At 72.7% G+C, this 230686-nt stretch carries 161 protein-coding genes, 2 tRNA genes and 66 pseudogenes (2 of these 229 only partly in view); 132 read left to right on the top strand and 97 right to left on the bottom strand.

Annotated features, from left to right (window positions below):
- From UG55_RS04630 to UG55_RS04600, 8 genes and pseudogenes are all read left to right on the top strand, one after another.
- On the top strand, positions 1 to 1358 hold the 3' portion of the coding sequence (locus UG55_RS04630) for a Gfo/Idh/MocA family protein (protein WP_066063289.1). It extends 232 nt beyond the left edge of the window; 1358 of the gene's 1590 nt are visible here — the last part of the coding sequence; its start codon lies off the left edge, out of view; it ends in the stop codon at positions 1356 to 1358.
- Positions 1359 to 1390: 32 nt separating this feature from the next.
- A pseudogene (locus UG55_RS45135) lies at positions 1391 to 1586 on the top strand (helix-turn-helix domain-containing protein); the annotation flags it as partial.
- Position 1587: 1 nt separating this feature from the next.
- Positions 1588 to 1714: Rv2175c family DNA-binding protein (locus UG55_RS32445; RefSeq protein WP_242423763.1), on the top strand; the 127-nt coding region annotated here is incomplete at its 5' end.
- Between the two features lie 123 nt (positions 1715 to 1837).
- Positions 1838 to 2218, top strand: coding sequence for a sulfur carrier protein ThiS (gene thiS, locus UG55_RS04620; RefSeq protein ID WP_083986401.1), 381 nt, complete (start codon positions 1838 to 1840; stop codon positions 2216 to 2218).
- Positions 2199 to 2900: a thiamine phosphate synthase gene (locus UG55_RS04615; RefSeq protein WP_066063282.1), complete on the top strand. Its 702-nt coding sequence runs from the start codon at positions 2199 to 2201 to the stop codon at positions 2898 to 2900. Before thiS ends, UG55_RS04615 begins: the two co-directional genes overlap by 20 nt.
- Positions 2901 to 2918: 18 nt before the next feature.
- Entirely contained in the window at positions 2919 to 3293 is a 375-nt protein-coding gene (locus tag UG55_RS04610; RefSeq protein WP_066063279.1) for a lycopene cyclase domain-containing protein, read from the top strand.
- Complete coding sequence (locus tag UG55_RS04605) at positions 3290 to 3592, top strand: lycopene cyclase domain-containing protein (RefSeq protein ID WP_066063276.1); 303 nt, start codon at positions 3290 to 3292, stop codon at positions 3590 to 3592. Before UG55_RS04610 ends, UG55_RS04605 begins: the two co-directional genes overlap by 4 nt.
- 42 nt (positions 3593 to 3634) lie before the next feature.
- Entirely contained in the window at positions 3635 to 4723 is a 1089-nt protein-coding gene (locus UG55_RS04600; protein ID WP_066063273.1) for a hypothetical protein, read from the top strand.
- A 44-nt stretch (positions 4724 to 4767) separates the two neighbouring features.
- Here the strand turns inward: UG55_RS04600 and UG55_RS29825 are convergent, their stop codons facing one another.
- The 3 genes from UG55_RS29825 to UG55_RS04585 are packed head-to-tail and all read right to left on the bottom strand — an operon-like array spanning position 4768 to position 12429.
- A complete protein-coding gene (locus UG55_RS29825; RefSeq protein WP_083986400.1) occupies positions 4768 to 9837 on the bottom strand; it encodes a hypothetical protein in 5070 nt (1689 codons plus the stop codon).
- A complete protein-coding gene (locus UG55_RS04590) occupies positions 9824 to 10897 on the bottom strand; it encodes a hypothetical protein (protein ID WP_396230799.1) in 1074 nt (357 codons plus the stop codon). The genes UG55_RS29825 and UG55_RS04590 overlap by 14 nt, the downstream gene beginning before the upstream one ends.
- A complete protein-coding gene (locus tag UG55_RS04585) occupies positions 10894 to 12429 on the bottom strand; it encodes a hypothetical protein (RefSeq protein WP_083986417.1) in 1536 nt (511 codons plus the stop codon). Before UG55_RS04585 ends, UG55_RS04590 begins: the two co-directional genes overlap by 4 nt.
- Before the next feature lie 242 nt (positions 12430 to 12671).
- Between UG55_RS04585 and UG55_RS04580 the strand changes: the two genes are divergently transcribed.
- From UG55_RS04580 to UG55_RS32435, 3 genes and pseudogenes are all read left to right on the top strand, one after another.
- Complete coding sequence (locus UG55_RS04580; RefSeq protein WP_066063268.1) at positions 12672 to 13253, top strand: TerD family protein; 582 nt, start codon at positions 12672 to 12674, stop codon at positions 13251 to 13253.
- 535 nt (positions 13254 to 13788) lie between these two features.
- Positions 13789 to 14314 (top strand): annotated as a pseudogene (locus UG55_RS32440) (sulfotransferase family protein); the annotation flags it as partial.
- Position 14315: 1 nt separating this feature from the next.
- On the top strand, positions 14316 to 14541 hold a 226-nt coding region (locus UG55_RS32435; protein ID WP_304440382.1), incomplete at its 5' end, for a sulfotransferase.
- A gap of 167 nt (positions 14542 to 14708) precedes the next feature.
- Here UG55_RS32435 and UG55_RS04570 read toward each other — a convergent pair.
- Positions 14709 to 15011 (bottom strand): type II toxin-antitoxin system RelE/ParE family toxin, encoded by a 303-nt coding sequence (locus tag UG55_RS04570; protein WP_066063262.1) that lies wholly within the window; start codon positions 15009 to 15011, stop codon positions 14709 to 14711.
- Positions 15012 to 15264: 253 nt separating this feature from the next.
- On the opposite strand from UG55_RS04570, the gene UG55_RS04565 reads away from it, so the two are divergent.
- On the top strand, positions 15265 to 15972 hold the full coding sequence (locus UG55_RS04565; protein WP_066063259.1) for an HAD family phosphatase: 708 nt from the start codon (positions 15265 to 15267) through the stop codon (positions 15970 to 15972).
- A gap of 81 nt (positions 15973 to 16053) precedes the next feature.
- The gene (locus UG55_RS04560; RefSeq protein ID WP_066063256.1) at positions 16054 to 16470 is read left to right on the top strand and encodes a CoA-binding protein; all 417 of its coding nucleotides are present in this window, start codon (positions 16054 to 16056) and stop codon (positions 16468 to 16470) included.
- Positions 16471 to 18438: 1968 nt separating this feature from the next.
- On the opposite strand, the pseudogene UG55_RS32430 reads toward UG55_RS04560, so the two are convergent.
- Positions 18439 to 19143, bottom strand: a pseudogene (locus UG55_RS32430) (hypothetical protein); the annotation flags it as partial.
- 89 nt (positions 19144 to 19232) lie between these two features.
- Positions 19233 to 20837 (bottom strand): glycosyltransferase family 2 protein, encoded by a 1605-nt coding sequence (locus UG55_RS04550; protein ID WP_066063253.1) that lies wholly within the window; start codon positions 20835 to 20837, stop codon positions 19233 to 19235.
- A 408-nt stretch (positions 20838 to 21245) separates the two neighbouring features.
- On the opposite strand from UG55_RS04550, the gene UG55_RS04545 reads away from it, so the two are divergent.
- Together UG55_RS04545 and UG55_RS04540 are read left to right on the top strand one after the other, a co-directional pair.
- The gene (locus tag UG55_RS04545) at positions 21246 to 21614 is read left to right on the top strand and encodes a DUF5999 family protein (protein ID WP_066063250.1); all 369 of its coding nucleotides are present in this window, start codon (positions 21246 to 21248) and stop codon (positions 21612 to 21614) included.
- A 226-nt stretch (positions 21615 to 21840) separates the two neighbouring features.
- A complete protein-coding gene (locus UG55_RS04540; RefSeq protein ID WP_066063247.1) occupies positions 21841 to 23334 on the top strand; it encodes a bifunctional phosphatase PAP2/diacylglycerol kinase family protein in 1494 nt (497 codons plus the stop codon).
- Positions 23335 to 23424: 90 nt separating this feature from the next.
- Here UG55_RS04540 and UG55_RS32425 read toward each other — a convergent pair.
- The 6 genes and pseudogenes from UG55_RS32425 to UG55_RS32400 all read right to left on the bottom strand — a co-directional run.
- Positions 23425 to 23705 (bottom strand): annotated as a pseudogene (locus tag UG55_RS32425) (hypothetical protein); the annotation flags it as partial.
- Position 23706: 1 nt separating this feature from the next.
- Positions 23707 to 24261: hypothetical protein (locus tag UG55_RS04535; RefSeq protein WP_242423729.1), on the bottom strand; the 555-nt coding region annotated here is incomplete at its 3' end.
- A gap of 661 nt (positions 24262 to 24922) precedes the next feature.
- A pseudogene (locus UG55_RS32420) lies at positions 24923 to 25734 on the bottom strand (transketolase-like TK C-terminal-containing protein); the annotation flags it as partial.
- Between the two features lie 22 nt (positions 25735 to 25756).
- Positions 25757 to 25985: pseudogene (locus UG55_RS32410) on the bottom strand (hypothetical protein); the annotation flags it as partial.
- A 1-nt stretch (position 25986) separates the two neighbouring features.
- Positions 25987 to 26916 (bottom strand): annotated as a pseudogene (locus tag UG55_RS32405) (pyruvate dehydrogenase (acetyl-transferring), homodimeric type); the annotation flags it as partial.
- Between the two features lies 1 nt (position 26917).
- Positions 26918 to 27736: pseudogene (locus UG55_RS32400) on the bottom strand (pyruvate dehydrogenase (acetyl-transferring), homodimeric type); the annotation flags it as partial.
- A 604-nt stretch (positions 27737 to 28340) separates the two neighbouring features.
- On the opposite strand from UG55_RS32400, the gene UG55_RS04525 reads away from it, so the two are divergent.
- Positions 28341 to 28730, top strand: coding sequence for a secondary thiamine-phosphate synthase enzyme YjbQ (locus tag UG55_RS04525; RefSeq protein ID WP_066063238.1), 390 nt, complete (start codon positions 28341 to 28343; stop codon positions 28728 to 28730).
- Between the two features lie 379 nt (positions 28731 to 29109).
- Positions 29110 to 29547 carry a DUF3052 domain-containing protein gene (locus UG55_RS04520; protein WP_006543704.1) on the top strand — a complete coding sequence of 146 codons (438 nt, stop codon included), beginning with the start codon at positions 29110 to 29112 and terminating at the stop codon, positions 29545 to 29547.
- A 429-nt stretch (positions 29548 to 29976) separates the two neighbouring features.
- Here UG55_RS04520 and UG55_RS04515 read toward each other — a convergent pair whose 3' ends face one another.
- Positions 29977 to 30642 carry a DUF4234 domain-containing protein gene (locus tag UG55_RS04515; RefSeq protein WP_242423727.1) on the bottom strand — a complete coding sequence of 222 codons (666 nt, stop codon included), beginning with the start codon at positions 30640 to 30642 and terminating at the stop codon, positions 29977 to 29979.
- 645 nt (positions 30643 to 31287) lie between these two features.
- On the opposite strand from UG55_RS04515, the gene UG55_RS04510 reads away from it, so the two are divergent.
- The 10 genes and pseudogenes from UG55_RS04510 to UG55_RS04475 all read left to right on the top strand — a co-directional run bounded on the left by UG55_RS04510 (position 31288) and on the right by UG55_RS04475 (position 38814).
- Positions 31288 to 31746, top strand: a complete 459-nt coding sequence (locus tag UG55_RS04510; protein WP_066063236.1) for a peroxiredoxin — start codon at positions 31288 to 31290, stop codon at positions 31744 to 31746.
- A gap of 773 nt (positions 31747 to 32519) precedes the next feature.
- Positions 32520 to 32591, top strand: a tRNA-Val gene (locus UG55_RS04500).
- Between the two features lie 85 nt (positions 32592 to 32676).
- A pseudogene (locus UG55_RS46640) lies at positions 32677 to 32767 on the top strand (hypothetical protein); the annotation flags it as partial.
- Position 32768: 1 nt separating this feature from the next.
- A partial coding sequence (locus tag UG55_RS04495) for a tyrosine-type recombinase/integrase (RefSeq protein WP_255360423.1) occupies positions 32769 to 33603 on the top strand: 835 nt, incomplete at its 5' end.
- 91 nt (positions 33604 to 33694) lie between these two features.
- Entirely contained in the window at positions 33695 to 34135 is a 441-nt protein-coding gene (locus UG55_RS29360) for a hypothetical protein (RefSeq protein WP_199865029.1), read from the top strand.
- Positions 34136 to 35341: 1206 nt separating this feature from the next.
- A pseudogene (locus UG55_RS46635) lies at positions 35342 to 35945 on the top strand (DUF3987 domain-containing protein); the annotation flags it as partial.
- Positions 35946 to 35952: 7 nt separating this feature from the next.
- Positions 35953 to 36318, top strand: a pseudogene (locus tag UG55_RS46630) (hypothetical protein); the annotation flags it as partial.
- Position 36319: 1 nt separating this feature from the next.
- A pseudogene (locus UG55_RS46625) lies at positions 36320 to 36524 on the top strand (hypothetical protein); the annotation flags it as partial.
- Positions 36525 to 37015: 491 nt separating this feature from the next.
- Complete coding sequence (locus UG55_RS46620) at positions 37016 to 37354, top strand: HNH endonuclease signature motif containing protein (protein ID WP_083986397.1); 339 nt, start codon at positions 37016 to 37018, stop codon at positions 37352 to 37354.
- A 968-nt stretch (positions 37355 to 38322) separates the two neighbouring features.
- Positions 38323 to 38814 (top strand): hypothetical protein, encoded by a 492-nt coding sequence (locus tag UG55_RS04475; RefSeq protein ID WP_066063221.1) that lies wholly within the window; start codon positions 38323 to 38325, stop codon positions 38812 to 38814.
- 297 nt (positions 38815 to 39111) lie between these two features.
- Here the strand turns inward: UG55_RS04475 and UG55_RS04470 are convergent, their stop codons facing one another.
- From UG55_RS04470 to UG55_RS04455, 4 genes are all read right to left on the bottom strand, one after another.
- The gene (locus UG55_RS04470) at positions 39112 to 39702 is read right to left on the bottom strand and encodes an excalibur calcium-binding domain-containing protein (protein ID WP_242423726.1); all 591 of its coding nucleotides are present in this window, start codon (positions 39700 to 39702) and stop codon (positions 39112 to 39114) included.
- Positions 39703 to 40209: 507 nt separating this feature from the next.
- Positions 40210 to 40503 carry a hypothetical protein gene (locus UG55_RS04465; protein ID WP_066063215.1) on the bottom strand — a complete coding sequence of 98 codons (294 nt, stop codon included), beginning with the start codon at positions 40501 to 40503 and terminating at the stop codon, positions 40210 to 40212.
- A gap of 476 nt (positions 40504 to 40979) precedes the next feature.
- Complete coding sequence (locus tag UG55_RS04460; RefSeq protein ID WP_066063212.1) at positions 40980 to 41240, bottom strand: hypothetical protein; 261 nt, start codon at positions 41238 to 41240, stop codon at positions 40980 to 40982.
- The gene (locus tag UG55_RS04455) at positions 41237 to 41455 is read right to left on the bottom strand and encodes a hypothetical protein (RefSeq protein WP_066063209.1); all 219 of its coding nucleotides are present in this window, start codon (positions 41453 to 41455) and stop codon (positions 41237 to 41239) included. The genes UG55_RS04460 and UG55_RS04455 overlap by 4 nt, the downstream gene beginning before the upstream one ends.
- A gap of 884 nt (positions 41456 to 42339) precedes the next feature.
- Here UG55_RS04455 and UG55_RS32395 point away from each other — a divergent pair.
- Both UG55_RS32395 and UG55_RS32390 read left to right on the top strand, forming a co-directional pair.
- Positions 42340 to 42517, top strand: a pseudogene (locus tag UG55_RS32395) (DUF6204 family protein); the annotation flags it as partial.
- A 1-nt stretch (position 42518) separates the two neighbouring features.
- Positions 42519 to 42696, top strand: a 178-nt coding sequence (locus tag UG55_RS32390) for a DUF6204 family protein (protein ID WP_242423760.1), incomplete at its 5' end; no start/stop codon positions are given.
- A 519-nt stretch (positions 42697 to 43215) separates the two neighbouring features.
- On the opposite strand, the gene UG55_RS04440 is transcribed toward UG55_RS32390, so the two are convergent.
- The 8 genes and pseudogenes from UG55_RS04440 to UG55_RS04415 form a co-directional block, all read right to left on the bottom strand.
- Positions 43216 to 43713, bottom strand: coding sequence for a hypothetical protein (locus UG55_RS04440; protein WP_066063200.1), 498 nt, complete (start codon positions 43711 to 43713; stop codon positions 43216 to 43218).
- Positions 43714 to 43839: 126 nt separating this feature from the next.
- On the bottom strand, positions 43840 to 44286 hold the full coding sequence (locus UG55_RS04435; RefSeq protein WP_066063198.1) for a hypothetical protein: 447 nt from the start codon (positions 44284 to 44286) through the stop codon (positions 43840 to 43842).
- 182 nt (positions 44287 to 44468) lie between these two features.
- Positions 44469 to 45150: pseudogene (locus UG55_RS32385) on the bottom strand (alpha/beta fold hydrolase); the annotation flags it as partial.
- 1 nt (position 45151) lies between these two features.
- Positions 45152 to 45348, bottom strand: a pseudogene (locus tag UG55_RS32380) (alpha/beta fold hydrolase); the annotation flags it as partial.
- A gap of 1 nt (position 45349) precedes the next feature.
- The coding region (locus tag UG55_RS32375; protein ID WP_242423725.1) for an epoxide hydrolase N-terminal domain-containing protein at positions 45350 to 45611 on the bottom strand (262 nt) is incomplete at its 3' end.
- Between the two features lie 76 nt (positions 45612 to 45687).
- Positions 45688 to 46812 (bottom strand): hypothetical protein, encoded by a 1125-nt coding sequence (locus UG55_RS26865; RefSeq protein WP_066063193.1) that lies wholly within the window; start codon positions 46810 to 46812, stop codon positions 45688 to 45690.
- A 345-nt stretch (positions 46813 to 47157) separates the two neighbouring features.
- The coding region (locus UG55_RS04420; RefSeq protein WP_242423724.1) for a hypothetical protein at positions 47158 to 48003 on the bottom strand (846 nt) is incomplete at its 3' end.
- 35 nt (positions 48004 to 48038) lie between these two features.
- Positions 48039 to 48383, bottom strand: coding sequence for a PadR family transcriptional regulator (locus tag UG55_RS04415; protein WP_066063187.1), 345 nt, complete (start codon positions 48381 to 48383; stop codon positions 48039 to 48041).
- 173 nt (positions 48384 to 48556) lie between these two features.
- Here UG55_RS04415 and UG55_RS04410 point away from each other — a divergent pair, with 173 nt between their 5' ends.
- On the top strand, positions 48557 to 50551 hold the full coding sequence (locus UG55_RS04410) for a RecQ family ATP-dependent DNA helicase (protein ID WP_128422838.1): 1995 nt from the start codon (positions 48557 to 48559) through the stop codon (positions 50549 to 50551).
- Between the two features lie 43 nt (positions 50552 to 50594).
- Here the strand turns inward: UG55_RS04410 and UG55_RS04405 are convergent, their stop codons facing one another.
- The 4 genes and pseudogenes from UG55_RS04405 to UG55_RS32365 all read right to left on the bottom strand — a co-directional run.
- Positions 50595 to 53102 (bottom strand): family 16 glycoside hydrolase, encoded by a 2508-nt coding sequence (locus tag UG55_RS04405; RefSeq protein WP_157901486.1) that lies wholly within the window; start codon positions 53100 to 53102, stop codon positions 50595 to 50597.
- Positions 53103 to 53948: 846 nt separating this feature from the next.
- Positions 53949 to 55259 (bottom strand): MFS transporter (locus UG55_RS04400; protein ID WP_242423723.1); only part of this gene is annotated, 1311 nt, incomplete at its 3' end.
- Between the two features lie 214 nt (positions 55260 to 55473).
- A pseudogene (locus tag UG55_RS32370) lies at positions 55474 to 55774 on the bottom strand (TetR family transcriptional regulator); the annotation flags it as partial.
- A 1-nt stretch (position 55775) separates the two neighbouring features.
- Positions 55776 to 56106, bottom strand: a 331-nt coding sequence (locus UG55_RS32365; protein WP_396230797.1) for a TetR family transcriptional regulator, incomplete at its 3' end; no start/stop codon positions are given.
- 345 nt (positions 56107 to 56451) lie between these two features.
- On the opposite strand from UG55_RS32365, the gene UG55_RS04390 reads away from it, so the two are divergent.
- The 4 genes and pseudogenes from UG55_RS04390 (at position 56452) to UG55_RS29045 (ending at position 58432) form a co-directional block, all read left to right on the top strand.
- A complete protein-coding gene (locus UG55_RS04390) occupies positions 56452 to 56871 on the top strand; it encodes a MazG-like family protein (protein ID WP_066063181.1) in 420 nt (139 codons plus the stop codon).
- 13 nt (positions 56872 to 56884) lie between these two features.
- Positions 56885 to 57433 (top strand): PaaI family thioesterase, encoded by a 549-nt coding sequence (locus UG55_RS04385; RefSeq protein ID WP_066063178.1) that lies wholly within the window; start codon positions 56885 to 56887, stop codon positions 57431 to 57433.
- 121 nt (positions 57434 to 57554) lie between these two features.
- Positions 57555 to 58202, top strand: a pseudogene (locus UG55_RS26860) (serine/threonine-protein kinase); the annotation flags it as partial.
- 77 nt (positions 58203 to 58279) lie between these two features.
- On the top strand, positions 58280 to 58432 hold the full coding sequence (locus UG55_RS29045) for a hypothetical protein (protein WP_157901485.1): 153 nt from the start codon (positions 58280 to 58282) through the stop codon (positions 58430 to 58432).
- A gap of 97 nt (positions 58433 to 58529) precedes the next feature.
- Here the strand turns inward: UG55_RS29045 and UG55_RS32360 are convergent.
- From UG55_RS32360 to UG55_RS32350, 3 pseudogenes are all read right to left on the bottom strand, one after another.
- Positions 58530 to 58929, bottom strand: a pseudogene (locus UG55_RS32360) (O-methyltransferase); the annotation flags it as partial.
- A gap of 1 nt (position 58930) precedes the next feature.
- A pseudogene (locus tag UG55_RS32355) lies at positions 58931 to 59034 on the bottom strand (O-methyltransferase); the annotation flags it as partial.
- 1 nt (position 59035) lies between these two features.
- Positions 59036 to 59234, bottom strand: a pseudogene (locus UG55_RS32350) (O-methyltransferase); the annotation flags it as partial.
- A 187-nt stretch (positions 59235 to 59421) separates the two neighbouring features.
- Here UG55_RS32350 and hisD point away from each other — a divergent pair.
- The 4 genes from hisD to hisH all read left to right on the top strand — a co-directional run bounded on the left by hisD (position 59422) and on the right by hisH (position 63561).
- Positions 59422 to 60717 (top strand): histidinol dehydrogenase, encoded by a 1296-nt coding sequence (gene hisD, locus UG55_RS04370; protein ID WP_199865027.1) that lies wholly within the window; start codon positions 59422 to 59424, stop codon positions 60715 to 60717.
- The gene (locus UG55_RS04365) at positions 60714 to 62225 is read left to right on the top strand and encodes a histidinol-phosphate transaminase (protein ID WP_242423721.1); all 1512 of its coding nucleotides are present in this window, start codon (positions 60714 to 60716) and stop codon (positions 62223 to 62225) included. The genes hisD and UG55_RS04365 overlap by 4 nt, the downstream gene beginning before the upstream one ends.
- A 137-nt stretch (positions 62226 to 62362) precedes the next feature.
- Positions 62363 to 62950, top strand: coding sequence for an imidazoleglycerol-phosphate dehydratase HisB (gene hisB / locus UG55_RS04360; RefSeq protein WP_066063167.1), 588 nt, complete (start codon positions 62363 to 62365; stop codon positions 62948 to 62950).
- A complete protein-coding gene (gene hisH, locus UG55_RS04355) occupies positions 62947 to 63561 on the top strand; it encodes an imidazole glycerol phosphate synthase subunit HisH (RefSeq protein WP_066063164.1) in 615 nt (204 codons plus the stop codon). The genes hisB and hisH overlap by 4 nt, the downstream gene beginning before the upstream one ends.
- A gap of 26 nt (positions 63562 to 63587) precedes the next feature.
- Here the strand turns inward: hisH and UG55_RS04350 are convergent, their stop codons facing one another.
- From UG55_RS04350 to UG55_RS04340, 3 genes are read right to left on the bottom strand one after another with little or no spacing between them, the layout of a single operon-like run.
- Positions 63588 to 64643 (bottom strand): ATP-binding cassette domain-containing protein, encoded by a 1056-nt coding sequence (locus UG55_RS04350; RefSeq protein WP_083986393.1) that lies wholly within the window; start codon positions 64641 to 64643, stop codon positions 63588 to 63590.
- On the bottom strand, positions 64643 to 65479 hold the full coding sequence (locus UG55_RS04345; RefSeq protein ID WP_066063161.1) for an ABC transporter permease: 837 nt from the start codon (positions 65477 to 65479) through the stop codon (positions 64643 to 64645). The genes UG55_RS04350 and UG55_RS04345 overlap by 1 nt, the downstream gene beginning before the upstream one ends.
- Positions 65476 to 66261, bottom strand: a complete 786-nt coding sequence (locus UG55_RS04340; RefSeq protein WP_066063532.1) for an ABC-2 family transporter protein — start codon at positions 66259 to 66261, stop codon at positions 65476 to 65478. Before UG55_RS04340 ends, UG55_RS04345 begins: the two co-directional genes overlap by 4 nt.
- A 326-nt stretch (positions 66262 to 66587) precedes the next feature.
- On the opposite strand from UG55_RS04340, the gene priA reads away from it, so the two are divergent.
- The 31 genes and pseudogenes from priA to meaB all read left to right on the top strand — a co-directional run bounded on the left by priA (position 66588) and on the right by meaB (position 97977).
- The gene (priA, locus tag UG55_RS04335) at positions 66588 to 67358 is read left to right on the top strand and encodes a bifunctional 1-(5-phosphoribosyl)-5-((5-phosphoribosylamino)methylideneamino)imidazole-4-carboxamide isomerase/phosphoribosylanthranilate isomerase PriA (protein WP_066063159.1); all 771 of its coding nucleotides are present in this window, start codon (positions 66588 to 66590) and stop codon (positions 67356 to 67358) included.
- Positions 67355 to 67460, top strand: a pseudogene (locus UG55_RS32345) (HisA/HisF-related TIM barrel protein); the annotation flags it as partial. The gene priA and the pseudogene UG55_RS32345, both read left to right, overlap by 4 nt.
- 1 nt (position 67461) lies before the next feature.
- The coding region (gene hisF, locus UG55_RS04330; RefSeq protein ID WP_242423720.1) for an imidazole glycerol phosphate synthase subunit HisF at positions 67462 to 68119 on the top strand (658 nt) is incomplete at its 5' end.
- A 500-nt stretch (positions 68120 to 68619) separates the two neighbouring features.
- A pseudogene (locus tag UG55_RS04325) lies at positions 68620 to 70673 on the top strand (ABC transporter ATP-binding protein); the annotation flags it as partial.
- 120 nt (positions 70674 to 70793) lie between these two features.
- The gene (locus UG55_RS04320; RefSeq protein ID WP_066063153.1) at positions 70794 to 72593 is read left to right on the top strand and encodes an ABC transporter ATP-binding protein; all 1800 of its coding nucleotides are present in this window, start codon (positions 70794 to 70796) and stop codon (positions 72591 to 72593) included.
- Between the two features lie 80 nt (positions 72594 to 72673).
- A pseudogene (hisI, locus tag UG55_RS04315) lies at positions 72674 to 73041 on the top strand (phosphoribosyl-AMP cyclohydrolase); the annotation flags it as partial.
- A 57-nt stretch (positions 73042 to 73098) separates the two neighbouring features.
- A pseudogene (locus UG55_RS32340) lies at positions 73099 to 73679 on the top strand (anthranilate synthase component I); the annotation flags it as partial.
- 1 nt (position 73680) lies between these two features.
- Positions 73681 to 74044: pseudogene (locus tag UG55_RS32335) on the top strand (chorismate-binding protein); the annotation flags it as partial.
- Position 74045: 1 nt separating this feature from the next.
- A pseudogene (locus UG55_RS32330) lies at positions 74046 to 74211 on the top strand (chorismate-binding protein); the annotation flags it as partial.
- Position 74212: 1 nt separating this feature from the next.
- On the top strand, positions 74213 to 74664 hold a 452-nt coding region (locus UG55_RS32325; protein ID WP_242423718.1), incomplete at its 5' end, for a chorismate-binding protein.
- Between the two features lie 14 nt (positions 74665 to 74678).
- Complete coding sequence (locus UG55_RS04305; protein WP_242423717.1) at positions 74679 to 75314, top strand: Trp biosynthesis-associated membrane protein; 636 nt, start codon at positions 74679 to 74681, stop codon at positions 75312 to 75314.
- Between the two features lie 1064 nt (positions 75315 to 76378).
- Positions 76379 to 77185: an indole-3-glycerol phosphate synthase TrpC gene (gene trpC, locus UG55_RS04295; RefSeq protein ID WP_066063529.1), complete on the top strand. Its 807-nt coding sequence runs from the start codon at positions 76379 to 76381 to the stop codon at positions 77183 to 77185.
- 385 nt (positions 77186 to 77570) lie between these two features.
- On the top strand, positions 77571 to 78809 hold the full coding sequence (gene trpB / locus UG55_RS04290) for a tryptophan synthase subunit beta (RefSeq protein ID WP_242423758.1): 1239 nt from the start codon (positions 77571 to 77573) through the stop codon (positions 78807 to 78809).
- A 27-nt stretch (positions 78810 to 78836) separates the two neighbouring features.
- Positions 78837 to 79736 (top strand): tryptophan synthase subunit alpha, encoded by a 900-nt coding sequence (gene trpA / locus UG55_RS04285; protein ID WP_083986392.1) that lies wholly within the window; start codon positions 78837 to 78839, stop codon positions 79734 to 79736.
- Between the two features lie 133 nt (positions 79737 to 79869).
- A pseudogene (locus UG55_RS04280) lies at positions 79870 to 80401 on the top strand (prolipoprotein diacylglyceryl transferase family protein); the annotation flags it as partial.
- 1 nt (position 80402) lies between these two features.
- On the top strand, positions 80403 to 81066 hold a 664-nt coding region (locus tag UG55_RS32320; RefSeq protein ID WP_242423716.1), incomplete at its 5' end, for a prolipoprotein diacylglyceryl transferase family protein.
- A 422-nt stretch (positions 81067 to 81488) separates the two neighbouring features.
- Positions 81489 to 82331: pseudogene (locus UG55_RS32315) on the top strand (glutamate synthase subunit alpha); the annotation flags it as partial.
- 1 nt (position 82332) lies between these two features.
- A pseudogene (locus tag UG55_RS32310) lies at positions 82333 to 82959 on the top strand (glutamate synthase subunit alpha); the annotation flags it as partial.
- A gap of 1 nt (position 82960) precedes the next feature.
- Positions 82961 to 86111: glutamate synthase large subunit (gene gltB, locus UG55_RS04275; RefSeq protein ID WP_242423715.1), on the top strand; the 3151-nt coding region annotated here is incomplete at its 5' end.
- Positions 86112 to 86324: 213 nt separating this feature from the next.
- Positions 86325 to 87729 (top strand): glutamate synthase subunit beta (locus tag UG55_RS04270; RefSeq protein ID WP_255360422.1); only part of this gene is annotated, 1405 nt, incomplete at its 5' end.
- A 214-nt stretch (positions 87730 to 87943) separates the two neighbouring features.
- Positions 87944 to 88543: an adenylate kinase gene (locus tag UG55_RS04265; RefSeq protein ID WP_066063130.1), complete on the top strand. Its 600-nt coding sequence runs from the start codon at positions 87944 to 87946 to the stop codon at positions 88541 to 88543.
- Between the two features lie 109 nt (positions 88544 to 88652).
- Positions 88653 to 89096: pseudogene (locus tag UG55_RS32305) on the top strand (hypothetical protein); the annotation flags it as partial.
- Between the two features lies 1 nt (position 89097).
- Positions 89098 to 90469: pseudogene (locus UG55_RS32300) on the top strand (hypothetical protein); the annotation flags it as partial.
- A 1-nt stretch (position 90470) separates the two neighbouring features.
- Positions 90471 to 90932, top strand: a pseudogene (locus UG55_RS32295) (hypothetical protein); the annotation flags it as partial.
- A gap of 164 nt (positions 90933 to 91096) precedes the next feature.
- Positions 91097 to 91349, top strand: a pseudogene (locus UG55_RS45920) (tellurite resistance TerB family protein); the annotation flags it as partial.
- Between the two features lies 1 nt (position 91350).
- On the top strand, positions 91351 to 91552 hold a 202-nt coding region (locus UG55_RS32285; protein WP_242423714.1), incomplete at its 5' end, for a tellurite resistance TerB family protein.
- 225 nt (positions 91553 to 91777) lie between these two features.
- A pseudogene (locus tag UG55_RS32280) lies at positions 91778 to 92307 on the top strand (sulfite exporter TauE/SafE family protein); the annotation flags it as partial.
- Between the two features lies 1 nt (position 92308).
- A partial coding sequence (locus tag UG55_RS32275; RefSeq protein ID WP_242423713.1) for a sulfite exporter TauE/SafE family protein occupies positions 92309 to 92668 on the top strand: 360 nt, incomplete at its 5' end.
- Positions 92669 to 92834: 166 nt separating this feature from the next.
- The gene (locus tag UG55_RS04245; protein WP_066063121.1) at positions 92835 to 94754 is read left to right on the top strand and encodes a methylmalonyl-CoA mutase family protein; all 1920 of its coding nucleotides are present in this window, start codon (positions 92835 to 92837) and stop codon (positions 94752 to 94754) included.
- On the top strand, positions 94754 to 96985 hold the full coding sequence (gene scpA / locus UG55_RS04240; RefSeq protein WP_066063118.1) for a methylmalonyl-CoA mutase: 2232 nt from the start codon (positions 94754 to 94756) through the stop codon (positions 96983 to 96985). The genes UG55_RS04245 and scpA overlap by 1 nt, the downstream gene beginning before the upstream one ends.
- Positions 96982 to 97977 carry a methylmalonyl Co-A mutase-associated GTPase MeaB gene (gene meaB / locus UG55_RS04235; protein ID WP_199865035.1) on the top strand — a complete coding sequence of 332 codons (996 nt, stop codon included), beginning with the start codon at positions 96982 to 96984 and terminating at the stop codon, positions 97975 to 97977. Before scpA ends, meaB begins: the two co-directional genes overlap by 4 nt.
- Before the next feature lie 41 nt (positions 97978 to 98018).
- On the opposite strand, the pseudogene UG55_RS04230 reads toward meaB, so the two are convergent.
- Positions 98019 to 98390: pseudogene (locus tag UG55_RS04230) on the bottom strand (3-beta hydroxysteroid dehydrogenase); the annotation flags it as partial.
- Positions 98391 to 98873: 483 nt separating this feature from the next.
- Here UG55_RS04230 and UG55_RS04225 point away from each other — a divergent pair.
- Positions 98874 to 101510: an Hsp70 family protein gene (locus UG55_RS04225; protein WP_066063115.1), complete on the top strand. Its 2637-nt coding sequence runs from the start codon at positions 98874 to 98876 to the stop codon at positions 101508 to 101510.
- Positions 101511 to 101573: 63 nt separating this feature from the next.
- Here UG55_RS04225 and UG55_RS04220 read toward each other — a convergent pair whose 3' ends face one another.
- The gene (locus UG55_RS04220; RefSeq protein WP_066063113.1) at positions 101574 to 104273 is read right to left on the bottom strand and encodes a WD40 repeat domain-containing serine/threonine protein kinase; all 2700 of its coding nucleotides are present in this window, start codon (positions 104271 to 104273) and stop codon (positions 101574 to 101576) included.
- 292 nt (positions 104274 to 104565) lie between these two features.
- Between UG55_RS04220 and UG55_RS04215 the strand changes: the two genes are divergently transcribed.
- Positions 104566 to 105387, top strand: a complete 822-nt coding sequence (locus UG55_RS04215) for an SAM-dependent methyltransferase (RefSeq protein WP_066063108.1) — start codon at positions 104566 to 104568, stop codon at positions 105385 to 105387.
- Between the two features lie 216 nt (positions 105388 to 105603).
- Positions 105604 to 106851 (top strand): ABC transporter substrate-binding protein, encoded by a 1248-nt coding sequence (locus UG55_RS04210; protein WP_066063105.1) that lies wholly within the window; start codon positions 105604 to 105606, stop codon positions 106849 to 106851.
- Between the two features lie 44 nt (positions 106852 to 106895).
- Here the strand turns inward: UG55_RS04210 and UG55_RS04205 are convergent, their stop codons facing one another.
- Positions 106896 to 107942 (bottom strand): hemolysin family protein, encoded by a 1047-nt coding sequence (locus tag UG55_RS04205; RefSeq protein ID WP_066063103.1) that lies wholly within the window; start codon positions 107940 to 107942, stop codon positions 106896 to 106898.
- On the bottom strand, positions 107939 to 109672 hold the full coding sequence (locus tag UG55_RS04200) for a hemolysin family protein (protein ID WP_083986390.1): 1734 nt from the start codon (positions 109670 to 109672) through the stop codon (positions 107939 to 107941). Before UG55_RS04200 ends, UG55_RS04205 begins: the two co-directional genes overlap by 4 nt.
- Positions 109673 to 110238: 566 nt before the next feature.
- On the opposite strand from UG55_RS04200, the gene UG55_RS04195 reads away from it, so the two are divergent.
- Positions 110239 to 111021 carry a DUF4232 domain-containing protein gene (locus UG55_RS04195; protein WP_066063101.1) on the top strand — a complete coding sequence of 261 codons (783 nt, stop codon included), beginning with the start codon at positions 110239 to 110241 and terminating at the stop codon, positions 111019 to 111021.
- Between the two features lie 211 nt (positions 111022 to 111232).
- On the opposite strand, the gene UG55_RS04190 is transcribed toward UG55_RS04195, so the two are convergent.
- The 5 genes from UG55_RS04190 to UG55_RS04170 form a co-directional block, all read right to left on the bottom strand.
- Positions 111233 to 111445, bottom strand: coding sequence for a hypothetical protein (locus tag UG55_RS04190; RefSeq protein WP_066063098.1), 213 nt, complete (start codon positions 111443 to 111445; stop codon positions 111233 to 111235).
- Positions 111446 to 111545: 100 nt separating this feature from the next.
- Positions 111546 to 112271 (bottom strand): sulfite exporter TauE/SafE family protein, encoded by a 726-nt coding sequence (locus UG55_RS04185; RefSeq protein ID WP_396230805.1) that lies wholly within the window; start codon positions 112269 to 112271, stop codon positions 111546 to 111548.
- A gap of 61 nt (positions 112272 to 112332) precedes the next feature.
- A complete protein-coding gene (locus UG55_RS04180; protein WP_066063094.1) occupies positions 112333 to 113457 on the bottom strand; it encodes a CaiB/BaiF CoA-transferase family protein in 1125 nt (374 codons plus the stop codon).
- A 67-nt stretch (positions 113458 to 113524) separates the two neighbouring features.
- A complete protein-coding gene (locus UG55_RS04175) occupies positions 113525 to 114718 on the bottom strand; it encodes an acetyl-CoA C-acyltransferase (RefSeq protein WP_066063092.1) in 1194 nt (397 codons plus the stop codon).
- Between the two features lie 205 nt (positions 114719 to 114923).
- Positions 114924 to 115517 carry a pyridoxamine 5'-phosphate oxidase family protein gene (locus UG55_RS04170; RefSeq protein ID WP_083986388.1) on the bottom strand — a complete coding sequence of 198 codons (594 nt, stop codon included), beginning with the start codon at positions 115515 to 115517 and terminating at the stop codon, positions 114924 to 114926.
- A gap of 61 nt (positions 115518 to 115578) precedes the next feature.
- Between UG55_RS04170 and UG55_RS04165 the strand changes: the two genes are divergently transcribed.
- Positions 115579 to 116556, top strand: a complete 978-nt coding sequence (locus tag UG55_RS04165; protein ID WP_066063088.1) for a YafY family protein — start codon at positions 115579 to 115581, stop codon at positions 116554 to 116556.
- A gap of 151 nt (positions 116557 to 116707) precedes the next feature.
- Here UG55_RS04165 and UG55_RS32270 read toward each other — a convergent pair whose 3' ends face one another.
- Positions 116708 to 117112, bottom strand: coding sequence for a hypothetical protein (locus UG55_RS32270; RefSeq protein ID WP_242423711.1), 405 nt, complete (start codon positions 117110 to 117112; stop codon positions 116708 to 116710).
- Positions 117113 to 117375: 263 nt separating this feature from the next.
- Positions 117376 to 117879 carry an NUDIX domain-containing protein gene (locus UG55_RS04155; protein ID WP_199865026.1) on the bottom strand — a complete coding sequence of 168 codons (504 nt, stop codon included), beginning with the start codon at positions 117877 to 117879 and terminating at the stop codon, positions 117376 to 117378.
- 733 nt (positions 117880 to 118612) lie between these two features.
- Between UG55_RS04155 and UG55_RS04150 the strand changes: the two genes are divergently transcribed.
- The 3 genes from UG55_RS04150 (at position 118613) to UG55_RS04140 (ending at position 123347) form a co-directional block, all read left to right on the top strand.
- Positions 118613 to 120340 (top strand): GAF domain-containing protein, encoded by a 1728-nt coding sequence (locus UG55_RS04150; RefSeq protein WP_083986412.1) that lies wholly within the window; start codon positions 118613 to 118615, stop codon positions 120338 to 120340.
- Between the two features lie 171 nt (positions 120341 to 120511).
- Positions 120512 to 122116, top strand: coding sequence for an AAA family ATPase (locus UG55_RS04145; RefSeq protein WP_066063081.1), 1605 nt, complete (start codon positions 120512 to 120514; stop codon positions 122114 to 122116).
- 184 nt (positions 122117 to 122300) lie between these two features.
- Positions 122301 to 123347 (top strand): Acg family FMN-binding oxidoreductase, encoded by a 1047-nt coding sequence (locus UG55_RS04140; protein ID WP_066063079.1) that lies wholly within the window; start codon positions 122301 to 122303, stop codon positions 123345 to 123347.
- Positions 123348 to 123377: 30 nt separating this feature from the next.
- Here UG55_RS04140 and UG55_RS45915 read toward each other — a convergent pair whose 3' ends face one another.
- The 4 genes from UG55_RS45915 to UG55_RS04120 form a co-directional block, all read right to left on the bottom strand.
- Complete coding sequence (locus UG55_RS45915) at positions 123378 to 124241, bottom strand: hypothetical protein (RefSeq protein WP_066063076.1); 864 nt, start codon at positions 124239 to 124241, stop codon at positions 123378 to 123380.
- A gap of 204 nt (positions 124242 to 124445) precedes the next feature.
- On the bottom strand, positions 124446 to 124853 hold the full coding sequence (locus UG55_RS04130) for a type II toxin-antitoxin system VapC family toxin (RefSeq protein ID WP_066063073.1): 408 nt from the start codon (positions 124851 to 124853) through the stop codon (positions 124446 to 124448).
- On the bottom strand, positions 124850 to 125086 hold the full coding sequence (locus UG55_RS04125) for an AbrB/MazE/SpoVT family DNA-binding domain-containing protein (protein WP_066063071.1): 237 nt from the start codon (positions 125084 to 125086) through the stop codon (positions 124850 to 124852). The genes UG55_RS04130 and UG55_RS04125 overlap by 4 nt, the downstream gene beginning before the upstream one ends.
- A gap of 141 nt (positions 125087 to 125227) precedes the next feature.
- Entirely contained in the window at positions 125228 to 125998 is a 771-nt protein-coding gene (locus UG55_RS04120; RefSeq protein WP_066063520.1) for a pirin-like bicupin family protein, read from the bottom strand.
- Between the two features lie 108 nt (positions 125999 to 126106).
- On the opposite strand from UG55_RS04120, the gene UG55_RS04115 reads away from it, so the two are divergent.
- The gene (locus tag UG55_RS04115; RefSeq protein WP_066063069.1) at positions 126107 to 126580 is read left to right on the top strand and encodes a MarR family winged helix-turn-helix transcriptional regulator; all 474 of its coding nucleotides are present in this window, start codon (positions 126107 to 126109) and stop codon (positions 126578 to 126580) included.
- Positions 126581 to 126603: 23 nt separating this feature from the next.
- Here UG55_RS04115 and UG55_RS04110 read toward each other — a convergent pair.
- From UG55_RS04110 to UG55_RS04065, 11 genes and pseudogenes are all read right to left on the bottom strand, one after another.
- Positions 126604 to 127666, bottom strand: a pseudogene (locus tag UG55_RS04110) (FAD-dependent oxidoreductase); the annotation flags it as partial.
- A gap of 1 nt (position 127667) precedes the next feature.
- Positions 127668 to 127830, bottom strand: a 163-nt coding sequence (locus tag UG55_RS45910; protein ID WP_304440385.1) for an FAD-dependent monooxygenase, incomplete at its 3' end; no start/stop codon positions are given.
- 61 nt (positions 127831 to 127891) lie between these two features.
- Positions 127892 to 128155: a DUF2277 domain-containing protein gene (locus UG55_RS04105; RefSeq protein WP_066063062.1), complete on the bottom strand. Its 264-nt coding sequence runs from the start codon at positions 128153 to 128155 to the stop codon at positions 127892 to 127894.
- Positions 128156 to 128218: 63 nt separating this feature from the next.
- Positions 128219 to 129049 carry a PhzF family phenazine biosynthesis protein gene (locus UG55_RS04100; RefSeq protein ID WP_066063060.1) on the bottom strand — a complete coding sequence of 277 codons (831 nt, stop codon included), beginning with the start codon at positions 129047 to 129049 and terminating at the stop codon, positions 128219 to 128221.
- A 23-nt stretch (positions 129050 to 129072) separates the two neighbouring features.
- Positions 129073 to 129936 carry a prephenate dehydratase gene (locus UG55_RS04095; protein ID WP_066063059.1) on the bottom strand — a complete coding sequence of 288 codons (864 nt, stop codon included), beginning with the start codon at positions 129934 to 129936 and terminating at the stop codon, positions 129073 to 129075.
- A gap of 228 nt (positions 129937 to 130164) precedes the next feature.
- Positions 130165 to 134067 carry a histone-like nucleoid-structuring protein Lsr2 gene (locus tag UG55_RS04090; protein ID WP_066063056.1) on the bottom strand — a complete coding sequence of 1301 codons (3903 nt, stop codon included), beginning with the start codon at positions 134065 to 134067 and terminating at the stop codon, positions 130165 to 130167.
- A complete protein-coding gene (locus UG55_RS04085) occupies positions 134067 to 135299 on the bottom strand; it encodes a DNA repair exonuclease (RefSeq protein ID WP_066063053.1) in 1233 nt (410 codons plus the stop codon). Before UG55_RS04085 ends, UG55_RS04090 begins: the two co-directional genes overlap by 1 nt.
- Positions 135300 to 135552: 253 nt before the next feature.
- The gene (locus UG55_RS04080; RefSeq protein WP_066063049.1) at positions 135553 to 135753 is read right to left on the bottom strand and encodes a hypothetical protein; all 201 of its coding nucleotides are present in this window, start codon (positions 135751 to 135753) and stop codon (positions 135553 to 135555) included.
- A 132-nt stretch (positions 135754 to 135885) separates the two neighbouring features.
- Positions 135886 to 136662, bottom strand: a 777-nt coding sequence (locus tag UG55_RS04075) for an SDR family oxidoreductase (protein ID WP_242423708.1), incomplete at its 3' end; no start/stop codon positions are given.
- Positions 136663 to 136967: 305 nt separating this feature from the next.
- A complete protein-coding gene (locus UG55_RS04070; RefSeq protein ID WP_199865025.1) occupies positions 136968 to 137792 on the bottom strand; it encodes a FadR/GntR family transcriptional regulator in 825 nt (274 codons plus the stop codon).
- A 219-nt stretch (positions 137793 to 138011) separates the two neighbouring features.
- On the bottom strand, positions 138012 to 140789 hold the full coding sequence (locus UG55_RS04065; RefSeq protein ID WP_066063044.1) for an acetate--CoA ligase: 2778 nt from the start codon (positions 140787 to 140789) through the stop codon (positions 138012 to 138014).
- A gap of 100 nt (positions 140790 to 140889) precedes the next feature.
- Here UG55_RS04065 and UG55_RS04060 point away from each other — a divergent pair, with 100 nt between their 5' ends.
- Positions 140890 to 141393 (top strand): MarR family winged helix-turn-helix transcriptional regulator, encoded by a 504-nt coding sequence (locus UG55_RS04060; protein WP_066063041.1) that lies wholly within the window; start codon positions 140890 to 140892, stop codon positions 141391 to 141393.
- 46 nt (positions 141394 to 141439) lie between these two features.
- Here the strand turns inward: UG55_RS04060 and UG55_RS04055 are convergent, their stop codons facing one another.
- From UG55_RS04055 to UG55_RS04045, 6 genes and pseudogenes are all read right to left on the bottom strand, one after another.
- Positions 141440 to 141904 (bottom strand): hypothetical protein, encoded by a 465-nt coding sequence (locus UG55_RS04055; protein WP_066063038.1) that lies wholly within the window; start codon positions 141902 to 141904, stop codon positions 141440 to 141442.
- An 812-nt stretch (positions 141905 to 142716) separates the two neighbouring features.
- Positions 142717 to 142854: pseudogene (locus UG55_RS32250) on the bottom strand (enoyl-CoA hydratase); the annotation flags it as partial.
- Positions 142855 to 142858: 4 nt separating this feature from the next.
- Positions 142859 to 142964, bottom strand: a pseudogene (locus UG55_RS32245) (enoyl-CoA hydratase); the annotation flags it as partial.
- 1 nt (position 142965) lies between these two features.
- Positions 142966 to 143052 (bottom strand): annotated as a pseudogene (locus UG55_RS32240) (enoyl-CoA hydratase); the annotation flags it as partial.
- 1 nt (position 143053) lies between these two features.
- On the bottom strand, positions 143054 to 143544 hold a 491-nt coding region (locus UG55_RS32235; RefSeq protein WP_255360421.1), incomplete at its 3' end, for an enoyl-CoA hydratase/isomerase family protein.
- Positions 143545 to 143768: 224 nt separating this feature from the next.
- Positions 143769 to 144398: a DUF308 domain-containing protein gene (locus UG55_RS04045; protein WP_242423707.1), complete on the bottom strand. Its 630-nt coding sequence runs from the start codon at positions 144396 to 144398 to the stop codon at positions 143769 to 143771.
- A 542-nt stretch (positions 144399 to 144940) separates the two neighbouring features.
- On the opposite strand from UG55_RS04045, the gene UG55_RS04040 reads away from it, so the two are divergent.
- The 3 genes from UG55_RS04040 (at position 144941) to UG55_RS04030 (ending at position 147915) form a co-directional block, all read left to right on the top strand.
- Positions 144941 to 145948 carry an LLM class F420-dependent oxidoreductase gene (locus tag UG55_RS04040; RefSeq protein WP_066063032.1) on the top strand — a complete coding sequence of 336 codons (1008 nt, stop codon included), beginning with the start codon at positions 144941 to 144943 and terminating at the stop codon, positions 145946 to 145948.
- Positions 145949 to 145986: 38 nt separating this feature from the next.
- Positions 145987 to 147024 (top strand): DUF2889 domain-containing protein, encoded by a 1038-nt coding sequence (locus UG55_RS04035; RefSeq protein WP_066063029.1) that lies wholly within the window; start codon positions 145987 to 145989, stop codon positions 147022 to 147024.
- A 57-nt stretch (positions 147025 to 147081) separates the two neighbouring features.
- A complete protein-coding gene (locus UG55_RS04030; protein ID WP_066063027.1) occupies positions 147082 to 147915 on the top strand; it encodes a crotonase/enoyl-CoA hydratase family protein in 834 nt (277 codons plus the stop codon).
- 79 nt (positions 147916 to 147994) lie between these two features.
- Here the strand turns inward: UG55_RS04030 and UG55_RS04025 are convergent, their stop codons facing one another.
- From UG55_RS04025 to UG55_RS04015, 3 genes are read right to left on the bottom strand one after another with little or no spacing between them, the layout of a single operon-like run.
- Positions 147995 to 148735 (bottom strand): DUF427 domain-containing protein, encoded by a 741-nt coding sequence (locus UG55_RS04025; RefSeq protein ID WP_066063024.1) that lies wholly within the window; start codon positions 148733 to 148735, stop codon positions 147995 to 147997.
- Positions 148732 to 150048: a DUF427 domain-containing protein gene (locus UG55_RS04020; RefSeq protein ID WP_066063516.1), complete on the bottom strand. Its 1317-nt coding sequence runs from the start codon at positions 150046 to 150048 to the stop codon at positions 148732 to 148734. Before UG55_RS04020 ends, UG55_RS04025 begins: the two co-directional genes overlap by 4 nt.
- A 10-nt stretch (positions 150049 to 150058) precedes the next feature.
- The gene (locus UG55_RS04015) at positions 150059 to 150928 is read right to left on the bottom strand and encodes an alpha/beta fold hydrolase (RefSeq protein ID WP_066063021.1); all 870 of its coding nucleotides are present in this window, start codon (positions 150926 to 150928) and stop codon (positions 150059 to 150061) included.
- A 428-nt stretch (positions 150929 to 151356) separates the two neighbouring features.
- Here UG55_RS04015 and UG55_RS29355 point away from each other — a divergent pair, with 428 nt between their 5' ends.
- On the top strand, positions 151357 to 151518 hold the full coding sequence (locus UG55_RS29355) for a hypothetical protein (RefSeq protein ID WP_199865024.1): 162 nt from the start codon (positions 151357 to 151359) through the stop codon (positions 151516 to 151518).
- Between the two features lie 57 nt (positions 151519 to 151575).
- On the opposite strand, the gene UG55_RS04005 is transcribed toward UG55_RS29355, so the two are convergent.
- Positions 151576 to 151878 (bottom strand): hypothetical protein, encoded by a 303-nt coding sequence (locus UG55_RS04005; protein ID WP_066063014.1) that lies wholly within the window; start codon positions 151876 to 151878, stop codon positions 151576 to 151578.
- Positions 151879 to 152073: 195 nt separating this feature from the next.
- Entirely contained in the window at positions 152074 to 152511 is a 438-nt protein-coding gene (locus UG55_RS04000; protein WP_066063011.1) for a nitroreductase family deazaflavin-dependent oxidoreductase, read from the bottom strand.
- A gap of 532 nt (positions 152512 to 153043) precedes the next feature.
- Here UG55_RS04000 and UG55_RS03995 point away from each other — a divergent pair.
- A complete protein-coding gene (locus UG55_RS03995; RefSeq protein ID WP_242423706.1) occupies positions 153044 to 154324 on the top strand; it encodes an ABC transporter substrate-binding protein in 1281 nt (426 codons plus the stop codon).
- A gap of 27 nt (positions 154325 to 154351) precedes the next feature.
- Here the strand turns inward: UG55_RS03995 and UG55_RS03990 are convergent, their stop codons facing one another.
- The 4 genes from UG55_RS03990 to UG55_RS03975 form a co-directional block, all read right to left on the bottom strand.
- Positions 154352 to 154807, bottom strand: coding sequence for an NUDIX domain-containing protein (locus UG55_RS03990; RefSeq protein WP_066063008.1), 456 nt, complete (start codon positions 154805 to 154807; stop codon positions 154352 to 154354).
- A gap of 127 nt (positions 154808 to 154934) precedes the next feature.
- Complete coding sequence (locus UG55_RS03985) at positions 154935 to 157430, bottom strand: alpha-amylase family glycosyl hydrolase (protein ID WP_083986386.1); 2496 nt, start codon at positions 157428 to 157430, stop codon at positions 154935 to 154937.
- Positions 157431 to 157514: 84 nt separating this feature from the next.
- Positions 157515 to 158192 (bottom strand): DUF6629 family protein, encoded by a 678-nt coding sequence (locus UG55_RS03980; protein WP_066063005.1) that lies wholly within the window; start codon positions 158190 to 158192, stop codon positions 157515 to 157517.
- Between the two features lie 122 nt (positions 158193 to 158314).
- Positions 158315 to 159844 (bottom strand): kelch repeat-containing protein, encoded by a 1530-nt coding sequence (locus tag UG55_RS03975; RefSeq protein ID WP_066063003.1) that lies wholly within the window; start codon positions 159842 to 159844, stop codon positions 158315 to 158317.
- A gap of 356 nt (positions 159845 to 160200) precedes the next feature.
- Here UG55_RS03975 and UG55_RS03970 point away from each other — a divergent pair, with 356 nt between their 5' ends.
- From UG55_RS03970 to UG55_RS46615, 5 genes and pseudogenes are all read left to right on the top strand, one after another.
- Positions 160201 to 160629 (top strand): nitroreductase/quinone reductase family protein, encoded by a 429-nt coding sequence (locus tag UG55_RS03970; RefSeq protein ID WP_083986385.1) that lies wholly within the window; start codon positions 160201 to 160203, stop codon positions 160627 to 160629.
- An 8-nt stretch (positions 160630 to 160637) separates the two neighbouring features.
- A complete protein-coding gene (locus tag UG55_RS03965) occupies positions 160638 to 161816 on the top strand; it encodes an SDR family NAD(P)-dependent oxidoreductase (RefSeq protein ID WP_242423705.1) in 1179 nt (392 codons plus the stop codon).
- A gap of 36 nt (positions 161817 to 161852) precedes the next feature.
- Positions 161853 to 162935: a GTP-binding protein gene (locus UG55_RS03960; RefSeq protein ID WP_066062998.1), complete on the top strand. Its 1083-nt coding sequence runs from the start codon at positions 161853 to 161855 to the stop codon at positions 162933 to 162935.
- Between the two features lie 116 nt (positions 162936 to 163051).
- Positions 163052 to 164942 (top strand): annotated as a pseudogene (locus tag UG55_RS32230) (protein kinase); the annotation flags it as partial.
- Between the two features lie 851 nt (positions 164943 to 165793).
- Positions 165794 to 169087, top strand: coding sequence for a diguanylate cyclase domain-containing protein (locus UG55_RS46615; protein ID WP_396230804.1), 3294 nt, complete (start codon positions 165794 to 165796; stop codon positions 169085 to 169087).
- 86 nt (positions 169088 to 169173) lie between these two features.
- On the opposite strand, the gene UG55_RS03945 is transcribed toward UG55_RS46615, so the two are convergent.
- Complete coding sequence (locus UG55_RS03945; protein WP_066062989.1) at positions 169174 to 170646, bottom strand: DUF11 domain-containing protein; 1473 nt, start codon at positions 170644 to 170646, stop codon at positions 169174 to 169176.
- A gap of 2483 nt (positions 170647 to 173129) precedes the next feature.
- Between UG55_RS03945 and UG55_RS28180 the strand changes: the two are divergent.
- Positions 173130 to 173306, top strand: a pseudogene (locus tag UG55_RS28180) (DUF2975 domain-containing protein); the annotation flags it as partial.
- Positions 173306 to 173503, top strand: a complete 198-nt coding sequence (locus UG55_RS03930) for a helix-turn-helix transcriptional regulator (RefSeq protein WP_066062983.1) — start codon at positions 173306 to 173308, stop codon at positions 173501 to 173503. The pseudogene UG55_RS28180 and the gene UG55_RS03930, both read left to right, overlap by 1 nt.
- A 342-nt stretch (positions 173504 to 173845) precedes the next feature.
- Here the strand turns inward: UG55_RS03930 and UG55_RS03925 are convergent.
- Positions 173846 to 173921 (bottom strand) — tRNA-Leu (locus tag UG55_RS03925).
- Between the two features lie 185 nt (positions 173922 to 174106).
- Here UG55_RS03925 and UG55_RS03920 point away from each other — a divergent pair.
- The 12 genes and pseudogenes from UG55_RS03920 to UG55_RS32185 all read left to right on the top strand — a co-directional run.
- Entirely contained in the window at positions 174107 to 174706 is a 600-nt protein-coding gene (locus UG55_RS03920; protein ID WP_066062981.1) for an ANTAR domain-containing response regulator, read from the top strand.
- A complete protein-coding gene (locus UG55_RS03915) occupies positions 174703 to 176280 on the top strand; it encodes a branched-chain amino acid ABC transporter substrate-binding protein (RefSeq protein ID WP_083986381.1) in 1578 nt (525 codons plus the stop codon). The genes UG55_RS03920 and UG55_RS03915 overlap by 4 nt, the downstream gene beginning before the upstream one ends.
- Before the next feature lie 219 nt (positions 176281 to 176499).
- Positions 176500 to 176942: pseudogene (locus UG55_RS32225) on the top strand (ABC transporter substrate-binding protein); the annotation flags it as partial.
- 1 nt (position 176943) lies between these two features.
- Positions 176944 to 177337 (top strand): annotated as a pseudogene (locus tag UG55_RS32220) (ABC transporter substrate-binding protein); the annotation flags it as partial.
- Position 177338: 1 nt separating this feature from the next.
- Positions 177339 to 177639 (top strand): annotated as a pseudogene (locus tag UG55_RS32215) (branched-chain amino acid ABC transporter substrate-binding protein); the annotation flags it as partial.
- Positions 177640 to 177759: 120 nt separating this feature from the next.
- Positions 177760 to 178478, top strand: a pseudogene (locus UG55_RS03905) (branched-chain amino acid ABC transporter permease); the annotation flags it as partial.
- Position 178479: 1 nt separating this feature from the next.
- Positions 178480 to 178692: pseudogene (locus tag UG55_RS32210) on the top strand (branched-chain amino acid ABC transporter permease); the annotation flags it as partial.
- A gap of 137 nt (positions 178693 to 178829) precedes the next feature.
- Positions 178830 to 179388 (top strand): annotated as a pseudogene (locus UG55_RS32205) (branched-chain amino acid ABC transporter permease); the annotation flags it as partial.
- A 17-nt stretch (positions 179389 to 179405) separates the two neighbouring features.
- The coding region (locus UG55_RS32195; protein WP_242423703.1) for a branched-chain amino acid ABC transporter permease at positions 179406 to 180227 on the top strand (822 nt) is incomplete at its 5' end.
- Positions 180224 to 181093 carry an ABC transporter ATP-binding protein gene (locus UG55_RS03895; RefSeq protein WP_066062973.1) on the top strand — a complete coding sequence of 290 codons (870 nt, stop codon included), beginning with the start codon at positions 180224 to 180226 and terminating at the stop codon, positions 181091 to 181093. The genes UG55_RS32195 and UG55_RS03895, both read left to right, overlap by 4 nt.
- Positions 181094 to 181134: 41 nt before the next feature.
- Positions 181135 to 181537 (top strand): annotated as a pseudogene (locus tag UG55_RS32190) (ATP-binding cassette domain-containing protein); the annotation flags it as partial.
- 1 nt (position 181538) lies between these two features.
- On the top strand, positions 181539 to 182049 hold a 511-nt coding region (locus UG55_RS32185; RefSeq protein ID WP_242423702.1), incomplete at its 5' end, for an ABC transporter ATP-binding protein.
- A 293-nt stretch (positions 182050 to 182342) separates the two neighbouring features.
- Here the strand turns inward: UG55_RS32185 and UG55_RS03885 are convergent.
- Positions 182343 to 182834, bottom strand: coding sequence for a PaaI family thioesterase (locus UG55_RS03885; RefSeq protein ID WP_066062968.1), 492 nt, complete (start codon positions 182832 to 182834; stop codon positions 182343 to 182345).
- A 66-nt stretch (positions 182835 to 182900) separates the two neighbouring features.
- Here UG55_RS03885 and polA point away from each other — a divergent pair, with 66 nt between their 5' ends.
- Both polA and UG55_RS26845 read left to right on the top strand, forming a co-directional pair.
- Positions 182901 to 185621, top strand: a complete 2721-nt coding sequence (polA, locus tag UG55_RS03880; protein WP_066062967.1) for a DNA polymerase I — start codon at positions 182901 to 182903, stop codon at positions 185619 to 185621.
- 242 nt (positions 185622 to 185863) lie between these two features.
- Complete coding sequence (locus tag UG55_RS26845; protein ID WP_083986380.1) at positions 185864 to 189703, top strand: EAL domain-containing protein; 3840 nt, start codon at positions 185864 to 185866, stop codon at positions 189701 to 189703.
- Positions 189704 to 189727: 24 nt separating this feature from the next.
- Here UG55_RS26845 and UG55_RS32180 read toward each other — a convergent pair.
- The 3 genes and pseudogenes from UG55_RS32180 to UG55_RS03865 all read right to left on the bottom strand — a co-directional run.
- Positions 189728 to 190445, bottom strand: a pseudogene (locus tag UG55_RS32180) (ABC transporter substrate-binding protein); the annotation flags it as partial.
- Position 190446: 1 nt separating this feature from the next.
- On the bottom strand, positions 190447 to 191086 hold a 640-nt coding region (locus UG55_RS32175; protein ID WP_242423701.1), incomplete at its 3' end, for an ABC transporter substrate-binding protein.
- A gap of 271 nt (positions 191087 to 191357) precedes the next feature.
- On the bottom strand, positions 191358 to 192134 hold the full coding sequence (locus UG55_RS03865; protein ID WP_242423700.1) for a hypothetical protein: 777 nt from the start codon (positions 192132 to 192134) through the stop codon (positions 191358 to 191360).
- A gap of 72 nt (positions 192135 to 192206) precedes the next feature.
- Here UG55_RS03865 and coaE point away from each other — a divergent pair, with 72 nt between their 5' ends.
- Together coaE and UG55_RS03855 are read left to right on the top strand one after the other, a co-directional pair.
- Complete coding sequence (coaE, locus tag UG55_RS03860) at positions 192207 to 192806, top strand: dephospho-CoA kinase (RefSeq protein ID WP_066063503.1); 600 nt, start codon at positions 192207 to 192209, stop codon at positions 192804 to 192806.
- A 2-nt stretch (positions 192807 to 192808) separates the two neighbouring features.
- Entirely contained in the window at positions 192809 to 193552 is a 744-nt protein-coding gene (locus UG55_RS03855) for a trans-aconitate 2-methyltransferase (protein WP_066062963.1), read from the top strand.
- Positions 193553 to 193620: 68 nt separating this feature from the next.
- Here UG55_RS03855 and UG55_RS32170 read toward each other — a convergent pair.
- The 3 genes and pseudogenes from UG55_RS32170 to UG55_RS03845 all read right to left on the bottom strand — a co-directional run.
- A pseudogene (locus UG55_RS32170) lies at positions 193621 to 194699 on the bottom strand (helicase-related protein); the annotation flags it as partial.
- A 1-nt stretch (position 194700) separates the two neighbouring features.
- The coding region (locus UG55_RS32165) for a DEAD/DEAH box helicase family protein (protein WP_242423699.1) at positions 194701 to 195747 on the bottom strand (1047 nt) is incomplete at its 3' end.
- A gap of 124 nt (positions 195748 to 195871) precedes the next feature.
- Entirely contained in the window at positions 195872 to 197584 is a 1713-nt protein-coding gene (locus tag UG55_RS03845) for a helix-turn-helix domain-containing protein (RefSeq protein ID WP_128422833.1), read from the bottom strand.
- Between the two features lie 303 nt (positions 197585 to 197887).
- Here UG55_RS03845 and UG55_RS03840 point away from each other — a divergent pair, with 303 nt between their 5' ends.
- The 5 genes and pseudogenes from UG55_RS03840 to UG55_RS32140 form a co-directional block, all read left to right on the top strand.
- Positions 197888 to 199219 (top strand): peptidase M50, encoded by a 1332-nt coding sequence (locus UG55_RS03840; protein WP_066062955.1) that lies wholly within the window; start codon positions 197888 to 197890, stop codon positions 199217 to 199219.
- Positions 199220 to 199383: 164 nt separating this feature from the next.
- Positions 199384 to 199947 (top strand): annotated as a pseudogene (locus UG55_RS32160) (tellurium resistance protein TerC); the annotation flags it as partial.
- A 1-nt stretch (position 199948) separates the two neighbouring features.
- Positions 199949 to 200115 (top strand): annotated as a pseudogene (locus tag UG55_RS32155) (tellurium resistance protein TerC); the annotation flags it as partial.
- Position 200116: 1 nt separating this feature from the next.
- Positions 200117 to 200451, top strand: a pseudogene (locus UG55_RS32150) (tellurium resistance protein TerC); the annotation flags it as partial.
- Positions 200452 to 201031: 580 nt separating this feature from the next.
- On the top strand, positions 201032 to 201660 hold a 629-nt coding region (locus UG55_RS32140; RefSeq protein WP_396230793.1), incomplete at its 5' end, for a glycosyltransferase family 2 protein.
- Between the two features lie 87 nt (positions 201661 to 201747).
- On the opposite strand, the pseudogene UG55_RS32135 reads toward UG55_RS32140, so the two are convergent.
- Together UG55_RS32135 and UG55_RS32130 are read right to left on the bottom strand one after the other, a co-directional pair.
- Positions 201748 to 202119, bottom strand: a pseudogene (locus UG55_RS32135) (MBL fold metallo-hydrolase); the annotation flags it as partial.
- Between the two features lies 1 nt (position 202120).
- Positions 202121 to 202416, bottom strand: a 296-nt coding sequence (locus tag UG55_RS32130) for an MBL fold metallo-hydrolase (RefSeq protein ID WP_242423697.1), incomplete at its 3' end; no start/stop codon positions are given.
- Positions 202417 to 202900: 484 nt separating this feature from the next.
- On the opposite strand from UG55_RS32130, the pseudogene UG55_RS32125 reads away from it, so the two are divergent.
- The 4 pseudogenes from UG55_RS32125 to UG55_RS32110 form a co-directional block, all read left to right on the top strand.
- Positions 202901 to 203428 (top strand): annotated as a pseudogene (locus UG55_RS32125) (excinuclease ABC subunit A); the annotation flags it as partial.
- A gap of 1 nt (position 203429) precedes the next feature.
- Positions 203430 to 204435, top strand: a pseudogene (locus tag UG55_RS32120) (excinuclease ABC subunit A); the annotation flags it as partial.
- A gap of 1 nt (position 204436) precedes the next feature.
- A pseudogene (locus UG55_RS32115) lies at positions 204437 to 204483 on the top strand (hypothetical protein); the annotation flags it as partial.
- A 1-nt stretch (position 204484) separates the two neighbouring features.
- Positions 204485 to 205804 (top strand): annotated as a pseudogene (locus UG55_RS32110) (ATP-binding cassette domain-containing protein); the annotation flags it as partial.
- 132 nt (positions 205805 to 205936) lie between these two features.
- Here UG55_RS32110 and UG55_RS03815 read toward each other — a convergent pair.
- Entirely contained in the window at positions 205937 to 206356 is a 420-nt protein-coding gene (locus UG55_RS03815; protein ID WP_066062934.1) for an SsgA family sporulation/cell division regulator, read from the bottom strand.
- A 554-nt stretch (positions 206357 to 206910) separates the two neighbouring features.
- Between UG55_RS03815 and UG55_RS32105 the strand changes: the two are divergent.
- The 15 genes and pseudogenes from UG55_RS32105 to UG55_RS03755 all read left to right on the top strand — a co-directional run.
- Positions 206911 to 207110, top strand: a pseudogene (locus tag UG55_RS32105) (GIY-YIG nuclease family protein); the annotation flags it as partial.
- Position 207111: 1 nt separating this feature from the next.
- A partial coding sequence (uvrC, locus tag UG55_RS03810) for an excinuclease ABC subunit UvrC (RefSeq protein WP_242423695.1) occupies positions 207112 to 209205 on the top strand: 2094 nt, incomplete at its 5' end.
- Positions 209202 to 209962, top strand: a pseudogene (gene rapZ / locus UG55_RS03805) (RNase adapter RapZ); the annotation flags it as partial. The gene uvrC and the pseudogene rapZ, both read left to right, overlap by 4 nt.
- A 1-nt stretch (position 209963) precedes the next feature.
- Positions 209964 to 210071: pseudogene (locus tag UG55_RS32100) on the top strand (RNase adapter RapZ); the annotation flags it as partial.
- Positions 210068 to 211276 carry a uridine diphosphate-N-acetylglucosamine-binding protein YvcK gene (yvcK, locus tag UG55_RS03800; protein WP_066062921.1) on the top strand — a complete coding sequence of 403 codons (1209 nt, stop codon included), beginning with the start codon at positions 210068 to 210070 and terminating at the stop codon, positions 211274 to 211276. The pseudogene UG55_RS32100 and the gene yvcK, both read left to right, overlap by 4 nt.
- Positions 211264 to 212268 (top strand): DNA-binding protein WhiA, encoded by a 1005-nt coding sequence (whiA, locus tag UG55_RS03795; RefSeq protein ID WP_199865022.1) that lies wholly within the window; start codon positions 211264 to 211266, stop codon positions 212266 to 212268. Before yvcK ends, whiA begins: the two co-directional genes overlap by 13 nt.
- 266 nt (positions 212269 to 212534) lie before the next feature.
- Positions 212535 to 213511 (top strand): type I glyceraldehyde-3-phosphate dehydrogenase (gap, locus tag UG55_RS03790; protein ID WP_242423694.1); only part of this gene is annotated, 977 nt, incomplete at its 5' end.
- 55 nt (positions 213512 to 213566) lie between these two features.
- Complete coding sequence (locus tag UG55_RS03785) at positions 213567 to 214769, top strand: phosphoglycerate kinase (RefSeq protein ID WP_066062916.1); 1203 nt, start codon at positions 213567 to 213569, stop codon at positions 214767 to 214769.
- A 68-nt stretch (positions 214770 to 214837) separates the two neighbouring features.
- Entirely contained in the window at positions 214838 to 215650 is an 813-nt protein-coding gene (tpiA, locus tag UG55_RS03780) for a triose-phosphate isomerase (protein WP_066062913.1), read from the top strand.
- Positions 215651 to 215755: 105 nt separating this feature from the next.
- On the top strand, positions 215756 to 215986 hold the full coding sequence (gene secG / locus UG55_RS03775; protein ID WP_066063499.1) for a preprotein translocase subunit SecG: 231 nt from the start codon (positions 215756 to 215758) through the stop codon (positions 215984 to 215986).
- A 122-nt stretch (positions 215987 to 216108) separates the two neighbouring features.
- Positions 216109 to 217465, top strand: a pseudogene (locus UG55_RS03770) (ABC transporter substrate-binding protein); the annotation flags it as partial.
- 1 nt (position 217466) lies between these two features.
- Positions 217467 to 217782 (top strand): annotated as a pseudogene (locus UG55_RS32095) (ABC transporter substrate-binding protein); the annotation flags it as partial.
- A gap of 264 nt (positions 217783 to 218046) precedes the next feature.
- On the top strand, positions 218047 to 218388 hold the full coding sequence (locus tag UG55_RS03765; RefSeq protein ID WP_020572567.1) for an RNA polymerase-binding protein RbpA: 342 nt from the start codon (positions 218047 to 218049) through the stop codon (positions 218386 to 218388).
- Positions 218389 to 218411: 23 nt separating this feature from the next.
- Positions 218412 to 219893 (top strand): serine/threonine-protein kinase, encoded by a 1482-nt coding sequence (locus tag UG55_RS03760; RefSeq protein WP_066062908.1) that lies wholly within the window; start codon positions 218412 to 218414, stop codon positions 219891 to 219893.
- Between the two features lie 80 nt (positions 219894 to 219973).
- A complete protein-coding gene (locus tag UG55_RS03755; RefSeq protein ID WP_066062905.1) occupies positions 219974 to 220363 on the top strand; it encodes an SHOCT domain-containing protein in 390 nt (129 codons plus the stop codon).
- Positions 220364 to 220437: 74 nt separating this feature from the next.
- Here the strand turns inward: UG55_RS03755 and pgl are convergent, their stop codons facing one another.
- The 5 genes and pseudogenes from pgl to tal all read right to left on the bottom strand — a co-directional run.
- Positions 220438 to 221322 (bottom strand): 6-phosphogluconolactonase, encoded by an 885-nt coding sequence (pgl, locus tag UG55_RS03750; protein ID WP_199865033.1) that lies wholly within the window; start codon positions 221320 to 221322, stop codon positions 220438 to 220440.
- 68 nt (positions 221323 to 221390) lie between these two features.
- Positions 221391 to 222419, bottom strand: a complete 1029-nt coding sequence (locus UG55_RS03745) for a glucose-6-phosphate dehydrogenase assembly protein OpcA (protein ID WP_066062900.1) — start codon at positions 222417 to 222419, stop codon at positions 221391 to 221393.
- Between the two features lie 100 nt (positions 222420 to 222519).
- Positions 222520 to 223783 (bottom strand): annotated as a pseudogene (gene zwf, locus UG55_RS03740) (glucose-6-phosphate dehydrogenase); the annotation flags it as partial.
- 1 nt (position 223784) lies between these two features.
- A pseudogene (locus tag UG55_RS32090) lies at positions 223785 to 224052 on the bottom strand (glucose-6-phosphate dehydrogenase); the annotation flags it as partial.
- Between the two features lie 253 nt (positions 224053 to 224305).
- Positions 224306 to 225377 (bottom strand): transaldolase (gene tal / locus UG55_RS03735; RefSeq protein WP_242423693.1); only part of this gene is annotated, 1072 nt, incomplete at its 3' end.
- Positions 225378 to 226152: 775 nt separating this feature from the next.
- Here tal and UG55_RS03730 point away from each other — a divergent pair.
- Positions 226153 to 227145 (top strand): heme o synthase, encoded by a 993-nt coding sequence (locus tag UG55_RS03730; RefSeq protein ID WP_066062893.1) that lies wholly within the window; start codon positions 226153 to 226155, stop codon positions 227143 to 227145.
- Between the two features lie 56 nt (positions 227146 to 227201).
- On the opposite strand, the pseudogene UG55_RS03725 reads toward UG55_RS03730, so the two are convergent.
- From UG55_RS03725 to UG55_RS03710, 4 genes and pseudogenes are all read right to left on the bottom strand, one after another.
- A pseudogene (locus UG55_RS03725) lies at positions 227202 to 227623 on the bottom strand (LuxR C-terminal-related transcriptional regulator); the annotation flags it as partial.
- A 391-nt stretch (positions 227624 to 228014) separates the two neighbouring features.
- Positions 228015 to 229061: a heme A synthase gene (locus tag UG55_RS03720; RefSeq protein ID WP_083986378.1), complete on the bottom strand. Its 1047-nt coding sequence runs from the start codon at positions 229059 to 229061 to the stop codon at positions 228015 to 228017.
- A gap of 58 nt (positions 229062 to 229119) precedes the next feature.
- Positions 229120 to 229956, bottom strand: coding sequence for an ABC transporter permease (locus UG55_RS03715; RefSeq protein WP_066062887.1), 837 nt, complete (start codon positions 229954 to 229956; stop codon positions 229120 to 229122).
- A protein-coding gene (locus tag UG55_RS03710) for an ABC transporter ATP-binding protein (RefSeq protein WP_066063494.1) crosses the window boundary here: on the bottom strand, positions 229953 to 230686 show its 3' portion. Its footprint extends 382 nt past the window's final position; 734 of the gene's 1116 nt are visible here — the last part of the coding sequence; its start codon lies off the right edge, out of view; its stop codon occupies positions 229953 to 229955. The genes UG55_RS03715 and UG55_RS03710 overlap by 4 nt, the downstream gene beginning before the upstream one ends.

The following is a 230686-nucleotide window of genomic DNA, read 5'->3' as shown; positions in this document are numbered from 1 at the left end:
TCGAGGCGTCGGGTCTCACCCCGGGCCGGGTGACACCCGCCTACGAGCTGCGCCTGCTCGCCGGCCCGGACGGCGCGGGCCTCGCCGCCCGGCTGGGCTCCTTCGCGCCGCGCGACTCGTGGATCATCCCGGACAAGGTGGCCGAGGACGTGGAACGGCTGCTCATGGTCCGGCACGAGATGGGCGAGCATCCGATCTGCACCTGGCGGCCAGCCACCGGCCTCGGCGTGTTCACGCTCGGCAACGGCCAGGACATCGTGGCCGACCCCCGCTACCAGCGGCTGGTCGGGCGGTGGCTGCGGCACGCGCTCGGCGCCTCGGACGCCCCGCCGGTCAAGGTCGGCCTCGTCGGCGCGCCGGACGTCTTCGGCGTCCACATCGCCGCGCTGGGTGCCGTCGAGGGCCTCGACCTGGCCGCGCTCTGCGACGGCGGGATGGCCGCCCCCGGGACGGACGTCGACCGGCTGGCCCGGCGGGTCGACGATCCGGATGACCTGGTCAACGATCCCGAACTCGGGCTGATCGTCGTGGCGACCCCCACCCACACCCACGTCGAGTGGGCCCGTCGCGCGCTGGAGGCCGGCAAACAGGTCGTCGTGCATCCGCCGATCTGCCTGAGCACCCCGGAGCTGGATGAGCTCACCCAGCTCGCCGCGAGCCGGTCGCGGCTGCTCGCCGCCTACCCCGAGGGGCTCGTGGACCCGGCTCACCAGGCGATGCGGGCGGCGGTGCGGCGCGGCGACATCGGCGGGCTGATGTGGGTCGAGGTCTTCGCCGGCGGTCTGCGCCGGCCGGCGGGCACCTGGCACGACGACGAGCGCATCAGCGGCGGCCTGCTGTCCGACCGCGGCACGGCGCTGCTGGAGCAGGTGCTCGACCTCGTCGACGACCAGGTCGAGTGGGTCAGTGCCGCCGGGCACAAGCGGGTGTGGCACCACGTCTCGAACGCCGACCACGCCCGGGTGCTGCTGCGCTTCGCCGGTGGCTGCGAGGCGCAGGTGACGATCTCGGACGTGGCCGCGGGGCTGCGGTCCGGCAGCCAGCTTGTGGGCACGGAGGGCACGCTCCTGCGGTCGGACCGCCCGCGGCTGCCAGCCGGCGCCTCGTCCGTCCCGGCCGACGATCCGCCCTTCCTGCCCGACGGCCAGCCGTTGCTCGTAGCCCACGACGGTCGGCGGACCACGTTGCCGACCGATCCCGCGGATCCCGCCCGGTTCCACCGCGAGCTCGCGGACCATCTGGTCTCCGGCTGGCCGCTCGCGAACCGCCGGGCGGAACGCACCCGCCTGCTGGTCTCGGTGCTGGATGCCGCGCGCAGATCGGCGGCGGCCGGGGGCGCCCAGGTGGCGCCCGCCTGACTACGAGCACCCAGGGGTGTTTACTCTTGACCATGGAATGGCTGACCTTGCCCGATGTGGCCGAGGCACTGGGCGTGCCCGTCACCCGGGTGCGCCAGATGATCCGCGACCACACCTTCGTGGCCAGGCGGTTCGACGGCGTGCTGAAGGTGCCCGCACTGTTCGTCCAGGACGGCCAGGTACTCAAGGGCCTGCCCGGGTTGCTCACCGTGCTCGCTGACGCCGGCTNCAGCGATGACGAGGCGCTCGACTGGCTTCTGCGTGACGATCCGAGCCTGCCGGGGACGCCGCTCACCGCCATGGCTGAGAACCGGGGCAAGGAGGTGCGGCGGCGCGCGCAGGCACTCGCGTTCTGAGGCCACCCCCGGCGGGGTTCCCGCCGTGGGCGGCGGTGGGAGCCGTGGGCCGCGGCGGGCCGTCGTGGGCCGCCGTGTCGGAGTGGCCCAGCCGCAGGCGGCGGCTCCCGTAGGGTCGGTGGTATGTCCGTTCGTCCGACCGGGGTGGGCTCCGACCCCACCCCGGGCTCCCCAGCAGCCGGCGGTGATCCCGCACTGCCCGCGGACCACATCTCCGCCCCCGCTCCACCGGCGCCGGCGCCGGCACCGGCCGGTGCCGCGGGGCTCGCCGGTTCCGCGGGTCCCTCCGGTGCCGCGGGGCTCGCGCGCATCGTGGTCAACGGGCAGCCGCGGGAGGTACCGGCCGGGCTGGCGCTGCCTGATCTGCTCGCCCAGCTCGGTCTGCGACCCGGCTCGGTGGTCGTCGAGCTGCGGGGCACCGCGCTGACCCCCTCCGAAATGCCCGCGGCCCGCCTGGCCGACGGAGACATCCTGGAGATCGTTCGTGCCGTCGCTGGAGGCTGAGCCCGTGCCCGACGCCCGTGCCCGGCGGGTCGCCCGCCTGCTCGACGCCCGGCTGTACCTGTGCACGGCCAGGCGCGACGCCGGCGGCACCACCTTCTACGAGGACGTGCTCGGATCCCCGCAGGCGCCGGGGGTGGATCTCATCCAGCTCCGGGAGAAAGGGCTGGAGTGGCGGGACGAGCTGGCCGGGCTGGCCCGGATGGCGGCGGCGGCCGGGCGGGTCGGTGCGCTGGTCAGCGCCAACGACCGGGCGGACGTCGCCCTGTTCGCCGGGGTCGACATCCTGCATGTCGGGCAGGACGACATCCCGCCTCGACTGGCGCGGCGGCTGCTGGGTCCGGACGTGCTGATCGGGCAGTCCACCCACGACCCCGACCAGCTACAGGCCGCGCTCGCCGACCCGGACGTCGACTACGTGTGTGTCGGGCCGGTCCACGCCACCCCGACCAAGGAGGGCCGCGCACCGGTCGGCCTGGAGCTTCCACGGCTCGCCGCCCGGCTCGCGCCACCGTTCGAGGCCGGCGCCAAGCCCTGGTTCGTCACCGGCGGCGTGGACGGGGAGACCCTGGACGCCATCCTGGAGACCGGTGCCCGGCGGGTCGTGGTGGTGCGCGGGATCACCCAGGCGGCGGATCCGGGAGCCGCGGCGGCCGCACTCGCCGGCCGCCTGCGCGCCGCCTGACCGCCGAGGCGGGCCACGGTGCGCCACCTGAGCTATCTCGCGGTGCTGCTGGCCTGCCTGGCCGCGACGGCGCCGCTGGAGATCCTGCTGCGGACCAGGGTGTACGCCCGGCCGCGCCGGCTCGCGCTGGCGGTCCTGCCGGTCCTGGTTCTCTTCGTCGCCTGGGATCTCCACGCGATCGCGCGCGGCCACTGGGACTTCGACCGGCGCTCCACCACGGGTGTCGTGCTGCCGGGCGGCATTCCGCTGGAGGAGCTCCTCTTCTTCCTGGTGGTGCCGGTGTGCGCGGTGCTCGCGCTGGAGGCGGTGCGCGCGGTGACCGGCTGGCGAGCCGGTGACGAGCCCCCGGCCGGTGACGAGCCGGCGGCCGGGCCGACGAGGCGCCGGCGATGAGCTACACGGCCCTGGCCGCCGCCGGGGTCGTCCTGACGCTGGTGCTCGACCTGTGGATCCTGCGGACCCGGCTGGTCACCCGCAGGGTCTTCTGGACGGCCTACGCGATCATCCTGTTCTTCCAGCTCGTCACGAACGGCGTCCTGACCGGGTTCGACATCGTCCGCTACGACCCGGCTGCCATCGCCGGCCCGCGGATCGCGTTCGCACCCGTCGAGGACCTGCTCTTCGGGTTCGCTCTGGTCACCCAGACACTCGCCTGGTGGGTTTGGTGGGGGGTTCGTCACGGAAACGAGTGAATCCGGCGTCCAGATCCACCTATGGGCCTACGCTCTGACTCAATGGAACAACGGACGGCGGGACTGGACGAGCCGGTGGGGCGCCACCGGTCGCCCTGGGGCGGCTCCAACCGCATCCTCCCGATCCGCTGGGGGCGGGTCATCGCGGCTCTGGTCGCCGTCGCGGTGCTGGTGACGGGGCTCGTCCTGGTGCACGGGTCCGGAACGGGCCGGCCACCGGCGGCCGCCGACCCGGTCGGGGCCGCCACGACCGTCACGCCGGCGGCGGGCGAGGCGGCTGCGGGCGCGCCGACCTCGGCACCGCCGACGGCATCCTCCTCGGCGGCGCCCGCGGCCGGGAGGCCGGCCACCGAGGTGCTCGCCGGGCCGTCGGGGGCGGCCGGCGGCCGCTCCGTTCCACCGGACGCCGGGTCGTCACCGACTGCCGGTGGCCAACCGGCCGCTCCCCGCCCTGCCGGCAGCCCGGGCGCCGGCGGCACGCCCGGGAACCGCCCGACCGGTCCCGCGATCGACCTGAGCAGCAGTGCCGTCGACTTCGGCGAGGCGGAGTCGACCATCAGCGTCGACCTGGTGGGTGTGGGCACGCAGCCCGCGCAGGTCCGGGTGGGCGGCACGCCCGCCTGGTTGAGCGTCGTCCCGCGGGCGGAGGTCGTCGCCCCCGGTGCCCGGGTGCCGCTCGTGGTCACCCTGGACCGCGCAACCGCCCCGCCGGGCCCGGTCACCCTGGCGGTCCCGGTCGCCGCGGTCGGCGGTTCCGGCGGTGGTGATCTGCGGATCACCGCGACCGTCTCGGGCGCACCGGGGCTCACCGCTTCCGCCGCCCCGGCCGAGATCGTCGCCGCCACCTGCGCGGACGGCGCGGGACCCACCCAGTCGACGGTGAGCGCCACCGTCATCGACCCGACCGGGGTCTTCGGCGTGGAGGTGCGGACCCGGGCCGCGGACGGCACGCCGGCAACCGTCCCGCTGGGGCTGGTCACGGCTGACGGTGACCGGTCGACCTGGTCCGGTCCGATCGGTCCCGGGCCGGTGACGGGAACCATGGACTACACCGTGGTGGCGACCGACCTCGACGGGCGGCGATCCGAGGTCGGCGGCTCGATCGAGGTCCGCCCCTGCCCGCGCGGCTGACCCCGGCGGCTGCCGGGTCAGCCGCGCGCTCGACCAGGAGAAGCTCAGTCCACCGGCGCGGTCGTCCCGGCGGCCGTTCGGGCAGCCGCCGCGGGGGCGGTGCGCGGGCGGCGGAACACCCGGGAGGCGGTGATCATCCCGGTGGCGGTTCCGTCCGGCAGCTGCGGCGGGGTCAGTCCCGGGCGCAGCAGCTCGGCCACCCGCAGGTACTTCATGCCGGCCCGCAGGTCGGCATCGTTGCGCAGCCGGATCACCAGCCGGAACGCGCTCAGTGCCGTGGTGTCGAACAGGCCGGTGGTGTAGATCAGCTGCACGCCGAGCCGGTCCGCCACCGCGAGCTGCAGATCCAGCAGGTAGGACGCGCTGGCCCGCCCGATCGGATTGTCGAGGAAGAGCACTCCGGCGTGGCGGGCGCGCAGGCGGCCGCGGTCGTTCGCGCGCAGCGCGGCCATCGTGCAGTACAGGATGATCGCCGCGGTCAGCTGCTGGCCGCCGGAGAACACGTCACCGAGCTGGGAGACCCGCACCCGCTCGGTCCGCAGCACCGCGTCCGGTTTGAGGATCTCCACCCGCACCCCGCCGGGCAGTGCCGCGCGAACGCCGCGCAGCAGCAGCGTCATGCCGTCCCGGCGACCGGTGCCGGCGGCGGGCCCGGCGGAACCGGGGGTTCCCGCGGCCGTGGCGCCCGCGCCGGCCGCCGCGTCCACCACCTCGCCGAGTGCCGTGGTGAGCGCGAGGGGATCGGGTTCGGTGAAGGTGATGCGCAGGAACTCCTGCCCGGACCAGTCGCCGAGCTCGTCGGGGAGGCGGGACAGGCGCTGCGCCGACCGCAGTGTGCCGAGGGAGGCCCGGACCATCCCCTCCAGCCGGGCGACGATCGCGGCCCGGTTGCGGCCGATGTGGGCGAGGTCGTCATCCAGGCTGCGCAGCCTGGGCGCCAGCGCGGCGGCCCAGTCCCCGGCGTTCGCGGCCACCGCGTCCCGACCGGCCCGCACCATCTGCCGGCGGGCCGGCGAGCGCACCGACTCGAACCGGCCGGTGGCGGCCCAGGCGGCCACGGCGTCCGCCGCCACCCGGACCCGGCCGGCCGCCTCGGCGTGCGCGGCGACCCCCTGCCGCCAGGCCGAGCGCAGCTCGCGGGTCATCGTCTCGGCCGCGGCCGCGTCACCCGCGAACGGCACGACACCCGCGGACGGCACGTCACCCGCGGACGGCACGTCACCCGCGGACGGCACGTCACCCGCGGACGGCACGTCACCCGCGACCGACTCGGCGTCCGCGAGCAGATCCGCCAGCGTGCCGGCGACCAGTCGGAACGCGTCGCGCTCGCGCTCATGTTCGGCGGCGTCGCGCCGCTGGCGGTCCAGTGCGTCCTGCGCCTCCCGCACGGCCTCCTGGGCCGCGCCGCGGGCGGCTGACGTCGTCCGCAGCCATTCCAGCGCCTCGTCCAGGTTCGTCGGGCCCTCGTCCGGCCCGAGCGGGGACGCACCGGCGGAACGGACCCTGGCCGCCGTGTGCGCCAGCTCCTGACGGAGTCCGCCGAGCTGCTCGCGCGCGGCGTCCAGCTCCCGGCCGAGCTCACCGGCCGCTCGCCGCGCGGTGGCCGCGGCGGTGGCCCGGGCGGCCGCGTCCCCGCCGCTGGGCCCGGCGAGCAGCACCTCGCACCGGCCGCGGACGGCCGCGGGCAGCCCTTCGACAGCCACCCGCGCGGCCGCCTGCTCCCGGCGGGCGCGATCGAGGTCGCCACGCAGGTCCGCACCGACCTCGACCTGCGCGTAGGCGCGTTCGGCGGCCTCGTAGGCGGCCCGCAGCACGGGGACCTGCACCGGCGGCTCGGCGGCTGCCGCCCGGGGCGGGTCGGTGGGGTCCCGCTCCTGGTCCGGGCACTCGCCGGCGGAGCCGAGACCACTGTCCTGCGCGTTGCCGCCCGCGTTCTCGTCCGCTCCGGGGTGCGGCTCACCGGCCGTGAGCTCACCCGCGCCGACGACCAACGCGGACTCCGCCAACGTCGCCACGGTGTTGCGCGCCGCGTCGTCGGCCCGGCGCAGCGCCTCCTGCGCGGCGAGCCGGGAGGCCGCACAGTCCGCCCGATGCCGTTCGGCCGCGGCCGAACGCTCGGCAGCCGCGGCCTCCAGCCGGGCGATCCGCCCGTCGAGCCCCGCGGACTCGCCGACGACCCGGACCAGATGGTCCAGCGCGGCCGCCCGGGCCGAGCACTCCTGCTCGGCCACCCGCAGCTGTTCGACCTCCGCCACCGCGCGCTCTGCGGTGCTCATCGCCGTGGTGACCTGGGCGCGCGCCGCCGCCAGTGATTGGGCGGCGAGGTCCACCGCGTCCCGGGCGGAGCGGGTCGCGTCCCGTAGCCCGGCCACTCGTCCCGGCGGATTCGCCCGGCGCCAGCCGGCGATGGCCGCCGCCAGCTCACGGTCCCCGCGGGCACGCTCACGCAGCTCGGCGGCCTCGGCGCGCCGCTGCTCGTACCGGTGGCGGATCGAGGCCCGCTCGGCGGCGGCGGCCGCACTGTCATACAGCGCCGGGTTCGGCGGGACGACGAACATCCCGTCGGGGTCCCCGGCAGCCGCGGCCGGATCGAGCAGCCGGGCGGCTCCGACCACGACCGCGCAGTCGGGCAGCAGCCGCGCCCGAGCCAGCGCAGCCCGGGCGAGGTCGAGGTCCCAGCCCGGCGGGATGACCACACCGTCCACAAGCCCGGGCTGTGCCCGCAGCACCCGCTCGCGGGCCTCCTCGTCGACCTGGTGGGCCAGGTGGTGCCAGCCGGAGACGGCCGGGATCCCGGCGCGTTCCAGCGCCGCCACCACGTCACCGACGGCGGCCCGCGCCGGGCGCAGGTCGCCGTGACCGCCACCGCCGCCGCCGCTCCCGCTGGCGCGGTGGCCTTCCTCGTCGCCTTCCTCCTCCGCGTCGCCGCCGCCGAGAGCGTTGAGGACGCGCAGATCGGCCTCGGTGTCGACGGACAGGGCGACCAGGCGTTCCTCGGCCGCCCGGACGGCGGCACCCAGCGCCGCCAGCGCTCCGTCGGCATCGACGTCCAGATCAACCACGCCGGGTGACGGCGCCCTGGCCTCGGAGGACTCGCCCTGGGAGGACTCGGCCGGGGAGGACTCGGTGTGGGAAGCCTCGGTGTGGGAGGAATCGGTCCGCGGAGGTTGGGGGCTGCCCAGCCCGAGCAGGGCGGCGACCCGGCCGTCGGTGGTCAGTGCCCGGGCAGCGGTCAGCGCCCCGCCCAGTTCGGCGGTGAGCCGGGCAAGCTCGGCGTTCGCGGCGTCAAGGGCACGCTCGGCATCCCGCTCGGCGTCCCGGGACTGCCGCAGCCCGGTGGAGCGGGTTGCGGTGGCCAGCGCCTCCTGGACGGCGGTCCGCGCCTCTCGGGCCTTTTCCGTGGCCTCCGCCGCGGCCTGGCCGGGGTCATACGCACTCGATGCCAGCAGCCCGTCGCGGACGGCCTCGGCCAGCAGCCCCGCGGCCCGGTCGCGTTGTGCGCGCAGCCCCGCCGCATCGGCCCGGGCGGTGGCTGCCGCGTCCGAGGCCGTGCGGTCCGCGGCCGCCGCCGACTCGGCGGCGAGATCGTGGGCGGCGGCGGCCGCCCGGGCCCGCGCCTCCTCGGCCCGGGATGCCGCCGCGAGCCGGGTCAGGCCGGCCACCAGGGCACGGGCCGCGGCGTCCCGCTCGGCGAGCACCGGTGCGGAGCGCAACTCGGCGTCGGCCACGAGCCGGGTGAGCCGTTCGGCCTCGTCGGACGCCGCCGCGAGCCGCAGCACATCCTCGGCCGCGCGCCAGGCGTCCAGTTCCTCGGTGCGGTCGGCGTGCCGCGCCACGAGCTCGTCCCGGGTCGCCTCCGCCTCGGCCAGCCGCAGCTCGGCCAGCCGCAGCCGGGCGGCGAGCTCGGCGTCCGCGGCGCGTGACTGGGCGAGCTCGGCCTCCTCGACGGCGGCCCGGGCGCGATCGCCCTCGCCGCCCTGTGCCAGCGTCCCCGCGTCCGCCAGTGCGACCTTCGCACCGACGGAGGCCGCGGCGTCCCGCACCGTCGTGAGCAGTTCCCGCAGCCGGCCGCCCGCCTCGTCCCACGCCCGCACCGTGCGGGTCAGGGGTTCGAGCCGGTCCAGCGCCCCGGCGACGAACTCCCGCTCGGCCTCCAGCACGGCCCGTTCGGCGAGCTTCGCCGCGTAGCCGTCGACGACCTCCGCCACACCGGCCGGGTCCTCCGGCGGTGTCACGGCCCGGAGCAGGAAGTCGACGAACTGTTCGTCGCTGTTGAAGGCGAATGCCTCGGCGGCCTCGCCCTCCCCGGCGTTCATCGCCCGCTGGTAGCGGAACAACTCAGGATCAAGTCCCAGCGCGTCGAGGTGCTCGCTCCAGGCCCCCTGGCTGGTCTCCCAGACGAGGGCGAGGCGGGGATCCGCCGCGTCCGCCTCGGTGAGCCGGGTCCGGAAACCGGCGAAGGTGACCAGCCGTCCGTCCCGAACAACCGGCAGAGTCGTGATGTCGAGCCCCGGCCCGGGCCGGAACGAGTACCAGGCCTCGGCGAGCCTGGACGGGTCTCCGGTGCTCCGGCCGCGCCTCTCGCTGACCTTCCCGGTGACCACGCGCTCGCCGGTGACGGCGTGCTGCCACTCGCAGACCACATGGCCGCAGTCCCTGGACAGCACGAAATTGTCGAGCACCCGTCCGTTGGAGGTGCCGACAACCTGCCGCCGACCCGGCAGCACAACCGAGAAGATCAACTTCATCAGGACGCTCTTGCCGCCCCCGTTCTCCAGGAACAGCACCGACGCGGGGGATGGCCGGAGCGGTCGGCTCGAGCGGTCGGCGCGGTCCGGCCGGGGCGGGTGATCCGGGCCGGAGAGACCGCCGTTGCCGTTGCCGTTGCCGTTGCTCGTGGGTCCGGGCCGGGCGTTGTCGTCCTGCCGCCAGGCTGTGTCCTGAACGTCGCTGTCCGCGCTGTCCGGGGTTGCCCCGCCCCCGAAGAGCCCATCCTGACGGTGACCCGTGACGGGAGCCCCGACCCCGGAGAAGTCGAGCAGGACGTCGCCGAACCGCGCACCCGGCGGCCCGATCGCATGGAGACGAACCTTGGCCAGCTCAAACATCGCCATCACCCCGACCCCCGCCCAGGGCGGAGCCCTCGTCCGACGGGTACTCGCGCGGGTACTCGCGCTCCGTTTCGCCGAGCGCCCGCGGGTGGCCTCCTGGAGTGTCCGTGCCGGGCAGCACGGGGGCGGTGGAGAGAACCCGCACCCCGCCCGAGCCGTCCGCGACGGTGACGACGCCGAGCGCGAGCAGCTCCTCGAGTGCCGCGTCGGCGGCGAGCTCCCGGACCTGGATCTGATAGCGCGCCGTCGTTCGGAAGGTGCCGCCCGCATGCTCGCTGACCGGCACCAGGCATCCGGAGTCGCTGAGGAAGCCCATCGCCCTGGCGACGATGCCCGTGGTCGACCCGGCGAGGCGGCGGGAGTCCCTGGTCGTCCCGGCCGCCGGGCGGCGGGAGTACAGCCGCCAGGCCGCCTCGAGAGTCCGGCCCGCGCCGAGCTCGTCGGCCTCCGCGGCCGGATCCGCGGTGACCCGGCGCTCCAGCAGTCGGCAGGCCTCGCGGACGAAGGCGTCCACGCCCTCGACACTGACCCGCCCGACGTACGAGTCGTCCAGCAGGTCAGCCGGCCGTGGGAACGCGAGGGCCGCGACCGCGAGCTGCGCGATCGCGTGCAGCAGGCGTTCGGCGGAGCGCTGCTCGCCACCGGCGCGCCGCGCGTAGTCACTCATCCGCACCGCGAAGGCGGAGTCCTCGGCTCCGCCGACGACCAGTCCGGCCCGCTCCACCACATCCAGCACGACCAGCCCGAGCCCGGCGGCGGTCGCCTGGGTCAGCGCGGCGAACTCCTGGTCCCGCAGGTACCGCCGGACGAGTTCGGCGTACCGGCTGTCCCGGGCGGGCACCAGTTTCGGTCGCAGCCCGTAGGCGATCAGTCTGCCCGCGTCGAAGGCATCGGCCTGCGGGCGGCGGCTCCCCGGGCCGGAGCGGCCGTCAACATCGCGATCGGCTGCGTCGTCGGCAGCGGGATCGGCAGCGGGATCGGCACGGTCGTCGACGTCACTGTCGGGGGCGGCGGGGTGGTCTCCCGGACCGCGAGCGGAGGGAAGCTGGTCAAGGGTGGTCAAGGCGCAGTCCGGATCAGAGTCGGCAGTGGTTGCGGGGGAGTGGCCTCGTGGTCGGCGGGGCCAGGGGTGCGATCGTCAGCGGGGCTGACGTCGCCATCGTCGCCATCGTCGGCAGGGCCGGGGTGGCGCAGTTGCACCCGGCCGACCAGGAGGTCGGCGCCGCCGAACCAGGGGTCGTCGAGTTCCGTGCCGTCGTCGCAGGCCACGGTTACCAGGGCATCGCCCTGGCGCGCGGCGGCGGAGATCTGCGGGCTCAGGGCGTGTGTGGCGAGCAGCGCCACCAGGTCCGCGGCCTCCGGGCCTGCGGTGGCCCTGGCCCGTCGCAGCAGTTCCGACAGCCGGCGCGGTGATCCGGGTGCGAGCTCCAGCACCGCGCTCGCGCGGGCCCACGCCTCGTCGTCGAACCTCTCGTGATCCCGCAGCGGGACCAGCTCGGCCTCGACGACGACCGGTCCGAGGACCTCCTGCTCGGTCGGCGGGGTCAGCAGGCCGTCGACCAGATCGACAAGACGCAGCGAGCGCGGTGTGCGCACACCGACGGCTCCGGGAAAGAAGGCGTCGGCCGGTGCTGAGGCCACCTTCCCAGGCAGGGTCAGGACCGGCATCAGGATCTGGGTGTAGAGGTCGACTCCGTCTCGCGCCGGGACGTCCGCGAACTGCTGGCGGTCCTGCTCGGCGCGGAAGACCGCCCCCGCCTCCAGCAGCCGTGCCTGGAGCTGTGTGTGCCGGCGTACGCAGTCGGTGACGATGGCGACCAGCTCGGCCGCCTGCCGCTTGTGGTCGGCGTCGTCGGCCGCATCCCGGTAGCGGCGGATGTGGGTGAGGATCGCGTTCTCGTGGCGGTACCGCTGTTCGACGTGGCCGAGCGCCTCGTCGAGCAGCGCCGGCACGGCGCGCAGCCAGTCGACGGCCAGCACGTTGCGCCGGGTCGCGTCGAGCTGGCGGCGAAGCTGCTCCGCGTACTGGACGGTGCGGTACCGCGCGGCCTCCGCCGCCGTTCGGGCGTCGGCCAGCCGACCCCGGCGGATCAGGTTGTCCAGCGTCACCTCCGCCGCGATCTGCGCCGAGGTCACGTCGGTGTCCAGCGCGCCGATCAGCACGGTCACCGCCTCGTCGGTGGCGCGCAGGTACAGCTCACCCCCGCCGTCCGTCAGTTCGACGAGCAGTTTGAAGTCGAACCGCCGCCGCACATAGCGGCCGTCGGCGTGGTAACTGCCGTAGACGACGTCGAAGCCGCGGTCCACGCTGCCGACGTTGATCAGATTGCTGAGAACCCAGCGAGCCACCCGCTCGTGCTCTGAGCGCGGCCGATCGGGCGCCTGCGCGGCGACGAGCGGGAGCAGCCGGCGCAGCACCTGTTCCTGGTCGGCACCACGGTCGAAGTCCATGGCCACGGTGACCAGGTCGATGGCATGCAGCGCGAGCTCGGCCATCGCGTAGACGCCGAAGTCGCCGCCCTCCAGGTAGGACTTGCGCGCGTCGAGATCATGCAGTGGCTGGGTGAGCGCGAGCGCCTTTCGGCGCCGGACCATCCCGCTGTCCGCGAGCCCTGCGGTGCTGGTGGTCACCGATGGGCCCGTCGTCGGGCGGTCGCTGCGGCGGCCGTCCGGGCCGGTAGCTGGCGGATCTCCACTTCTGGCACCCTAGCCGGCGCCGGTCGCCCTCCGTGCGGGCCGGTGTGGTCCTGCCGCGGGCTGGCCGGCTGTCCGCCTGGTCGGGCGGAAGGGACCGGGCTGCCTGCGTGACCTGGGCGGGCCAGGCTAGGCTTTCGTCCATGAACTCGGTGTCACTTTCAAAAGGCGCCAATGTTTCGCTCACCAAGGTCGCGCCGAACCTGACGGCCGTGACCATTGGGCTTGGTTGGCAGGTGCGACAGACGACGGGTGCTCCGTACGACCTCGACGCCTCCGCCATTGTGGTGGGTGACACAGGCCGAGTGCTGTCGGACAGCCACTTCGTCTTCTTCAACAACCTGGTCAGCCCGGACGGGGCCGTCACACACCTGGGCGACAACCTCGTCGGCGGTGGCGGCGGGGACGACGAACAGATCAACGTCGACCTGCGGATCCTGGCTCCCCAGGCATCCAAGGTTGTCTTCGCGGTGTCCATCTATGACGCCGAGGTGCGTCGGCAGACCTTTGGTCAGGTCCGCAACGCCTTCATCCGGGTCGCGGATGCGACGACCGGCGCCGAGGTCGCCCGCTACGACCTCACCGAGGACGCGTCGACCGAGACCGCCATGATCTTCGGTGAGCTGTACCGTTACGGCGCCGAGTGGAAGTTCCGCGCGGTGGGGCAGGGGTACGCGTCCGGTCTGCGTGGCATCGCTCTCGATTTCGGTGTGAACGTGGCCTGACGGCTTCGCCGGCGCAGCTGCCACCGGCTCGGGCGTCCCCCGGGTGAGCGCGCCGGCACGGCGGTGCGCCGCTGCGGGCAGGGTCTCCGCGGGCAGGGTCTCCGCGGGCTGGATGTCCGTGAACGGGATGTCCCCCGCCAGGGTCTCGCCCAGGCCGCCGTTGCCTGCGCGCGAGCGGCGCCGAGGCCGTCGGTCGCGCACCGATGGAGCGGTGGAAGTCGATCGTGGTGTGGCTGGCCCTTCGCCGGCCCCGGCGGTGTTCGTCTCGCGAGGCACGCGCCGGCCGTCTCACCCGGCCCCGCCCGCCGGTCGGATCCGAGGGATCCCGGCAGGGTCGCCGGCCGGGTGAAAAGAACAGGCGCGGGTTCGACGCCCTGACCCCTTCCTGCCTTCTCCTGGCCCCTCCATGATGTCTTGATCCGTGTACTGTTTATTCCGGCCGCAGGCTGGGGTGGGTATCGATCCGTCTGCTGGTCCAGTGTTACCCCGAATTCCAGATTGTCGGCCGGAATTCGGGTAATTGAATGGCTCCTAAATGATTCCCCCCTCCTTCGTTGGTGTGCGTTGGACCAATGGCGGAATCGTCGCTACGGTTGCGCGGGGGTCATTTAAGGAGGAAGTTTTGATCGATATCCTTGGTGTGGGCTTCGGTCGAACCGGAACGCTCTCGCTCCGGGCCGCCCTCGAACGCCTCGGGTATGGCCCGTGTCACCACATGGACGAGGTGCTGTCGCATCGGGAGACGGTCGGTGACTGGATCGACGCCGCCGAGAACGGCACCGCCGACTGGGACGCGCTCTACCGCGGGTACCGGTCGACGGTGGACTGGCCCGGCGCGTTTTTCTGGCAGCAACTTGCCACCAGCTACCCATCCTCTCGGGTGATTCTCACGGTGCGCGACCCCGAGAAGTGGTACGAAAGCGTCGCCAACACGCTGTACAAGGCGGTCTCGACCCGCCCGCCCGGTGTGAACCCGACGATGCCGGTCCTGAAGATGATGGATCTGATTGTGTGGGACGGCGTCTTCAAGGGCAGGTTCGACGACCGGGACCACGCCCTGCNGGTGTTCACCCAACACAACGAGGCCGTGCGCCGGGAGATTTCGGCTGACCGGCTTCTTGTTTTCGACGTGGCCCAGGGGTGGGGCCCGCTGTGTGACTTCCTCGGTGTGCCGGTGCCCGCGGAGGAGTTTCCCCGGCTCAACGATCAGAAGACCTATGCGGACAAGCACCGCGCGCGGCTGGCCGCGGCGATGACGCAGCATGGCCCGCGACCGGCGGGCAGTTGAGGTCACGTCCTGAAATGGCCATCGGGTCACGGCTGCGCAGGGCGCCGGAAGGCGCGCGACTGACCTGCCGGCCCTGACAACAACCGGAGAAGGCGGCGCCGGTAGGCACGGGCCGCGGAGGTCGGGCGTCCTGGACGATCGACTCCGCGCGGACCAACGGTCCACCGTCACCGACTCGGGGGGCCGCCGCTCCGGAAGGGAAGGCGGGAGGGGCTGTTCCGCCGGCCGACGACCATCACCCGGACGGTGCGGGTGTTCGCGTCCACCCGGTAGAGCATCCGCCAGCCTCGCGCCGCCGCCTCGAACATGCCGACCTGCTGCTCGCCGGCCAGCGGTGTGCCCGCCTTGCGGGGGTCGTTGCGCAGCGGGCCGTCCAGGAAACGGCGCACCTCGGCGCCGAGCAACTCCGGCAGCTTCGCCATGTCCCGCTCCGCGGAGGTGGACAGCGTCACCTCGTGCTTGTCACTCACTGCTGGCAGCCGCGGGCGAGCTGGCAGTGGGGGCCGGCGGGGGTGCACCGCCGAACGGAGGCCGACGCGGGGACGCGGCACGCGTTGTGCATCCCTTGATCATATCCCCCGTGCCCGTGCCCGTGCCCGTGCCCGTGCCCGTGCCCGTGCCCGTGCCCGTGCCCATGGCGGGGCGGGGCGGGGCGGCCGGGGCAGGTAGGCGGTTCTCGGGAGACGTGCTGCCTGCGATGCCAGCGCCAGGAAGGATGGGGGAATGGCACTACCCGTACGGTCAGCTCCCGAACCCACCCCCGTCCAGGCCGTGATCTTCGATCTGGACGGTGTGCTGATCGACTCCGAGCAGGTGTGGGACGAGGTACGCCGGGCGTTCGTGGCTGAGCGGCAGGGACGCTGGGAAGTGGACAGCACCGCCCGCATGATGGGGATGTCGACCGCCGAATGGTCCGCCTACCTGGTCGAGCTGGGTGCCGGCGACAGCGCCGAGGAGATCGCGGCCGAGGTGCGGAGCCGGGTCGCGGCTCGCTACGGTGACGCGCCGCCGCTGCTGCCCGGGGCCACGGAGGCGGTGCGGGCGCTTGCGGCTCGCTGGCCGCTCGGCCTGGCGAGTTCCTCGCCCCGCCTGCTCATCGACCTGGTGCTGGAGCGGTCGGGGCTCGCCGCGCGGTTCCGGCAGACCGTCTCCTCCGAGGAGGTGGCTCGAGGCAAGCCGGCGCCCGATGTCTACCTGGAGGCTGTGCGCCGGCTGGGTGTTCCGGTCGCCTCAGCGGTCGCGGTCGAGGACTCCGCCAACGGGCTGCGAGCCGCTGCCGCGGCCGGTCTCGCGGTTGTCGCCGTGCCGAACGAGCACTTCCCCCCGGGCGCGGACGCGCTCGACCTGGCCTCGGCCCGGGTCGCCCGGGTCGCTGACCTGACACCGGACGTCGTACTGGCCGCCCACCGCTCCCGCCCCCGGCGCGGTTGACGACAGGTCCGGCACCGAACGGCGCGCCCAGCCGGCCACCCGCCGGGATTGCCCGGGCGGGCCAGCGGGTTGGAATCCCGTATGACGGAGAACACGGACGCGGTCATCCGCACGGTCCTCACCGACACGGAGGTCTGGGCGGTCGTCGGGCTGTCCGAGAACACCGCGCGCGCGGCCTATGGCGTCGCGGCCTACCTGCGCCGGCACGGCAAGCGGACGGTGCCGGTCCACCCGTCGGCACCGGTGATCGACGGCGAGCAGGGCTACCCGACGCTGAGTGACATCCCGTTCCCGGTGGACGTGGTCGATCTGTTCGTACGGTCCGACCTGGTGGGCCCGGTCATCGACGAGGCGGTGAAGATCGGTGCGGGCGCGGTGTGGACCCAGCTCGGTGTGATCGACGAGGCCGCGCAGTCCCGGGCCCGCGACGCCGGACTGAACGTCGTCGTGGACGCCTGCCCCCGGATCGAGGGCCCGCGACTCCTCGGCTGGCACTGAGGCGGCCGGCCCCCGCCGGTCGGCGCCGTCGGCTGCGGGCGGTCAGCTGTGGGACGGCGACCGTCACCCGCCGGATCCGCCGGCCGGGCCCGGTGGCACTGCTGAGCCGGATGACGCCGGCCCGGGTGGCATCGTGGGCGGATCCCAGGCGGGGTCCACGTTCGACGGGCCCCCGTTTGGCTGGTCGCCGTTCGGCTGGTCGCCGTTCGGTCCGCCCCTGTCCGGGAATGTCCGTCCGGCCGGTTTGGTGGCGGCCACCCGCGCGCTCCGGGATGCCGGGCCCGAGCCCCCCGTGCCGCCCGCTGCCGTCCTGCCGCCGGGCGGCCGGCGGCCTGGCGCGGTGCCACGTTGCGGCGCCCTGCTCGGCGCTGTGCCGCTCGGCGCAGGTCCGGCTGTGGCCGGGCTGCTGGCGATGGCGCCGTCGCGAGCCTGGCCCCCCGGGCCGGCCACCCCGGGCCGGTTGCCGGGCGTCGGCATACGAGCACCCGGGCCGAGGATCACCGGTGGCCGGGCCGGCCTGGGATTCGCCCGGGTCGGCGTCTCACGCGCGCCGGCCTCCCCCTCGGGACGCCGGCGCCGCTCTCTCGCCTCGAAAGTGACACCGGGCGCCCGTTTCGGCAGGGGGGCGGGTGCCGAGGTGGCGGTTTCGTTCCCCAGCACCTCCCGGGGGATCGTCGGCAGGTCAGGATCGGCGGCGCTGAACGCCTCCAGGGAGGTGTCGACAGTCCTGAACGGATCAGCGCCACCGGGGTTACCCGGCCCGCTGGCGGGACCAGTCGGTGCGGCGGTATCCGCCACCTCGGCGGACGGGTCGGGGCTGCCCGGCGAGGTACGCCAGGACGTCCCGGCCGCCGCCCGGCGTTCGCGCCACGCGACCACCAGCAGTTGTCCCTGCCGTGTCGCCAGCGCTGCCGCCGGTGGCAGCAGGAACAACATCGGCAGCATGTAGCGGTAGTCGAAGCAGACGGTGGCGGCCGGCACGATGATCACGGCGGCACCCGCGGCGACGAGGAACAGGCAGTCCAGGCCGGTGCGGCGGCGCTCGGCGGTCAGCTCGTGCCAGCGGGTCCGCCCGTCGCCGCCGCGCAGCCCCGCGGGCACGACCCGGGGCAGGGCCGCCAGGCAGGCCAGCAGGCCCAGGCCCGCTGCGACGGCGAGCGCCGGCCCGGGCGTGAAGCCGCGGGTCTGGTAGGAGCGCAGGTACCCGGCCCAGGGCTCGACGACCGTCCGGGCCGGATGGTCGCTCTCGCCGTGCAGCCCGAGGAGCGGTTCGCCGGTGTGCAGGTAGCGGGGTTCGTCGCTGGTCGGGAACCGCCAGGTGGCATCGGGCCAGTCCTGCGGTCCGACGGTGCGTCCCGGCCGGAAGTAGTGCGCGATGTCCGTGCCCACGGCGCGCAGGTAGTCGGCGGGCTGCTTGATCATCACCTGCCGGGTGAAGTCCTTGAGCAGCTCGTCCCGCTCGTCGGCAGGGACGTCCAGCGTGTTGGCGGGGCTGTTGCGGTCCCAGACGTAGTAGCTCGGGTCGGGGCGTTCGCCGACGGGGTGCGGCGAGCACAGCGAGAGCTGCTCGGGTTTCAGATCGAGCCGGCCGCAGTCGGCGATCGGTGCCACCCGCCCGTACATCCAGGCCGCGTCCCCACCGGTCAGACCGAACTTCCCGTGCGCCGTGCCGAACCAGGAGGCATATGCGATCAGCGGCGCGGCGAGAAAGACGCCGAAGACCACCACCCGCAGCGGGCCGAGGCGCCGCAGCAGGACGTAGCCCAGAGCCAGCAGGCCGATCGCCACGCCGATCGTGCGCACGAGGCCGGACGCGCCCAGCAGCAGGCCGGCGGCCGCGAGTGCCCACACGGACGGGCGGTGCGACCACATGAGAGCGATGACGGCGGTGACGAGCAGGACCGCGAAAAGCGTCTCGGCCATCACGAAGTGCTCGATGACCACCTGGTAGGCGTCGAGCAGCAGCGNGGCCGCGGCGAGCGCGGCGAGCGGCGCGGCGACCCCGCGGTGGACGAGGAACGCGTACAGGGCGATCGCCAGCCCGACCCCCAGCACGTGCTGGACCGTGGGGACGATCCACAGATCGGCGCCGGTTTCCACCAGGACCCGCAGGAAGGCCGGGTAGCCCGCGGGCCGCATCGGGTCGGGTTCTGACAGCCGGGACAGCCGGATGTAGGCATACGAGTCGCCGTTGAACTCGAACGCGGGCCGGTAGCCGATGACCGCGCCGAGGCGCAGCACGACGCCGGTGAGAAGGAGGATTCCGAACACGGAATGTCGCCGCAGGAAGGACGACAATCCGCCTCCGGAGCGGGCGTCGGGCTGCTGCCGCGCTCCGGCCCGGCCCGACTGCCCGGTCGGGTGCGGGCTTGGCGCCGCCCCGGTCCGGGAGGCCCCCGGCTCCGCCGCGCCCCCGTCCGGTGCGCCCCGCTCCGCGGTGCCCGGGTCGGCCGCGCCCGGACGGGTCGTGCTCGGCCTGGATGGCTCTGGGCGGAGCAGGACCGGTTCGAGGTCCCGTTCGGGTCCGGGCTGGCGCGCGCTGGCGAGGCTCACGGGGACGACGTTCGCATGGCCGCCCCGCCGGTCGCCCCGCGCCCCGTAGCCACCGGAAGCCTCCGGGGCGTCGAGTGAGCCGGGGGCCTCGGCCTGTCCTGGTGCCTTCACAGCAACCATGGTCCACGATCGATCCGAGAATTTGTCTGAATGGTCCCCTTTGGGCCCCCGATTGTGTGGGTGGATCACAGTTATCTCGATCCGAGTTGTCAGTACTGCCGGGCGGGAATTCCCGCGTGGGCGCCGGGCGGGCTGGCTGCCGCCGCCGGATCCCGACCCGGATCCGGGCCCCGGCCACCGAGGCCCTCGTCCCGAACCGGCGGGTCTGGCACCGCCGCCGCCCCCGGCCGGGGGGTGTCCGCCGGGCCGCCGGCGGAGGACGGCCCGGCGGCTACCGCCAGCTCACCCGGCTCCGGTGGGGACGTCGCGGCCACCGTGGGGGAGGCCCACCCGGCACGGCCGTGGCCGCCACTCGGCCCGGCGGTCACCAGCCGCAGGAAGAACGAGCCGAAGGCGGTCTGCGCCCCGAGGACCATCAGGGACATCGCCAGCAGGGCTGGTCGCAGCTCGTTGAGTGGACCCATCGAGTTCGCCAGCCACCGGGCGAGAACGACGCCGTCGATCGCGAGGCCGGCCGCGAAGAGGACCCCGCCGGCCGCCAGGCCGCGTTCGAGGGTGAAGTGCCGGTGGATCGACGTCAGCGGCCAGCGGCGGCGCTCATGCCACCCGGCCGCGTGGTTGTGCACGTCGGCGAAGACACCGAGCAGCACAAGTTGCCAGCCGAGGATGGTGAACAACGCGAACAGGACGGAGAAGTGCAGGTCCAGCCGGTGGAATCCGAGGTCGAGGGCACCGGGCAGCAGCGCCAGCTGCCCCACCGTGCCCAGCCCCAGCAGCACGAGCCCCGGCAGCACGAAGAGGTGGCGTGGGGCGAGCAGGAGCATGAACCGCAGGTGGCGCCAGCCGTCGCGGAGCGAGTGGAGCTTGGAGGCGCCGACCCGGGGGTGGTAGGTGATCGGCACCTCCTCCATGCGCAGCTCCGCCCGCCCGGCCGCGATGACCAGCTCGGAGGCCAGCTCCATGCCCTCGCAGCGCAGTCGCATGCGCCGGTACGCGTCCTTGGTGAACGCCCGCATCCCGGAGTGGGCGTCTGAGGAGCGGACGTCGAACAGGCGGTTGAGGATGCCGGTGAGGACCGGATTGCCGACGTACCGGTGCAGCCACGGCATCGCCCCGGGCAGGATCTCCCCGGCGAACCGCGAGCCGAGCACGTAGTCGGCCCGGCCGGCGCGCAGCGGGGCGAGCAGGGCACCGAGATCGGCGAAGTCATAGGTGTCGTCCGCGTCGCCCATGACGAGGAAGCGACCCCTCGCGGCCGCGAATCCCGCGAGGTAGGCGTTGCCGTAGCCACGCCGCGCCTCGGCGACGACGCGCGCACCGGCCGCGGTGGCCACCGTCGCGGACCCGTCGGTCGAACCGTTGTCGACCACCACGACCTCGCCGTCGACGCCGGCCGCCGCGAGGCCCTCGAGTGCCTTGCGGACGCAGACACCGACGGACTCCGCCTCGTTGAGGCAGGGCATGACGACCGACACCTCGGGACCGTCGGCAGAGTCGCGTTCCGGCCTGCCCAGGTCGGCTGCCTGCGTCGCTGGGCCTGCCTGTGTTGCTGGGCCTGTCTGCGTCGCTGGGCCTGCCTGTGTTGCTGGGCCTGTCTGTGTTGCCGGGCCTGTCTCCGCCGCCAGGCCCGGCAGGAGGAACGGGCGGGCCGCTCCGGGTGACGAACCTCCGGTGGTACGCGAGTTGTTCACCATGCGTGACCCCCCACAGGCCTGGAGCAAACGTGGCGCCGGCTGGACCTGCTGGCCCGCCCGTCGAGCGGACCGACCGCGGCGAGCCGGCCGCACCGGGTCACGCGATCGACCGTGGCGGCTGGCGGGAGCAGGAGGCCCTTTCGGCGGAGACGGCGTTCGGCTGGCGTGGCGCTGGACGGCCGCACGGACCAATCCTCGGAGCCCGGGGCGCCCAGCGCTTGGCGTCGGGCTGCAATCTACCGATTTGCAGGCCTGCTGAGCGATCACCGGGAGAGGCGGCCACGCGGAGATACACCCTGGTGCACCAGGGGACCCCAGCGGGACCCGGGTGTGCGTGTACGACGTGACACGCCGGTGGGCGCACAGGCGCCCCCGTGTGACGTGCCTAACGGAGAGGCGTAACCTCTGGTGCTCGTGCACCAAGGAAGTGTTTTCGACCAGGCCTCGGCGACGCCGGCGCCAGCGCCGGACGGTGAACCGTCCGGCGATCCCTCCTCCGCACCCGCCCCGTCTGCTGTCATCGGGCGCCGGTGCCCCCACAATCCGCCGTGCCCCGCCGCGGACAGCGCCGACCACGACGCGGCGGTTGTCACCAGCCGGCACTGCGACCAGGGCTGGAGTCTGCTGTGCAACGGGGTGATCCTCTTCGAGGACACCGGGGAGATCCTCCCCACCGGCCGCACGGTGGAGCCGCGCCGTCCGCTCCCCAGAGCGGGCTGCGTTCCCCGTCCGCCGATGCCGCGCCGCGCGGCGAACGCCGCGCCGACCCCGGTCTGACCCGCCTGGGCTCGTTCGCCCCGGATGAGCCGCTTACCGCGGTTCGTATGGGGCGAACGGGTACGGTTCCGGCGTGACGTCCACGCGGCGAACTCCGCGACCTCGCCCTCGTGACCGGGACCAACGCGGCGGCGGCCCACTCTCCGGGGGCCGCGCTTCGGGGAGTCGTGCGTCCGGGAGGCGTGCGTCCGCGTTCGGCGGCCGTGCCGAACTGGCGCGCCTGCTGGTGCGGCACGACGTCGCGATCGGCCGGCGCCTCCTGCGGACCGGTACGGCGCTCGACCGGGCGCTGTTCTCCTCGATCGCCGGCGCCCGGCCGCTGGTCGACCCGCTGCTGCCGCGGCTGTCGCACGCCGCCGACCACGGGATGCTCTGGTGGGGTGTGGCGGGCGCGCTCGGCGCGACCAAGGGCCGCCGCCGCCCCGCGGCACTGCGCGGTCTGCTGGCACTGGGGGTGGCCAGCGCGGCCGCCAACGGTCCCGCGAAGCTGCTGTTCCGCCGTGACCGCCCACCTACCCACGGCATCCCGCCGCTGCGCCGACTCAGCCGTGATCTGACGACCTTCTCCTTTCCGTCCGGGCACTCGGCATCCGCCGCGGCGTTCGCGACCGGCGTGGCTCTTGACGCGCCGGGCGCCGCGGTGCCCGTCGCGGTACTGGCCTCGGCGGTCGCCTTCTCCCGGGTCTACGTCGGCGCCCACTACCCCGGCGACGTGCTGGCGGGTGTCGCGCTGGGTGTCGGCGCGGGGTTGCTGACCACGAAGGTGATGCCGCGGCGGCCCTGGACGCCGGCCCGCGCCCGCCCCGCATCCGCCTGGGCGCCGGCGCTGCCGGACGGGACCGGCCTCGGCGTGGTGGTCAACGCCCGCGCCGGCGCCGGCCACCACGCGGATCTGGTCGGTGCCCTGCGGGCTCACCTGCCGGGTGCGCGGATCGTCGAGGTCGAGCCGGAGCAGGACCTCGGCGCGGCCATCGACCGCATGGCCCAGCACAGCCGAGTACTCGGCATCGCGGGTGGTGACGGAACGGTGAACACCGCGGCCGCGGCGGCGCTCGCGCGGGGCCTCCCGCTCGCGGTCTTCCCCGCCGGCACCCTGAACCACTTCGCCGCGGACGTCGGCCTGAGCGGGCCAGGAGACACGATCAAAGCGTTGCGGGACGGATCGGCCGTGGCGGTGGATGTCGGCCAGGTGGACGGTACCGGCGCGGCCGGAACCCGGTTCGGCCGGATCTTCCTGAACACGGCCAGTCTCGGCGGCTACCCCGACATGGTCCGTGTCCGGGAGCGTTTCGAGCGCCGCATCGGCAAGTGGCCGGCGATGCTGCTCGCGCTGAGCTGGGTGCTGTGGAACGAGCCACCGTTCGAGGTGGAGGTCGACGGCGAGAACCGCCGGGTGTGGTTGATCTTCGTCGGCAACGGTCGCTACCTGCCCGACGGCTTCGCGCCGACCTACCGGACGCGGCTGGACGAGAGTCTGCTCGACCTGCGGGTCGTCGACGCGTCCGCGCCGCTGGCCCGGCTGAGACTGGTCGGTGCCGTGCTGACCGGACGCCTCGGTCGCTCCCGGGTCTACGAGCAGCGCACGGTGGAGCGGGTGCGGATCTCGTCCAGGCAGTCGGCGCCGTTGCCGTTCGCCAGCGACGGCGAGGTGAGCGAGGGGGTCCGGCGGATCGCGATCACCACCAGCGGCGCCCGCCTGGTCGTCTACCGTCCCGCCTGACGCCTGGCGGTCCGGCCGGCGGCTGGCCGTCCGACGGGCGGTTTGGGGGAGCGGCCGTCCGCGCGCCGCTCCCCGGGAAGCCGGGCGGGATCAGCCGCCCGCCGCGCTCTGCAGCGGGATCAGTGCCCGCAGCGGTGTGGTGAGCGTCTCGAAGGTCTGGGGCTCCAGGAGGTCCTCGACGAGCAGCGCGCAGGCCAGGTCGGCGCACAGTTCCATCACCCGCTCGTCGGACGAGTCGGGCGCGGTGGCGAGGCGGCGGCAGGCCGGGCAGAGCCGCCAGAACCCCTCGGCGGCGCTGCGGCGGACCAACGTCCACACCCGCCGCCGCCCGGTCAGCACGGCGCTGTCGAACGCCCGCTCCATCGCGACCTNGTGGGCGTCGTCGTCCCGGGTCAGCACCGTGGTCAGCAGGCCGTCGAAGACCTCGAGGCTGGCCGGGTCGTGGCAGCGGCGGGCCAGTCTCGGCAGGGTCGCGAGCACCCGTTTCACGTCGGCGGCGGCCGGCCCGAGGTCCGGCTCGTGGGAACGGACCCTCGGGTAGACGGAGCGCCACGGGCGAAGCAGCGCCGTGTACTCGGAGCGGCTCAGGATCGGCTTGGCGTAGGCGCCCGCGAGGGCGTCCCGCATCGCCCGCAGCGCGGTGGCGGTGATCGCCGGATCCAGGGTGACGAAGTCCGCGCCGGTGAGATCGTCCGCATAGATGGCGGAGAGCGCGTCGAAGGCGGCGAGAACCTCGACGATCAGCGGGGACTCGGGCGCGAGTGCCTTGTCGCGCGCGGAGGCGAGCTGCCCGGAGTTCCGCCACAACGCGGCCAGCGAGACCAGCTCGCTGTCGGTCGTGTGCACAAGCTGCGCCAGTATGCCGAGAATCCCGCGGAGGTTCGGGTGCTCCTCCAGCCGGTCGATGCGGCGAGCCCGGAGGATCATGCCTGCCGGCCCGGCTGGCGGGTGGCCGCCTGTTGGGCGGCCGGACCGGTGGTCCTCGGGACACGCGTCACGTGCTCCTCCTCGATCTCGTGGCCAGCGGGCCGCGACGTGCCCCACCTCGGGTCAGGCCGCGCGGTGCGCGGGACGTGGGGGCACCGCACGCCGGCCGGTCACCCGGGCACTGGGGGCCGGGGCCCCGGTGCGACGGGCCAGGCGTCGCGGGGAGCTCCCCGCGGCGGATCGCGGTCCGCCGGCCCGCGCGTGACTGNCGCGCGTGGCCGTTGGCCGTAGATGTCACTCCCGAGACAATAGTGTCGCCGGTGACGATCAGGAACCGATTGACGGTGACTGTTTGTCACGAGGAGCGTTGGGCTGGTGGCATCGGTGGAGCACAGATGCTAACCGGTGCGCGGCTGGAGCACGGTGAACGCGGAGAGTTGCGACTGCGTTTGATTACACTGCGTGGCTTCTGGTGTGACCTGTGTCGTCACGCAGTGTCGTAGGAGGCTCGGCTCGCCACCCCCGGTTCACGGATCCCGGGTTGCCGGGCCGGTGAGCCGGGGGTGTGTGCGAACCGGTGCCGGGCGGTTGCTCCCGGATGTCATCCGGAACGCCCACCCGGCGCCGCCGAGGGCTGCCGGGTGGGCGGTGTTCGGTGCCGTCAGCCGGAGACGGCGGGCTCGTCCGCCTCGACGGCCGCGCCGAGAGTGACCTCACCCACGCCGTCCTTGCGTAGCCCATACCGGCGAATGGCGTCGTCCACGGTGGCCTGCTCGACCTCGCCGGTCCGGGCGAGTGCCTCGAGTGTCGCGACGACCACCGACTCGGCGTCCACGTTGAAGTGACGACGCAGCGCGGCCCGGGTGTCGGAACGGCCGAACCCGTCGGTGCCCAACGAGGTGTAGGGCTGCGGGACCCACCGCGAGATCTGGTCGGGCACCGCACGCATCCAGTCGGACACCGCGACGGCCGGGCCGGGTGCCCCGTCGAGGATCTGAGTGACATATGGCACGGCGGTGGGCTTCTCCGGGTGGAGCAGGTTGTGCCGCTCGCACACGAGCGCCTCCCGGCGAAGCTCGTTCCACGACGTGACCGACCAGACGTCGGCCGCGACGCCGTAGTCGGCGGCCAGCATCTCCTGGGCGGCCAGCGCCCACCGCATGCCGGTTCCGCTGGCGAGGATCTGCGCCCGCGGCGTTGCGGAGCTGCCGGGCGCCTCCGTGGCCCCGTCGCCGCCGGTGAGGTCGTCGGCGGTGCGGAAGCGGTACATCCCGGCGAGCACCTGCGCCGGGTCGAGCCCGGTCGGCTCCGCGGGCTGCGGAACGGGCTCGTTGTAGACGGTCAGGTAGTAGAAGACGCTCTCGTTCCGCTCGCCGTACATCCGGTCCAGTGCGTCCCGGACGATGTGCGAGATCTCGAACGCGAACGCCGGGTCGTAGGAGACGCAGGCCGGGTTGGTGGAGGCCAGCAGCANGGAGTGCCCGTCCTGGTGCTNCAGACCCTCTCCGTTGAGGGTGGTGCGGCCCGCGGTGGCGCCGAGCAGGAAGCCCCGGCCCAGCTGGTCGCCCAGGGCCCACATCTGGTCACCGGTTCGCTGGAACCCGAACATCGAGTAGAAGACATAGACCGGGATCATGTGCTGGCCGTGAGTCGCGTAGGCGGTCGCCGCGGCGATCACCGAGCCCATGGACCCGGCCTCGCTGATGCCCTCGTGCAGCATCTGGNCGCTCTCGGACTCCCGGTAGGACAGCAGCAGCTCGCGGTCGACAGCCTCGTAGCGCTGCCCGTGCGGCGAGTAGATCTTCGCGGTGGGGAACATCGCGTCCATCCCGAACGTGCGCGCCTCGTCCGGGATGACGGGCACGAAGCGGGCGCCCATCTCCTTCGTCTTGATCAGGTCCTTGAGCAACCGGACGAAGGCCATCGTCGTCGCCACCGGCTGCTTGCCCGAACCGCGCCGCAGCTCGTCGAAGATCGACTTGGGCGGCTGCGGGAGCGGGTGGGCGCGCACGACCCGGCGGGGAATCGACCCGCCGAGCGCCGCCCGGCGCTCCCGCATGTACTGGATCTCCTCGGAGTCCGCGCTCGGGCGGTAGTACGGCGGCAGGTGCCCGTCGAGAGCCGAGTCCGGGATCTCCAGGTAGAGCCGGTCGCGCAGCTCCTTCAGCTCCGACTTGGAGAGCTTCTTCATCTGGTGTGTGGCGTTGCGGCCCTCGAAGTCCTTGCCCAGGGTCCAGCCCTTGATCGTGTGGGCGAGGATCACGGTGGGCTGGCCGGTGTGCTCGGTGGCCGCCTTGTAGGCCGCGTAGAGCTTGCGGTAGTCGTGGCCGCCGCGGGAGAGCTTGCGCAGGTCGTCGTCGGAATGGCCGGCGACCATTCGGCGGAGCCTGGCGTCCGCGCCGAAGAAGTGCTCCCGGATGTAGTCTCCTGCCGACGTCGAGTACGTCTGGAACTGGCCGTCGGGCGTCGTGTTCATCCGGTGCACGAGGACGCCGTCGGTGTCCTGGGCGAGCAGCGGGTCCCAGTCACGGCCCCAGACGACCTTGATGACGTTCCAGCCGGCGCCGCGGAACAGCGACTCCAGCTCCTGCATGATCTTCCCGTTGCCGCGCACCGGGCCGTCGAGGCGCTGCAGGTTGCAGTTCACGACGAAGANGAGGTTGTCGAGCTCCTCGCGGGCGGCGACACCGAGTGCGCCGATCGACTCGGGCTCGTCCATCTCGCCGTCACCGAGGAATGCCCACACCTTGCTGCGGGACGTGTCCTTGATCTGGCGGTTCAGCAGGTACCGGTTGAACCGGGCCTGGTAGATGGCGTCGATCGGGCCGAGGCCCATCGAGACCGTCGGAAACTCCCAGAATTCCGGCATCAGGCGCGGGTGTGGGTAGGAGGAAAGCCCACCCGGCTCACCTTCCCGGCGGAACGCGTCCAGCTGCGCCTCGGTGAGGCGGCCCTCCAGGAAAGCGCGCGCGTAGATGCCGGGGGAGGCATGGCCCTGGATGAAGATCTGGTCGCCGGAGTCGCTGCCGGGGGAGGACGTCAGATGGTCCTTGCCGCGGAAGAAGTGGTTGAACCCGACCTCGTAGAGGCTGGCGCTCGACGCATATGTCGCGATATGCCCGCCGACATTGTACTCGGGGCGGTTGGCGCGGCTCACCATGATGGCGGCGTTCCACCGGATGTAGGCGCGGATCCGCCGTTCCACGTGCTCGTTGCCCGGGAACCAGGGCTCCCGCTCGGGCGGGATGGTGTTGATGAAGTCCGTACTGGTCAGGCCTGGTACGCCTACGGCCTTCTCCCGCGCTCGTTCGAGGAGTTTGAGCATGAGGAACCGTGCTCGGCCCCGCCCGGACTCCTCGATGACGGCATCGAGTGACTCGAGCCATTCGCTGGTTTCGGACGGATCGATGTCCGGCAACTGGCTCGGGAGCCCGTCGGTGATCACCGAGAACTTCCGTGTTGTGTCCTGCGCCACGCCCAACTCCTGCTCTCCGTAGCTCCTGTGCCGATGCCCTCTCACTATCGTGCTCCGTCTCGACACGGCCGTCACGCACGCCCTGCCTACCGAGCGGTAACAAAACTGGATCGGCGAGCCCCGATTACACCTGACCGGTCTTGGCCTTATGACCATCTGTCAATGGTCGACGACCGCTTGTGTTGGTTGGTATAGGGAAGGTCGACCATGGTCGCGGGGGCGAAGTGGCGGGCGGATCTCCGGTCGCGCACCCGGTGCGCCGCGCACGGCAGCGGCGCCGGCGGCGGATGGAAGATCGTGCGGGAAGCGCGGGACGGCGTGACAGATCCAACCGGTCGGACCACTGACCGGATCACGTCCTGGCGGTGCGGCCGAACACCCGTCTACCGGGACACTGGAAGTTCCGTGGCTTGCCGTTGGCCCGCCTCGGCCCGCCTCGGCGCGGGGCGGGTAAGGGCGGACGCCTGGCGGCCGCGTGACAGGGCCTGGAGGGCCGTCCTGGGCGGCGGCACGGGGCGTGGGTGCGGGCAGGCGGCCGCGGGGAACGGACAGTACGAAGTGGCCGGCGGGGAGAAGAGGGGCGTTCGCGGTGGAGACGAGAACAATGACGGTGCACACCGGCCGTCAGGAGCGGGTCGTCGACCTCACCGACCGGGCGGCGGAATTCGTCGCCGGCCGGGGTGACGGGCTGCTGTCCGTCTTCGTTCCGCACGCGACGGCCGGGGTGGCGATTCTGGAGCTCGGCTCCGGCAGCGACGAGGACCTGCTCACCGCGCTGGCGGCCCTGCTGCCGGCGGACGACCGCTGGCGGCACGCCCACGGCTCCCGCGGCCACGGCCGCTCACACGTGATGCCCGCCATCGTTCCACCGTCACTGACAGTTCCCGTCCTCGACGGCCGGCTCGCGCTGGGCACCTGGCAGTCCGTCGCGCTCGTCGACCTGAATGTGGACAACCCCGACCGGACTGTCCGGTTCTCCTTCCTCCCAGGCTGACCGCCTCCGGCCACGGCCGGCCCGGCGCCGTCCGCCGCCGGGCCGCCGGGGCGGGAACCATTCCGACCACACGAGACGTCACACATCACATACCCGCAGGTTGGGACGACGGTGACATCTCGTCGGTTCGTTTGCCGCGACGGGTTGACGCGGCGGCCGAAGGGTAGCGAGATTGTGTCAGCGGAGATCGTTGTGGAACGGCCGGCATCCCCCTGCTTGTCCACAACCCCCGGCGTGGCACTTGCGCAGCCACCGGATGGTCCGGTGGACTAGGCCCACGGCGGGTCGCGCGAGCGAATCGTCGCCGACCGGTCCGCCCACGACCGGGGCGCCTCGCCACAGCGGAGCGTCGTGTTACACGAGCAGGAGGTATCGGAGGGTGAGTCCGACCGCGGCGAACGCCGAGGGTCAGCGCCGTGCGGAACGTCTGGGAGTCGCGGCCGGCACATTGGTCCAGTCGCTCAACGAGGACGACGACATCGCCCAGGACCTGCTTGACGCAGTCACCACGGCGAGTGGCACCGAGCTCGTGCCGGAGGACTCCGACGACGTGGTCGACGTCGTCCTCCTGTGGTGGCGTGAGGACGACGGCGATCTCGCCAACGCCCTCATCGACGCGCGCAGGCAGTTGTCCGAGGAGGGCGTGATCTGGCTGCTCACCCCCAAGGCGGGCCGCGAAGGCCACGTGGAGCCCAGCGACGTCCTCGACGCCGTGCCGACAGCGGGCCTCGTCCAGACCAGCACCGTCAGCGTCGCGGCCGAATGGGCCGGGATGCGGCTGGCGGCGCCCAAGTCCCAGCGGGTCCGCCACCGCTGACCAATCCCTGCCCAGGCGTGAGCCGGGTTGGCGGCCACCGCGTCGCCAGCCCTCGCCTGCGGCAGATCCTCCGGGGCGGGCGCAGCCCGGCCGGCGGTGGTTTCAGGCCGCCCGGCTGGGTGTCGTCCGCACCTGGCGACTTGTGCCCGCGGGGAACAGCCGTCCCCGCCTCGTCCCCGGATGAAGTGCGGCGGGCGGCTGCTGGCCGTTCGGGCGGTCGCTGGCGCGCGGCCGGTGGCCTTCGGTGCTTCGGGAAGATCCCGATGCACTGAAGGCCTCGAAGTGCGCTGAATGCCTCGAAGTGCGCTGAAGGCAGGGAAGCAGGCCGCGAAGCGCTCAGGCCGGGAGCCCCCGAAGCGCCGAAGTCCCGGCCGAACGGCTCGGGAGCAACGGCGCTCGGAAGCAACCGCTCAGAATCGAAGCAACCGCTCAGAAGCTCAGCGGGACCTGCTGACCTTCGACCGCTCCCGGGTAGCGACTCCAGATCTTGTTGATCTCGAACTGGAGGTAGAGGGCCCCGCCGCCGACGAGCCACAGCACGAAGGCGAGTCCCGGGCTGAGTTCCGGAAGCCCGGCGGCGCGCTGGGCGTCGCGGGTGCGGGTCCCCAGCCGCCAGGTCGCCACGAACGGCGGAACGATCAGTACCCAGCCGACCAGAAAGGCCAGCACCGACAACGTCGGATTGACCTTGATCCGCGGGTTGTAGCCGGAGAGTTCCTTGTTGGTCTTGTACACCCAGACAAAGCTGTAGATGCCCAGGGTGATGATCGGCAGACCCAGCCACACCGCGAACGGGTTGCGGCGCTTGCCGAGAATTCCGGCGCCGACCGGCGGCGCACCGGCGGGCGGCGGGCCGTACCCCGGCGGGACGGGATAGGTCTGGTTGCCCGGGTACGGCTGCGGCGGGTACGGGTTCGCCCCGTACGCCCCGGGAGCGTTCTGCTGCCCGGGTGCTCCGGGGTGTCCCTGCGCGGCACCGGGGACGGGCCCGTAGGGGCCGCCTGGCCCCTGCGGCGGGCCCCCGGGGCCTCCATGGCTACCTGTTCCCCAGCCGGGCGGGCTGGACGGCGGCATCTGATCGGTCAAGGTGGTCACGACCTCCCTGCTGTCGGTCCCGCGGGCGCCCGATGCGCCACTGTGACACCGGCTGGAAGCGCGTCTCGCGCCAGTAGCCTTCTGTTGTCCGGCGCGATTGTTCATCGTGGCCGTCGACCGGTCAGACTAGGGCACCCGAGTCTCAGAAACCCGTTCCCGCGCCTTTCTGTGGGATCGTTGACCGGAAATGTGCTTTCCGTATCGGGGTCGACACTCCCCGGAATCGGTTGGGTCGCTCGGCCGCCGCTGTTCTGGGCCGCCTGCCCTGGATCCCACCCGGACGGCATCAGCCGAGGTCAAGCCGTACAGGCGGGTACGGGCGGGTGCACGCCGGCGCAGGCGGGTGTACCGCCGGTGCGTGTCGGGTCGACGTGGTCGCGACTGTGGTCTCAGGAGCCGCGGGCGCCCGCGGGCGGCGGTCCGACCACGAACCCGCCCCACCTCGCGCGCCGTAGATCACAGGTGGCGGCGGGCCGGCCGGCGGGGCGCCCGGCCACCCCCCGGATCCGGCACACCGGCAGCGGCCGGACGCCATGGCCGCCGTCGGCGGTGGCATGCTGGCGGAGAGGACTGACAGGTCGCGAAGACCGAGAGGTCGAACAGCCCCCGGTACGCGAAACCAACCGCAATCGAGAGGAACAGCTCGTGACCGTCGACGTCGGAGCCGTCGCCCCCGACTTCTCGTTGAAGGACCAGAACAACGAGGTTGTCACCCTGTCCGACTTCAGGGGCCGCCGTAACGTCGTGCTCCTGTTCTACCCGCTGACCTTCACCGGCGTCTGCCAGGGCGAGCTGTGCTCCGTCCGGGACGACCTGGGCTCCTTCCAGAACGACGACGTGCAGGTACTGGCCATCTCCGTCGACTCCTCCTTCGCCCACAAGGTGTGGGCGGACCAGCAGGGCTACGAGTTCCCCCTGCTCGCGGACTTCTGGCCGCACGGCGAGGTGGCCAAGGCCTACGGCGTCTTCAACGAGGAGAAGGGCATCTCCCTGCGCGGGACCTTCATCATCGACAAGGAGGGCAAGGTGCGCTGGAAGGTCGTGAACAACATTCCGGACGCACGTGACCAGGCCGAGTACCTCAAGGCGCTCGCCGCGCTGTAGTCCCGGGGAGCCGCCGGGCAGGGTTACCCTGCCCTGTCGGGCTCCCACCCAGGGCGGCCTGGCGAGCCGGGAGCCCCCGGGTGGGAGCCCGACATGGCGCGCGGTGTGGTCGACGTGCTCCGCCGGACCGCGAGGGCGGTGAACGATGCCGTGTTTTCGTTGCAGTGCGCGCCAGACTGACCCGGTGCGGGGATCGAGCCCCTGGCACCGGGTGGTGGTCGGCGGCGAGCAGGTCCTGGTCTGCCCGGCGTGCCGCCCCTCCCCGGAATGNAACACCGTCCTCGACCGGTGCGACAGGTGCGCCTCGACCCGGCTGGCGAAGGCGCTCGGCACCGTGTTCTGCCGCGACTGCGGTGCCCGCAATGAGCCCGAGCGGCAAGCGGCGGACCGATCGCCGGATCCGTCGGATGTCCCGAGGAAGTCTCCGGAGCCGCTCCAGGAGCCCCGGTCGGCTCCCCACACCGAGCCCCCGGCCGGAGGCAGGCCAGCGGCCACGGAGAGCGGCACGGAGAGCGGCGCAGGAACCGCCTCCGAGGACCAGCCCCGCGCTGTCCCGCCCACGAGTTCTCCCGACCGGCGAAGCGATCTCGCCGCCGATGTCGACGCGGCCCTCGCCCGCATGTTCGGAAGACCACGTCCGATCTCCTGACCCACAGTCGGCGATCATCGGCTAACGTTGCGACTGGCACGGTCGACCCTCGACATTGGGGGCGCCGTGCGACCGGACGAATGCCACCGGCGTTGCCTCGGGTTGCGTAGGCTGGCACCATCCCGGGCGCGTAGCTCAGCGGGAGAGCGCTCGCCTTACAAGCGAGTGGTCGGGGGTTCGAGTCCCTCCGCGCCCACAACCCCTTCATTTGCAGGCGTTTTCGGGCCCTGTGAGCCGCGACGCACCGACGCACATCGGTGAGACAGCGCACTATTTCGGACATGCCCTCACCCCTCACACCGCCTGCCAGCGTCGCCCCGGCATGGGCCGCGATGATCCGATCATGGCGCCGGACCCTCACCGCAGAGAACANGTCGGCCCGGACGCTGGCGATCTACACCGGCGCTGCTGAGGCTCTCGCCCGACACTGCGCCACCGACGGGCCCGATGACCCTGTCGAACTGGACCGTGCCGCCGTCGCGGAGTTCCTCGCGGTCTACGCGACCGACCATGCCCCGTCCACGGTGAGCATGACCTACCGGGCGTTGCAGCAGTTCTGCCGGTGGATCGCGGACGAAGAGGATCTACCGGCGTCCGCCATGGCGAAGATGAAACCGCCTGCTGTCCCGGACAAGCCGGTACCCGTCCTGACCGATGATCAACTTAAGGCGTTGCTGAGAGGGGCGTCCGGGCGTGATCTTGTCTCCCGACGCGATACGGCGATCATCCGCCTGTTCCTCGACACCGGCTGTCGACGCGCGGAGATCGCAGGTCTCACGCTGGCGGATGTCGACTTCGGGGCCGACGTGATCCACGTGATCGGCAAGGGCAGGCGTTCCCGAGCCGTGCCGTTCGGGGCCAGGACCGGAACCGCGTTGGACCGGTACGTGAGGCTCAGGGGGAAGGACCGGCAGGCCGCCTTGCCGGCCCTGTGGCTGTCGGAGAAGGGCCGTGGTGCCCTCTCTGCGGACGGCATACGGCAGATGCTGTGGCGCCGAGGCGAAGCCGTCGGTATCGAGCGGCTGCACCCTCACCAGTTCCGCCACACCGCCGCGCACACCTGGTTGAACGCGGGGGGTGGTGAATCGGACCTGATGCGCAACATGGGGTGGAAGTCGTCCGCGATGGTCCGCCGGTACGGGGCCTCGGTCGCGGATGAGCGTGCTCGTGAGGCCCATCGTCGTCTGCGCCTCGGGGACCGTCTCTGAGCCCTCAGCTCGACGCTGAGGCCCTGTCCGGTCCGGGTTGGGGTGTTCCTACCGGCAGGCCACATTCATAAATGCAGCCGGTCAGAATTTATTGCGGCGTTTGACGTCTCGGGAAACCGCGCGCTACGGTGCCCATCAATGGTCGCACACCGGTAAAGCCGGTGGTTCTTCATGCCTTGTGAGGCTTATTTTGGCGCGCACTCCCGAGCAACAGAGAATGGCTAAGAAATTGGCCGCGCACGCGATGCACGCGCGCCACGACTCGCGAGAAATCACAGCTCCCGCACGCCGTCGCTCGCCTGCCAGCATCGATTACTGGCGTGACCGGGTAGCGGCCGAAAATCCGGAGCTTCCCGCCGACGAAGTCAATCGGCGTGCCTACCACCGGCACCGTGAGCACATGACGCGACTATCTCTCAGTGCGTCAATCGCTCGCCAGAAGAAGGCCGCTTGGAAGCGTGAGGCAAAAGAAGCCGCAATGAAGGAGCTTCGGAAGGAGCTGGAAAAGAAGGCGAGCGTAGATGCGGCGTAACACGATTTAGTCTGAAAATGGGTTGGCCCCGATTCCGGTTGCGATCGGGAAATCGCGGAATCGGGGCCTTTACCAACACGAAGGACACGTCCTGGGGTTGCTGCCCCGGACCGGGACGCCCATCGGGTCACAAGTGTACCCGTGGCTTGCCTGCCGGTCACGTGCTCCGTCGTGTTGATCAACACGAAACGGGTACAGATCATGGCTTTCCTGCCCCACGACGTGGCCGAACGCGCCGCGTCCAGCTCGACGCCACCCCCTGATGCCGGACCTGAGACGCACCGAAGCACCACACAGCCTCTTGATCGTTTCTCGGGTGTGTACNACCGCCACGGCTTCAAGACCTCCGTGGACCCCAGCAAGCCACAGCAGTACGTCCAGTGCCCCGCCCATGAGGACAAGAACGCCTCCCTGTCCGTCGGGGTCGGCAGGGATGGGCGGCTACTGCTGACGTGCCACGCCGGCTGCACCTATGACCAGGTGGCCGAAGCTGTCGACCTGGACGACACAGACCTGTTCGTCACCTCACGTGGGTTGGGTCGGATCGTCGCCACCTACCCGTACACCGACGAACAGGGCACGGCCCTTTACCTCATCCACCGGTTCGCCCCCAAGACGTTCCGGCCTCAGCAGCCGTCCGGCGAGTGGAACCTTAAGGGCGTCCGGCGGGTCCTTTACCGCCTCTCCGAAGTGATCAACGCTGTCGAGACCGGCGAGACGATCTACTTCGTCGAGGGTGAGAAGGACGCTGACCGTCTCGCACGCCTCGGGAAGGCCGCTACCTGCATCGCGAACGGTGCCAACGCGCCCTGGTTGCCGGAATACACCAATGCCTTGTCCGGGGCCGCAGACGTCAAGATCATTGCGGACAACGACGCCCNCGGGATCGCGTTCGCCGAGAAGGTCAGAGACGCCCTGACCGGCGCTGTCAGCTCAGTGTCAGCGTGGCTTCCCGCGCTCGACACGAAGGGCGTGGACGTCTCCGATCACCTGGACGCCGGATACGGCCTGGACGATCTGAGGCCCTTTCCATCACCCCACGGTCCCGGAAACGCCTCTCAGGAAGGCGCTGGGGCGCCGCAAGCGGGCACCGGGAACGTGGGTGGTGAAAGCAGCCGAGGCGCCGCGGGTGCGGATGAGACCACCCCGGACGCGGCCTCGGGGCCGGCGTCAGCGTCAGCACGTGAGCCTGTAGACGACGCACCGATGGTGAGGCCGCTCCCCGAGTACCCGCTGACCACCATGCTGACCATGGGCGCCCTCGGTGATCTTCTGGCCAAGGGCACCGCGACCGGCCTTCCTCCCGCACTGGTAGGCGGGGCGGCCCTCGGGGTGGCCGCCGTCGCGGCCCGACGGTCCACTATCCAGCCGGTCAGGGACCGGATGACTCAGATCGAACGGTCCTCGGTGTGGGTGCCGTTGCTGGCGCCTCGGTCCGGCGGGAAGTCTCCTGCGCTGAGCATCGCCCGTGCCCCCCTGGAAGCTCTGGAGGACCGGGCCTACGAGGAGTGGAAGCCTCGCCGAGACGAGTGGGAGCAGACCCCACCGAAGCAGCGTCAGGGGCCGCGTCCGGCCCGCGTGCGTCTGACGGTGGACGACGTCACCACCGAGGCGTTCATGCGGATCATGGACACGTCCGACGGCATGATCAGCGCGGTTGTGGATGAACTCCGAACTCTCCTCTCCGGAATGACCCGCTACCGAGGCGGCAAGGATTCCGGGGACTACGCACGTTGGCTGTCGATGTGGGACGGACAGTCGGTGTCGTTCGATCGGGTGAGTGACGGCGTGTCGATCCGAATTTCTCGCCNGGTGGNGTCCATCGTCGGAGGACTACAGCCGAAGTACGTGGGGTTGTTGGGAGAGGATGAAGACGGCTCCCGCGCGCGTTGGCTTCCGCATTATTCGCCGGAAACCGTGACGGCTACCCCGACCGAAATTTCAGATGAATGGAATACGTGGGTTGAAAAGACAGCCACGCGCAAGGAGAACCGCGCTTGGTGGCTGGATGACGCCACGTACAAGACGTACCGCGATGCGCAAGCGCGCTGGAAAGAGCTAGAAAGAGACCCGGAAACTCCGCTTGCCGTTGAGGGTGCGGCATCGAAAGCCGACCGTCAGGTTTTGCGGGTCGCTCTCGTGCTGGCTGAACTCTACTCGCCTGATCAGGGCGGAGGCGCGATNCCGCCGGAATGTCTTGACGGTGCAATCGAGCTGATTGAATACGTGATCGCCGTTTGGGGTGTGCTCGGTGGATCATCCGGGACGTATTCGACGTCAACCGCATCGACAGTCAAGAAGCGCACGGCAGATTCTCTGGCCGATTGGATCGCGTCGAAAGGTGGCAAGGTCACGCGGCGCGCGATTCTGCGTGCTGCTGCATGTGGCANCCGTACGGCCGGTGACCTGAATGAAGTGCTCACCGAATACAAGGCGCTTTACGGGAAAAATACGGTGTGTGACGAGACTCCCGAGCGTGGGGGGACCAAGACTCAGGTGATCTACCACCCTCGGTGCCTCCCCCCGGGCCCCTCTTCGTAGGGAGCTAGAGGCGGTGTCAGCAGTGCTGACACCGACCCTAGACAGTCAGGAAGACAAGATCAGGAAGTAGCGTGATGCCTGTAAATAAAGGTGATCCTTCGTGTCGATCACGTCGGACGGTGTCAGCGAGACCGTGTGCTGACACTGCTGCTGACACCGGACTGCTGACACCGTCGTGCTGACACCCAAAGAGATCCACAGCACGTTTCGTGAGTGTTTGGTCACATCGAAACGAAGGGCCGCGGCTCCCGGTCGTGGTCACCAAGAGTTGCGAATCTTCGGTCTCTCTACCTATCCCACGTGATCGTTATCGGGCATCGGCCCGGAAAAGGAGCGCACATGAACGACTGGCAGAGATTCGCCGCGAAAGTGTCCCGAATTCCTGGCGGTTGCTGGGTTTGGACGGGCACCGTGAACAGCGATGGATACGGAACGTTCCATGTTGACGGTCGAAGAGTGCTCGCTCACCGCTGGGTGTGGGAACAGGCGTACGGCCCGATCCCTGACGGATTCGAGCTGGACCACGTTTGGTCGCGCGGGTGTCGACGTCGCGATTGCGTACGCCTCTCGCACCTTCAGTTGGTCACGCACAGAGAAAACTGTGTCCGAGGCGTGATCCGCCGGAAGCTTCAGAAGGTCCTGCCCGTCGTCCAGAGCTGGACCGAGGAAGCCGCCTGACGGCCGTAGGCAAGATCAATTCAGTTTCAGGGGTCAGGGCCTGGACCCGCCCGACCCATGACTAGCGAGACAGGAGGTTGACCTATGGCGGTCAAGTGCTCCGCCCGACGGACGAACGGCACGCCGTGTCGAGCGTGGGCCGTCCGAGGCGCCTCGGTATGCGTTGCCCACGGTGGCGCGGCAAAACAAGTGAGACGCAAAGCTAAGGAGAGGATCTTGCAGCAGGAGGCGGAAATTGCCTACGCAAAACTACTGGCTACGGCGGATGCGCCTAGAGTGGAGAATCCGCTTGAGGAGTTGGCGAAAGTCGCTGGCGAAATCNTCGCAGTAAAGGACCTGTTCCGTGAGCGTCTCGCCAATCTAGGCGAGAACGCATGGCGGTATCAGGGGCAGGGTGCCGAACAGCTCCGATCTGAAGTCGCCCTGTTTGAACGCGCACTTGACCGAACGGTAACCGTGCTGGGCGTCTTTGCTCGGCTGAACATTGACGAGCGTTTGGCCAGGATTGCCGAAGAGCAGGGGCAGGCGATCTCTACCGTGATGATCCGCATGGCCGCGCGCCTCGGCCTGGACCTGGACGACCCGACGATCCGGGACATGGTCCTTGAGGAGATCGACCGGGCACAGCGGGAGTCCGGCCATGACCGCTGAGAATCCGACCGGCGCCGCGTTCTGGGAGGCGATGAGGCGTCCCGTAACGCCGTCCCGGCACGGTGACCGCTGTTNGGGTGACGAATGGATCGGGTGCTTCATCAAGTCCGACGGTGACGGCGGAACGCTGCTCACGTCGATCATGAAGGGCGTTCCACATACGGATCACATCGTCGGTGTGCCTCCGGAGGCGTTCAGCGTCCCCGGGGACTACCCGACGGAGCCCTGAGGCGCCCCGTACGGCCACGAGAACGGCACCCCGGGGTGAGGGGCCCCGGGGCCTGCCGGCACATCCACGCACACGAGAGGACATCACCGTGAAGGGCATTGCTCTCTTCATCGACACCGACACGTTCCGCCGGGCCGTCCGGGATCTTCGGCAGGCCGAACGCGACCACCCCATGCTCCCCGGAGACCGGTCGGACGCTCTCCGGTTCGTCAATGGCGAATCGCGCCTCACCCCGGTTGAGCTTGCCGAGGCGCACGTTCGCGAGACCTTCGACGCGATGGTCTCCGATCTGGCCGCCCTGCTGGAACGGCGTAGCGTCGCGGCGGCCGATCGCGGGGATAGCCCCGATCCGGTCTACGTCCGCCGGGCCCGGACGCAGGTCACGGATCACGTGCTCGGCACCCACGGGGCGGATATCGCCGAACTGGCTACGTCGACGCGGCAGACGTGGGCCACGAAGAAAGACGGGCCGTTGGCCGATCCGGACAGCATGACTAGCAAGCTGCGTGCGGCGATCAAATCCGCGCGCTGGGAGTCGGAGCACCCGAATCAGGGTCCGGACCCTGCCACGCGGGTCTAACGCGGGTGGGCGCCCTGGACGACAGCGACGACGTCCAGGGCGCCGGACACGCCACCCCTACCCAGGATGGCCTATCCCATGGCCTATGCCAGGATGGCGTGCCATCGGGCCATGGGGCCGTGCCATTGGGAGTTCGTGGCCCATGGGCCATCAAGGCCCGTGGCGTGCCATCTGAGGTTCGTGGCCTGCCATTCGTGGTGTGCCATCNGGTCGCCGGTCATGATGGCTTACGCCACCGGGTGGGCCAGAAGATTTCCGAGGCGCCGTCCGCTCATACCCGAAGCGTGGGCGGATACCTCAGGTGTCGCAGGCGGTCCCGTCTCCGTCACGGTCCAGGCGGCTGCGGTAGCCAGGCTCACCCCTATGGAGCGGAGCCGCCCCCGCCGCACGCACCGCGTCACAGTTCGCGTAGTAGGGGTCGGCCGGCGGGTTGTCGTTCGCGGGCGGTGGATTGTCAGCCGGGGGCAGAGGATCGGCCGGACGCGTCGTTGGTGCGGGTGCGGGTGCGGGCGGGGGCTGACTGTCCGCCACCTGTGGCACAGGCGGAGCCCCGCTCGGAGTCGCCGTGGCCGTCGGGCTGGCCGTCGGCGATACCGACTCACCCTCCTTGACCACGTGCAGCGTGACGGTCGTGCCCTTCGGAACCGCCGATCCCCCGGTGGGGTCCTGCTGGACCACCTGCCAGTTGCTGTCGATGATCTGCATGCGGTCACGGCCAGTGGCGTCTACGGATTTTGCGTCGAGGTCGGGCCCGAGCCGGTCCTTGGCCTCGTTGAGGTCAAGGCCGAGCACATCGGGGACCTGGACCTGACCGGAACCCGCGGTCGGGCTGCTGGCGGCCTCGACGGCCCCGTCAGAAGCCGAGCCACATCCGCCAATCAGGGCCATGACAAGCATGAGAACTCCGACGGCCGCTCCCATGGCGCGGCCTGACCTGTCCCTACCGTTCACGAACGCCCCCCTTTGCGCTGGTCGCACAGGGTACAGGCCGGTCTCCGCGGGCCCGACGCCCTTACCTGTCTCCGTCAGTCTCGGGTGAGACACCCATTCAGGGGCCTTGACTGCCTGTCACGGGTTTGTCTCAGCTTGCGATGATCGGTAGCCTCAGGAAGGCTCCGCCTTCCTGGCCCCCCGCCACGGCGAGTCTCACGCCCCCGGTCCCGCCTCTCTGACCGGGGGCGTTCGCCGTTCCTGCCTCTCACTCGACGTCGTCCACCTGGACGCTCCCGAGGCGACCGTCACGAGACGAACGCCGGGCCCCGCGCTGGACGACTTCACGCTGTCGAGCTGGACGACCGAGGCCGCCTCGGGAGGGTCTACACCCCCCACGTCTTCGGGTGGGGGAGTGAAGAGGGGGAGGGGCTGTCCCCGGTGTCGAGCTGGACGGCCGACGACTTACCGGGCGCCGTGTCGACGGACGAACCACGGCCTTGTGTGGTGTGGGAGCAAGAGCGGTTGCTGTCCCTGGTAGCGACGAATGCCGGCAACGACCGGAACGTAGCCGAGATACTGCACGACCCACACGGACAGCAACAGCGTCAGCAGCATGTACCAGACGAAGAACTTCCAGGCCAGGACCAACAAGCCGATGATTGCTTGCCCGATCGGGTTGGGGCCGCTACGGCGGGACGATCCGCCGAAGGACAGTCCGGGACCGGAAAAGTTGATTCCGCCGAGACCGATGGACATGCGCGGACCGTAGCTACGCACAGACGTTCCCCCGTGTGTCTATGTAACCGTCTAGGACGATCCTAGCGTTTCGGTCCTGACGCACGAGAAGTGAAGATTATCGGGCGTTAGCCGCGTGCCAGGGCGGACGCCACGAATCGTCACAGACGGTGCGCGTCGGCAGGGGAGGTCTCCCGTTGCCGGCACGGATGCCCCTGTGCCATAAGGCTTTCTGGCCTACGCCACGTCGAGCATGGCCTACGCCATCGTGACCCACGGTGGCACCTACCCGGGTTCCTGGCGCACGCCCGGGTGTTATCGCGCCTCGGGGGACCGTGGCCCATGCGCCACGGTCACTCGTCACGGTGGGTGAGCCGTTCCCGGTCACGGTGGGTGAGTCATGGCGTAGGCCGCCTCGGTGGTTCATGGCGTAGGCCAGGAATGCCGAACGCCCCTCACTCTCGCGGGTGAGGGGCGTCCGTGCGCCGGTCGGGAGGTCAGTCCCTGGTGTCCGGGGCCGGTACCCGGTAGATCAGCTCCACTCCGTCCAGCCACGCGGGGGACATGAGGTTTCCGCCGTCATGGTGGGCGTGGGCGTCGGCAAGCTCCGCCCCGACGGGCAGCTTGCGCAGTTCAGCGGCCAGCGTCGCCGGATGGGCGCCCGGTTCCACTGTGATCGTGTAGCGGGTGGCGCCGTCGCTGGCGGTGTACGTCCTGGTCTCGACGTCGGGCCGAGGCGCCGGTTCCGTGGGCCTCATGAGTCACCCCGGGGTGTCTCGGCGTAGAGGTAGCGGAACAGGGCCATCTGAAGTTCCAAGAGGTCAGCGCCGGACGTGATCGCGGGGTAGCCGTGGCTCTCCAGAAGCCGGGCGACGTCGAACGTCAGGCCGAGCGTGAAGCGGGGATCTTCGGCGGGTGGGTCCAGCGGGTAGACGCGCGGGGGCGCCTCGGTGGCTGATTGACTGTGCTGCATGGCGTGAGCCCTCCCGTGGGGTGATCGCCTAGGGCCGTTCGGGTGGTGGTTCACCTGGACGGCCCGACCTGTTCCGGCCGGAAGTTGACCGGGAGGCAAGGCTAACCCGCTATGGGTACGTACGCCTAGCGATGCGGTAGGCGCGACACTGTAGTTATACGCGCGGCTACGTACGCTCACTTAGCGTCACGGACATGAACCCCGACACCGATCTTGTAGACATTTCCGATCTTGCTTCGATGATCGGTGTCTCACGGTCCCGGGCGGACGCCATCTCCCGGACGAAGGGGTTCCCTGACCCCGCGTTCACCAGGCCGCGCATCCGCCTGTGGTGGCGGGCCGAAGTCGAGACGTGGGCCGACCGGCAGCGTCCTGGTTGGCGTGGCGAGTCCTGACGGGCCGACTCCCGAGGCCGCCGCGGCTCGACGTCGGAGACTTCGCCGCGGGCGGGGTCCCGCGGGTCTCCCGAGGCCGAAGGACTCGACGCGCCCGGGGGCGTGATCTATGACTCAGGGTCATAGCTGGATTAGATGATCTCCCTGTGGAGATCGTTTAGTCAGCGCACTACTTCGGCCCCGTCGGGTTAAGCGATCATGCGGAACCCCAGGGACACAAGGGGTTTCGCACATCGGTAGTCCCGGGACTGCTTACAAGCGAGTGGTCGCAGGTTCGATCCCTGCCGCGCCCACGCGCTGGTTCCGCATGCTTGTCGATCCTTCGGATCGCCTGCGGCACAGCCGCAATGCTGGCCGGGGGGTGACCCCCCCGAAACCCCCGACGGGGCGCCTGCGGCGCCTCTGGGGCCGGGAAATCGGGCCGTTTGTAGCAACGGCTGCCAGGGCAGTGGCAGGTCCTGGGCGGAGGCACGGTGGTTTGGTGGGTCGGTGGATCTCCGAAACTTCCGCGTCATCGTGCGTGGCGCCTTCGACGAGCTCACCGAGGACCAGCGGGCCGAGCTTGCCCGCCGGGCTGGGGAGCATGATCCGCTGCGGGCCGCGTTCACGTCCGAAGGCACGCTCACCTATGAGATCGAGGCTCGGTCGTTCTTCGCCTTCCGGTTCCNCATTGCCGCCGATGCCGACGCGCAGGCAGCCGCTGAGCAGGCCGAATCTCGCGCGCGGGCGTGGCTGGACGAGCGCGGGTACCGCCACAAGCACCTGACGTCCAGGGTCGACGAGGTTCCGCCGACTCCGACGGGTGCCCGGGCCCGCCGTGAGCAGCGCCGCGGCCAGCGCGCCTGACGCGCCATCCCGCAAGCTCCAGCGCCTCGTGGCCGGCGTCAGTCCTTGAACCGCATCCTCTCGGCCCTTGTCGGAAACCTGCCGGTCGTGAGAAAAAGGACCGATTCCGCGAGCGCGAACGGAGAAAATCCAGCGGCCAGGCCGGCCCCGGTACACAGGTCGCCGACCCGGCGCCGGGTGCTCTGATCCGCCGCCNGACAGTCGACGATTACGACGCCGTTTTGCCGGTAGGATCTGATTGCATCATGGGCGTCGCTGTATTCCACGATCTCGAAAACGAGGGCTTCTTCGTCCGGGTCGACGTCGTCGCTCATGAATGAGGCCCTTCAGTCAATGGGGCGCTGCCGTCGAGGCGAGGTTCTCGGGGAAGACCTTACCCGGCCGCGGCGAGTCCGCGCGGCTCAGCTGGTCGGCTGCCCGGTGTTCTCCGAAAGGCGGTGGCGTGGGCAGAGGTTGAGAACGTGGGTGCGGGCCGTGGTCGCCCCGCCGTAGGCTGACCGAAGATCGTCCTCGACGAAGCTAGTGGTAGGCATCCCGGCCTGGCCATGACTTGCGGAGCCGTGGAGACGCCGACCTGCGGCGGGGAAACAGTCGGAGGCGGTAGTTGTCGCGGCCGTTGGCCCCGGCGGTACCGAGTGCGCCGAAACCGCGTCCGGAAACGCGCGCCCGGTATCGGGCCGCCGGAATGTGCACCGAGTCGCCGACGCCGCCGACGTATTCGAAGGTGAGGCGACCCTCGGCCGCATCGAGGTCGACCTCCACCTCGTGGTCCCAGGCGGCGGAGTCATCGGGAGGTCGGCTGGCCCAGACCTCGACGAGCATGGGGCTCGCTGAATTGAACTGTCCGGGGGTGACGATAGTCGTGAGGGCGCCACAGGTGCCGACGAACCGACCCGAGTCGATGGCGTCGTGGAGTGCGGCTGTGTAGGGATCGGCGACTTCTTCGGCCGTGTCCAGAGCGTCGCCGTCGTCGAAGGTGGCGCCGAAGACGAAGATCTGGCCGTGGTCCGCGACCACCGTAAGGTTCCGCGATACGAGTGGCTTGATGTCTGACTCCTGCCCGCCGGGTCGCGGCGCTGCGCGAGGCGACCCGGACTGGATGGGTCCGGATCGGGCAGCCAACCTTCTGGAGATCGTCGGCCTTCAGCCTGAAGCGGATCCGGTCTGGCGGAGAGCGGTCCGGTAGTCGAGCGCGTCGAAGTGGAACGGGCCGAGGCCGCCGAGGTCCCAGCTGCGGTGGCCGGTACGGAAGTGGCGCCAGATGACGGTGTTTACGGTGATGTCGACGCGTGCCGTCAACGGCCAGCAGCCGGCATCACCGCAGACGCAGCCCAGCAGGGCGGTATCGCCGTCTCCGAACCAGGTCACGGCCGGCTCACCCAGGAAGTGCCGGCTGGGCCAGCGGACGCCCGGGTCGTGAAGGCCGGCGTAGCTGCCGGCGAGATCGGGCTGGCGGTCGGCCTCGGCGAACGGCAGCTCGACCGCCCGGACGAGTTCTCGGAGGTCGACGCCGTTCACATATGGGCAGACCGCCAGCGCTTTTCCGCTCGGGAGCGGCTCGGTTTCCAGCCGGAACTCCACACTGTCCACTGATCGATGGTATGCGCCGGGCGCGCCGTCAACCCGCCGTCCACCGCGCCGAGAGTCCGGGCCTTGCCCGCCGCGTCCGCCGACTGCCGTTCCGCCGACTGCCGTTCCGCTGACCGCTGTTCCGCCGGTCTCCTGGCCCCTTCCTCCGGCCATGGCCAGGGGACGACTCAGGAACAGGTCTTTCAGACCAGGCTGGCGAAGAACTCCCGCAGGTCCTCGACCACCAGCTCCGGGTCGGTGGTGTAGGAGAAATGGCCACCTCGGTCGAACTCGGTGTACCGGACGATGTTGTTGGCCCGCTCGGCGAAAGCCCGGACCGTCCGGAAGTCCTGGGGGAAGACCGCGACCGCTGTCGGTACCTTGTTGGGCATCTCGCGGTACCCGGCGCCGCTGCGCGCGTCCTCGTAGTAATGCCTGGCACTGGAGGAGCCCGTCCGGGTGAACCAGTAGATGCTCAGGTGCGTCAGGTAGGTGTCGACGTCCAGGTAGTCGGCGTAGTCGCCCCAGCCGGTCCACAGCTCGGCGTTCCACGCCAGCTGGCCGGCGGGCGAGTCGGTCAGCCCGTAACCCAGGGTCTGCGGCCGGCTCTGATGGATCTTCTGGTATCCCGCCTTGCTCTCGAAGTCCGCGCTTGTGCCGGAGAGGCTCTCCCGATCGGCAGCGGACAGCCGGCCCATTTCCGCCGGGTCACCGGACGGGAACGCGAAGATCTGCAGGAGGTGCACGCCGATCAGTCCGTCCGGCGCGAGAATGCCGAGTTCCCGACCGACCAGGGCGCCGGTGTCACCGCCGGCCGCACCCCACCGTTCATACTCCAGCCGGGACATCAGGGAGGCGAATGCCCTCGCCATCCGGGCGCTGTCCNAGCCGGGTTCGGTGGTGGGGCCGGAGAAGCCGTACCCGGGCAGGGACGGTGCCACGATGTGGAACGCCCGGGAGGGGTCGCCGCCGTGCGCACGCGGGTTGGTGAGCGGTTCGATCACTTTCAGGAACTCGAGCACCGAACCCGGCCAACCGTGCAGGAGCAGCAGGGGGACGGCATCCGGCTCGCCCGACCGGACGNGCAGGAAGTGAATGTTCTGCCCGTCGATGGACGTGGTGTACTGCGGGAGCTCATTGAGCCGGGCCTCGTGCGCGCGCCAGTCGTAGGCGGTGCGCCAGCTTTCGGCCAGTCGCTGGACGGCGCCGAGCGGCATGCCGTAGTCGGTGCCGGCGCCGGCAACCTCGTCCGGCCAGCGGGTGGCGGCCAGTCGTGCGGCGAGGTCGTCGAGATCGCTCTGCGGGATATCGATACGGAAGGACTGGACGTCCTGTGATGTTGTCATGTCCCGCACGCTATGAACCATTGCGGACGAATTCGGTCCTCAGTACAGGGAGAGACGTCGTCGGTGCTCCCGGTCGTCAGCCGACCCGGCCGGCTGGCGGCGGGCAGCCGGCCGGTTGCGGATCCGCGAAACCCGTGGCCAGGTATCCACCGTCACCTGGTTCGAGGTTGACCCTTATCTGATACCGCAGGCCGATGTCGCCGGTGGGCTCGGACAGCTCGAACTCCTGCCGCTCGGTCTCGTCCACGCAGCTGTCCACCGCCACCACCCCGGCCTGCTGTGAGACACCTGTCACCAGGAGGTGCAGCGGGCCGCGGTTGGACCGGCCGGGCTTGCCGCGGAGCTGGTCGACGATCCTCGTCAACGCGAGGAAAAAGGATCCGTCGGTCCGGGCGCTCAAGGCGGTGAAGTCCGGGCTGTCGGCTTCCTGGGCTCCGGCGAACGCGGCCCAGAACGCCAGATGGTCCCGAACGACCGGGCTGGTCGGGTCCACGCCCGGCGCGGTCGTCAGGTGCACGGAGCCAGCGACCACCGGTGCGCCGGCCGGCGCCGGAATGTCCGCCGGTTCGGCGAGCTGTGGTGGAGTTCCCGTGCCGTCCCAGTAGGCGAACGCGCGCAGTGCGGACACGAACTGGGGGTCGGTTGGTGCGCTGAACACCTCGGCGCCGCCCCACGAGACCCGCGCGGCGGTCGGACACCCCGCCGCGGCCGGGTTCACCGGGACGGTGCCGACGACCTTCCCGGTGTGCGCCTCGCGCACCGTTATCCGATAGGAGGTACGGAAGAACGGCACGCTTTTCTCGACCCCGAGGTCGAACCGGCAGACGACGTCCGTCGGTGCCCGGTCGGCCCGCTCAGCGCAGGCGACGAGCTGGATCCGCGCCACGGGTGTCAGGAAAGCGTCGTGTTCTTCCTCGCCCAGGCGGTCCAAGGGGTGGAAGACGAGAGTCGGACCGGTCGGATCGTTCCCCTGCCGCTGGCTGAGCACCATCACCGGATGCGGCGCAGGCCCGGCGTAGGGAGGCGCGGCGGCGAGGGCGGTTTCCCCATCGCAGATCTGGCTCAGGTCGGCGCTGGTGACCGGTCCGTCCAACGTGCGGACCCCGCCGCTTCCGCCGGCGCCGTCCTTTCCACCGTTTCCGCAGGCTACGAGGCAGCCGATCGCCGCCATCGTGACCGCCACCGACGCCAGTCGCCGCACGCGCGTCTCTCATCCTGCGGCCGGCGGTTCTGATTGGCCGCGGCAGGTCGAAAAAGGACGTTCCGCACCTTATCGGCGGGCGGTTGTGCCGACCGGCCCGGGTGGGAACTGCGGGCCGCGGCCCGAGTCGCGGACCTATTCGGAGTCGGTGTCATCCAGACCGTCAAACGGCGGATTCGGGGTGTCCAGAGCGCGGGCGGGCGGGTCCGAGATCCTGACGATTCTCAGCCCGGCGGCGTGGAAGAGGTCGACCAAGGCCGCCAGCGTGACGAGTCCGCCGGCAAGCACGAATCCGAAGCCGGCGTAGTTGTCCTCCCACCCCCAACGGCTGTAGCGAAGAGAGTNGGCGATCGGCATCAGCAACCACGTCCCGCCGACGGCGAAGGTCGCGATGACCCAGCCGGGGTGCCGTCGGCTGACCACCGCCGCGATGAGGATCCCGAGGACGACGGCGGCCGGCGTCGCCATTTCGATGGTGTCGAGGAGGCCGGTGGACCCCCGGTAGGCAACCAGCGGACGGTTCCAGCGGGTGGCGAACGGCGAATCGCTCCAGTAGGTCCGCCGGTGCAGCCAGATACTGGCCGCGGTCGCGACCGTGAGGAACAGGCCGAACACCGCCGCCGCGCCGAACAGGTCGCGGCGGCGGACCGCCGTCGGCAGACCGCCCGCGGCCATGACGACCAGCAGACCCAGGACCACGAGCAGGTACATCTGCGGCCGTTCGGCGACCCCCCGAGAGGCGGCCAGCACGGCGACGCACAGGGCGACGCCGGTGAGACCGAGCAGTGTGCGGGTGAGGCGCCGGTAGCCGGCCGCCGCGGCGACGAACGCGAGCACCGGGAACGGGTAGACCACGGCGCCGAGCGTGACGAACGGGCCGAACGCCAGGTTGGGGACTGACGGGTGGGCGGGGAGCGCCGGATACGGCTCCGGCAGCACCTCCGCCACGAGGAACAGGGCCAGCGACAGCATGGCGGCGGAGGCGAGTGCCATGGCGGCGAGGCGGTGCCGCACCTGCGCCGGCACCAGCCCGAGCGACACGTTCAGCCGCGCGGCGAGGCCGTGCGCGATCAGGTCGGCGATGTCGCCGGGGCTCGGCCTGGTGCGGCCGGCGGCATCCGCCATGTCCAGCAGGGTGGCGACGACCTCGTCGCCGTTCTCCTGCCGCCACCTGCGCGGATAGGCCCTCAACAGGCGACGGTAGGCAACCTCGAGCCGCGGGGCCGTCATGCCGGCACCGTCCCGACCCGAGCCCGTGAGCGCAGCCGGCGGTCGGCCTCGGCGGCGTGCGCCCGCAGGCGGTCGGCCTGCGTGGCGAGAACCTCGGCGCCGGCGTCGGTGAGGTCGTAGTAGCGCCGCAGCCGGCCTTCGACCACCTCCTCGCCGCACTGCCGCACCAGCCCCTGGTCGGCGAGCCGGCCGAGGGCGGCGTACAGGGTGCCCGCCCGTAGGGTCACCCGGCCCGCCGAGATGACGCTGACCTCGCGGATCAACGCATACCCGTGCTTGGTGCCGTCGGCGAGCGCCGCGAGCACCAGAAAGGTCGGTTCCCGTATCTCCTCGATACCCACCTCGCCATCATATACAGATGATCTTCATATGGGCGGGCTGGCCGTCGAGCGCTGATCGGCTCCCGTACCTGGACGTCGCGCGCCNGGGCGCCCTGCGGATGAACCCAGCAAAGGTGGGTAAAGCCGGCGTCGATGGGAGAATGCTGGGAGTACGGACGGGAGGCCGGCGCGTGATGACAGGTGACCGGTGGCGGCGTTGGTGGCCACGTCGGTCGCATCGAACCGTCGATCAGACCCCACCGCCACCGCCGCCACCGCCAGTTCATGCGGCGCAGGCCCCGGCGGCAGAGCCGGACCGGGCCGATGGCCAGGGCGACCACGTCGCGGAGCAGGAAGTCGACGGCCTTCTCGACGCCGTCGCGTCGGCCGCGTTCGGGTTCGACCGGCTGCGCCCCGGGCAGCGTGCGGCGATGCGGTCGGTGCTCGCCGGGCGCGACACCCTGTGCGTGCTGCCCACGGGCGCCGGCAAGTCCGCCGTCTACCAGATCCCGGCGTTGTTGGTCGACGGTCCGACGGTGGTCGTCTCCCCGTTGATCGCCCTGCAGCGGGACCAGGTTCGAGGGCTGACCGAGCGGCTCGGCCGAGCCCAGGCCGAAACGGGCTCCGCGCCGGCGGATTCGGGCTCCGCGCCGGCGGATTCGGGCTCCGCGCGGGCGAGTTCGGGTTCCGGCTGGGCGGGGTCGGCTGGTCCGGCGGTGGCGGCGAACTCGCAGAGCGGGGCCCGCGGGTTCGCCGAGGCGTTCGGAGCCATCCGGCACGGCGGAGCCGAGTTCCTGTTCCTCGCGCCTGAGCAGCTCGCCAAACCGGACGTCCGGGCGTTGCTTCGGGATGCCGCGCCGTCGCTGTTCGTCGTGGACGAGGCGCACTGCATCTCGTCCTGGGGGCATGATTTCCGCCCGGACTACCTGCGGCTGGGTGAGGTCGTCGAGGAGCTCGGGCATCCGACCGTGATCGCGTTGACGGCGACCGCGGCGCCGCCGGTGCGCCGGGAGATCGCCGAGCGGCTGCGGATGCGCGCGCCGGCCGAGATCGTGCAGGGGTTCGACCGGCCCAACATCCACCTTGAGGTCCGTACCTTCACCGAGGACGCGGCGAAGCGGGCGGCGCTGGTGGAGTACGTCGCCGCGGAGGTGAAGCCCGGCCTCGTCTACGCGGCGACCCGGCGGGCAACCGAGGAGATCGCCGCCGAGCTCGCGGAGCTGGGCCTCACCGTGCTGCCATACCACGCTGGTCTCGCCGGCGGGCGGCGGCGCGAGACGGAGGCCGCCTTCCTGAGTGGGAACTGCGACGTCGTCGTCGCGACGACCGCGTTCGGGATGGGGATCGACAAGCCCGACGTCCGCTTCGTCGCGCACGCGGATGTGGCCGACTCGCTGGACGCCTACTACCAGGAGATCGGCCGTGCCGGGCGGGACGGTGAGCCGGCCCGGGCCTGTCTGTTCTTCCGCCCGCAGGATCTGGGGCTGCGCCGGTTCTTCGTCGCCGCGGCTCCCGACCCGGTGGAGCTACAGCGGGTCGCCGTGCTGATGGCGCACGCCGGCGGGGCGATCCCGGTCTCCCGGCTCGCTGCCGAGGCGAAGCTGCGTGACTCGGCGCTGATCCGCCTGGTCGACCTGCTCGTGCAGGCGGACGCGCTGACGGTGCGCGACGACGGGGCCGTGCAGGCCCGCCCGGACGCCCCGCCGCCCGAGGTCGCCGCGGCGCGGGCGGGCGAGCGGGCGGCGGCCCGGCGGACGTTCGAGCAGTCGCGGGTCGACATGATCCGCGGCTATGCCGAGACCAGGGGCTGCCGGCGCAGGTTCCTGCTCTCCTACTTCGGCGAGCCGGCCGACCGCTTCGACGGCGTCGGCTGCGGCAACTGCGACACCTGCGACACGCCGGCCCGTCGCGGCGAAGCCCCGGACGCGCAGCGCGCACAGGACGCACAGGACGCGAAAGAGACGCGGGAAGCATCGAAGACGTCCACGACCGGGCCAGCCGAGGTGCCGGCGCGCGACCCGTTCGCGGCTGGCACCCGGGTGCGCCACCAGCGCTGGGGTGAGGGCCAGGTCGTCAGCGCGGACGGCGACCGGTTCACCGTCCTTTTCGACGAGGTCGGCTACCGAACCCTGGCCCTCGAAGCGGTCCTCGAGCGAGGCCTCGTCGTCCCGCTGCCGGCCGCACCCTGAACCGGGCGCGGACCGGCGGCAGACCGGCAGCCACGTACAGGAGTCAGGGTGTGTAGACGTTCGGGACGGGTGGGGTGCTCATCCCGTCGCCGATGGGGAAGCTCGGGTGCGGCGGCTGGTTGTAGGCGGTGTTCTGCCAGGCCAGCGCCACCCGGTACTGCGGGTCGTGGGCCAGCGTGTGGATCCGCGTCGTGGTGGTCGCGGAGGTGCTGTAGATGCGCAGCGCGGAACTGTCCGACGTCCGCCAGACGACCTCCTCGCGCCAGTCCCCGAGAATGTCGCCGGCCAGCGCCGGGGTGGCCTTGGTGCCGTTGTTGGACGCCACTCCCGACCCGGTCAGCAGCCGGGTGTCCGCGCTGGTGCCGTACTTGTCGACGTGCGTACCGTCGAGCAGTTCGCGGAGCGGGTCGCCGTCCCACCAGAGCAGGAAGTTGGTGGAGCCGGGCCTGCGGCCCAGCGCGCCACCGGTGGCGGAGAACAATGTCGGGTCAGCCGAGGACCATGCCTCCGCGCCGGCACTGCCGGCGTAGATGTCACCGGCCACTCCGCGGCCGTTGTCGCAGGCACAGTTGGCCTTCGACCACAGGACCTGGCCGGTGCGGGCGTCGGCCATCCACGAGTCGGGCCCGGAGGTGTTCTCCGAGGGCATGTACACCTCCAGCCCCGCGCGGCCGGTGTTGAAGTCGCCCACGTGCAGCGCGTCGCCGTGGCCGAGGCCGGTCGTCCAGAGCGGGGAGCCGTTGTCGTCGATCGCCATGGCTCCGTAGATGATTTCCTGCCGGCCGTCGGAATCCACGTCGGCGACGGAAAGGCTGTGTGCGCCCTGGCCGGTGTACTGGGATCCCGACACGTTCGAGTCGAAGACCCACCGCTGGGTCAGGCTGCCGTTGCGGAAGTCCCAGGCCGTGACGACGCTGCGGGTGTAATAGCCCCGCGCCATGATCAACGACGGGCGGGTGCCGTCCAGATAGGCGGTTCCGGCCAGGAAACGGTCGACCCGGTTGCCGTAGGAGTCGCCCCAGGACGAGACCGTCCCGCGAGCCGGAACGTAGTTCACCGTGGAAAGCGCCGCTCCGGTCAGCCCGTTGAACATGGTCAGGTACTCGGCGCCGGCGAGAACATAGCCGGCGGAGTTGCGGTGATCCGCCGTGGCGGACCCGATCACCTGACCGGTGCCGGAAACGGTCCCGTCGGCGGTTTTCATGGCGATTTCGGCTCGGCCGTCGCCGGAGTAGTCGTACACCTGGAACTGGGTGTAATGTGCGCCGGCCCGGATGTTGCTGCCGAGGTCGATGCGCCACAGTCGGGTGCCGTTCAGCCGGTAGGCGTCCACGTAGACGTTCCCGGTGTATCCGGACTGCGAGTTGTCCTTGGAGTTGGACGGGTCCCACTTCACGAAGATCTCGTACTGGCCGTCGCCGTCCACGTCGCCCACCGAGGCGTCGTTGGCGGAGTAGGTGTACGCGACGCCGTCAGGCGTCGTTCCCCCGGGCGGGATCTGCAACGGCACGTCCAGATAGCCGGCGGGGAGCTGCAGGGCGCTCTCCGTCGCCGCGTACTCGACACCGCCCAGCACCGGCCGAACCGTGTATGTCGATCCGGCTGCCGCGCCGGAGTCGAAGAAGTTCGTCGCCCCGGTGATGACCGACGGATTCACCTTCGTGCCGCCCCGGTACAGGTTGAACCCGACGCCGGCGGGGTCAGTGCCAAGCAGCCGCCAGGACACGAAGTTGCCGCTGCCTGAGCGGACGGAGACCAGGCCCCGGTTGAGCTTCTCCATCTGTTTCGCGCCCGAGCCCGGTGGGACCGGCGGGAGAGTTGAGGTCGGTGCCGTGGTCGAAGGCGCTGTGGTCGACGGGCCGGCGGTCGTCGGCGGGGTGGGGACGGTGTCGCTCACCAGGACGTCGTCGAAGGTCGCGGTGGCGTGGAAGGTCTGCAGGGAGATCCGGCCGGCGGCGATCGAGCGGTCGTCGCCCGAGCCGACGAGCGCGCCGTCGAGATATCCGCTGATCCTGCTGCCGGCCACGTCGATGCGCAGGGTGTACCAGGTGCCGGTGTTCACGGTTCGCGCGGCGCTGCCGATGACCGTGATCAGGCTGCCGCTGACCGCCTGCAACTGCACCTGATTGGTGTTGAGCAGGGCCAGTCGGTAGAACTCCGTGCTGCCGGCGGTGCGGGCGCCGATGCCCACATACCGTGCCGTTCCGTCGAAGGCGAGGGGCCTGACCCTGGCCTGCAGGCTGTAGTCGGTCCAGCCGGTGGAGCCGGCGAACGCGCGGGCGAGTTCGCTGTTCAGGTTGTTCTGCCGGTACGCGGACGTGCCGTCGTTGAGCACCGACCAGTTGCCGCCGGACTTCGACCAGCCGACGCTGTCGCCGTCGGCGAAGTCGTCGGCGAACAGGGTGGCCGCCTGCACGGACGGCGCGGTGACCAGCAGCAGTGCGGCCAGGGACGAGACGACCGACAGGGCCGTCAGCGCGATCAGTGCCGGTCGGCGCCGTCGCGCCGGGATGTCCCCACGTCCCGGTCGGGCACCACTGCCGTGATACATGTGCTTCCCTTCGGGCACGGCACGGGGCACGGGGGAGTGGGCCCGCGTACTCGGAATGAAGAAGCTGACGAAGCCGCCACCTGGGGGGGCCGACGGGGACGGCTTCGTCAGCTTCAGTTCGGGGGGAGGGAGTACCCGGCCCTAGTACGCCCGGGTGTCGTCTCGGACGCGCGCGGCCGGGCGGGCGGCATCAGGCCGACTGGCGGTCTGGCCGCCCCGGCGCAGGATCTCCAGCTCGCGCTCGACCATCGCCTCGTGCACCCGCTCGTCCTCGCGCGCCCGGCGCGGGCTCCACCGCCCGGTCAGCAGGAAGATGAACGGGAGGAAGATGATCTGACCGGCGACGCAGATCCACCACCAGTTCTGCCACTCGCCCGGGTTGTCCTCCCGCGCCTCCACGACCTCCGCGCCGTGGGCACTCAGAAAGGCGAGGTCGTCCGGCGGGATCGCGGCCTGCGCGCTCTTCAGGATGTCGCCGTACTTCTGCACCAGGGCCAGATCGGCCTTCACCTCGGGTTCGCCGAGCTGGGTGAGCAGCTGGACGGCCGTCGGCTGCGGGACACCCAGCACCGTGACGATGTCGGCGATGGCCGCGCCGACGGCGGTGGGGTCCGGCGGGTCCTTCTGCAGGGCCGCCAAGGTGGCGGGCTGGATGGCCTGCGCGGTCGCGACCTCCTGCGATCGCTCCTGCACCGTCGTGGACACCTCGGCCGCCTCGGCGGGGCTCGCGCCCTGCTGCGCGGCGATCTGGCCGAGTGCCGTGGCGAGTGCGCCGCCGTCCGCGGGGTTGCTGGCCAGGGCGGACGAGGTCCGCGGGTCGATCGCGGAGAGGACGGCGACCTCCCNGGGGTGCGCCGCGACGATGTGCTCGACGCGCGTCCCCTTGTCGACCAGGACGGAGGTCGCGGGGAGCATGAAGGTGAAGAGGATCAGTGCCACGCTGACGACGAGGCGCAGTGTCCAGCCCCAGAGGGCCAGGCCGGTGGCGGTCGCCGCCGGGCTGTGCCGCTCGACGGTCTCGGTGAAGGCGGCCATCCAGGCCACGTAGGCGATGCCGCTGCCCGCCGCGCTCAGCACGAAGTAGAACGCGATCGTGTAGTAGCCGGTGTCGGGATCGGTCGCCGACAGCGCGAAGAGGACGTTCCCCACCACGCTGATGATCATTCCGATGACCATGAACGGTTTGCGCACCCGGAAGTGGTCCGACACCGCGCCGGCGACGACCAGGGCGATCGCGTTCGAGATCCAGTACCAGTTCGCCACCGCGTTCGCGCGTGCCTCGGAGTACCCGTAGACGGTCGCGAAGTAGACGACGGCGAATCCGACGAGGATGTAGTAGAGCAGGAGGAAGGCGCTGATCGCGAAGGCGGAGCCGATGACGTCGAAGCGCAGCACCCGCCGCCACGACTGCCGGGCGTCGGCGTCGGCGTCGATCCCCGCGGCCCGGGCCTCGACCAGGGCCCGGTCGCGCGTGCTGACCATGAGCTGGTCGCGCAGCCCGGGGGAGAGTTCCCGCAGCCCGATCACGGCGATCACGAAGATGACGAGGCCGACCGCACCGCACACGTGGAACTGGAAGCGCCAGTCGGGGTGGGCGTCGAGGGTGTTGCTGGACACGCTGGTCACGGTGAGGCTGCCCAGTACCGGGCCGAGGGTCCAGAAGCCCATGGCCAGGCCTCGGCCGACCTGCGGTGAGAAGTCGCGGACCAGTGCCGGAGTGGCCACCAGCACGATTCCCTCGACGAAGCAGAGCACCGCGTACAGCACGGTGAAGCCGGTCTTGCCCGGTGCGTTCGGCAGGCCCACCAGGGCGATGACCGCCACCGCGAGCACGCCGACCACCACGAGGTTCGCCCGGCCCCAGCGGTCGGCCAGCCCGGCGAAGAGCGACGCGAAGGCGCCGACCGCGTTGCCGATGACGCTGACGAACACGAAGGCGGTGAACGAGAAACGGTAATGCTCGATGATCTGTGTCGCGACCGCGCCCTGGGTGTAGAGCGCGTAGTAGAGGAAGATCGCCACGAAGACCGTGATCGCGAGATAGAGGCTGCGCGGTCCGTTCGCGGGATAGTGCGCGAGCTGGCGCGACCAGAGCCGACTGATGCCCGTGGGAGTCGGCCTCCGGTGACTGGCCGGAGAATCGATCGTCAGGCTCAATTGACTGTCCTCCGCGGTCGTCGGTCCGGGTCGGACGGGACGCACCCTCGGCAGCGACAGGCGGTGCGTTGGCCGGAGGGTGAGTGTGGCGTCCGCCACGGTGACGCACGCTAGGGGACGTCGCGGCAACTAAGCAAGCGATTAGTCAGTCGGGTGCAAGGGTTTGCGCCAGCGGCCTGGTGATCTTGCTTCGAACCCCGCGGCCAGGCGGATTTCAGGGCCCTGGTACGGCCCCGACCATGCGCAGGGAGAGCTCGGCGTACCGGTGACCGATCTGGGCCGGCGTCCAGGAACCGTCCTCCCGGTACCAGCGCCCCACGTCGATGGCGAGCGAGACCAGCGCGGTCGCCGTCATCGCCGGGTCGGGCGCGACGAACACGCCCGCGGCAACCCCGCGCTCGACGATTCCACGGACCACGGCAGAGATCTCCCGCCGGATGGCATGGATCTCGACGAGGTGCTCCGGGCTGAGCGCGGCGATCTCGTAGTTGACCACCCGGGCGGTGGTGTGGTCCNGCGCGTGGGACTCCGCGAACTTCCAGGAGGCGTCACGCAGCTGCTCGACCGGGTCGTCGGAGCTGGCCAGCGCGCTACGCAGGCGCGCCAGCGTCCGCTGGTGCCCGGTCAGGGAGATGAGGTAGAGCAGCTCTTCCTTCGATTTGTGATGGACGTAGAGCGCCGCCGAACTCATACCCGCCGCGGCCGCGATGTCGCGGGTGGTGGTGCCGTGGAATCCCTTCGCCGCGAACGCGCTCAGCGCCGCGGCGAGAAGCCGCGCGCGGGTTGTGTCGGCGCGTGACGCGTCCGTGGTCCGAGCCAAGGCATGTCCGTTCTCGTTCGCGGGCACGACCGGTGCCTGCGCACGGAGCACTGGGGCGGTATGCGGCCGTGGCCGCATCGGGTCGGGGCGGGCCGCCTGATAGACCGCGCTGCGTCGACCGGCGGGCGGCCGGACGCGGTGCGCGGTCCCTGGACCGACTCGCACGTGACGAGGCGGTCTCTCCCTGCTCCTGGTCACAACCTTAGCTCCGCCCGGCTCGGAGGAGGCGGCTTCGGATGTTCGTGATCCGCTCGGACGTCACCGCGCGTTCGCCGCAGTGCCCTCTCGGTGCCTTCGGGGTGCCTTCTCGTGCCTTCGGGGTGCCTTCTCGTGTCCTCGGGGTGTCCTGGCCGGGGCGGTAGTTTCGAGCTGGTGGAAGCCTCACCGAATCCGCCGGCCGCACCGAATCCGCCGGGGTCGCCCGAGCCGGCGCTGCCCGCTGCCGCGATCGCCGCCGCTGTCCGCGCGCTCGATGCCAACGACCGGCGGGTGGGGATCGGCCCGCGGGAAGGGCTGGCGCTGCGGGTGGCCAAGGTGGCCGAGGAGTGCGGGGAGGCGAGCGCGGCGCTGATCGGTCTGCGCGGCCAGAACCCGCGCAAGGGCCGGTCGTCCGAAGAGGAACTGGTGGACGAGCTGCTCGATGTCGCCCTGTCAGCGCTGGTCGCGGCCGCCAGCCTGACCGGGGACTGGGCCGGGCGCTTCACCGCGCACGTGTCGGCCCGGACGGCCCGGCTGACCGCCGCTGTCGATCACGCTGATCGTGATCAGGCCGATTGTCCGCCGGCTCGGTAATAGGCTCCGGAACATGCCACCAATCCAGCCGGAGACCACCGGTGACGGCGCGGAGCAGAATTGGGGCGAGCCGCGCAGGAAAACCATCGCCTGGCACGACCCTGCCGAGACGGCGAAGCTCGGCCTGACCATGTCCGGCCTGGAGTTCCTGCGGGGGATGGCGGCCGGGGTCGTTCCGCCGCCGCCGATCTCCCAGGTGTTCGACTTCCGTCCGGTGTCGGTCGAGGTCGGCGACGTGGTGTTCTCCTGCGAGCCGGACGAGTCCGCGTACAACCCGATCGGCGTCGTCCACGGCGGGGTCGTCTGCACACTGCTCGACACCGTGACGGCCTGTGCGGTGCACACGACCCTCGCCGCGGGAGTGGCCTACACCTCCCTTGAGATCAAGGTGAGTTATGTGCGGCCGGTGCAGGTCGTTCCGGGCCGCGCGAACACGCTGACCGCGCACGGATGGGTTACCCGGCCCGGTCGCCGGGCGGCGTTCGCCGAAGGCGACGTCCGCGATGTCGAGGGTCGTGTGGTGGCCACCGCGAGCAGCACCTGTCTGGTCATGGGGGCGTGACCGGCCCACGGCGGCCTCCGGTCGTTCCCTGACGGATGCCGGCGAAAGTCGGGGCGCTCCGACCGAAACCTCAGTAGTTGGTTTCTGCGAAGTCGGTTACGCACAGCCCCGGAGGGCGACGATGACCAGCTCCCCGTCGGACGCGCGCGACGGCCCGGAACCACCGCCCTGGGAGGCCGTCCTGCTCCCCCGGGAACCGGGGGATCCGCGCGAGATCGGTGGCTACCTCTTACGCGCCCGCATCGGCGCGGGCGGTATGGGCACGGTGTATCTGTCCTACACACCCGGCGGACGTCCCGTGGCGCTCAAGCGGGCGCGCCCCGAATTCGCCGCCGACCGGGAGTTCCGGCGGCGCTTCGCCCGCGAGGTCGCCATCGCCGCCAAGGTGCAGGGAGTATTCACCGCGCCGGTCGTGGACGCGGACGCGGGTGCCGACCCGCCCTGGCTGGCCACGGTCTACGTCGCGGCACCCTCGCTGGCGGTCGCCGTCGCCCGCCACGGCCCGCGGCCCGCCGAGGGCGTGCTGGTGCTCGTAGCCGGTGTGGCCGAGGCGCTGCAGTCCATTCACGGCGCGGGCGTGATACATCGCGACCTCAAACCCGGAAACCTCATTCTGGCCGCGGACGGTCCCCGGGTGATTGACTTCGGAATCTCGCGGGCCGTCGAGGCCACCGCGACCTCGCGAACGCATGCGAAAGCGCTGTTCGGCACACCCGCCTTCATGCCACCCGAGCGGGTGCGCGGTGGCGACCTGGGACCGGCCGGTGAGGGCCGGGAGCAGGCTCGCCAGGTGGGCTGGGCCCCGGCAAGCCGACGGCGCGGGACTGTGTCGAGGCGCTGCGCACGATGCCGGACGACGCGGTCGTCAATCGCGAGGGAATCTGGTTGTGCGTGGTCGCGCGTGAAAGTACGCGGGTGGCGGCGGTGCATGTCGACTCCTACGACGGCAACGCGAGCCAGCTCGCACTCACACTGTGGGACACCCGTTTCCTGGAGTGATCACCCCGGTACCAGGAGTGGAGCGGGCGCGAGACCGGTGCCCCGCCATCGGGCCAGCCGGGGCGCCCCGACTCCGGCCGGGTGGCCCGCGGTCACGTCAGCGGGGCAGCTTGCGGGCGATGGTCAGCCCGTCCGCGACGGGGAGCATGACGACCTGGACCCGCGGGTCGCGGGCGAGCGCCTCGTTGAACCCGCGCACCGCGACGGCGTTGGGGCTGGTGGCCCGCTCGTCCAGCACCTGGCCGGACTGCAGGACGTTGTCCACGACGATCAGTGCGTCGGGCCGCATGCGGGGCAGCAGGAGCTCGAAGTAGGTCGGGTACGACTCCTTGTCGGCGTCGATGAACGCGAGGCCGAAGGTGGGCTCCTCGGGCAGGCTCGCCAGCGTCTCCGCGGCGGGCCCGAGCCGGAGCTCGACCCGGTCGCTCACCCCGGCGCGCTCCCAGTACCTGCGCGCGACGGACGTCCACCGCTCGCTGACGTCGAGGCACAGCAGGNGGCCACCGGGCGGCAGCCCGCGGGCCACGCACAGCGAGGAGTAGCCGGTGAAGGTGCCGATCTCGATGGCCTGGGACGGGGCGAGCGCGGCGGTGAGGATCGTCNGCAGCGAGCCCTGCTCCGCGGGAATCTGCATGACCGACACGTCACCGAGGGCCGCCGTCTCGGCGGCGAGGTCGAGCAGGATGTCGTCGGCCGGGGAACCGTGGGTGACCAGGTACTGGTGCAGCGACGGGGCCAGGAACCCGGACTTGCCGGTGTAGGCCCGCCCGGCGGGGGGCGTGACGTCCGCGCTGGAGCTCACGGGCCAAGGCTATCCGATGTCCCGTCCCCTGGGTTCGGCTCGCGGCCGGCGGAGATCGACACGCGGTGCCGCCATCCTGTCGCCTCTGGTGAAAAGCATGCCGATGGGACTCTTTGCCGTGTCCTGGTGGGTATTCCCGAAGAATTCCACCGCTCGGATCATGGGCCGGGCCGATACTCTCGGAGGCGTGCTCAGAAGGCTCGATCTGCGTTCCGCAACTCCCACCGCCTCGGACGTCCGCCGGTTGTTCCCGCGGGCGGACGTCGACGTCGACGTCGCGATCGAGGCGGTTCGCCCGGTCTGTGACGACGTCCGCGACCGCGGTGACGCCGCCGTCCTGGATGCCGCGGAGCGGTTCGACCGGGTCCGCCCGGCCGCCCTGCGGGTGCCGGCCGACGCCCTCGCGGCCGCGCTGGCGGGGCTTGACCCGGCGGTGCGCGACGCGCTGACCGAGGCGATCCGGCGGGCGCGGCTGGTGCATCGTGCTCAGCTGCGGGAGCCGGTGGCCGTCGAGGTCGCGCCCGGCACCACGGTCACCGAGCGGTGGATCCCGGTGGAGCGGGTCGGGCTGTACGTGCCCGGCGGCCGGGTCGCCTACCCGAGCAGCGTCGTGATGAACGTGGTCCCCGCGCAGGAGGCCGGCGTCGGGTCGCTGGCGGTGGCCTCGCCGCCGCAGGTCGACAACCGCGGGCTGCCGCACCCGGTGGTGCTGGCCGCGTGCGCGCTGCTCGGCGTCGACGAGGTCTACGCCGCCGGCGGCGCACAGGCCGTCGCCATGTTCGCCCACGGCACCGAGAGCTGCCCGCCCGTCGACGTGGTCACCGGCCCCGGGAACGTCTACGTCACCGCGGCGAAGCGCCTGTTGCGCGGAGTGGTCGGGGTCGACGCCGAGGCGGGGCCGACGGAGGTCGCGATCCTCGCCGACAGCTCGGCGCGCGCCGACTTCGTCGCCGCCGACCTCATCGCCCAGGCCGAGCACGATCCGATGGCGGCCTGCCTGCTGGTCACGACCTCGGCGGAGCTGGCGGACGCCGTCGATGTGGAGCTCGACAAGCAGGTCCCCGTCACCCGGCACCGCGACCGGGTGGCCGAGGCGCTGGGCGCGCAGGGCGGGGTGGCGCTCGTCGCGGACATCGACGCCGGGCTGGCCGTCGTGAACGCCTGGGCGGCGGAGCACCTGGAGATCCAGACCGTGGACGCCGCGGGTGTCGCCGCCCGGGTACGCAACGCCGGCGCGGTCTTCGTCGGGCCGTACGCACCCGTCCCGCTCGGTGACTATCTGGCCGGCTCCAACCATGTGCTGCCGACGGGGGGCACGGCACGGCATTCCGGTGGTCTCGCGGTGTCCGCCTTCCAGCGTCAGGTCCATGTCGTCACCTGTGACGCGGACGCACTCGCCGACATCGCTCCCCGCATCGCCGCGCTCGGCGGGGCGGAGGACCTGATCGGGCACGTCGACGCGGTGGAGGTTCGGGCGCGATGACCAACGACATCGACGCGGTGGAGGACGCCGCCGAAGGCGGCGGTACGCCCACGGAAGTGATCAGTGTTCCCATGGAAGTGATCAGCGCCGTCCCGGTCGATCCGGCGACCGCCGCGGATCCGGCCGCTGCTCCGGATCCGGCAGCGGCTCCGGATCCGGCAGCCGTCGCGGCTCCGGCCCCCCTGGGCCCACCGGTGCCGCCGTCGGCGTCGGGCCCCGGCTCCGGTTCCGCCGCCGTTCCCGCCGTTCCCGCCGTTCCCGCCGTCCCCGCCGTTCCCGCCGCCTCCGCCGGTGGCCGGGCCGCGCGCCGCGTCGTCGGGCTGGACGACCTGCCGCTGCGTGACGATCTGCGGGGCCTGTCGCCGTACGGCGCGCCGCAGATCGACGTCCCGGTCCGGCTGAACACGAACGAGAACCCGCACGCGCCGTCGGCCGGGCTCGTCGACGCGCTGGGCAAGGCGGCGACGCTGGCCGCGACCGAGGCCAACCGCTACCCGGACCGCGAGGCCGAGGCGCTGCGCGCCGACCTCGCCTACTACCTGACCCCGGACGCCGGGTTCGGGGTGCACACCGCCCAGGTGTGGGCGGCGAACGGGTCGAACGAGGTCATCCAGCAGTTGTGCCAGGCGTTCGGCGGCCCGGGGCGGCTGGCGGTCGGCTTCGAGCCGTCCTACTCGATGCACCGGCTGATCGCACAGGCCACCGCGACGGGCTGGGCCGGGGAGCAGCGGGCGGCGGACTTCACCCTCGACGCCGAGCGGGTGACCAGCGCGATCCGGCGGCACCGCCCGGCGCTGCTGTTCCTGTGCTCGCCGAACAACCCCACCGCCACCGCGCTGGGCATGGATGTCATCGCCGCCGCCTGCGAGGTCATGGACGAGGTCGGTTCGGGGGTCGTCGTGGTGGACGAGGCCTATGCCGAGTTCCGCCGGGCGGGCGTGCCCAGCGCGCTGACGCTGCTGCCGGAGCAGCCCCGCCTGGTCGTGACCCGGACCATGAGCAAGGCGTTCGCGCTGGCGGGCGCGCGGGTCGGTTACCTCGCCGCGCATCCCGCCGTCGTGGACGCCATGGCGCTCGTCCGCCTGCCGTACCACCTCTCGTCGTTCACCCAGGCGGTGGCGCGCACCGCGCTGGCGCATGCCGACGAGCTGCTCGGCACGGTCGACGCGGTCAAGGCCCAGCGCGACCTGCTCGTGCGATCCCTGCCGGAGCTGGGCTGCGAGGTCGCGCCGAGCGACGCGAACTTCGTGCTGTTCGGGCGGTTCACCGACCAGCGAGCCGTGTGGCAGGGCCTGCTCGACGCCGGTGTGCTCGTCCGGGACCTCGGCCTGGACGGCTGGCTGCGGGTGACGGCGGGGCTGCCCGCCGAGACGGACGCCTTCCTCGGCGCGTTGCGCGCGGTGCTCGCTGCCCGGCCGGCGTTGCTGAACTCCGGGCCGGCTGGTCCGCCGGGGTCCTCGGGTGTACCAGCTCCGAGCGGCGGGCCGCACGATCTGGCTGCCGGCTGAACCGCGCCCACGGCCTCCACACCGCCGACCCCGCCACACCGCCACACCGCCGACCCGCCGCACGGGCCGATCCGCCCGACCCGGCCGCACCGCTGTACGGCCGACACCGAGACGTCCAGAACCCCCAAGGGATACGCATGGCACGCACCGCCCGGATCGAGCGCAAGACCAAGGAGTCGCACGTCCTGATCGAGCTTGACCTCGACGGGACGGGCGCGGCGTCGTCCGAGACCGGCGTCCCCTTCTTCGATCACATGATGGAGCAGCTCGGCAAGCACGGCGGTTTCGACCTGACCGTGCGCACCGAGGGCGACCTGCACATCGACGCGCACCACACCGTCGAGGACACGTCCATCGCCTTCGGCTCGGCGCTGCGGGAGGCGCTCGGCGACAAGGCGGGCATCCGCCGCTTCGGCGACGCCACGGTTCCGCTCGACGAGGCGCTGGTGCAGTCGGCCGTCGACCTTTCCGGCCGGCCCTACTGCGTGCACGTCGAGCCGGAGCTGGTCGGGCTGATCGGCACCTACGACACGACGCTCACCCGCCACGTCTTCGAGTCGATCACCGCCGCGGCGCGGATCGCGCTGCACGTGCGCGTGCTTTCGGGGCGCAACGCGCACCATGTCGTCGAGGCGCAGTTCAAGTCCGTCGCGCGGGCGATGCGGGACGCCGTCGCGCTGGACGCGCGGGTGGCGGGCGTCCCGTCCACGAAGGGCGTGCTGTGAGCGGCGGCCGGCCGAACGTCGTCGTCCTCGACTACGGCTCGGGCAACCTGCGCTCGGCGGAGCGGGCGGTCGCCCGGGTCGGCGCCGAGGTCACCGTGACGGATGATCTTGACGCGGCGCGGGCGGCGGACGGGCTGGTGGTGCCCGGGGTGGGCGCCTACGCGGCCTGCATGGCTGGTCTGGACGCCGTTGGCGGCGGGGCCGTGGTGCACGAGCGGGTCGCGGCGGGGCGCCCGGTACTCGGGATCTGCGTCGGCATGCAGATCCTCTACGAGGTCGGTGACGAGCACGGGGTGCGGACGAAGGGCCTCGGCGTGCTCGCCGGCAGCGTGGACCGGCTGTCGGCGCCGGTGCTGCCGCACATGGGCTGGAACCTGGTCGCCCCGCCGGCCGGTTCGGTGCTGTTCGCGGGGGTCGACGCGGACACGCGTTTCTACTTCGTGCACTCCTACGCCGCCCGGCCGCAGCCGGGCGACACCGTGGCCGAGCACGGCGAGCCGTTCGCCGCCGCGGTCGAGCGGGGTGCGCTGATGGCCACCCAGTTCCACCCGGAGAAGTCCGGGGACGCCGGCGCGCACGTCCTGGAGAACTGGTTGCGCACGCTGAACTGAGCGGCGGCCGTCGGCGCGGAGCATTCTCACCCGCCGGCGGTGACCTCTCCGCCGGTGGTGACGTCTCCGCCGGTGGTGACGTCACCGCCGGCGGGCAGCGGCAGGCGGTCGGTCGTGTACAGGCGCGCGATGATCTGTTCGATCGCCGGTTCACCGACGGTCAGGTCCACCAGGGGATAGCGCGCCGCGATCTCGCTGATCAGTGGCGCGGCGCTCGCTCCGGTCGGGAACTCCAGCCACTGCCGGGCCCCCTCCACCCGCACGACGCGGGCGCCGTCGACGCTCATCTCCGGGAGCGCCTCGGCGAGGTCGACGCGCAGCGTCCGCACGCCGCCGAGGCGGGTCCGCAGCTCCTCCAGATCACCGTCGAAGCCGAGCCGTCCGTGGTCGATGACCATCACCCGGCGGCACAGTTGCTCGACGTCGCTCATGTCATGGGTCGTGAGCAGAACCGTCGTCCCCTGCTCGCGGTTGGTCCGTTCCAGGAAGGACCGGACCGCCGCCTTCGAGACCACGTCGAGCCCGATCGTGGGTTCGTCCAGGTAGACGATCTCGGGGTCGGGCAGGAAGGCCGCGGCGATGCCGCCGCGCATCCGCTGCCCGAGGGAGAGCTGGCGCACCGGCGTGTCGAGGAAGGGCGCCATGGCCAGCAGGTCGATGAACGCGTCGAGGTTCTGGCGGTACCGCCGCGGCGGGATCCGGTAGATCCGGTGGACCAGCTCGAAGCTGTCCCGCAGCGGGAGATCGGGCCACAGCGCCGAGCGCTGGCCGAAGACGACGCCGATGCGCCGGGCGAGCTGCAGCCGCTGTCGGGACGGGTCCAGCCCGGCGACCCGAAGCCGCCCGCCGGAGGGCGTGAGGATGCCGACCAGCATCTTGATGGTGGTGCTCTTCCCCGCTCCGTTGGGACCGAGGTAGCCCACCATCTCCCCGGCGCGCACGGCGAACGACAGGTCCGCGACCGCGTGGATGTCGGATCGTTCGCGCCGCATCCAACCCGTCCGCCGTCGCAGCACGAACGTCCTGCTCACGCCCTGGACATCGATGACGGCGCGGTCACCGGGTACGGCGGACTCGGGCATCAGCCCCCCTCGCTGCGGTAGTGGCGGACGCCCGACCGCCACGCCGCCGCCGCGACGGCGCAGCTGAGCACGGCCATGGCCGGTGACAGGAAGCGGGTGGCTTCCGGCAGGCCGAGCGGGTCGGGCCGGGCGAGGATGAACAGGGCCGGCTGCCAGTTCACGAAGGCGATCGGGAGGACCACCGTCATCAGGAGCGCGGGCCGTCGCCCGAAGACCGTGAGGGGGTACTGCGTGGCCAGCGCCGAGCCCTGGCGGATGGCGGCCACGGCGACACTCGAGTCGGGTGCCACGAACAGCACGGCCGCGACCGCCACCGCGAGACCGAGGGCGATCAGCGTCCCGGAACCGACCATGATCGGCAGCAGCAGGACGCGCACCGGGCTCCAGGACACGTCGAGCGCGGCGAGGCTGACGGCGAGAACGGCGACGGGCTGCACCAGCCGGCCGAGCCGCTGCGGGGAGAAGTCCATCGTGGCCGCCTGCACGAGCACGCTGACGGGGCGGATGAGGACCGGGTCCAGCCGGCCCTCCTTGACGTGCCACCCGAGCAGGTCCAGCGGCCCGACCATCATCTCGGCGAGTGCGAAGGCCAGGGCCGACGTCCCGTAGAGGAACCCGACCTCGGCGAGCGAGAACCCCTTCAGATCGGGCAGGTGGGCGAAGATGATGCTGATGGCGGCCAGATCGATCATCGCCCCCGCCATCTCCACCAGGGTGTACATCAGGAGTGAGACGCGGTACTGGGCCGCGGAGCGGAACGCCGCGTTCACCAGGACCAGGTAGAGGCCGACTTCCTCGCGGAGCAGGCGGAGCCGCTCGCCGGCGCGATGCCTCACCCGCCCTGCACCACGAGGCGACGCAGTCCCGCGTCGGTCAGGGCGCGGCCGGTCAGCAGCAGCGCCGCGGCCCAGAACGCCTGGATGGCGAGCGCGCGGAGCGCCCCGCCCGGGGCGGTGCCGAGGTAGAGATCCATCGGGGTCTGGATGATGGCCCCGAAGGGCAGCAGGCCGGCGATCGTGCCGAGGGCGCCGGGGAAGAGGACGAGCGGCAGCACGGCCCCGGAGAAGAACATCAGGACCAGCGCCGAGACCGCCTGGACGCCGCGCGCGTCGGTCAGCCAGAACGCGCTGAGACCGACGAGGTAACGGATACCGAAGCTCACCAGGAGGGCGAGCCCGAGGCTCACCGCGAACGCCGCGCCCGCGCCCGCGGAGCCGGGGAGCCGCAGGTCGAACAGCAGCGCGCCCACGAGGCCCGCCGGCAGCGCGCGGGTGGCGAGGTAGACCGCCGCCCGGCCGACCTCCAGCCCGAGCCACCAGCGCTGGAAGCCCACCGGCCGGACGAGATCGGTCTCGATGGTGCCGTGACGGATCCGCCACGGCATCTCGATCATGCCGCCGAAGACCGCGAAGGTCGTCACCAGGGACTGCCCGAGCACGGTGAAGGTGACCGCGGCGGTGGCGTCGTAGCCGGCGAGGTCCGGGCGCTGCGCCCAGACCGCGAGGGCGAGGTGCCCCCGCAGCACCGTCAGCACGATGTTCGAGACGATGGATGCCGCGATCGCCGCCCGGTACCGGCACATCCGGCGCGCCGCGGCGGACGTGATCGCGATCCACATCCGCGCGGACGCCAGCGCCCGCTCGGCGGTTCCGGCCCCGGTGGTGCTCCCGGTCCCGGTGGTGCTCCCGGTCCCGGCCCCGGACCCGGCCGTTCGGTCCGGGGGCGGCGTGGCCCCGCCCGGCCGGGGCGCCCGCTGCCCGGCGATCACCAGCACGCCGTCGTCGCCGGGCGGCGACGCGGAGACCGGCGGGGAATCCGCGTGCTCTGGGATCATCACCGCCAACCTAGAACCTCGGTCCGGCGAGCATGGGCGATACATGTCAACCCGTGTGGTCCGTCCAGGTCGGGCCACGCACCGCGAGCCGGGCGCCGTAGGGTGGGCGGGTGACGTTGACGCTGCTACCTGCGGTGGACGTGGCCGACGGCCAGGCCGTCCGCCTGGTCCAGGGCGAGGCCGGGTCCGAGACCTCCTACGGAGACCCCCGTGAGGCGGCGCTGACCTGGCAGCGCGATGGCGCCGAGTGGATCCATCTGGTCGACCTCGACGCGGCGTTCGGCCGCGGGTCCAACCGCGAGCTGATCGCCGAGGTCGTGCGTTCCGTCGACGTCGCCGTGGAGCTCTCCGGGGGCATCCGGGACGACGACTCCCTCGACGCCGCGCTGGCCACCGGGGCCGCCCGGGTGAACATCGGTACCGCGGCGCTGGAGAACCCCGACTGGGTCCGTGCGGCGATCGACCGCGTCGGCGACCGGATCGCGGTGGGCTTGGACGTGCGCGGCACCACACTCGCGGCCCGCGGCTGGACCCGTGAGGGCGGCGAGCTCTACGAGGTGCTGACCCGCCTCGACGCGGACGGCTGCGCCCGCTACGTGCTCACCGACGTCCGCCGGGACGGTACCCTCACCGGCCCCAACGTCGAGCTGCTCCGGGCCGTGACGGCGGTGACGACGCGGCCCGTGGTCGCCAGCGGCGGGGTCTCCAGCCTGGACGACCTGCGCGCGATCGCGGCGGTCCCCGGGGTCGAGGGCGCGATCATCGGGAAGGCGCTCTATGCCGGCGCCTTCACCCTGCCCGAGGCACTCGCCGTGGCGGCCGGGCAGTCCGTCGCCGGGGCCGCCGCGGGGCGGGAGTCCGCGGCGCCGGGCTCGCCGTGAGCGTCGCCGTCCGGGTCATCCCCTGCCTTGACGTCGACGGTGGTCGGGTCGTCAAAGGGGTGAACTTCACCGACCTGCGTGACGCTGGGGACCCGGTGGAAANGGCCCGCCTGTACGACGCCGAGGGCGCGGACGAGCTGACCTTCCTGGACATCACCGCCTCCAGCGGCAACCGGGAGACCACCTACGACATCGTCCGGCGCACTGCCGAGCAGGTGTTCATACCGCTCACCGTCGGCGGTGGGGTGCGGGCGGTCGAGGATGTCGACCGGCTGCTGCGCGCCGGTGCCGACAAGGTCGGCATCAACACCGCCGCCGTGGCCCGGCCGGAACTGGTCCGCGAATGCGCGCTGCGGTTCGGCAACCAGTGCATCGTCCTGTCGGTCGATGCCCGGCGTTCCCGCGAGCCGGGCGGGCCGCTGTTCGAGGTGACCACGCACGGCGGTCGCCGCGGCACCGGCATCGACGCGGTGGCCTGGGCCGCGCGCGCGGCCGAGCTGGGCGCGGGCGAGATCCTGCTGAACTCGATGGACGCCGACGGCACGCAGGACGGCTACGACCTCGAGATGATCAGCCTGGTCCGGGCGGCGGTGGACGTACCGGTGATCGCCAGTGGTGGAGCGGGGCGGCTGGAGCACTTCGCACCCGCCGTCGGTGCCGGCGCCGACGCCGTACTGGCCGCCAGCGTCTTCCACTTCGGCCGGATGCGGATCTCCGAGGTGAAGAAGGAGCTGCGCGACGCCGCCATCCCGGTGCGCTGACCGGGGCCGTCCAGTCCCGTCCCGTCCCGCGACGCGGTGTCGCCTCGCTTCGTCTGCCGCGCCGCACGCGTTGCCGCGCCTGTGCTGTGCGCCTCCGCTGGAGCGTGCCTGCGCCGGTGCACTTGAGCCGCAGCGCAGGCGGGTCGCGGTTCCGCCTCGGCGCGCCCGCGGCCGGTCCGTACGGCTTCCCCGTGGACCCGGGTGGGGAGCACCCCGCGAACGTTGGCGGAACGGCGGCTGTCCGGCGGCGGTCGGGTCGCCGACCGGGTTCTCCCACCCACCTCGGGCGGGCCAGGATGGCGGCGCGACCGGTCCGCCCTGATCCGTCCCGTGGGCGTCTCCGACGGTGTCCCCCGAGGGCCCGTCGGCCCGTCCCAGCCGGACTACCTGGCACTCTGCGACGCTGGCCGGGACTTCCCGTCCGGAATGCCGTGTTGAGGGACGTGTGGCCGGAGCTGGTGAACGGCGGTCGGACAGCGATCGCGAAACGGAGGATTTCGGTGCCCGGTGACCTCGCGCCCAGCGTCGCGTCCAGCACGCGGGAACGGGCGAGCGCCACGACGGCCGTCCGCGCGTCGCCGCCCCGTCCCGCGGCGGGGCCCTCGCCGGCGGCCGGTGGCGCGGCGGCGGTCGGTGGCGCGGCGGCGGGCAGCCCGCCCGGGGTGATCAGACGCGGGCTGGCCGTTCTGGCGATCGCGGTGCGGCAGGAGCCGCGGATCTTCGCTGTGGCCTTCGTCGGAAGCGCGCTCTACGCCCTCGCCACGGTGGGGACCTCGCTGGCGCTCGGTGAGATCACCGAGCGGGTGGTCGTTCCGAGCATCCGGGACGGCCGTGCGGACTGGGGCACCGTCGCCGCCGCCGGCGCGCTCATGGTCGGGATCGGGTTCGCGCGTGCCTGCGGGCTGTTCCTCCGCCGCCTGGTCTCGGGAATGATGCAGTACCGGCTGCAGGCCACCTACCGACGCCGGGTCACCCGCCAGTACCTCCGGCTGCCACTGGCCTGGCATCAGCGGCACTCGACCGGCTCGCTGCTGTCGAACGCGAACGCTGACGTCGAGGCGGCCTGGGCGCCCATCGCCCCGCTGCCCTTCGCGGCGGGCGTGCTGGTGATGCTGGCCGCCGCCCTGGTTCTGCTGATCCTGACCGACCCACTGCTCGCGCTGATCGGCTGTGTGGTCTTCCCGGCCTTCGGCGTGGTCAACATCGTCTACGGCCGCTGGGTGTCGCCGCTGTACGGCCGGGTGCAGCAGCTGCGCGGCGAGGTCAGCGGCGTGGCGCATGAGTCGTTCGACGGGGCGCTCGTCGTCAAGACCCTCGGCCGGGAAGTCGACGAGACCACCCGCTTCGCGGCCAAGGCCCATGAACTTCGCGACGCGATGATCCGCGCCGGCCGGATCCGGGGCATGTTCGACCCGGTCATGGAGGCGCTGCCCAACCTGGGTGTGCTGACAGTGATCGTGGTCGGCGCGGCGCGGATCGACGCCGGCTCGCTCACCGTCGGGGAGCTGGTGCGGGTCGCCTACCTCTTCACCCTGCTCGCCTTCCCGATCAGAGCGATCGGGTGGGTGTTCGGCGAGCTCCCACGGTCGGTCGTCGGCTACGAGCGGGTCTCCGCGGTGCTTGCGGCGAGCGGCGGGCTGGCCCACGGCACCACCGCGTTGACCGGGACCGGTCCCGCCACGCTGCGGGTGTCCGGCGCCGGCTACCGCTACCCGGCGCCGCCCGGCGCGGGCGGGCCCGCGGGCCTGGGTGCCGCCTCAGTCGAACCTCCCCCCGCTGCCGCTGCGACCACTGCGACCACTGCGACGGCCACTGGCGAGGAGGGTCGGCGGGAGGAGCTCCCGGCCCAGCGGGCGCTGTCCGGGGTCACCTTCGAGGTCGCGCCCGGACGGGTCGTGGCGCTGACAGGCCGCACCGGAGCGGGTAAGTCGACCCTGGTGAACCTGCTCGTCCGACTCGTCGATCCGGACGAGGGCACGATCTGGCTCGACGGCGTGGACCTGCCCGACCTGGCCCTGGGCGAGGTGACCGGCGCGGTCGCGCTGGTTCCCCAGCAGACGTTCCTGTTCGACGACACCGTGCGGGCGAACGTCGCATTGGGGCTCGACGTCCCCGACGAGGAGGTCTGGGAGGCGTTGCGCCGCGCCCAGGCGGACCGTTTCGTCAGCGCGCTGCCGGCCGGCCTGGACACTCTCGTCGGAGAGCGGGGAACCACGCTGTCCGGCGGTCAGCGCCAGCGGATCGGCCTCGCCCGCGCGCTGGTACGCCACCCACGGATGCTGGTCCTCGACGACGCGACGTCCAGCGTCGACCCCCGGATCGAGGCTTCCATCCTCGCCGACCTGCGCGCGCGGGCCGGAGCCTCCACCGTCGTGATCGTGGCCTACCGCAGGTCCACGGTCGAGCTCGCGGACGAGGTCGTCTTCCTGGAGAACGGCCAGGTCACGGCGCAGGGGACCCACCGGGAACTGCTCGCTCGCTCACCCGGCTACGCCGCGCTGCTCACCGCCTACGCCGAGGCCGTGGACCCCCCGCCAGCCCCGACTGAGGTTCCNGCCCCGACTGAGGTTCCCGCCCCGGCTGCCCCGGTCGATGTGCCGGCCCCCGTCGGCGTGCCCGCCGCGCCCGAGGTGCCTGTCGATCGGCAGCCGGTGTCCGACCAGGAGGTTGCGCAGTGAGTGGCGGTCGCGCAGGAAGCGACGGTCGCGCAGGAAGCGACGGTCTGTGGGGGACGGCTGCCCGGCTCCGCCGCCTCGTGCCGGAACTGACCGGTGGCCTCCTTGTCACCCTGCTGCTGGCGGTGGTCGCCACGGTGGGCAAGGTCGCGGTTCCAGTGGTCATCCAGCAGTCTCTGGACCGCGGTGTCTGGGACGGGGGCGCCGACATGGGGCTCATCGGGACCTACGCCGGCGTCGCGGCCGCCGTGATTCTGGTCACCGCCGTAGCGGCCTTCCGGATGAACCTCCGGCTCTACCGCGTCTCCGAAAGCGCCCTCGCGACCCTGCGGGTCAGGGCGTTCCGCCATGTGCACGACCTGTCGATGCTGAGCCAGTCCGAGCAGCGGCGTGGCTCGCTGACCTCGCGGGTGACCAGCGACATCGACACGATGTCGCAGTTCCTGCAGTTCGGCGGGGTGATGCTGATCGTCTCGTCCGGACAGATGCTGATCGCCACGATCCTGATGTTCGTCTACTCCTGGCAACTGGCGCTGCTGGTCTACGCGTTCTTCGTCCCGCTGGTCCTGGCCACCCGCCGCTTCCAGCGGCGGCTGGCGCGCCGGTACGGCCTCGTCCGGGAGCGGGTCGGCGAGATGCTCGGCGCGATCGCGGAGTCGGTCGTCGGCGCTCAGGTCCTGCGCGCCTATGGAGCGCAGGGGCGCACGGTCGAGCGCATCGGGACCACGGTGGAGAACTACCGGGTCGCGCAGACCCGCGCGCAGACACTGGTGGCCGGAGTGTTCGCCGGCGTGGAGATCGTGGCCGCGCTGACCACGGCCTCGGTGGTGGTGGTGGGGGTGGCGCTCGGCGTCGACGACTCGCTGACGACCGGTCAGCTGGTGGCCTTCCTTTTCCTGCTGACGCTGTTCGTCATGCCGATCCAGTCCCTGACCGAGGTCCTGAACGAGGGCTCCAACGCCATCGCGGGGCTTCGGCGTGTCCTGGACGTGCTCGACACCCCGACCGACATCCGGGATCCCGGCGAGGGTGGCGGGGGACGCGTGCTGCCGGCCGGGCCGCTGGGCGTCCGGTTCGACCACGTCGAGTTCGCCTATCCCGGCGGACGTCCGGTGCTGCACGATGTGACCCTCGACATCGCGCCGCGGGCCAGGGTGGCCATCGTGGGCGAGACGGGCTCCGGCAAGACCACCATGGCGAAGCTGCTGACGAGGCTCATGGATCCGACGGCGGGCGTGGTGCTGGTAGGCGGCGCGCCGTTGGACGAGGTCCGCTTCGACTCGCTGCGGCGCCGGGTGGTCATGGTGCCGCAGGACGGCTTCCTGTTCGATCTCTCGATCGCCGGCAACGTCCGCTACGGCCGTCCCGAAGCCACCGATGCGCAGATCGTGGCGGCGTTCGAGGTGCTGGGGCTCGGGGACTGGCTGGCCGGCCTGCCCGAGGGCATCGCCACACCGGTGGGGGAGCGCGGTGAACTGCTCTCCGCCGGCGAACGGCAGCTCGTCGCGCTCGCGCGGGCGCAGCTCGCCGACCCCGACCTGCTTGTGCTTGACGAGGCGACCTCCGCGGTGGACCCCGCCACCGAGGTGCGGATCGCCGCGGCCCTGCTCGCGCTGACCCGGGACCGGACCTCGGTCACGATCGCCCACCGGCTCTCGACCGCGGAGGCGGCCGATGACGTGATCGTGGTCGACGCTGGCCGGGTGGTCCAGCGCGGCCCGCACGCCGACCTGGTGGCGGTTCCCGGCGTGTACCGCCGCCTCCACGACTCCTGGGCCGCCGGGGTCGCCGCCGGCTGAGCCTCGACCGTGGGAAGACGGCTTCATCCGCTCCGGGCTGGCCCGCGGTCGAGCCTCGGCCGGCAGGCAGAATAGGTCGGGTGACCGCACGAGCCTCCGATCTCGACCCCGCGATCGCCCGCCGGCTGAAGCGGGACGATGCCGGCCTGTTCCCGGCTGTCGCGCAGCAGCACGACACGGGCGAGGTACTCATGGTCGGTTGGATGGACGATGAGGCCCTGCATCGGACTCTCACGACCGGGCGCGCGACCTACTGGAGCCGCAGCCGCCGCGAGTACTGGGTCAAGGGGGACACCAGCGGCCATGTGCAGTGGGTTCGCTCGGTCGCGCTCGACTGCGACGGCGACACGGTGCTGGTTCGGGTGGACCAGATCGGGCCGGCCTGCCACACCGGGGAGCGCACCTGCTTCACCGGCCGGGATCTCCCGCTCGCCGCGGGCTCGCCCGANGGCTCGCCGACTGTGGACCAGGTGCCCCCCGCGGCGCCGACGATGGGAGCGGCTCGATGACCACCGGTGAGATCACCCCGACCCGGGAGGAGTTCCACGAGCTGGCGGCGCGCCAGCCGGTCGTGGCGGTCTCCCGGCGCCTCCTCGCCGACGGCGAGACACCGGTCGGCGTGTACCGCAAGCTGGCCGGCGGGCCCGGCACGTTTCTCCTTGAGTCCGCCGAGCATGGCGGTGTGTGGTCGCGGTACTCGTTCATCGGCGTACGCGCCGCCGCGACCCTTACCGAGCGTGACGGCGAGGCCGTCTGGGTCGACGGGTCGCCGCCGCCCGGCGTTCCGTCCGGCGGCGACCCGCTCGACGTGCTGCGGGCCGTGGAGCGGCAGCTCTGCTCGCCGCGGCCGGATGGCACGCCGCCGCTGCTCGGGGGGCTCGTGGGGTACCTGTCCTACGACATAGTGCGGCGTATCGAGCGGCTGCCCGCGAACTCCGTCAACGATCTCGGCATCCCCGAGCTGCGGATGCTGCTCACGACCGATCTCGCTGTCCTCGACCACACGGACGGGTCGTGCCAGCTCGTCGCGAACGTCTTCACCGGGGTATCCGGTGGAGACGGTGCCGCCGGTCCGCCTTCGGCGCGNGGCGACACGCCATCCGCCCCGCGGGCCGAGCTGGACGCGGCGTACGACGACGCGGTGCACCGCATCGAGGTGATGACGGCAGACCTCGGCAAGTGGAGCGAACCGACGGTGGCGACGACCACCGGGGCGCACACCGGTGTGCGCGACTTCGTCTCCGCCACGGAGCCCGGGGGCTACCAGGCCGCCATCGAGCGGTCCATCGAGGAGATCCGCGCCGGCGAGTGCTTCCAGATCGTGGTCTCCCAGCGCTTCGAGCGCCCCACGACCGCCGACGCGCTGGACGTCTACCGGGTGCTGCGGGCATCCAACCCCAGCCCCTACATGTACCTGCTCCGGTTCGCCGATCACGACGTGGTCGGATCCTNGCCCGAGGCGCACGTCAAGGTCACGGGCCGCCGCGCGCTGCTGCACCCGATCGCCGGCAGCCGCCCGCGGGGGGAGACGCCGGAGCACGACGCCGAGCTGGCCGCCCAGCTGCTGGCCGATCCGAAGGAAAGATCCGAACACGTCATGCTCGTCGACCTCGTCCGCNACGACCTCGGGCGGGTCTGTGTGCCCGGTTCGGTGCGGGTGGTCGAGTTCGCGGCCGTCGAGCGGTTCTCGCACATCATGCACATCGTCTCCACCGTGATCGGTCAGGTGGCGCCCGAGCGGAGCGCCGTGGATGTGCTCGCCGCGACCTTCCCGGCGGGCACCCTGTCCGGGGCACCGAAGGTCCGTGCCATGGAGATCATCGACGAGCTCGAACCGACCCGTCGTGGCCTCTACGGCGGCGTGGTCGGATATCTCGACTTCGGCGGTGATCTCGATACCGCGATCGCCATCCGTACCGCGATCCTGCGGTCCGGCGTGGCATACGTGCAGGCGGGCGCGGGCATTGTCGCGGACTCCGTCCCGGCGAGCGAGGATCTTGAAAGCCGGACCAAGGCCGCGGCGGTGCTCCGCGCGATCGAGGTGGCGGAGTCGCTCCGCCCGCCGGTATGACGCCGCCCGCCGGTATGACGCCGACCCCCGGCCGGCCGCCACACGGTCCGGCCGCCGCACCGGCCCCGCCGGGAGGCGACCGCACGCGCCGGGAGCGGACGGCGGCCGTGCTGGCCTGTCTCGTCGGTGCCGCGGTCGTCCTCTTCAGCGTCAGTTCCACCTGGGTGTCCGCCCGCGTGCAGTCCGGCTCGGGCCGGGGGGAACAGGTGGCGGCGCCACTGGCGGTGGACTGGTCCGGCGGCTCCCTCGCGCCGGCCGTCACCGCCCTGGCTCTGCTGGGCCTCGCCGGCACAGTCGCGATCATCGCCACCCGACGTCTGGGGAGAACCCTGGTGGGAGTGCTGGTGGCGCTCGCGGGCATCGCGATTCTCCTTACCGCCGGTGGGATCGCCCTCGATCCGATGGGAGCTGTGCGCGGAACGGACGAGGTCCGCGCCGTCGTACCCGCGGGCGAGCCGGCGATCACCGGGCTCTCCCGCACGGCCGGACCGTGGCTTGCCTCGATCGGCGGCCTGGTGCTCGCGGTCACGGGCGCTGCCGTCGTCGCCCGCGCCGGGACCTGGCCGGCCATGTCCGGCCGTTACCAGGCCCGCGTAGCCGCACCCGTTGACGCCTGGGACGCCATCGAGCGGGGCCAGGACCCCACCTGATCACCAGGTACCTCCGCCCTCGCCCGGGGAGTGCGGCGGAGGACCTCCGCCCGGCCCGCCGTCGCGGATCGGTGGCTGCCGGGGGAGTGGGCGCCGCACCCGCTGTTCGCCCAGCGCTCGGAGTGTCAGCCGATTCCTCTCGACATCCGCCTCGAGCAGGCGGATGAGGACATCCATCCGGCAGATGCGCCGGTCGAGCTCCCGGATCTGGGCGAGCAGCACCAGGCGCTCCGTGTGGGTGTCGAGAAAGCTCCCGCCCGGTGGCCGCCGTTGGACGGACGCGGGCACACGGACGGGCACGGGCGGGACGGTGCCCTCGGCGCCCGCTGAGCGGGCCGCTGGCGGGCTCGCGGGGCTGGCAGCCGCGCGGCCGGCCGGCTCCGGGTGTGTGCCGCCGGGCGCGGGCCGCTCCGGCTCGCCGGACGGTCGGATCGATGATCGCGCATTCCGGTCACTCCTCTCGTCGACGTCACCTTCCGGCCCGCCCGGAACNGGTTGGTCACATTGGCCCGCACGGGTGCTCGCGGCCTGTCGCGCGGGCCGTGTGGCCGCGGCCGTCCAGGCCGAAACGGGCCATTCCGCGCTGATCCGGCGGGTCTCGAACCCGACCGGATCTGACCCCGGTGCCGCCTCGACGGGGTCGCCGATCTTCGGCGGCACACTCCGCGTCGCCCCTGCCTGATCCGTCATCACGCCTCCTGGACTCAGCTCGAATCGAACGTGTGTTCGATGATACGGGGCTGTCGCGGACCGTCAAAGGCGCCTGGCTGTGGGCGTGTCGCTCCCGCCGGAGCCGGGTGTCACGGCGTGTTCGGCCGGGTGCGCCCGGTGCCCGTAGCAACAGGGGCACCACTACGCAGCCGGTCGCTTCGGTCACCCGGCGGGGGATCCCTCTGCTTCGTCTGGCCTCGACGTCGATGTCAGGGCGGCACAGGTCCGAATCGTCAATCCAGAAACAACGACAGCCTGTGATCGGACCGCTTCGCGGGTGGGGGCGGCGGGCCGGCGCGCGGTGCCTGCCCTACCATCGGCGGCATGGCCGCGACTGGCGCGAGCGCGGGGCGATGAACGCTCTCGACGAGATCCTCGACGGGGTCAGAGCAGATCTGGCCGAACGCGAGCGGGTGACGTCCCTTGCAGCTCTCAAACAACGAGTGGAACGCGTACCGGATGCCCGGGACGCGCTGGCGGTGCTGCGGGCACCAAGGGTTTCGGTGATCGCGGAGATCAAGCGGCGCTCACCGTCGAAGGGCGCGCTGGCGGCGATCACCGACCCGGCCGGGCTGGCCTCGCTCTACGAGCAGGCCGGCGCGGCGGCGGTGAGCGTCCTCACCGAGCGGCGCCGGTTCGGTGGTTCTCTCGCCGATCTGGACGCCGTCCGGGTCGCCGTGGACATCCCGGTCCTGCGCAAGGACTTCGTGGTCTCGCCCTACCAGGTGCTGGAGGCCCGGGCGCACGGCGCGGACCTGGTCCTGCTGATCGTGGCGGCGCTTGACCAGCCCCGACTGATCGGACTCCTGGAACGCATCGAGTCGCTTGGCATGACAGCCCTGATCGAGGTGCATGACGAGACCGAGATGCTCCGGGCGCTAGACGCGGGCGCCCGGCTGATCGGGATCAATGCCCGGAACCTGCGCACGCTCGAGGTGGACCGGGACACGTTCGCGCGGCTGGCGCCGATGGTTCCCCAGGGAGTCCTGAAGGTCGCCGAGTCCGGGGTGCGGGGTCCCCACGACCTGCTCCAGTACGCCGGCGCGGGGGCCGACGCGGTGCTGGTGGGGGAGGCCGCCGTGACCGGCGGTGACCCCCGGCAGTTCGTCGCCGACCTGGTGACCGCCGGCACCCATCCGGCGACGCGCATCCCGCACTGAGCCGGTCGGCGGGCGCTGAGCCGGTCGGCGGGGTTGCTGATCAGGTCACGGCGGGGCTCAGGAGTGCCGGTTCGAACGGGCTGCGAGGTTCGTCCGCCCGGTGCCCCGGGCCGGTCGGGTGCCGGCCCGGCCCGGGCGGGGTGTGTACGCAGCCTTCGAGCCCGTCGCGCGTCGGGTCGCGCTGTGTCCGGACCGTTTCCTGCCTGCCGGCCGACCGCCGCGAGGCACCTCGGTGGGGGCGGACGCCGGTACAGTCAGGGCCGTGACAGCTCGATCCACCGGATCGCTCGCCGGTTCCCCAGCCCCCACCGACACGGCCAGCCAGGAAGGCCAGGCCGCGGCCGAGCAGTGGTCGTCGGCCCAGGCGGCGGCAGGCTGGCAGGCGGTGCCGGACGCGTCAGGTCACTACGGCCGTTTCGGCGGGCGCTTCGTTCCGGAGGCCCTGTTCGCCGCGCTCGACCAGCTGTCCGCCGCGTACGACGAGGCCCGCCTCGATCCGGCCTTCACCGATGAGCTCGACCGCCTGCTGTCGACCTACGCCGGCCGGCCGACGCCGCTGACCTCCGCGGACCGGTTGACCGAGCGGATCGGCGGAGCGCGCATCCTCCTCAAGCGGGAGGATCTCGCCCACACCGGATCACACAAGATCAACAATGTGCTCGGGCAGTGCCTGCTCACCCGGCGGATGGGTAAGACGCGGGTGATCGCCGAGACCGGCGCGGGCCAGCACGGTGTGGCCACCGCGACCGCCTGTGCCCTGCTGGGGCTGGAGTGCGTCGTCTACATGGGCGAGGAGGACACCCGCCGGCAGGCGCTCAACGTGGCGCGGATGCGCCTGCTCGGCGCGGAGGTGGTCGCGGTCGCCTCCGGCAGCCGCACCCTGAAGGACGCCATCAACGAGGCCATGCGCGACTGGGTGGCCACGGTCGACACGACCCACTACTGCATCGGGTCGGTCATGGGCCCCCATCCGTTCCCGATGATGGTGCGCGACTTCCAGCGGATCATCGGTGTGGAGGCCCGCCAGCAGACGCTGGACCTGCTTGGCCGCCTTCCGGACGCGGTCGTCGCGTGTGTCGGCGGCGGGTCCAACGCGATGGGCGTCTTCCACCGCTTCATCCCGGATGCGCAGGTCGCCCTGATCGGCTGCGAGGCCGGTGGCGACGGAGTGGCCACGGGGCGGCACGCGGCGGCGATAGCCGGCGGCGCGCCGGGAGTCCTGCACGGGATGCGCACCTTCCTGCTTCAGGACGCGGACGGTCAGACCCAGGTCTCCCACTCCATCTCCGCCGGGCTCGACTACCCCGGCATCGGCCCCGAGCACGCCCTGCTGCACGAGACCCGCCGGGCGACCTACCGGGTGGTCGACGACACGGCGGCGATGGAGGCGCTGGCGCTGGTGGCGCGCACGGAGGGCATCCTCGTCGCGATCGAGAGCGCACACGCCTTCGCCGGCGCCTTCGAGGTCGCCCGGGAGCTCGGCCCTGACGGCGTCGTACTGGTCAACTGCTCAGGCCGTGGCGACAAGGACGTCGACACCGCCGCCCGCTGGTTCAACCTGTTGGACGAGGACGCCGAGTCCGCCGGTGGCAGTCCCGCCGCGGGCACCTCGCCGTCCGCCTGACCACCACGACAAGGAAACGGAACCACGGTGCGGAGTCAGTTGGCACAGGACGAGTCGGCCCGCGAGCAGGAGAGTGTCGCGCGAGACGCGGGAACAGAGCGGACCAGCCCGCTGGACGAGGTCTTCGCCAGGGCCCGGGAGGAGGGCCGCGCCGTTCTCGTCGGTTACCTGCCCGCGGGCTTCCCCACGGTGGAACGAGGCATCGCCGCGATGAAGGCCATGGTCGCGGCGGGGGTGGACGTGGTCGAGGTCGGCCTGCCCTACTCGGACCCGACCATGGACGGGCCGGTCATCCAGGAGGCCGCCGAGGCGGCCCTGCGGGGTGGCGTCACGACCCGGGACGTGCTGCGCACCGTGGAGGCCGTCGCGGCTACCGGCGCGCCGACCCTGGTCATGACCTACTGGAATCCGGTGGAGCGGTACGGCCTGCAGGCGTTCGCGGCCGACCTGGGCGCCGCCGGCGGAGCCGGGGCGATCACGCCGGACCTCCCCCCGGAGGAGGCGAATCCCTGGTTGGAAGCCTGCGCGACGCATGGGCTCGACCCGGTCTTCCTGGTTGCGCCGAGCTCGACGCCCGGGCGGCTGCGCCTCGTCACCGAGCACAGCCGCGGCTTCGTCTACGCGGCGTCGACCATGGGCGTGACCGGTGCCCGGGAGGCCGTGGGCGTCAAGGCCGGCGATCTGGTCGCCCGCGTCCGGGAGGTGACCAGCCTGCCGGTCGCGGTCGGGCTGGGCGTGAGCAACGGGGCACAGGCCGCCGAGGTGGCCGGGTTCGCCGACGGGGTCATCGTCGGCTCGGCACTCGTCCGCGCACTCGCCGCGGACGTCGCCGCTGCCGGGGCGGGCGGGACAGCCGACCCGGGCACCGCCGCGGTCGCCCGGCTGGCGGCCGAGCTCGCCGCGGGTGTCCGCTCCGGTGCCTCCTGACGGTGGGCGGGGCAGCCGAGCACCACAGAGCACCGCAGCGCGGGGTCGGGCCCGAAAGGCCGTTTCGAAGAGAACGGGGCGTGAGTGACAAGCACCTGCGAGTCGTCACCACGCAACGGATAGCCTGACGCTCGTGGTGCTCGCCGCTATACCCAGCCCATCCCGAGGGGTCGTGCATCTGGGACCCGTCCCGTTGCGCGCCTATGCTCTGATGATCGTTGTCGGGATCATCGTGGCCGTCGTCCTGACCGCCAGGCGCCTGCGGGCGCGCGGGGTGGATCCGGTGGTCGCCAGCGAGGTCGCGTACTGGGCGGTCCCCTTCGGCATCATCGGCGCGCGGCTGTATCACGTGGTCAGCAGCCCCGCCGCGTATTTCGGTGCGGACGGCGACCTCCTCGCGGTCTTCAAGGTCTGGAACGGCGGCCTGGCGATCTGGGGTGCGGTGGCCGGAGGCGCCCTCGGTGCCTGGATCGCCTGCCGGCGGATGGACGTCCCGTTCGGCCTGTTCGCGGACGCGGCGGCGCCCGGTCTGGCGCTCGCGCAGGCGATCGGCAGGTGGGGCAACTGGTTCAACCAGGAGCTGTACGGGCGGGCGACCGACCTGCCCTGGGCCATCCGGATCGACCCGGCCCACCAGATGATCCCGGGTGTCGCGACATATCACCNCACCTTCCTTTACGAGTTCCTGTGGAACCTGCTGGTCGCGGGTCTGCTCCTGTTGGTGGACAGGCGCTGGCGGCTCGGCCGGGGGCGGCTGTTCTTCCTCTACGTGGCGCTTTACACGATCGGCAGGTTGTGGATCGAGGCGCTGCGGATCGACACAGCGGAGAAGGTCCTCGGGCTCCGGGTCAACATCTGGGTGTCGATCGGGGTCTTCCTGCTCGCACTGCTGGCGCTGGCGCTGGTCCGGCGCCCGGTCGATCCGAACGTCGGTTGGCCCGCTCCGGTGACCGGCGGAAACGACGACGGTGACGCCCGCGGCGCTCGGGGCGACGGAGATTCCGCCGTTGCGGTGGAGGCCGCGGGTGGAGCCGGCGCGTCTTCCGGCGATCAGGCCGTCGACCCCACCACCGCGGGGACCGATGGCCAGACCGATCCGGCCGACCGGGTCACCGAGCCGGCCGGGCCTGGAACGGGTGCGGATGCCGCCTCCGCCGCCGACGGCCCGAAGCGCAGCCTGCTGAAATCCGGCGCGCCGGCATCAGGAACCCCGAGCGCGGGAACGTCGGCCGGGGGAACGTCGGGAGCGGGGGTGCCCGCGGTGGGCGCCGGGACCCCGGAGGTGAACCCGGTGGCTCCCGCGGGGCCGGCCGGTCACGACGGGCGATAGCCGCGGCGTCCCAAGCCGTCGGCGGGGCATCCCGAGTGCGGCGAACGGGAGATCGCGTGCGTCTCACGCCGATTCGCGACAAACTGGGTCCGTACACTGCGGATTGGCAGGAGATCCTCACCCTGCCCGCCCGGTGCGCGCGGCCCTGCCCCTCGGCGGCGCGCTCTGTGACGACGGCGTTACGTTCCCGTAACATGTTTCGGTGCGGAGGGCTTTTACCCCAAGTTCGTTGATCGTCTGCGAAATCTGCCGTCATCTTGCTGTGACCTGACGGACATGAGCGATCACGGCGGATGCGGCTTGCACATGGCACACTCGGTAGAGGCGCGGAGCTGATGAGCAGCCCGTCATGCCGTCGCGCCACCCTCCGGACAGCGTCGTCCGCTCCCATCGGCCCCTGAAGATGGACAGGACACCTCCGGATGTCGACTGCGCAAGGTCTCTACGACCCCACCTTCGAGCACGACGCCTGCGGCGTCGGTTTCGTTGTCGATGTGCATGGCCGACGCAGCCATGAGCTGGTCGACCAGGGGTTGACCGTCCTGCGCAACCTCGATCACCGCGGTGCCTCCGGCAGTGACCCGGACACGGGTGACGGCGCGGGCATCCTCGTGCAGGTGCCGGACGGCTTCTTCCGTGACGTGGTGGAGTTCCCGCTCCCGGCGCCCGGCCGGTACGCCGTCGGCACCCTCTTCCTCTCCCAGATCGCCGGCGAGCGTGACGACGCCGTCCGGACCATCAGTCGGATCGTCCGGCAGGAGGGGCTGCGGATCCTGGGCTGGCGGGAGGTTCCGACCGTCGGGCACCTCGTCGGCCATGCGGCCCGCGAGGTCGAGCCGTGGATGCGGCAGATCTTCCTCACGCTGCCGGGCGTCCCGGTGGTCGCGACCGGCACCGGGGCGGCCGCGGAGGCGGCGACGGACGGGGCCGTGTCGTCCGCCGAAGTCGCGTCGGCTGCCGGAGAGACCGCCGACGACGACGGTTTCGACGTGATGGAGCTGGAGCGTCGCGCGTACTGCGTGCGCAAGCGGGTGCGGCGCGAGACCGGCGTGTACATGCCGTCGCTCTCGGCCCGCACCATCGTCTACAAGGGGATGCTGACGACGCATCAGCTCTCCGCCTACTTCCCGGACCTGGACGACCCGCGCTTCTCCAGCGCGATAGCGCTGGTCCACAGCCGGTTCTCCACCAACACGTTCCCGAGCTGGCCGCTGGCGCATCCGTACCGGCTGATCGCCCACAACGGCGAGATCAACACCGTGCGCNGGAACCGGAACTGGATGCGGGCGCGGGAGGCGTTGCTGGCCAGCGACCTCATCCCGGGTGACCTGTCCCGCCTGTTCCCGATCTGCGAGGACGGCGCCAGCGACTCGGCCAGTTTCGACGAGGTCCTCGAACTGCTGCACATGGGCGGGCGTTCCCTCCCGCACGCGGTGCTGATGATGATTCCGGAGGCGTGGGAGAACCACGAGGAGATGGACCCGGCCCGCCGGGCCTTCTACGAGTTCCACGCCGCGCTCATGGAGCCCTGGGACGGCCCGGCGTCGATCGCGTTCACCGACGGCACGGTCATCGGCGCGGTGCTGGACCGCAACGGCCTGCGCCCGTCCCGCTACTGGGTGACCGACGACGGCCTGGTCGTCATGGCCTCCGAGGTCGGTGTGCTGGACATCCCGCCGCACCGGGTGGTGCGCAAGGGGCGCCTGCAGCCGGGGCGGATGTTCCTCATCGACACCGCCAAGGGCCGGATCGTCAGCGACGACGAGATCAAGTCGGAGCTCGCGCACGCCGCGCCCTACGAGGAGTGGCTGCACGCCGGCGTCATCTCCCTCGATGATCTCCCGGAGCGCGAGCACGTGCTGTACGGGCACTCGTCGGTCATGCGCCGCCAGCNGGTCTTCGGCTACTCCGAGGAGGAGCTGCGGATCATCGTCGGCCCGATGGCCCGTACCGGGCTGGAGCCGATCGGTTCGATGGGCACCGACACGCCGGTCGCCGTGCTCTCCGACCGGCCGCGGCTGCTGTTCGACTACTTCACCCAGCTGTTCGCCCAGGTCACCAACCCGCCGCTGGACGCGATCCGGGAGGAGCTGGTCACCAGTCTCGCGCGGACGCTCGGTCCGGAGGGCAACCTGCTGGCGCCCTCGCCGGCCTCGGCGCGGATGGTGCATCTGCCGTTCCCGGTGATCAGCAACACCCAGCTGGCGCGCATCATCGGCATCAACGACGACGGGGACATGCCCGGTTTCGCGTCGGTGACGGTGCGCGGCCTCTACGACGTGGCCGGCGGTGGTGCGGCGCTGGCGGCCCGGCTGGACGAGATCTGTGCCGGTGTCAGTGAGGCCATCGCCGACGGTGCCCGCATCGTGGTCCTTTCCGATCGCGACTCCGACGAGCGCAAGGCACCGATCCCCTCCCTGCTGCTCACCGCCGCGGTACACCACCATCTGATCCGGGAGAAGACCCGGACGAAGGTCGGCCTCATCGTCGAGTGCGGCGACGCCCGCGAGGTGCACCACATCGCCCTGCTCACCGGGTACGGGGCGGCGGCGGTCAACCCCTACCTGGCCTTCGAGTCGATCGACGACCTGCTCGCCCGCGGTGAGCTCACCGGCATCGGCCGCGAGCAGGCCGAGAAGAACATGATCAAGGCCCTCGGCAAGGGCCTGCTCAAGGTGATGTCCAAGATGGGCATCTCGACGGTGGCCAGCTACACCGGCGCCCAGGTCTTCGAGGCGATCGGGCTTTCCCAGGAGCTGGTCGACCAGTACTTCGTCGGAACCCCGAGCCGGTTGGACGGGGTCGGCATCGACGTCATCGCCGAGGAGGTCGCGGCCCGGCACCGGCGCGCGTACCCGCCGGTGCCGTCCGAGCTGGCGCACCGCAACCTGGAGACCGGCGGCGAGTACCAGTGGCGGCGTGAGGGCGAGATCCACCTGTTCAACCCGGAGACGGTCTTCCTCCTGCAGCACGCCACCCGCAGCCGGCAGTACGACCTGTTCCGCGAGTACACCGGGAAGATCGACGATCTCGCCCGGCAGAACGCCACCCTGCGGGGTCTGTTCGAGCTGCGGCCGACCGGGCGGGGCCCGATCCCGATCGACCAGGTCGAGCCGGTGTCGGAGATCGTGAAGCGGTTCGCGACCGGCGCCATGTCCTACGGCTCGATCAGCGCCGAGGCCCACGAGACGCTGGCCATCGCGATGAACCGCCTCGGTGGCAAGTCGAACACCGGCGAGGGCGGTGAGGACGCCCGCCGGTTCACCCCGGACGAGAACGGTGACCTGCGGCGGTCGGCGGTCAAGCAGGTGGCCAGTGGGCGGTTCGGGGTCACCAGCGAGTACCTGGCGAACGCCGACGACATCCAGATCAAGATGGCGCAGGGCGCGAAGCCGGGTGAGGGCGGCCAGCTTCCCGGGCACAAGGTCTACCCGTGGATCGCGAAGACCCGTCACTCCACCCCCGGAGTCGGCCTGATCTCGCCGCCCCCGCACCACGACATCTACTCGATCGAGGACCTCGCCCAGCTCATCCACGACCTGAAGAACGCCAACCCCAAGGCGCGGGTGCACGTCAAGCTCGTCGCCGAGGTCGGGGTCGGCACCGTGGCCGCCGGTGTCTCCAAGGCGCATGCCGACGTCGTGCTCATCTCCGGCCATGACGGCGGAACCGGCGCGTCCCCGCTGACCTCGCTCAAGCACGCCGGTGCGCCGTGGGAGCTGGGTCTCGCCGAGACGCAGCAGACGCTGCTGCTCAACGGCCTGCGGGATCGCATCGTCGTGCAGGTCGACGGCCAGATGAAGACCGGGCGTGACGTGCTCATCGGCGCGCTGCTCGGCGCCGAGGAGTTCGGTTTCGCCACGGCGCCGCTCGTCGTCGCCGGCTGCGTGATGATGCGGGTCTGCCACCTGGACACCTGCCCGGTCGGGGTGGCGACGCAGAACCCGGAACTGCGCAGGCGGTTCACCGGCCGCCCCGAGTTCGTGGAGGCGTTCTTCACGTTCATCGCCGAGGAGGTGCGCGAGTACCTGGCCTCCCTGGGGCTGCGCAGCATCGCCGAGGCGGTGGGCCGGGTCGACCTGCTCGACACCCGCCCCGCCATCGACCACTGGAAGGCCTCCGGGCTCGACATCACCCCGCTGCTGCACATCCCGGAACGGCCGTTCGGCGGCTCGCTGCACTGCACCGCCAGCCAGGACCACGGGCTGGACAAGGCGCTGGACAACTCGCTGATCCAGCTCTGTGAGGGCGCGATCGAGGACGGCCGGCCGGTCTGGCTGGAGATGCCGATCCGCAACGTCAACCGGACGGTCGGCACGATGCTCGGCTACGAGGTGACGAAGCGGTACGGCGCGGCCGGGCTGCCCGACGACACGATCTCGCTGCGTTTCACCGGTTCCGCCGGGCAGAGCTTCGGCGCCTTCGTTCCCCGCGGGATGACCCTCACGCTGGAAGGCGACGTCAACGACTACGCGGGCAAGGGGCTCTCCGGCGGGCGGATCATCGTCTTCCCGCCCAAGGAGGCACCGCTGCGGGCGGAGGAGAACACCGTCGCCGGCAACGTGCTGCTCTACGGCGCCACCGCCGGCGAGGCATTCTTCCGCGGCATCGTGGGTGAGCGGTTCTGCGTGCGCAACTCCGGCGCCGTCGCCGTGGTCGAGGGAGTCGGCGACCACGGGTGCGAGTACATGACCGGTGGCGTCGTGGTCGTCCTGGGCTCGATCGGGCGCAACTTCGCGGCCGGGATGAGCGGTGGCGTGGCCTACCTCTACAAGCCGGTGCTGCAGCGGATCAACACCGAGATGGTCGATGTCGACCCGCTGGACGACGAGGACCGGGCCGCGCTGCGCGGGGTGATCGAGAAGCACTACCGGGAGACCGGCTCCGCCGTCGCCGCCCGGCTCATCGCCCGGTGGGCCGACGAGCAGGGCCACTTCGTCAAGGTCATGCCGCGGGATTACAAGCGGGTGCTGGCGGCCATGCGGCGCGCCGAGGAGCAGGGACTCCCGGCCGACGAGGAGATCATGGCCTCGGCCCGCGTCTGACGGCGGGCCCGCGTCAGACGCGGGCCCGCGGGGCAGCATCGACACGAACGCAGCATCGACACCGAACCACGACCGACTGATCGGCCGACCACGCAATGCCGGCGTCCGGTGCCACACCGGGGCTCGCGGGGCAGACACGTCACAGCGGCCACATGGAACCGACAGGAGCGGCATGGCTGACCCGACTGGCTTTCTCAAGCATCGCCGGGACCNGCCCACACGCCGGCCGGTGGATGTGCGCCTCACCGACTGGCGTGAGGTGTACGAGCCGTTTCCCGAGCCCGCGCTGCGTGACCAGGCCAGCCGGTGCATGGACTGCGGCATTCCCTTCTGCCACAACGGCTGTCCGCTGGGGAACATCATTCCGGAGTGGAACGATCTCGCCCGGCGGGGGGACTGGACCGAGGCGATCGAACGCCTGCACGCGACGAACAACTTCCCGGAGTTCACCGGGCGGCTGTGCCCGGCGCCGTGCGAGGCGGCCTGCGTGCTCGGCATCTCCGATGACCCGGTGACGATCAAGCAGATCGAGGTCACCATCATCGACCGCGCCATCGCGGACGGTGGGATGGTGCCGGTTCCGCCGTCGACGCGCACCGGGCGGCGGGTCGCGGTCGTCGGCTCCGGCCCGGCGGGCCTGGCCGCGGCCCAGCAGCTCACCCGGGCCGGCCACGAGGTGGTCGTCTACGAGCGCGCGGATCGCGTCGGTGGCCTGCTCCGCTACGGCATCCCCGAGTTCAAGATGGAGAAGCAGGTCCTCGACCGGCGGCTCGCGCAGATGGAGGCCGAGGGAACCTCCTTCGTGACCTCGTGCAACGTCGGCGTCGATGTCACCGCGGAGGAGCTGCGCTCCTCCTACGACGCGGTGATCCTCGCCGGCGGGTCGACGGTGGGCCGCGACCTGCCCGTGCCCGGCCGTGAGCTCAAGGGCATTCACCTGGCGATGGAGTTCCTGGTCCCCGCGAACAAGGTCCAGCAGGGAGACCTGGCGGAGACGACGATCTCCGCCGCCGGGAAGCGGGTCGTGATCATCGGTGGTGGTGACACCGGGGCGGACTGCCTCGGGACCTCGCACCGCCAGGGCGCCGTCTCCGTCCACCAGCTTGAGATCATGCCCCGGCCGCCGGCGGTTCGCCCGCCGGCGAACCCGTGGCCGTCCTTCCCGATCGTCTACCGGGTCTCCAGCGCGCACGAGGAGGGCGGCGAGCGGGTTTTCGCCGTGTCCACCGAGAAGTTCCTCGGCGACGACGAGGGGAACGTGCGGGCGCTGCGCATGCACGAGGTCGAGATGGTCGACGGCCGGCCGCGGAAGATCGAGGGAACCGACACCGAGCTGCCGTGTGACCTGGTGCTGCTGGCCATGGGCTTCGTCGGGCCGGAGCGCGCCGGACTGCTCGAGCAGCTTGGCGTGGAGCTGGACGCGCGCGGCAACGTCGCCCGTGACCAGGGCTGGTCGACCTCGGTTCCCGGCGTGTTCGTGGCCGGCGACATGGGCCGCGGGCAGTCACTGATCGTCTGGGCGATCGCGGAGGGACGCTCGGCCGCGGCGGCCGTCGACCGGTACCTGACCGGGGCGACCGACCTGCCGGCTCCGATCCTCCCCACCCGCAGGCCCTGACGGGTACCCCTGGCCGTCCGCTCGCCGGCCGGTCAGGGCACCCCCGCGCTTCCTGGCGGTCGGCGGGGCGCTGCCCTGCCCGGCGGAGCTCCGGTGGTCAACGGCCAGGCACCGGTTGGGCCGAGGTGAGCTCGCTTCCATCGCATCCGGTGTCGTGCCGCTTTGCCCTTTTCGTGCGGCTGCCGGCCGCCCGGCTGCCGGTAGCGTGCAGGCCATGAGGCTCGTGCTGCTCGGTCCGCCCGGCGCTGGCAAGGGGACCCAGGCGGTGCGCATCAGCGCGCGCCACGGGATCCCCGCGATCTCCACGGGCCAGCTCTTCGACCGCCAGATCTCCGCCGGCACGCCGCTGGGCCGGCGGGCGGAGCGCTACGTCCGGGCCGGTGAGCTGGTACCCGACGAAATCGTGCTGGACATGGTCGCCGAGCGGCTCGCCGAGAGCGCCGACTGCGGGGCGGGCTTCCTGCTGGACGGTTTCCCGCGCACACTCGCCCAGGCCGAGGCACTCGACCGCATGCTCACCGTCTCCTGTGGCCCGCTGGACGCCGTCCTGGATCTCGAGGTCGGCGAGTCCGAAGTCCTGGAGCGGATCAGCCGGCGCGCGCTGTCCGAGGGCCGCCTGGACGACGGCGCCGAGACGGCCCGGCGGCGGCTGAAGGTCTTCGCGGCGGAGACGGCGCCGCTGCGCAGCCACTACGCCGGGCAGGGCCTCCTGCGGACGGTCGACGGATCCGGCCCGCCGGACGGGGTCTGGGCCCGCGTCGAGGAGGTCCTCGCGGCCGTGCCGCGCCCACAGGTGCGGGCCAGCCGGCCCTGAGACGTCTCTCCCGGTGTCTCGCCGGCGGGTAGTGATCTCCAGGCGGAACGTCCGGGATAAGTTGGAAACCGGCAGTGACGGCGTGCGGTGACAGGTCGGGGATGACCGTATGGTTTCTGGGCTCCGTGGACGTGTTCGCAGGCGAGGTGCCGTGCCCACGGTTCCGGAGCCGCGGGCCGCGGGGCCCGGGCCGGGCGGCGAGGGCTCCGCGGCCTCCGTGGCCTCCCCCCGCGGCGACAGCGGGCGGCTCAGGGCCGCGCAGTGGGCGCTCGCGCTGCTGCTGGCCCTCGTCTGGCTGCCGTTCGTCGTGCTCACCACCGCACGCTCGACGGTGCTGAGCGCCGACTTCTACTCGCAGTCGCTCACCGAGGCGAAAGCCTACGACCGGCTCTACACCGAGGTGCTGCCCGACCCGGCGGTGGACTCCCTGCTCTCCGGCCTGCCCGTGGACTCCTCCCTGGTCACGGCGAACCTGCGCACCGTCCTGCCGCCGTCGACCGTGGAGGAGATGACCGACGAGCAGATCCGGCGGATCGTCGACTACCTGCGCGCCNGGCAGGACGACCTGGCCTTCACCGTCGACCTGACCCCGATCTTCGGCAACATCTCCGGCCTGGCCAACCGGTACATCGCCGGCGAGCTCGGCTCGGGCAGCAGCTACGAGGTCGGCTCGGTCACCGAGTTCACCCGCGCGGTCCTGTCCGCCCTCGACGAGATCATGGCTGGGCGGCCACCGGCCGACCTGCCGGTGATGGAACTGTCGGCGCAGGACACCGACCGCGTCGTGGAGACCGTGCTCGCCCGGCTGGCACCGGCCGACCGCGACGCGGTGGCGGGCCCGCTGCGCGCCGACCTGCGTTCGGGGGATGTCGCCGGCGCGCTGGCCCTGGTCGGGCCGCTGCTGTTCCAGGGCGACGAGCAGGCCGTCGACCAGATGCGGGCGCACCTGACCGACGGCGCCGTGCTCGACCTGGGGGTCCGGCTGTCGGACCTGCGTGACGAGCCGGCGATCAGCGCCGTCTCCCGGCTGCACGACGTGGCGGCGGCCCTCGACGGGATGACGGTGGCGCTGCTCGGGCTGGTCGGGCTGATCGGGGTCGCGATCGTGCTGCTGGCCGCCGCGCGGGGCTGTTCCCGGGTGCGCGCGCTGGCCACGGCGGTGATCACGGCGGGGGTCGCGGCCGGCGTGCTCGGAATCGTGTTGCGGATCCTGCTGCCCAATCCGTTGCTGGTACTGGAGAAGCCCGGCGGGCCGCTGCCACCGGGCGCCGGGGCCGTGCTCGCCGACTTCTCCCGGCACGCCTACGGCGACATCGAGGCTGACTACCTGCGGATCGTCGCCTGGACCCTGGCCGTGGGCCTGGTGGTCCTCGGTGCCGCCCTGTTCGCCGCGATGTCGGTGCGGTGGAGCCGGACCGGCCGCCGCCGCCGGCTCGTCGCCGGCATCGCGGTTGCCGTGCCGGTGATGATGACCCTGACCTGGGTCGCGTTCCCCGGCGCCGCGGCCAACGCCCGCGAGCTGTGCAACAGCCAGACCCAGCTCTGCGACCGCAGATACGACGAGGTCACCTACCTCGCCACCCACAACGCAATGGCGACCAGCGAGGAGCGCTTCCTCGGCCCGACGCAGGACCCCTCCCTGGTACACCAGCTCGACCTCGGCGTGCGCGCGCTGCTGATCGACGTGCACCACTGGACCACGCCCGAACAGGTCGACCAGGTCCTCGCGACGCTGCCGCCGTCGACCCGGGCGGCCGTCGAGCCGCTGACCCGCAACGCCAGGTCGGCCCGGCCCGGCCTGTGGCTGTGCCACAACCTGTGCCAGTTGGGCGCGCTGGAGCTGACCGCCGAGCTAGGCAAGGTCGGGGAGTGGATGGCGCGCAACCCCAGCGAGGTCGTCACCCTCATCATCCAGGACGAGGTGCCNGCCGCCGAGATCACCGGCGCGGTGGCCCAGGCGGGCCTGTCGTCGCTCGTCGTCACGCCGCCGGCCGACGGCGACCGGTGGCCCCTGCTGCGCGAGATGGTCGAGAGCGGGCGGCGGCTGGTGGTCTTCACCGAAAGTCAGGACCTGCCCGGGTCCTTTCTCCGTAGCTTCTTCCGCTACGCGTCCGACACTCCCTTCTCCGTCGACGCGGTGGAGAAGCTCGTCGGCTGCCCACGCAACCGGGGACCGGCGGAGTCGTCGCTGCTGCTGCTGAACCACTGGGTGACCGACGCGGCCCCCAGCCGCCGGGCGGCCCTGGCCGTGAACAACGCCGACCTGATCCTCGACCGCGCGCGCGGCTGTGAGGAGGAGCAGGGCCGGCGTCCGACCTTCGTCGCGGTGGATTTCGTCAACATCGGCGACGCCGCGCTGGCGGTCACCCGCCTGAACGGGATCTCATGAGACCAACGCTCTTCGCGGGAACGGCGGGAGCGTTGCCCGCAGTCCGCGCGTTCACCCTCGTGGGACGCTTGACTGGCCAGGGGCGGCGTCGACCCCCCTGGTCTTCCTGACCGCAACGCCGCGATCGCCGGGACACCGGACACGCCACCGGCAAAGGAGCAAAGGTGCCGATCTGGAATCAGCTACGTCAGTCCGCGCAGGGCATGCAGAACCAGCTCAACGCGAAGAAGAACGACCTCAAGAGCGGTGCCTTCCGCGATGCGAGCATGGCGATGTGTGCTCTCGTCGCCGCCGCTGACGGGAGCATCGACCCGGCCGAGCGGCAGCGGGTCGCCTCGTTGATCGTCAGCAATGACGTGCTGTCCAACTTCCCCGCGGACGACCTGCAGCGCCGGTTCAACGACTACCTCGGGAAGCNGCAGGCCGACTTCGACTTCGGCAAGGTCTCGGTGCTCCAGGAGATCGGCAAGGTCAAGAAGAAGCCGACCGAGGCCCGCGCGGTGATCCAGATCGGGATCGTCATCGGTGGCGCCGACGGCAACTTCGACAAGACGGAGCAGGCGATCGTCCGCGAGGCGTGCTTTGCGGTGGGCATCAACCCGGAGGAGTTCGACCTCTGACCGCGGCGGCGATCCGCTGGCTTCCGCCCACCGCCGCCACCCGCTGTCGGGCGGTCGGCCGTCTCGGTCATTTTCGGCCGGAAACGTCGTGACCTGGACCGCAATGCCTGGCATGCGTAGTTGGGGCGGACCAGGGTGAGGCCGGCGGGGCCCTCCCGACGGGTGCCGCGTCGCCGCGGGCTGTGACGAGTCCGGGGCGGCTCGCCACGACCGTACGGAGGACCTGTGGGACCAGCGGACGCGGCTCTCGTCGCCGGGGGTGGCCTGCTGGCAGGGGCGGTCAACGCCATCGCCGGCGGCGGGACCCTGATCGCCTTTCCCGCGCTGCTCGCCACCGGGATGCCGGCGCTCACCGCCAACATCACCTCCTCCGTCGGCCTGGTCACCGGGTACGCCGGGGGTGCGCTCGGTTACCGTCGGGAACTGCGCGGCCAGGCGTACCGGCTGAAGGCCCTCGGCCCCGCGGCGATGCTCGGTGGGCTGGTCGGCGCCGTCGTCCTGCTGCTGACGCCCTCCGACGGCTTCAAGACGGCGGTGCCCTTCCTGGTGCTGGCCGCCTGCCTGCTGTTGGCGGTGCAGTCGAGGCTGGCCGCGCTGGTAGCCCGGCGGCGCGCGGCCTCGGTGGCCACGTCGGCTCCGGGTGCGTCGGTGGTTTCGAAGGCGTCGGACGTTTCGGAGGCGTCGGAGGTTTCGCCGGTAGCGGGAGCGCCGGCCCTCCCGGGCTCGCCGGATTCCGCCGGACCGCCGGATTCCGCNGGCGGGATCACCTGGCCCACGCGGATCGGTGTGTTCGTCGCCGGCGCCTACGGCTCCTACTTCGGGGCCGGTCTCGGCGTGCTCCTGCTGGGAGTGCTGGGCATTCTGCTGGTCGACGAGCTGCAGCGGACGAACGCGCTCAAGACGCTGCTGTCGTTCGGGGTGAACGCGATCGGCGTCGTGGTCTTCCTGGTGACCGCGCAGGTCGCCTGGGCTTTCGCCGGAATCCTGGTGGTGACGTCCGCGTGCGGGGGCGTGCTCGGTGCCCGGGTCGCCCGGCTCCTTCCCGCCCCGGTACTGCGGGGCGCGGTCGTAATCCTGGGCGTCGTCGTCGCCGCGGTACTGCTCATCCGCGGCTGAGGTGCGCGGCTGAGGCCGCTGGCGGTGGTGGCGGTGGCGGTGGCGGCGGCTGAGGAGCCGCGACCGGGTGCCGACAGTCGACGGCAGGCTTCTGACCGGGCCCGACGGGTTGTGACGGGAAGAACATTCCGGGCCCCTGGGGCCTCGGGCCCCTACGATCCGACCCATGACCGTTCCACCGGTGGAGCTGGAGTTGGCCGCCGATTTTCCGGGCGCGACGAGGGACGAGTGGCGGCGCCTCGTCCTGGGCGTCCTGCGCAAGTCCGGGGTCGCGGGTGAGGATGCCGGGCCCGGCGAGGTCGAGGACCTGATCGCGTCCTCGACCTACGAGGGGATCCACATCAGGCCGCTGTACGACGCGGCCGACGGCGCCGGGCTGGCGCCGACGGGCCTGCCGGGACTCGCGCCGTTCGTGCGCGGTGGGCGCCCGCAGGGCGCCAACACCGACGGCTGGGACGTCCGCGCCCTGCACAGCCATCCCGACCCCAAGGTCGGTGCCCAGGCGGCGCTCGCCGACCTGGAGAACGGTGTGACCTCGCTGTGGCTGCGGCTGGGGCCGGCCGGGCTCCCGCTGGACGGGCTGGCCGAGGTGCTGCGCGAGGTCTACCTGGAATTGGCGCCCGTCGCCCTGGACGCCGGCCCGCTCACGGGCGAGGCCGCGGCCGCCTTCCTGGCTCTCGTGGACGAGCGCGGCGTGCCGGCCTCCCAGGTCAGCGGGGTGCTCGGGGCGGACCCGCTCGGCCTCGCGGCCCGGACGGGCGCGGCCCCCGACTTCGCCGGGGTCCGCGCCCTCGCTCCCCGGGTGGCCGCCGAGTACCCGCGGCTGCGCACGCTGGTCGTGGACGCCCGGGCCTACCACGACGCCGGCGGCAGCGACGCGCAGGAGCTCGGCGCGTCGATCGCCACCGGGGTCGCCTACCTGCGCGAGCTGACCGGCGCCGGGATGAGCGTGGCCGACGCGCTCGGCCAGCTGGAGTTCCGCTACGCGGCGACCGCCGACCAGTTCCTCACGATCGCCAAGCTGCGGGCCGCCCGCCGGCTGTGGGCGCGGGTCGCGGAGGTCTGCGGCGCGGCGCCGCAGCTGTGGGCCCAGCGGCAGCACGCGGTCACCTCGTCCGCGATGATGACCCGCCGGGATCCCTGGGTGAACATGCTGCGCACGACCGTCGCCTGCTTCGCGGCCGGCGTCGGCGGCGCGGACGTGGTGACGGTGCTGCCCTTCGATGTCCGGCTGGGACTGCCGGATGACTTCTCCCGCCGGATCGCGCGCAACACGCAGACCCTGCTGCAGGAGGAGTCGAGCCTCATCCGGGTGGTCGACCCGGCGGGTGGCTCCTGGTACGTGGAGTCCCTGACCGACTCCCTCGCCGCGGCGGCATGGGCGGTGTTCACCGAGATCGAGCGGGCCGGCGGTCTCGCCGCGACGCTGGCCGACGGATCGCTGCGGGCCCGGCTCGACGCCACCTGGGCCGCCCGGGCGGACGCGCTCGCGCACCGGCGTGACCCGCTGACCGGGGTGAGCGAGTTCCCGAACCTGACCGAGAAGCTGCCCGAGCGCCCGGCCGCCCCGGCGGAGCCGGCCGCGGGCACCGGAAGCGCCGCGGGCACCGGGACCGGCGCCGGTCTGCCGGTCATCACCTACGACCAGGACTACGAGGAACTGCGCGCCCGGTCGGACACCCACACCGCGTCGACGGGGGCTCGCCCGGCGGTCTTCCTGGCGACGATCGGCAGCGTGGCGGCCTTCACCGCCCGGTCGACCTTCGCCGCGAACCTGTTCCAGGCCGGCGGTCTGGCCACCCCCGACTCGGGGCCGGGCACGGACCCGGCCGCGATCGCCGCGGCCTTCACCGCGTCCGGCGCGAAGGTCGCCTGCCTGTGCTCGGCGGACAAGGTGTACGCCGAGTGGGCGGCCCCGGTGGCCGAGGCACTGCGGGCGGCGGGCGCCGGCACGGTGTGGCTCGCGGGCAAGGCCGGCACCCGGGCGGCGACCGACGCCGCCGCGGGCGTGACCGGGTACGTCTTCGCCGGCTGCAACGCCGTCGAGGTGCTGCGCACGACCCTGGCAGAGGCGGGAGTGGCCTGATGTCTTCGATCCCCGACTTCTCCGAGATCGCGCTGGGTGCGCCGGGCGGCACGGACGCCGGCGAGGCACAGTGGCGGGAGGCGCTGGAGAACGCCACCGGCAAGAACGTCGACGCCCTGACCTGGGACACCCCGGAGGGCATCGCGGTCAAGCCGCTCTACACCGCGGCCGACACCGCCGGCCTGGACTTCCTCGGCACGTATCCCGGTGTCGCGCCGTACCTGCGCGGCCCCTACCCGGCGATGTACGTGACCCAGCCGTGGACGATCCGCCAGTACGCCGGCTTCTCCACCGCGGCCGAGTCGAACGCGTTCTACCGGCGGAACCTGGCGGCGGGCCAGAAGGGCCTGTCGGTCGCCTTCGACCTGCCGACGCACCGCGGGTACGACAGCGACCACCCGCGGGTCACCGGTGACGTGGGTATGGCCGGGGTCGCCATCGACTCCATCTACGACATGCGCCAGCTGTTCGAGGGCATCCCGCTGGACCGCATGAGCGTCTCGATGACCATGAACGGCGCCGTGCTGCCGGTGCTGGCGCTCTACATCGTGGCGGCCGAGGAGCAGGGGGTGGCGCCGGAGCAGCTCGCCGGCACCATCCAGAACGACATCCTCAAAGAGTTCATGGTCCGCAACACCTACATCTACCCGCCGCAGCCGTCGATGCAGATCATTTCGGACATCTTCGCGTACACGTCGCAGCGGATGCCGAAGTTCAACTCGATTTCCATCTCCGGCTACCACATGCAGGAGGCGGGCGCGACCGCCGACCTGGAGCTGGCCTACACGCTCGCCGACGGCGTGGAGTACATCCGGGCCGGTCTGAACGCCGGGCTCGCGATCGACGCGTTCGCGCCACGGCTGTCGTTCTTCTGGGCGATCGGCATGAACTTCTTCATGGAAGTCGCCAAGATGCGTGCCGCCCGGCTGCTGTGGGCCCGGCTGGTCAACCAGTTCGAGCCGAAGAACCCGCGGTCGACGTCGCTGCGCACCCACTCGCAGACCTCCGGCTGGTCGCTGACCGCGCAGGACGTCTTCAACAACGTGGTGCGCACCTGCGTCGAGGCGATGGCGGCGACCCAGGGGCACACCCAGTCGCTGCACACCAACGCCCTCGACGAGGCGCTGGCGCTGCCCACCGACTTCTCCGCCCGCATCGCCCGCAACACCCAGCTGCTGCTGCAGCAGGAGTCCGGCACCACCCGGGTGATCGACCCGTGGGGCGGCAGCTACTACGTCGAACGGCTCACCTACGATCTCGCCCGCAAGGCCTGGGGCCACATCAGCGAGGTCGAGTCCACCGGCGGAATGGCGCAGGCCATCGACGCCGGCATCCCCAAGATGCGCATCGAGGAGGCCGCGGCCCGTACGCAGGCCCGCATCGACGCCGGTCGCCAGCCGCTGGTCGGCGTCAACAAGTACCGGGTGGACGCGGACGAGGCCATCGAGGTTCTCAAGGTCGACAACTCCGCCGTCCGGGTCGGCCAGATCGAGAAGCTGCGCCGGCTGCGCGAGGAGCGGGACGGCGCCGCCGTCGAGGCCGCCCTGCACGCCCTCACCGCCGCGGCGGACGCCGCCCGGGACGGCTCCCGCCCGTCGGACCTGTCGCACAATCTGCTGTCGCTGGCCGTCGACGCCGCCCGGGCCAAGGCCACGGTGGGCGAGATCTCCGACGCGCTGGAGAAGGTGTACGGGCGGCACTCCGGCCAGATCCGTACGATTTCCGGTGTGTACCGGGACGAGGCCGGGCCGGCCGGGAACATCGCCGCCGCCCGCGAGGCGGCCGCTGCCTTCGAGCGGGCCGAGGGCCGCCGCCCGCGCATCCTCGTCGCCAAGATGGGGCAGGACGGGCACGACCGCGGCCAGAAGGTGATCGCCACGGCCTTCGCCGACATCGGCTTCGACGTGGACGTCGGCCCGCTGTTCCAGACGCCGGCCGAGGTGGCTCGGCAGGCCGTCGAGGCGGACGTCCAGATCATCGGCGTCTCCTCGCTGGCGGCCGGGCATCTGACGTTGGTGCCGGCGTTGAAGGAGGAGCTGGCGGCGGCCGGGCGCGAGGACATCCTCGTCGTCGTCGGCGGGGTCATCCCGCCGCAGGACTTCGACGCGCTGCGGGCCGCCGGCGCCGCCGCGATCTTCCCGCCCGGGACGGTCATCGCGGACGCGGCGATCGAGCTGCTGGCGACCCTGTCCGAGCAGCTCGGCCACGACGCTGCCGCGGGGGCGTCCTGACCGTGGTGGCGCGCAGGCCCGTCGACGTCGCCGAGTACGCCGACGGTGTGCTCGCGTCGTCCAGGGTGTGGATCGCACGGGCCGTCACCCTGGTCGAGTCGACCAGGGCCGACCATCGCGAGGCCGCCCAGCGGCTGTTGGTGGCCCTGCTGCCGCACGCCGGCAAGGCACGCCGGGTGGGTATCACCGGCGTGCCCGGCGTGGGCAAGTCGACGTTCATCGACGCGCTCGGCACGATGCTGACCGGCAAGGGCCACCAGGTGGCGGTACTGGCGGTCGACCCGTCGTCCACCCGTACCGGCGGCAGCATCCTCGGGGACAAGACCCGGATGGCGGCGCTGTCGGCCGATCCCGCGGCGTTCATCCGCCCGTCGCCGACCGCGGGCACGCTCGGCGGCGTCGCCAAGGCCACCCGCGAGGCCATGGTGATCATGGAGGCGGCCGGCTACGACGTGGTGCTCGTCGAGACCGTCGGGGTCGGCCAGTCCGAGACCACGGTCGCCGACATGGTGGACACCTTCCTTTTCCTGACCCTGGCCCGCACGGGGGACCAGCTGCAGGGCATCAAGAAGGGCGTCCTGGAACTGGCGGACGTCATCGCGGTCAACAAGGCGGACGGCCCGCACGAGCTGGAGGCCCGCCGGGCCGCCCGGGAGCTGGCCGGCGCGATCCGGTTACTTCAGGGTTCCGCCCGCGAGTGGCAGACCCCGGTGCTGACCTGCAGCGCCGCCGAGAAGACCGGCCTGGACACGGTCTGGGCACAGGTACTCAAACACCAGGACACCCTCGACGCCTCGGGTGAGCTCGCCGAGCACCGCCGCCGCCAGCAGGTCGACTGGATGTGGGCGATGGTCCAGGACCGCGTCCTGTCCCGCCTGCACGACCACCCCGGGGTCCGGGCGGTGACCGCCGACATCGAGCGCCGGGTGCGCGACGGCGCGCTGACTCCCAGCCTCGCCGCCGACGCCATCCTGGAGGCGTTCGACTCGTAGGGCCGGCGGTCATCCGGCCGTCCCCGGCCGTCACCCCGGCGTCAACCGGGCAGCGCGTAGGCGCCGGCGGCGATGTCCGCCAGCAGCGTCGGGCCGGTCGGCGTCCAGCCCAGCAGCTCCCGGGTGCGGGCGCTGGACGCCGCGAGGTCCAGGCCGAAGAAGCCCGCGATCCAGCCGAAGTGGTCCGGGGCGTCCGAGGGCGCGACCGACACCGTGGGCACGCCCAGGTGGTCGCCGATCGCGGCGGCGATGTCGCGGGAGGCGATCCCGCTCTCGGCCACCACATGCAGCCGCGTGCCCGCCGGCGCCTTCTCCAGCGCGAGCCCGACCAGGTGGGCGGCGTCGGCCCGGTGCACGGCCGACCAGCGGGTCGAGCCGTCCCCGATGTAGCCGGCCGCTCCGCGAGGCGCTGCGGGCGCGCGGCGTCGCCGAGCCCGCGGCCAGCCTCGCCGCGCACAGCGCGGTGGCGGTCTTCAAGGTCGCCTGGGCGCGCTGGGCCTCGGCCGAGCGGCCGCCCGACCTCGCGGAATGCATCGCGCAGGCCGCGGCGGAGCTGCGCGCCCTGAAATGAGGTCAGCCGCGTTTCACCGGATGAACCCGGTGTTTCTCCTGGGCCCGCGCCGGACGTGTTCCGGCGGAATGGGCGTTCCGGATGCGCTCGGCCTTCTGTGGGTGTCCGCCTTCTGATATCGATGTCCGCTACCGGATAGGGCGGTCCTGGTCTGGCGGCCTACGATGTGGGCCGCCAGGTCTTTCGTTGTCGTGTGAAGTACCCCGTCGGTAGCCGATGGTCTCGGTGTCGCGGCGTAGGCGCACTGAGCGGGAGCCGGGGGGCCACGCTGCGCCCGTTCGCGGCGGTGACGGCGGAGAACGAGCGAAGACATCCGGAGGATCCAGTGGGCTACCAACTTGGCATCGACGTCGGTTCGGCGACCACGGTTCTCGCGGTCTCCGACGGAGGCTGGCCCGCGGTGATCACCCTGGGTGGCGCGCGGGCGGTGCCGTCCGTTCTCTTCATGCCCCCGGCGGGGGGTGTGCTCGCCGGTCGGTCGGCACTGCGGCGGGCCACCGCCGCTCCCGACCGCGCGGCGCGCGGGTTCCTGCACCGGATCGGCGAGCCCGGCCACATCCTCGTCGGCGGCGCCGCCTACAGCCCGGAGGGTCTGCTCGCCCGGCTGATCGGCCATCTCGTCGAGCAGGTCACCGCGTCCCGGGGGGAGGCGCCGGAACAGATCGTCGTCGCTCATCCGGCGTTCTGGCCCGAGCACCGCCGCGAGGCCTTCGCCAGCGCCGTCAGCCAGCTTTCGGACGTCTCCGCTCCCGTCACGACGTGCGCATCCGCCGACGCGATCGGACGGCTGCTGATCAGCCGCCGCGCCGCGCGCACCGTCGACCTGGTCGGCTTCTACGACTTCGGCGCGGGGCACTTCGACGCGGCGGTGCTGTCCTTCAGCCCGTTCGGGCTCGAGCGGCTCGGCTCGCCGGCCGGCATCAGCCGCACGGGCGGCGAGCACATCGACGAGCTGCTGGTGGACAGGGTGCTGGCACACGCCGGTACCAGCCGTGACCAGCTCGACACCACCGACACGGCGGTGGCGGTCGCCCTCGCCCGGCTGCGTGACGAGTGCGCGCAGGCCAAGGAGTACCTGGCCGAGGAAGAGGAGATCGAGGTCCCGCTCGCGCTCCCCGGTCGGGAGCCGGCCGCGGTCACCCTGCGCCGCGCCGACCTCGACGCGCTGGTCACGCCGGCGGTCGACGACACGGTGCGGGCGTTCCGGCAGGCGCTGCGCAGCGGCCAGGCGGACCCCGCGGACCTCTCCACCGTGCTGCTCTTCGGCGGCACCGCCCGGATGCCGCTGGTCGCGGCACAGATGCGCGCGGCACTGCCCGCGGTCGGCCGCTGGCAGTACGGCTCGGACGAGGACATCGCCGTCGGTGCCGCGCTGATCGCCGCGGGGCTCGCCGAACGCTCCCCGGGTGAGGACGTGACGTCCATCATCCGGCCGCCGGACGTCGCCCCCACCGCATCCGTGCCGCCGTGGGGCGGGCTCTCGCAGCCGGGCTCCTACCCGCCGGGGGGCTCGGTTCCGCCGCTGACCTCCGTGCCGCCGGCCGCGTCGTTCCCGCCGGCCGCGTCGTTCCCGCCGGTCGGTGCCGCCTCGGGGCCGGGGGCGGGGCCGTCCCAGGCGGACCCGGACGCCACCGTGATCGGGAACCCGGGCGCGTCGCCGCGGGACCCGGGCGTCGGCGGGGGCGTCCCGGCGGCCCCGCAGACCGCACCCGACTTCGCCGGGACGTCCACCACCGGCTATGACGCGAGCGCCGCCACGGTTCTCGGCGGCATGGAGGTCGTCGAGCCCAACGCCGGCGGGCCGGGCGGAGGCTACCCGGCCGGCGGTGGTGGCGGTGCCGGTGGTGGCGGAGCGGCGCCGCCCGCGGCTCACCGGGCCGGCGGCGGTGGGCCCGGCCGGCGGGGCTCCCACGGCGGCTCGTCCGGTGGCTGGCCGCGGACGACCATCGCGGCCGCCGTCGCCGCGATCGTCTTCATCGTCGGGGCCGCGGCCCTCGGGCTCGTCGTGACCCGCGGCGGTGACGATGACTCGCCGACCAGCGTCCTGCCGATCGCCGGGGGGCCGACGTCGCCGCCGGCGAGCGTGGCCCCGGCCCCGGAGACCGCCGGGCCGAACATGGTGCTGGTCGCCGGTTCCGCCGAGGTCGCGCCGATCAGCGAGACCGCCTACGCCGGCTTCCGCAAGGTCCAGCCGAACGTGACGGTGAACGTGGCCTCGTCGACCACGGAGGACGGTTTCGCGAAACTGTGCGCCGGCGAGATCGACGTGGCCGGCGCCTCGTTCGAGTTCGATCCCAGCTTCTCGAACAACGCCGGCTGCGCGGACCAGATCGTCGGTTTCGAGGTGGCGCACCACACCCTGCCCATCGTGGTGAACCCACAGAACACCTGGGCCCGCTGCCTGACCCTCGACCAGGTGCGCAAGATCTGGGACGCCGGGTCGAAGATCAACCGTTGGAGCGAGATCGACAGCTCCTTCCCGAACGAGCCGATCGCGTTCGTGGGACCGGCGCGGGACAGCGTGCAGGCCCAGGTCTTCAACACGACCGTGAACGACGCCAGCGACCGGTCCCGCCAGTACCAGGAGACCGATCTCAGCGGGGTGGCGACCGCGGTCTCCGGTGACCGGCTCGCGATGGGCTTCCTGGACTTCCCGACCTTCGAGACGTTCGGTTCCCGGCTGCGCGGCCTGGAGATCGACAACGGCGAGGGGTGTGTCGAGCCGAACGCGGTCACCGCCGGGACGGGCTTCTACCTGCCGCTTTGCAAGCCGGTGTTCGTCTACGCCCGCAAGGACGCGCTGCGCGAGCCCGCCACCGCCGCCTACATGCGCTACTACCTGGAGAACGGCCGGCAGATCGCCTTCGACGCGCACTACGTGCCGCGGGACGGGAACACGATCAAGGAGAACGTCACCCGCGTCGGCGAGCTGACGCAGGGCGTCCCACCGGTGAACGCCTGAGCGCCTGGACGTCTGAGCTCGTGGCCCCGTGACGGGTTGTCTCCCGCCACGGGGCTCCGGCGGTCAGATCCCGCAGGGGTCGGCGTAGGGGAGATCCGGTACGAACCTGCTCCACTCGGCCTGGCTGATCCGCGCCGTCGGGTCCGCGCAGGCGACCGCGGTGAGCCGGTCGGGATCCACCGACCAGACCATGGTCTGGCCGTCCTCGGTGGCGAGCGCGAGCCGCTCGCCGGCCTGATCGACGGCGAGCGACAGCACGGGGCTCCTCAGGTCGCCGATCCGTACCGGCGCCGCCGGGTTGGAGCCGCCCCAGTACTCCACGACGCCCGCCTGGTCACCGCTCACGACCTGCCCGTCGGGCCCGAACGCGACGGTGGTGACGGCGGCCGCGTGCCCGGTCAGTTCGTCAGTGACCCGGCCCTCGGCCGGCGCGGTCACGTCCCAGACCCGCACGGTCCGATCATCCCCGCCGGCGGCCAGACGCTTCCCGTCCTGGCTGAAGGCCACCGTGTTGACCGCGCCCGCCGCGCCGCTGAGCACGGCGGCCCGTACCGGGTTCGCCGGATCGGTGATGTCCCAGAGCTGGATGTCACCGCCGATGCCCGCCATCGCCAGCAGGTCGCCGGCCGGGTTGAGCGCCATGTCCTGGGCCACGGGGGACCGTTGCAGGCGGGGCGGCTCGGGCGCGGACGGGTCGGTCAGCCGCCACAGCGCGAAGGTGCCGTCCTCGGTCGCGGCGGCGAGCAGCGACCCGTCCTCGGACAGGGCCACCTGGACGGGACTGCTCAGGCCGGTCATCTCGGCCAGCGGCCGCGGGTCGGCCGGGTCGGTGACGTCCCACAGCCGCGCCGGGGCCTGGGTGCCGCTGAGCGCCAGGCGGTCGCCGTTGTGGCCGAACATGACGGCCGAGGCCGGGTCCTCCGTCCGCCGCTCGCTGAGCTGCGTCGGCTCGCCGCCGTCGGTCAGCTGGTAAAGCCGTAGGGTGCCGTCGGCCTCGGCCAGGGCGAGGACGGAGCCCGACGGGCTGAACGCGACGTCCCGGCCCGGGCTGCCGGACGCCGGGGGCCGCACCGCGGTGCGCTCGCCGAACGACGCGATCAGGGCGTCGGCGGCGGGACCGACGGGAGCGATCCGGTAGGCGGCGAGGCTGAGGCGCCTGGCCAGGGCCGGGTCGTTGGCGCGGCTGGCGGCGGCGTCGGCGGCGAGCTGGGTCGCGATGGCCTCGCGGTCCGCGGTGGAGGCGGAGTCGTCGTCACCGCCCAGCGTCGCCAGCGGAATGGCGACGGCGGCGGCCAGCAACGCCGCGACGCCCACCACCATGACCGGCCGACCGAGTTTCCGGCGGTTCGTCTCCGCGCCGGTGCCCGCGGGCGCGGGAGCCGCGCCCTGCCCGGCCGCGCCCTGCCCGGCGGCCCGCGCAGCGTCCGCGGCCGCGGGCTGCGGCGCCGACAGGTGCTGCGGTGCGGGGGAGTGCTGCGGTGCGGGGGAGTGCGGTGCGGGGGAGTGCTGAGGTGCGGGGGAGTGCTGAGGTGCGTGCGAGCGGTGCGGAGCCGGGGAGTACGGCGGTGCCGCGGGGTACTGCGGCCCCTGCGAACGGGGCGGCGTGAGCGGCTGCGAAAGGGGCTGGGCCGACCACGGAACGGGTGAGACCGGCGGCTGTGAGGAGCCCGGTTGCGAACTCTGCCCGGGTGGGCCGGGCTGGGGGGCTGCCGTCGGCACCGGCGGCGGTGGGGTGCCCGGCGATATGACGGTGTCCGCCGGGCCCCGGCCGCCGGCCGCGGCGGGCGGAGGTGACCCCGCGCCGGCCCGCCGCCCGGCCCGGGACCATCGTCGGCCCCGGGCCGCGCCGTCGTCCTTCCCGCCCCGGCCGCGGTCGGCCTCGGCGCCCGCGGCCGGGGCGGTCCGCTCCGGGATGGCCACCCCGGCCGTCAGCGCGAGGCGCAGTTCCTCGGCGCTCGGGCGGGTCGCCGGGTCCTTGCGCATCGCGAGCTCGACCAGCTCGCGCAGCTCGCCGGTCACGTCGTTCAGCCGGGGCGACTCGTTCACGATGCGGTAGAGGACCGCCTCGACCCGCCCCGGCCCGAACGGCGGCTGCCCGGTGGCGGCGAAGATCATGATCGCGCCCCAGGCGAAGATGTCGACCGCGGAGGTGATCGGCAGATCGAGAATCTGCTCCGGCGACATGTAGCCGGGTGTGCCGATCGCCTGCTTCACGTTGCGAGAAAGGTCGCTCACGGTGTCGTACTCCCGCGCCAGCCCGAAGTCGATCACCTTCGGGCCGACCGGGGAGAGCAGCACGTTCGCCGGGGTGAGGTCGCGGTGCACGATGCCGGCGGCGTGGATCGCCGACAGCGCGGTCGCCACGCTGACCGCAAGCTGTTCGAGATCGGCCGGGCGCATCGGCCCGCGCGCCGTGACGTGCCGCGACAGCGTCGGGCCCTCGACGAACTCCGTCACCAGGTACGGCTGCGGTCCCTCCGGGTCCGCGTCGAGGACGGCCGCCGTCGTGAACCGGCGGACCCGGCGGGCGCTCTCGGCCTCGCGGGCGAAGCGAGCCCGGAACTCCGGCCGGGATGCCAGCTCCGGGCGGATGACCTTGATCGCGACGGCGGTGCCGTCCGGCGCCTGGCCAAGGAAGACCGCGCCCATCCCGCCCTGGCCGAGCCGGCCGATCACCCGGTAGTTGCCGAGCTGGACGGGATCGTCCGCACGCAGCGGCCGTGCGGAATTACCGGACGCCGGTGATTGCGAATACCCGGTCACGCGGCCCCACTCCTGCGTTCGTCATAACTGCCCTCAGATTACCGAGGTCGACGACCGCGACCTGACTCCACGGTACCGTCGTTCGGCTCATTCTCCTGCTGGTACCGCCTCCGCGGGACGCGGGGTATTGCCGGGCCAGGCCCGGGCGGCGCGGATTCCGGAACCGGTCTGGTCGGCGGCGTGCGCCCATATACCGTGCATCCCGACCGGTCCTCGGTTCCGCCCGGGCTTCCGGTCCGCTCCGTTCGAGTCTCCGCGCGCCTCTCCGCGCGCACCGAATCCGGGAGGTCACGTGCTGCGCCGCGCGGCGAAGTTCGAGGTCAGTCTCACCCCGACGTCGGATTCCCTGCTGGCACCGGTGGCCGAGGAGCCCCGCCAGTGGCTGCTCGACCGCGCGCTCGACGAGTTCGTGGCCGACCTCAGCGCCCTCGACGAGGCGGCGCCGCACATGGTGCCGGGCGCCTCCCGGCCGAAGATCGAGGTCGCGGTCGACGAGGCCACGCCGGCGGTCACCGACGGGACCCTGCTCGTCTCCGGCCAGGAGGTGATGCAGACCTGGGAGCGGCCGCTGATGCGGGCGCTCGCGCGGGCCGTCACCCGTCCCGGGAGCTCGGTGTGCGAGGTGGGCTTCGGCCTCGGCATCTCGGCCGGGTTCGTGCGGGAGCTGGGGCCGGCCAGGCACACGATCATCGAGGCGAACCCGGACGTCGCCGCCGCCGCGCGCGCCTGGGCGGCGGCGGGCGGCGGCGGGCCCGGGGTCGAGATCGTGCCCGGTCGGTGGCAGGACGTTCTGCCCGGCCTCGGCCGCTTCGACGGCATCCTGTTCGACACCTATCCGCTGGACGAGCGGGAGGTCGACGACTACGTGGTGCGGGACGCCACCTTCGCCGAGCATTTCTTCGGGCATGCCGCCGAGCACCTGACCGACGACGGATCGTTCACCTACTACTCGAACGAGATCGACTCGGTCTCCCGCCGGCACCAGCGCGCCCTGCTGCGCCATTTCGAGACGTTCTCGGTGCGCGTGGTGGACGGTCTGCGTCCTCCGGCCGACTGCAGCTACTGGTGGGCGCCGTCCATGGCGGTGATCGTGGCCGCCGGTCCTCGGCGCTGATCCTCGGCGCTGATCCTTCCGCCGGGTCCGTCGGGTTCCGGGTCGCTGGGCTCCGTGTCCGTGATGTTGTACCGTTGCCGGGCCGGTTGCCCCGATCATCCGGAAATGAGCGGAAAGAGCCGTTTTGGAGATGCTCGGGGCGGCGCTGGGTGGGGACCGGTCGGCAGGAGGTTCGTCACCGCTGGCGCTGTGACGCTGGGACGTCAGGAGAAACCGATGAGAACCGGATCGGCCGGTGGTCGGCGGCGGATGGCCGCGGCCGGAGTGGCGCTGGCGACAGTACTGCCGGTCCTGCTGGCCGGATGTTTCGGGGGCTCCACCGATGAGTCGGCACCGTCACCCGGCGCGGCCTGCGCCGCCGAGGCGGGCGTCACCCCCGAGGAGATCCGCTTCGGCGTTCTCTACCCGGACACCGGCTCCGGTTCACAGCTCTCCCGTGCCTTCCGGGCCGGCATCGACGCGCGGCTGGGGGCGGTGAACGCCGCCGGCGGCGTCCACGGGCGGCAGGTCCACTACGACTGGCGGGACGACGAGTCGACGTCGGACGGCTCGCTGCGCGCCGCGCGCCACCTGGTGGACCGCTCCGGAGCCTTCGCCGTCGTCGGAACCAGCGGCATCGGCGCCGAGGCGGCGAGCTATCTCGCGGAGCAGGGCGTCCCGGCCATCGGCCAGGACCTCACCGCGGCCGGCGAGAACACCTTCGGCTACTCCAACATGCTGGGCGGCGACCTCGGCACCTCGGTCTTCGGAGCGTTCGCGCGCTCCCACGGCGCCACCCGGGCGGTCATCCTGCGGGCGGAGGTGATCCCGACCTCGGGGCACATCGGCGAGCGCCTGGCCCGCAGCCTGCGCGCCGGCGCGGTCGAGGTCGTCGACACCGTCGACTGGACGCCCGCCGGCTTCGACCCGGCGGCCGCCGCCGAGCGGGTGCGGGCGGCCGGCGCCGACATGATCACCGGAGTCGTGCCCGTGCAGGCGTTCGCGGACGTGCTCGCCGCGACCCGGGCGGCGGGCGTCCCGGTGAAGGTGGCGATGCAGCCGGTCGGCTACGACCCCGTCCTGCTCGACCGCCGCAAGCCCGGGCTCGCCGGCTCCTTCTTCCTCGTCGACTTCGTGCCCTTCGAGGCGGCGACACCGGCGCACCGGCGCTATCTCGACGCGATGGCCCGGTACGCGCCGCAGATCGAGCGGCCGGAGCAGACGACCGGCCTGGTCGGCTGGATGACGGCGGATCTCTTCCTGCGTGGTCTGACCGAGGCCGGCCAGTGCCCGACCCGCGCGGGCTACATCGCCGCGCTGCGCGAGATCCGGAACTACGACGCGGACGGGCTGCTGCCCGCCCCCGTCGATCTCGCCGCGAAGAACGCGCCGCGCGCCTGCGTGAGCGTGGTCCGGGTCTCGCAGGCGGCGGACGCGTTCCAGGTGCAGATGCCGATGGCGCTGTGCGGGGACACCCTCGGCTGACGTCAGCCCGGCCCGGCCCGGCCTCCGTCTCAGGTCGTGCTGGCTCAGGCGTCGTGCCGGGTCGCCTCGTCCCGGATCTCGCCGACCAGCTCCTCCAGGATGTCCTCCAGGGCCACCAGACCGAGGATGCGGCCGGCGGGGTCGGAGAGCCGGGCCAGGTGCGAACCGGAGCGCTGCATGGTCGCCAGGGCCGTCCGCAGGCTGTCCTCCGCCCCCACCCGGACCAGCGGCCGGATCCACTTGGCGGCCACGGGCGCGGACCGGCGGTCCTCACGGTTCTCCAGGACGTCCTTGAGGTGCAGGTAGCCGACGAGGTCGTCGTCCTCGCCGCGGACGGGGAAACGGGTGTACCCGGTGTCGGCGGCGAGCTGTTCCACCTCCCGAGGTGTGATCGTGGGCGGCACCGTGACCAGCCCCTCCGGGTGCAGCAGCACGCTGCGGGCGGTGCGCTCGTCGAACGACAGCGCGCCGGTGAGCAGGTCGTGCTCGTCCTCCGCCAGCAGGCCCTCGCGGTGCGACTCCTCGATGAGCCCGGCCACCTCGTCCCGGGTGTAGACGTTGGTGACCTCGTCCTTCGGCTGGACCCGCACGGCCCGCAGGGAGAGGTTCGCGATGCGGTTGAGGACGGAGATCACCGGCCTGGCCACCCGCACGACCCCGACCAGCGGCGGCGTGAGCAGCAGGACCGCCCGGTCCGGCAGGGCGAGGGCCAGGTTCTTGGGCACCATCTCGCCGACCACGACATGCAGGTATGTCACCAGCGTGAGCGCGATGGCGAACGCGACCGGGTGCCGCATCGAGGACGGCAGGCCGATCGCCTCGAACGGGCCCACCAGCAGGTGCGCGATGGCGGGTTCGCTCAACGCGCCGAGGCCGAGGGTGCAGACGGTGATCCCGAGCTGTGCTCCGGCCAGCATCAGCGACACGTTCTCCATGGCGCGCAGCGTGACCTTCGCGGCGCGGGAACCGGCGGCCGCTCGCGGCTCGATGGTGTCCCGGCGCGCGGAGATGAGCGCGAACTCGGCGCCGACGAAGTACGCGTTGCAGGCCAGCAGCAGCACGGTCACGGCGAGGGCGACGACGTCGTTCACCGGCCGGCCCCGCGGGCTCCGGCCGACATCGCGGCTCCGCCTCCGCCCGCGGCTCCGCCTCCGCCCGCGGCTCCGCCTCCGCCCGCGGCTCCGCCTCCGCCCGTGGCTCCGCCTCCGCCCGTGGCTCCGCCTCCGCCCGTGGCTCCGCCTCCGCCCGTGGTCCCGTTTCCGCCCGTGGTCCCGTTTCCGCCCGCGGCTCCGCCTCCGCCCGTGGCTCCGCCTCCGCCCGTGGCTCCGCCTCCGCCCGTGGCTCCGCCTCCGCCCGTGGCTCCGCCTCCGCCCGTGGTCCCGTTTCCGCCCGTGGTCCCGTTTCCGCCCGCGGCGTCGGAGCCGGTGCCGGTGGCAGTGGCCGTCCCGTCGGCGGCGGTGCCACCCGCCTCTCCGGTGGCCTCGTCCGGCCCGTCTCCGGTGGCCTCGTCCGGCCCGTGCCCGGAGCCGTCCCGCGAATCGAGGCGGATGCGGTCGACCCGCCGGCCGTCCATCCGCTCCACCTCGTAGTGGATGCCGTCCACCAGAGCCGTGTCACCGGTCTGTGGGATGCGGCCCAGGGCCCGCGCGATCAGGCCGCCCAGCGTCTGGTAGGAGTCGTCGGCCGGCACCGGCAGGCCGGTGACCTCACTGGCCTCCTCGGGACGCAGCAGGCCGGAGAGCAGCCAGCTGCCGTCCCGGCGGCGCAGTGCCCGCGGGCTGACCCGGTCGTGTTCGTCGATGACGTCACCGACGATCTCCTCGATGAGGTCCTCCGCCGTCACCAGGCCGTCCGTCCCGCCGAACTCGTCGACGACGATGGCCATCTGCAGGCCGCCCGAGCGCAGGGTCTCCAACAGCGGATCGAGCGGCATCGACGACGGCACGGTCGCCGCGGGAACCATCACATCCCGCACCGGGGTGGTGTCGCGGAGCTCCTCGGGCACGCTCACCGCGTGCTTGACGTGCACGAGGCCGACCACGTCGTCGCTGCCCTCCCCGGTGACCGGGAAGCGGGCGTGGCCCGTCCGCCGGACGGCGCTGATCACCTCGGCGACGGGTGCGTCGGCCTCGATGGACTGCATGCGCATCCGGGGCGTCATGACGTCCTCGGCGACCCGGTCGCCGAACGTGAGCGAGCGCTGCATGAGCGTCGCGGTCTCCCGCGGCAGTGTGCCGTGCTCGGCTGACCGCCCGAGCAGCGAGAACAGCTCCTGCGGGGAACGGGCGGACGCCAGTTCCTCCCGGGGCTCGATGTTGACCCGCCGCAGCAGCGCGTTCGCCGTCCGGTTCAGCGAGCTGATCACAGGACGGGCGATCCGGGTGAACGCCCGCTGCGGGCGCTGCACGGCCCGCGCCGTCCCCAGCGGCTTCGCGATCGCGAGGTTCTTGGGAACGAGCTCCCCGTAGAGCATCGTGAAGGCGGTCGCGATCACCAGCGCGAGTGCGACGGACACCCCCCGGGCCACACCCCGCGACGCGCCGAGGTCGGTGACCGGGCCTTCGACGAGGGTGGCGATCGCGGGTTCGGCCAGGAAACCGATGGCGAGATTGGTGATGGTGATGCCGAGCTGCGCTCCGGAGAGCTGGGTGGACAGGCTTCGCAGGCCGGTCAGGACACCCGCGGCGGAGCGGTCCCCGCCCTCGGCCGCGCGTTCCACGGTGGGCCGGTCCACCGTCACGAACGCGAACTCCGCGGCGACGAAGACGCCGCAGGCGGCGACGAGGGCGAGACTCAGGAGCAACAGAAGCGCCTCGGTCACTGATCGGCCCCCGCGGGCGCTTCTTCACGCGTGGGCCGGCCGGAACTACATCCGGCATCGTCGGAACTGATCATGATCCCTTCCGTCGGGTGGGACGACTGTCGGGTCCGACTGTCGCCCAGGTGTCTGGCTACCCCCGGTCATGCTGTCTACCCCCGGTCACGCTGGTTCAACGCACGTCGGAGACGGACCGTTTCACGATGGCCTGTGGGAGGTGCGTCGGTCCAGAGGGCGACGGCGTGGCATGGCGCGCTGTACCGCGCCGCGCCCGCGCCCTCGCCGTCGGCCCCGCCGGCCGGGCTCCACCCGTTGTGGCCAGCCCGGTCGGCCCGCGGATCTGGCCCGGAATTCCAGGTGTGGCGTCCACCCGGGCTGGGAAGGTGATCGAGACCGGGCGCGATCAGCGCCCGAGAACGCAGGAACGGAGCCCAGATCGGGGGAGCCGGGAGGGCGTCATGCGTCATTCTCCGCGTGCCCTTGAATTCCCTGTGACCAGCCGTCGGAACAGGCCACCGGAATGGCCGGGCCGGGCGCCCGCGGCGAGGTCCGCGGTTGCCCGGTCCGCCATGCCCGCTGTTTTCGGCGGGCTCGCTGTGTTCGCTGTTCTCGCGGCTTTCGCTGTTCTCGCGGCTTTCGCCGTGCTCGGTGTCGCCGCGGCCGGTGTCCCCGGTGTCGGGCGGGCTGGAGCGGGTGACACCGCGGCGGGTGCGGCGCCCGCCGTCGCTGCCGCCGCCCGACCAGACATCCCCCGGCCGGCTGCTCCTCGAACGGTCACTTTCCGTGAAGGCTCGGCGGCCACTTCTCCGGAAGCCGGCGCGGGCGCGGGTGCCCGGGGCCAGGCTCAGGCCCTCGCCGCGGCGCCGGCCTCGACAGGGCCGACCGCGGTGCCGCTCTGCGCACCGAGTGAGCTGCGCGCGGAGCTCGTGGACGCACAGCACGGTGCGGGCCAGACACACGCCACGCTGGCACTGGTCAACACCGGTGGGCAGGCCTGCGAGGTGGGCGGTCGGCCGGTGGTGTTCCAGGTGGACGAGGCCGGCACCAGGCGTGGGCAGCCGGCCGCGGCCGAGGGGCCGGCCGGCGCGGCGGTGCTGCTCGCGGCCGGTGAGCGGGCCGAGGCGGGGCTCACCGTGAGCGCGGCGGGGCTGTTCCCCGCCTGCGGCGCGGACGGCTCCGCGGTGCCGCCCGCGGGCCTGCGGGTCATCCCGCCCGGCGGCGGTGAGGCGCTCACGGTGGACGGCCTCGCCGCCCTGCTGCCGCTGGACGCCGGGGCAGTTTCCGCCGGGGCCGGCTGCCCGGAGCCGGCGCTGGCCGAGCTGCGGGTCACGGCGCTCTACCCGGCGATCTGAACCCGGCGATCTGACGGCTCAGCCGGTCCGCGCCACCCAGCCCCGGCGCCCGGCCCCGACCCCCAGCCGCCCTGACCGTCCGTTACCAGCCCCGGCCGCCCCTCCCCGGTGGTTCCCGCCGCCGGGGAGCTCGGGCGGCCCCGTCACCGGGAGGCACCGGGCGGGACACCTGTTGATCGGCCCACCGGCTGCCCGTTCCGGCCGCTCGGAACTACCGGGGCGCCAGGCCGAAGGTGTAGAAGATGGCGAGCGGCCAGCCCAGCGTCGCCACCACCGCGGTGAAGAAGTGGCGCAGCGTGGCGTCATCCCAGTCGGTGACATTCCAGTAGTCCTGGCTGATGGTGATGATGAGTCCGATGGCCAGGTAGAGAAGAAATCCGAGGCTGACACTGCCGTACGTCCGAGTCCTGACCCGGGCTACCATCGGTCGCTCCTTCGGTTAAGAGGGGAATATCCGCTGGCTCGGCGAATACCCCGATGCGGCGGTGCTAATCTTCCCGAGGCTCCGGATCGGCCCGGCGAGGTCAGCGGTAGGCGTCGACGGCGAGCGAGGCGGCGAGTCCGAGCGCGGCGGCCGCGACGATCCAGCGCATCAGCCCGGCCGGCAGGACCCGCACGATCCTCGGCCCGAGCGCTCCGCCGGCGAGCAGCCCGGCGGCGAGTGGCGCGGCGGCCTCCCAGGCCACGAAGCCCAGGGCGGTGAACAGCAACGCGGCGACCGCGTTGGAGAAGCCCGAGGCCACGTTCTTCACGGCGTTGACCCTGGCCAGTGGCTCCGGGATCATCACCGCCATGATCGCCAACAGGGCAACCCCCGCGCCGGCGCCGAAGTAGCCGGTGTACACCGCGACACCGAACACCGACAGCGGCAGCGCCGGCCCTCGCCGGGGGGCCGCTCCGCGCGCGGCCACGATCCGCGGCGAGAGCAGCAGGAGCACCGCCGCGCCGGCGATCAGCCACGGCACGACCAGTTCGAAGGCCCGCGCCGGTGTGGTCAGCAGCAGCACCGCCCCCGTCGCCCCGCCGCACAGCGTGGCCAGCCCGAAGCGGGCCACCCGCCCGCCCTGCCCGGCGAGCTCCGGGCGGGAGCCCGCCGCCGCGCCGAGCGCGACGAACAGCAGCGCCGCGGTGTTCGTCGTGTTCGCGGTCCGTGGCTCCAGGCCGACCGCCAGCAGGGCCGGATAGGAGACCAGTGACGCCAGGCCGGCGACCGTGCTGGTGATGCCCGCGAGGATCCCGGCCCCGGCCAGCAGCAGGGCGTCGACCGCGGTCAGTCGGTCACCGGCCCGGCCGGGCGGGGAGGAACACGGGTCACTCCGCCGGTGGTGCGCCTGCCTTCGGCGCGCCGGACCATTCGGCCAGGATCGTGCCCGGGTCGCTGAAGGCGGCGCGACCGGGCAGCGGGGTGTCGCTGCGGGAGAACCGCGGCGCCGGAGCCGCCTGGGTCACGCCGTCGGCGTCGACGACGGCGCCGCGGGTCGACATGTGCGGGTTGTCGGCGACCTCGCCCAGGCTCAGGACGGGCGAGACGCAGGCGTCCGTCTCGGCGAAGTGCGCCGCCCACTCGTCCCGGGTGCGCGTGGCGAAGGCGGCCGTGAACGCCTTCCGCAGTTCCGGCCAGCCGGCCGGGTCGAACTGGCCGGGCAGGCCCGCCTCGTCGAGGCCGAGCCCTTTCAACAGCTGGGCGTAGAACTGCGGCTCCAGCGGTCCGACGGCGACGTGCCGGCCGTCCGCGCAGGTGTAGGTGTCATAGAAGGGGCGGCTGCCGTCCAGCAGGTTGGTGCCGCGCTCGTCGGACCAGGGCCCGAAGCCGTGCCAGTCGCCCATGGCCCGCCAGGCCCACATCATCTGCAGCAGCACGCTGGTGCCGTCCACGATCGCCGCGTCGACCACCTGCCCGGCGCCGGACCGCTCCCGCTCCAGCAGCGCGGAGAGGATCCCCACCAGCAGGAACATCGAGCCGCCGCCGTAGTCGCCGACGAGGTTCAGCGGCACCGGCGGCCGCTCGTCGGCCGGGCCCATGGCGTGCAGCGCGCCGGTGAGCGAGATGTAGTTGATGTCATGCCCGGCGCGGTGGGCGAGCGGGCCGGTCTGGCCCCACCCGGTCATCCGGGCGTAGACCAGCCGGGGGTTGCGGGCCAGGCACTGCTCCGGCCCGAGCCCGAGCCGCTCGGCCACCCCCGGCCGGTATCCCTCGATGAGGACGTCGGCCCGCTCGACGAGATCCAGCGTCTGCGCCAGCCCGTCGGGGCTGCGCAGGTCGACGCGCAGCAGGCGCCGGCCGCGCAGCAGCCAGTCCTCGGGGCCGTCGCCCAGCTCCGGCCGCTGGATCCGGACGACGTCCGCGCCCAGGTCGGCGAGGATCATCGTGCCGTGCGGGCCGGGGCCGATACCTGCGAGCTCGACGACCCGCAGCCCGCTGAGCGGACCGGTCACACTTCCTCCTGGAGGCACCTGGGGCGGACGGTGTCCGTGGCCGGGCCGGCGGTGCCGGCCCGCCGGGTCAGAGACGCTCGATGATCGTGGCGTTGGCCATGCCGCCGCCCTCGCACATCGTCTGCAGACCGTAGCGCCCGCCGGTGGCCTCCAGGTAATTGATCATCGTCGCCATCAGCTTCACCCCGGAGCCGCCCAGCGGGTGGCCGAGCGCGATCGCCCCGCCGCGCGGGTTGAGCTTCGCCGGGTCGGCGCCGAGCTCCTTGGCCCAGAACAGGGGGACGGACGCGAACGCCTCGTTGACCTCGTAGGCGTCGATGTCGTCCAGGCTCAGCCCGGAGCGCTTGAGGATCTTGTGGGTGGCCGGCAGCGGGGCGGTGAGCATGTAGAGCGGGTCGTCACCGGCCAGGGCGAAGGAGTGGAAGCGCGCCCGCGGCCGCAGCCCGAGCTCGGCCGCCTTCGTCTCGCTCATGATCAGCGCGGCGGACGCGCCGTCGCTCAGCGGCGAGGAGTTGCCCGGGGTGATGTGCCACCCGATCTGCGGGAACCGCTGCGCGTACTGCTCGGTGTAGAAGGACGGCTTCAGCCCGGCGAGGCCCTCGGCCGTGGTGGCCGGGCGGACCGTCTCGTCGGTGGTGTGGGTGAAGGTGCTGCCGTCCGGCGCGACGGCCTCGAACGGGATGATCTCGTTGTCGAAGCCGCCCGCCGCGGCGGTCGCCGCCGCGCGCTGATGGGACCGGGCGGAGAACTCGTCGAGCTCCTCGCGGCTGAGCTTCCACTTGGCCGCGATCAGCTCGGCACCCACGCCCTGGTTGGCCAGGCCCTCGGAGTAGCGGGCGCGCATGCCCGGCCCGGACGGGTCCCGGCCCACCGAGGCGAAGCGCATCGGGACGCGGCTCATCGACTCGACGCCGCAGGCGATCGCGACGTCGTAGGCGCCGGCGATGACGCCCTGGGCGGCGAAGTGCATGGCCTGCTGGCTGGAGCCGCACTGCCGGTCGACGGTGGTCCCCGGCACGGACTCCGGGAAGCCGGCGGAGAGCACGGCGTTGCGGGCGATGTTCGCCGTCTGCTCACCCGCCTGGCTGACACACCCGGCGATGACGTCGTCGACCAGGGCCGGGTCGAAGTCGTTGCGGCTGACCAGGGCCTTCAGCGTGGCCGCGAGGAGCTCGACCGGGTGCGTCTCGGACAGCGCACCACCGGGCTTCCCCCGGCCGGACGCAGTGCGGACGATGTCGACGATGACCGCGTTTTCCATGGCACTCCCCAACCGGACGCCGGCATGAACCTTCGCGGCGCCGCGGCACCGCCGTAACCGGGCGTCAGCGCTACGCTCAGCAACGAACGTATGAGGGGCCGCTCGTTACGGTCAACAAATACCAGCGGCGCCCTCTTACGCCCGGGCGCAGGGTTTTTTCGCTTTTTCCGGTGACTCTGCCGGTGTGGGCCCGGCGTGTCCTCTGTCACGGTGTGTTGTGTGTCACTGCTTCTTCGTCCGCCGGGTCGGCGGCGGCGTCGTTGCCGCGGCGCAGCACGCGCAGGCCATGGCCACCGGGGCGCCAGGTCTCGATCACCAGTTCCTCGCCCGCGACCCGGATGCGCACCACCTGGGTGATCTCCACCCGGAACAGGTCGAACGGAACCGGCGGCGAGATCTCCTCCACGAAGTGGCGCCGGATCACCGGATCGTCGACGCACACGGCCCGGCCGGCGACACGTATGTCACCCCCGTCCAGGTCGGTACCCGGCCCGGGATTGGCGTGCAGCGCGAACCGCGGGTCGCGCTGCAGGTCGGCCGACTTGCGCGCGCCGGGCATGCCGCCGAGCCACAGCTCGTCCAGGCAGAAGCTGGTCTCGATACCGCTCACCCGCGGCGAGCCGTCGGCGCGCACCGTCGCCAGGACGTGATGGCGGAAGCTGGCGAAGCGTTCCCGCGCGTACCGGCCGAAGTCGGGCTCGGCGGACTCGAACTCGCGCCAGCTCGCCACCGGCGTTCCCGGCCCGGCCTCCCGGCCGCCTCGCGATCCGCTCGAAGAGGTGCTCGGTGTGCTTGTCATGGCCTCAGCCTCGCCCCGATCCCTGACATCTCCTGTCAGGGATCGGGGCTACTTTCGCCGGGTGCGCTCCAGCCGGCTGATGGCCCTCCTCCTGCACCTGCAGGCCCACGGCGGCGCGACGGCCGCCGATCTCGCCGCCCGCTTCGAGGTCTCGGTACGCACGGTGCGGCGGGACGTCGCCGCGCTGGCCCAGGCCGGCGTGCCCGTCTGGTCCGAACCGGGGCCACGCGGCGGGATCCGGCTGGTCGAAGGCTGGCGCACCCGGCTGGACGGGCTCACCGGTGACGAGGCCTCGGCACTGTTGCTCGCCGGCGCCGGCGGGGAGGCGCTCGCCGGTCTCGGGCTGGACGCGGTCGCGACGGCGGCCCAGCACAAGGTGCTGGCGACCCTGCCACCGGAGCTGCGCGCGCGGGCGGGGCTGGTCCGGGAGCGGTTCCACCTCGACGCACCCGGGTGGTTCGCCGCCGCCGAACCGGTGCCCTGTCTGGAGACCGTCGCCGCGGCGGTGTGGTCGGGGCGCCGGCTCGACCTCCGCTACGGGCGGCCCGGTCGGGCGGTCCGACGACGGGTCGATCCGCTGGGCCTGGTTCTCAAGGCGGGTGTCTGGTACCTGGTGGCCCGCCACGAGGAGGAGCTCCGCAGCTACCGGGTGAGCCGGATCATCGCGGCGAGCGTCGTGCCGGCCCCGGCGGACGGTTTCACCCGGCCCGGCGACTTCCAGCTGGCCAGCTGGTGGGCGGCGGCCAACGAGGAGTTCGCCCGGACCCTGCACCGCTGGCCGGCGCGGCTGGCGCTCTCACCGCTGGGGGTCCGGATCCTCGCCCGGGAACTGGATCCGCTAGCGGTGCGGCGGGCGCTCGCCACCGCCGGTGAGCCGGATGCCGACGGGTGGCGGAAGCTCGAAGTGTGGTTCGAGGACCCGGAGGTGGCCCACTCGCAGCTGTGGGCGCTGGGACCGAACGTCCGCGTGCTCGCCCCGGAATCGCTGCGCAGAGATCTCGCCGACTCGGCCCGGACGACGGCGGCCCTGAACGGGTGAGCCCGGAAAGCCGCCCCCGGGCGGGAGGCCGGCGAGGTTCGGGAGAAGCCGGGGATTTGCCGGCCCGGCCCGCGAATCCGCCGGGGAATCGGCCCGTCCGGGCCGGGGATAGATGGAGATGCCCCCGTGCGGGCTGTTCGCAATCGAGGTGTCAGGCGGTGCGGGGGTACGAAGGCGAGCCCGGTGAGATGCCCGGAGTATCCCCCTGCGCGGAGGTGCCCTCCGAACTCGGAGCATTGCCTCCGGGAAGGCGGCCGGCCCGCCGGCGGTCGGCCTGACGCACAACCGGGGTGGTGGCGATCCGGCGCGGGACGGTGAGCAGGCGGCCCGGTGCCCGCTCGCCCTCGCGGCGCCAGTAGCCGCCGTCGGCCTGCAGACCGGCGTCCCCGGGGGGCAGGCAGTGCCCGCTCTCCCGGTGGGCGTCGAAGCCCTCGCAGCCGACGAAGGTCTCGTGGCAGGTCGGGCAGTGCGCCGCGGTCAGCGCCGTCCAACGCACATCGCAGCGACCGCATCCGATGAGCGTCGGCCGGTCATAGTCGATGTCGCGGCCGGGCAAGAGCCGTCCCCCTTCGTGGTTTGCGGACGAATCCGAGCTCCGGACGGTCGGGCGCCGTCGGGCCAATTGTTTACGCCTGCCCACGGGTCCGGACCACATATGCGGCATCGACCGTAACGATTTTCCGGGCCGGTCCACCATACGGGGGGCCGGATGAGGGAATCCGGCCTCCCCGGCGGCCCAGTGTGGCGCGCGGACTCCCTTCGGCGGCCCCCGGAGCCCGCCCGCTGCGCCGGCGCCCGCCGGCCCGGCTGTTTGCGGGGTCAGTGGGAGCGCAGTGTCTCCAGCGGCGAGAGGCTGCTCGGCGACGGCGGCCGGACGGGGTGCCAACCGGGTTCGGAGTAGGGCTCCGCGCGGCGCCAGGAGGCGAGGACCGCACGGTCGAGTGGCTCCAGCCCCGCGGGCAGGCCGGCCAGCGGCTGCCAGGTGGTCTCGGGCCCCGGCCGGCCCGGACGGGCCCCCGAGAGCGCGGCGTCGCGGTGGAGCGCGAAGTACAGCGACACCCGCTCCTCGCCGCCGAGCCGGTGATGAGCCGTGTGGACCAGGCTGAGCTGAGGTTCGGTGATCTCGGAGCCGACGGCCTCCGCGGCCAGCCGGAGCGCGGTCTCCCGGGCTGGTTCCCCCAGCCGCAGCGCGCCGCCGGGCAGTCGCCAGGCGCCGGCCGGCGGGGTGGCGCAGCCGCCACTGCCACCGCCACCGCCACCGCCGGCGGTCCGTCGGCGCCCGGCCGGAGCGTCGGACGTCGTCAGCAGCACGGTGTCAGTCATGCTGATGATCAGCCGCAGATCGACGGGCAGACACAGCGTTCGCGAGGCGTACAAGGCCGCCTACCCGGGAGCGCCGGACCGGCCCACCGCGGACCGGCCCACCGCGGACCGGCCCACCCCTGGAGCGACCACGGCGAGCCGCCCGACCACCTGCCGGGTCCGAGTCCGCCCGTCGCCCGCCGGTGGGGCGGGGCGCGGCCCGGAGCGCGCCGGCGGCTGGTCAGGGATCAACACTGCCTCCACGGGTGATCAGGCACAGCCACGGCACCAGCCTGCGCACAGATCATCCGGGCCCGGACGTGTTGCTGCAAGGGAAGTGCGCGGATTGACCGCAACGCCCACCGGTGGGGGTGCTGACGGCGCAGCCGGCCCCGGGGGTGCCGGAAGGCCCGATCCGGCCGGTACCTGTGGCACCCGTCTCGCCGGCCGCGGCCGGCTGTGATGACCAGCGCATCCGGCCGCGCACCCGCCTCCCGGCCGGCTGCCGGGGCGGCGTGGCGGTCACGCAGGGCGACGAGGTCGCCCGATGTGGAGGCGGTGGTTCCCCGATGTTCGATAGCGTCTGTGAACCATGGACCCGTGGCCTGAGGGCGCCGGTGCGCAACCCCGCTCTGACGGCGGCACCGGCGGTGGCCTCGGGCCCGGCGCGGCGCCGCGCGGGCCGGTGGAGCCGTCGGAGGTCGGGGGAACCCGACGAGTCCGCGAGCTTCTGGACGGCCGAGAGGACTGGGAGATGATCGACAGCGAGAAGCTCCTGGACGTCCCGGACTCGTTCGGGGAGATCACGCCGCCCGGCCCCGGGCGTCTTGAGCTGGACGAGCTGATGGCACAGCTGGTCGAGCGCGCCCAGGAGGTGATGACCACCCAGGGACGGCTGCGTGGCCTGCTGCGGGCCCATCGCGCGGTGGCGGCCGACCTGAGCCTGGAGGTCGTCCTGCGGCGGATCGCCGAAGCGGCCTGCGAGCTCGTCGACGCCAGCTACGGAGCCCTCGGCGTGATCGCCCGCGACGGGCGGCTGGAGCAGTTCATCCACGTCGGCATGGACGCCGACCTGGTCAGCAGCATCGGTCACCTACCGCGTGGCGACGGTGTGCTCGGCCTGCTGACCGCCGAGCCCCGGCCGGTGCGCCTCGACGACATCTCGGCGCACCGGCACGCGGTCGGCTTCCCGCCCGGCCACCCGCCGATGCGCACCTTCCTCGGGGTTCCGATCAAGGTCCGCAGCGAGGTGTTCGGAAACCTCTACCTGACCGACAAACGCGGTGGGCGGCGCTTCACCGCGCAGGACGAGGAGATGGTCCTGGCGCTGGCCGCCAGTGCCGGGGTCGCGATCGAGAACGCGCGCCTGTTCGGCGCCGCCCAGCGCCGCCAGCAGTGGCTGCAGGCGTCCGCGGACATCATGCGCCACCTGCTGGCGGACGGCTCCGATCCGCTCGACCTGATCGTCGGCCGCGCCCGCGAGGTCGCCGCCGCCGACCTGGCCTGCGTCCTGCTCGCCGACGAGGCCACCGGGGAGCTGCTGGTCGACGCGGCCGACGGGCCCGGCGCGGACGCCCTGGCGGGCCGGGCCGCGGCGGCCGCGGGCACCCTCGCCGGGAGGTCCGTCGCGGCCGGCCGACCGCTGCTCGTGGACGACGCGGCCGCCGAGCCGGGTGGTTCCGGCATCGGCGCGGTCGAGGTCGGCCCCCTCATGGTCATCCCGTTGGTCGGCGCGCAGACCCGGGCGGGCGCCGTGGTGCTCGCCCGCCGGCCGGCCGGCCGGCCGTTCGCGGACAGTGACCTCGACATGGCGGCCACCTTCGCCGGGCACGTCCAGGTGGCCCTGAACCTGGCCACCTCCCGGGCGACCCGGGACCGGCTGCTCGTCCTGGAAGATCGCGACCGCATCGCCCGCGACCTGCATGATCACGTCATGCAGCGGCTCTACGCGGTGGCGCTCGGCCTGCAGGGCATGGCCGCGGCCGAGGAGCGCCCGCAGCCGGCCGGTCGCCTCAGCACCTATGTCGACGACCTCGACGCGACCATCCGGGAGATCCGCTCGACGGTGTTCGAGCTGCGCGGCCGGCGTTCCACCGGCGGCCCGGGGGCCCGCGCCCGGCTGGTCGAGATAGTCGAGGAGATCGGCGAGGCACTCGGCTTCAGCCCGCGGCTGCGCGTCGACGGCCCGCTGGACAGCGTGGTGGAGGGGGTGGTGGTCGACCACCTCCTGGCCGTCGTGCGGGAGAGCCTGTCGAACGTCGTCCGGCACGCGCGCGCCAGCCGGGTCGAGCTGGTGGTGTCGGTCAGCCAGGGATGGCTGCGCGCCGAGGTCACCGATGACGGGGTGGGCCTGGGCGGCACCGGCCGGCGCAGCGGCCTGCACAACCTGCGCAGCCGCGCCGAGGAGCTGGGCGGCACCTTCGACGTCGCCGCCGGTCCGACCGGCGGAACCTGCCTGCGCTGGTCGGTCCCGCTGCCCTGAGCCCGCCCACCGGCCGTCAGGCCGGCCGCGGGCGACCGGTCTCCCGCCGGGACCGACGACTGGGCGGGCCGGTACGAAAGGCCCGCGTACCGGGGTCCCTCGCGGGTCTTCGACCGGGCCCGCGCCCGCCACGATGGTTACCTGGCGGGCAGCGGGGGCTCGGGAGGTGCGATGCCGGTCGAGCAGGTGGCCGCGATGACCGTTCCGGCGGAGGTCTGGGCCCGGCCGGCCGGCGGTGGGCAGGCCGCCGGCGGTGGGCACGTCACGTGCGGTGGGCCGACAGCCGGCGGCGGGCAGGTCGTCGAGACCGACGCCGCGCTGCTGTACCTCTCCGGCGACCGCGTGCTCAAACGGCGCCGGCCGGTGGACCCGGACGATCCGGGGTTCCACGGCCGGCTGTCGCGCCTGGCCGCCTGCCGGGCCGAGGTGCGGCGCAACAGGCCGCTCGCCCCGGGGGTCTACCTGGGCGTGGCGGACGTCGTCGACGACAGCGGCGCCCCGCGCGACCATGCCGTCGTCATGCGGCGCCTGCCCGCCGGCCGGCAGCTCGCGGTCCTGGTCCGGCGGGGCGACCGGCTGGAGGCGCCGCTGCGCGCCATCGCCCGCGCGGTCGCGGCCTTCCACGCGGAACTCGGTCCGTCCAGCCGGTGTGCCGACGGCGGCGGGGACGGTCCGGAGCTGACCGCGCGGCGGTGGGACGCGGTGCTCGCCGCTGCCGAGCCGTTCCGCGGGACGGTGCTGGACACCGAGGTGGTGGGCGAGATCGGCCGGCTCGCCCGGGCGTATCTCGCCGGTCGCGGCGGCCTGCTGGCGACGCGCGCGCGGGACGGCTGGATCCGGGGCGGTCACGGAGCTCTGCGGGCCGAGGGGATCTACTGCCTGGACGACGGCCCGCGCATCCTGGGCCGGCTCGGCGGCGACGGGTGGCACGGCGACGTCCTCGGGGACATCGCGCTGCTCGCGGTGGACCTTGAGCGGCTCGGCGTACCCGAGGACGCCGAAAGCCTCGTGCGCGAATACCGGGCGTGCGTTGCCGGCGGTCATCCGCGCTCCCTGGAGCACCTGCATATCGCCTACCAGGCACTGGTCGACGCGGTCGCCGCGGCCGGCGCCGCGGTGGCGGGCACGGCCGGGCCGGAGTCGGCCCGGCGGGCCGGGGAACAGGCCCGGCGGCTCGCCGACATCTCCTACCGGCGGCTGCGCCGCGCGCGGGTGCGGCTGGTGCTGGTGGGCGGCCTTCCGGGCACCGGCAAGTCGACGCTGGCGGGCCGGCTCGCCGCCGGCGACGACGGCCGGGTGCTGATCCGGTCCGACCTGGTGCGGGCGAAGTTCACCGTGGATGTCCCGGGCAGCGACAACTCCTACGTGTGGCCGCTCGCGTCGGAGACCACCGCGCGGACGTACACGGAGCTGCTGGCCCGGGCGCGCGCCGGCCTGGAACGCGGCGACACCGTGATCATTGACGCCTCCTGGTCCGACGGTAGGCACCGGGCCGCGGCCGCGCGGCTGGCGCGGGACACCTCGTCGGAGCTGATCGAGCTGCGCTGTGTCACCTCGCCCGAGGTGGCCGCGGCGCGACTGGCCCGCCGGGACGCCGCCGAGCGGGGAGTGTCCCCGGGGGAGGGCCTGCGGGCCACCGCCGACACCGCCGGCACCACGTCGGTCGTGCACCGGGCGATGAGCGCGTGGGCCGAGCCCTGGCCGACCGCCAGGGTGATCCAGACGGCGGTTCCCGAGGGGGAGGCGTTCCACGCCGCCGAGCGCTGCATCGTCTGAGTGCGGCATCGTCTGAGTGCCGCATCTGGGCGCCGCGTCCCTCCGGGCACCGCTTCATCCAGGCCGCCGTCTGAGGGGCGACATCCTGGGTACGACGGACCTCGGGCGGGCAGGCGGGGCATGCTCCGGTTGGAGGGTCGACAATGCCAGGGTCGGCGCCAGGGTCGACGGACGGGAGTGGGTCATGGTCGGCACCGCCATGCGTCTGACGGAGGACGACGCCCGCGCGATCGTCGGGCTGGCCGCCCTCGCGCCGTCGATTCACAACACCCAGCCCTGGCGGTGGCAGCTGGACGCCACGGGCCTGCACCTGTTCGCCGACCCCGCCCGGCTGCTGCCGGTCGTCGACCCCGAGGGGCGGCAGCTTCTGCTCAGCTGCGGTGCCACGCTCACCTTCGCGCGCCTTGCCGCGCGGTCGCGGGGTCTCGCCGTGGAGGTGGTGCTCAGCGACCTCGACGAGACCACCTGCCCGCCGCCCGCGGACGAACCGCTCGCCTTGCTCCGGGTGACCGGCCGGCGGCCGGCCGACCCCGCCGAGGCCGACCTGGTCGCCGCGATGTCCAGCCGGCACACCGACCGGCGCCCGTTCATCGCGGGGGAGCGTGGCCGGCTCGGCCCCGATGACGTGACCGCGTTGCGCCGCGCCGCCGAGGCCAGCTCCGCCTGGGCCTGGTTCGTGGACGACACCGACTCCCGGATCGCGACCTCGGTGCTGCTCTCGCGGGCCGACTGGCACGAGTCCCGCGACCCCGCCTACGCGGAGGAGCTGCGGAGCTGGCGCCGCGACTCGTCCGCGGCGGCCGACGGCATTCCCCCCAGCGCGGTCGAGGTCGCTCCCGCGGACCGCCAGTCGGAGTTCGTGCTGCGCGACTTCGCCGTGCCTGGGAACGGCGTGGGGGACGGCGCCGCCGCGGGAGCCGAGGGAGCCGCCAGGCAGGTGGAACGACCGACCGTCGTCGCCATCGGTACCGACGCGGATCGGCCGGTCGACTGGCTGCTCGCCGGTGGGGCGACCGGGCTGGTGATGCTGGCCGCGACGGTACGCGGTCTGGCCGCGTCGCCGCTGGGCCAGGTGATCGACCTCGACGCGAGCCGGGAGCAGCTCCGTTCCGTGATCGGCTCCAGCGGGCACGTCCAGATGCTGCTGCGGCTTGGCCGGCCCGATCCCGCCCTGCCGCCGTTGCCCGCCACACCCCGCCGCGGCGTCGACGAGATCCTGGAGATCACCTGATGTTGGAGATCGCCATCGCCTGACCGGCGGTCAGCGGCGATGCTGGCCGCGGGCCGCCCGCCGGACCAGCCCGCGGGAGACGGGCGCGACGGCCAGCCCGAGCCCCGCGAGAGCCATGCCAAGGGTGGTCGTCCCGGCGAGCAGGGCCCGTTCCGCGGGGGATCTCACCGCCGTGCCGCGCCCACCGGCCGGGCCGGAGCGCACGGCCGCGGTCGGCCCGGCGGTCCGCGCGGCCGCGCTCTCGGCGCCTTTTCCTGGGCCCGCCGTGGGCAGGCCGTTCCCGGCGGGCTGCCTGCCGCCGAGGTCGTTCTCCGGACTGCCCGTCCGGAATCCCAGCACCGGCCGGTAGCCGGCCGGCTCGGATGGGCTGGATTCCCCGGCCTGCGGGGAGCCAGGTAGCCGCGGGTTGGGTGCTGGCCGGGCGTCCGCCGCGCGGGGTGCGGAACCACCGGCCCCACCCCGGCCCCGGGCCGCCGACCCGCTGGGTGCGGGCCCCGCGGGTGCGCCCCGTGCGGCGGGCCCCGCGGCCGGGGAGGGGACGACGGTCGGGGAGGGGACGGCGGGCGTGGCGGGGACGGCGGGCGTGGCGGGGACGGCGGGGACGGCGGGCACCTTCCGCGCGCCGTCCGCGGCCGCGGTATCTGCGGCCTCGCCGGGCAGTCTGATGATCGGGAGGTCGGTGCCGCCGATGCCGAAGAGGCCGGGCTCCGGGGCGGGATCAAGGTCCACGTGAATCTCGATGTCGCCGATGAGGTCCTCGGCCCCGAGCGTGACGACGCCCGTGTCGCCCGGTGCACCCGGCGCGTGTCCGGGGGAGCCGCCGGCCGCGGCCGGCGCGGCCAGCAGCGACGTCATCGCGGAGGCCAGCATCGCGGAGGTCAGGACAGCCCGCACGTTCGCGTCCTTTCGGTGCTCCGCCGCACTGTGTCGGCGGGCCACCGCAGGTCAGGGGCGGCTGGTCGGCCGACTCCGCGCGCACGGAGCCTCGGGAGATGCGACGGCAGTCTGCGGCCCGCCGCGACCGCGGGCAATGCTCCACGCCGCCGGCCCCCGCCGGACGGGCGGATCAGGGACCGGCCCGCCAGGCGTATTGCGGCCTCACCCGACCAGAATCACCCTGACCCCGACCGCGTCGTAGGTTCCGCGCGCGCGTGCGTCCCGCGTCGCGAGGGCCAGGCCGTGTTCTTTGGCCGCGAGCGCCACCAGCCCGTCATATACGGCGCCCCCCGCGATGCCGAGCTGGCTCAGGGTCGTGTGGATCTCCCGGGCGGGTGGGCCGGTCAGCGCCAACGGCGCCGCGAACCTCGCATCGAGCAGGCGCGCGGCGTCCGGCCCCGAAAGCCGGGCCTCGCCCGGCAACCTGGTCAGTACCGAGTAGGTCTCCGCCAGGGCGTGCCCACTCAGTGTGAGTCGCTGTCCGTTCCACCACCGCGTCACGTCCGCGTGCCGTAGATGTGAGCGGACGAGCAGCGGGACGGCGACGCTGGTGTCGACGGCGACGGTCACCTGCGTCCCGCGTCGATGAGGCCGAACAGCACGTCGTCGTCCACAGGTGTGTCGCCGGCTGACACGAGCACGCCGTTCTCCTCGACCAGGCGAGCGGTTCTGCCGGCCGGTACGACCTGCACACCAGCCCCGTAAGCCGAGATATCCACTCTCGTGCCCGGGTGTAGGCCCAGCGCGTCGCGGATGGCCTTGGGCAGCACGATCCGGCCCGCCTGATCCACGACAGCTTCCATGGGAAAACGTTACCATTCCGATCCCAGTCGGAGGCCGCCGAACAGAGCCGGTGGGCCGGCGGGCCGATCGGCGCAACCCGCCGGCCCGCCGTCATCGCCGGGACCGCCGTCATCGCCAGGCCCGGGTGACCTGGTCGGGCATCAGGCGGCCAGGCTGGCGTGCATCTCCCAGACCAGGACCTCGGCCGGCTCCTCGGCGGTCACCCGCTGGCCGCCCGCGCCGGTGAACCGCGCCGCGTCTCCCTCGCCCAGCGGACCGGACCCCTCCAGGGCGACCGCGCCGCGGGCGGTGAACAGGTGCAGGTAGGGCGCGTCGGGCAGCTCGACGCTCTGCCCGGGCGCGAGCCGCGCCACGTGCAGGGCCGCGTACCGGTTGCGGATCCGGATGGCCGACGCCCCGTCATGCCGGTCCATGCCGGAGGCGACGGTGACGAGACCACCCCGGAGCAGCTCGTCGTCGATCTCCAGCTGCTCGTAGCCCGGGTCGAGCCCATGCTCGTCCGGAACAACCCACATCTGGATGAAGTGCACCTCCTCGTCGTGGGGTTCGCCGCCGGCCAGGCGCCAGGCGTCGTTCTTCTCGGAGTGCAGGATGCCCCGCCCGGCGCTCATCCGCTGGGCGAGCCCCGGGTAGATCACACCCGCGTTGCCGGTCGAGTCCTGGTGGACGAGTGACCCCCGCAGGACCCAGGTGACGATCTCCATGTCGGTGTGCGGATGGGTCTCGAAGCCCGTGCCGGGGCGCACGATGTCGTCGTTGTTGACCAGCAGGAGCCCGTGGTGGGTGTTGGCCGGGTCGTAGTGGCGGCCGAACGAGAACGAGTGCTTCGAGTCGAGCCAGCTGATCCGCGTCTTCCCCCGGTCGCTCGCCCGGCGGATGTCGACCTGCGGCCTCGGTGCCACGCCGGTCATCATGACCCCTTCCCATTTACATGACGTGTCATTAAGTTACGTGTGGTGTCAACGAGATTCGAGGGCGGGGCATTCCACCCCCCGGCGGACCAGCGCCCCGCGGGCGACGTGCGCTGGCTGGACTCCCGCGAGCAGCGGGCCTGGCGCCGCTACCTGCTCATGGCCAGCCAGCTCGCCGCGCGGATGGGCCGCGAGCTCACCGCGGACGCGGGGATCTCGCTGGCCGACTACGACGTCCTCGTCCACCTCACCGACGCACCGGGCGGCCGGCTGCGGGCGAGCCGGCTCGCCCAGGAGCTGTCCTGGGAGCAGAGCCGGCTCTCACACCATGTGGCCCGCATGCAGCGGCGTGGCCTGGTCACCCGCGAGGAGTGCGCCGAGGACGGCCGCGGCGCACTCGTCGTCCTGACGGCGGTTGGCCGGGCGGCGATCGAGCGGGCCGCACCCGCGCACGTCACGTTCGTCCGCGAGCACGTGTTCGACGTCCTGACCGGCGACCAGGTCGAGGCACTGGACGCCATCGCCGCCGCGGTCCTGGCGCGCCTGGCCGCCGGTGATCCACCGCCGCCCACCCGCCGGTAGGGGTCGCCACGGGCCGACGGGCGTCATGGCAGCTCGGGCCGGAAACCGACGCCCGTGATGCGGGCGACGGCGCCCTGCGCGGCCGGGAACCGGGCGATCCACCTGATGGCCGCGGGTGCCGCGAGCACTTCGGTCGCGTCCAGGGTGGGGCGGAGGAAGGCGCGCTGCGCCCCTCGCTGCAGCAGCTGGGTGAGGACGGTCGGCGGTAGGCGGCGCCGCTGCACGGCGGCCAGCTGCCGCGCCGTGGGTGTCGCCGCCGACTCCCGGCCGGCCAGCAGCGGACCGGCGAGGATGCGCGCCGCGGCCACCGCGTCCTGGATCGCCAGATTGATCCCGACGCCGCCGATGGGCGACATCGCGTGCGCCGCGTCGCCGAGAACGAGGGCCCCGGGCGCGTGCCAGCGCCGCGCCCGGTCGATCTGCACCGTCAGCAGGCGGACGTCGTCCCAGCTTCCGATCTCGCCGACGCGGTCGGCGAGGGCGGGCGCGACCGTCGCGACGTTCTGGCGCAGCGAGTCGAGCCCGCGGGCCCGGACCGCGTCGTAGCCACCCTTGCGGATCAGGTAGGCGACCTGCCAGTACTCCCCGCGGTCGATCCGGATGAGCAGCTGGCCCGGGCCGGCGGTGCCGCCCAGGCCCGTCCCGTCGTCCGCCCGGCGGGGGAGCCGGAACCAGAGCACGTCCATCGGCGCGCCGAACCGGCGCATCGGCAGGCCGAGCTCGGTGCGGACGACCGAGCCGCGCCCGTCGGCGCCGACGGTCAGCCGGGCACGGACCGTCTCCGGCCCGTACGGCCCCTCGGCCCGGACGCCGACGACCCGGTCGCCGTCGCGGATCAGGCCGGTCACCTCGCGGCCCCGCAGCAGGGTGAAGGCCGGGAGCTCGGCGGCGGCGCGGGCGAGCATCTCCAGCAGGTCCCACTGGGGGACGAAGTACAGATAGGGATGATCGCCGTGCAGCCGGGCGAAGTCGGCGACCTGGAAGGTGCCGTCGGCGAAGGTGAACCGCAGGCTGGTCACCCGCCGTCCCGGCAGCGCCCGGGTGAACTGGCCGAGCCCGATCCGGTCCAGCAGGGTGAGCGTGGACNGGTGCACCGTGTCGCCGCGGAAGTCCCGCAGGAAGTCCTGGTGCTTCTCCAGCACGCAGGTGCGCACACCGGCGCGGGCCAGCAGCAGGCCGAGCATGATCCCGGCCGGGCCGCCGCCCACGACACAGACCTCGACAGTGTGGCCGTGCTCATCCCACGTCATGAGGAGGGCCTACCCCGGGCAGCCGGGAGGTCAGCCGGTCGCGGGCGGCGCGGCGCGGCTGTCAGCGGGCGAGGCGGGCCTGCACCTCAGGCCGGCGCAGTGGCGGCACGGTCGCCGGTGGCGTGCGGCGCGCGGGCAGTTCGGCGAGCAGCCGGCGCACGACCTCGGCGATATCGTCGACCGCGGCCTCGAATGCCTCGGCCGCGGCCGGCGGCGGCTGACGCAGGCCGCTGACCTTGCGGACGAACTGCCGCGCGGCCGCCTCGACCTCCTCCCCGGTCGCCGGCGGCTGGAGTCCACGCAGCTCGGTGATGTTGCGACACATGCCTCCACAGTAGGTCGCCAGGCGAGGCGGGACCGGAGACGGGTGGGCCGGCGAGCCGGTGGCTCAGAGTTCGACGTCGCCGCGGACGCAGGTGACCACGTCGCCGCCCACCCAGACGATCCCGTCACCGCCGAGCGAGAGCCGGACCCGCCCGTCCCGGCCGAGCGCGGTGCCCTGGCGGACGGTGTACGGCGAGCTGACCACGCCGGTGTCGAACAACCAGGTCGCGAGCGAGGCGTTGAGGCTGCCCGTCACCGGGTCCTCGACCGTGGTGATCAACGGGCTGAACGCCCGGACCTCGAAGTCGGCCGGCCCGCCCGCGGGGTGGGGCCCGATGACGCCGACACTGAGGTCGACACCCCCCGGGCGGACGGCCAGCACAGCCTCGGCCGACCCCAGCAGGACGGCAACCCAGCCGGGGCCGTTGTCCACCCACTGGGCGGCGACGATGTCCGTGGGCGCGAGGCGCAGGACCTCGGCGAGATGCAGCAGCAGCTCGGCGTCCGCCGGTTCGTAGCGCAGCAGGGGCGGGGCGGCGAAGGCCAGCCCCGCCTGCTCGCCCCGCCGGACGGTGATCAGCCCGGCGTCACACTCCTGGACGACGCGGTCACTGTCGTGGGGCAGCCCACCGGCGTCCAGCCAGGCGTGGCAGGTCCCCAGGGTCGGATGGCCCGCGAACGGCAGCTCGCCCGTCGGCGTGAAGATCCGGACCCGGTAGTCGGCGACGGGTGTCGTGGGCGGCAGGACGAAGGTCGTCTCGGAAAGGTTCGTCCAGGCCGCGAACCGCCGCATCGTGGCCGCGGAGAGTCCGTCGGCGTCGAGGACGACCGCCAGCGGATTCCCGAGGCAGGGCTGGGCGGTGAAGACGTCGACCTGGCGGAACGCGCGTCGCATGTCCGGGAGTCCTTCGGCGGCCGTCAGGAGCCCTGCGCCGCCGGGCCGTACCGCTCGCGGTACCGACTTGCCCGGTAGACGCCGAGAATCCGGTAGTCGGCGAAGAACCCGAGCTCGGAGAACGCCCGCTCCACCGCCGGATCCTCCGGGCTGCCCTCGATATCGGCGAGGAACTGCGTGGCCACGAACTCGCCGGAGACCATGCAGCTCTCCAGCTTCGTCATGTTGACGCCGTTCGTGGCGAACCCGCCGAGCGCCTTGTAGAGCGCCGCCGGCATGTTACGGACCTTGAAAACAAAGGTGGTGACGATCGGCCCGACCCCGGACGCGGCGCGCAGGCGCTCGTTGGAGAGGATCAGGAACCGGGTCGTGTTGTGTTCCTCGTCCTCCAGATCGGCGCGCAGTACCCGCAGGCCGTACTCCTCGGCCGCCAGCCGGGAGGCGACCGCCGCCCGGGTCACGTCACCCCACTCGGCGACCTCGCGCGCGCTGCCGGCGGTGTCGCCGGCGGGAACCGGGGTGAGCCCCAGCGCGCGGATCGCGTTACGGCACTGGGCGAGGGCCTGCGGGTGGCTGTACACGGACTTGAGGTCGTCCATGGTCGCCCTCGGCAGGCCGAGGAGCTGGTGGCGCACCGGCAGGAAGTACTCGCCGATGATGTGCACCGAGGAGTTCGGCAGCAGGTGGTGGATGTCCGCCACCCGCCCGGCGGTCGAGTTCTCCACCGGGATCATCGCCAGGCCGACCGTTCCGTCCTCCAGCGCGGTGAAGCACTCCTCGAAGGTCTGGAAAGGCACCGCCTCGAAATCGGGGTAGACGTCGCGGCAGGCGATGTGGGAGTTGGCCCCCGGCTCGCCCTGGTATGCGATCTTCTGACGCCCGCTCATCGACGGTTCCTGCCTCCGGTCCATCTCGCCTGGCCGTGCCCTGCCTGGCCGTGCCCTGCCTGGTCGGTCCCCGTGCGCTCCGCCACCGGGAGCCCCGCGTTTGACGGTACCGGCTCGCGGGCGGGGCACCGCCTGGGCAGGCTGTGGCCGGACTGTGGCCGGGCGGTGGCCGGGCCGCCGGGCGGTGGCCGGGCCGGGGGATCTGGCCGGGGGTAGTCGGGGCCGCGGTCAGCCGGCGTGAGCCGCCTCGAAGGCCTCGACGATCTCGCGGGGGATGCGGCCGCGGTCGCCGACGTCGAAGCCGTTCCGCCGGGCCCAGCCGCGGATCCGCCCGGGGTCGCGGCCGGCGGTTCCGTTACCTCCGGTGCCGGGGGACGCGCCGCCCCCGGCGACCACGACCGGGGTGAGCGCGGAGTCACCGGGCTCGGCCGGCGCCGGGATCCCCGCCACGGCCCGGATGTGATCCGGCCGGCGGGTCGCAGCCAGGGCGTTCGCGCCCGGCAGATAGGTGATCGTCACGAGGTTCTCGCCGGCCGCGGTCAGCGTGCTCTCTCCGCCTGTCGTGCTCTCTCCGCCGGGCGGGCACTCGCCGTCGGGCGCGTTCTCCCCGGCCCGCGGGCCGCCGCAGGCCGCCCGGGCCAGGTCGGTCAGGTGCTCGTGATGGGTGAGCAGGATGATCTGCCACTCCGGCGCGAACTCGGCCAGCACGCGCAGCGCGGCCGTCGCCCGCTCGTCGTCGAAGGTCATCAGGACGTCGTCGAGGACGACCGGCAGGGTGGGCTCGCCGCGGTCGGCCCGCTCGCGCTGGAGCTGGGCGATGGCCGCCAGGCGCAGCGCGAGGTACACCTGGTCGCAGGTGCCCTCGGACAGTTCCTTGGGCCCGAGCTCGTGCTCGTCCGAGCGCACGACCCGCAGGGTCCGGGCACCGTCACCGCGGTCGACGGCCCGCAGCGCCACGTACCGGCCCTCGGTGAGGCGTTCGAGGAGCTGCCCCGCGTCGGCGAGCAGCGGGGAGGCATGCCGGCGCTCGTAGGCTGCCAGCTCGTTGCTGAGCGTCTCGTGCTGGATGCGGGCGATGACGTAACGCTCGGCTGTCTCCGCCACCAGCGCCAGCGACTCCTGCGCCCGGGCGTGCAGCTCGCCCGCGCTCGCGCCGCTCTCCAGATCCCGCAGGTGCCGCTCGACCGTTCCGACGGACGTCCAGGCGTCGGAGTGGGCGGTGGCGTGCCGGTCGTGGTCCTCGCGGGCGCGGGCGAGGTCGGCCTGGAGATCGTCGTCGGTGCGCCCGGCCAGCTCGCTGACGAGCACCTCGGTCTCCTCCGCCGGCGCGGTGGCGCGCAGGAGGACCTCGACGGCCGCGAGCTCCGCGGTGACGTGGGCGAGGTCGCGGTGGCGGGCGGCCGCGTCGGCGAGGGTCTGGCCCGGTGCCAGCTCCAGCCCGGCGCGCAGCTCGTCGAGCTGGGCCGCGGCGACGTCGCGCAGCCGGGTCGTCTCCGTGATGCGGCCGGTGAGGCCCGCGATCGCGTGGTCGATCTCGGTGGCCCGGGCCCTGCCCTGGCTGCTGGCCCGGTACCGGGCGCTGAGCTGCTCGACCAGGTCGGCCAATGCCTCGCTCTCCGCGAGTGCGGTGCTCTCCGCCGGTGTCGCGGCGTCGGCGGCCGGGGCCGGCCCGAGCAGACCGTGCCGGCTGGCGAGGGCACTCACCTCCACGGCGAAGGCATGGAAGCGCCCGGCCGCCTCGGCGGCGTCCCGCCCGGCCCGCAGCGCCTGCTCGTGCAGTGCCGTGGCCTCGGTGAGCACGGCCCGGCGCTCGGCCCATCCCCGCGGATCGGTGGCGGACGTCAGCCCGGCCTGGTGGACGAGCTCCCGCCACTCCCGCTCGGCGCCATCCAGCTCGCTGCGCCGCTTGTCCCGGTCACGTTCGGCGTCCTCGACGGCCCGCCCGAGGTGCAGCGCGGCGACCCGCTGCTCCCGCGCCCGATCGTCCTCCTCCAGCACACCGCGAGCGGCCCCGAGCAGACTGTCCGGGTCGGCCTGCCCGGGCGCGGCGCCGACCAGGGCCAGCGCCTCGGCCAGCGCGGTCCGCTGCGCCTGCGCCTGCGCATCCAGCCCCCGCAGCCGCGCCTGTGCCGCGAGCAGCTCCTCGTGGGCGCGGTGCGCCTCCTCGACGGCCTGCTGGACGTCGTCCGCGTCCTCCCGGGCGGGGACGGCGAGGCCGGCCTGCCGCCACAGTGTCTCCCAGGCGGCGCGGGCCTGGTCGGCCGTGCCCGCCGCCGCCGCGGTCGTGGCGAGGGCGGCCTTCACCCGGTCCTGGGCGGTGGCGGCCTCCCGGCGGAGCTGGCCGCGCCGGGCGGCGAGGTCCGCGTGCCGGATGAGCTGGTCGGCGACCTCGTCGGCGCGGGCGATGCCGGCGGCCAGAACCGGGAGCAGCTCCCGGGCCCGCTCGCCCGTCAACCCCGGCGCCGCCGGGCCGGTGGCGGTCGCGGTCACCAGCAGGTTCCACAGCTCCGTGCGGGTGGCGCGGGCCTGCTCCAGCGCCGCCTGGTCCGGCACGTCCCGTTCGTCGGCCTCGGCGAGCCGGCCCTCGGCGAGGTCGAGGTCCCGGGTCGCGCCGACCAGCTCCTCCTCCCGGCGGGCAAGAACCGCCTCCGCGTCCTCCAGGCGCTCGCGGGCCAGCCGGACCTCACCGCGGCCCGGTATCGCCGGCGGCGGGCCGTCCGGGTCGAGGGCGCCGGCCCGGCGTTGGGCCGCCCGCCGCTCCCGCGTCGCCTCCGCCGCCGCCGCGATCGCATCCCTGGCCAGCGCGGTGGCCGACCCGTCGCTGCTGACCGCGTCCACCACCGCCTTGAGCCGGCTGATCGCCAGCGGGTCGGCGCCGGGTGAGAGCTCGGTCGCGTCCTCGTGGCGCCGCCGGGCGGCCGCCAGCGAATCCTCGGCGCGGCGCAGCTCGTCGCGCAGGTCGGTGAGGGCGGCGGCCAGCGCGTCGAGCTGGGCCGCGAGATCCCGCGGCACGTGCAGGTGGTCGAGCAGCCCGGCGGCGTCCCGTCCGTCGTTCGGCCCGACGAGGTCCAGCAGCAGCGTCCGGGCCAGCTCCGACTGCCGCGCCGACTCGGCGGCCAGCTCGCGGGCCCGCCGGTCGTCGTCGAGCCGGGCCACGCAGGCCCGGTCCAGCCGGGTGATCGCGGCGCCGTCGGCGAGCACCGCCTCGTCCACGGTCAGCGTCTCCCGGGCGGCGCGGCGGTCGAGCAGGTCGGCACCCAGCCGGGAGAGCTCGGCCTCGGCGGTCGTGATCTGGCCGGTGTTCGTGTCGAAGACCGCCGCCTGTTCGGCGGTGAGAGCGGTGCCCGCGGCGAGCAGCGCGGCCCGGCGTTCCCGGAGCACCACGAGATCCCGGACGTGCCCGGCGGCCCGCACCCGCTGCTCCAGCCGGTCACGGTGCTGGGCGGCGGCGCGCAGCGTGCCGGCCGTCGTCTCGGCGGCGGCGCGGCGCAGCGCCAGCTCCCGCCGCGCGTCGTCGACGTGGGCCGCCCGGGTCATGGAGGACGCCGCCTGCTCGGCGCGCCGCTCGTAGTCGGCCAGCGCGGTGCGCAGCTTCGACGTCCTGCTGTTGCGATGTGCCTTGTACAGGCCGTCCATCTCGGCGGTGAGGGCTTCGAGTAAGCCCCGGACCGCCCGCCCGCTGCGCGCGGTGAAGACGAGCTCGGCCAGGTCGCCGCTGCCCGCGAAGACGGCGGCGCCGCCCTCGCGGAGCTCGGAGTGGGACAGCCCGAACGCCCGGGACCAGCGGCGGCGCTCCTCGGCACCGCCCGGCCCCCACGGCGGGGTGAACACCGCGCCGTCCGCGACGGTCTGTAGGCCGGTGTTGCGGCGCCGCACCTCGACCCGCCCGGCGTCGGGCCCGCCCGGCCTCCCGGGCAGTTCCAGCTCGGCTGTCAGGCTCAGCGCGCCGAGCCCGAAGTGGAAGCTCTGGCGGGTGCCCCGGAAGGCCCAGAGCAGGTCGGCCAGCGCGTCCAGGGTGGTCGACTTGCCGGCCTCGTTCGCCCCGACCACCAGGGTGAGACCGGGCCCGAACTCGACCCGGCGGTTCTCGAAGGCGCCGTAGCGCTCCAGCCCCAGCGCCCGGATCCGCATCAGCCCTCGCCCTCGGTGAGCCTGGCCAGCAACCCGCTGCCGGCCCGGCCGGCGAGGTCGGCGAGGGTGGCCGGGTCGTTGAGATCGAGCAGGCCGGCGCCGCGCAGCAGCCGCCCGACCTCCCGCTCTAGCGGCCTGATCCAGGGGGCGAGCTGATCGGGGCGAGCGCCGAGGGACTCGCAGGCCGCCCGCACCGAGGCGACCAGCTCCGGGTCGACGCCGCCGGCCGCCGCCGGGTCGGCGACCCGGGAGACCACCTTCTCCAGGCAGACCCGCATGCCGTCGGCGACGCTCCGCAGCTCCTCGCGCAGCCGCTCGGCGTCGGCGAGGTCCGCGGCCGCCCGGGAGGCGCCGGTGAGCACCACCCGGGCGACGACGGGGCGGTCCCCGGCGGACTCCCGGGCCGCCCGCAGCTCGCGCGCCAGCCGTTCCAGGACGTCCTCGACGCTGTCGGCGCCGGTGGTGTCGACCGTGATCATGGCCCAACGGGCCACGTCACATGGCACATGCTCGAGGCGGGGCGGCGCGTCCCGGGTGATCTCGACGACGAGGGCGCCCTTCGGGCCGCCTTCCCGCGGCATGCGCCCCTGCAGGTTCCCGCTGAAGGCGGCGACGTGCTCCCCACCCGCCACCACGCGGTGGGTGTGGACGTGGCCGAGCGCGAAGTAGTCGTACCCGGCCCGGGCGAGATCCGCCGGCGAGCACGGAGCGTAGTTGTCATGCCCCTCGGCGCCGTCCGCCGCGGTGTGCAGCAGCCCGACGTTGACCAGGCCCGGCAGGGCGTCCGGATAGCGCCGCACCAGGTTGTCGTGGACGGCGGCGGTGGCGTAGCTCTGCCCGTGCACGGCCAGGCCCAGATCGGGGTCCTCGTGCGTGCCGGGCTGGTCGGCCCCGAAGACCGTGACGTTCGGCGGGAGCGTGAGCGTCCGGGTGATCTCGCTCTCGGCGTCGTGATTGCCGGAGATCATGAACACCCGGACGCCGCTGTCCCGCAGCCGCCCCATCTGCTCGACGAAGTACCGGCCGGTCGCGTAGTCCCGCCAGGTGCCGTCGTAGATGTCCCCCGCCAGCAGAAGGGCATCCGCCTGCCGGGCGACGGTGAGGTCGACCAGGTTGCTCAGGGCCCGCCGGGTCGCCTGGCGGAGCAGCTGGGCGAGGTCGCTGTCACCGAGCCGGGTCAGCCCGCGCAGCGGGCTGTCGAGGTGGATGTCGGCGGCGTGAACGAGACGCATCTTCCCTCTGGCGTCGGGGCGTCCCCGCGCAGCGGATGATGCGCGGTTCCGGGCGGGTGGCGCGGCCCGCACCGGGGCGCGAGCCGCGGACGGCCCTGCGCCGAGGCGAAGGCCGAACGTCCAGAACCTAGTACCCCAAACGGGCATCTCGAACTGTCCACGCCGAACGGAGGCGTACTGCCGGCGTGTTCAGGTTCGATTGTTGGTACGGCGTCCAACTGGTGTTGTCTCGTTGTGATCGGTTGTGGTCTGGTCAGCGTCCCGAGCGGGAGCTGGAGCGGTTGGAGCCGGAACGCCGGGCCCGGGAGCGGGTGCCCACGTCGACCTGCCGGGCGGGCCCGGCGCCGGTGGCGACGTTCTCCAGATCGGCAGCGATGCTCTGGTTGATCAGGCCGACGGTCCGCTCCCGGTCGCTCGTGTCCAGGCCCTCGAGCAGGCTGTTGATCAGGCTCACGGTTTCCTCCGCTCGGTGGTGTGATCGGGTGGCTCGATCTCCTGCTTCCCGGGTGGATGAGTGTTAAGCATGTGAGTTCCGCGAATCCGCGAATCGCTCGGCCGGCCCCGCCCGCGCGGGTCAGTGCACCGNGGAGAGCCCGCCGTCCAGGTTGATGGCGGTGCCGGTGACGTAGGCGGAACGCGGGGAGAGCAGGAAGGCCGCCAGGTCGGCGAACTCCGCGGCCCGGCCGACCCGCCCCAGCGGGATGCCCGAGTGCGCACCGAGGTCGGCGTAGAGCTCGTCCACCCCCACGCCGAGCTCGGCGGCGCGCCGCTCCCACTGCCGGCTTTCCACCAGGCCGATGAGCACCGCGTTCACCCGGATGCCCGCCGGCCCCAGCTCCTTGGAGAGCGCCTTGGTCAGGGCGAGCCCGGCCGCCCGCGAGACCGAGGTCGGGGTCGTGCCCGCACCCGGCGCCTTCGCGGCGATGGCGAGCGTGTTGACGACGCTGCCGCCGCCCGCGGCGCGCAGGTGCGGCAGCACCAGCCGGGTCAGCCGGACGGCGCTGTGAAGCTTGAGATCGACATCCGCTGCCCACACCTCGTCGGACTGTGTCTCGAACGACCCGGCCGCGCTGCGCCCGGCATTGTTCACCAGCCCGTCGACCCGGCCCCAGCGGCTGACGGCCAGATCCGTGAAACGCTCCAGATCGGCCGGCTGAGTGACGTCGGCCGGCACGGGGAGTACATCGGCCTCGCTGGCGCCGGCCTTGACGAGCTCCTCCGCGAGGTGGTCGAGACCCTCGTGCCGGCGGGCGCAGAACGCCACCCGGGCGCCCTCCGCCGCCAGCGTGCGGACCAGGGCCGCGCCCAGGCCCTCGGAGCCGCCGGTGACCAGCACGACCCTGCCCGCCAGTTCGAAATCCATACGCCCTCCGTCGTCCACGGCCCGACCCGGTCCCGTCTGGTCCGGCTGGCTCGGTCCGATCGCCCTGGAGCCCCGATCGCTCTGGAGCGCCCGAGCACCCCGGAGCCCCCGCACACCCCAGACCCCCGACTTCGCCGGATCGTCCCCGAACCCTCTGACGGGACGAGCTTGGCACGGCGTTCGGGTGGTCGGCCCGCCTGGCGCAGGGCGCGTCCGGCTTCGCCGTCCCGCCGCGCCTCCGTCCCGCCGTGCCTTCGGTCCGGTCGTGCCTTCGGTCCGGTCGTGCCTTCGGTCCGCCCAGCGGCTCAGGCGGCCGGGCTGGTGTCGATGGTGACCCCGGTCGCCCGCTTGGTCACCGGCGCCGCGCCCGCCGCCGCCTCGGTGTCGGTGTCGGTGGGGGCCTGACCGGGGGCGTCGGCATCGGGGTCGGCGGGCTGGGAGGTCAGCGCCTGTAGCTCCGCCAGATGCGCGCGCATCAGGTCGCCGGAGCGCTCCGGGTCGCCGAGTTCCAGCGCCTCGTAGATCTCCTCGTGGCGGCGCGTGCCGCGCTCCCAGAACTCGGCGGTGACGCAGGAGGGCTGGAAACGCCGCCGAAGAACGGCGCGGACCGGCGCGGCGACCAGCCCGAGCAGTGGATTGCCGCAGGCGGCGAGAATCTCGGCGTGAAATCCGCCGCCACCCTCGTACCGTTCGACCGGATCGTCGGTCCGGTGGGCGACAAACACTGCCCGACGAATGGCGGCGAGTTGCTCCGGGCTACGGCGTAATGCGGCGAAGCGGGCGGCCGCAATCTCCAGAACTTCGTTCGCCTCGATCAGCTGCCGCGTGCTGATCACGCCGGCGCCCGACAGCAGCCCGAGGCTCGTCTCCAGGAAGCCGCCGAGGAGCCCGGCGTCCGGTGCCGCGACGAACGTGCCGCCCCGTACGCCCCGCCTCGTCTCGACCAGATGCCGGGAGGACAGCAGCCGCAGCGCCTCCCGGACCGTGCTGCGGCTGACCCCGAACATCGTCGACAGCTCGGCTTCGACGGGCAGCCGCTGGCCGGCGGTCAGGTCACCCCGGACGATCAGGTCCTGCAGCTGTGCCGCAACCTGGACGTAGGCGGGCCGTACCCGCTCCACGCTGAGCATCCCAGTCCACCCGTCTCGCCGCCGCCACCGCGGAATGCCGAAACACGACTCTCCCGAAGAACGGCCGTCACAGTCAACAGGCCGGGAACACGCCCATGTCAATCACGCCGAACACCGGAGCGTTGAACGCCGGAGACCGAAGGCCCGGCGCACACCCGCCCGGTGACCTTGCCGGCGCGCCCCGCCCCGCCCCGTCCGCGGGACGGGGCGGGAAACTCCCTACCCGAAATAGTCGATGCCTGACGCCGTCATGCGGCGGGGTTGGGATTCGGGGTCGGTCTCCGGTGGCAGCAGGCGGACGCCGGCGTGCAGCAGCACCACGCCGGACCGGCCGACGAGTACCGGGTCGAGCCGCACCTCGGCCACGGCGGGTGTCTCCTCGGCGAGCCGGGCGAGTCGGTGCAGCACGTTCTCCAGTGCCGCCAGGTCCGCCGGGGGGCTCCCGCCCTCGCCGACCAGCAGGACGGCTCCGCGGATGCCGCGCACCAGCTCGGCCGCGTCCCGGTCGGTCAGCGGGAGGGCCCGGGCCAGCGGGTCGACGAGCAGGTCCGCCACGGCCCCGCCGAGCCGCAGCGACAGCAGCGGGCCGATCGCCGGATCCTGCGTCATCCGGACCACGGTGGAGACACCGGCCGGGGCCATCGGCTGAATGAGCATGTCGCCGGGCCCGACCGCGTCCCGGATCGTGCGCCAGGCCTCGGCCAGCGCGCCCGGCCCCGTCAGCCCGAGGCGCACCGCCCCGACGTCGAGCCGGCCGCGGAACCGCTCGTCCGCGATCTTGAGGGCGACCGGCCAGCCGATCCGCTCCGCGGCGGCCAGGGCGGCGGGCTCGGAGGCCACCCGTTCGCTCGGCCAGACGGTCAGGCCCACCCCGGCGAGGATCTCCGTGACCAGGTCCGGTTCCAGCCAGCTGCCGTCCACCGCCGCGCCCTCCAGCGCCCGGCGGGTCCGGCCCGGATCGAGGCGGTCGAGGGTGGGGACGGTGCCCTGCTCCCGGTCGCGCCAGGCCGCGTGGTCCGCCGCCCGGGCGATCGCCCACGCCGCCGACTCCGGCGAGGCGAAGGACGGCACCGAGCCCCGTCCCGGCGTGCCGGTTCCGGTCGGCGTGCCGGCTCCGGCCGCTGCGTTGGGATCACGCCCGACGGTCAGCGCGGCCGGGATTCCGTCATGGCCGAGGAACGAGGCGACCACCGGCACCCGGCCCACGGCCGCGACCCCGCGGATGGCTCCGGCCAGCTCGTCGACCGCCGGGTGCGGCGTGACCAGGGCGAGTACGGCGTCGACGTCCCCGGAGCCGGCGACCGTCCGCAGCGCCGCCGCGAACCGCTCCGGGGCGGCCATCGCGCCGAGGTCCACCGGGTTGGCCGGCTCGTGGCCGCCGAGGACGTCCCGCAGCGCGGCGGCGGTGGTGGGGGAGAAGGGCACGACGTCCAGGCCGGCGGTGCGGCAGGCGTCGACCGCCAGGGCGGCCAGCGCGCTGGACGTGCCGACGATGCCGACCCGCCGGCCGGCGGGCAGCGGCTGCGACACCAGCAGCGCGGCCAGGTCGAACAGCTGCCCCAGGGTGCCGACCCGGATCACCCCGGCGCTGGTGAACAGGGCGTCCAGTGCCGGGTCGGCCGAGCTCCCGCCGCTCTTCAGCGCGATGACCGGCTTGCGCCGCCCGAGCCGGCGGGCGATCCGGGCGAACTTGCGGGGGTTGCCGAAGCTCTGCAGGTGCAGCAGGACGACCTCGGTGCGCACGTCCGACTGCCAGAACTGCAGCAGGTCGTTGCCCGAGACGTCCGAGCGGTCGCCGGTCGAGACGAACGTGGACAGCCCGACCCCGCGCCGCGCGGCCTCGGCGAGGAACGTCCCGGCCAGCGCGCCGGACTGGGTGAAGGCGCCGACCCGCCCCGCCGGCGGCTCGCCGGCCGCGAACGTGGCGTGGAGGCGCACCGCCGGGTCGGTGTTGATCACGCCCATCGCGTTCGGCCCGATCAGCCGCATGCCCGACTCGCGGGCCAGCCGGGTCACCTCGGCCAGCCGTTCCCGCCCCTCCGGGCCCGCCTCGGCGAACCCGGCCGACACCACGATCAGCCCGTGGACGTCCTTCTCCGCGCAGGCGCGGACCGCCGCGGCGACGTCCGGGGCCGGCACCGCGATCACCGCGAGGTCGACCACACCGGGGACCTCCCGGACATCGGGGTAGGCGTAGACCGACGCGACCTGGCGGGCCGCGGGGTTGACGGGGTAGGCCGGGCCGTGGAAGTCGCTGGACAGCAACCGGCGGAACACCTCGTGGCCGGCACTGCCCGGCTGCCGGCTGGCGCCGACGACCGCGACCGTCCGCGGGGCCAGCAGCCGCGCGATGCTGCGGGCCTCCGCCCGCTGCTCGAGGGCACGTGACAGGCCACGAGCGTGCGGAGCCCAGGCGGTCGAGAACGTCATCCGGACGACGCCGCCCTCGGTGTGGGGGATGAACCCGGCTGCCTGGAACACCCGCTGCGTCGGGGTGTCGGTCACCGGCAGCTCGGCGACGAGCCGGCCGAGTCCCTGGTCACGGGCGGCGGCCGCCAGGTGTTCCAGCAGTAGCGGTCCCAGGCCCCGCCGCCGGTGCTCCCGAACCACGACGAGGCCGACCCGGGCCTGCCCGTCCCGCTCGTCCCGCTCGTCCCGCTCGTCCCGCCCTTCCCGCCCGTCCCGCCCTTCCCGCTCGTAGCCGGCGGCCCCGACCAGGCGGCCCCGCAGGACGGCCACGACGGTGAGCCGGTGAGCGGGGCCGGGTGCGGGTTCGGGGTTCGCGAGCTGTGTCGCGGGCACCTCGGGCACGGCGCCATCGACCAGGCGGAGGGGCAACTCCGCGGCCTCCGCCGGCGACAGCTCGGCGTAGAGGGAGCGAAGCTGCGCGACATCGGCCGCGACGGCAGGGCGCAGCTGCACCGGCGCACCGTCGGCCAGCACGGCATCGGTCACCTGGTGGGCCGGGTGATCCGGGCCGACCTCCGCGTCCGCCACCGTGTCTCCTCTCGTCCGCCGAAAGGTGCGCAGGGCACGAAAGGAGCGAAAGGCACCGGCAAATCGATGGAAGGCCAACGTGAATCATAGGCTGACACGCATGGATGGCGGCAGGGTGTCCCCGGGTGAGCCGCGTTGGCTCCGGGAGAGCGAACGGACCGCCTGGCGTGGTCTCATCGGCGTCATGACCCGCCTGCCCGCCGCGCTTGACGCGCAGCTCCGCCGGGACGCGGGCCTCAGCCACTTCGAGTACTCGGTACTCGTCGGTCTCTCCGAGGCTCCGAACCGAACCCTCGCGATGGCCCGGCTGGCGGAGTTCACCTGCGGCTCGCTCTCCCGGCTCTCGCACGCCGTCAAGCGCCTGGAGGGCCGGGGCTGGGTGCGCCGCACCCCATGCCCCGCGGACGGGCGGGTCACCAACGCCACGCTCACCGACCTCGGCTTCGAGAAGCTCGCCGCATCCGCCCCGGGTCACGTCGAGACGGTGCGCGATCTCGTGGTGGAGGCGCTCTCCCGCGACCAGCTCGATCAGCTCGGGGCCATCTGCGGTCAGATCCTCGACCGGCTGGACACCGCCCCGCCCTTCGGGCACCAGGAGCCCTGATTCGGTCCGGGCACTGCCCCGGTCTCGCCCCCGCGTCGACCTGGCGCTAGGCGCCGGTTGTCGAGCCCGGGCGCGCGATCATCAGCACGGTGACCACCGTCCACAGCAGGCTGAACAGGCCGGTGCTGATCGCGAGGCCTCTGATGGCGGGCTCCTGCCCGGTGCCGAGCCCGGCGGGTGAGGTGAGCTGCTCCAGCAGCCGCTGCTGGCCGGGGAGCACCGCGACCGCGAGGACGACCGCCGCCACGCCGGTGAGCACGACGGAGACGACCAGCCACGGGTCGCCGAGGACGTTCATGCTCATCGCCGTCGCGATCCCCAGGACCGGCACCGCGAGGCCGATCGCCGCGTAGACGTTGCAGATGCGGTGCAGGGTGGTGACCACACCCGCCGAGCCGGGTTCGCGCAGCGCCGAGCGGACCGCGGGGGCGAACATGCTCGCGGCGATGGTCACCGGGCCTACTGCAATGATCGCGACGAGTACATGGACGCTGAGAAGGAAGATGGTCACGCAAGGCAAGGCTAAATCCCGAACCGCCCGCTCCGGCCGTGACGACCGTGCCCGGCATGGCTGCGGTCCGGCCCGGCCCTCCCGGACATCTGGCCCTTGACCGTCCCGTGCCGGTCGGGTGCCGAGCCGGGCCAGCGCGCAGGGCCAGGCCAGGCCGCTGCGGGTGCCGGGCCGTTGCGGGTGCCGGGCCGGGCCGGGCTTCGGGTGACGCCGAGCGCCTTGGGTGACACGGCTGTCTGATCAGCGGGATATCGCGGCCGTTGGGGCGGCCGCGGGGCCTGGCGGGCGGCGGCTCCGGGCCGGTACCGGGACCGCGCCGTACCGGCTGTTCGACGTCCACGATCCCGCGTGCGGGCGCCTTGGCTGGTGACGATCCCGCCGCGGTGCGGCGACCGGGCCGCCGGCATCCCGCAGGCCGCCGCGGTAACGGGGCTACCTGGGCTTTCAGCGCGCCGGTAGGCCCCGCGGCAGCCGTCGCCCACCCGTGGGGCGTGGTTCCGCGAGGATTCGCCGACAGCGACTGAAGGGCTTTGTGTGTCCTTCGCTCGCAGGGGTTGCGGCCCCTGCGTCACCGTGGTCGTCAAGACGTCTTGGTAGGAGACACAAGAAGCCCTTCAGGCGCGCGATCGGCACTCCCGCGCCCGCGCCCGAAACGCTGACCACCACCGTCAGATCACCGAATGCACCCGCCGAGAACCCGCAGGCGCCTCCGCCGTGCGCCAGCCCGCGCCGTCCGCGCATCCGCTGAGAACCAGCCCGCGCCGTCCGCCCCGCGCCCGCCCAGCGCCCGTCGCCCCGCGTCCCGCGCCCGTTCAGGCGTCCCGCGGGGGAAGCGCGTCGAACACCGCGGACCGCTTCTCCGTGCGGGCAGTCAGCGCCTCGGCCAGACCAGGCCCTTCGAAGGCGATGTCCATCTGCCGCAGCGTGTCAGTGAGCGCGTCGTCCTGGGANCGNTCGAGGTCCTGGTAGACCTGCTTCTTGATGGTCGCCAGCGAGAACGGGGAGCAGTTCTCCACCAGGTCCCGCGCGTAGGCGATCGCGGCCTCCCGGACCGTGCCGTNGGGCACCACCTTGTGCACGAGACCGATCCGGGCGGCTTCCTGGGCGTCGACGGTGCGTCCGGTGAGCAGCAGATCCATCGCGGGCTGNAGGCCGATCACCCGCGGCAGCAGCCACGAGACGCCGTACTCGGCCGCGAGTCCGAGGCGGGAGAACGCGGTCGCGAGCTTCGCCGACTCGGCGGCGATGCGGATGTCGCTGCCCAGCATGTAGGCGAAGCCGATGCCCACCGCGGCGCCGTTGACGCCGACGATCACCGGCTTGCGCAGGCTCAGCGCCAGCGAGGGCAGGTCCTCCCGGGCGGGCACGAACTTCTTGATCGTCTCGGCGCCGCCGCGCAGCACCTCCAGGTCGGCGCCCGAGCAGAAGCCCGGCCCCGCGCCGGTCACGACGATCGCGCGGACCCGCGGGTCGTCATCCGCTCCCCGCAGCGCCTCCGCGTAGGCGAGCGCCATGGTCGCGGTGATCGCGTTGCGCGCCTTCGGGCGGTTGAAGGTGATGACACAGACGCCATCGAGGATCTCGGTCAGGATCTCGCTCTCATCGGCCTCTGTCGTCACGCTCTCCGCCTCCGTCTTCATGTCATCCGCTTCATGTCATCCGCGGGAACCGCCGCGCCCCGCGCGCTCCGCCGGAACCGCGGGAACCACCGCGTCCCACCGCGTCCCGCGCGCCGCGTGCGTCAACAGTCACCCGCAGCCTAGGAGATCGTCCTCCTCCGGTGCCCGGACATGTGACGGAGCGCGGTGGGCGGCGCGCGCGATCACCCGCGGCCCGGGAACAGCGAACCACCCGCGGCCCGGAGTCAGACCCCGCCGCGGGTCAGCGTGGCGGTGTCCCGGCGCCCCGCGGTGGATCGGGCGGCTCCGGCGGCACGTCCCGTGTAGCCACTCAGTGCCTCCAGCCGGGGCTCCTCGCCGCCGACGGACCGCAGGGTCGCGGCGAACTTCGTCAGACCGATCATGAGGGCGGTCAGGGCGACCCACAGGATGGCGAAGGAGTAGGTCGGATGGTGGTGCGCCGCCGCCCAGAAGGCGACACCGAGCGACATGGCCCCGACCGACAGCGGGACCCACCAGGTCCCCTCGTGAACCGCGTGCCGCTGCGAGAACGCCGTGAGCAGAGCGTGGATCCCCACCGCCAGCAGGGCCCATGCCGTGATGCGGGCGACCACGACCAGCGTCGGTCCGGGCCAGGCGAGCGCCACGATTCCCACGGCGACCATCGCCACCGCGAGGGCGGCGTGGGTCGGCTTCCAGTCCCGGCCGGACGCCATCATCGTGACGACCTCGCCCAGGGCGCCGAGCAGCAGCGTGATCCCGAGCAGGATCGCGAGCGACTTGCCGGTCGTCAGCCCGAACATCGGGATGGCCAGGGCGAAGAGGGCCCAGCAGACTCCCAGCGCGAGCAGTACCGGGCCGAGCTTCGCCGCCATGGCGGAACCGCCCGCGCCGTCCTGGCCGCGCTCGCGGCCCTGGACCGCCTGACCCGGGTACCCGCGACCCCGCTGTCCCTGCTGTCCCTGACCGTTGTGGCCCTGACCGTGCTCGTGGGCCGGCGCGGCTTCCGCTCGCCCGCCTGCCGGCACGCCCGGCAACCCGGTCCCGGAGGACGCGGTTCCCGACGGTCCGGTTCCCGGCAGCCCGGTTCCCGACAACCCGCCGCCCGGCTGGCCCCCGGCTGACGCGCCCGGTTGTCGGGCGCTGGTGCGCACACCGCGCCGGTCGTCCTTCGGACCTCCTGTGTTGCCTGATGCAGCCATGAAGTCATCCCTCCCGCGGAGTGGTGGTTGTGCGACTCGTCCTCCCTCTCACCTGCCCTCAGTCCGGGGTTCCGTACCGTACGTAGTGAGATCAATCCCTACGGTTGCGGCAAGGGGTGTCTCGCGCGCTCCCGCGGGGATCGGTTGCCCGTGTCGGCCGACTGCCGCCAACCTGATGACCGGTGGTCAGCCAGCGGCCGCGGCGAGGAGACGGCGTGAAGATCGATTTCCAGTTGTCCGATGACATCACCTCGACCTCGACCGACGCGGTTCAGGTCGAGAAGGAGGGCTACGCCGGCGCCTGGGTCGGAGAGACCCGGCACGACCCCTTCATGCAGTGCCTGCAGGCCTCGAGCGTGACCAGCTCGATCACCGTCGGCACCTCGATCGCGATCGCCTTCGCGCGCACGCCGATGACCCTCGCGAACCTGGGCTACGACCTGGCCCAGTACAGCGAGGGCCGGTTCGTCCTGGGCCTCGGCTCGCAGATCAAGCCGCACATCGAACGGCGCTTCTCCATGCCGTGGTCGCACCCCGCGGCGCGGATGCGCGAGCTCATCCTCGCCATCCGGGCGATCTGGGACTGCTGGCAGAACGGCACGAAACTCGACTTTCGGGGTGACTTCTACACCCACAGCCTCATGACGCCCTTCTTCACCCCGAAGCCGCACGCCTTCGGCCCGCCCCCGATCTACCTCGCCGGCGTGGGGCCGGGGATGACGGAGGCCGCCGGCGAGGTGGCCGACGGATTCTTCGTGCACCCGTTCAGCACGATGCGGTACATCGAGGAGGTGACGATCCCGGCGTTGCTGCGTGGCCGGGCCAAGGCGGGCCACCAGGACCTGGACGGCTTCACCATCTGCGGCCCCTCCTTCGTCACGATCGGCCGTACGGAGGAGGAGATGAGCCGCGCGATCGCGGCGACCAAGAAGCAGATCGCGTTCTACGGCTCGACTCCCGCCTACCGCGCCGTCCTGGAGACGCACGGCTGGGGCGACGTGCAGCCGGAGCTGACCGCGCTGTCCAAGCAGGGCCGCTGGGACGACATGGCTGGCCTGATCACCGACGAGATGATGGCGGAGTTCTCCGTCATCGGATCACCCGAGGAGGTCGGGCGGGGTCTCAACGACCGGATCGGTGGTCTCTACTCCCGCGCGTCGCTCTACGACTCCGGCGGCTCGAACCGCGCGCACTGGCCCGCCGTCATCGACGCGGCGAGCTGACCCGGTCGAGGCGGGCAGGTGGAGGAACCGGTGGGTAGATGAGTGCTCCGCCCGCGAACCTGCCGCTGCACCCGCGGCGCGGCATCCACGACCCGACCGCGGGGAGCCCGGCCCGCCGTCCCGGGTCGGTGCGGCGCACGATCACGATCGACGCACTGCGCCCGGACGGTGCCGGCGGCAGCCTGCGGCTGGTCGGCCGGGGGCGAGACCTGGTCACCGGCGCGGACGCCGCCGCGGAGGTGGCGGCAGAGGCATCCGTCCGGTTCGAGATCGCGCCGGCGGGCCCGCGCGAGGTGCTCGGCGTCGAGAGCGAACCGGCGGTGCCCGCGCTCCGGCCGCTGGTCGGCACGAGCACCGTCACCGGCTTCCGCCGCCGGCTCGTGGAGCTCGCGCCGGATCTGGGCGCCGCACACCCGCTGCTGGAGAGCCTGCTGGACGACGTCCCGGTGAGCTCGCTCGTCTCCGGGTACGCGCTGGGCCGAATGGGGGCCGCCCAGCCGAACGGGCGGTTCATGCTGGCCCTGGCGGACCAGTGCGCCGGCTGGGCGCGGGGCGCGACCATCGTCGAGGCCATCGAGCGGGACGGCCTGCCGCCCACCGTCACCGGGCCGACGGCGCCGTCGGTGCACAACCCGGAGGACCCCCTGGGCTGGCACGAGGCGCCTCCGCTCCCGCCGCACGGCATGCGCCGGCTCCGCCGCCTGGACGTCCTGCCGGGGCCGACCCGGGGCACCTGTGACCTCGACGTCCTGTTCCGGGACAGCTACCAGTCGGACGGCGGGCCGGAGACCGTGATTCACGAGTACACGGTGGCCGCCCGCCTGGACCTCGCCACGATGACCTTCACCGAGATCGCCTCGGTGCCGCGCGTGCTGCCCTGGGTGGAGTGCCCGCTGGCGGCCGCGAGCGCCGCCAGGCTGACCGGGGTCGCCGTCGCCGACGTGCGCGACGTGGTGCGGGAATCGCTGCGGGGAACGAGCACCTGCACCCATCTCAACGACACCCTCCGGTCGCTGGCCGGCGTGCCGGGGCTCGTCGCCGTCATGCCCGGGCCGACTTCCGCGCGGTTGGCGTGACGCCGCCGACCGCAGGAGAGTGGTTCTGGTCGTCCGCACCTTCCNGGGGAGTTCTTCGTGGGTAGCCGAAACTTCGAGACAGACGTGGTCGACAAGGTCGCCTGGCTGGTGTTGTCCAGGCCGGACGAACTCAACACCCTCCGCCAGGACTTCTGGCAGGAGTTCCCGCGGGCCGTCACCGAGCTGGCGGCGGACGGCGGTGTCCGCGCGCTCGTCATCTCGTCGACCGGGCGGCATTTCACCGCCGGTCTGGACCTGGCCGCTTTCGGCAGCGGTGACCTTTTCTCGGACGGTGAGCCGGCGCGGGTGAACCTCGCCCGCCGGCTGCTGGTCCGCAGGATGCAGGACGCGCTCACGGTGCTGGAAAGAATCCGCGTCCCCGTCCTCGCGGCGGTGCAGGGCGGATGTATCGGTGGCGGCGTCGACCTGGTGACCGCCTGCGACATGCGATACGCGACCGCCGACGCGTTCTTCGCGGTTCAGGAGACGAAGGTCGGGCTCGCCGCGGACCTCGGGACGCTACAGCGCCTTCCCAAGATCATTCCGGATGGGGTCGCCCGGGAGCTGGTCTACACCGGCCGCCGGATGCCGGCGCAGCGCGCACTTTCCGTCGGCCTGGTGAACGAGGTCTTCCCGGATCAGGAGGCGATGCTCCGCGGTGTCGGGGAGATCGCCGCGGAGATCGCCGCGAACAGCCCGCTGGCCGTGTGGGGCAGCAAGGAGATGCTGCTGTACGCACGGGACCACAGCGTCTCCGACGGGCTTAACTACCTGGCGACCTGGCAGGCCGGTGCCCTGCAGGCCGGCGACGTCATGGAGTCGATCCAGGCGCGGGTGGAGCGGCGGACCCCGGAGTACCCGGACCTCCCGCCGCTCTCGCCGCCGCAGTAGAACCGCGGTCCGGCGCCGACCGCGCGCTCGGCAGCGCTGCTCGGCAGCGCTGCTCGGCAGCGCTGCTCGGCAGGCCCGGTCAGCCGCTCGACGGCTCCTCGTCGCCGCTGAGGTCACCGCTGAGGCCGCCGTCGAGCGCCCGGGACGGTGCGGGCAGCTCGGCTTCGACGGTGGCGCGGCCCTCGTCGAAGCCGAGCAGGCCGGCGATCTGGCTGCTCTCGGGCAGCGGGTCCTCGTAGGACCAGGCCACGTCCTCGACGACGACCCCGTCGACGACCGCGGTCCAGTAGGAGGCCGTCCCCTTGTAGGGGCAGTAGGTCGTGGTCGGGCTCGGGCGGAGAATTGTCCGGTCGACCTGGTCCGGGTGGACGTACAGCCGCGGTGCCAGCGCGGTCTCGTAGAGGGCCACCGTGTCGGAGGTGTCCACCAGCACCCTGCCGGCGACGCTGACGTGCAGCCGGCGGGTCGAGCGCAGGCAGTCGATCCGGTGGTAGGGGTTGCGCGGATGGCCGAGCATCCGCTCCTCCTCCTCGTACCATTCGTCCACCGCGTCCCACGGGACCCGGACATGCCCCGGCGCGGCCGGCTCGGGCTCACCGCCCGGCAGCCGGACGTCCGCGGCGGGAAACGCGTAGGCCGGTGGCTGCCCCGGTACGTGCACGAGCAGCACCCGCTCGCTGTCGACCACCACCGAACCGCCGGCGCGGGCGCGCACCCGGCGCTGGAACGGTTCGACGTAGGTGACCGGGCTCGGCACGGGGGAGCTGAAGCGGCCGGCCGGGCGGGCGGAATGCGGGCCCCGTCCGGTGGTGAGGCTCACAGGGCGACCCGGTCGTCCGCGGCGTGCGCCCGCTGGGTGAAACCGCGGAGCATGGCGTCCACGGTGAAGGACGCGATCAGCCCGCCGGACTCGTCGCGGACCCGGCATTCCGAATGGGTCATTCCGTCACCGGCGAAGGTCGAATGATGGTGGTAACGCAGCCACCGGTCGGCGCGGACCGTGGAGTGGAAGGAGATGGCGATGGCGTTGATTCCCATCGACAGTGTGCGGTGGGCCTGGCTCTGACCGACACCGGCGTGCGGGCGCAGCGCCGCGGCGATGGAGATGTGCCCGGTGAACTGGGCCAGCAGCCCGGCGTGCAGATGCGGGTCGTCGGGAACCTCGCGGAACCTGACCCAGGTGTCGATGACCGGTGGCCCCACCGGGGCGTCCGGGTCGTCCGTGTACGCCGAGTCGACCATCCTGATGTCCCGGCCGGTGACCGACATGTCGTAGGGCTCGCTGTCGTACGGCCCGGCGGCCGGCTCGGGCGGGGCCGCGTGGCGGACGACGTCCGGTGCGGTGCTGTCGAGGAGCAGGGTGCCGCTCGCGCGCCGCCGCCCGCCCTGCGACACGTGCACCGCCAGGGTGGAGAAGCTGCGGCCGGTGCTGAGCTCCTCGACCTCGAACTCCAGCGGCTCGCGGGCGTCGGCCGCCCGGTAGAAGACCATGTGCGCCGACACGACCCGCCGCTCGGGCGCGTGCCGGCCGGCCGCGACGACCGCCTGCCCGAGCATCTGGCTGCCCTCGACGACCGGCCGCCGGACGTCCGCCAGCGCCGTGCTGACGTAGCGGCGCTCACCGGCGGGCCGGATGTTCATGATGTCGATCAGATCCGCCGCGTCCCCCCAGGTGGGGAACCGCTTGATCGTGATGTCGCGGTCCGCGTCACCGGCGGCGGCGTCGACCACCTCCACGCGGACGCGGTCGTGGTCGAAGGCCACGAGGTCGGTGAGCCAGTCGAGGCCCGGCGCCGGCGAGGTGAAGGCCCACGCGGCGTCCTGGCCGTCGACGGTCTCCTCGCCGGTGGAGCCGTACCAGTGGGAGGCCGCGGCCGGGACCTTTCCCTCCAGCGTCCAGAGCCGGGCCCCGCCCTTCACCGGGCAGTCCACCGTGTTCCCGGCGTCGGTGAGGGCCTCGGCGCGCACGTCCGCGCGGGGGAAGTAGAGCACGGGAACCTGGCCCGCCTCCTGCACCCGCACCGCGGACGTCGAATCGGCCACCAGGGTGTCACCCCACCAGGCCCGGGCCTGATAGCCGCACGGCTGCCGCGTTAAGGCTGGTTCATGTGCCGACGCCGGGTCGGAATTCACGGGCTCCACGTCACAGGAAGCTAACACCGGGCCGGGGCCGGGACGACTGATCGGCCAGCCCCAGCCGGGCGATCCAGTCGAGGACGAGCCCGTTGAACGCCGCCGGGTGCTCCTGGTGCAGCCAGTGGCCGCCGGGGAGGATGTGGACGGCGTCGGCGGGCCCGGTGGCCACGCCCCGTTCCCACTCGGCCCGCCCGGCCTGCCGCTCGGAGTGGACCGCCAGCACCGGGCAGCCGCGCCGACGCAGGTAGTCGGTGCTCTGGCTCCGCCGCCCGAACTGGTCGTCGTCCAGCCACATGCCGGCGAGGGCCGAGCGGGCCACGTCGGTCGGGGTGCCGAGGGCCCGGCGTCGATGCCACGTGGTGAGGTGCCGGGGCGCCTCCGGGCCGGCGAGCGCTTCCAGGTACCGCAGCAGCCGCCGCTCGGAGCCCGGCGCGCCGAGGTCGCCCAGGGTCCGCGCGGTCCGGTCCGCCTCGGCGTCGGTGAGCCCGTAGGCGGGCTCGACGGCGACGACGGCGCGGACGAGGCCGGGCTGCTCGACGGCCAGCGCGCTGGCGACCATCGCGCCCAGGGAGTGCCCGACGGCGATCACGCCGCCGGTGGCGGCCGTGACCCCCACGTGGCGCAGGAGCGCGGCGGCGTCCGCGGCGAGCACCCGCGGTCGGAGCCCCTTCGAGCCGGCCGAGCGCCCGTGCCCCCGCAGGTCCGGCGAGATCACCCGGTGCCGGTCGAGGAAGGCCGGGATCTGCAGGTTCCAGTCGTGCGAGTCGCAGCACCAGCCGTGGATCAGCAGCAGCGGCGGCCCCCCGGCGGCCGGGCCCGGCGCGGGGTCGTCGGTGAAGAACAGCCTTGTCTCGACCCCCAGGTCGAAGTACGGCATGGGCAGTCCCCGCTCCCTGACGACACTCGCTGCCTGAACGACGATCCGTACACGGCCGGCGTTCCCGGGCCAACCCCTGGCGCTGGTTGCGGGGAAAGCGGGCCGCCGGGCGCCGGGCAGCCCAGCCCGGCCCGTGAGCTTGGCCACGTCCGGCTTCGGGTATCCAGGGCGGTGTCGATCGCGTCAGGGCCGGTCAGCGCGGAAGGAAGGTCACCCGGACGGTACCGGCGGTGCTCAGCCGGCCCGGTCGTTGACGGTGCGTGCGGGGGGAGCTGATCTGGACGGATCGCCGACAGCGAGGTCAGCCGGCCGGCTGATAACGGACATGACACCTCAGGTCGGTCCGGATGAGATTCTGGTCCGGCATCATGCCGAGTGGGGAATTTCGGACGCGCCGAGCGCTCCGCGACCCGGAAGATGGTGGGATCATGGCCGCAATTGTGGAGCTGGCGGCGTCGATTGACGGCGTCCCGACCGTGGAGCAGACCGACGCGATGCTGGATGAGCTGCGCCGGTTGCCGCGGGACGCCAAGACGCTCGAGCTGATCGATGGTCTCCTGGAGATCCGAGCACTACTTGGCGCGGTGTGAACCGCACGCGCGCCAAGTAGTTGATCGAATGCTCGGGCTGACCGCCCGACCGGCTGACTACCGGGAGCCGAACGGCTGTCCCAGCTGTCCGCCCGGAACACCCTGACCGGCGCCGAAGCGGTCACCGACGAGGGGGCCCTGGCCCGCGCCGACCCCGGCGAGCTCCTGGAGGCGGTTCTGGACGTACCGCTCGCTGTGGTGCGTCTTGTCCGCGATCCGGGCGACGAGGTCGTTGACGCTGATGGCGGCGTCGAGGTCGGCGGTGCTGACCTGGCCGAACTGGTCAAGAATGCGGTAACGGATCTGCCGCCAGTTCTGCCGCAGCTGCTGCTCGATCTGCTGACGCTGCTGCTGGTCCATTCTGATCTCCTTTTTGATTTCCTGAGCACTCGCCGAAGTAGCTCCGCGGCGGGCGACGCGAACGTTACTTCAGAACGCGCCGGAAAGCTGGACGATCAATGGGTCAGAATGTAACGGTCGGGCTCCGCCGTTGGTCGCAGATATCCGACCGGTCCCGCCTGGAGTTCCTGACCGGATCCCCTCGGACCAACGCGGTCAGTCAACGGGTTCGAGGACGAAGACGGGAATCTCGCGGTTCGTCTTCTTCTGGTATTCCGCGTAGTCGGGCCAGGCGGCGACGGCGCGTTCCCACCAGAACGCCTTCTCCTCCCCGGAGACCTCACGGGAGACCATCTCCTGGCGGACCGGGCCGTCCTGTAGCTCCACCCGGGGATGGGCGACGATGTTGTGGAACCACACCGGGTGGCTGGGGGCGCCACCGAGCGAGGCGACCACGGCGTAGCGGCCCTCGTGCTCGACGCGCATCAGCGGCGTCTTGCGGATCTTGCCCGACTTCGCCCCGACCGTGCTCAGGATGACCACCGGGGCGCCGCGCTGCGTCGTGCCGCGGGTGCCCCCGGAGCTCTCGTACTCCTCGACCTGGGCGCGCACCCATTCGTTCGGGCTTGGTTCGTATTCACCAGTCAACGACATGCATCGAGTCAACACCGCTGGTAGGGAGTGCCTTCCCGTCCGGCACCGCGGGAGTGTCGCGTGTCGCCGGCCGCCCGCTCGGTGCCCGGCCGGTGGCGGTGCGGCGCCGATGGTGACGTGTGTCCCATCTTTGCGGGCCGTGACGGCTCGCGATCATGCTGTGTTCGAGCCCCGACATCCGTGCCCACCGCCGGGACGGGCCCCGCTGGCTGGCGTCAACGCGCCAACGTGGGGCGGCAGTTTTCCGCCCATAGCCCTTCGGGTGTCTTGCGCGTGGTTCGGCTGGTGGGTGAGGCGGGCCGATCTCCGCCGCGGAGTCGACGTCCCATCCGGCCGGTCGGCAGGGCGGGTCTGGCTGACTGGCGTCCAACTTGGAGTCGGTATGTTCGTTCTGCCTGCGGCTATGTCCCTGAGTCCTGGACGGGAGTTCCGTCCGGATCGACCGTCTGCCGAGGCGTTTGTGTGGACCGGGCCTGGCTGTGGGTGCCGTGATCCGCTCTCCTGGCTGTCGAGGACTCTGGAAGGTGGACCTGTGCTGGTGCGGAAGATGCGAGGGCGGACGCGGTCGTCCCGCGCGGCGCTGGTGACGGCGGCGATGACGGCGGCCGTGGCGGCCGTGGCGACAGCCTGCGGCTCCGGGGGGGCCACCAGCGCGGTGGAGGCGACGGCGCAGAGCTGCTCGACGGGCGTCACCGACGACGAGATCACGGTGGGCATCCTGTTCCCGGACACCGGCCTTCTCTCGCCCCAGTTCACCGGCTACCGCTTCGGGATCGAGGCGCGCCTGGCGGCGGCCAACGCCGAGGGCGGCGTCGACGGGCGGAAGATCACCACGGTGTGGCGGGACGACCGGTTCACGGAGCTCGGCAACCTGGAGGCGACGCAGGACCTGCTCCGCGAGGACGTGTTCGCGATCCTGGAGTACACGGCCTTCTCGGAGAGGTCCGCCACGCTGCTGCACGACGAGGGGGTTCCCGTCCTGGGCGTCGCGGACAGCGGGACCTGGGCGGCGAACGACAACATGTTCCCGCTGGCCTACCAGCTCGACGACAACGACGCGACGACCACCCTGGGTGCCTTCATCCGGGCGCAGGGCGGCACCACCGCGGCCATCGTCTCCACGCCGATCACCGCCTCGGCGCGGCTGTACGCCGAGGGGGCGCGCAAGAGCCTGTCGGCCGCCGGAATCCGGATCGTCTACCAGGACGCCAACGCCGAGGCGTACAGCCCCGAGTCCGTCGAGCGGATCATCCGGAGCGGAGCGGACTCGCTGGTCTCGCTGGTCCCGGCCGACTTCTACACGGCGATCCTGGCCGAGGCGTCCAGGGTCGGGCGGCCGTACACGGTCGCCATCTCACCGCTGACCTACGACGCGAACCTGCTCAACACCGAGACCGCCCGGGCGCTGGCCGGCACCTACTCGCCGGTGGGCTTCCAGGTGATCGAGCGGAACCAGGCGGCGCAGCAGGCATACCTGACGGCCATGACCACCTACGCGCCCCAGATGCAGCCCGCGACCCAGCTCAGCTCCATCTACGGCTACATCGCCGCCGACATGTTCCTGCGCGGGCTGCAGACGCAGGACGGCTGCCCGACTCGCGCGGGGTTCATCCAGGGGCTGCGCGGGGTGACCGACTACGACGGCGCCGGGCTGCTCAACCAGAAGATCGACTTCTCGGCCGCCGAGCGGCTGGTGGACGTGTGCACCGACTTCATCCGCGTCGCGCCCGACGGTGACGCCTTCGAGCCCGTCGGCGCGGGCCCGCTGTGCGGGGAGCCGGTGCGCGGCGCCGCGTCGACCGGAGCGGGCTGAGCGGGCTGTGCGGGCCGGCCACGCCCGTCAGCTGCCGAGGGTGAGGGCCGGCCAGGCGGCGCGCAGCGGCGGGAGCAGGGGGAGCGACAGCGCCTGGCTCGCCGAGACCCACGTCCAGTCGGCCGTCTCCCAGTTGGTCGCGGTGGGCTCGAACACGGTCGCCACGTTCAGGACCAGCGTCGTGTAGGCCCAGCTGCCGTGATCGTCGACGTACTCGTGGGCGGGGACGGGCCCGCGGGGGACGTGCGCGGGCAGGGGGCCGAGCTCCTCCTCGGCCTCCCGCAGTGCCCCGTCCAGGGGCGACTCGCCCGGCAGCAGCGCGCCGCCGGGCACCGCCCAGGTACCGCCCTGGTGCGACCGGGGGTGGCGCAGGACGAGCAGGTATCTGGGCTCGCCGAGGTCGGCCGCGCGCAGGAGCACCCCCGCCGCGCCGAGAGCGCCCCAGTGCTGGCAGCCGCGTGAGCAGAGCACAAAGCGTTCCACCGTCCCAGCTTGCTCCCACGGACGGTCGCCGCGGGCGCCGAGCGGGTGATTGCGGCGTCAACGCTGAATGGTGCGCTCCGGCGGGTCAGTGCCGGCGGGTCAGTGCCGGCGGGCCAGTGCCGACTGGTCAGTGCCGGCGGGGCAGGCGTAGCCGACCCAGGCGCCCCGCTCCGGCCGGCGGCCGGGCAGCCGTGCCCTGACCGCGCCGGCGGCGGCGGTACACCCGCACGGCGGCGGTGGGCAGGTCGAGGCGCACGGTCTCCCCGCGCGGCGACACCGCCCGCGCCGGGGGCCGGGCGCGCCCGCCGAAGGGTGCCGCGTCGGTGTCGAGGACCGGCCGCCAGCGCCGGCCGGCCAGCGCCGGATGGGTCAGCACGTATCCCGCGGTGGGCTCGTCGCGCAGGCTGGCGACGACCAGGAACTCCTCGTCGCCGGCCCAGCGCCGGAACGCCAGGACCCGGCCCACGTCATCCGTCGCCACCACCTCGACGCCGCCGGAGCGCAGCGCCGGGCTCCCCAGCCGGAGGCCGACGAGCACCCGGTAGCAGGCGAACAGGCCGGCGCCACGGCCGGCTCGCAGACCGGCGAGATCTTCCTTGGCCTCGGCGAACGTGTCGTGCAGGTAGGGCCGCGCGGCGCCCACCTCGTCGCCCATCAGGAACAGCGGCGTCCCGGGGGAGAGCAGGGTGAGGGCCGCGACGCACCGCAGGCGCGCGAGCGCGTACCAGGCAGTCTCGCCGGCCAGCGGTGCGTGGTCGACGGCGACGAGGATGTTGCGTGCCGAGTGCCGCGAGTTGCCCGCCTCGTCATGGCTCTCGGTGTAGACCACGGCCCGGTCCGCCGCCGCGGTGAGCGCGGTGGCGAACAGGCCCATCGCCAGCGGGCCCGTCTGGTCGCGGCCCGCGGTGTGGAGCAGCCGGGCGTACTCGGGGCCCTCGTCCTTGTCACCGATCAGGTGGTGGTAGAAGTCCACGTACCAGCGCGCGTCGAACCCCAGGCCGCCCTGTTCGGCCGGTCTGGTGACCTCGGCCCAGCCGGAGTGGTCCTCGGCGATCAGCATCACCCCCGGATCCACCAGGCGCAGCGTCTGGCACAGCTCACGCAGGAACTTGCGCCCGGCGATGTTCGCGGCGGCGACCGGGCTCCCGTCGGCGTGCAGGCTGTTGTAGGCGTGGATCGAGGTGGTCTGGTCCACCCGCAGCCCGTCGATGTGGAAGTCGTCGATCAGCGCCACCGCGCTGGCGATGAACAGCGCGCGCACGTTCTCGTCGTGGTAGCGCGGCGCCCAGCCGGAGGAGACGTTGTCGAGATACCCGCCCTCCGGATGCGGATGGTCACTCTCGGTGCCCTCATACCAGTAGTAGCTGTTGCGGCTGGGCACCCGGCTGTCGTACTGCCAGACGGAACGCGCGGCGTTCGGGCTGTAGTGGTTGTAGACGACGTCCATCAGCACGGCGAGGCCGCGCCGGTGACAGGCCCGCACGAACGCGCGCAGCCCCTCGCGCCCGCCGGCGCTCTGTTTGACCGCCAGGAAGTGCGAGCTGCCGTAGCCCCAGGACCGGGTCCCGCTGAACTCGGCCATCGGCAGCAGCTCGACGGCGTTGACACCCAGGTCGGTCAGATAGTCCAGCAGCGCCAGCGCGTCGGCGAACGTGCCGGCGCCGGTGTGCCCGAAGCCCAGCGCGCCCACGTGCAGCTCGTAGATCACGAGATCCTCGACCCGGCGGGGGACGGGCCGCGCCGGGTCGAACTCCTCGGCCCAGAACCGCCCGTCCTCGCGGGTGTCGACGACCATCGAGCAGCTGACCGCGCCGTCGAGGTCCGCCGCCGGGCCGTCGTAGTGCGCGCCGCAGGGGTCCGTGTCGCCGGTGCCGCACTGGCGCACCGAGTAGGGGTCGGAACGCCACGCGACCGAGCCGTCGTCGCGCACCACTCGGTAGGCGTAGCGGCGCCCGACCCAGTCCGCGAAGCCGGGAGCCGCGGCCTCCCACCAGCCGCCGGGGACCGGGCGCATCGGCAGCCGGGTGAGCAGCCCGTCCTCGCCGTGACCGTCGTCGGCGATGTAGCCGCTCGGCCCGGCGAAGGCGACCTCCACAGCCCGCGCGTGCGGCGCCCAGACCCGGAACCGGATCCGTTCCCCGGCGTCGGCGTCGGCGTCCGCATCGCTATCGGCGTCGGCGCTCGGCGCCAGCCGCCGCGCGCCGTTGTGCCGGTGGCTGGAGAGCCGGAACTCCGCCCGCGTCACCGGACCGTCGCCCGGGCGGATCACGACCTGGCGGACCTGTGCGGTGGCCTGCGGGTCGGCGAGCTCACCGGGGATCGCCCACACCTGAGCCCCGTCCGGACGGACCAGCCGGACGCCCCAGTCGGCCGTCCACGGGTGGCTCGCGTCCAGCGTGACCGAGGCCCGGAAGGCGGCGCAGCCGTCGTCGGCCGTGAAGCGCTCCATCGGGGCCACGGACCAGTCCGCGGCGGGGCGGCCGGCCCCGTCCCAGCTCCCGACGAGCAGCGCGTCGTGCGCGATCGGCCGGCCGACCCCGGTGCGGTAGACGAATTCGACGCGAACGGTGCCCGCTGCCTGCGGGGCGTCCTCGTGCTGGTGGGTACGGTGCTCTGTCGTCACCGGGGGTACCCGGCCTGTGCCTGAGCCTGTCCCTGCATGACCGACCAGAATGTCACCTTGAAGGCGGTTTATGGCGCGACGGGGTCACCCATCCGAATAGTTCGGGATCCTCCGGGTCGCTTCCCGCCGGCGCAGGTGCCAGGCGATGGCCACGCTGGTGGCCGCCGCCCAGACACACCACAGCGAGATGACGGCCTCGGTCGAGACCCAGGCCAGCCCGGCGAGGGCCACCAGGTTCGCCGCGCCGAACCGGCGCAGGAACCGCCGGCCGGAAAGCAGGAGCACGCCACAGGTGCTCACCAGGTACAACGCGATCGGGACGGCGCCCGCCCACAGGTCGACGGAGTAGGTGATGTGGTGGCGGTCGGCGCGCGCCCGCACCGGGCCGGCCACCAGCGCCGCCGCCAGCCAGCAGGCACACACCACGCCCGCCGCCAGGGTCACGGCGCCCGCCCGCCGCCGGGCCGGCACCCGTTCCTGCGTGAGCATCATCACCGGGACGTAGATCGGCAGGATCACGAAGGCGAACGCCAGGTAGACGGCGGTCGCGCCGGTACGTACCGCCGAACTCGTGCCGGCGTCGCCGAGATCGCCGCGGACGCCCCACCAGACGAAGGCCTCGACGAGGGTGTGCACGGCGAACAGGGCCGGAAGGGCGGCGAGCGGCCAACTGGCCCGGCCGTGGGCATGGCGCAGGGCGTCGACGCCCACCGCGCCGATCACCGCGGCCGCCACCACATCCGCCTCGGGTGCGAAGCACATCGGCCCACCGGTCCCCTCGCGCGCCGGCGCGCCGCAGCAGGCGTCGGCGCTGTCTCCCCTGGTGTCCAAGGGAAACAGCGCCGACAGATGATCTTATTTCAGGAAGGTCTCAGCCAGTTCGGTCACCCACTCAGGGAGGCGGTGGAATCCAGCGCCGTGCCGGCGCCCGAGGTGCCCCCGACCACGTAGATGTGACCGTCACCGCCGGTGGCGGCGCCGTGGCCGGCCCGGGTCGCCAGCGCACTGCCCGAGCCGGCGGACCACTTGTCGTCGTCCGGCGTGAACACCTGCGTGTCGCCGACGACGTCGCCGCTGCTGTCGCGGCCGCCGATCACGTAGACCCGACCGTCGGGTCCGGTGGCGCCCGCGGCACTGGCGACACCGGTCGGCAGGTCGGCGACCTGCGCCCACGAGCCGGACGCCGCGGAACCCGAGCCGGGGGTGTAGGCGTAGACGTCAGACGACGCGGCCTTGCCGCTGGTGGACTCCAGGCCGCCCGCGGCGAGGATCCGGCCGTCCGGCAGGCCCGTCAGAACGGGGGCCGCGTTGGCCGACGGCGGGGCCGGGGCGGTGGACCAGGACTGGCTGTCCGGGTCGTAGATGGCCAGCGTCGAGGCGTCCAGGACGTAGATCTTTCCGTCGGAGCCGCGGGTCGCGCTCGGGTCGCCCATCGGCTTCGGCAGCGAGGGAGCCGCGGTCCAGCCGCCGCTGGACGGTGTGTACACCTCCACCTTGTCGGTCGCGGCGCCGCTGCCGTTGCCGCCGGTGCGGCCACCGATCGCGTAGATGTGGCCGTCAGTGTCGGTCGCGGCGGCCAGGTGGCTGCGCGCGGTGGGCAGCGCCGGCCCGTCGGACCAGGAGCCGCTCTTCGGGTCGAACACCTGGACGGTGTCCACCGGTGCCCCGGCCGCCCCGGCGCCACCCGCGCCCGGTGAGGCCGTGGTCGGGGAGGCCGTCGGGCTCGCGGGCGTGGTGGTGGTCGTCGTGGTCGGCGTCGAGGTCGGCGTCGAGGTCGTGGTCGACGTCGCCGGCGAAGAAGTAGTCGTTGTCGTGGTGCCGGGGAGGTCGTCACTCGGGTCGGTCGGCGTGCCGCCGTTGTAGGCGGCCGGCGTGAGGGTCACCCCGGGGGTCGTCTCCGAGCCGCCGCCGGGGCTGGTCCCGGGCGGGCTCGTGGTGGGTGTGGTGGCTGGCGAGGTCGTGGTGCCCGGGGCAGTCGTGGTGCCCGGGGCAGTCGTGGGCGTGCCGGTGGTCCCGGCCCCGCCGCCGCCCGCGGCGGTCGTCTCGCCGCCGATGGCGAAGATCCGCCCGTCGCAGCCCGTGGTCGTCGCGAGGTGCGTGCGCCCGGTGGGCAGGTCGGCGACGCTGTCCCAGTTCTTCAGCGGCCCGGCGACCTCCGGAAGCGCGGGGCAGTCGCCGGCTGCGCCGCCGGGCGACGGACTTGCCGTCCCGGTGGGAGAAGGGCTCGCTGTGCCGGTGGGTGATGGGCTCGTGGTGCCGTTGGGTGACGGCGTGCCGGTCTGCGTCGCCGGACTCGTCGGCAGCGCGTCGGCACCGGGCGCGAGCAGCGCCGGGGTGGCCAGGGCCGCGGTCAGTGTGGCGGTCAGGACGAACGCACGGGACGCACAGCGCTGGGATGTTCGTGACCAGCTCATGGGTTCCCCCCTCCGAGGCCCCGAGCGGGACCGGACCATTGGGTGGACGTCGTGTGGGTGGACGTCGTGTGCCGCGCGATCGGTGATCGGTGATCCCTGATCGGCGGCGAACGAGGGCGAATCAGCTCTGGTCGGCCGGGGTTGTCGGCGCGACAGGGGCAGCGGTGAGCACGGAGTGTCTTCCCTATGTTTCGAAGAGTAGTCATCGCTGTGGGTGGCTTCGCCGGATCACCCTCCGCAGGCGTCGACGGCGGGCACGGCCCCGCCGACGGGTACCCCCGGCGCCGTAGGCTGGCTGCGCCGCGGCGGGCGGGCATGGCCCACCAGCGTCGGCGGCCGGGAACGAAAGGCGGCACATGACGGGCGGGCGCGGGTTCAAGGCCCTGAACAGGGCGCACCGGATCCTGATGAGGACGACCCGCGGCCGGCTGGGCTGGCGGGCCGGCGGCATGCCCGTCCTGGAGATCACCACGACCGGGCGCCGCAGCGGGAACCGGCACACGATCATGCTCACCTCGCCGCTGCGCGACGGTGGTGCGATCGTGCTCGTGGCCTCCCGGGGCGGCGACGACCGGCATCCCGACTGGTACCTCAACATCTGCGCCCATCCCGACGTCGACATCCGGGAGAAGGGCGGTTCGTGGCGACCGATGCGGGCCCGCGTCGCCACCCCGGCGGAACGTGAGCGGCTCTGGCCGCGGGTCGTCGCCGACAACCGCTGGTACGAGGGCTACCAGGCGAAGTCGAAGCGGGTCATCCCGCTGGTCCTGGTCGAGCCGCGCTGATGCCGCCCGTGAACGGCGCCGCGGCCGGTGGCGGCGCGAGGGCCGGCACCGGCTGGGGTCTGGCCGACGTGCCCGACCAGAGCGGGCGCACGGCCGTCATCACCGGTGGCAACAGCGGGCTCGGCTTCGAGACGGCGCGGGCCCTCGCCGGGCGGGGCGCCGCGATCGTGCTGGCCTGCCGTGACCTCGCGAAAGCCGGGGAGGCGGCGGCCCGGATCAGGGCCGAGACGCCGGGCGCGGACGTCCAGGTCGAGCTGTTGGACCTGCTCTCCCTCACCTCGGTGCGCACCGCGGCCGAGCGCATTCTGGCGGACCACCCGCGGATCGACCTGCTCATCAACAACGCCGGCGTGATGCTGCCCCCGCCGTGTTCCGGCGCCGGGACACCGGGGCGCACCGACCGGGTCGACGCCGACCGGGCCGTGGATGCCGACCGGGCCGAGCCGGCCGATGGCGTCGAAGGTGTCGAAGGTGTCGAGGCCACGCTGGGGGTCAACCACCTCGGGCACTTCGCGTTCACCGGCCTGCTGCTCGACCGGCTACTGGCCACGCCGCGGTCGCGGATCGTCACCGTGAGCAGCCTGGTTCACCTCGTCGGGCGGATCGACGTCGAGGGGCTGAGCCGGCTGCCCGCCCCGCGCGTGTCCGCGGAAATCGCCCCGGAGGCTGGCCCGGGAAGCGGTCGCGGCGGCCCGCGAAACGGTCGCGCGGGCCAGGGAGGCGGGCGGCTGCCCAGGCCGCGGCTGCACTATCCGCGCTCCAAGCTCGCGAACCTGATGTTCACCTACGAGCTGCAGCGGCGACTGGTCGCCGCCGGCGCCCCGACCAGCGCGCTGGCCGCCCACCCGGGCATCGCCCGGACCGGGCTCACCCGCAACCTCGCCGCCCCGGCGGCGGTGTTCCTGGGCGAGCGCGCCGCGCCGGTGATGTCCTGGCTGGTCCAGAGCCCGCAGATGGGGGCGCTCGCCACGGTGCGGGCCGCTACCGACCCGGCGGCCCTGGGTGGCACCTACTACGGGCCGTCCGGGCTGTTCCGCAGCACCGGGCCGCCGGTCGTCGCCCGCTCCAGCGCCCGTTCGCGTGACAGTGGCCAGCAGCGTCGGCTGTGGGAGGAGTCCGAGCGCCTCACCGGCATCACCTACCGCCTTCCCAGCCGGCCCGACCGGGAGGACGACGCGGTCCGTTGACACGGCCGCACAGCGGAGAGGACGAGGTGGGTTGGGATGGCGGTGCGGGTTCCGGTGATCGCGCTCACCGGGTACCTGGGCGCGGGCAAGACGACCGTGCTCAACAACCTGCTCCGGGCGCCGGGCGCGCGCCTCGGGGTGGTGGTCAACGACTTCGGCGCGATCAACGTCGACGCCGCGCTGGTCAGCGGGCAGGTGGACCAACCGGCCTCGATCGCGGGCGGCTGCCTGTGCTGCCTGCCGGATACCGACGGCCTGGACACCGCGCTGGAGAAGCTGAGCCATCCGCGGCTGCGGCTGGACGCGGTGATCGTGGAGGCCAGCGGCGTGGCCGACCCGCCGGCGCTGGCCAGGCTCATCCGGTTCAGCGGCGTCAACCGGGTGCGCCCCGGTGGTCTCGTCGACGTCGTGGACGCGGCCGCCTACTTCGACACGGTCGATCCGGGCGGCCTGCCGCCGGCCCGGTTCGCGTCCGCCTCCCTGGTTGTGATCAACAAGACCGACCGGGTGCCGGCGGCGACGCGCGCCGAGACGCTGGCACGCATCGCCGCCCGGGTGCGCGAGAGCAATCCGCAGGTGCACATCGTCGACACCACGCTCGGCCGCGTCGACCCACGGCTCGTGTTCGACGCGGCCAGCCCGCACGACCCGGTCGGTGAGCTTCCGCTCGCCGCCCTCGCCCGAGCCGACCAGGAGCACGACCGCGACCACGACCAAGACCACGCCGGCCACGGCACCGCGCCCCATCCACGGGCCGACGCGGTGACCGTGCCCGCCGCGGGGCCGGTCGACCCCGGCCGGCTGGTGGACCTGATCGAGGACCCGCCGGCCGGCGTCTACCGCCTCAAGGGAACGGTGACGGTGAACACCGGACGGAGTCTGCGCGGCCACGTGGTCAACCTGGTCGGGCGGCAGATCCACATCGCGACCAGGTCGGCGGCCGAGGGCCCGAGCGGGCTGGTCGCGATCGGCATGGGTCTCGACCAGTCGGCTGTCCGGTCCCGGCTGGAGGAGGCACTCCAACCCTGCCCGGACCGCCCTGCCCCGGACGGGGTCCGCCGCCTCGCCCGCCACCGCCGCCTGAGCGCCACCGGTTCCCGGCGGTCCGAGAACGGGTGACGGTGGCGTCGATCGATCTCACTCGGGCCCGACGAAGCGGCGGCGCAACGCCATAATGGGGGTGCGGCGGGCAACAGCCCCGGATCCGGGGCCTGGCGGACGAGGCGGGAGCGCTGATGGCGGACGTTCCGCCCCGAGTGGCGCCGCTGGAGGGCACGGACCCGTCCCGGATCGGGCCCTACGCACTCACCGGTCGGCTCGGCACCGGCGGAATGGGCACGGTCTACCTGGGTCGGGCGGGTGACGGGCGACTCGTCGCGGTCAAGGCGATCCGGCGGGAGTTCGCCCAGGACCCGCGGTTCCGAGCACGGTTCCGGCGCGAGGCCGAGGCGGCGCGCCGGGTCGCGCGCTTCTGCACCGCCGAGGTGCTCGACGTCGACACCGACGGGGCCGAGCCCTATCTGGTCACCGAGTTCATCGACGGCCCCACGCTGGCGCACTTCGTCCACGGCAACGGCCCGCTGCCGCCGTCCGAGCTGGAGCGGCTGGCGGTGGCGGTGGCGAGCGCGCTCACGGCGATCCACAGCGCGGGGCTGATACACCGGGATCTGAAACCGGGCAACATTCTGCTGTCCTCCTCCGGCGCCCGAGTGATCGACTTCGGTATCGCCCGTGCGCTGGAGACCCCGTCCGTGCACACAGCCGCGGGGGGTGTCCTGGGCACCCCGGCGTTCATGTCACCCGAGCAGGCGCTGGGCCACCCGCTCACCCCGGCCGCCGACATCTATGCCTGGGGCGGCGTGATCCTCTTCGCCGCGACCGGGCGGATGCCCTACGGGGAGGCCGCCACGCCGGTGATCCTCTTCCGGGCGGTGCACGAAGAACCGGATCTCACCGGTCTGGATCCCCCGCTGCTGGAGCTGGTCCGGCAGGCGATGAGCAAGGATCCGCAGGCCCGGCCCACCGCGGCGGCCCTGCTCCTGCGACTGGCCGAGGGCCCAGGTCCGCCCGGCGGGCCAGCCCGGCCCGCGCTGCCGGGGGAGGCCGGGCAGGAGTCGGACGTCACCGCCAGGGTGGCGCCCCCGGTGCCGGTCGCCGGCACGGTCGTGGGCCCGCCCTCCTGGTCGCGCCGGCTGCCGGTGCGACTGGCCGTGGCGCTCGGTTCGCTGGCGCTGCTGGCCGTCGTGGTCGCCACGACGGTGCTGGTCGGTCCGTTCGACCTGCGTGGGCGGGGCACCGACACCGCCTCCGCGACGGGTACCGGCCCCACCGCCGGCCCCACCGCCGGCCCTACCGGCCCGTCCGCGGCGGTGGTCGAGCCCACCACGCCGGCCGACCACCCGGGCGGCGGCTCGGAGCCCGTGGCGCGCGGCTGGCGGGTCTTCAAGCGGTACACCGGGTCGAGCCCGGTCAACGACAGCCCGATCATCGCCGTGGATCCCGAAGGCAACGAGCGGCAGGTCGGCACGGGTGACAACCCGGCGCTGTCGCCGGCCGCGGACCGCGTCGTCTACGCCGGGGCGGACGGCGAGATCGCCAGCGTCCGTCCGGACGGGTCGGACTTCCTGCGGCTCACCGACGAACCGGACGGGTCGGCGGACAACCCGGTGTTCTCGCCCGACGGCACCTACGTCGCCTACACCCGGAACATCGGCGGCGTTTTCACGGTCAACGCCGACGGCACCGGCCGCCGCCAGCTGGCGGACCTGTCGGACGCCTACGACCTCTCCTGGCCCCGAGCCGGCGAGATCCTGCTCCGGCGCGGCTCCGACCAGGCCGTCCACATCCTGTCGGTGGCCAGCGGCGAGACGCGGCTGGTGGCCCGCTCGCCGGTGCGGGGCGCGGCGGCCGTGGAACCGTCCTGGTCGCCGGACGGAACCAGGATCGCCTTCGGGCTGTCGAGCGGTGGCATCTACCTCGCGAACTCGGACGGCAGCGGGCTGCGGCAGGTGTGTGACACCGGCTGCTGGCATCCGACCTGGTCACCGCAGGGCGCGTTGGTCCTCGTCCGGGACGCCGCCGCGGGCAGCTTCTACGCCACCACCGGAACGGCCTGGGCGATGAACCNCGACGGCACCGGGGAACACCAGCTTGACGAACGCCCGGTCAGCGGCCCGGTCCGCTGGTCCGCCGGCAGGTGACGACCGTCGTCGACCTCGTGGCCTTCCGCCGACCGGAACGTGATTGCCTGTTCGTGGTTGACCACTTTCCGTAGCCAGTTGGAGATCCGGTGAACCCGGGAACCCTCTGGACGTGGCTGTCTCACCNGGACTCTGCGCAGTGGACGTCCCGTGTCCGCCAGGCGGACCGGGGTGACGCCCCGGAGCGATCACGTACCCCCGGTGCGTCCGCTGGGCGTCCACGACCAGAGCCGAGGCGTGCGGCTGCTGGTGCTGGGGGTGGTCTGCCTGCTCGTTCTGCTCGGCGTCGGCATGGCCATGCTCGGGGAGGCCCGGCTGGACGCGGAGGAAAACCGGCGGCTCGCGGACCGGGAGCGCCTGGTGGCCCAGCTCGCCGAAACGTCCAGTGTCGCCGAGAACNCGCAGCTGCTCGCGGACCAGGCGGCCGCCGTTCCCTTCGCGCGCGGTGACTCGGAACGGAACAGGACGCTGCTGGGGGCGTTCACGGACTCGCCGACATTCGTGCCGAACCAGGTCGCCGCGCTGTATGCGCCGGACGGGACGGTCACGGCCAGTCTCTATCCGGCGGAGCCCCTGCCGAGCGTCGCCGATCTGGGCGTGGCCTGGTCGAGCGCGCTGGCAGGCAAAGCGGCCGTGTCGGATCTGTTCGAGGTCGCCGGGCGACTGCTGATTGCCGCGGCGGTGCCGGTCGGCGGGCCGCACCCGTGGGCGGTACTGGTCACCGCGACCGACAACGCGCAGGTCCAGGCATTCGCCAGCGTCTTCCCCGGCAAGGGCATGTTCAAGACCGACCGTGCCGGAGTGGTCGTGAACGCCTGGGATCAGAATCTTGTCGGAACACGGTTCGTCGACCCGGCCGACCTCGCCGAGGTAGGAAATGACACGACCAGGAGATGGCTGACCGGGCGCGCCGACGACCGAACTGTCCAGCTCGCGCATCGCATCGCGAGCACCGGCTACTACATCGGCCTGCAACTGCGCGAATCCGAGCTTTACGCGGATCTGTGGAGCCAGCACCGGCAGCGCAAGCTGACCCTCGCGATGGTGCTCGTCGCCTGTGTCGCCGGTCTGACGACCTTCGGACTGTTCCGCACGCACACCGCGCGGCGCACCCGGAACCGTACCGACGCACTGCTGGCCGGAACGCTGGATCTCATTCTCGTCGTGGACGCCGACCACCGGCTGATCTTCGTCGGCGCGGCCGGCCGTGACCTGCTCGGCCGCCGACCGCAGGCGGACCTCGGCCGGCCGTTGACGGACCTGGTCCACCCCGAGGACGTGCCTCGCCTCCAGGCACTGGTCGACGACCCCGGCCGGCCCCCGGAGCTCGGGGTGCGGTTCCGCACCGGTCCGGCGGACCCGCCGCGGGCAGGTCCGCCGGGCCCCGAATGGATGTGGTTCGACGTCGAGGCCGTGGACCTCACCGCCAATCCCGCCGTGGGCGGGATTCTGGTCACCTGCCATGAGATCGGGGCGCGCAAGGAGCTCGCCGACCGGCTGGCCGACCAGGCCCACAAGGACGTCCTGACCGGCCTGGCCAACCGGGCGGCGGTGACGGCCGCGATCGACGGCGCCCTCTCGGCGGTGGCGGCCACCGACGCGGCGGTCTCCCTGCTGGTCGTCGACCTCGACGGCTTCAAGGCGGTCAACGACACCCACGGTCACCAGGTGGGTGACGACCTGCTCCGGGTCGTCGCCCAGCGTCTCATCGAGGCGGTCCGCACCGGGTGCGACCGGGTCGGCGGGTCGCCGCGCGACGACGTCGTCGGACGCCTGAGCGGGGATGAGTTCACCGTTCTCCTGCACAGCGCCGACCGGGCGGAGGCCGTCCGGACAGCCGCCCGCATCATCGACCTCCTCACCGACCCCGTGATGGTCGATGGTCGTCGGTTGCGGGTGGGCGCCAGCGTCGGCATCAGCACCGCCACGCCCGGCACCGCCGGTCAGCCCGCCGGGGGCATCAGCCCTGAGCAGCTGCTGCGGAAGGCCGACCTGGCCATGTACCGCGCGAAGCGAAGCGGCGGCAACCGCTGGGCAGTCGACGACGAGCCCGCGCCGGCGGATCCGGACGGGGTCGGCCCGGATCCCACCGCATCCGCCGAGGCAGCGGCCGCCGCCCCGGGACCGGCCAGCCAGGACGTGACCCCGGCCGCGGACGTCACCGCCAGCAGGGCCGCAACCGCTGACGGCGCCGGTCAGCGGACCGGGACACGGCGCGGGGCGAAGGCGGCGGCGCCGCCGGTCGGTCGCCGGTTCCGCGGCACCGCCCGGCGTGGCGCGCCCTGGGCCCGAACCTGGGGGCCGCTGCTCCTCGCGGTCGCTCTGCTGACCGTGGTGGCCGGCGTCGCCCTGTGGTTCGAGAAGGCGGCCCAGCGACGCGCCGTGCAGGCCAGGCTGGAGGAGCTCACCGATCTGACGGAAGCGTCGGTGCGGTACAGCGATGCCTCGGACCGGCTCGCGCGCCTGGGCGCCGACCTCTCCGCCGTAGCGTGGACACCGACCTCCTCCGCGGCCAACCAGGCTGTGCTGGGGCAGTTCGCGGCCCTGTCCTCGGGCGTGGTGCTGGCGCTGACCGGCAAGGACGGCCGCGTCATCGACGCGACGCCCCCGGACGCCGCCATCCCGGTACGGGCGGGCGACCCGGCGTTCGCCACCGCGCTGAGCGGGCGGGTCGGTAACGAGCCGGTACGCCTCGTCGACGGTGTCTACTGGAACTACTCACTGTTTCCCGTACTGCGGAACAACGAGCCGTTCGGGGTGTTCGTGCTCGGAACGCGAGCGGACACCTCGCCGGAGCAGCTGGGATACGAGGCACTGGGATCGGTCGGCCTGGGAACCCAGGGCGGGCTGTCGAGTCTCGACATCAATGGCCGGGCCAGGTTCTCCTGGGACCGCGGCCTCATCGGCCAGCGACTCGCCGATCCCGCCGTTCTCGCCGCACTGCCCAGCGCAGGAGTGGTGCGCCTGCCGGCGACAGCGACGTCCGAGCCGGACTCCATCGCGTTCGCCGCCCGTGACCACGCGCTGGTCGACGGCGGGTACGTCCTGCTGGAGCTGCCGACCTCGGTCGCGCTGTCCGGGCTGCGCCCCGACCAGCTGGGCCGGAATCTGCTGCTCCTGGCGGCGGTGGCGGCGACGGTCTTCGCGCTCGCGCTGACGACGCGCCTGCTGGAAAAGGCCGACCGGCGGACGAACGAGCAGCTTTCGGCCCTTCTGCACAACGTCCACGACATCGTGGTCGTGACCGACCGCCGGCAGAAGATCACCTTCGTCAGCTCGGCTGTCACCCGGCTTCTCGGATATGAAACCGAGAGGTTCACGCAGCGGCAGACGGCGATCGTGCATCCCGAGGACACCGCCCGAGTACTTTCCGCGCTGGTCGGCACAGCGCCGGTCGGCACGGCGCCGGTCGACACCGCCACGACGGTGTCCGACGTGCGGCTCCGCGGTGCCGACGGGGTGTACCGGTGGTTCGACCTCCGTGTCTCCGACCAGTCCTCGCATCCGCACATCGGCGGGACCCTGCTGACCGTCCACGACGTGACCGACCGCAGACACCTACAGGAACAACTGGTCCGGCAGGCGCGCTACGACCCGCTGACGAGCCTGCCCAACCGCAGCGCCCTGCTGGAGGCGCTACAGCCCGGGGCGGGCACCACCGGGCTCGTGTTCGTCGACCTGGACCACCTCAAGCAGATCAATGATGCCTTCGGCCACCAGGTGGGTGACGCCGTCCTGAGCACCGTCGCCCGCCGGCTCTCCCGGGCCTGCCGGCCAGGCGACGTCGTCTACCGGCTCGGCGGTGACGAGTTCGTCGTGGTCCTCGGCGAAGTCGACCGAGATCAGGCCACAGCCGTGGCGCACCGCCTCCACGAGGCTGTGGCCGCCCCGTTCAGGCACGACGACGGCCTCGTCGGCCTCAGCGCCACCATCGGCGTCGCCATCGCCGACGATCCCGACCCCGACCCCCAGGACCTGCTGCGGACCGCCGACGACGCGATGTACCGCGCGAAACGAACGGGACGAGGCAGCGTCAGCGTGCGGAGCGTCCCCCCGCGGACGGCACGATGAACCGCCCGGAGCATCCTGTCCCACCGGCGCCGGCTACCTCGCCCTATTTCGCCGACGCCCGCCGGGCACATGCCGACCGCCCTCGGTCAGCCCCCGCTGCTCACCGTGGTGAAGGTGAGCCACGTGAACGCGGCCTCCTGGATGTAGTTGGCGCCGCTGCCGGTTTGGGACGGGACGAAGGTAGCGGTCAGGTTGTAGCCGTCAACGCCGAATTCGCTCCGCTCGAACGTCAGGACCGGCGTGTTCGCGCTCGCGAGGAGGGCGGGGACAAACGGGCACGGATTCTGACTGTGCGTGTCACAGGTCCAGAAGATCGTTCCGGTCGGCGTGGGAGCGGACGGTTCGGTCGCGTGGGCGACCGACGCGATCCAGCTCACGGCACCGGGCGTGCTTATCTCGATGAAGGCTGGGTTGCCCGGGTCCGGGGTGATCGTGACGGCGATCGGCGCCGGTTCGCTGGTCGCGCTCGCCGCGGCCGTGTTGTTGGCCGGGTTCGGGTCGGCCGTGGTCGAGGTGACAGTGGCGTTGACGGCCTGCGCGCCCAGCGCGATGTCACCCGCGAACCCGCTGATCGTCAGGGTTGCGCTGGCGCCGGGGGCGAGACCGCCGACCGTCCAGGTACCGCTCGACTGGGTGTAGGTGGTGGAACCCGACGGGGTCACGACCGGCGACACCAGCCCAGCCGGAACCGCCGCCTTCACCACGACACCCGTCGCCGCGGAGGCGGCGCTGGTGTTCGTCACCGTGGTCGTGAACGAGACGTCCGTGTAGTAGGTCGGGGTGGCCGTGGAGACGGTCTGCGTCACGGCCAGATCCACGCTGGCCGGCGCCGGCTCGCTGACGGTCAGCGTCGCCGTCGCGCTGATCTTCTTGGCGGTGGCGGTGACGATGTGCGCACCCGGCTCGGTGGCCGTGCAGACGGCCCCGGTGCACGTCCCGTCCGGGGTAATCGTGAAGGTGGTACCCGCGGGCGGCGACGGGAGCGCGTTACCGAACGCGTCGAAACCGGCGACGGAGTACTCCTGGCTCCCACCCGGAGCGATCGTGGCCGACGCCGGGCTGACCGCCAGGCCGGCCAGCGGGCCGACCTTGATCCTGATCGTGTCGGCGGCGGCGAACGGGATCGGCGCCCCTCCGCTCGGCGTGAAGGTGGAGGTGAACGCGTAGTCACCCGGCACACTCGGCGCGGTGACGTTCTTGTAGGTGAGCAGCGCCGCTCGCAGCGGGGTGCAGTTGGTGGCGACGGTGACCGAGGTCGAGCCGTCGGCCTGGGCGGTGGTTCCGGTGATCTGGAACCTCGCGCAGGTGGTCGTGGTACTCATGTAGCCGCGCCCCGCGGGCGTGGTGGTCTGAGGCGTCGAGAACCCCGCCGGCACCTTGATGTTGATCGTGCCGGCAACCGCTCCCACCAGCGGGGCGACGTAACCCCAGGCGAACGTGGCGCCCTGGGTCCCCGTCGCGGCTGTCTTCGTGAGAAGCACGAGCGCCCCGGGCCGGGCCGGTGCCGCCGCGTTGGCGACGCCACCGGCCGCCAGCACCGCCGCGGTCGCGACGGCCACGAGCGCGGCCCCCCGTCGGAACCAGCCGAGTAGCCCTACCCGGCGCTTCCCCACATGAAATCTCACTGCCCTGCCCCCCCAGGAATAAGCCGAATCGATCGGCGCCGAATCGTATCGCAGGCCGCTATTCGGAGATTGGCCTTCAAGCAAGGTAACCCTGGAAGGACTACCAGAAGACTCCGCCGGCTCCGCCGGTCGCGTGTGGGCCGCGGTCGGGTTGATGTCCGCTCAGAGGGCGGCTGGGTCTGGTTGCTGACCGGGTCGGTCCGGGTNCGGACCCGGACCTTTGGATTTCGAGTGGGGCCGGTCTGCGCCCCCGCTGGACGGTCGGGCCGGCGCTCGTGCCGTTCTTTGGGCGCCGCCGATTGATGCGGCGGGTGGGTAACCCGCTCGTCGAACAGGCCGCCGCCCGGCCGGCGCGAGGCGTTTCCATTGCTGGAATAGGGAAGCCATTTCTGCTGGGCACGCCTCCGACGGCTCGGATGCCCGGTTTTCGCTGCACCATTACCGGCGCCCAGCGGGGCTACGCACGAGGGGATGGAACCAGCCGGCCCCCAACGCCTCCCAAGAGTCGTCAGCATGCTCTATATAGCGCCGCCCGCGGAAGGCCGGGCGGCCCGGCCGTTCCGCTTCGATGTGGACGGTCTGCGTCGCGTTTCGCGGCCGGTAGTCAGGCGGCGTGCCTCGGCCCGGGGCGCCCTGCAGCGACCATGACGCTGCGGCGGCGCGGCGACAGTGGGAACGCCTACGAGTTCGGCGCGCTTGGACAATGAAGATGTTGGCCGTGCGGCAGGTGTCGGAGGTGACGTATGGATACGTCAGTGGTGGACGCTCTCATCCGGAGCCGGAGCCTGGGAGTTGGCAGCCTTCGGGGGTTGGTGACCGCTGTCGCCGCGATGTCTCCGGATCGTCTGCGGGACGTGGCGGATCGTTCCGATCTGGACTCGGGCACTCGGGCGGATCTTGTCCGTGCCGTCCGGCGGCATGAGGTCGTCCCGATGCTGGAGCGTTGGCCTGCTGACGTGGGGCTCGTCGAGACAGCGGAGGCGGTGCATGGGGCTGAGCCGTCGTTGGTGGTGTACTGCGCCGCTCAGGGCTGGCTGGTCATGGCGCGCGAGATGGCGACCAGGCTGCGGCCCGATGACGTTCGTTCGGTTCCTCACCTGTGGGAGGGCCGGATCGGTGTCCCGATTCCAGAAGACGTTCGCTTGGCTCTGCTCGATGCGCTGATGGTGCCAGGCGAGCGTCGAGCCAAGTTGGCAGAGATGACCCAACGTGAACGAGACAGTGCCTTGAAACGGATCGAGGCGGAAGAGGAGCGTCGCGCGCAGGCGGTCTGGGCTTTGCTCGAACCTGTGCCGCACCTGTGGGCTGGCCTCGCCNGGGACAGCAAGCATGTGAAGATCGTCCAGTCGGTCCTTCTGAAGTATCCGGATGAGCTTTCCGATGAGGTGCTGGTCGCCTGTCTTCCTCGGGTGACCCTCGACGATGTGCGTGCCCGGCTGGACGGTGAGGTGCGGATGTCGGTCGCCGCGAGGCATGTCCGCCGCCGGCCCCGGCTCCGCGTGATAGCGGCGGATGCGATGCGGCAGATCGCAAAAGACGCTGTCGATGAGGGCTGGACGCCGCAGTGCAGGCACCTCGGGCCAGACTGGTCGGGCATCAGGGACCTCGCCACGCTGACGGATGATCCCGTTCTGCTGGCTGCGGCTGCGGCTGCGGTGGCCGCCGCCGAGCCGGCGCGGCCCCCGTCGTCGATCACCCGCTACTACCCCGACGTGCCTGACGAGCACACTCAGCGCAGCGACGCGATCGTGGCGCTGGTAGTCAATCCGGCGACGCCCCGTGTCGATCTTGATTCTCTTCTGTCGACATTGGACGAACAACCGTTGCAGCGGCTGTTGGAACTGGCCGACGAGGACCTCGCGCGGGCATGCCGCGCCCAGCTGGACCGACTCCACGCGCAGACCGCGGCCCGCCGGCCCAGATATATCCCCGTTCCGGGAGACGACGAGTTGGCCGGGAACGCTGACCCGCTGGCGGTACTTCATGATCACGTGCGGTATCTGCGTGGTCCAGCCGCGCAGCGTGACCTCACCTCCGAGGGCTTGCTCCGTAGCCGCTACACCACACCCGAGCTTTTGGAACTCCTTCCCGCCCGTCATGTGCTCGGCTACGCCGATCGGGCCGAACAGATCGCGGCGAGAATCATCGAAGTGTGTGGCGACAAGATCGGCCGATGGGAGGCACTCGCCGTCGCCGCGCAGGCCAACCCGCCACACTCCATGACCTTCAAGGCGTGGCTGGCGCGGCTCGCCGACCCGAGCTGACGGCTCGGCTCGGTGACAGACAACGACGGGACGCCGACAGTCAGCGTCGCCCTACCGGTCAGGGAGGCATTGAGGAGGATGTCGCGTTCCTCGCGGAGCTGTCGGTTCTCCTTCCGGAGACGACTCAACCGTTCTGGCCCGCGTGCTCGGTGTGTCACTGCGCCGGGCCAGCGGGACGACCCGGGCGTCACCGTCATCATGGGCGGGGTCGGCCTGGCCGTCCTGGGGGTCGCGCTCATTGTGCTCGTGCTGCGGATGCTGCTCGCCCAGGCCGTCGCTCGCGATGTCGAGGCGTCGCAGCTGCAGGCCGAGCTGGACGAGGTGATCTGATGCCGATCGCCGTCGACATCGACGTGATGCTGGCCAGGCGGAAGATGTCCGTGGGCGAACTCGCGGACCGTGTGGGGATCACTCCCGCCAACCTGGCGGTCCTCAGGAACGGCCGCGCCAAGGCGGTGCGCTTCGCGACCCTCGCCGCGCTCTGCGAGGTGCTCAACTGCCAGCCGGGCGGCCTGCTGCGCTGGTAGCCCGAGGACTCCGCGGGCGCATGAAGGAATCGCGGATATCGGAAGCCGTGAACCCGGCCATGTGGACGGGTCTGATCGGGAGCGCGGTCATGCCTCCTGCCGCCAGAGCGGTGTGACGTTGGCGTAGGGACAAACCCACGCCCGAACCCACGTCCTGCTCCTCGTCCAGGACCTGCACGTCCGCGTCATCGCCGCCGCCGGCGACTCCTCCGCGAAGTCACCATCGACCCGACCCGCGACTACCAGCCCATCGGCCGACCCCGCGGACCCGCCCCCGAACGCACAACAGCCGAACCCACGAATCGTAGGTTCGGCTGACTCCGATGTCCCGAGACATCGCAATGGTACCCCGGGTGGGATTCGAACCCACACTGTCGGTGGTTTGAGCACCGTCTCTCTGCCGTTGGAGTACCGGGGCCGGCCCGGAGGTCCGCGCCGCGGTATCCGCGGTCGAACCTCTCGTGGACGACTCTAGCCGGGTAGGGTGCGATTCGACCGCCCGACCCGGTCAGATTACGGGGCGGCGGGGCGTAGCCCGCGTCCGCCGCCCGATCGTGACCACGGCGGAACCCAGACAACCGCAGAGCCCGGGAGTTCGACTCGATGAGCCAGCCTTCCTCGACGCCGCGTCGGGTGTTGATCGCTGAGGACGAAGCGTTGATCCGGCTGGACCTTCGGGAGATGCTCCAGGAGGAGGGCTACGAGGTCGTCGGCGAGGCCGGCGACGGCGAGACGGCGGTCGCCCTGGCGGGCAAGCTGCGTCCGGATCTGGTGATCCTCGACGTCAAGATGCCGAAGATGGACGGTATCGACGCGGGAGCGAAGATCGCGAAGGAGCGCATCGCCCCGGTGGTGATCCTCACCGCGTTCAGCCAGCGGGAGCTCGTCGAGCGGGCGCGCGAGGCGGGCGCGATGGCCTACGTGGTCAAGCCGTTCCAGAAGAAGGACCTGCTGCCGACCATCGAGATGGCGATGAGCCGGTTCACCGAGATCGTCAGCCTTGAGGCCGAGGTCGAGGACCTGCAGGGCCGCCTGGAGGCCAGGAAGATCATCGAGCGGGCGAAGGGCGTCCTGCAGACGGAGCACTCGATGACGGAGCCGGACGCGTTCCGCTGGATCCAGCGGACGTCGATGAACCAGCGCCGGACGATGCGCGCGGTCGCCGAGGCCGTGCTGTCAGGTGAGGCGCTGCCGGGCTCGTGACCCGGGACGCGCTCTCCGGGCGGGTCCGCGTCGCGGCGCGAGCCGTGGAGGAGGGCGCGCACCGGTTCCGGGGCTGGGTGCTCCGCTCGGCCCGCACGCCCCGTGGCCGGGGGCTGCTCGCCCTGCTCACGGTGGTGGCCCTCGCGTTCCCGGCGCTGGCCGGGTTCCTGCTGGTGTCCGCGGCGGGTGGCGCGGACGGTGGGGCCGGGCAGCGGGTCGCCACGATCGGCGTGATGGCACCGCTGTCGGGGGCGTCGGCCGATGCCGGGGTGAGCGTGCGCAACGCGGTGACCCTGGCGGTGGAGGAGGCGAACGAGCAGGGCGCCGTCCCCGGCTGGCGGCTGGAGGTCGTGGCGCACGACGACCTGTCCCGGCCGGACGGCGGCGCGGCGGGCGCGGACCTGTTCGCCGGGGACGAGCGGACGCTCGGGGTCGTCGGCCCGGTGAGCTCCAGCGTGGCGATGGTGTCGCTGGAACGGCTCAGCGACGCGGGCGTTCCGGTCATCTCGCCGGCCAACGCGGAGCCGACGCTGACCGAGCGGCCGGACAGTCCCGACGCGCGTCCGTTCCCCACCTATTTTCGGCTGAGCGGTACGGACGCCCAGCTGGCGCGGGCCGCGGCCGACTACGCCGTCCACGCGCTGGGCCGGTCGCGGATCAGTGTCGTCGACGGCGGCCCGGACTACGGCATGATCACGCTCGCCGAGCGGTTCGCCCGCGACGTGCGCGACGAGGGCGCGATCGTCCCCACGGTGCACCGGGTTGACGGCCGGTCGGCCGACGACGAGCAGGTCGAGCGCACGGCGCGGGCGATCCGGGACGAGGCGCCGGACCTGGTCTACCTGGCCACGGGTGCGGCCTTCGCCGGGGAGCTGCGCGCGGAGCTCGCCGACGAGGGTGCGTCTGTGCAGGTGCTCGGCGCGGACGGGCTGCTTGACCACGACTATGTCGAGCGGGCCGGGTCGCTCGCCGACGGCGATGTGATCACCGACCTGTCCGTCCCGTTGTCCCAGCTGTCTTCCGCCGGTGCCTTCGTGGCGGCCTACACGGAGCGGTTCGGCGAGCCGGAGGGCCTCGGCGATCTGCTGCCGGACGGCGGCAGCGGCGGCAGCGGCGAGCCGTCGACCACGGGTGCGGCGTCGACCGAGGCGGTGAACCCGGACGGGGGTGCCACGGAGCGTGACGGCGGGGCCGGTTCCGTCGGTGCCGAGGGCCGCGGCGACGGCACCGCGACGGGCTCGGCCGAGGACGCGGAGCGGGAGCGGGAGATCCAGCGGACGCGCGACGCCCAGCTCGCCGAGCTGCGGGCGGATGCGATCCCGCCGGTGGCGGCCGCCGCCTACGATGCCGCCCGGGCGCTGATCAGGGCTGCCGCGGCCGTGCTGCCAGGGCGGATCGCGGTGAGTGGGGCGGTGCGCGCGGCCGTGGTCCGTGAGGTCGGCGGCGGCGAGTTCGCCGGCGTCACCGGTCAGGTCGCCTTCGACGACCGGGGCGACCTGCGCGGTCCCCGGATCGCTCTGTACTCGGTGGTGGGCGAGCGTTTCGTCCCGTTGCGTAACGAGTCCGCACGCTGACGATCCGGGGTCGGACGTTTCGCGAAGCACTCAAGTGCCACGGGAAGTCGTGACACGCTCACTTTGAGCTTTCATAGCTGGGGAGGAGCGACTAGTTTCCGCTCCGCGGAGCGCGCCCGCGCGCCGGTGGAAGCAGCGGAAGGACGTTGCATGACGGCCACCCCACGGCCCCTTCGAACCACCCCGAGGCGGACTGCGGTGCTGCGTCCGGCCGCCGCCATGGTCGCGGGCCTCGCGCTGGTCGGCGCGGTGCTGGCCGCGTGCGGGAGCGACTCGGACAACGGCGGGAAGAAGGAATACCTCATCGGGTTCCAGGGGCCGCTGTCGGGCGAGAATCAGCAGCTGGGCATCAACGCCTACAACGGTGTGCTGACCGCCGTCGAGCTGGCCAACCAGGACGAATCCCTGCCCTTCACGGTGCGCATCGTCGCCTCCGACGACCAGGGGCTGCCCGAGCAGGGCCCCACCGCCGCCCAGAAACTGATCGACAACCCCGATCTGATGGCCGTCGTCGGTCCGGTGTTCTCCGCGCCGACGAAGTCCAGCGAGCCGCTCTACAGCCAGGCCGGGCTGCTGTCGGTGAGCCCGTCGGCGACCAACCCGACGCTCACCGACCTCGGCTTCAGCAGCTTCTACCGGGTGATCGCCCCGGACACCGTGCANGGCGCCGGCGCCGCCGAGTACCTGGCCAAGGCCGTCAAGGCGAAGCGGGTGTACTCCCTGGACGACCGCAGCGAGTACGGCACGGGCCTGTCGGCCGCCATCGAGCGGGGGCTGGAGCAGGCGAAGGTCCCGTTCACGCATGACGGGATCAACCCGACCAAGGACTACACCTCCCAGGCGACCAAGATCATGGCTGATGGCGCTGACGCCGTCTACTACTCCGGGTACTACGCGGACTTCGCGCTCCTGACCAAGGCGCTGCGGGGCAAGGGGTACGACGGCGTGATCCTCAGCGGGGACGGGTCGAACGACGACCAGTTCATCCGCCAGGCCGGGGCGGCGAACGCCGAAGGCACCCTCATCACCTGCCCCTGCTCGGACGCGAACACCGACCNGGCGGCGGCGAGCTTCGTCTCGGAGTACAAGCGGGTGAACAGCGGGCTGAAGCCGGGCACCTACTCCGGGGAGGCTTTCGACGCCACCAACGCCGTCATCTCCGTCCTGCGCGGTCTCGGCACCGGCGCGCGCCGCGATTCGGTGCTCGCCGCGTTCGGCTCCGTCGACCTGCAGGGCGTCACGAAGCGGATCAAGTTCGAGCGCAACGGCGACGTGATGGGCTCGACCGTCTACGTGTACCAGGTGCGGGACGGTAAGCGGATCATGCTCGGGCCGGTCAGCTCGCTCGTCAAGCCGTGAGCCGGAAGGCCCGGCGCGCAGGAGTTCGGCCCGAGGGAACCGGAGCCCACGGAGTCCGGCCGCGGGGAGTCCGGCCGCGGGGAGCCCGGCCGCGGGGAGTCCGGCGCGAAGGAGTTCGGCGTGGGCTCGGCTGAACAGATCAGTCAGCTCACGATCGACGGGCTCATGATCGGGTCGCTCTACGCGGTGATCGCCCTCGGCTACACGCTGGTCTACGGCGTCCTCCAGCTCATCAACTTCGCGCACAGCGAGGTCTTCATGCTCGGCGCCTTCGGCGGCCTGTTCGCCTGCCGGGCGCTGGTCGGGGAGGGCGGTGCCACCCCGTCCGGGCTGGCCTCGCTCGGGTTGGTGCTGGTCGGGCTCGCCGCCGGCGCGCTCGCCGGCGGGACGTCGGCCTACCTGCTGGAGCGGTGCGCCTACCGGCCGCTGCGCCGGCGCGGTGCCCCGCGGCTGGCCTATCTGATCAGCGCGATCGGGGCCTCGCTGTTCGCCTTCAACCTGGCGGGCAAGGAGTTCGGCCGGCAGAGCGTCCCGGTGCCCGACCTGTTCGCCAACCGGACGGTGGTGACGGTCCTCGGCGCCGAGATCTCCACCCAGTCGCTGGTGATCGCCGCCACGGCGCTGCTGATGCTGCTCGCCGTCGACCACCTGGTCGCCGGGACCCGCCTCGGGCAGTCGATCCGCGCCGTGGCGCAGGACTCCGAGTGCGCCGGGCTGATGGGGGTGGACGTCCAGAAGGTCATCGTCGTGACCTTCGTCCTCGGCGGGCTCCTCGCCGGTGCGGGCGGCTTCCTGTACGCCATGACGTTCAACGCCTCCTACACGATGGGATTCGTCCCNGGGATCAAGGCGTTCACCGCGGCGGTGCTGGGCGGGATCGGCAACGTGCGTGGAGCGGTCGTCGGCGGCCTGCTGCTCGGCCTGGTCGAGAGCTTCGGCGGGTATCTGTTCGACGCCTCTTACAAGAATGTCATCGCGTTCACGGTGCTCGTCGCGGTGCTGCTGGTGCGGCCGTCCGGCCTGCTCGGGACGCGTCTGGGGCGGCCCGCTTGAGTGCCCACCGGATCGAGGGCGCCCGCCGGACCGGGAACGTCCGCCGGCGGGTGAGCTCTCGCTGGAACCGGTTGGCCGGGTCGCGCGGGCCGCGGTGCCTGGGCATCGCCTGCGGGCTGTCCGCGCTGGCGGCGGTGATGACCGGTCCGTCCGGCGACGCCGACCATCCGCTGGCGGGGATCACCGGGTCCTTCGCGCTGCCGCGGGTGCTCATCTTCGCCGCCGGCGCGCTGGGCCTGTGGGTGGTGCTGCTCGGCAGCGACCGGCTGGCCGCCCGCGCGCGAGTGGTCCGGGCGGCCGCCGGCACGCGGCTGCGGGCCGGTTCGGCCTCCGCCTCCGGTTCGATCTCCGCCTCCGGTTCGGCCGCTGGTCCGGTCTCGGCTCCCGCCGCCGGCTCCGGGGTGCTGCCGCGGGCCGTCGAGATGCTTTCCGGACGGCCCGGGGCGCTGCTCGGCCAGACGGGGTTCCTCGTCGCGGCGCTGGTGGTGCCACCGCTGCTGTCGACCGCCGCCCAGCAGGCCCTGGTGAGCGAGATCGGTATCTACGCGCTGCTCGCACTCGGTCTCAACGTGGTGGTCGGGTACGCCGGCCTGCTCGACCTCGGGTACATCGCGTTCTTCGCGATCGGGGCCTACACGACGGCCTACGTGACCTCCGCGGACGCGATGCCCTGGCACGCGCCCTGGCAGGTCAACCNGTTCTTCGCGCTACCNGTCGCGCTGGTGGTGGCGGCTGCCGCCGGCGTCGTCCTCGGCGGCCCGACGCTGCGGCTGCGTGGCGACTACCTGGCGATCGTCACCCTGGGATTCGGGGAGATCGTCCAGCTGCTGGCGAACAACGCCGACGGTGTCACCGGCGGGCCGCGTGGGGTCTTCGGCCTGCCGCCGCTGTCCGTTGACCTGCCGGGGGCCCACTTCGCCTGGGGCCTGGACCCGCTGCCCTACTACTACCTGCTCGTCGCGCTGATCGTGCTGGCGATGGTGGTGTTCGGTCGCTGGGAGCGCTCGCGGACGGGGCGGGCGTGGACGGCGATCCGCCAGGACGAGGTGGCGGCCGAGGCCACCGGGGTGGCCACCACACGCATGAAGCTGCTGGCCTTCGCTGTCGGCGCTTCCGTCTCGGGGTTCGCGGGCGTCGTGCTGGCGACCAAGCAGTTCTTCAATCCGCAGTCCTTCGGGCTACAGGCCTCGTTGCTGGTGCTGACCATCGTGATCTTCGGTGGGATGGGCTCGCGGATCGGGGTGGTGCTCGGCGCGCTGGTCCTGCAGGGGACGGCGTTTCTGCTGCGCGACACCGTGCCGCCCGCCGATCGCTTCATCTACTTCGGGGCCGTCGTGGTCCTGATGATGATCTTCCGGCCTCGTGGGCTGTTGCCGCCACGTGCCCACCGGGCGCGACTTTCCACGGCCGTGCCGCCGACCCGCCCGGACGGCCACGACACGGCGCCCGGGGCAGCCTCGCCCGCGGGAGCAGCGCCGGCCGGGACAGCGCCTGGCGGAACCTCCCCCGTACCGGGGCCGGAGCCGGTGTCATGAGCGCCCTCTCCGGTGCTGAGCTCATCCCCGGCCCGCGACCGCCGGGCGCGGACGACCCGATTCTCGACGTGCGTGAGGTGACCCTGCGCTTCGGTGGGCTCACCAGCCTGGACGCGGTGTCGTTGCGGCAGGAGCGGGGGAGCGTGCTCGCGGTGATCGGCCCGAACGGTGCCGGCAAGACGTCGCTGTTCAACTGCCTCACCGGCGCCTACCGGCCGCAGCGGGGCAGTGCCCGCTTCCGCCCGGGCGACACCGGTGTCGAGCTCGTGGGCCGTTCCCCGCATCGGGTCGCCCGGCTCGGGATCGCCCGGACGTTCCAGAACATCCGTCTCTTCCCGGATATGTCCGCGCTGGAGAACGTGCAGGTCGGCGTCGAGATGCGGGCCCGGGCGGGCGCGCTGCGCGGGCTCGTCCCGACCCGGGCCGTGCGCCGGGAGGAACGCGAGGTCGTCGACCGCTGCCACCACCTGCTGGATTTCGTCGGGCTTCGGGAGCGGGCCGGCTGGCCGGCGGGGAGCCTGCCCTACGGGGAGCAGCGGCGGCTGGAGATCGCCCGGGCGCTGGGCACGCGGCCGTCCCTGCTGCTGCTGGACGAGCCCGCCGCCGGGGCCACCGCCGCCGAGCGGCGGGATCTCGTGGCGCTCATCCGGGCCATCGCCGCGCAGGGTGTCTCGGTGTTGCTCATCGAGCACGACATCCGGCTGGTCGCCGCGGTGGCCCGTTCGATCGTCGTGCTGAACTTCGGGCGGGTCATCGCCACCGGGCCTCCGGACCAGGTCCGGTCCGACCCCGCGGTCATCGAGGCATACCTCGGCGACACCGACGACGCACGGGGCGACACCGAGGACGAACGGAGTGGGTCGTGAGCCCGCCGGCCGGTCCGCTGCTGGAGGTTCGGGACGCCGAGGTGGCGTACGGGGCGGTCACCGCCGTCCGCGGCATCTCACTGCGGGTCGACGCCGGCGAGGTGGTGGCGCTGCTGGGCGCGAACGGAGCCGGGAAGACCACCACCCTGCGGATGATCTCCGGACTGCTGGCGCCCGTCCGCGGGTCGGTGTGGTTCGGCGGTGTCCGCCTCGCGGGCGCGCAGCCGGCGCCCGCCGAGCCGGAGAGGCCGGAGAGGCCGGAGGAGTCCGAGAAGTTCGAGAAGTCCGACAAGTCGGGGAAATCGGCGAGTCTGCGGGCTCCGCGGAGGTCGGGGGAGCGGCCGGGCCAGCTGGGCGAGGCGCCGGGGTTGGCCGTACACCAGATCGCGGCACTCGGCATCAGCCATGTGCCGGAGGGCCGGCGGATCTTCCCGGCGATGACGGNCGCGGAGAACCTCGCGATGGGAGCGTTCCTCGACCGTGGACGCGGGCGTGGCGGCGGGCGTGGCGGCGGGCGAGGGCGCCATGGGCCTGGGCGTGCGCGCGGCGGGGCCCGCCGGGAGCTGGAGCGGGTGCACGAGCTCTTCCCCCGTCTCGCGGAGCGTTCCGGGCAGCCCGCGGGGACCCTGTCGGGCGGGGAGCAGCAGATGCTGGCGATCGGGCGGGCGCTCATGGCGCGGCCCCGCCTCATCCTGCTGGACGAGCCGTCCCTCGGCCTGGCACCGAAGCTGGTGGCGACGATCTTCGCCGTGATCAGGGAGATCAACGCCGACGGGGCGACCGTTCTGCTGGTCGAGCAGAACGCGGCCGCCGCGCTGCGGATAGCCCATCGGGGCTATGTGCTCGACACCGGCCGGATCGTCCTGGAGGGCACGGCCGACGATCTCGCGCGCGACGCCCGGGTGCGGGACGCCTACCTGGGCGGGGCCCACGACGCCGATCCGGTCGCTTCCTAGCGGCTGCCCGGCGGCGGCTCCGGGGACGGACGTTTGCCGGGGAGCGGCCCGTCAGGAGCGCCGGCCGGACGGCATCGCCAGTTGAACGGCATCGCCAGCTGAACGGTGTCGCCGGCCGAGCGGTGCCGCCGGCCGGCTCTTGGCGGATGCCCGGGATGGTCTTTGGTGCCGTCCGAACCTTCCCCGTGCCCGGCGTTTTCTACTCGGCCGCCCCGGGCGTCCACCTGGGACGAAGGTAGCAGGACGCCCGGGCGCGTGGTTCGGCGGTTATGTGCCGAGGTGGCCTGGGTGTTCTACGCGGGGGCCGGGCCGCCCTGGGTGCGCCCGCCCTGGGTGCGCCCGCCCGGGGTCTGCCCGCCCGCCGGCGGGCGGTCGCGCAGCATGCAGGTCAGCCGGCAGGTGCACACCGGCCGGCCGGCCTCGTCAGTGATCCGGATGTCGTAGGTGGCCAGCGTCGATCCCGCGTGGACCTGCGTCGCGACCGCGGTGACGATCCCGTCGGTGGCCGCGCGGTGATGCGTGGCGCTGATCTCGATGCCGACGGCGGCGCGGTCGGGCTGCGCCGCCAGCATCGAGGCGTACGAGCCCACCGTCTCCGCGAGCACCACCGACGCGCCGCCGTGCAGCAGGCCGTACGGCTGGCGGTTGCCGGCGACCGGCATGGTGGCGACCACGCGGTGCGCGCTGGCCTCCGTGAGCATGATTCCCATGCGTTCGGCGAGTTCGCCGCGGTGGGCGTTGAGCTCGGCGAGCAGCGCGTCCGGATCCGTCACCGAAGGGGGCACGACCAGAACACTAGTACGGTGGCCGGCGACATCGGACCTGTCGTACCGACGTCCTAGACTCGCCGCGTGCCTGCGACTACTTCGTCCCCCTCCGGCGGTTCCTCGGCTCCCGCTGCGGACCGTCCCCGCCTGCTGCTGCTGGACGGGCACTCGCTGGCCTACCGGGCCTTCTACGCGCTGCCGGTGGAGAACTTCTCGACCACGACCGGTCAGCCGACGAACGCCGTCTACGGCTTCACCTCGATGCTGATCAACGCGCTGCGCGACGAGAAGCCCACCCATGTCGCGGTCGCGTGGGACCTGCCGACGCCGACGTTCCGGCACACCCAGTACGCGGAGTACAAGGCCGGCCGGGCCGAGACCCCGGCGGACTTCGCCGGGCAGGTCGCGCTGATCCACCAGGTCTGCGAGGCGCTGGCGGTGCCCGGAGTGAGCGCGCCCGGCTACGAGGCCGACGACGTGATCGCCACCCTCGCCACCCAGGCCGCCCGCGAGGGGATGGACGTCCTGGTCGTGACCGGCGACCGGGACGCGCTGCAGCTGGTCGACGAACGGGTGACGGTGCTGATGACCCGCAAGGGCATCAGCGACATGACCCGCTTCACCCCCGACGAGGTGCAGGCGAAGTACGGCCTGTCGCCGGTGCAGTACCCCGACTTCGCCGCGCTGCGCGGGGACCCGTCCGACAACCTGCCCTCGGTGCCGGGAGTGGGGGAGAAGACCGCGACCAAGTGGATCCAGCAGTTCGGCTCGCTGGCCGACCTGGTGGACCGGGCCGACGAGATCGGCGGCAAGACCGGTGCCTCGCTGCGCGCGCACCTGGCCAACGTCATCCGCAACCGCTCGCTGACCGAGCTCGCCCGTGAGGTGCCGCTGGAGGTGTCGCCGGCCGAGCTGCGCCTGCACCCGTGGGACCGCGAGGCCGTCCACCAGCTTTTCGACACGCTCCAGTTCCGGGTGCTGCGGGAGCGGCTGTACGCCGCGCTGGCGGTCGCGCCGCCGGCCGCCGACGAGGGCTTCGAGATCGACCTCGCGATGCTCGGCCCGGACGAGGTCGCCTCCTGGCTGGCCGAGCATGCCGCCGGCGCCGGGCGGACGGGCCTGCATCTGCGCGGCACCTGGGGGCGCGGTACCGGAGTGCTCGTGTCGCTGTCGTTGGCGGCCGCCGACGGCGCGGCGGCCTGGATCGACCCGGCCAAGCTCACCGCCGGCGACTCGTCCGCCCTGGGCGCCTGGCTCGCGGACCCGGACCGCGCGAAGGCGGGCCATGATCTCAAGGGTCCGATGCTGGCGCTGGCGGAGGCCGGGTTCACGCTCGCCGGGGTGACCAGCGACACCGCGCTCGCGGCCTACCTGGCGCTGCCCGGCCAGCGCTCCTTCGACCTCGGTGACCTGACGCTGCGCTACCTGAACCGGGAGCTGAAGGCGGAGACCGCCGCGGGTGGCCAGCTCACCCTCGACGGTTCCGGTGAGGCCGACGAGGCCGAGGCCGACGCCATCCGCGCCCGCGCGGCGCTCGAACTGGCCGAGGCGCTCGACGCCGACCTGGAGCGCAGGTCCGCGGCCCGCCTGCTGCGGGAGATGGAGCTGCCCCTGGTGGAGGTGCTGGCCCGGATGGAGCGCGCCGGCATCGCGGCCGACGAGGATCACCTGCTGGAGCTGCAGAAGCACTACAGCGCCGAGGTCCAGGACGTCGCGGCCCAGGCGCACGGCATCGTCGGGCGTTCGTTCAACCTGGGCTCGCCCAAGCAGCTCCAGCAGATCCTCTTCGACGAGCTGGCCCTGCCCAAGACCAAGCGGATCAAGACGGGCTACACCACCGACGCGGATGCGCTGGCCTGGCTGGCGACGCAGTCCGACCACCCGCTGATCCCGGTGCTGCTGCACCATCGGGACGTCGCCCGGCTGAAGACGGTGGTCGACTCGCTCATCCCGATGATCGACGATGCCGGGCGCATCCACACGACCTTCAACCAGATGATCGCCGCCACCGGCCGGCTGTCCTCCACCGACCCGAACCTGCAGAACATCCCCATCCGCACCCCGCAGGGCCGGCAGATCCGGCAGGCGTTCGTCGTCGGAGCGGGTTTCGAGACGCTGCTGACCGCGGACTACTCGCAGATCGAGATGCGGCTGATGGCGCACCTGTCCGGCGACGCCGGGCTCATCGAGGCGTTCGCCTCGGGGGAGGACCTGCACACCTTCGTCGCCGCCCAGGCGTTCGGGCTGCCGGTGTCGGAGGTCGACCCCGAGCTGCGCCGGCGGATCAAGGCGATGTCCTACGGGCTGGCCTACGGGCTGTCCGCCTTCGGCCTGGCCGGCCAGCTCGGCATCGCCCCGGACGAGGCCCGCGAGCACATGGACGCCTACTTCGCCCGGTTCGGGGGCGTCCGGGACTTCCTGCGCGGCGTGGTCGACCAGGCCAGGCGGGACGGCTACACCGAGACCATCATGGGCCGCCGTCGCTATCTGCCCGATCTGACGAGTGACAACACCCAGCGCCGGCAGATGGCCGAGCGGATGGCGCTGAACGCCCCGATCCAGGGCTCGGCCGCGGACATCATCAAGATCGCGATGCTGGGTGTGGACCGCGCCCTGCGTTCGCGTGACCTGCGCTCCCGCCTGCTGCTCCAGGTCCACGACGAGCTCGTCCTGGAGGTCGCGCCCGGTGAGCGGGCGGAGGTCGAGGCGCTGGTGCGCGCCGAGATGGCCGCGGCCTACCAGATGTCCGTCCCGCTGGAGGTCAGCGTCGGCGCCGGGCGGACCTGGGACGAGGCGGGCCACTGAAAGTTCCGGCGAATCCTTCCCCCATATCCGCCTTTCCGGGGACGAGTCGGGGCGTGCGGCGACGGATTGCGCAGACCAGGGGCGTGTCACCTACTCCGGTCGCGGGAATTCTCCGGCTGTCCATGCCCACGGCGCCGCCTGCGCGGCCCGGCATCGGCGGTGCGCTGGAAGGCGCCCGGCGGGGGCGGACCTAGTCCGTCGTGGACCTGCGGTCCGCCAGGGCGGGGGGAGGGAACTGAGCCGTGTCCAGCGGTCCCATCGTCGTCGACCGCCGCCGCCTGCTCACGGTTCTGGTCGCCGGGATCGCGGGATTCTTCCTGCTCATCGCCGTGATTCCGGCCTCGCCGGGCTATCTGCGGCTCGGATCGTGGGCTGGGCTCGGCATCGCGCTGGCGAACATCGCCATGCTCCGTCCGCTCATCACCCACGAGGATCCGAGGTCGTGGCTTCCGCTGATCTCCGCGGCGTCCATGGCGGTCGGGCTCTGTCTGACGGCGGCGGACGCGATACCCGGCAGCGGGGGCGAGCTGTTCCTCCTCTGGTTCCCGTGGCTCGCGACCTACTCCGCGGTGCTCCGGCTCGGCCGCACCGTGGCCCTGGCCTGCTGGCTCGTGCTCATGACGTCCCTCGCGGCCTGGGCCAACAGCGACCTGACCAGATCGCCGGCGCTGCTGCTGATGGCGCTGCTCAGTTCGGTGGGCGGCTGCGTGGTGGTGTCCGGCCTGTTCCAGTGGCGCCATCGGCAGGCCCTCGCTGATCCGCTGACCTCGCTCGTCGCGCGCAGCGGCCTGTCCCTCATCGCCGACCCGGTCATCGCCCGGGCCCGGGATCGGGGCCGGGACGTCGTCTTCCTGCTGATCGACATCAACCGGTTCCGTGAGGTCAACGACGCGCTCGGGCACGAAGGCGGGGACGAGCTGCTGCGCCAGTTCGCCCGCGCGCTGTCCGCGGTGACGCCGCACCCGTCGTTTGTCGGCCGGCTGGGCAGCGACGAGTTCGCGCTGGTCATCGAGTGCCCGCCGGAGGGCGCGCAAGCAGGCGCCGCCGCGGGTGAACCCGGTGAACCCGGTGAACCCGGTGAACCCGGAAACCCCGGAGAAGGCGACTCGCAGCCGCCGAGTCGGGACCGCCTCCTGCGGGACCTCGGTAGCTCGGTGCTGGGCCAGCTCGAAGGCCCGTTCGAGGTCCACGGCATCAAAGTCGGTATCGAGGCGAGCGCTGGGCTGGCGGTCTCGCCGCGGGACGGTGAGACAACCGCCGCGCTGCTCCCGTGCGCCGACGTGGCGTTGAGCCGGGCGAAGCGCCAGGGCGAGCGGGTCGGGCTGTGGGACGTGGGCATCGCCGGTGTGCGCGCCTGGGAGATCTCCCTGTACGCGGAGCTGCGCACGGCGATCGCCAGGGACGAGCTCATCGTCTTCTACCAGCCGCTGCAGGCCGCGGCGACCGGGCAGATCGTGGGGGCCGAGGCCCTCGTGCGGTGGCGTCACCCGACCCGCGGCCTGCTTCCGCCCGGTGCCTTCCTGCCCATCGCCGAGCGCTCGGCGCTGATCGGTGACATGACCCGCTGGGTGCTGAACGAGGCGTTGCGCCAGTGCGCCGCCTGGTGCGAGCAGGGACTGTACGTGCCGGTGTCGGTCAACCTCTCCGCCCGCATGCTCGTCCGGGACGACCTGCCCGACCTGGTCACCTCGACGCTTGCCCGGCACGGCCTGCCGCCCGACCTGCTGACCCTGGAGATGACGGAGAGCGCGCTGGTGACCCAGCCCGGCCGGGCGGCGGCGATGATGCGGGAGCTGCGCAGCAAGGGGGTGAAGCTGTCGCTGGACGACTTCGGCACCGGCTACAGCTCGATGGAGATCCTCAAGGCCCTCCCGTTCGACGAGGTCAAGATCGACCGGGGTTTCGTCGCGGATGTCCGGGGCAGCCTGCAGGACGCCGCGATCGTCCGTTCGGTGCTCGACCTGGGGCACCGGCTGGGCCTGCGGGTGGTCGGTGAGGGCGTCGAGGACGAGCGGACCCTGCGCATGATGACGGAGCTCGGCTGCGACATCCTGCAGGGCGAAGTGATCTCGCGGCCGCGCGCACCTGATCATCTGAGTGACCTGCTCGCGGCCAAGGCGACGAAAATGGACGAAAGGAGCGCCCGGCCGGTGCCCGTGCGGGGAGGTGCGGCCCTGGCGGATGCCGCGCCGGCGGACCCCCCGCCGGGGGGCGCGGTGACTGGAGGCGCGGTGCCGGCAGGCGTGGCGAACGGCGGTCCCGGGACCGCCGCCGGAGCCGGGGCCGGGGCCGGGGCATCTGCCGGGGCCGGCGAGGCCGGGAGCGGGGCCGGCGAGGCCGGGAGCGGCGTGGCGGCGGAGTCCGGCGGGGCGGCGGCGGCCGAGGGCACGGGCGAGGTCGCTGGTTCGGATGTCCCCTTCACCGCGGCGCAGACGAAGCGGTACGGCATCCCCGCGCCGCTCGCCGGGCAGGATGCCGCGCGGATGGCGGCTGTCCGTCGCTACGAGATCGCGTTTCAGCCGCACACCTACCGCCTGAACGACGTCGCGGCTCTCGCGGGCACGCTGACCGGCTGTGACGTGGCCTCGGTGGTCCTCGTCGGCGCCCGCTCGGAGGTCTACCTCGGCCGCTTCGGCCATGAGATGCAGGATGTGCCGGCCAGGGTCGGCATCGCGTCACACGCTGTTGCTGCCGGGGAGCTGCTGGAGGTTCCCGACGCCACCCTTGACACCCGGTTCGCGCACGGGACCCGGGCCTATCGCCATCGGTCCGTGCGGTTCATCGCCGGGGTGCCGCTGCGCACGATCGACGGTCACTCCATCGGCGCGATCACGATCAGTGACCGCATCCCGAGACGGCTCAGTCCGGGGCAGCGAGAAGCCCTGGAGAGCCTGGCCCGGCATGCCATGATCATGATGGACACCCGGCGGGAGTGCGTCCTGCTGGAGGTCGTGACAGACACCACCCACGCGCTCGACCAGCTCGGCGACCGGGGTGACGTGCCCGCGGCGGCGTCCCTGCTCGCCGACACCGCGCGGCACCTTGCCGGTGCGGATGTCGCGACGGTCCTGGTGGCGGACGGGCCCGGATCCGCCGGGTTCACCGCCGTCGAGTCGTCCGCCGCGCCCGGGCACAAGCCGGTCATCCCCCGGGGTCAGCGGTTCCTCCGGGACGAGGCGACCTCGGTGGGGGAGGCACTGCGAACGCGCCGGCCGCTGTTCGTCGCCGACGCGCCCTCCTACTCCGGTTTCCACTCCGACCTCGTCCGCACCCTTCCGGTGGCCTCGGCGTTCATCCTTCCCCTGCCGGGCTCCGGCGGGGTGGTCGGTGTTGTCTGCCTGCGCTGGTCGAAGCCCCTCCTAGCCATCGATCCAGCACTGGAAAAGATCTTCTCCCTGCTGGCGGGCCAAGCCGGGCACGGGCTCGGGCGCATGCTGACCGCTCGGGCCCGGGAGCGTGCGTCGGAGACGGACACCATGACCGGTCTGGCCAACCGATCGGCCTTCCTGACCGCACTCGGGGAGCTGCCGGTCGGCACGGCCGTCTGCCTCTTCGAGCTGCCCGGGGAAGGCGCCTACGGTGTCGCCGCTGCCAACGGTGGTGCCGGTGTCGCCGCTGCTGACAACGGTGTGCCTGGTGCCGCCGGTGCCGCAGGCGGTTCCGGTGCGGGCGGTGCTGCCGGCGGCACCGGACCAGCCGGTGACAACGGTGCTGGCAGGGTCGCAAACGGTGCTGGCAGGGGTCCGGCAGGGGCCGGCTACTGCCCGGACCAGCGGCTGGCCCGCTTCATCCGCGACCTGCGGACCGTTGCCGGTGACCCGCGTTATCTCGCCCGCTGGTCGGAGCGGCAGTTCGCGCTGGCCGTCCCGACCGGCGGCCGGGAGCGGGCCGAGACGGCCGTCGACGAGCTCCGCCGCTGCTGGGGGCGGGAGTCCACCGCGCCGTTCGCCGTCGGGATCGGCGTGACGGGAAGCCATGAGCCGCTGACCAGCGCGCTCATCGACGCGGAGAACCAGCTACTGGCGATGGTCGCGGCCCGTGAGGCCGGGACGAGACGCTTCCCGATGCGCTCGGTGGTCTGAGGGCCGCCTCCGCGCCGAGCGGCATCACGGCAGGTGGCCGTTGTCCGCGCACCGCGGCCACGGTTCGACCACCTCGAAGCCCAGACCGGCCGCCGAGACCCGGACGAAGTCGGCGCAGCTGTCCGGCCGGCCGCGCCCGGTGCTGAAGTCCACCTTCTGCATGAGCAGACCGTCGGCGTCGTAGTCGTTGACGGCGGCGAGCCCGCGGATGAAGGAAGCCCGGGTCGGGCAGCCGTCCACGGCCCGCAGGCCGCGGAGGAAGAGGTCGGCGCTGATCCAGCCGTTGACCGCGCTGGGCAGGCCCGGCTGCTGGAGCTCGGGGGCGTAGCGGGCCATGGCGGCCAGATATGCCTGCTGGGCGGGCAGGCCACGTTCGAGCGCGGCGAAGGGCAGCGGAGCGTAGCTGCCGACCAGAGCCTGCCTGAACCCCGGTGCGAGCGTGGTCATGTCGTAGCCGGCGGGCGACACCGCGACATCCAGCGGCCGGCCGAGTTCGGCGGCCGCGATGAGCAGGCCGGTGTAGATCTCCAGGGATGTCGCCGCGACCAACGTGTCCGCCCGGGCCTGGAGAATCCGCTGGACCACCCTGTTCATGGTGTTCCGCTCGACGGTCTCCTCGTAGACCACCTGGACACCGGCCGCCTCCAGGCTCCGCCGGGCCCCCGCGACGTAGCTCCGCGAGGCGGGTGAGGCGGGGTCGACCAGCAGCGCCGCGCGGGAGCCACCGCGGGAGGTGACGAACNGGCCCAACGTGGCCGTCGTCTCGACATCGTCACTGACCGCGCTGTAGGCGAACATGTTGGCGTGGTCGCCCCACAACGGCTGGTCGGCGACGCCCAGCACCGGAATGCCCTGTTCGTCGAGCCAGGGCGCGGACTGTTCCGAGAACGCCGTGTGCTCCAGGATCGCGAAGGCACCCTCGGCCGCGAGGTTCTTCGCGGCGCTCAGGTTGACGCTGGCGCTGGAGGCGTCGTCGCGCCACACGGTCGTGATCCGGCGTCCGGCGACGCCGCCAGCCGCGTTCTCCTTCGCGACCCGCGCCTCGACCCCGGCCCGGAAACCGCGGTAAGGGGCGGCCGCCGGGCCGCTGTCCGGGTAGAGAACACCCACCCTGACCTGGCGGTCAGTGACCCCGGGGGAGCAGACGCCGGCGGCCGTTCCGCCGCGGGCGGAGCCCTTCGCCCCGCAGGCACCGACCAGCACCGCGATCACACCCACGACAGTGACGAGCGTCGTACCGAAAGAGCGCTTCGGGAACACCAGGGCGGGCCACCTTTCCCGGTCCGGCGCGCGGTGGCGGCGGAGTGCACGGACGTTCACAACCGAATACGTCCGGGCTGGTGGTCCGGCCCGCGAAGGAGATGGCGCATGCCTTGCCGGCATGCTCGGCGGGCGCTTCGTCCTCCGCGCGCGCAGGAGTGGTGCCTGATGTAACAGCGTTCGGCCGGGTGGCCGCGGGCCGAAGTGTCCGCGGGCGGGGTGCTGGACGTCGGAGGGGACGGGGCGGTGGTGTCCCGGTACCGGCCCGGGGTGGTCATCCGTCCGGCCTCGGGGCCGGTTCGGCACTCAGGTGGCCTGCCGATCAGACAGGTTTGTCACCGCGGCCTCGGGCTGGCCACCCTCACCCTCACTCTCGCCTCACCCCGGCCTCGGGTCAGCCCCCGGCCTGCTGCCCCGAACCACCCGACCTTGATCCACGAACAACGGCCTGGCGAGCGGCGGCGGCCTGGCGGGCGGCGGCGGCCTGGCGGGCGGCGGCAGCCTGTCGGGCGGCGCGCGCCCGACGGATGATGAGGAGTACCGCGGCCTGGCCAACGGCGAGCGCGACCCCGCCGAGGATGAGCATGCCGGCGTGGTCGTCCATCCAGCGGACGAGGCCGAGAGTCCACGGGGAGAGCGCACCGCCCGCCGAAAGGTAGAGCGCGGACGAGATCGCCGACCCCGGGATGATGAACCGCAGGAACCGCCGCATCGGCACGGAGCCCGTGCCCAGCGCCGCGTCGATCGCCAGATTTGTGTGCACGAGGCAGAACCACAGCAGGCCCCGCTGCGCCCACCGCCGCGACAGTGCGACCACCAGGCGGCTGGTGCCGACGCGGCGCAACAGCAGCGACCGGACGTTGTTGCGGGCCAGGCCGAAGTAGCCGATGTCGAGCAACGCCCGGAACACTGTCGCGATCAGCAGAGCGGGAACGAACGCGACCTCACCGCCGACGAGCAGGAGAACCGACAGCGTCGGCCGCAGCGCCACGAGCAGCAGCGGCGCGGAGCCCGCCAGAGCGGGCAGGAAGGCGAGGCCCAGGCCGCCGGCCCCCAGCAACGTACCGGTCAGCAGCGTCGGCCACAGCCGCGTGCGGAGCTGGCGTCGTGGCCCGGTCGGAACGCCGGGCACGGCTGCCTCGGCCTCGGCCTCGGTCTCGGTCGGCTCCACTTGTCCAGTCTTACCCGGCACGCGCCCGACGCCCCGCCGGTGCGTTCCTGGCAGACTCGCCTCGTGCTGACGGTGGGTCTGACGGGCGGAATCGGCTCGGGGAAAAGCGCGGTGTCGGAATGCCTGGTGGCGCACGGCGCCTGGCTGGTCGACGCCGACCGGATCGCCCGGGAGGTCGTCGAGCCGGGCAGCCCGGGGCTGGCCGCGGTCGCGGCGGCCTTCGGCCCGACGGTGCTGGGGCCGGACGGAGCCCTCGACCGCGAGGCGCTGGGCCGGATCGTCTTCGCGGACGTCGACAGCCGCCGCCAACTGGAGTCGATCACCCACCCGCTGATCCGGGCGGAGATGGCCCGGCGGATCGCCGCGGCTCCCGCCGACGGTGTCGTGATCCACGACATCCCGCTGCTCGTCGAGTCCGGACCACGTCCCGGCTACGACCTGATCGTGGTGGTGGAGGCGCCGCGGGAGCTCCGGCTGGAACGGCTGGCCCGGCGTGGCCTGCCGCGTGAGCAGGCGGAGGCCCGGATGGCGGCCCAGGCGAGCGACGAGCAACGGCGTGCGGTGGCCGACATCCTCATCGACAACAGCGGGTCGCTCGATGATCTGCGCGCGCGGGTGGCGGAGGTCTGGCTGGAGCTCCTCCAGCGGCGGGACGCGGCGGCCGGAGCCTGACCGTGGCCTGGGAATGGGACGCGGTCAGCTACGACAGCCTGGTGCTCCCGCACGAGCTGTGGGGCCGCCGCGCCCTCGCTCGCCTGGCACTGGACGGCGGCGAGACGGTGCTCGACGCCGGGTGCGGCACCGGCCGGGATACAGCCGCGCTTCTGGCGGCGCTGCCCCGGGGGCGGGTGCTCGCCGTCGACGCGTCGGCCACCATGCTCGACCAGCTGCGCGCACGCCTGCCCGACGCGGGGGAGCGGCTCACCGTCCTCGCCGCCGACCTGCGGGAACCGCTCCCCGTTCCCGGCCCGGTGGATGCCGTGCTGAGCGTGGCCGTCCTGCACTGGATCGACGACCATCAGCGGGTGTTCGACAATCTCGCGGCCGTGCTGCGGCCCGGCGGCAGGCTGTCGCTGGAGTTCGGCGGACACGGCAACATCGCCGCCGTGGAAAAGGCGCTGGCGGACGTGCTCGGAGAACCGCCGAGGGCGTGGAACTTCGCCACGCCGGCCGAGACGGGGCGACGGCTGGAGGCCGCCGGCTTCGTCGACGTGGAGGTGGCGCTGCGCCCCGACACCGCGCGTTTCGCCGAGCCCTCCGCCCTGCACTCCTACCTGGAGACGGTCGTGCTCGGCGCGCACCTGGGCCGGCTGGGCGCCGACGAGCGGGCCGCGTTCGTCGACGAGGTGGCCCGGCGCCTGCCGGCGCCGGTGATCGACTACGTCCGGCTGGAGGCCGGCGCCCGGCGGGCGGACTGATGCCGGGTGGGCGGATCGAACCCGGGCGGGCAGACCGAACCGAACCGCACTGACCGACCCGGGGCCGGTCAGTTGATCCCCGCGGCCTCCATGCCGCGAAGCTCCTTCTTCAGCTCGTTGACCTCGTCGCGAAGCCGGGCCGCCAGCTCGAACTGCAGCTCCTTGGCCGCCTCGTGCATCTGGTCGTCGAGCTGGCGGATGAGCTGGGCCAGCTCGTGGCGCGGCATCCCGGCGAGCTCGGCGGCGTACCGGCCGACCGCGCCGCCGCCCTTCGACTTCATGCCGGGAACCGGGGCCTTGCCCCGGGACTGAGCCCGCCCGCCACCGCCGATCATCTCCCCGGCCGCGGACTCGCGCACCATGTCGTCGAGAATGTCCACCACCTTCTTGCGCAGCGGCTGCGGGTCGAGGCCGCGTTCGGTGTTGTAGGCGATCTGCTTCTCGCGGCGCCGGTTGGTCTCCTCGATCGCCTGGCGCATCGACGGGGTGATGGTGTCCGCGTACATGTGGACCTGGCCGGAGACGTTGCGGGCGGCCCGCCCGATGGTCTGGATCAGTGACTTGCTCGAGCGCAGGAAGCCCTCCTTGTCCGCGTCGAGGATCGCGACGAGCGACACCTCGGGCAGGTCGAGGCCCTCGCGCAGCAGGTTGATGCCGACCAGGACGTCGAACTGGCCGCGGCGCAGGTCGGTGAGCAGCTCGACCCGGCGCAGCGTGTCGACCTCGCTGTGCAGGTACCGCACCCGGATGCCGAGGTCCAGCAGGTAGTCGGTGAGATCCTCGGCCATCTTCTTGGTCAGCGTGGTGACGAGGATCCGTTCGTCGCGCTCGGCGCGCTGGCGGATCTCGTGCACGAGGTCGTCGATCTGGCCCTTCGTGGGCTTGAGGACGATCTCCGGGTCGAGCAGGCCGGTCGGCCGGATGATCTGTTCCACGACGCCGGCGGCGCGGCCGAGCTCGTACGGGCCGGGAGTCGCCGAGAGGTAGACCGTCTGCCCGATCCGCTCCAGGAACTCCTCCCAGCGCAACGGGCGGTTGTCGACGGCGCTCGGCAGCCGGAAGCCGTGGTCCACCAGGTTCCGCTTGCGGGACATGTCGCCCTCGTACATCCCGCCGATCTGCGGGACGGTGTTGTGCGACTCGTCGANGACCAGCAGGAAATCGTCCGGGAAGTAGTCCAGCAGGGTGTGCGGCGGAGTGCCGGCGGCCCGGCCGTCGACGTGCCGGGAGTAGTTCTCGATGCCGGAGCAGAAGCCGACTTGGCGCATCATCTCGATGTCGTAGGTGGTCCGCATGCGCAGCCGCTGCGCTTCCAGCAGCTTGCCCTGGCCCTCCAGCTCGGCGAGCCGCTCGGCGAGCTCGGCCTCGATGCCGGTGATCGCCCGCTCCATGCGCTCAGGCCCGGCGACGTAGTGCGTCGCGGGGAACACGAAGATCTCCTCGACCTCGCGCACGACGTCCCCGGTGAGCGGATGCAGATAGGAGAGGCGCTCGATCTCGTCGCCGAACATCTCGACCCGGACCGCGAGCTCCTCGTAGACCGGGAACACCTCGACGGTGTCGCCGCGCACCCGGAACGTCCCGCGGGTGAAGGCGACGTCGTTGCGGCCGTACTGGACGTCCACCAGCCGGCGCAGCAGCCGTTCGTGCCCGTACTCGTCACCCACCCGCAGCTTCACCATCCGGTCGATGTACTCCTGCGGCGTCCCCAGCCCGTAGATGCAGCTCACGCTGGCGACGACGATCACATCCCGCCGGGTCAGCAGGCTCATCGTCGCCGAGTGGCGCAGCCGCTCGACCTCCTCGTTGATGGAGGAGTCCTTCTCGATGTAGGTGTCCGTCTGCGCGATGTACGCCTCGGGCTGGTAGTAGTCGTAGTACGACACGAAGTACTCGACGGCGTTGTGCGGGAGCAGCTCGCGGAACTCGTTCGCCAGCTGGGCGGCGAGGGTCTTGTTCGGCGCCATGACGAGCGTGGGGCGCTGGAGGCGTTCCACCAGCCAGGCCGTCGTCGCCGACTTGCCGGTACCCGTCGCGCCGAGGAGCACGACGTCCTTCTCGCCGGCCTGCACCCGCCGGGCCAGCTCGTCGATCGCCGCCGGCTGGTCACCGGCAGGCTCGAACTCCGAGACGACCCGGAACGGTGCCGCCGAGCGCTGGATGTCCGTCGTGGGGCGTTCGAACGTTGTGCTCACGAGTCCCAGAACACCACACGCCTCCGACAGTTTCCCGACGGCCGCCTGCCACCCCCGGCTCGGGCACTCGGACGCGGCCCCGTTAGTCGGCCCCNGGAGTCGGCTCCGGGAGTCGGCTCCGGCCCTACTCCCAGCCGAGCAGCCGCGCCCCGAGCACGGCGGTCTGCAGCACGTAACGGTCGGTCGGGGAGGTCGGGTCATGCCTGGTCAGCACATGGATCCGGTCCAGCCGGTAGGTGAGCGCCCGCACGGACAGGTGCAGTCGCCGGGCGGCCGCGAGCGCCACGCCGCCGGTGGCGAAGTAGGCGTCGAGCGTCTCGATCAGCGGCCGCGCGCCTCCCCGTGCCGCCCGGAGCGGGCTGAGCACCGTGTCGACGAGCTCCTCCAGCGGTTCCCGGTCACGCAGCAGAACCTTGTAGATCAGGAGATCGTCGGTGTGCACCACCTGGCCGTCCAGGCGCATCCGCCCGGCGAGCTCGACGGCGTTGCGGGCCTCGTCGTAGCCGATGCGCACGCCGGCGACGCCGCTGCGGGCCCGGCTGACCCCCAGCCGCCAGACCAGTTCCGGTTCGGTCGCCAGCCGCCCGGTGATGGCCCGGATCGCCGCGGACGGCAGCGAACCGGAGGCTGCGAACGCGGGGAGCGGGGTGAAGCCGATGCCGTCAGGGCCGTGCTGGTCCATCCGCCGCCGCCCTCTGGGGGGCGTGGGCCGCGAGGCCGCCCGGTCCGGTGCGGAACGGTCGATCCGGGGGTGACCGGAACCTCCGTCCGCACGGGTGTGGGCGGCGGGTGTCCGCCCCGGAAGAGTCTTCGCCGTGACCACCCCCGAGCGGACCACCCCGTCCGTTCCGCCGTCCTCGTCCGTCGCGGTGGTCTCGTCCGGCAGGGTGGTCTCGTCCGGCACCTCGGACGCGACTCCTCCGTCGGACAAGTCCGGGCTGTCGAACGGGTTTGGGCCGCCGGGCCGGTCCGGCGAGCCCGGACCGATCGCCGGGAGCGGGGCGATGGGCAGGGTCAGGTCGGTCTCCTGCGGTACGACACAGACCAGCAGGCCGTCCTTGGTCGCGACGAGCGGTTCCGTCGGGCAGTGCTCGCGCAGCGCCTCCTCGACCGAGCGGACCACGGCGCGGCCATCGAGGAAGCGCCTGTTCCCGGCCGCCACGAGGACCACATGCCCGGCCTCCAGCCGCAGGCCGAAGGCGGCTGACCGTTCCAGCAGCGGCCCCAGTTCCGAGGTGCCGGTCAGCAGGTCGTCCACCAGCTCGCGACGCAGCGCCTCCTCCGAGCGCGCCCGGGCCGTCCTGGCCCGCTCGTAGCCCTCGCACACCGCCGCGACCGCGTCGTCACTGGCCCGCAGGACCGCGGACGCGGCCGCCCGGGTGCGTGCGACGGCACCCGCGGTCGGCGCGCCACTCGGGTCGCGTGGCTGTGGGTCGCGTGGTTGTGGGTCGCTCGCCGTCCGGTCCAGGCCGCGGGTGACGCGGTCGAGGTCGCGGGCGGTCCGGTCGGCCTGCCGGACCGTCGGCAGCGACGGCCAGATCCGCCAGGTGGCCGAGAGATAGAGATCGACGAGCGCGGGCAGCGAGGCGCCGGACTCGGCCGCGGCCTGGCCGAGTGCGCGGAAGGTGTCGAGCTCGGCTCGGGACAGGCGCCGGCCGCTGTCCGCGGCGGAGGCGAGGACGTCCAGGTAGTCCCCGAGGAGACCGGCGTGCAGGCGGGCGTCGGCCGCTGCCAGCACGGCGGCCCGCGGGAGCCGGGTGAGGCTCGTGCCCGGCAGCCCGGCCGGCTGGTCGTGGTCCTGCACGGGCCATCCAGGACGTCGGTCGGCGCTTGTCACGACTGGCTGCCACCCCCGTTCGGCTGCCGAGTATCGGCAAGGAAATCGTAGACAAAGTCGCGGACTCCGGACGGTGTCTGCCGGGACGGCGAAGGGCAGGCTGAACGTTAAGCCTGGTGAGAGCGTTCGGCGCACCCGCGACGGGTGGCTGCGGAACGCGGCCGGGCCCGGCCCGGAGCCGTTCCGTTCCCGGGCGGCCGTGGGCGTGCCCCGCCGCCTCGGGTACCGGCTCGGAGATCTCTCGCAGGCGAGTCAGCCCGGACGGAAGTGACAGCTGTGAAAGGGAAAGGATCCACCCGCGACATGTTCACGAAGACCGGCCCGCGCCGTTCCGCGCATCCACCGATCGTGGTGCGCCCGGGTCTTTTCGTGTCCGTAGCGGTCGTCACCGTGGTGTTGGCCGCACTCACCCTGCCCGCCATGGTCCCGGACCGGCCGGGTTTCGCCTACTTCAGCGGTGGTCTGATCGGGGCCGGCCTGCTGGTCGCGATCCTGCTGGCGGCTGACCTCGCGCGGGCCGCGGCGGCTCGCCGGTCGGGGATCACCGTCACCATGATCACGATCGGCGCCTTCGGCAGCCGGCTCGCCCTGGCGCCCGCGGCGAGGCGCGGCGGCACCGGTGGCGGCGGCACCGGTATCGGACCGACGCCGGGCGGTGACCAGCCGTGGCACCTCGACCCGCGGGATCAGGCGCCGGCCGGGACGGGGCGCCGTTCCGCGTCCACCGCGTCCACCGCGCGTGACCCGCTGACCCCGGCCTCGGGTGACACGGCCGCCGACGGAGCCATCGCCCGAGCGGGGCTCGTGGTCACCGCACTGGCGGGGGCCGTCCTCGTCGCCGCCGGCGCACTCGCTCCCGGCGGCACCCTGGAGCTGTTGGGTGAGGTCGCACTGTGGGTCGGCACCTTCGCCCTGCTCATCACGATCGTCGACCTGCTGCCCGCCCCGCGCAGCGCGGGCGGGCGGATGCTCGCGGCGAGGGTGGCGCGGCGAACCGGGGACGAGGACGCGGCCGCGGCCGCCGTGGCCCGCGCGGGTGTCATCACCGGGTGGACTCTGATCGTCGTCGGGATCGTGGCGTCGTTCCTGATCGGCCTGGTCGGCCTGTGGGCCGTGCTGCTCGGCTGGCTCGCGCTGGGCAGTTCGCGGCTCGCTCAGGCGCAGCAGAAGGCCAGTACCGCACTGAGCGGTGTCTTCGTGCGGGACGTGATGGTCCCCGCGCCGCCGCCGCTGCCGGCCTGGCAGACGATCTCCGACGCGCTGGACGAGGTCGCGCTCCCGTCCGGCCGCTCGGTCTTCGCGGTGCGGGACTTCGCGGGGCCGCTGGTCGGGGTGGCACTGCTGCGTGACCTCGCGGCGGTTCCCGCGGACGACCGGGGCCTGGCTCGCGTCACCAGGGTCGCCATCCCGCTGGAGCGGGTCGCCGTCGCCCGGCCGGACGAGCCGCTGGCGAGCGTGACCTCGCGGCTGGCGCAGCGGCCGGCGGCCGGGGTGATCGTGGTCCTGCGGGACGGCCCGGACGGTGTGCCGGAAATGGTCGGCACGGTGGGCCCCGGGGAGATCACCCGAGCTCTCGAGACGTCACCCCTGCGCGGCCGGGTCGTCTTCCCGGCCGGCTTCGGCCGGAACCGCTGACCTTGGTCCATCCCCGTACCCGCTCTGGCCGGCTGATGGCAACGGAGCCCGGCCGGTCAGAGCACACATCATCCTGCGGATCAGCCCTGCCGTGCGATCGGCCGTGCGCGGGAACTGCCCACCTTTACTGAAACTGAGTCCGGAAGACATTCGGAGGAAATTTCGTGCATGTACCAATCTGGGCCTGGGCCGCCTTCGTCGGCGGTCTGCTCCTGCTTTTGGCGATCGACCTCCTGGCGCATCGCCGGGCGCACGTAATCGGCTTCCGTGAAGCCGCGTGGTGGAGTGTCGGGTGGGTCTCGCTCGGAATCGCCTTCGCCTTCGTCATCTGGGCCTGGCAGGGCCCGGTCGCCGCTGGCGAGTACACCTCGGCGTACCTGCTGGAGAAAAGTCTCTCGGTTGACAACCTCTTCGTCTTCGCGCTGATCTTCTCGTACTTCAAGGTCCCGCGCGAATATCAGCACAGAGTGCTGTTCTACGGGGTTCTGGGAGCACTTGTCCTGCGGTTCCTGTTCATCGCCGCCGGCATCGCCCTGCTGGAGCAGTTCAGCTTCGTCATCTACATCTTCGGTGCCTTCCTGCTGTACACCGCCTTCAAGATGGTGCAGGGCGGTGGTGTGGACATGGATCCGGGCAACAGCCGGGCGGTCCGGCTGCTGCGCAAGGTGATTCCGGTGACGGACACCTACGAGGGGCAGCACTTCCTGCTGCGGCGCTCGGGGGTCCTGNTGGCCACGCCGCTGCTCGCGGTCCTGGTCGCGATCGAGACCGCCGACGTGTTGTTCGCGTTCGACTCGGTGCCCGCCGCGCTCGGCGTGACCAACGAGACCTTCATCGTCTACTCCGCCAACGCCCTGGCCATTCTGGGACTCCGGTCGCTGTTCTTCCTGCTCTCCNGGCTGCTGGAGAAGTTCCACCACCTCGCGAGCGGACTGGCCGTCATCCTCGCGTTCATCGGTGTCAAGATGCTGCTGACCGACGTCTGGCACATGTCTGTCTGGCTGTCCCTGTCGGTGATCGCGGTGGTGCTGGCCGTCTCGGTCATCTGGTCCCTGACGACGGCGCCGCCCGTGAGCGCGGCTGACGGCGGTGACCGGGCTGACGGCGGTGACCGGGCTGACGGCGGTGACCGGGCTGACGGCGGTGACCGGGCTGACAGCGGCGCGGCGGCTGACAGCGGCGGCGCGTCCAGAACGGGCGGGTCGTCCGGTGCCGGCCACCGCGGCCGCTGATCGACCGCCGCGATCCCTCGCAATGATTGATAGGAACTAATGACTGGGCGACGCGCCGATTGTCTTCTGTGCGACAGCGGCGCGCGCACGTTAGTGTTTCGGCATCTCCGGGATCTTCCGAGAAGCCCCAATCCGCGACCTCCTCCTCCAAGGCGGACTATGCAGACCTTCCTGGCAGTCGTTGTTTCCTACGGTGGATCGCCCCAACTACGGAGCCTTCTGACTGCATTGTCCGGGATCGCCGGCGGTCGGGTGACGCTGGTGGAGAACCGGAGCGACGCGATGCACGAGGACCTGCCAGCCGGGGTGGAAGTGCACGAAGGGCACGGGAACGTCGGATACGGGACAGCGGTGAACATAGCCGTGCGGAAGTCCCTCGCCGCCGAGCGGGACCGCCGCCCGCCGACCAGCGAGGTTCCCGGGTGGATTCTCGTGGTGAACAGTGACGTGACCATCTCCGCCGAGACGTGCGCCCTGCTGCCCGACCTGCTGGGCTCCGTACCCGCCGGGGCAGACGCGGTGGGATTCCCACTGCGGGCCGAGAGCGGCCTAGCGGGCAGGGGCACGGCCGTCCTGCCGNACGTCCGCACCAGCGCGTACACCGCGGTGCGCGGCGAGGCCGCGGCGGTGGCCCGCTGGCCCGAGCTCCGCTACCCGGTCGGGGCCTTCTTCGGCATCCGGACCGACGCCTTTCTCCGGCTGGGCGGATTCGACCCGTCCTACTGGATGTACTACGAGGAGACCGATCTGTTCGCGCGGCTGCGCGCGGACGGCGGCGTCATCCACTGGGCCGATGACCGCTGCCGGGTCACCCACGTGGGCGGCGGGACGGTGGGCCGAGCCGCGCTGCTGTATGCCGAGCTCGGCCGATCCGCGGTCATCTACGCGCAGCGGCACCGTGACGAGGTGGGGCGGGGCTGGCTCGCAGTGCACGCGGCGCAGCTCGTCGTGCTCACGGCGCGCAAGCTTGCCGCCGGCCGGACCCACGACGCCCGGCGCGGCGCGCGTATCCTGGCCGGTCTCGTCGCCGGTCTGGCCCAACCGCACCGGGAGCCCGCCACCCGGTCGCGCTGGAGCGCGGTGCCGTCCGCCCGGCGACGTGACCTCGGGCGCGTCGATCAGTCCATGCTGGGCACCGACGCCACCGGGCTGGTTCCGCCGCCCCGGTCGACGGTGCGGTCCTCGTCCTGGGCGACGGCCGACCGCTGACGCACCGACCCGCGGGCCAGTCACCCACCGACCCGCGGGGCAGCCGACCCGTTGGCCCGCGGACGCCGGCCCGGCATCGTCCGTCGGCTACCAGCCGCGGGCGCGCCACTCCGCCAGGTGCGGGCGCTCGGCGCCGATGGTCGTGTCCTTTCCGTGGCCCGGGTAGATCCACGTGTTGTCGGGCAGGGGACCGAAGACCTTCGCCTCCAGGTCGTCCATCAGTGTTCTGAACGCGGCCGCGTCGCCGAAGGTGTTCCCGGGACCGCCGGGGAAGAGGCAGTCGCCGGTGAACAGGTGCGGAGCGCCACCGTCCTGGTCGTAGAGCAGGGCGACCGATCCGGGCGTGTGCCCCACCAGGTGCACGACCCGCAGCGTGACCTCGCCGACGCGTACCTCGTCGCCGTCCCCGACCGGGTCGGTGGTGGGCACGGGGATGGCCGGCACATCCAGCGGGTGCGCNACGGTGCGGGCGCCGGTCGCGGCCACGACCTCCTCGAGGGCCTGGACGTGGTCGCCGTGCCGGTGCGTCGTCACCACGGTGCTCAGCCCGGCGTCACCGACGAGGCGCAGCAGGGTGCCCGTCTCGTTCGCCGCGTCGATGAGGAGCTGCTCACCGGTGGCGGCGCAGCGCAGCAGATAGCAGTTGTTGTCGAACGGGCCGACCGCAACCTTGGTGATCGTGAGGTCCGGCAGCTCGCGGATGTCCGCGGGCCCGCCGACGGTGACGTCGCCTGTGTAGCCGGCGCCGATGTTCATCAGGGTTCTCCTCGATCTGTCCGTGGACCACCTGTGCCGGCAGATCGCCGCCCCGAGCCCCCACGGTCGCGACGGGCCGGGCCTGACGACCCGAGGGCCGTCCTCATTCTCATCGGTGTCTCGGTGCGGTGTCCTCGTCCCGAGGCCGCTGCTCGGTGTGGTCTCCCCGCCCGGAGGAAGGCGGCCGGAGCGGGCGCCGGGTCGGAGAGAGCCAGGTCACACAGCCGGTGCTGCCGGAATCGTCGTTCGGCGGAGGTGACTCCCCGGTGCGTCTCGGCGGAGCCGTGGGCGTGGCGCCGCAGGGGATGTGGGCCTCGTGGTTGCCTCCCGGCTCCGGCGGCACGGCTGTTGCGGGCAGTTCGTCCGGGGCGTGTAGCGTCGGCTGTGTTCGAACGCGCGTTTGGGCGCGGTGGGCGGCCAGCCGGACGGGTCCGGCGGCTCACCTGCGGCCGGCACCCGACCGAGGACGACGAGGGACCTGAGGATGGCCGACCGTCTTGTCGTGCGCGGAGCACGTGAGCACAATCTCCGTGACGTCGATCTCGACCTGCCCAGAGACGCTCTTGTGGTCTTCACGGGGCTGTCCGGTTCGGGTAAGTCCAGCCTCGCCTTCGACACGATCTTCGCCGAGGGGCAGCGCCGGTACGTCGAGTCCCTCTCCGCCTACGCGCGCCAGTTCCTGGGCCAGATGGACAAGCCCGACGTCGACTTCATCGAGGGCCTGTCGCCGGCCGTCTCGATCGACCAGAAGTCGACGTCGCGCAATCCGCGCTCGACGGTGGGCACGATCACCGAGGTCTACGACTACCTGCGACTGCTGTACGCGCGGGTCGGTCACCCGCACTGCCCGAAGTGCGGGCGCCCGATCTCCCGGCAGACTCCGCAGCAGATCGTCGACCGGCTGCTCGAGCTTCCGGAGGGCACCCGCTTCCAGGTGCTGGCCCCGGTCGTGCGCGGCCGCAAGGGCGAGTACGCGGACCTGTTCGCCGAGCTGCAGAGTTCCGGGTTCGCCNGGGTGCGGGTCGACGGCACCGTCGTGCCGCTCACCGAGCGGCCGAAGCTGGAGAAGCAGCGGAAGCACACGATCGAGGTCGTGGTCGACCGGCTCGCGGTGAAGGAGTCGGCCAAGCGCCGCCTCACCGACTCGATCGAGACCGCCCTGCGGCTGGGGAACGGCCTGGTGCTGCTCGACTTCGTCGACCGGGACGCGGCCGACCCCGACCGCGAGCGCATGTACTCCGAGCACCTGGCCTGCATGTACGACGACCTGTCCTTCGAGGAGATGGAACCGAGGTCGTTCTCGTTCAACTCGCCGTTCGGCGCCTGCCCGGAGTGCACCGGCCTGGGGACGCGCAAGGAGGTCGACCCCGACCTGGTCGTGCCCGACCCGACGCTCTCGCTGGCGGAGGGGGCCATCCAGCCCTGGTCGGGCGGGCACAACAAGGAGTACTTCCAGCGGCTGCTGAGCGCCCTGGCGGAGGACCTCAGCTTCCGGATGGACACCCCCTGGGAGGGGCTGCCGGAGCGCGCGCGCAAGGCCATCCTGCACGGCAGCGGCGAGACCGAGATCCACGTCGGCTACACCAACCGCTACGGCCGCAAGCGTTCCTACTACACCTCGTTCGAGGGGGTGCTGGCCTTCCTGCGGCGGCGGCACGCCGACGCGGAGTCCGAGAGCAGCCGTGAGCGCTACGAGGGCTACATGCGTGACGTGCCCTGCCCGGCCTGCCGGGGCGCCCGCCTGAAGCCGGAGTCGCTGGCGGTGACCCTCGCCGGGCGCTCCATCGCCGAGGTCTCGGCGATGTCGATCCGGGAGTGCGCCGACTTCCTGCGTGAGGTGGAGCTCAGCGAACGGGAGCGGACCATCGCCGGGCGGGTGCTGAAGGAGATCGACGCCCGGCTGGCCTTCCTGCTGGATGTGGGGCTCGACTACCTGTCGCTGAACCGCGCCGCCGGCACGCTCGCCGGTGGCGAGGCACAGCGCATCCGGCTCGCCACCCAGATCGGCTCCGGGCTGGTNGGTGTGCTCTACGTGCTCGACGAGCCGTCGATCGGCCTGCACCAGCGNGACAACCGGCGGCTCATCCAGACCCTCGTCCGGCTGCGCGACCTGGGCAACACCCTGATCGTGGTGGAACACGACGAGGACACGATCCGCGCCGCCGACTGGGTGGTCGACATCGGGCCGGGCGCGGGGGAGCACGGCGGCCGCGTGGTCGTCTCCGGCTCGGTCGGGGACCTGCTGGGCAGCGAGGAGTCGCTCACCGGCGCCTACCTCTCCGGGCGGCGCGAGATACCGGTCCCGGCCGTCCGCCGGACCCCGGTCAAGGGCCGGGCACTGACCGTCCACGGCGCCCGTGAGCACAACCTGCGTGACGTCACGGTGTCCTTCCCGCTCAGCTGCTTCGTGGCGGTGACCGGGGTCTCGGGGTCGGGAAAGTCGACGCTGGTCAACGACATCCTCGCCAGCGTGCTCGCCAACCACCTCAACGGCGCCCGCGAGGTGCCGGGCCGGCACCGCACGGTGAGCGGGCTCGACCACCTCGACAAGGCCGTGCGGGTCGACCAGTCGCCGATCGGCCGGACGCCGCGTTCCAACCCGGCCACCTACACCGGCGTGTTCGACCACGTCCGGCGGCTGTTCGCCGAGACGACCGAGGCGAAGGTCCGTGGCTACCTGCCGGGCCGGTTCTCGTTCAACGTCAAGGGCGGCCGCTGCGAGGCCTGCTCCGGTGACGGCACGATCAAGATCGAAATGAACTTCCTGCCGGACGTGTACGTGCCGTGCGAGGTCTGCGGGGGCGCTCGGTACAACCGGGAGACCCTTGAGGTCCACTACAAGGGCAAGAACATCGCCGAGGTGCTGGACATGCCGATCGAGGAGGGGGCCGAGTTCTTCGCGGCCGTGCCGGCGATCGCCCGCCACCTGCGCACCCTCAACGATGTCGGGCTGGGGTACGTGCGGCTCGGCCAGCCGGCGCCCACCCTCTCCGGTGGCGAGGCGCAGCGGGTGAAGCTCGCCTCGGAGCTCCAGCGCCGCTCGACCGGCCGCACCGTGTACGTGCTGGACGAGCCCACCACCGGCCTGCACTTCGAGGACATCCGCAAGCTGCTGGCCGTGCTCGGCAGGCTGGTCGACGCGGGCAACACCGTGATCGTGATCGAGCACAACCTCGATGTGATCAAGACCGCCGACTGGATCGTCGACATGGGCCCGGAGGGCGGGACCGGCGGCGGCCGGGTGGTCGCCGAGGGCACGCCCGAGAGCGTGTCGACGGTGGCCGCGAGCCACACCGGGGCGTTCCTGCGCGAGATCCTCGCGGGGCGGGGGGCGGCCGCTGCCGCGGCCGGCCACGGCAGCCTGGTGGGTTCCGCGCAGGCAGGCTGACGGGCCGGCGGCCCCGTGGTGGCGCCCCGAGGCCCCGCCGGGCGCCCGGGCCAGGTCACTCCGCCAGGTCCCGCGGCGCGCGGGCCGCGCAGCCCGTCAGGTCCGCGGCGGCGCTCGAACGTGCCGCGGCGCTCAGGTCTGCAGCAGATCGTCGAGGACGGCGTCCAGCGCTACCTCCGTGTGTTCCTCACCGGCGGGCACGACTCGCTCGGTGCGGTCCAGAAAGCTGCGGACCGGCGCCGCGTCGAGGACGACCACCGAGCGCCGCTCGCCGTTGGCCAGCTCCAGCCGGATGCCGCCGCGGCTCGGGTCGGGGGTGATGCGCACGTCGCCGTCGCCCACCGGCGCCGGGCCCTCGAGCCCGGCCCGCAGCGCGTCGCGGGGAGCCACCCAGTGACCCTGGGGCAACGCGGGGTGATCAGGGCGGGAGACCAGTACCAGGGCGACCGCGAGCGGGTCGCAGCTGCGCCAGATGACCTGAAGGACGGTGATCCTCCCGCGCCCCGGTGCGTCGTCGACGACGAACTCCGTCGTGACGTCCTCCACCTGCACGCGTCGGCCCCCTTGGTTCGCGTCCACCGGCCACGCCACCTGGCTGGCCCTGCCGCGTCGCCGGCCTCGCCGCGCCGCCGGCCCGCCTTGCGGCTGGTGTCCACCGTCGCAGCAGTCCGGCTCTGATGCCACCGACCGGACCCGATTCAGCATACGGCGACCGGGCGGCCACCGAGGGCGGATGGGAGATCGTATTCGCGACAGGACGACCGGAAGGTGAGGCGCCCCCGCGGGAGCACACTGCTGCTCAGGGGATTCCCGTGTCCGGATGTGGTCCGCGAGCGCCCTCGGGGTGTCTCCTGGTGGGCCGGCGAGGCCGGGTCGCGTGGGTGCGAGGGGAAGGCCACGTTGTCATCACGTCAGGATCGCCCGCTTCACGTCACGGAGTGTAAGCGAGTCATTTACCAGTAGTTTGCGGGCCGCCTCGCGTTGCGCCCGGGGCGGCTCGCCGGGGTGAGGTTCGGGGGCCCTCGACATCTTGGATGCTCAGCGTGATGAAATGGATACGTGCAGGCACCGCTCAGGTCGGAGGACGACGGCCGTAGGCTCGGTTCATGGCTGATCCGGCGACCTACCGGCCCCCGCCGGGCTCGATCCCCGAGACCCCTGGCGTATACCGCTTCCGCGACGAGCACGGCCGGGTCATCTACGTGGGTAAGGCCAAGAGCCTGCGCGCCCGGCTCGCCAACTACTTCGCCGACCTCCACACCCTGCATCCGCGCACACAGCACATGGTCACCACGGCCTGCTCCGTNGAGTGGACGGTGGTGTCCACGGAGGTCGAGGCGCTTCAGCTCGAGTACACCTGGATCAAGGAGTTCGACCCGCGTTTCAACGTCCGCTACCGGGACGACAAGAGCTATCCGAGTCTCGCGGTGACGTTGTACGAGGAGTTCCCGCGGCTGCAGGTGATGCGCGGGCCCAGGCGTCGCGGGGTGCGCTACTTCGGCCCGTACGCGCACGCCTGGGCGATCAGGGAGACCCTGGACCTGTTGCTGCGGGTCTTCCCGGCCCGCACGTGCAGCACGGGCGTGTTCAAGCGGGCCGGCCAGGTGGGGCGGCCCTGCCTGCTCGGGTACATCGACCGCTGCTCCGCGCCCTGCGTGGGCCGGGTCGACGCGGCGGCGCACCGGGAGATCGTCGATGACTTCTGCGACTTCATGTCGGGGCAGACCGGCCGCTACCTGCGTCGTCTCGAGGGCGAGATGGCGGCCGCGGCCGAGGCGCAGGAGTACGAGCGAGCCGCCCGGCTGCGCGACGACATCGGGGCCCTGCGCCGCGCGGTCGAGAAGCAGGCCGTCGTCCTCTCCGACGGGACCGACGCCGACGTGATCGCCTTCGCCCAGGACGAGCTGGAGGCCGCGGTCCAGATCTTCTACGTCCGTGGCGGCCGGGTACGCGGCCAGCGCGGCTGGGTCGTGGACAAGCTCGACGACGTCACCACGGCGGACCTCGTCGAGCAGTTCCTCACCCAGGAATATCTCGATGGGGCCCGGACGGACGGTTCCGCGGGGCCCGCCGGAGCCGCCGCCCCCGCCGGAGCGGCCGCCCCCGTCGTGGTGGATCCGGGCTCCGGATACGCGGGCGAGATCCCGCGGGAGATCCTCGTGCCCGAGCTGCCGCCGGACTCCGAGGCCGTCACGGAGCTGCTCAGCCGGGCCCGTGGCGCGCGGGTTGACCTGCGTGTTCCCCGCCGGGGAGACAAGCGCACCCTGATGGAGACGGTGGAGCGCAACGCCAAGCAGGCCTTCGCTCTGCACCGGACGAAGCGAGCCGGGGACCTGACCGCCCGCAGCCGGGCGCTGGCCGATCTGCAGGAGGCGCTGGAACTTGCGGACGCACCGCTGCGCATCGAGTGCTTCGACGTGTCGAACACGCAGGGCACGAATGTCGTGGCCAGCATGGTGGTGTTCGAGGACGGGCTGCCGCGCCGGTCGGAGTACCGCCGGTTCGCCATCCGCGGCGTCGACGGCCAGGACGACGTGGCGAGCATGCACGAGACCGTGTACCGCAGGTTCTCCCGCTACCTGGCCGAACGCGCGCGGACGGGTGAGCTGCTCGGAGACCCGCTCACCGACGGTATGGACGCCGGGGCCGCGGCCGGGGCGGGCGGGAGTGGCGCCACGGCCGTGACGCGCGCCGAAGGACTGCCTGCTGACGGACTGCCTGCTGACGGACTGCCTGCTGGGCTGCCCGGGGAAGGGGCGCCCGGCGGGGAGCCGCGGGTCGGGCAGCCCCGGAAGTTCGCCTACCCGCCCAACCTCGTCGTGGTCGACGGCGGGCCGCCCCAGGTGGCCGCCGCCGCGCGGGCGCTCGACGAGCTCGGTGTCGACTCCGGGCCGGGCGGGGTGGCCCTCTGCGGGCTCGCCAAGCGGCTGGAGGAGATCTGGCTGCCGGGCCAGGACGAGCCGGTGATCCTGCCGCGGACCAGTGAGGCCCTCTACCTGCTGCAGCGGGTGCGGGACGAGGCACACCGGTTCGCGATCACCTATCACCGGCAGAAGCGTTCGACGGCCATGGTCGCCTCGGCGCTGGACGGTGTTCCGGGGCTCGGGGAGACCCGGCGCAAGGCGCTGCTGCGGCAGTTCGGCTCGGTGGCGAAGGTTCGCGCGGCCAGCGCCGAGGAGATCGCCCAGGTCCCGGGCATCGGGCCGCGGACGGCGGAGGCGATCGTGACCGCGCTGGCCCGGTCGGCGCCCGGTGGGAAGGAGGCGCCCCCGCCGGCGGTCAACCCGCTGACCGGCGAGATCATAGGCTCCGGCGCGACGTCCGATTCCGTTTCCGTGGGGCCGATCGGCGAGGACGGCGGGGCGGGCGCACAGGATGCTCTTCGGGGGGCGGCAGGATGACCACCGCTACGCTTGATCTCGCCATCATCACCGGGCTGTCCGGTGCCGGCCGCAGTACGGCCGCGAAATGCCTGGAGGATCTCGGCTGGTTCGTCGTCGACAACCTGCCGCCGGCGCTGCTGTCGACGATGGCCGAGCTCGGCCACCGGTCCGGCGGTGCGGTGAGCCGGATCGCGGTGGTCGTCGACGTCCGCGGCCGCGCCTTCTTCTCCGATCTGCGGGCAGCAGTGGAGGCGTTGGACTCGCGGGGCATGCATCCGCGGATGCTGTTCCTGGAGGCTTCCGACGATGCCCTGGTACGCCGGTTCGACCATGTCCGGCGGCCGCATCCGCTCCAGGGCGACGAACGCGTGGTCGACGGGATCAACCGGGAGCGGGCGCTGCTCGCGGAGCTGCGCGGCGAGGCCGACCTGGTCCTGGACACGACCGACCTCAACGTGCATGAGCTGCGGGCGAAGATCGACGTGGCCTTCGGGCAGCCGCGGACGAACCGGTTGAACGCGACCGTCGTCTCGTTCGGCTACAAGTACGGTCTGCCGCTCGACGCCGACTTCGTCGCGGACTGCCGCTTCCTTCCGAATCCGCACTGGGTCGAGTCGCTGCGCCCCTACACCGGGCGGGACCCGCAGGTGCGCGACTACGTGCTCGCCCAGCCGGGCGCCACCGAGTTCGTCGACCAGTACACATCGCTGCTGCACCTCGTCGGCGAGGGATATGTGCGGGAGGGCAAGCGGTATCTGACGCTCGCCGTCGGCTGNACCGGTGGCAAGCACCGCAGCGTCGCCGTGGCCGAGCAGCTCGGCGCGCGGCTGGCCGCCGACGGGATCGGCGTGCGCGTGGTGCACCGGGATCTGGGCCGCGAGTGACCGGCGACGCTCCCGCGATCACCGCGTTCGGCGGCGGGCACGGCCTCGCCGCGTCGTTGGCGGCGCTGCGGCGGATCACCCCACGGCTGACCGCGGTCGTCACCGTCGGCGATGACGGCGGATCGTCGGGCCGGCTGCGGGCCGAGCTCGGCGCGCTGCCGATGGGCGACCTGCGAATGGCGCTGGCGGCCCTCGCCGGAGCCGACGGATGGTCTCGGACCTGGGCGGACCTCTTCCAGCACCGGTTCGGCGGCGAGGGGGCGCTCGCCGGTCACGCCGTCGGCAACCTGGTCCTGACCGCGCTCGCGGAACGCGCCGGTTCCCCGGTGGCCGCGCTCGACCTCGCCGCGTCGCTGCTCGGGGTGGCCGGCCGCGTCCTGCCGCTGTCGTGCGACGGCATCGACATCGTCGCCGACGTGACGGGCCTCGACGACGCGGCGCCGGGGGTGCCGGTGGAGGTCCGCGGCCAGGCCGCGGTCGCCACGACACCGGGCCGGGTCGCCGGTGTTCGGCTGGTACCCGCGGCGCCCGCCGCGTGCGGAGCGGCGCTGGCCGCCGCCGAGGCCGCCGACTGGATCGTCCTGGGCCCGGGATCGCTCTACACCAGCGTGCTGCCGCACCTGCTCGTCCCGGACATGCGCGCGGCGATCAGCGGTTCCCGGGCCCGCCGCGTGATGGTGCTCAACCTGGTGGCGCAGCCCGGTGAGACGGCCGGGTACACGCCCGAGGCGCATCTGTACGCGCTGGCCACCCATGCCCCCGGTCTCCGGCTGGACGTCGTGGTCGCGGACCCGGCGGCGGTGGGTGACCCGGAACCGCTGGCGGCGGCGGCGGCGGAGCTGGGCGCCCGGGTTCACCTGGCGCCGGTCCGGGCCGCCGGCGAGCCCGCACTGCACGATTCCGAGCTTCTGGCGGCGGCGTTCGACGCCGTGTTCGCGCACAACGGCCGGTCGTACACCGGCCGACCCGAAACCGCCCAGCCCGGGCCGTCGCGGCTCGGGCCGTCCCAGCCCGGGACGCCTCAGCCGGGGACAGGCAGGCCCGAGTCCGGCTGGGCGGCGGTCCCGACACCCCCCCTGCCCGCGGACGGGCGTCCCTGGCCGGACCGGCAGCCGGGTGCTGCCTGCGCCGATCCCTCGGGCGTCGGGTGCTCAACCTCCGGTGGCCACGGCCACCGGATCCCCTCCGGTGAATGCAAGGAGTGATCGGTGTGGCGGCGATGACGGCCACCGTCAAGGACGAACTGAGCAGGCTGCGAGTGGCCAAGCCCTGCTGCCGGCGGGCTGAGATGGCGGCGCTCCTGCGGTTCGCCGGCGGCCTGCACATCGTCGGCGGGCGGATCGTGGTGGAGGCCGAGCTCGACACGGGCGCCACCGCGCGACGATTGCGCCGGGAGATCGCCGAGGTCTTCGGTTTCCCGTCCTCGGTGGCGGTACTGGCTGCCGGCGGGCTGCGGCGGTCGGTGCGCTACATCGTCCGCGTCGAGCGGGACGGCGAGCAGCTGGCCCGGTCGACCGGGCTGCTCGACCAGCGCGGCCGACCGGTCCGCGGCCTGCCGCCGCAGGTGGTGACCGGCTCGGCCTGCGACGCGGCCGCGGCGTGGCGGGGGGCGTTCCTGGCCCACGGCTCGCTCACCGAGCCCGGCCGCTCCTGCTCGATGGAGGTCACCTCACCGGGCCCCGAGGCCGCCCTCGCGCTCGTCGGGGCCGCCCGGCGCATGGGCGTGCAGGCCAAGAGCAGGGATGTCCGCGGTGTGGACCGGGTGGTGGTGCGCGACGGCGACGCGATCGGCGCCCTGCTGACCAGGATCGGTGCGCACGACAGCCTGATGGCCTGGGAGGAGCGGCGGATGCGCCGCGAGGTCCGGGCCACGGCGAACCGGCTGGCGAACTTCGACGACGCCAACCTGCGGCGGTCGGCGCGGGCCGCGGTGGCGGCGGGGGCACGGGTGCAGGCGGCGATGCGCATCCTCGGGGATGACGCGCCGGAGCACCTGCTGGCAGCCGGACGGCTGCGGCTGGAGCATGCCCAGGCGTCGCTGGAGGAGCTCGGCGCGCTCGCCGACCCGCCGCTCACCAAGGACGCGGTCGCCGGACGAATCCGTCGTCTGCTCGCGCTGGCGGACAAACGTGCCAACGCGCTGGGTATCCCGAACACCGAGGCCAGTGTCTCGCCGGAACTCTTTGAGAACGCCTGAGCACGCAATCAGGGCACTCAACGGGGCACTGCAGGTGCGTGGGCACGCACCGTGTCGGTACGGGGTGATGGGATAGGGTGTTTGTCGAAAGGCGCTGCATTCAACCAATTGCTGAGGGTGCCGGGTCCCCCGATGTGAGGAGACCGACATGGATCGGTTCGGATTCCCGCCGATGATGTCCGGACTCGCTAGGCTCCTGGCACACGACGGCACACGAGCATAGGGAGTCCTGGACGTGGCTACGCGGGTGGGTGTCAACGGCTTCNGGCGAATCGGTCGTAACTTCTGGCGGGCGCTTGCGGCCAGCCGGCGGAGCGATCTGGAGATCGTCGCCGTGAACGACCTGACCGACAACAAGACGCTGGCGCACCTGCTGAAGTACGACACCACCCTCGGGACGCTGACCGACCCGGTCTCCGTCGCCGAGGACGGGATCCGGGTCGGCGACACCACGATCAAGGTGCTCGCCGAGCGCGACCCGGCCGCACTGCCCTGGGCTGACCTGGGCGTCGACGTCGTGATCGAGTCGACGGGCCGTTTCACCACGGCCGAGACCGCCGGCAAGCACCTCGCCGCGGGCGCCAAGAAGGTCATCATCTCGGCTCCGGCCAAGGGTGAGGACCTGACGGTCGTCATGGGTGTGAACGACGACGTGTACGACCCGGCGAAGCACCATATCCTGTCGAACGCCTCCTGCACGACGAACTGCGTCGCGCCATTGGCGAAGGTTCTGGACGAGGCGTTCGGTATCGAGCAGGGCCTGATGACCACGATCCACGCGTACACCAATGACCAGGTCATCCTCGACTTCCCGCATTCGGACCTGCGCCGGGCCCGCGCGGCGGCACAGAACATCATTCCCACCACCACCGGCGCGGCGAAGGCGACGGCGCTTGTTCTTCCGCATCTGAAGGGCAAGCTCGACGGGATCGCGATGCGCGTTCCGGTACTTGACGGTTCCGTGACCGACCTTGTCGTGAATCTCGCCCGCGCGGCGACGAAGGACGAGATCAACGCGGCCTACAAGGCGGCGGCTGAAGGACCACTGAAGGGTTACCTCGTCTACACCGAGGACCCGATCGTTTCGTCCGACATCGTGGGTACCCCTGCCTCCTGCACCTTCGACTCGCAGCTGACGATGTCCAGCGGCACCCAGGTGAAGGTCGTCGGCTGGTACGACAACGAGTGGGGCTACTCCAACCGTCTCGTCGACCTGACCGGCCTCGTCGCCGCCCGGCTGTAGCCGGCGCGAGCAACGCCCCGTCCACCGGACCTTCGCCCACACCGGAGCAGCCAGCGTGAGGACGATCGACGACCTGCAGGTCACCGGTCACCGTGTACTTGTCCGTAGTGATCTCAACGTGCCCCTGGACCATTCCGCGGGGGCGCCGCGTATCACCGACGACGGCCGGGTCAAGGCCAGCCTGCCGACCATCCAGGCGCTGCTGGAGCGGCGGGCGAAGGTGGTGGTCTGCTCGCACCTCGGCCGCCCCAAGGGGGTTCCGGAGGAGAAGTACTCGCTGGCACCGGTCGCCGAGCGGCTGTCCGAGCTGCTGGGCGTGCCGGTCGCCTTCGCGGGGGGCGGTGGCGGCGACATCGCCGGCGACCGGGCCCGCGAGGTGGTGGGCGGGCTCGGCGAGGGCCAGGTGGCCCTGCTGGAGAACCTCCGCTTCAACCCCGGGGAGACCAGCAAGGACGCCGCCGTCCGGGCCGCGTTCGCCGACGAGCTCTCGGCGCTCGCCGAGTTCTACGTGGGCGACGCGTTCGGCGCGGTGCACCGCGCCCACGCCAGTGTCTCCGAGGTCCCGAAGCGGCTGCCGCACGCGGCCGGCCGGCTGGTGCTGACGGAGCTGGAGGTGCTGCGCGCGCTCACCTCCGCTCCGGCCAGGCCGTACGCGGTGGTGCTCGGCGGCTCGAAGGTGTCGGACAAGCTCGGTGTCATCCGGGCGCTGCTGCCGAAGGTCGACTCGCTCCTGGTCGGTGGCGGCATGTGCTTCACCTTCCTGGCCGCGCTCGGGCACCCGGTCGGTGCCTCGCTCCTGGAGAGCGAGATGATCGACACCTGCAAGGGCCTGCTGGCCGACGCGGGTGACCGGCTCGTCCTGCCCACGGACGTCGTGGTCGCGGACCGGTTCGCCGCGGACGCCGCGACCGAGGTCGTCGCCGCCGACGCCATTCCGGACGGCTGGCTGGGCCTCGACATCGGCCCGGCGTCGACCGCGGCGTTCGCCGGTGTGGTCGGCGGCGCGGCCACCGTCTTCTGGAACGGCCCGATGGGCGTGTTCGAGTTCCCGCCGTTCGCGGCGGGGACGAGGGGGGTCGCCGAGGCCGTAGCCGCGGGCAGTGGCTTCTCCGTCGTGGGCGGCGGGGACTCGGCCGCCGCGGTGCGGACCCTGGGCATCCCGGAGGGCGACTTCAGCCACATCTCCACCGGGGGTGGCGCCAGCCTGGAGTACCTGGAGGGCAAAACCCTTCCCGGGCTCGCCGCTCTCGACGTCTGAGCGACCCCCCCGGGCCCAGGTCCCCGGGGGGCAGGACCATCCGACACAGGACGAAGGGAAGCAGGGACGTGGCGAAGGGGGCACCCGCCCGGCAACCGGGCGGGTCCGGCCGGCGGACGCTGGTCGCCGGCAACTGGAAGATGAACCTCAACCACCTTGAGGCCATCGCGCTGGTACAGAAGATCGCCTTCGACCTGAAGCCGCCGGAGCTGGAGAAGGTGGAGGTCGTCTTCCTGCCGCCGTTCACCGACCTGCGCAGCGTCCAGACCCTGGTCGACGGCGACCGGCTCGCCGTCGGCTACGGCGGTCAGGATCTCTCGCCGCACAGCTCCGGCGCCTACACCGGTGACATCAGCGGCCCGATGCTTTCGCGGCTCGGCTGCTCGTACGTGGTCGTCGGGCACTCCGAGCGGCGCACCTACCACCATGAGGACGACGCCCTGGTCGCCGCGAAGGTCCGCGCGGCCTACACGCACGGGATCACGCCGATCCTGTGCGTGGGCGAGCACGAGGACGTCCGCGCGGCGGGCAACCAGGTGGAGCATGTGCTCGCCCAGCTCGAGGGGTCGCTGGCCGGCGTGACCGCCGAGCAGGCGGGCACCCTCGTCGTCGCCTACGAGCCGGTCTGGGCGATCGGCACCGGTCGGACGGCGTCCGCCCAGGATGCCCAGGACATGTGCTCCGCGGTGCGCGGGCAGCTCGCGAAGCTGTTCGGTGAGCCCGTGGCGGCCGCGATCAGGGTCCTCTACGGCGGCTCGGTGAAGGCCGGGAACGCCGCCGAGCTGTTCACCATGCCCGACGTCGACGGTGGCCTCGTGGGCGGCGCGAGCCTCGTCGCGGAGGAGTTCGTCGGGATCGTTCGCGGTGCGCCAACAGCCTGAGAAGCACCTCCTCAGCCACCAGGGCGGCGTCATGTACGTTTGCACGATCGTCGGGCCTGACCGGGTGCGGCGGTGGGTGCCAACACGACGCGGGAGCTGGTCTGGATGACGGTCGGTCTGTCGATCGCGCTGATCGCCACGAGCGTGCTGCTCGTCATGCTGGTGCTGTTGCACCGGGCGAAGGGCGGGGGCCTGTCCACCCTGTTCGGCGGCGGGGTCTCCTCGTCGCTGGGCGGCTCCTCCGTCGTGGAGAAGAACCTGGACCGGCTCACCGTAGCCGTGGCCCTGCTGTGGGTCACCTGCATCATCGGCCTCGGTCTGCTGCTGAAGAGTTGAGCACCTCCTCCGCGAGGCGGCCCGGCACCGTCCGGGAGATCGTCGCTCTTGTCGTCGTCGCGGTGCTCGCGGCGGTCGGGGTCGCGGGGTGCAGCGGCGACTCCGACCCGACACCGGGGCCGATGGCGGCGAGCCCGACCAGCCCGCCCACGACCACCGCCGCGGCCGACAAGCCCGGCGGCACGCTGCGACTGCTCACCGGGCGGATGCCCAGCGGTGACCCGGGGTGGGCGGACGAGCCGGGTGAGCGGGCCTTCGCCCGGCTCGTCACCCGGCAGCTCTACAGCTATCCCACGGACACCGACCCGTCGCGTTCGACGATCCCGCGGCCGGACCTGGCCGCCGGGGCGCCGACGGTGACGATGAGCGGCACCGTCTACACGGTGCGCCTGCGCTCGGCCGCCCGGTGGAACACCCCGAGCCAGCGCCGGATCACCGCCACCGACGTCGCCCGGGGCCTCAAGCGGATGTGCTCGCCGCCGGTGCCCTCGCCGCTGCGCGGGTACTACGCCGCGACGATCCGTGGGTTCGCCGAGTACTGCGCGCAGCTCGCGGCCTCGGCGGTCACCGACGCGCCGGCGCTGATCGAGAGCGGATCGATCTCCGGCGTCCAGGTCGTGGGGGATGACACGATCGAGTTCCACCTGCTGCGGCCGGTGAACGACTTCGTCGACGTGCTGGCGCTGCCCGCCAGTTCCCCGGTGCCGCTCGAGGCCCTCGCCTACCCGCCGGACTCACCGGAGTACCTCGACAACCTGATCTCGACCGGTCCGTACCGCTTCGTGTCCGATCCCGACGGCGGCACCTACCGGCTGTCCCGGAACCCCTCGTGGAGCGGGTCGTCGGACGGGATCCGGCGGGCGCTGCCCGACCACATCACTGTCACCGACGGCCTGGACGCCGAGACGATCACCGCGCGCATCGAGGCCGGTGACGGCGACATGGCCCTCGACGGCGAGGCGCCCCTCGGGGAACTGGAACATCTGGCGGGCGGCGACGACGACCGGCTCGCGGTGTCGTCGACCGGCCCGGTGGTCGCGCTCGTCGTGGGCCTCAACGGGCCCTCCGCGGCGGCGCTGCGCGAGCAGCAGGTGCGCACGGCCCTGGCGTACTGCGTCGACCGAGTCGCGGTCGTGGGCGCGCTGGGGGGGCCGGCACTTGCCGCGGCCACCGGCCAGCTCCTGCAGGAGCCGATGACCGGCTACGAGCAGTACGACCCCTATCCCGCCGGCGAGGGCACCGGTGACCCGCAACGCTGCACGGAGGGCCTGGCGAACAACCCGGGCGGTCGGGTGACGGCGCTGTCCCTGCTGACGACGGACAGCACCGCCGACGCGGCGGTCGCCGAGGCGTTGCGGGCCGCCTTCGCGCGGGCCGACATCCGCCTGGACGTCCGCGTCCGCGGTGGGGAGCAGTACCAGCAGGCGGTGTCCGACCCGCAGTCCCAGTTCTGGGACCTGGCGCTGACGACCGTGCGCCNCGACTGGTTCGGCGACGCCGGCCGCACCGCCTACCAGCCGCTGCTGGACGAGACCTGGCTGGGGCCGCGGCCCGCGGACGGTGGCTACCGGCGCCCGGACCTGCTGACCCGTCTCGACACGGCGGTGACCGCGGGTACCGAGGACACCGCCGCCGAGAGCTGGGCGGCGTTGGAACGGACAGTGCTGAGCGACGCCGCGGTGCTGCCCCTCGCGGTTACCTACACGGCCCGCCTGCACAGCGCCGCCGTACAGGCGTTCACGATCGTCCCCTCGCTGGGGACCGCGGATCCCACCGCCGTGTCGCTGTCACCCTGAGTGCTCGTCCCCTCTCGGGGCGAGTATCCGCACATCCGTGAGAGTGCCCCAACGGGCCCTCATCCGGGTATGGAAGCCCCGGTGGGGGTGGTCGGTGCAACCCGTGGTGGACCTCCCGTCCTACACTCCGGACAGACGCGCTCGGCAGGCCTTTCGGATGATGCCGGCACGTCAACGGTGGCGGTGCGGGCGTGGGNGGTCCGACCGCGGGGGGCCGACCGCCGAGCTACCACCCATGGGACGAGACGAAGGAGCACGCGGGCCGTGGCAGGTGGCAACGCCATCCGGGGGAGCCGGGTCGGGGCAGGACCGATGGGGGAGGCTGAGCGGGGCGAGACAGCTCCTCGGCAGCGGATCTCCTTCTGGTGCGCCAACGAGCACGAGACGAAGCCGGCCTTCGCGGCTGACGCGTCCATACCGGACACGTGGGACTGTCCCAGCTGTGGGTTCCCGGCGGGCAGGGACCGTGAGAACACCCCCGCGCCGCCGAAGACAGAGCCGTACAAGACGCACCTCGCGTACGTACGGGAGCGGCGCAACGAGAAGGACGGCGAGGCGATCCTGGCCGAGGCGCTGGCGAAGCTGCGGGGCGCGCCGGTGAACTGAACCCGCGCGGGCACCCGCCAGCTGTGCGCAGCATCGAGGCCGGCCAGGTCGTGGCCGGCCGGTACCGCCTGCTGGAGTGCGTCGGCGCCGGCTCGATGGGCGTCGTGTGGCGGGCCAGGGACCTGCTGCTGCGGGTGGACGTGGCGGTGAAGGCCATCTGGGTCGGTGGTCGCCCGGGTACGGGCGACCACGCCGGCCCGGGCGGACCGGCCGCGCTCGGCGGCGCGGACCGCGGGCGGACCGCCGCGGCCGTGCGTGAGGCCCGCAACGCCGCCCAGCTCCGGGACAACCCGCACGTCGTCTCGGTGAACGACGTCGTCGAGGACGGCGGCCTCCCTTGGATCATCATGGAGCTGGTGGCCGCGACCTCGCTGGACGCGGCGGTGCGCGCGGATGGGCCGCTGACAACCACCCGTGCCGCCCAGGTGGGTCTGGCCGTCCTGGACGCCCTGATCGCCGGTGCGCGGATCGGCCTGCTGCACCGGGACATCAAGCCCTCGAACATCCTGCTCGCCGACGACGGCCGGGTCCTGCTCACCGACTTCGGCATCGCGACCAACGTCGCCGACACGACGGCTCCCGGGCCGGACGGCAGCGCGGGAACACCGGCCTACCTCGCACCGGAGCGCATCACCAGGCGCCCGGCCTCGCTGGCGGCGGATCTGTTCTCGCTCGGCGCCACCCTGTACTTCGCGCTCGACGGCAGCCCGCCGTTCGCCCGCGAGACGATCCCGCTGACCATCGGCGCGGTGCTGCACGTGGATCCGCCGCCGCTCGCCCGGGCGGACATGCTGTGGCCGGTCATCGGCGGCCTCCTGATCAAGAACCCGGATGCCCGGCTGGGCGCGGAGGCAGCGCAGGCGCTGCTCCTGCGGGTGCTGCGCCCCCCCGTCGCGGCCGCGGCCGTACCCCCGGTTGCTGTGCCCCCGGTTGCCGGGCGGCCGTCGGTCACCGCTCCGGCGCGAGCGGCGCGACCGGATCCGACCGGGGCGGCACTGCCGGTGCTGCCGGTGGCGGTGCCGCCGGTTCCGCCGCCGCGTGGTATCGGGAGGTTCCGGCAACGTGCGCTGCTCGCCGGCGGGAGCGCCGGGCTGGCGCTGGTCCTGCTGGTCACCGGCCTGCTGTGGATCGCCCGTAGCGGCCCGTCGCCAGCAGGTGGTGGGGATCTCCTGCCGGCCGGGATGGCCGGTCTCTGGACCGGAACCGTGCGCCAGGGCCCGCTGGAGTTCGAGGTCGAGCTCGAGCTGCGCGCGGGTGGCCTGGGCCAGACCGTCGGCCACAGCGACTATCCGACTGACGGGTGCGCCGCGGACCTGCGCCTGCTGACTGCCGAGGGGACCACCATCACCGTCCAGGAACGGCTGGTCGAACGCGGAGTTCTGTGTAAGGGCGCCGACCGGTTGGTGCTGACGCTGCGTCCCGACGGCCGGCTCGCCTACACCTTCGCCGCGACAGCGGTGAATTCGGTGGGAAACGGCCTGCTGGCACGGACTTCACCCGGATGAGGTGAGGCTGCCGCCTCGTCTGGTGCCGCGTCGTGGGTATGAAGCGGTCCTACCGGTTGGTGACGGTGAGAGGAGGCAAGGTGGATTCCGACTTCCCGCTCCTCAGCGTGTTCCTCTACATGCTGTGGTTCTTCTGCTTTGTGCTGTGGCTTTTTCTGCTGTTCGCGGTGGTGACCGATGTCTTCCGCAGCCATGATCTCTCCGGCTGGGCGAAGGCCGGCTGGACAGCCCTGATCCTGGTTCTTCCGCTGGTCGGTGTACTCGCGTATCTGATCATCCGGGGTACCTCGATGCACGAACGGCAGGCCCGGCAGGCCGCGTCCGCCGCCGATCTGTGGCGCGCCGAGGTCCGCTCGGCGGCTGGCCGGCCAAGCACGGCGGACGAGCTCAGCCGCCTCGCCGACCTCCGGGACCACGGAGTGATCAGCGAGAACGAGTTCGAACGGGAGAAGACGAAGATCCTGGCCTGAGAGACCGGCCCGCGGGTGCCTGGCCTCGGCTCCTCCGCCCGCGGGTGCCGGTCTGAGCCCGCCCGCCCGCGCCGTCAGCCGGCGGCGCTACCTGGTCGGGCACCACCTGGTCGGGTGCCGCGGGGTTCGGGGGAACCAGCACGCGGTTGGAGACGTAGCGCGGCGGCCCGGTCGACGAGCCACAGAGTGCGCTCGCGGCCGGCCGCCCCGGCCGCCGGCCACCGCACCGGATCCGCACCCGGAGCCAGCGCGGCCGCGACCGCGTCCGCCTTCTCCTCGCCGGCGACCACCACCCACACCTCACGGGCCGACCGCAGGGTGGGCATGGTCAGCGTCACCCGGGTCGGTGGCGGTTTGGGGCAGTCGCGGACCGCGGTCACCGGCTCGGTCGCCACGGCGGCCGGGGAGTCGGGGAAGATCGACGCGACATGCGTCTCCGGCCCGAGCCCGAGCAGCAGTACATCGAAGGCCGGGACCGCCGACCCGGCGTCCGCGCGCGCGGCCAGTTCGGCGGCGTACTGGGCGGCGGCGGTCTCGGGCTCCTCGACCCCGATCGGCCGGATCGTCGCCAGCCGGCCGGCACCGTCCGTCACGGTCAGCGGGTTGGCGGTCTCGACGTCACCGCCCGCCCGGGCCAGGGCGGGATGGCCCATCGGGAAGACCCTGGCCGGGTCCAGTGGGATGTGCTCCAGCAGCGCCTCCCACGCCTGGCTGTCGTTGCGGTCGGGGGAGCCGGCCGGGACGAAGCGCTCGTCACCCCACCACACGTCCACCCGGGACCAGTCGACGGCGTCCAACGCAGGATTCCCCCGCATCGCGCGCAGGAGCGCCACGCCGATGCCACCCCCGGTGAGGACGAGGGAGGCGCTCCCGCGCGCGGCCTGCGCGTCCACCAGGGCGGTGATCAGCCGGGCCGCCGCCGCGCGGGCGAGCACCCCGGCGTCGGGATGAACGATCACCGTGGGTGGCGCCGCCGCCGGTCCGCTGCCCGCCGCCGGTCCGCTGCCCGGCCCGGACTCCCGCCCGGTCACGATGCGGCCGGCGAGGTCGAGGGCGGTGTCACAGCGGTCGAGGGCGGCGGCGCGGCGGCGCGCTCCAACGCCGGGTCGCGCCAGATGTGCTCGCGGTGCCGCGGCCGGAGGTCCAGGTCCGGGACGCCGCTCCAGGCGGAGAGCGCCTCCGCGTACACCGGGTCCTCGTCCAGGCGGCGGAGCTCCTCGGCGAGCAGGTCGCCCAGGCCCCGTTCCGGCAGGGGCAGCACCCGGGTCGCGTAGCCCGTGCGGGTGATGCCGGCCGACCGGTTGTCCGTCCGGGCCAGCACGATCTCGCCCTCGCCGACCGCCACCCGCACGCTCTGGATCCCCTTGCGCCCGGGGGCGTCGGTGATCGTGACCGGGACTCCCAGCCTCGCCTGCAACCAGCCGGCGAACAGCCGGGCGCTGGGATTGCCCGGCTCGCTGACGATCGTCGCCGGGCCGGCCGGCTCACTGACCTGGTCGAAGGCGGCGGCCAGCAGGGTTCGCCAGCCGGAGATGCGGGTCCAGGCCAGGTCGGTGTCGCCGGGGACGAAGTCCTCGGCCCGCTGGGTCAGCGCGGCGATCGGGTCGGGCGCCGCGTAGGTGCCGGTGACCCGGCGGTCGGCGAAGACCCCGAGCGGGTCGTAGGCGATCTTCTCCGGCGGTGCGTCGTACCACCAGGTGACCACTGGTGCGTCCGGTGCCAGCAGCGGGAGGACGACGGACTCGGCGTGCAGCGCGAGGCGGCCGGACATCCGCATCACCACCGCCTCGCCGGGCCCCAGCCGCCCGCCGATGGACACCTCGGCGTCCAGGCGCGGGTTCGGCGCGTCGATCTGCCGGCGCACGACGATCAGCAACCGGCAGGGATGTGCCGCGGACGCCGCCGTCGCCGCGCTCTCGGCCTGGCTGACATGCTGCTCGTCGACGACCACGACGAGCGTCAGCGCCAGGCCGAACGCCAGTGCGCCGGCGGCCCGCCGCTCGGCGGAGAGCGCCTTGACCACCGCGGATCCGGTGGTGTCCCACAGCGTGGTCATGCCGGGGTTCCCTCCTTCGAGGCGGCCGCCGCGCGGCTGGTTCGGATCATGGCGGCATTCTCACGGACCGTGACATGAGGGTGGCGGTGGCGGTGGCGGGTCATGGCCGGCGCCACCGGCGGCCGTCCCGGCTGAGCATGTCGTCGGCGGCCGACGGCCCCCAGCTGCCCGCCCGGTAGGTGTGCGGTGCCGTTCCCCGCCAGAAGTCCTCCAGCGGGTCGATGATCCGCCAGGACTCCTCGACCTCTGCGTTGTTCGGGAACAGCGTCGCGTCGCCGAGCAGGACGTCCAGGATCAGACGCTCGTAGGCCTCGGGCAGCGCCTCGGTGAACGCCTCGCCGAACAGGAAGTCCATGGCAACGTCCCGGACCTCCATCGACGAGCCGGGCACCTTGGAGGCGAAGCGCAGCGTGACCCCCTCGTCCGGCTGCACCCGGATCACCAGCTGGTTGTTGCCCAGCTCGGACGTGTCCGTCTTGTCGAACGGCAGGTGCGGTGCCTTGGTGAAGGTGATCGAGATCTCGGTCACCCGCCGGGGCAGGCGCTTGCCCGTGCGCAGGTAGAACGGCACGCCGGCCCAGCGCCGCGTCTCGACGCCGAGCTTCACCGCGACGAAGGTCTCGGTGGTCGACGTCGCCGGGATGTCGGCCTCCTCCAGGTAGCCGCGCACCCGCTCACCGGCGAGCCAGCCCTGGGAGTACTGCCCGCGGACGGCGAAGGTCGAGAAGTCGTCGGGCAGCGACACCGCCCGCAGGACCTTCAGCTTCTCCGTCCGGATCGTCTCGGCGCTGAAGCTGACCGGCTCCTCCATGGCGGTGAGCGCCAGCAGCTGCAGAAGGTGGTTCTGCAGGACGTCCCGGGCCGCGCCCGTCTCGTCGTAGAAGCCGGCGCGGGTGCCGATGCCGACATCCTCCGCCATCGTGATCTGTACCGAGTCGACGAAGTGCGAGTTCCAGATCGGCTCGAACAGCGTGTTGGCGAAGCGCAGCGCGAAGAGGTTCTGAACCGTCTCCTTGCCCAGGTAGTGGTCGATGCGGAACACGTCGCCCGGGGTGAAGACGTCGTCGACGAGCGAGTTGAGCTCACGCGCCGATTCCAGGTCGTTGCCGAACGGCTTCTCGATCACGACCCGACGCCAGCCGCCCGCGGACTCGTTCGAGGCCAGGCCCGTCCGCTGCATCTGCTTGAGGACGACCGGGAAGGCCGTCGGCGGGATCGAGAGGTAGAAGGCCGCGTTCCCCGGCACGCCGTGACTGTGTTCCAGCTCGGCGAGCAGTTTGACGAGACCGTCGAACGCCGCGTCGTCGGAGAACGAACCGGACCGGAACCGCACCGAGCCCGCGAGCCGCTCCCAGGTGTCCTCCNGGAACGGGGTGCGGGCTCCGCGTTCCGCGGCCTCCCGGGCGAAGGCGGCGAACTGCTCGTCGCTCCAGTCCCGGCGGGCGAACCCGACCAGGACGAAGCCCGGTGGCAGCAGGCCGCGGTTGGCCAGGTCGTAGACGGCCGGAATGAGTTTCTTGCGGGCCAGGTCACCGGTCGCGCCGAAGACCACCAGAGCACTGTTGTCCGGCAGCCGTGGCAGCCTCCGATCCCGTGGATCCCGCAGTGGGTTGCCACCAGCGGTGGACGCCACCCGTTCCCCCTTCACAGTTCGTGGTGCTCTAGCGAGGTCCGCCTGTCAGGTGCCGCGCCGGTCGGCTACCGCCGCCCGCCAGGTACCGCCGCCCGCCCGCCAGGTACCGCCGCCCGCCTGCCAGATACTGCCGCCCGGCCGCGGGATGCGCCCGCCCGTCGGGCGGGCGGTGCGGAGGGGCGGCGGGGGGCGGCGGCTGGCGGCGGAGACGGCGGTCAGGAGGTGGCGGCGCCGAGCTGGTCGCGGATGGTGNCGAGCAACTGGTTCCAGGAGTCCTCGAACTTGCGGACACCGTCGGTCTCCAGCACCTCCACCACCTCGGCCATGTCCACCCCCAGCTCACGAAGCTCGGACATGACCGCGTGGGCCGAGGCGAGGTTCGGTGTGATCGTGTCGCCGGGGACGGTCCCGTGGTCGGCGAACGCCTCCAGTGTCGCCTCCGGCATCGTGTTGACCGTGCCCGGGGCGATCAGCTCGGTCACGTAGAGGGTGTCCGGAAGCCCCGGGTCCTTCGTCGACGTCGACGCCCACAGCGGCCGCTGCGGCTTCGCGCCGGCCGCGGCGAGCCGTTCCCAGCGCGGGGTGCCGAACACCTTCTGGTGCAGCTCGTAGGCGAGCCGGGCGTTCGCGATGGCGGCCTTCGAGCGCAGCGCCTCGGCCCGCGGCGTGCCGATCTTCTCCAGCCGCCGGTCCACCTCGCTGTCGACCCTGCTGACGAAGAAGGACGCGACAGAGGCCACGTCCGAGATGTCACGGCCGGCCGCCAGCGCCTGCTCCAGGCCGGTCATGAACGCGTCCATGACCGCCTCGTACCGGTCGAGCGCGAAGATCAGCGTGACGTTCACGCTGATGCCCTCCGCCAGCGTCGCGGTGATGGCCGGCAGGCCGCCGAGCGTGGCCGGGATCTTGATGAACAGGTTGGGCCGGTCGACCGACCACCACAGCGCCCGGGCCTCGGCGACGGTGCGCTCGGTCTCGTGGGCGAGCCGTGGGTCGACCTCCAGCGAGACCCGCCCGTCCACGCCGCCGCTGGCGTCGTAGGCGGGGCGCAGGATGTCGCAGGCGGCCCGGATGTCGAACGCCGTGATCGCGCGGACGGCCTCGCCCACGTCGACCCCGCGCACGGCGAGATCACGCAGCTGCTCGTCGTACGTCTCGCCGCCGCCGATCGCCTTCTGGAAGATCGTCGGGTTGCTGGTGACCCCGACGACACTGCGGTTGCGGGCCAGCTCGGCGAGATTGCCGGTACGGATGCGCTCGCGGCTGATGTCGTCCAGCCACACCGCCACACCCGCGGCTGACAGATCGGACAGTGGCTTGCTCATCGGACGTCCTCCGTCGCTGTGACCTCGTGACGGTGTGGTCCTGCGGGACCCGTCACGGTGCTGTCGTCGCTGTGGCCAGGTCGTGTCGGTGGGTCGACGCGCCGTGGCGCGGCCNGGTGGTGAAGGTCCGTACCCAATAATGATCGCATTTCGCCGGGCGGGGTCCGTGCGGCCTGACACGCCCGACGCGGCGGGCGCGACGGGCGCGGGGCGTTCCGGTCGAACTCGTCACCGCCCTCGCGCTGCCTTTCCTACTGCTTACGGCGACCGTGCCAGATGTACCTGTCCTGCGCCCTACCCAGCTGCGTGATCCTCACCCCAGTGTCCGTGGCCGGGTGGCACGGCGGAAACGTGCCGAACAACACTGGACTTCCGGCCGGGGTGAGCCGGCTGCCGACGTCACGCGCCCACCATCGCGCAGCGTGGCCGGCTCCACAGCGTGGACGCACCGCCAGCCCGGGACCCCCGGCGGACGTCGCCCACAGGCGGGTGCGCACCACCGTCGGGACACAGCCCACGCGCACTGGCCGCCTCCCGGCAGCTAGACTCCGACACGTCGTAGAACACCAATCACGCCCTTCTTCAGGGCACCGTCCCGCGCGGTTCGCTGGATGACCGCGCCGATCGCGAGGTCGTTCTGTCTCCCGAGGCCGTTGTTCGCCACCGGCAGGGCCTGCGCCGCCGTCCGGTGACGTCGAGCGGTGGCCGTCCGGCCCCGACGGGATCCGTCCCGCGCGTCCCCGCGCCGGGCGCGGTCCAGCCGTCGAGCGCCGCCGTGGCCTCCGCCGCCGTCCCCGCGCCTGCCGTGGCCGGGCTCTCCGCCGCCGGTGTGGCGCCGGCCGTCCAGGCGGAGCCCGCTGACATCACCCTGGCCGCAGCCCGTGGCCGATGGGCTCGGGCCACCGGCCGGGCCCGCTCCTACATCGCGTTGATGAAGCTGCGGGTGGTCGAGCTCCTGCTCGTCTCCACGGTTCCGGTCATGCTGCTCGCCGAGCGGGGCATGCCCTCCTGGTGGCTCATCGTGGTCACCCTCATCGCCGGCACGCTGTCCGCGGGCAGCGCCAACACCATCAACTGCTATGTCGACCGGGACATCGACCAGCTCATGGGCCGCACCAACCGGCGCCCGCTGGTCCGCGAGACCGTCGAGCCGGCGCAGGCCCTGCGCTTCGGCATCGTGCTCGGCATCATCTCGACCCTGCTGTTCGGGCTGCTGGTCAACTGGGTCTCGGCCGCGCTCTCGGTCGGCGCGATCGCTTTCTATGTCTTCGTCTACACCCTGGGCCTCAAGCGCCGCTCACCGTCGAACATCGTCATCGGTGGCGCGGCCGGCTGCTTCCCGGCGCTGATCGGCTGGTCGGCGGTCACCGGAAACGTCGGCTGGCCGGCGGTGCTCCTCTTCGCGGTCATCTTCTTCTGGACGCCGCCGCATTTCTGGGCGCTGGCGATCCGGTTCAAGGACGACTACGCCGCGGCCGGGGTGCCGATGCTGCCCGTGGTGGCCACCACCGAGGTCGTCACCCGGCGCATCCTGATCTACTCCTATGTGATGGTCGCGGTCTCGCTCGCCGTCGGCCCGGTCTCCGACATCGGCCTGGTCTACACGGTGCCGGCGGTGATCCTCGGTGCCTGGTTCGTCGCCGAGGCACACCGGATGGCCGGTCGCGCGCGGCGCGGCGAGGAGATCAGGCCGATGCGCCTGTTCCACATGTCGATCACGTACCTCACCCTGCTCTTCGCGGCCGTGGCCGCCGCGGCCCTGGTCTGACCGCTCACCTCGACGGGCCGTCGGCGTCCTGCCGCCGGCCCGTCGGGGCAGCCGCGGGGTCGCACGACCCCGGCTTCATAGGCCGCGATGACCGCCTGGGTGCGGTCCCGGATTTCCATCTTGGCGAGCAGCCACGGACGTGGGTCTTGACCGTCTCCGGGCTCAGGACGAGCTCGGCGGCGATCTCGGTGTTCGACAACCCACGAGCCATCAGGGCGAGCACCTGCTGTTCGCGGCCGCTGAGCCGCTTGCGCCACGGCGCTGGCCCGGGCGGCGCAGCATGTCGGGCGATCAGGGTCCGGAGGGCCGCCGGGAAGAGCAGCGCGTCTCCCGCGGCGATCAGCCGGATCGCCTCGACAAGCCGCTCCGGGCGGGTGCGCTTCGGCAGGAACCCGTCGGCACCCGCGCGCAGGATGGTGCGCGTCGCCTGAATGCCGTCGATGAGGGGCATCCGGATGTCCATCGCCGCGATGTCGGGTACGCAGCTGGTCGTCCACCAGAAGGATGCGGATGGTCATCGCGGTCGCGGGCCCGGGCTCATCGGATCGGCAGTGTCGCGTCGAGGTGCCACTGCGAGCCGGCCGGGCCCGCGGCGAAGGTCACCCCTTCCACGGTGATCATGGGTGCCGCTCCGGCCGGCGGTCGGAAGGCGGGTGCCCGGCGGGTGCCGGCGTCGCGTTGCTGGTCATGGTCACGACTTTCGCCCGCCGCGGTGCGGTCCCGGTTCCCTCTTGCGGGCCAACCGCATCCCCCGTCCGAGGGAGCGTCTGAATGATCTGACGCCTGACCCGCGGGACCGGTCGCGGGTGCGTTCGCTGCCCTTCGGCGCTGGCTGACCTCGCCCCGCCCGGAAGGAGCGCGGGGCGCGGTCAGGCGGTGGCGGGCGCGGGTGCCGGGGCGCGGGCGGGGGAGCCGGCCCAGGCGGCCTCGGTGGCCGGGGCCCGTTCGCCCATCGCCAGCCACAGCTGGACGGTGACGATCCACATGATGGTGGCGCCGGCCATGTGCAGGGCGACCAGCAGCGCCGGGATGCCGGCGAAGTACTGCGTGAACCCGATCGCGGCCTGGCCGACGACGGCCAGCAGCAGCGCGTTTGCGCTGCGCCGGGCCTCGGCGGGCACGGGGGTGAGCCGGACGGCGAAGATCATCGCCAGCGTCAGCCCGGTCAGCACCATCGCGCCGTCCGCGTGCAGCTGGGCGACATTGACGATGTCGAACCCGAACCGCTTCGTATCCTCGCTGTCGCCGCTGTGCGGGCCGGTGCCGGTCACGACCGTGCCGAGAGTGAGGACGCCGGCGGCGACCACCACGAGGACCCGCGCGAGCCAGGCGAGCTCGGAGCGGACCGCCAGCGGAGTGGGCCCACCCGCCTGCCGGGCCCGGCGGTGCAGGGCGATGGCGTTGAACAGCAGGACCATCGACAGCAGGAAGTGCGCGGCCACCGTCGCGGGGTGCAGGTGGACCAGCACCGTGATGCCGCCGAGCACCGCCTGGCCGAGGAAGCCGAGCCACAGCCCGAGGGAGAGCAACAGCAGGTCGCGCCGCTTCTCCCGGAGCAGGCGCGCCGCGATCGGCAGCGCCAGCACGACGAGGCCGACCACGATGCTGATGAGCCGGTTCCCGAACTCGATCGCGCCGTTGAGCGCGTAGGCCGTGTGGGGGGTGAACGAGCCATCGCCACACTGCGGCCAGGTGGGGCAGCCCAGCCCGGAGCCGGTGAGCCGCACGGCGCCACCGGTCACGACGATCGCCGCGAGCAGCACGACGCTCGCCAGCGTGAGGCGCCGGAACGTGCGCAGCCCGATCACCGGCAGCCGGCGGGCGTCACCGCGGGCCCGGTCGGTGCCGGCGGGAGCGGTGTCGCCGCCGGTACGGGTCTTACTCCGACGGGTGGTAGAAGATGGCATCGCGGCCATAGTAATCCGCCGCTCCTCGCTGGACGGGGTGTGCGTTGCCACTCCGGGGGTGCCGGGTCTACTCCCAGCGGAACAGGCGGGCGGCCAGACCCAGGGCACCGACGGACCACGCCGCGAGCACGACCAGACTGCCCACACCCGGCCCGGCGCCCTCGGCGAGTACCGCGCGCAGGCCGTCGGAAAGGGCCGCGGTCGGCAGGGCCTCGGCGACCGCCCGCATCCACCCGGGCAGCTCCTCAAGCGGGAACACGACCCCGCCGATCAGGAGCAGCAGCAGGTAGACGCCGTTGGCGGCGGCCAGGGTGGCCTCGGCGCGCAGCGTGCCGGCCATCAGCAGGCCCAGGCCGGAGAAGGCGGCCGTGCCGAGCAGGACTAGCAGGACGACCCAGCCCGCGCTGGCAGCCGAGCCGTGCGGCTCCCAGCCGACGGCGAAGCCGACGGCGACCAGCAGCACCAGCTGGACGATCTCCACCGCGAGCACGGCCAGCGTCTTGCCCGCGAGCAGGATCGACCGGGGCAGGGGAGAGGCACCGAGCCGTTTGAGGACCCCGTACGAGCGCTCGAAGCCGGTGGCGATCGCCTGCCCGGTGAACGCGGTCGACATCACCGCGAGCGCCAGCACGCCGGGGACGAGGAAGTCCACCGAGCGCTGCGCCGCCTGGGAGGTCGGCAGGACGTCCACCGCGGCGAAGAAGACCAGCAGGCCGATCGGGATGATCAGAGTCAGCAGGACGGACTCGCCGCGGCGCAGGGTGAGGGTGAGCTCCAGGCGGGTCTGGGCCGCCAGCATCCGCAGGCGGGGGGCGGCCCCGGGAGCCGGGCGCAGATCCAGAAGGGGAGCGGCCCCGGCTGACCCGGCTGACCAGCCTGGGCCCGTGGTGTCGGCGGTGCTCACGGCTCCAGCTCCGTCCCGGTCAGGTCGAGGAACACGTCTTCGAGGGTGCGCTGCTCGACCCGCAGGTCCTCGGCGAGTACACCGTTGCCGGCGCACCAGGCGGTGACCGCGGCGAGCAGTTGCGGGTCGACGGTGCCCTGCACCAGGTAGTGGCCGGGCGGGCCCTCCCAGCCGGTGGTGCCGTCCGGCAGTGCGAGCAGCAGACGCGCGACGTCGAGGCCGGTGGGCGCGCGGAAGCGCAGCTGCCCCTCGGCCCCGCCGCGGGTGAGCTCGGCGGGTGAGCCGGCGGCCACGACCTGGCCCCGGTTGACGATCACCACCTGGTCGGAGAGCCGCTCGGCCTCGTCCATCGCGTGGGTGGTGAGCACCACCGTGACCCCGGAGAGCTTCAGCTCCTCGACGAGCTCCCAGGTGTCCCGGCGGCCCTGGACGTCGAGGCCGGCGGTGGGCTCGTCGAGGAAGAGCAGCTCGGGCCGGCCGACGACGGCCATCGCGAGGGAGAGGCGCTGCTGCTGGCCGCCGGACAGCCGGCGGAACGGCGTCCCGGCGACCTCCGCCAGCCCGAGGCGTTCCATCAGCACCCCGGTGTCGAGCGGGTGGGCGTGGTGGGCGGCGATCAGCCGCAGCATCTCGCCGGCGCGGGCACCGGGGTACATGCCGCCGGCCTGCAGCATGACGCCGACCCGGGGGCGCAGGGCTGCCGCGTCCCGGACCGGGTCGAGCCCGAGTA

Origin of the sequence: Frankia sp. EI5c, from assembly GCF_001636565.1 — a bacterium.
Taxonomy (GTDB): Bacteria; Actinomycetota; Actinomycetes; order Frankiales; family Frankiaceae; genus Parafrankia.
Note: the sequence above shows the minus strand (reverse complement) of the source record. Positions and strands in the feature narration are given on the sequence as shown.

Bases quoted from the DNA above. Each gene is read 5' to 3' on its own strand.
- thiS (WP_083986401.1), top strand. From the start codon at position 1,838: ATGTCCGTTCGTCCGACCGGGGTGGGCTCCGACCCCACCCCGGGCTCC.
- UG55_RS04605 (WP_066063276.1), top strand. From the start codon at position 3,290: ATGAGCTACACGGCCCTGGCCGCCGCCGGGGTCGTCCTGACGCTGGTG.
- UG55_RS04600 (WP_066063273.1), top strand. From the start codon at position 3,635: ATGGAACAACGGACGGCGGGACTGGACGAGCCGGTGGGGCGCCACCGG.
- UG55_RS29825 (WP_083986400.1), bottom strand. From the start codon at position 9,837: ATGGCGATGTTTGAGCTGGCCAAGGTTCGTCTCCATGCGATCGGGCCG.
- UG55_RS04585 (WP_083986417.1), bottom strand. From the start codon at position 12,429: ATGGTCCGGCGCCGAAAGGCGCTCGCGCTCACCCAGCCACTGCATGAT.
- UG55_RS04580 (WP_066063268.1), top strand. From the start codon at position 12,672: ATGAACTCGGTGTCACTTTCAAAAGGCGCCAATGTTTCGCTCACCAAG.
- UG55_RS04565 (WP_066063259.1), top strand. From the start codon at position 15,265: ATGGCACTACCCGTACGGTCAGCTCCCGAACCCACCCCCGTCCAGGCC.
- UG55_RS04560 (WP_066063256.1), top strand. From the start codon at position 16,054: ATGACGGAGAACACGGACGCGGTCATCCGCACGGTCCTCACCGACACG.
- UG55_RS04550 (WP_066063253.1), bottom strand. From the start codon at position 20,837: ATGGTGAACAACTCGCGTACCACCGGAGGTTCGTCACCCGGAGCGGCC.
- UG55_RS04525 (WP_066063238.1), top strand. From the start codon at position 28,341: ATGACGGTGCACACCGGCCGTCAGGAGCGGGTCGTCGACCTCACCGAC.
- UG55_RS46620 (WP_083986397.1), top strand. From the start codon at position 37,016: ATGAACGACTGGCAGAGATTCGCCGCGAAAGTGTCCCGAATTCCTGGC.
- UG55_RS04470 (WP_242423726.1), bottom strand. From the start codon at position 39,702: ATGGCCCTGATTGGCGGATGTGGCTCGGCTTCTGACGGGGCCGTCGAG.
- UG55_RS04465 (WP_066063215.1), bottom strand. From the start codon at position 40,503: ATGTCCATCGGTCTCGGCGGAATCAACTTTTCCGGTCCCGGACTGTCC.
- UG55_RS04460 (WP_066063212.1), bottom strand. From the start codon at position 41,240: ATGAGGCCCACGGAACCGGCGCCTCGGCCCGACGTCGAGACCAGGACG.
- UG55_RS04455 (WP_066063209.1), bottom strand. From the start codon at position 41,455: ATGCAGCACAGTCAATCAGCCACCGAGGCGCCCCCGCGCGTCTACCCG.
- UG55_RS04410 (WP_128422838.1), top strand. From the start codon at position 48,557: ATGACAGGTGACCGGTGGCGGCGTTGGTGGCCACGTCGGTCGCATCGA.
- UG55_RS04405 (WP_157901486.1), bottom strand. From the start codon at position 53,102: ATGTATCACGGCAGTGGTGCCCGACCGGGACGTGGGGACATCCCGGCG.
- UG55_RS04385 (WP_066063178.1), top strand. From the start codon at position 56,885: ATGCCACCAATCCAGCCGGAGACCACCGGTGACGGCGCGGAGCAGAAT.
- UG55_RS29045 (WP_157901485.1), top strand. From the start codon at position 58,280: ATGCCGGACGACGCGGTCGTCAATCGCGAGGGAATCTGGTTGTGCGTG.
- UG55_RS04365 (WP_242423721.1), top strand. From the start codon at position 60,714: ATGACCAACGACATCGACGCGGTGGAGGACGCCGCCGAAGGCGGCGGT.
- hisB (WP_066063167.1), top strand. From the start codon at position 62,363: ATGGCACGCACCGCCCGGATCGAGCGCAAGACCAAGGAGTCGCACGTC.
- UG55_RS04350 (WP_083986393.1), bottom strand. From the start codon at position 64,643: ATGCCCGAGTCCGCCGTACCCGGTGACCGCGCCGTCATCGATGTCCAG.
- UG55_RS04340 (WP_066063532.1), bottom strand. From the start codon at position 66,261: ATGTGGATCGCGATCACGTCCGCCGCGGCGCGCCGGATGTGCCGGTAC.
- UG55_RS04305 (WP_242423717.1), top strand. From the start codon at position 74,679: ATGACGCCGACCCCCGGCCGGCCGCCACACGGTCCGGCCGCCGCACCG.
- trpC (WP_066063529.1), top strand. From the start codon at position 76,379: ATGAACGCTCTCGACGAGATCCTCGACGGGGTCAGAGCAGATCTGGCC.
- UG55_RS04265 (WP_066063130.1), top strand. From the start codon at position 87,944: ATGAGGCTCGTGCTGCTCGGTCCGCCCGGCGCTGGCAAGGGGACCCAG.
- UG55_RS04245 (WP_066063121.1), top strand. From the start codon at position 92,835: ATGACCGTTCCACCGGTGGAGCTGGAGTTGGCCGCCGATTTTCCGGGC.
- scpA (WP_066063118.1), top strand. From the start codon at position 94,754: ATGTCTTCGATCCCCGACTTCTCCGAGATCGCGCTGGGTGCGCCGGGC.
- UG55_RS04210 (WP_066063105.1), top strand. From the start codon at position 105,604: ATGAGAACCGGATCGGCCGGTGGTCGGCGGCGGATGGCCGCGGCCGGA.
- UG55_RS04195 (WP_066063101.1), top strand. From the start codon at position 110,239: ATGCCCGCTGTTTTCGGCGGGCTCGCTGTGTTCGCTGTTCTCGCGGCT.
- UG55_RS04190 (WP_066063098.1), bottom strand. From the start codon at position 111,445: ATGGTAGCCCGGGTCAGGACTCGGACGTACGGCAGTGTCAGCCTCGGA.
- UG55_RS04175 (WP_066063092.1), bottom strand. From the start codon at position 114,718: ATGGAAAACGCGGTCATCGTCGACATCGTCCGCACTGCGTCCGGCCGG.
- UG55_RS04170 (WP_083986388.1), bottom strand. From the start codon at position 115,517: ATGACAAGCACACCGAGCACCTCTTCGAGCGGATCGCGAGGCGGCCGG.
- UG55_RS04155 (WP_199865026.1), bottom strand. From the start codon at position 117,879: ATGACTGACACCGTGCTGCTGACGACGTCCGACGCTCCGGCCGGGCGC.
- UG55_RS04150 (WP_083986412.1), top strand. From the start codon at position 118,613: ATGATCGACAGCGAGAAGCTCCTGGACGTCCCGGACTCGTTCGGGGAG.
- UG55_RS04145 (WP_066063081.1), top strand. From the start codon at position 120,512: ATGCCGGTCGAGCAGGTGGCCGCGATGACCGTTCCGGCGGAGGTCTGG.
- UG55_RS04140 (WP_066063079.1), top strand. From the start codon at position 122,301: ATGGTCGGCACCGCCATGCGTCTGACGGAGGACGACGCCCGCGCGATC.
- UG55_RS04125 (WP_066063071.1), bottom strand. From the start codon at position 125,086: ATGGAAGCTGTCGTGGATCAGGCGGGCCGGATCGTGCTGCCCAAGGCC.
- UG55_RS04120 (WP_066063520.1), bottom strand. From the start codon at position 125,998: ATGACCGGCGTGGCACCGAGGCCGCAGGTCGACATCCGCCGGGCGAGC.
- UG55_RS04105 (WP_066063062.1), bottom strand. From the start codon at position 128,155: ATGTGTCGCAACATCACCGAGCTGCGTGGACTCCAGCCGCCGGCGACC.
- UG55_RS04100 (WP_066063060.1), bottom strand. From the start codon at position 129,049: ATGCGACGCGCGTTCCGCCAGGTCGACGTCTTCACCGCCCAGCCCTGC.
- UG55_RS04095 (WP_066063059.1), bottom strand. From the start codon at position 129,936: ATGAGCGGGCGTCAGAAGATCGCATACCAGGGCGAGCCGGGGGCCAAC.
- UG55_RS04090 (WP_066063056.1), bottom strand. From the start codon at position 134,067: ATGCGGATCCGGGCGCTGGGGCTGGAGCGCTACGGCGCCTTCGAGAAC.
- UG55_RS04085 (WP_066063053.1), bottom strand. From the start codon at position 135,299: ATGCGTCTCGTTCACGCCGCCGACATCCACCTCGACAGCCCGCTGCGC.
- UG55_RS04070 (WP_199865025.1), bottom strand. From the start codon at position 137,792: ATGCTCAGCGTGGAGCGGGTACGGCCCGCCTACGTCCAGGTTGCGGCA.
- UG55_RS04060 (WP_066063041.1), top strand. From the start codon at position 140,890: ATGGATGGCGGCAGGGTGTCCCCGGGTGAGCCGCGTTGGCTCCGGGAG.
- UG55_RS04045 (WP_242423707.1), bottom strand. From the start codon at position 144,398: ATGGCGGCGAAGCTCGGCCCGGTACTGCTCGCGCTGGGAGTCTGCTGG.
- UG55_RS04035 (WP_066063029.1), top strand. From the start codon at position 145,987: ATGAGTGCTCCGCCCGCGAACCTGCCGCTGCACCCGCGGCGCGGCATC.
- UG55_RS04015 (WP_066063021.1), bottom strand. From the start codon at position 150,928: ATGCCGTACTTCGACCTGGGGGTCGAGACAAGGCTGTTCTTCACCGAC.
- UG55_RS29355 (WP_199865024.1), top strand. From the start codon at position 151,357: ATGGCCGCAATTGTGGAGCTGGCGGCGTCGATTGACGGCGTCCCGACC.
- UG55_RS04005 (WP_066063014.1), bottom strand. From the start codon at position 151,878: ATGGACCAGCAGCAGCGTCAGCAGATCGAGCAGCAGCTGCGGCAGAAC.
- UG55_RS04000 (WP_066063011.1), bottom strand. From the start codon at position 152,511: ATGTCGTTGACTGGTGAATACGAACCAAGCCCGAACGAATGGGTGCGC.
- UG55_RS03980 (WP_066063005.1), bottom strand. From the start codon at position 158,192: ATGTGCTTCGCACCCGAGGCGGATGTGGTGGCGGCCGCGGTGATCGGC.
- UG55_RS03975 (WP_066063003.1), bottom strand. From the start codon at position 159,844: ATGAGCTGGTCACGAACATCCCAGCGCTGTGCGTCCCGTGCGTTCGTC.
- UG55_RS03970 (WP_083986385.1), top strand. From the start codon at position 160,201: ATGACGGGCGGGCGCGGGTTCAAGGCCCTGAACAGGGCGCACCGGATC.
- UG55_RS03960 (WP_066062998.1), top strand. From the start codon at position 161,853: ATGGCGGTGCGGGTTCCGGTGATCGCGCTCACCGGGTACCTGGGCGCG.
- UG55_RS46615 (WP_396230804.1), top strand. From the start codon at position 165,794: ATGTTCAAGACCGACCGTGCCGGAGTGGTCGTGAACGCCTGGGATCAG.
- UG55_RS03930 (WP_066062983.1), top strand. From the start codon at position 173,306: ATGCCGATCGCCGTCGACATCGACGTGATGCTGGCCAGGCGGAAGATG.
- UG55_RS03920 (WP_066062981.1), top strand. From the start codon at position 174,107: ATGAGCCAGCCTTCCTCGACGCCGCGTCGGGTGTTGATCGCTGAGGAC.
- UG55_RS03895 (WP_066062973.1), top strand. From the start codon at position 180,224: ATGAGCGCCCTCTCCGGTGCTGAGCTCATCCCCGGCCCGCGACCGCCG.
- UG55_RS03840 (WP_066062955.1), top strand. From the start codon at position 197,888: ATGTTCACGAAGACCGGCCCGCGCCGTTCCGCGCATCCACCGATCGTG.
- whiA (WP_199865022.1), top strand. From the start codon at position 211,264: ATGCAAGGAGTGATCGGTGTGGCGGCGATGACGGCCACCGTCAAGGAC.
- secG (WP_066063499.1), top strand. From the start codon at position 215,756: ATGACGGTCGGTCTGTCGATCGCGCTGATCGCCACGAGCGTGCTGCTC.
- UG55_RS03745 (WP_066062900.1), bottom strand. From the start codon at position 222,419: ATGACCACGCTGTGGGACACCACCGGATCCGCGGTGGTCAAGGCGCTC.
- UG55_RS03720 (WP_083986378.1), bottom strand. From the start codon at position 229,061: ATGGCCGCGATGCCATCTTCTACCACCCGTCGGAGTAAGACCCGTACC.